The sequence below is a fragment of the Larsenimonas salina genome (genome assembly GCF_023736155.1).
In the GTDB taxonomy this organism is placed as follows: domain Bacteria; phylum Pseudomonadota; class Gammaproteobacteria; order Pseudomonadales; family Halomonadaceae; genus Larsenimonas; species Larsenimonas salina.
The window spans coordinates 56,926-287,611 of record NZ_JAMLJJ010000004.1 but is presented as its reverse complement, the minus strand read 5'-3'; the positions used below and the strand labels follow the sequence as shown (position 1 = coordinate 287,611).

The following is a 230,686-nucleotide window of genomic DNA, read 5'->3' as shown; positions in this document are numbered from 1 at the left end:
CCAACCTTCTCGAGATAGGCGCGAACGGCATCGTCCAGATTGGCGTAATCGGCGCAGGGAAGCGTTTCGATGTCGTGCAGATCGAAACTGCCGGGAGTGACCAACGCAAAACGGGCATTGGTGCCCCCGATGTCGCCGACCAGAGCTGGGCGTGTCATTTACTTTCTCCTTCGATATCCCCGAAGCTGCCGAAATTGCAGGCGCCTTCTTCCGCTCCGCCGACCATGGTACGCAGTCCGACGAACAGCTCTCGGCCCATGCCGTGATGATAGTGGTCAACGCTTTCGCGGTGACACTCACGGCTGGCCCATTCGTCGCTGTCCACCCGTGCGCTCAGTTCGCAGTTATCGGGGTCGAGGCGGACGATGTCGCCGTCCTTGAGCTTGGCAAGCGGCCCGCCATCCAGCGCTTCGGGTGTCATGTGTATCGCGGCAGGTACTTTACCCGATGCGCCGGACATTCGGCCATCGGTCACGAGTGCTACTTTGTAACCGCGGTCTTGAAGCACGCCGAGGTACGGCGTGAGCTTGTGAAGTTCAGGCATGCCGTTGGCTCGTGGCCCTTGAAACCGTACGACAACGACCACGTCACGATCGAGCTCACCTTGGTCGAAGGCGGCCTTCAGCTGGTTCTGATCGCTGAAGATTCGAGCGGGCGCCTCGACGAACCGCTTGTCCGGCTCGATGGCCGAAACCTTGATGACGCCGCGCCCCAGGTTGCCCTCAAGTACCCTCAGTCCGCCTGTCGGGGCGAACGGGTTGTCGCAGCTGCGCAGTACGTCTTCGTCGAGTGAGGCCGTTGGCCCTTCACGCCAGACCAGTTTACCGTCTTCCAGAAACGGTTCCTTGACATAATCGGCCATGGTGGTGCCGAAGACGGTGTCGATGTCTTCGTGCATCAGGCCGGCGTCAAGCAGGGTGCGAATCAAAAAGCTGGTGCCGCCGGCCGCCTGGAAGTGGTTGATGTCGGCCTGGCCGTTCGGGTAGATGCGGGTCAGGCTCGGAACCACTTCGGACAAATCGTGAAAATCATCCCAGGTCAGGGTGATGCCGGCGGCGGCGGCCATGGCGATCAAGTGCATAGTGTGGTTGGTGGAACCGCCTGAGGCCAGCAAACCGACCAGCGCATTCACGATCGCCTTGGCAGTAATCTGCTTGTAGAACGGGCGATAGGTGCCGCTCAGTTCGGTATTACGGATGGCCTGCTCGGTGGCGTATTCGGTAAGCGCGTCGCGCAGTGGCGTATTCGGATTGACGAACGAGGCGCCCGGCAGGTGAAGCCCCATCAGCTCGATCATCATCTGATTGGAGTTGGCGGTGCCGTAGAACGTGCACGTGCCGGGGCTGTGATAGGACTCGGACTCCGCCTCGAGCAGCTTGTCGCGTCCGACCTTGCCCTCGGCAAATAGTTGGCGAATGCGCGCCTTTTCCTTGTTGGGGAGTCCTGACGGCATCGGCCCGCCGGGAATGAAGATGGCCGGAAGGTGGCCAAAGCGCGCCGCGCCGATGAAGAGTCCTGGCACGATCTTGTCACAGATACCAAGATAAACAGCAGCGTCGAACATGTTGTGTGACAGCGCAATGGCCGTGGACATCGCAATCACGTCTCGTGAGAACAGCGACAGCTCCATGCCGGGCTGACCCTGGGTTACGCCATCGCACATGGCGGGCACGCCGCCTGCGAACTGCGCGGTTGACCCCATCGCGTGTGCTGCCTGCTTGATCAGGGCTGGGTAATCCTTAAAGGGTTGGTGCGCCGACAGCATGTCGTTGTAGGAGGAGATGATGCCGACGTTGACGCTGTTGGTCAGCTTAAGCCGTTCCTTGTCGGTTGCACCGCAGGCGGCAAACCCGTGTGCCAGGTTGCCGCAGGATAATTCGCCCCGATGAACGCCATCGGCATGCTGTTGCTCCATGAGGCGTTCGTAGCGGGCGCGCCGTTGCTGGCTGCGTTGTTCGATGCGCTCGGTGACCTTCGCGACAGTATCATGCACGGTCATGGTGTTCCTCGGCTCAAGGTGGTGTAGTTTGACTAGCTTATTGTGTAAATTTAGCAAAAAAGAGGGGTGAATAATGCCCCGTTTTGGGTCGAGATTGCCCTCGTTTCGTAGTAATGTTTCAAAAAAGGGCATTTTGGTCTACTTTGATACGCAGAATTTTACGACAGGGACGATCCTGGCGGTCGCGGGAGTGTAGTAGGGCTACACCGTCGTCCTTGGCAGTACAGCGATCATCTATGGAATCAGGAGGAAGCAGGAAATGACTTTGCGCGTAGCAATCAACGGCTTTGGTCGAATCGGTCGAAACGTCCTCAGAGCGCTGTATGAAAACGGATACCGGGATCAGGTCGAGGTCGTGGCCATCAATGACCTGGGCGACCCTGAACTGAACGCCCACCTGCTTGAGCATGATACGACGCACGGCCACTTCAACTTTGCCGTGTCGCATGATGACGAGAACCTGAGTGTTGACGGCGATAAGATCCGCATTCTGGCCGAACGCGATCCGACGCAACTGCCGTGGGATAGCCTCAAGGTCGATTTGGTCATGGAGTGCACCGGCATTTTCACCACCCGCGAGTCGGCTGGTAAGCACCTCGAGGCGGGCGCGAGCCGCGTACTGATTTCCGCGCCGAGCCCGGACGCGGACGCCACCATCGTTTTTGGCGTCAACGACGAAACGCTTACCGCCGAACACAAGGTGGTCTCCAACGCCTCCTGCACCACCAACTGCCTGGCGCCGGTCGCCAAGGCGCTTCATGAAGGCGTCGGTATTGAAACCGGTTTGATGACGACCATTCATGCCTATACCAATGACCAGAACCTGGCCGACGTGTATCACAAGGACCCGTTCCGTGCGCGAAGCGCCACGCACTCCATGATCCCGACCAAGACCGGCGCCGCCGCGGCCGTAGGCAAGGTGCTTCCGGATCTGAATGGTAAGCTCGATGGTTTTGCGGTTCGTGTCCCGGTAATCAACGTCTCCGTGGTGGATCTGACATTCACAGCGTCTCGAGAGACCACCAAGGACGAAATCAACGCGTTGGTGGCCAAGGCAGCCGAGGCGTCTCCGATTCTCGACGTCAACAGCAAGCCGCTGGTCTCGATCGATTTCAACCACAACGCCAACTCGTCCATCTTCGATCAGAACCACACCCGTGTGTCCGGTAACCTGGTCAAGGTCATGGCCTGGTATGACAACGAGTGGGGCTTCTCCAACCGCATGCTCGATACCGCGCTTGCGATGGCGAAGACCTGGTAAGCGCTCTACGCTTCTAGCGCTTCTAGAGCTTCTAGAAAAAAGGCAGCCTTGGGCTGCCTTTTTTATGGCCCAGTTATCCAGGGAGGGGATATGAGCACGGAGAAAACTTCGCAACCGGTTTTAGCGTTCGATGTGTATGGAACGCTGCTCGACACGGGCTCGCTTGCCGACATGATGCGTGATGCGCTCGGCGACCAGGCCGAGGCCGTGAGCGAGGCCTGGCGAGCGCGCCAATTGAATTTGGCCTTTCGTCGAGGCTTGATGGGGCGCTATGTCGATTTCGCACTTTGTACGCAGGATGCGCTCAATGCGGTACTGGAAGAGGGCGGGCATCAGCTCGATGAGGCGCAGCGCAAAGCTCTATTGAAAGGCTATGGGACGCTCCCACCGCACAGTGACACGTTGGCGGGGCTCAAGGCGTTGCGAACACAAAATGTGACCATGGTGGCGTTTTCCAATGGCACTGCTGATGCCATGCAGAATGTGCTTACCCAGGCAGGTCTTATCGATCAGTTCGATGCGCTGGTAAGCGTTGATGACATCAAGCGCTTCAAGCCAGACCCTCAGGTCTACCTGCATCTGATGCGGACAATGGCGTCCAGCCCGGACAACACCTGGTTAGTATCAAGTAATGCCTGGGACATTCAGGGCGCGCGCCATGTGGGCCTGAATGCAGCTTGGGTGCACCGTGACCGGTCCGTGATTGAAGACGAGGCGCTGGCGCCGACTCATACCGTAGAGAGCCTGGAGGCGCTGGCCGCGTGGTGGGCACAGTGAGCGCCTTGATTGACTTGGGCTTTGTAATGTGTAGAAGTAGCGAAACTTATTCGATGATGGCTTGACAAACCATCGGTCTATGCGGTTACACATTCTTAACATTACAAAAGCGGTTGTGTTGAACATGACCGAAGGCCTGGGCCCATGAAACACTATGTTTGTGGCGTTTCTCAGTTATTGGGAGCGACTTTGAAAGACAGCCGGTGTGATCGATCCGGCAAGGTCACCGGAATTGATCAATGCGGTGACTATCCAATCATTGACGTGTTGTGGGAAGACGCCGAGCGACCCGAGCAAGTGGTCATGACGCACGACCATCTGGCCGCACTGGTCGAGGCCTCGCGTCGGCGCGCCGACGATGACGCCTATAAGGAAGAGCAGAAGCCTCGTCGACGTGCCTGAACAACGCCGCGCTTGCGCGGCGTTTTGCTGTGCGCGGATTGGCGCGGTGCGTGAGCGCTCAGGCGTATTCGCCCATGTGATTTCAAGCCTGTGTGGTGATTTCAGGTCTGTGTCGTCATTTCAAGCCGGTGCGGCCATGTCAAACAAGGAGAACAAGACACGATGAAAGCGACAGTATTTGGGATCGGGCTCTTGATGGCCAGCGTCGGTGCCTATGGAGCCGAGGGCAGTGTGATCGGGAATGTCGGCCCGGACGTGCATACCAATGAAGTGACCTACAGCGTCAACGGCGAAAGCTACACTGGCTTTCTCGCCCGTGACACCAAGGCCGAAGGTAATCGGCCGGGCATTCTTTTGGTGCATGAGTGGTGGGGGCAGACCGAGTACGTTCGCCAGCGCGCCGAAGAACTGGCTGCGCTCGGGTACGTAGCGATGGCGGTGGATATGTACGGCGGTGGCAAGACCGCTGAGCACCCCGACGATGCCGGCGCGTTTTCAAAGGCAGTCATGAGTGACTGGTCGGCGGCCGAGGCCAATTTGCGTGCGGCCACGGATATCTTGAAAACCGAAGGCGGTGTCGACCCTGACCGGGTGGCTGCCATCGGTTACTGTTTCGGCGGTGGCGTCGTACTTAACGCCGCGCTCGATGGCATGCCGTTCAAAGCGGTCGTCAGCTTTCACGGCAGCCCCGGTCAGGTCGTTCAGACGCCGACCCATTTCGATGGGCGTGTGTTGATCCAAAATGGTCTAGACGATGAGCTGGTCAACCAGGAGGACCTAGCGGCGCTTCTGGAGACCTATAAGTCGGTGGATACCGACGTCACGCTCATTCAGTATCCAGGCGCCAAGCACGCCTTTACCAACCCCTACGTCGATGCAAAAGCGGAAAAATTCGGCCTGCCGCTGGCCTACAGCCCCGCCGCAGACGCCGCCTCATGGCAGGTCATGCTTAACCTGTTCAATAAGGTCTTTTCAAGCAGTGCCGGACGCCCAAGTTCATAGTAAGCAGGTGCTCCAAGATAAGCAGGTACTTCAAGGTAAATAGGTGCTTCAAGGTAAATAGGTACTCTAAAGTCGGCAGGTGCTCGTCAGTACCGCGTGGCCGCAAGGGCGCTTTCTGCGCGCTTGCGGCGTCTCCGGCGCGGGGTCACTCATCGAGTGAGAGCACCTTTCGCGCCAGTGTGATCATTTCCGGGTCGCCAGTATTCTTTTCCCGCACATCAGAGAGCTTGATGACCGGCATCCACTGCTGACCCTGAGGGCGCGTGGCGGTCATCTTCACCACGATGTTCATGGGTTCGACATCGACATCGTTGGTGAAGTTGGTGCCGATGCCAAACGACATACCGATACGGCCAGTACAGAACCGGGCAATGTTATCGACCTTGTCCGGGTCGAGCCCGTCGGAGAAGATGATGGTCTTGCTCAAGGGGTCGATGCCAAGGCTTTCGTAATGCTCGATGGTTGCGCGTGCAAACGCGATGGGGTCGCCACTGTCATGGCGAACGCCGTCGAACAGTTTGGCGAACATCTTGTCGAAGCTCTCGAAAAAAGCTTGAGTCGTGAAGGTATCGGACAACGCAATACCGAGATCCCCCCGGTAGACGTTGACCCAGTGTTCCAGTGCCAGGATGTTGGCCATCTTGAAACCGAAACGTGCGGCGTGAAACATGAACCATTCATGGGCATGGGTGCCAAGCGGCTTGACGTCATGCTTCATGGCCAGATAGACGTTACTGGTGCCTGTGAAGCTGTCCTGACCGAAGCGAGCGAGCGCATCGACCACGGTGTCATGTACCTTGAAGGAATGCCGCCGACGCGTGCCGAATTCGGCGATACGGACACCGATATGGCTGTAGTGTTCGATCTTTTGGCGCGTGCGTTCGACGATGGCGTCATCCTCGATCCGCGCCACGCCTCGGCAGGTATACCAAAGCTCGCTGATCAGCGCCATCAACGGCACTTCCCACAAGATGGTGCGATACCAGAGCCCTTCGACATGCACCTCGATCTGATCATTGTGCTGTTCGATGCTGACTTCGCTTGGGTCGAAGCGAAAGCCTTGCAGAAAATCGTGGTAGGTCGGGTCGAGATAAGGACAAGTGGTTTCCAGGTAGCTCCGCTCGTCTTCGGTCAATCGAAGGTGGGCCATCTCATCGACGGCCCGGCGAAGCTCATTGGCAAACCCCGGTGGAAAGCTGTGTTGCCCCCGGTTGATGAAGCTATAGCGGGCGTGCGCGTTGGGGAAGAGCTTCACCACGGCGTTTTGCATGGTGAACTTGTAGAAATCGTTGTCCAGTATTGAATCGAGCATCTGACCTTGGGTGTCCTGCCGTGATATCGATGAGCGAGCTTAGCGTCATCAGAGGCGTGCGTCTAAGTTGAATGATGCATGGTGCAGGCTCACGTCAGCGCCGCGATGCCAAAAAACGTCAATATGACACCGCCGAACACCAGCAAACCGGCCACCGACGCAAGCAGCATGAGGTAGCCGATAACCAGACCTGCCACCGCCCAGCTGTCTCCATTTTCGTGGCTGCGACGTATCTGAGCGCGGGCGACATGGCCACAGACGATGCCACCGAGGCAGGCCGGCGCGACGAAAAAGGACAGAAGACTCAGTCCGAAGGCCACAAGGGCCATGACATTGGTCGAGGCGTGTTTGTCGGGTAGGGTCATGGTGATTCAGATGTGATTGGCCAAAGTGATTGGCTCAACAGTAAACGTGGCAGACAGTTATGACACTCGAACTTCGCGAGATCAAGGGCGTTGATGAAATAGAGCGCTCTGCCTGGGACGCTCTGGTCGACCCGGACTACCCCTTCATGCATCACGCCTTTTTAAGCGCTCTGGAGCTGACTGGCGATGTCAGCGAAGATACCGGATGGTCTCCATGTCATCGGGTGTTGATGGAACAAAACACGCTGGTCGGCTTTCTGCCGGGCTTTGATAAAACCCATTCCTACGGGGAGTACATCTTCGATTGGCAGTGGGCAGACGTCTGGGAGCGCGCAGGGCAGGTTTACTACCCCAAGCAGATCTCGGCGATCCCCTACACGCCAAGTACCGGGCCGCGTCTTGTTCTTGCCGATCACATCGCGCCCGAGCGCGCGCTTGAGCTTGTTTCACACTCGATTCGAGCGCATGGAGGTTCCGGCTGGCATCTATTGTTTCCAGGTCACGCTGAAACACGGTTATGGCAGCAGTATTTTCCCGAGCTTCTGATGCGTCATGGTATGCAGTATCACTGGTTTAATCGTGGGTATGAGACGTTTGATGCGTTTCTCGATCTCATGACCTCCAAGCGCCGAAAGGAAGTGCGCCGGGAGCGTCGAAAGGTGGCCGAGCAGGGCATCACGCTTCACTGTCTGGACGGCGAGGGCATCGATGAAGCCGCGATCACTCACTTCTATCGCTGTTATCAGATCACCTATTTCGAGCGGGGGCAGTCACCGTATCTCAGCGACGCATTTTTCAAACGGCTTCTGGCCACCATGCCGGAGCATCTAATGCTGGTTCAGGCGCGAGTGGGGGAACGCCCGATCGCTGCAGCCCTTTATTTCAAGGGCGAAACCACGTTGTATGGGCGGTACTGGGGCAGCGAGGTGCACGCAGACAGCCTGCATTTCGAGGCCTGTTACTATCAGGGCATCGAGTACTGCATTCGACATGGATTTACCCGGTTCGACCCCGGCACCCAAGGGGAGCACAAGATTGCCCGGGGATTTGAACCCATAACGACCTACTCGCTGCACTGGCTTAGAGACGCGCGCTTTTACCAGGCGGTGGCGGATTTTCTCGAGCGTGAACGTGCGGTGATGGACGACGTGCGTGGCGAGGCCGCCCAGGCGCTGCCGTTCAAGGTCGCCTCGCCCTGACGGGCTTTGGCGTCACGGCGCAAGCACAAAGTGCCCGGCGCCTTATCAGCAACAGGGAGAGAGGACATGAAATCAGCAAGGAAGGTGTTCATTGCGGTGTGCCTCGGGGTCACATCGCTTACCGCGCAGGCGAATTCCGCCCTGTGGACGGCGCTTGAATCGGCACCACAGTATTCGCGCTTTGTTAAGGGGCTCGAGCTCACGGGGCTTGACGACACGCTCAAGAGTGCAGATACGGCGCACCCGATGACGGTGTTTGCGCCGACAAATGATGCATTCTCACGGCTTGATGTGCCCGACAAGAGCAAGTTGTTTTCAAGCAGCAACCGAGACCGGTTGCGAGATGTGCTGAACCTGCACCTGGTGGCCGGAAACATCGCGCCGAAGGAAGCGAAACAGCGCCATGCGCTGGGCTCAGAACAGGGGCAATCGCTTATAATCGAAGCCGAGTCGGGCGCGCTTCGAGTCAGCGGCGTCGAGGCGCAGGCTGTTCAGGCGTTCACGTCGGGGCGCATCTACCGGCTTGATCAGGTCTTGATTCCAAGGCAGTAGCCCGGGGATTCACGCGACTGTGCCGTGTTTTTCGGTGCACCGTGGTCGTATGAAAAAGCCCGCTCAAGGCGGGCTTTTTCATGCGGGGACAAAACTCAGTTGTCGATGGCGTCGCTTGCGCTATCAAGCAGATTGGCCGTTGCAGACTTGGTGCTGTTCCAGGCGCTCTGGGCACCTTTTTTGGTGTGATCCCACGCGTCGGCTGCCTGCGCCTTGGAGGACTGCCACCAGTCGTTGGTGTACTGCGGCTGTTCGGCAATGGCCTTTTCATCCATGTCGACCGTCACGCGATACTCGATGTTGTCCAGGTTGTCATCCGGGCTGGTCTGCACCGTGAAGTCGCCTTTTTTGATGACGTAGTTACCTTCGTTATCAAGTCCTTCGGCATCGATGACAATCGCTTGGACGCTCATGTCTTCACCGAGCAGAATATCTTCCACGTCGCCGATTTCGCGGTTGCTGTCCGATTTCAGATAGACATCTGCGTCCATCAATTCATCGGCGCTGTAAAGCCCTTGCACATTGTTGGTGTCCGCCGCCATCGCGCCGGTGGCGCCAAATGTGGTGACAGTTACAAGGGTCATGCCCAGCAAACGGGTTTTCATAGACATCGCTTTTTCTCCTTTCGCGTATTGCATGCATCCTGCATGTACATCCCAATGTAGTTTATGTGACGCATTCGTTAAACAGGTCAGTCTTTTTTCTCGACGTCCGACCCGGCCAGCGTATCGGCAGCGAACGCGTTGCGCTCCCCGAGCGGGCGATCCTCACCCACCGTTGTGTCTTCCCGTGTTTCCCGTTCGAACTCCCGGTTGATGCCTGCGCCAAGTAAAACGATGTAGGCCGACAGCCAGAACCACATCAAAAGAATCACCACGGCTCCGAGTGAGCCATAGGTTTCGTTGTAGTTCGAAAAATTGCGCACATAGACCGAAAAACCGATCGAGCCTACCAGCCAGAGAATGGTGGCGGCCAGCGCCCCGGGCGTCAGCCACTGCCAGCGGGCACTGCGTCGATCCGGCGCGAAGCGGTATAAAAGAGCCAGTGAGAACATCACCAGCATCAAAAGCAGTGGCCAGCGAAGCGACAGAACAATCCACTCGATTGCACCGTGAATCGGCAGGAAATGCAGAACCAGCGGCACGAGCGCCAGGGCGCCAAGCGTCACGATCGTTGAGGCCACCAGCGCCATGGTAAGGATGACGTTGGTCAGCGTCTGGCGGATCAGGCCGCGGTGCTCGCTCTCGCCGTACATGATGTTAAGCCCGGCCATGAACCCCCGCACGCCCTTTGAGGCACTGTAGAACGTAAACAGCAGCCCCCCGATCGCGGTCAGGCTCATGCCGGTTTGTGGGTTGGAACTTACCTTCAACGCCTGCTGACTGACGATGGCCACCGCCTCCTGGGGTACGAAGCCGCTCATGGCATCGATCTGATTCTGAACGGCCGCGGGGTCTGAAATCAGCCCCCATAGAGAAATCAAAGCCGCAATGGCGGGAAAAATGGCCAGCAGACCGTAAAAGGCGATGCTTGCGGCCACCATGTTCGCGTAGGTGTCGGTCATCAACCCCTTGACGCGCCAAAGCGCTGACAGCATTGCCTTGAGCGGCAGTTGCATGGGCGTCACGGCAGAGGTGGCGGCGTCCTGTTTGTAGGTGGCAGTACTGCGCTCGGGCATGTCGGGTATCCAATCAGAAAATCCGTTAGATCAAAGCATAGCTTGGTATCGGCCGATTAAAGTACCTGAGTCGCTTGGCGACATGATACGGCAACATTCAAAAGGTGCTCGATTGACCCGAACGTCCTACCTCGCCCAGAGACGATCCAGCCCATGGATTGCATTATGGCTGACGCCTCGCCATACCATGACTGATCTGCTCAAGATCGCTGCGCCCCGAGCGTATGCGATGGTACTCATCCTCAGCATGGGATGGGTGTGGAGCATTGAAACCGCAAGTCTTGCAGGCGTCGGCCTGACGCATGGCCTGATGGCCATCGTGGGGCTGGTAGTGCTTGGGGGCGCTGCTTCCGGCGTACTCGGCATGGCATTGATGGTGGCGCTTACTACGATGATGGGGCGAGCATTTGGCGGGCGGGGTACGGCACTTGATCTGTTCAAGGTGCTGCTCTGGTCGAATGTGCCGCTGTGTCTGGTGCTGCTGCTCGAGCTCACCCAGATCGCGTTGACCGGCATGAATTATTTTACCGTGGGTGACGCGGTCAGCGGTCAGGCTGCCGCGCTTGTGATGTCGTTTATCAAGATGGGGCTGATCGTATTCGGGTGGTATCTCACGGTGGTCGGCGTCGCTCAGGCGCACAGGTGTTCGAAGGTGCAAGCGGCGCTGATCACGGCGGCCACATTTTTAAGCATGCTGGTTTTGGCGGTGGTCGCTCTCGCCCAGGCGCTGTCGTTTCAGCTTCTATGAACCGCGGGAGCCGCTGTTTGTTAGATAAGAAGAATTGATTTTTTATGATTTGAATTAAAATAATAAATATTATTTATTCTGAATAAACCCGGGTTGCCTTCTTCAGTTTTTCGCCATCGTACCGATGCTTGATGTATCGAACATGGTTGAGAAAACAGGGCATCGACGATGAATGAATCCACCGATTACAAGCCTGCGCCCTTGCCGGCAGATGAGGCGCAACGGCTCGAAGAGCTCGAGTTGTTCAAGATTCTCGATACCCCCGCTGAAGCCGATTTCGATGGATTGACCGAGCTTGCCCGTGCGATCTGCGACACGCCGATTGCACTCATTTCCCTGCTTGATGAAAAGCGCCAATGGTTCAAGAGCTGCATTGGCCTCGATGTGACCGAGACCCCAAGAGAGGTGGCGTTTTGCGGCTTTGCCATCCTGCAGGGCGCGCTTTATGAAATTAACGACACCCACGAAACGCCGCACCTTGCCAACAACCCGCTGGTGATCGGCCCGCCGTTCATTCGCTTCTACGCCGGCATGCCGCTTAAAAGCGCTAACGGTTTCGCGCTCGGCACGCTCTGTGTCATTGATACCAAGCCGCGCGTACTCAACGATATTCAACGTCATACGCTTGAAGTTCTGGCCGGCCAGATCGTTCAGTTGCTCGAGCTTCGCCAAAGTCGCAATAACTACCAGCGTCTGGCCGGGCGGTTTTCCAATCTGACCAACCGGGTGCCGGGGGCGCTGTTCGAGCTTGAGTACAACGTCGGGCGTTTGTGGCTACCGTTTATCAGTGCCTCGATGCCATCGCTTTCAGGGATTGCGAAATCGACCCTGCGGGACGATCCCGGTTATTTGCTGACCAAGATGTCACGAAGTGACCGCCACCTGCTGGTGCGGTCCCTGATCGCCTCCTGCCGTGCCTTGACGCTGATGCAGGTGTGTGTGCAGGTCACCCTCGAGGGCGAAGCGTTCTGGTTTTACATCGAAGCGATGCCCGAGCGGTTTGGCAGCGGGGTGAAGTGGTACGGCATTCTTTCGGATGTGACCGGGCAGCGTCAGGGCCACGTTGCGGTCGAGGCCGAACGGGCCATGTATCAGCGCATCATGGGTGCGGCCTCGGCTGGAGTGGTGGCGTGCAACGCGCAAGGGGAGCTTACGGTGTTCAATGAAACCGCGCTTCAATGGCACGGTGCGGACATTCGGAGCCTGCCCCCCGAGCAGTGGAGTGAGTACTACGATCTGTTTGAGGCCGATGGCCAAACGCCGCTGGCACTCGAGCGTATCCCGCTCATACGGGCGCTCAACGGCGAATCCGTTCGCGGCGCCCCCATGGTCATCGCGCGCAAGGGCTACCCCCTTCGACACGTATCCGCCAACGCAGACCCCATTGTCTCGATGGACGGGACACCGCTCGGTGCGGTCGCGATCATGCACGACGTGACCGCTCGCGTGGTCAGCGAGCATGCGCTCAAGGCCTCTCGCAAGCAGTTTAATCAAGCCTTTTCGACCGCCCCCATTGCAATGGCGCTGACCGATTTCGACGGCCACATCATCGAAGCCAACGCCGCGTTTCCGGCCCTGTTCGGCTATCACAGCGAGACCTGGCGCACGCGTGCGTTCAAGGAACTGATGCATCCGGACGACTGGGCCAAGGCCAAGGCGATGGGGCGTGAGCTTCTTGCCCAGACCAAAACCATGTTCTATCAGCTCGAAGGCCGGTTCCGGGGAGCGGATGGCAGGGGGTTATGGGGCGACATGCGCTGCGCGATCATTCCTGAAAGTGATGGGACCCCGCGCCAGTTCATCGTACAGATCATGGATACCTCCGAGCGCCATCGATTGGCTGAGCTTAAAAGCGAGTTCATTTCCTCGGTCAGCCATGAGCTTCGAACGCCGCTGACGTCGATCAATGCCTCGCTTGGCATGTTGAGCGCAGGCGTGCTTGGCGTATTGCCCGAAAAAGCCATCGAAATGGTCAAGGTGGCTCATGACAGCAGCTTCAAGCTGCAGTCGCTGGTGGAAAGCCTTCTGGATATGGAGCGCATCACCAGTGGCCATATGACGTTTGAATTCGAGGAGCTCGATGTCGAGACGCTTCTCGAGCGCCAGGTTGAACGTCACCGTGAGCTGGCCGACAAGGCCGGCATTACGTTCCGGGTTAGTTGCGCCCGGCGTGCGTTAATTCGCGTTGATGCCAAGCGGATCGATCAGGTGTTTGCCTGCTTTATCGACAACGCCATTCGATTCTCGCCCACAGGCTCTGTCGTCGAGCTTGTCGGCGAGCGCCTGGATGGAGACGTCCGGCTCAGTGTGATCGATCAAGGGGTCGGCATCGACAATGAATTCAAGGCCTATGTGTTTCAGCGCTTCGTGCAGTCCGATGGATCGACCACGCGCCGTCATAACGGGCTTGGTATCGGGCTTGCGCTCAGCAAGGAGCTTACCGAAGGCATGGGCGGGCGGATCGGGTTCAGCTCCAGCAAGGGGGAGGGGAGTTGCTTCTACATGCTCTTTCCGCTCAGTACGCTAGACTAGATGTTTTGGGCCGACCACCGAGTAACGGTTGATCAACGTAGACCATCGAGAAGGGTTTTCGCTGCGCATTTCGCGCATTCTGGGCGATGAGCCTTCGCACGAATTCGACTTCTATCTGTTCCTGCCGGGTGAGCTTGGGTTCAGCGCCGAAGTGGTGTCTGAAAGCGAGTTCTATCACGGCGCACTTCACATCAAGCGAACCTATTACAGCACTCGCCACGAGCTGCCGCTGATTCACAGCCGGCTGGCGCGCCGAACGCAGCTGTCGCCCGAGCGCTATCGGTCGGGGCTGAGTCTTTATGCCTTTCAATACGCGGTCGCCCTCGAGCAGCGCAGCCGGGCGCTTGAAGGCAAGGAGACCATGACATCGTCAGAGCTCGATGAGCTGACTGAACTGTGCCAAAGCATTCTGAGACGGCTCAGGCGCCAGAAACCGGCCGAGGAGCGGCTGGGAAAATACTTCATCAATATCGATAACTACCTGTCCTGGCTGACCGAGCAGACCATGCTGTCGCTGGCGGCAAGCATTGAGGAACAGGAAGATGCCCGTTCCGGGCGCATGGCGTTGATCAATGTGGCCAAGCAGGAAAACCAGTATCGGCGCGAGCACCAATACAATTCCGAGCGTGCGATGGCCAGTCCGTCTCGAATGTCCAACAAGATGCGTCTTCTCAGACGGTTGATCGAGTATCCGGTCACGCTCAAGGAGAAGCGGGTCGAGCTCGGGCGGCTCGAGCAGAAAGGGGTCAAGGCATTGGCTGCGGGGATGGTCATGGTGGTGGTGTCGATGCTGATGTTCGAGGCGCGTACCCTGCTTGGCGATCTGACGCTTCGCTTTGTGCTGGTGGTCGCGCTCATGTATGCCGCGCGCGAGGTTTTCAAGGACGACCTTCGCAACACGCTCTGGCGCTGGCTCAGGCGCGGTCGGCCCAAGTGGCGTCGGCAGTATTTCGACAATTTCAGCGGGGATATGGTCGGGCGCTCGCTCGAGTGGTTCGATTACGCCCGCTACCAGACGCTGCCCGAGGCCATTCGGCGTGCTCGCAAGGGCAACGTGACCAAGCGAGATGAGCACGTTCTGCATTACAAGAGCCGATCGTCGCATACGCCAAAACGATTTCTAAGCGGCTATGAGCGCACGCGTGAAGTGATTACGCTTGATCTCCAGTCGATTGCTCGATTGATGGACCCGGGCCGTTATCAGGTGTTTGACGTCGAGGACGGGGCAATTCAACGCTTCGATGTGGAGAAGCGCTATCAGGTCAACCTGGTGATTCGGACTATGGAAGGTGAGCAGATGGTGATTCGTCGCTGGAAAGTGACGCTCAATCACACCCGGATTGTGGATCTTGAAGCAGTTGAAGCCGTTAAACCGGCGTAAGTTGTGCTCGATAGGTGTACTGGTACACTGGTCCGTTTTATATCACGTCCTTCTTTTCATCGAGCTGATCATCGGGAGCTCCCATGAACGTTGTTATCCGCTTTTTCTTCAGGGCTTTGCGGCGTCTGTTGATGCCCTTCATGCTGGCGTACGCTGCGCTTTCCAAGCCCAAGCCCGTCACTCGCTCAAAGGAAGAACAGGCCAAGGTCGATGCCGCATGTCGACAACTGACGCTTTATCAGTTCGCCTCCTGCCCGTTTTGCATCAAGGTCAAGAAACAGATTCACGGGCTCGCGTTGCCCATTGGCATGAAAAATACCCAAAAGGACCCCGAGGCGCGTGAAGAACTCGAGCGGGGCGGAGGGCGCGTCAAGGTGCCGTGCCTTAAAATCGTTCATGACGGCGGTCGTGAGGAATGGATGTATGAATCAGACGACATTAACCGCTACCTCAAGGAACGTTTCGCCGTGTGACGCGGGCCGAGCCTGCTCTTTGCGACCATTGTCCGTACATGGACTATTTCGTAATCGACATTTTCATTCTAAGCTCTTCATGTGTTGTTAAAAGTCTCTCCCGAACTGATTCGGGAGCGCGTTGAACCAAGGAGAACACGGATGTCCGAGTCAGACGACAAGCGGTCCAAGGCCGAAGAGCTGGTCGACAAGGTCGGCGGCAAGATCCAGGAAAAAACCGGCGAAGTTACCGATGATCATGACCTTGAGAAAAAAGGCGAACGTGATCAGGATGAGGCCGGCGAAAAGTTCAAGCGTTCGGAAAAGAAAGAAGACCATCGACATACCTGATCGCGCACGGCGCTCTAAAAACGATGTAAAAAGGCAGCCTCTGGCTGCCTTTTTTATTGGTGCGCACATGAGTGTCATGTGGCGGCCCTGAAAGCCCGCTACGCTTTATGGACATTTTCTTTCCAGTAAAAGGACAGGGACGCATGACGATCGCGAGTGACCGTGGGCAAGGACGCCCAACGCTGGTATTGATGCATTTTTTCGGAAGCTCCCACCGTGAGTGGCAGCACGTTATTGATCGCCTCGACCCGTCATTTAGAGTCGTCACACTCGATATGCCCGGGTTCGGCGATGCGCGAGACGAGTCTGGTTACGACAGTCACTCGATGGCCCGCCACGCCCGCGACAGCATCGAGCGGCTGGCGCTTGAGAACGTCATCCTGGTGGGGCACTCGTTTTCCGGGCGCATTGCCATGATGCTTGCCTCCGAGCGGCCTGACTGGCTGAACGCGCTGGTTCTGGTCGCACCGGCACCGGTTGGGCCGCAGCCGGTCAGCGAGGAGGAGCAGCAATTTCAGCTCGGGTTCGATTTCAGCGAGGCTCAGGCGCGTGCGTTCATCGATGGGGCCATTGGGGTCGAGCTCGATGCCGCGCTTTATAACGCAGCCGTTACAGATGCCATGAACGCGCACCCGGAGGCCTGGCGCGCCTGGCCGAGCACGACCTACGCCGAGGACATGCGCGATGAGGTCGGTGTACTTGCCGTGCCGACGTGGGTGCTTGTCGGTGATCAGGACCCCTCGCTTCCGCCAGCAACGCAGCGTGAGCTGGTCATGCCCATGCTTGAAAATGCCTCGCTCGAGGTGTTTGAAGGATATGGGCACCTTCTGCCAATGGAAATGCCGGAGCGCCTTGCCGAGCGGCTCAATGTCATTGCACGCAAGGCTTGATGCGCAATGAGGGATTACATCGCGTCGGGATTACTTTAGGCTTGTGGCCGTTTCTTGAGAATCGCATCGAGGCAAAACGGTTATGTGGAAAAACGCAGCCAGTGCTGCAGGGTTGATGGCGGTGGGCGCCCCGGCCTGGGCGCAAACGACGGTCGGGGTGATCAGAACCTACGACGCCAAACAGGCGGCGTTTGGCGCCGTTGCGGCGGCGCCGTGGTTGGCCACGCTCGTGGCCGTGGTGGTGCTTGCCTCCCTGGCCTATTGGACCCTGACGCTGTTCAAGCGAGGGCAAAAAGGCTTGGGGGCGGCTTCGCTACTTGGGTTGCTTGTGCTCCTGGCGGACGCGGCTTATATCGCGATCGTTGCGACCTCTAGCGGCCCGATCGACATGCTGCGCTTTTTCGAGCACATAGATCTGATCGCCCGGTGGGACTCGATCACGCTGTTTCAGGTCTATGAGCACGCCTACAGTGTGCTGCTCCCGCTGTGTCTTGGGTTCATGATTGTATCGGTCACCATGCTTGCGTCCTGCTTCAAGCTGGCGTTCAGGCGTGATCTTGAAAAGGAGGCGCACTCATGATGGCTTCAGCCTGGTTGATCATGATGCTGGTCACGACCGTTATTGCGCTGTTGGTGTCGTCGTTGACCCTTCTGATCAAGGGATACGCGAAAAGCGCAGGCACCATCATGGTAGGGCTTATTCTGATCATTGCACCGGTCTTCATTCAGAAATGGGGCCTGTTCGCGATTACTCGCGAAAGCACGTACGCCATGTTGACCCTGCCGGGCATCGCGCTCGTGGTGGTGGGCATCGTCATGACGCGGCGTCTGGTCTTTCGGTAACTCGATCAGCGCAAGACCGTTTCAGTAAAAACGCCCGACCGGGGGTAACCCGGTCGGGCGTTTTTATGTCCTTGGTACGCGCTCATGTACCAGGGGGCGCACCACTAGACGGTCGGGTCGTTGAGTTTCAGCGTCTGGTGCGTTCGATGGCGCACCTCATTAAGCGTCTCGGCCTGGCTTGCAAGTGTCTTGGCGCGCGCCGGTACGATTGCGTTCAGGCGCTCCTGCCACTCGGGCGACTGGCACTTCTCGGGGAAACACTGCTCGATCAACCCGAGCATGATCGAGGTCGCGGTAGAAGCACCAGGCGAGGCGCCCAACAGTGCCGCCAGGGAGCCATCGCCTGCGGCAACGACCTCGGTTCCGAATTGCAGGATGCCGCCTTTTTCCGGATCTTTCTTGATGATCTGAACACGCTGGCCGGCCACTTCAAGGCGCCAGTCCTCATCGCGTGCGTTGGGAAAAAAGTCGCGCAGCGCATCGACACGGTCGGTGTGAGACTGGCGCACCTGCTCGATCAGGTACTTCAGCAAATCGAAGTTGTTTTTCGCAACCGACAGCATGGGCGAGAGGTTGGAGCCGCGAACGGACTTGACCAGGTCAAATACCGAACCGGTTTTCAAAAACTTGGTGGTAAAGCCTGCAAACGGCCCGAACAGGAGTGACGGCGAGCCATCGACGTTTCGAGTGTCCAGGTGCGGTACCGACATTGGCGGGGAGCCGACCGGTGCCTTGCTGTAGACCTTGGCCAGGTGACGTTCGACGATCTCTGGCTTGTCACAGCGAAGCCACTGGCCGCTGACCGGGAAGCCGCCGTAACCGCTAGCTTCTGGAATCTCGCTTTTCTGAAGCAGATGGAGCGCCGCCCCACCTGCACCGAGAAAGACAAACTTGGCGGTGAGCGTACGCGTCTTGCCGTCTGATGTTTCGACGGAGACCGTCCAGCGGCCGTCGTCACCTCGTTTCAAGTCGGTCACGCTTTGGCCGGTGCTAACGCGCACCTGCTCGTCTGGAAACGCCTCGAGGCGTTTTAGCATCATGCGGGTCAGCGCGCCGAAATCGACGTCGGTGCCGCCTTCGGCGCGCGTGGCAGCCAATGCTTCGTTATCGTCGCGGCCATCGAGCAAAAGCGGGGCCCACTGCTTGATCTGGGCGCGGTCTTCGGTGTAGCTCATGTCCGCAAAGCAGTGATGTGCTTTCAAAGCCTCGAAGCGGGCGTGAAGAAAATTCACGTCCTTCTGCCCGCGCACGAAGCTCATATGCGGTACTGGATGAATGAAGCCCCGCGGGTCGCCCAGGTCCCCCCGTTCAACGAAGTAGCTCCAGAGCTGCTTGGACTCCTCGAACATGGTGTTGATGCTTACGGCCTTGTCGATGCTGACCGAGCCATCATCGGCTTGAGGGGTGTAGTTCAACTCGCACAAAGCGGCATGCCCGGTACCTGCGTTATTCCAGGCATACGAGCTTTCACTGGCGGTGCTGTCCAGTCGTTCCAGAATTTCAATCCGGCTTTCAGGCTCGAGCGCCTGCAAGAGGGTGGCAAGCGTCGCACTCATGACGCCGGCGCCGACCAGAACGACGTCTACGGACTCATTCATAGCGTGTGTCAATGTCAAATCCTGAAATCATGTGGCCGAGACAATTGCTTTATTATGCGTACCCAAGTAAAGCACTGATCGCGGCACGTGCCGGTTAAAAGCGGTGAGATAGCAAGGCGCCGCTTCATCTGCCGACGCTGCCTGCTGGGGCAGTGCCGCTCTGCCTGCTTGTTTGCAGTGCAGCATGACGCATTTTGCGCCTCTTTACGGCGAGATTCAAAGTCTTGGGGGGCAAGGTCTCGTCGGCCGCTATCTATAAAACCGATAACGGCCGGTGGACCGGGTCGCTTAAGTACGCACGTGTCTAGACTTCACGATAGAGCTTGCTGCCGGTCTGGCGAAATTTCTCGGCCTGTTCCTTCATGCCTTCGCGCATGGCCTGTTCGTCGCCGTCGAGATTATTGTCGCGCGCGTAATCGCGCACTTCCTGGCTGATTTTCATCGAGCAGAACTTGGGGCCGCACATCGAGCAGAAGTGCGCCACCTTGGCGGAATCCTTCGGCAGGGTTTCATCATGAAAGGCGCGCGCGGTATCCGGGTCGAGGGCGAGGTTGAACTGGTCTTCCCAGCGGAATTCGAACCGAGCCTTCGATAGCGCGTTGTCCCGGCGCTGCGCGCCCGGATGCCCCTTGGCAAGATCGGCGGCGTGAGCGGCGATCTTGTAGGTGATGATGCCGGTCTTGACGTCGTCCTTGTTGGGCAGCCCTAAGTGTTCTTTCGGGGTGACGTAGCAGAGCATCGCACAGCCGTACCAGCCGATTTGCGCCGCGCCGATGCCGGAGGTGATGTGGTCATAGCCCGGCGCGATGTCGGTGGTGAGCGGCCCGAGAGTATAGAAGGGCGCCTCGTCACAGCACTCGAGCTGCTTGTCCATGTTTTCCTTGATCATGTGCATCGGCACATGGCCCGGCCCTTCGATCATCACCTGAACGTCGTGCTTCCAGGCAATCTGGGTAAGCTCACCCAGAGTCTCGAGCTCGGCGAACTGAGCCTCATCGTTGGCGTCGTAGATCGAGCCGGGCCGCAGGCCATCACCGAGCGAGAACGATACGTCATAGGCTTTCATGATCTCGCAGATCTCTTCGAAATGCGTGTACAGAAAGCTTTCCTGATGATGGGCCAGACACCACTTGGCCATGATCGAGCCGCCGCGGGAGACAATGCCGGTCAGGCGCTTGGCGCTCATCGGCACGTGATGGAGCCGAACGCCTGCGTGAATGGTGAAGTAATCAACGCCCTGTTCGGCCTGCTCGATCAGGGTGTCGCGAAAGATCTCCCAGGTCAGGTGTTCGGCCACGCCGTTCACTTTTTCGAGCGCCTGATAGATCGGCACCGTGCCGATCGGTACCGGCGAGTTCCGTAGAATCCACTCTCGGGTTTCGTGGATGTTCTGGCCCGTCGAGAGATCCATGATGGTGTCGGCGCCCCAGCGAATGCCCCAGGTCATCTTGTCGACTTCGTCCTCGATCGAGGACGTGACCGCCGAGTTGCCCAGATTGCCGTTGATCTTCACCAGGAAGTTACGCCCGATGATCATCGGCTCGGTTTCAGGGTGGTTGATGTTGGCCGGAATGATCGCGCGACCCCGGGCGATTTCCTCACGCACGAACTCAGGCGTGATTTCTTCCGGCAGTACCGCGCCAAAGCCCTCGCCCGCATGCTGTTGGTTCAAAAGGCGCTCTACTTCTTCGGAGCCCAGGGCCTGACGACGCTGGTTTTCCCGCAGCGCAACGAACTCCATTTCCGGCGTCACGATGCCCTTGCGAGCGTAATGAAGCTGACTGACGTTTTGGCCGGTCTTGGCGCGGTAGGGCGTGCGTTTTAAGTCGAAGCGAAGGGTGGTGGTGCGCGGGTCATTGGCGCGCTGTTTGCCGTAGTTCGAGGACAGGCCGCTCAGGCGTTCGGTGTCGCCGCGCTCATCGATCCAGGCGCGACGCAGTTCCGGCAGGCCCTTTCGAATGTCGATCGAGGCGGCGGGGTCGGTGTAGGGGCCTGAGGTGTCATAGACCAGCACGGGCGGGTTCTCTTCATGCGCGCCCGAGGTGGTGGTCGGAGAGAGCGTGATTTCACGGAACGGCACCTGAATATCGGCGCGTGAGCCCTGGAGGTAGGTCTTGCGCGATGCTGGCAGCGGCTGGATGGCGGCCTCATCAACGCGGGCGGATTCGGACAGAAACTGAGGGGTAGTCATGTGTGCTCCCATTGGCAATCAATGCCGGCTGGAGCGCAGGATCGGGGAGGCGAACGACGTCATGGGAGGCGTGGTATCGCCGCTTGATCCCTACGCCGGTATTAGCCGGATCAGGTTCATCGGGATCCACCGTGGTATCGCGTTGCGACACAAAGTGATCTCAGCCGGTTCCACCGGCACCCCGTCAAGCAGATGATGGCTATGCCATCGCCGGATTAGTCTGTGCTGTTCGGCGCTGGGCGGTCAAGCCCTGTCCGGCGCCTTGCCTCGTAAAAAGAAGTATTGAGATTGGAAGATGGCCGAAAACGCGCATGACTTCTTGATGGGAAAGCACGACGGATAAACGCTGCGGGCGTTTGGCACGATAAAAAAGCCAATATCGTTTACAGGTTGCTCCAGTGCATGGCAATAGAGAAAAAATGACCGCGTTCAATGCATGGTTCTGTGTGGCTGATGGCACGTGCTTCTATGGACAGATGCTCCAAAAACTGCACCACCTCTATATTGCTTAATGGCAAAGTGCTGTATGGCATAAGCGCGAGAGAAAAGTCGAATCCAAGAGCAGTAGGTTTCCTCGTTGCATAGGTTATAGCGTTTTTCCTATAAGGTATCTGGAGGTTATCTGTTATTTTTATGGATTATATTTTATTAATTTTAGAGTTTGTTTGCATGCTACTGTTGAGAAAGGAGCTGTCTGTATGCGAATTGTAGATAAGTAGATAAAGTTTTCCGAATATGAGGTCGATGAGATGAATTTGATTTAAGGTAGGTTGCCATATAATGCTAATAAGCGGCTTTTTGAGTTCGTTGGTATCATAGGATCAAGTATAGGATCGATTTTTTACATTGGAGGTGGCAAAAATGTCCGTCGAAGTAATTAAAGATCAAATCTTTCGATTCTTATCTTCAGAACAACCTGAAGTTATGGCTATCAAAGGTGAATGGGGAATCGGAAAGACCTTTAGCTGGAAAGAATTTCTTAAAGAAGCTTGCGCTAAAGATAAGGTTAAGCTCGGACGCTATTCTTACGTTTCTCTTTTTGGTGTTAACTCCTTGGATGCTTTTAAATACACAATTTTTTGAAAATACGATAAAAAAAGAAATTATCGGCACTGAGGCTAGTCTCGAAACCTTAAAAACCAATACTGCAAGTTTAGCAGAGTCGTTTGGCAGACAGTCTTTTAATTTCTTCAAAGGTGCTTCAGTAGTTAAATCATTTGCCCCGGCTATAGAGACCATTTCTTTTTTGTCTCTGAATAAAATGTTGATATGCATAGACGATCTAGAAAGAAAAGGAAAAGGTCTTGAGATAAAAGATGTCTTGGGTCTTGTCTCACTGCTAAAGGAGCAAAAAAATTGTAAGGTAGTATTGCTTCTTAATGATGGGGAGGAAGGCTTGAATGATTATAAAAAATATCGTGAAAAAGTAATTGACATCGAGCTTGTCTTTGCACCTGATCCAGAAGAATGCGCGGAAATTGCATATTCCCAGCAAACGCCTAATTTTTCTAAATTGAGAGAGCTAACAACAAGCCTCGGAATTCGAAATATTCGTATTCTTAAAAAAATCGAAAGATTAGCTGCTCTAGCCCTTCCGCTGGTTAAGGAGTTTGAACCTGAGGTATCAGATCAAGTTTTACATTCGCTAGTTCTGTATGCATGGAGTTATTTTTGTTCAAGTTCTAATGAGGAAATACCACCTTTAGAGTTTATTACTGGTAAAAGCTATACTTTACTAGGCATCGGGGATGAGGCAGTTGACGACCAACAGAAGAAATGGAAAACCACGCTACAAGCATACAACTACCAGCTAACTGATGAATTGGACTTTTTTTTATCAGAATTTGTAAAAACAGGTTATTTTGTTGAGGATGAGCTTAAAGAAAAAGCTGCTGATAAAAACCAACAGGTTATAGCTTCAAAGTCTGAAGGTTCTTTTTCAAGCGCGTGGCGACTTTATCATGATACATTTGAGAATAATGGCGACGAAGTGGTAAAATGTTTATATGAAAGCTTTAAGGAAAATTGTAAACATATAACGCCTGTAAATCTTAATGGAACTGTTTTGTTGCTTAGGGAATTGGGTGAAGATGATAAAGCATCTGAAATTATTGATATCTATATAAAGAATAGAAAAGAAGAAACTGAGCTTTTTAATATGAAGGAAATTAATTTATTTGGCGATATCAGAGATCAGGAAATTGCAGACAAATTCAATCATATTTACAGTCAATCAGTTGATACTGAGACTGCTAAACAAGTATTAGAGCGTATGGCTGGCAAAAGTGCCTGGAACCAGAGTGATGAGGTGGTGCTGGCGAATACATCAGTTGATGATTATTACCATTTGTTTAAAAATGAAAGAGGGGTTCACTTGTCATCTTTTGTGACAACCTGATTGAAGTTTGGTCAATTTAGGAGTGCTAGTGATCAGCAAAAGGAAATCGCAAACAGGGCTACAGAAGCACTAAGAAGAATTGCCTCTGAAAGTGAAATAAATAAAAGACGAGTCAAAAAGTTCGGTGTGAATCTTGAAGATGTATAACCAAGAGCTGTTGTTGAACGAATTGTTTGCTATGACCTAAATTTCCTATGTGATGCGGCGCTGGGTATTAAAAAGAGGAAAACACGCCCAAAACCTCACTATATGTCTCCGATCATTCTGAAACTGGAAAAGACACAATCCAAAGCCTTGACGACTCGACCCAGCATTGCGCACTGGCATCTCGATATCATCGAGTGAGACTTGCGTGATGCCTTCCTATCGCCAAGTACTCCAGTAACGGCCTCATTCTCGCTCCTGCAATGGGGTAAGCCGCTCGACGTGCCGCATCAAGCCCCATCTGCCAGAAAGCTTTTTCCAAACGTGTGGCATCACGAAAGATGGTGGTCAATTGATCAAAACGCCCAGGCGACACCTCGGCCAGCCGTGCATCCAGCCATAGACGCTCCTGCCGGGCGGCCTGCTGGTATTCTCCGCCTCGATACATGTCGATCCACGCCTGATAGGGGTTGTCAGCGGTGACGGCCTGCGGACGCGCGCCGAGCCAGTCGGCGACCTCGGCGTAGCCGATCAGGCACGGCACCAGTGCCACATGCAGATCCAGCAGGTCGCCCCGGTGGCCACAGTCCAGCACGAAGCGGGTATATAGGCCTGCGTCTCGGACGCCTCTTCCAGATCGTGAAGGGTGGCCTCATCGATGCCCCATTCCCGGCAATAGGTGACGTGCAGCCCCATTTCGGTGTCCACGATGGTATTTAAATTGTCCAGCGAATGGCGAAGCTCCTGCATGTCGCGGCTTTTATAGACCGCCAGCCCCCAGGCGCGTGCGAAGTGGACCAGAAACAGATAGTCCTGCTTCAAGTAGTGACGAAAGAATTCCTCGGAGAGCGTGGCGGCGCCGAGTTGCCGCACGAAATCGTGCTCAATGTAAGCGCGCCAGTCGTTCTGACAAGCGTTGATCAGGTCGGTAAAGCAGTAGCCCATAAAGCCTCCGGTGGTAGCGAACCGAAGGGCAGGCGAGAAGATCGAGAAAGTGGCGCGGAGAAGGGTGAATGCAAGGTTAAACAAGGTGAAGATTGACCCGCCTTGGCGTTATTGCATAACACCAAGGCGGTGGACTTTCTTTTTAAAACGCTAAGCGTGTCTTCAAGCGGAGAAGCGTCAACTCATTGCTTCTGAGGTCTTGGTTTTTCGGCGATTGAACACTTTGCTCCAGCCTTTGCTGTTGAAAAAGAGCGAGAAGAAAAGCGTTTTGCGAGCCAGGTAGGCCACCAGCATGCAAACAGCCAGAATCGAAACGATATACACGAAGAACAGCAGGTTGGGGTCACCGTGATATACGCGAGACAGTAGGACGGGCAAGGCGTACATCAGCGGGAAATGGAGCACGTAAATAGGCAGCGAGTCTCTTCCTACCCATTCAAGCGCCGGCGAAATGCGTGTTTTCGATACCGCCATCATCAATTTGGAGAATCCGGGAATGATCGCGAAAAACGCAATCATGAAGCCAATTCCGAATTGCTCGAGTTCCTTGGATTCTTCGATATAAAAGGCGCAATACGCGTAACCCGCGATAAACAGTGCAGTTGCAACCCACTTATTGACCTGCTCGAGAAACGCGACCGCTTTGGGTAATTGCGCACCGGCCAAGGCACCGGTCATGAAGAAAACGCAATAGAAGCCAAGGCGTTGAAGCAGATAATTTTCAGTGAATAAGAGCGTGATGGCATAAAAAACCAGCGCGAAGGCAATACCAAGCCATGGCCGGTATCTCACGGTCAAAAAGGCGATCGCGTAGTAGACCATGATGTTGTAGATGAACCAAAGGTGCGCTGCCGGGTTGAGGAGGAGCGTGTCAAAAAAATCCCAGCTCTCCTTTCCAAGAAGTATTTCACGTGCAATGGAAAGGGCGAACATCACCACGGTCCAAACGATATAGGGGTAAAGAATATGATGGGCCTTCCCCGTGAAATAACGTTTACCGCCCTTTGCAATAGAGCCAACCACCAATAGCCCTGAAAGAAGCATCAGTATCGGCATTCTAAACGGTTTGAATGAGTCACCCAGGAACTGAAGGAAAGGCCATAATCCCTCGAATTTTGCGTCGATCGTTACAATGCCGTGCGCAAAGATGACAAAAAAGACGGCCAAACCTCTTAGGGCATCCATCCAGTGGTAGCGTTTGGTCCGCTGATTTAGAGTTTGGCTCATGATGATTCTCGTACTTCCTGTTTTTTAAATTCGTTTGGGGTGGGGATGTTGATGATTATTAAGGAATAATTTCCTTATCGATGCGGGGCGTGTCTATAAATGCTGCAATTTTGAGCGGTTGTATACGCTACGGCAAGCAGGTCCACGCGGTTTGTTCATATTGGCATAGTTTGAGTAGTGGCTTAAGTAAGCGACTGTTTTCGAGTTCAAGGTAAACTGCGTGTCGATTCTAAATGTGCTGGTTATCGGGAATACCACGCGAGGGTTGCCGTTTGATTAATAGTACGGCGCAAATTTTTAATGGTTTTGACAATAACCATTTTGATCATGAGGTTATATAGACCTCGAGCCCGGCGTATGGCGCCGATAAATTCGGAAAATGCTATTCTCTGCCCATCCTTAAACAATCCAGGTACCTACTATGCCATCTTTCGATATCGTCTCTGAATTTGACAGCCACGAAGCGACCAACGCCGTTGATCAGGCCAACCGAGAGATTCAAAGTCGGTTCGATTTCCGGGGTGTGAAAGCGCAGTACACGCTTGAAGGCGAGCGCGTTCAGATCGAGGCCGAGGTCGATTTTCAACTGCAGCAGATGATTGACGTGCTTCGGGCGAAACTGATTGCTCGCGGTATCGATGCCCGATGCATGGACATCCAGGAGCCCGAGCTCTCAGGCGTTAAGGCGCGCCAGGCGGTCGATCTCAAGCAAGGCCTTGAACAGGAGGATGCCAAGCGCATCGTCAAGCTGCTTAAGGGCGCCAAGCTCAAGGTTCAGCCAGCGATTCAGGGTGACAAGGTGCGGGTATCCGGCAAGAAACGCGATGACCTTCAGGAGGCGATTGCGCTGTTGAAAGGGGAAGACGGGCCGGATCTGCCGTTGCAATACACCAACTTCCGAGACTAACCGCGGGCGCGGCTCAAAAGGTCGCTATTGATACCTGGCCGCACTGCCCATCGTGCGGCCGAACTGCGTTTTATGCGAGAACCAGCTCATGTCTGAATTCGTGTCTCGGCGGATGATCGCCTGTCACCCCGCCTACCGTGACGACATCGGCGATCTGATGACGCGCCGCCCCCTGCCCGGGCCCGGCGTCGATCAGCTCGATCCGTTTCTCTTTCTCAACCATCACGGGCCGCAGACCTATCCCGCCCACAATGACGGCCTGCCGTTCGGACCGCACCCGCATCGCGGGTTCGAGACGGTGACGTTCGTGCTTGATGGAGTGCTTGAGCACGCCGACAGTTCTGATCATCAAAGCGTGATTCACGCAGGCGGCGTGCAGTGGATGACGGCGGGCCGGGGGATCGTGCACTCCGAACGTTCACCGGAGGACTTCAAGCGACGCGGGGGCGCGCTCGAGATTCTCCAGCTCTGGATCAATCTGCCCAGTCGTCTCAAGATGACGCCGCCGGCCTATAAGGAACTTGAGGCTCAGGATTTGCCTACGCTCGATCTGGGCGAGGGCAGTACGATGACGTTGATTTCGGGCGCGCATGAAGCGCATCAGGGCCCGATCCAATCCCTCACCGACGTGATGCTCGGCATTCTTGCGCTGTCACGCGGTGCCCACCTGCACGTGCCTGTACCAAGAGGGCGCCAGCTCTTTTTCTATATCGTGGACGGTGAACTGGCCTGCGGTGACGATGTGCTTGAGGCGCGTCATCTCGTCGAATTTGACCGTGAGGGCGACGGCGTTGTGATCGATGCCGTATCGGACGCTCGGGTGATCATCGGGCACGCCGAGCCGATCGAGGAACCCGTGGTCATGCACGGGCCCTTTGTCATGACCAGCGCCGATGAAATTCGACGCGCCATCGCCGACTATCAGGCCGGGCGTTTCGAGGGGCTTTGAAGCGCCGCTCACGCTTGAGTGTCAGCGGTGCTTGTCGCCGTAAAGTCGCTGTTTTTGCCAGCCGGGGGCATTTTCCTGTTGGCCGGGCGTTCGGCGAAAGCGTTTGTACTCCCATTGATATTGGGCGGGGTCGAGCGCGATCGCGGCCTCGACACAGGCGTTGACGCCCGCGGCCGACACCGTTTCATCGGGGTCGTAGACGCGCTCGTCGGCACGGAGGAAATGAATCTCGAAACCGCCGGTTGTGTCGGTTTTTCGGCAGGCGACACCAACCACCACCCGCGCATCGGTGCGGGCAACCAATTTGGGCAACAAGGTGGCAGTGTAGGCGGGCCGGCCGAAGAAATCGGCAAAGACGCCGCTGCCCCAGCTTGGCACCTGATCGGGCAGAATGCCGACCGCCTCGCAGCGCTTCAGCGCCTTTAAAAGCGCGGCGACACCGCGTGAGTTGGTGGGCACCAGCGCTGCGCCCTTGCGCTCGCGGCCGGTTCGAATCACGGGGTCCAGCGGTGCAATTTTGGGCGGCTCGTACATGGCGGTGAAGGGGAAGTGGCTCGAGAGCCAGAAGTTCAACACCTCCCAGTTGCCAAAATGAGGGGCGAGTACGATAACGCCACGGCCGCTTGCCCGGGCGTCATCCAGCAGCTCGCGGCCATGCACCGCGTGAATGGCCGTTTCCACCTTGCCTGCCTCGCCGATCCAGGCAAACCCGAGCTCCATGATGGTCGCGATCGAATGGGTCAGGCTGTCTCGCGTCAAGCGGCGGTGCGTGGCCTTGTCCATGTCCGGGTAGGCGGCTTTCAAGTTGACTCGGGTGACGCGCCGCTCACGGGGGGCCAGCGTTCGGTAGAGGGGCTCCAGGCATCGGCTTAGTCGCCACAGGGTGTGTGGGCGCCAACGGGCAAGCGCGTTCCAGAGCCCATGAATCAGGCGCGCCTGTAGGCGCGCTTTCAAGGAGACGGTGTGCGAGTCGGTCATCGTAAAGGCACTGGCAGTAGCGGTTAAACGGAATCGGCGGTGCGTCTGGGCCGTGCAAGCTCGATCAGGTTGCCGTCGGGGTCACGAAGGTAATAGGACACCAGCGCACCGGCTGCGCCGTGGCGATGCACCGGACCTTCTTCGAGCGCGACGTCGAGGGTGTCGAAGTGCCGGGTGAGTTCATCGTCGTCGAGCGTGGTGATAAAGCACAGGTCCATGCTGCCGGGGGCAGGTGACTTCGCCTTCGGCGTTGCCTCGAAGTCGGGGCCGTGGAGTTTGATCTGCAGGTCACCGGTGACCAATGCCGTTCGACCGTTATCGCCGTAGCGCACCTCGAAGCCGAGCACCCGCGTGTAGAAATCAACGGTGCGTTCGATGTCACGTACGTTCAATACCAGATGGTCCAGTCGTGTCAGCATTCAAGGCCTCGTCGTTGTGATTTCGGGCGGTCAAGCGCCTCTGTATCTACCTACTTTACTGAAAATAACGCGCTTTTGCGCCCCTGTCGTCTTGTGTCGCGTTCGCGGGCGCGTAGGATGCATTCGAATAACATCTATGAACAGGGCGGGGATGATCAATGGCAGGTGCACACAAGGCGTTTCTTTTGATCCTGGCCATCGCGACACTTTGGATGGCGCTTCTGGCCGGCGGCGGTCAATCGATTGGCGCGGGGGCGATCATTTTCATGGTGTGGGGGGTATCGCCTTACCTATTGCTCTGGACGCTCAAGCGCTACGTGTTGACCGACGTGGCGCCCAGGGCGCTTCTGGCGTTGATTGCTCTGGTGGGCGTGACCGGGCTGTACGCGTACGCCGATGTGCTTTTCCTGAATCCGCGTAACGATGGTGGCTTTACGTTTTTAATCACGCCGTTCGTTCAGTGGATCATGGTCGTGCTGGGCGGCGGGGCGCTTTACTGGCTCAAGCGCCGCCGCCGCGACTAGTGCGGCCTCAAGTGCCGCGTTTGCGCCATGGCGTGAGTGGGCTCACAGGTGGCTTTGCGGGTGATGGCCAAGCCATCGGGCGGCCGTAGGCGCCAGCGGCAACCTGGGAAATAACGTGGTCTGGTAGGCGTGATAGATATCGGGCTTTCCTGACCACGTGCCGCTGGCGGGCCTATTCTGCGCGTCAAGCTCGTGGTGCCAGCTGCCTTTCTCCTGATCGATCAGGTAAAGGTCGATGTAATCCCACCAGGTGCGATACCACTGCTCGAAACGGGCATCGCCGGTGCGGGCCAGAAGCGCGGCGGCGGCAAGCACGCCCTCGGCCGGCACCCAGTGCATTCGGGCGCAAACCACGGGCCTGGCCTTGAAATCGAGCGTATAGACAAACCCGGGCTGGCCGTCGGCGGCCCACCCCGTCGTTGCGGCGTCAAAAAGGGCCACGGCGTCTTCGGCAAGCCAGGCCGGTGCATGCTCACCATTGGCAAGCAGGGCCGCCTCGAGGTTCAACAAAAGGCGCGACCATTCAAGGCCGTGGCCCGGGGTAACGCCGTAGGGCCGAAACGCATCGGCGGGGGTGTCCTTGTTGTATTCCTTGTGCGGTTGCCAGTCGTCGGTGAAGTGTTCGATCACGTGATAGCCAGCGCTGGCGGCGTGTTCATGGATGAGCCGGTGGGCGATCGACAGCGCCCGTTGCCGCCATAGCGGCTCATCGAGTGCGTCGGCAATGGCGAGAAAGGCCTCGACCGAGTGCATGTTGCTGTTGGCGCCTCGGTAGGCTTCGCTTTCCTGCCAGAATTGGTCCGAGTTTTCGCGCATCGCCCCTTCCTCATCGCTCCAGAAGTGGGTCTCGATGGCGTGGCATGCACACTCTAAAAGTTCGCGCGCGCCTGCGCGCCCGGCAAGTGTTGCCGATGCCGCGGCCAGAGCCACGAACGCATGAAGGTAGGCTTCCTTGTTGCTGCTGGCGCCGGCCTCCTGCGCCTCTGAAAACCAGCCCCCGGCTTCATGGTCGAAGAACATCGTCTCGAGCGCACGAAGCCCATGATCAACCAGCATGGTCGCACCGGGCAGCCCCTGAAGGGCGGCGAGCGCGTAGGTGTGAGTCATGCGCGCCGTGACCAGCGTTTGTGGTCGGCAGGCATTGTCGAGACGGCCCGCCTCATCGAGCCAGCCGAATCCGCCGTCGGGAAGCCGGGCCGCCTTGCCGAAGTCGAGCAGATGTTGCCCGTGGCGTGACAGCCATCGGCGGTGCGCCGGTTGATCGATCCAGTACGTCAAAGGGGCGTGGGGCATGCAATAACTCCTTGGCAACAGAACAACAGGAAGTGTGTGAGACCGCTTAAAAGGACATCGGGTCAGCGTGCTGGATCCACGACCCCGTTCAGGGAGGCATTTCGCCGGTACCAGCCTGCAATGCTTGCGCGCGGGCGCGTCGTCGGGCGCACTTCATGAGGGATGGTTTCCGAAAGGAAACACACCAACGTATTGGCCGTGGGAATCACGCGCTCGAGTTCGCGTTCAGGCGCGTTGGGGTCGTAGATGACCATTTCACCGCCGGCATCGGCTGGCCAGTCCTGATTCAGATATAAAACGGTCGATACCATCCGATTGGCGCGGCCTTGCAGGCTATCGACGTGTGTTTTGTAAAAACTTCCGGCCGGGTAGCGGGCAAAATGCGCCTCGAACTCGAACAGGCCGAGAAAGAGGGCGTAGTTCAGGGCGTCCTTGAACGCGGCCATCCGTTCGAGGTAGCGCACCTGGGCCGGCCCGTTATGGTTCAACCAATAGATGCTGTCGCCACGAATATCGTCACGAAGCTGGTGCTCTTTGCCGCGGCCAATGCCGGCGCGTTGAAGCTGGTCGTGATGGCGCAGGTGCTCGAACTCCTCGAGCAGCGCGTCGATTTCAGGCGGCGGTAGGGCGTTGTGGATAACGCCATAGCCGGTGTCGACCAGTGAATCGATCAGGGAGTCCCATGGGTGGTAGGTGGCATCGGGTGCAAAGGCGTCAGTCATCGGGCGTCTCGGAGTAAGGGGGTGGCCTGCGGGCACTGCGCGTACGCAGCTCACCCCGCTTGGGCGGAGTGTCGAGGCTCAGGGCGGCGTCGAACCCGATCGTGAGCAGTTCGACCACCATCATGGCCGAGAGCCCCCAAAGGTGTGCGCCGTCAACGGCGTAGCTGGGCACGAACAGGGTGCGTGAATCATCGAGCGCGATGGCGTCGGTATAGGCGCGATCATCGTCGATCAGTCGGTTGATCGGCAAGTAAAGGGCACGTTCGATCTCGGCCGGATTGAGGGTCAAGGTCGGGCGCGCGGGAATGCGGGCAACAAACGGCGTTACGATCAGTCCGTTGACGGAAATGCAGTCGCTCAGACGCCCAAGCACCTCAATGTGTTCCCGGTGAAGGCCGACTTCCTCCTCGGTTTCCCGAAGCGCGCATTCGAGCAGGGTCTCGCCCGGGTCAAGCTTTCCGCCGGGGAACGCTACCTGGCCGGGATGGCTCGATAGCCGAGCGTTTCGAAGCGTCAACAAAAGGCGAGGCGGCGCCTCATCGCAGATTGGAATGAGCACCGCTGCACGCGGGCGCGGCTCATTGATCTCGAGGGGGGTGTGTGCTTGCAGTCGCTGCTGTAAGGTCTTTAACATGCCTGTCTACTTAATCCGTCTGCCGCTCTGGAGCGCCTGATGAACTACTGCAGCCACTGTGGCGCATCTGTCTCGTTTGAAGTCCCGAGCGGTGATGATCGCCCGCGTTATCTATGCCACCACTGTGGCACGGTGCACTACCAGAATCCACGTATCGTTGCCGGCACGATTCCCGTGTATGAGGGCAAGGTGCTGTTGTGTCGCCGGGCCATCGAGCCGCGCCATGGTTACTGGACCCTGCCGGCAGGCTACATGGAAAACGGCGAAACCACCGAGCAGGCCGCCTGGCGCGAAACCTGGGAAGAGGCGCAGGCCGACGTCAAGGTTGGTCATCTCTATACATTGATCGACCTGCCACACATCAATCAGGTCTATATGATCTTTCGGGCCGAGGCCGGCCCCGATTTTGCGGCCGGCCCTGAAAGTCTCGAGGTGGCGCTCTTTGATGAGCAGGACATTCCCTGGGATCACTTGGCCTTTCCCACCATCGTGCGCACCCTTGAGCACTTCTTCGAGGACCGCCCCACCGGTAAGTTCCCGCTTCATACCAGCACCATGGACAAGCGTGATCGCAAGGGCATGTTTTAGCGGTTCATTTGGCCATGTGATGGCAAGCGCTGCGATCGCGCATCGATGATGGCATAATCGCGCGGCATATCGGCAGCGCCTGGCGCTGCCTTCGGTAATAAACAGTGGATAGTTCATGCTCAAATGGCTTTCTATCGCCCTGGTGGTTCTGCTGGCACTTTTGCAGTACCACCTGTGGTTCAGTGACGGTGGGTTGCTTGAATGGCATCGCGTGACGGCCCGGGCCGACTCGATCGAAAGCGCCAATGACGTTTTAAAGGCGCGAAACGATCGGTTGGCTGCCGAGGTGATCGATCTCAAGGATGGCCTGGGCGCGGTCGAGGAGCGTGCCCGCAACGACCTCGGTATGGTGCGCGGTGACGAGCAGTTTTTCTGGGTGCCGGGTGTGACGGTTGACGCGACCAAGGAAGCGGCCAAGGCGCCGGCGGAGCCTGACCAATGACGCTCTATATCATCGTGCCGGCGGCAGGCGTGGGCGCCCGCATGAACGCCGACCGCCCCAAACAGTACTTAACCCTTGCCGGCGAGCCGCTGATGAAGCGCACCCTCGAGCGATTGTCGATGGCGTTCGAGGGCGCTGAGCTGGTGCTTGGTCTGAGCGCCGCGGACCCCTGGTTCGATTCGAGCTGGCTGGACGGCCTGCGCTGGCGGCGCGCCCCCGGTGGAAACTCCCGCGCCGACACCGTAAGACAGGCGCTCGACGCGCTAAAGGGCTGCGCCCACGAGGATGATCTGGTGCTGGTTCATGATGTCGCAAGGCCCTGTGTCACCGTCGCCGACCTTCTCGCGCTCAAGGCCGCGGCGCAGGCTTCCCCCGATGGCGCACTGCTGTCAGCGCCTGTCGCTGACACCATGAAGCGCGCAGGCGAAGGCGCACGGGTGCTTCGAACCGAATCGCGCGAGCGGCTCTATCACGCCCTGACCCCGCAGGGCTTTTGCTATGGCCTACTCAGCGAGGCCCTGTACAGGGCGAGCGAGCACGGCAACGAAGGCATTACTGATGAGGCCTCCGCCGTCGAGGCGCTTGGCCGCTCGCCGCAACTGGTGCCGGGCCGGCGTGACAACATCAAGGTCACCCACCCCGAGGACCTGGCGCTGGCCGAGGCCATCCTGGCTGCGCAGTCGACCCCATCTACCGATTCGCGAGGAATGACATGACATTACGCATTGGGCACGGTTTCGATGTTCACCGCTTCGGCCCGGGCGATCATCTAATGATCGGCGGCGTTCAGGTGCCGTTCGAGCAAGGGTTCGTGGCCCACTCCGACGGTGACGTGCTGCTTCACGCGATCGCCGATGCGCTGCTTGGGGCCTGTGCGCTTGGCGACATCGGCCACCACTTCCCGGATACCGACGCAGCCTATGAGGGTGCTGATAGCCGGGAGCTGCTCAAGCAGGTCTACCGGCAGGTGCAGGCCAAGGGCTACCGGCTTGGCAACCTGGACGCCACCGTCATGGCGCAGGCGCCGAAGCTTGCCGGCCACATCCAGGCCATGCGCGAGGTGCTGGCGTTTGATCTTGGCGTGAGTCTTGATCAGGTCAACGTCAAGGCCACCACCACTGAGCGGCTCGGGTTTACCGGGCGCAAGGAGGGCATTGCGGCGGAAGCCGTCGTGCTGTTGGCGTCGACCTGATGGCGTCACTCGATTGGCCCCGCGTTCACGGTGAACCGATCGGTTTTGCGGAGTACCGCCAGAGCGCGCAGGCGTTCAAGGTAAGTGAGGAACTCGGGTTCGAGCCGGAAGGCGAGGGCGAGCACCTCTGGCTGTTTATTGAGAAGACTGACCTTTCTACCCAGGAAATGGCGCGCCGCCTTGCCCATGGCGTTGGCATTCAGCCGCGGGATGTTGGCGTGAGCGGGCAAAAGGACCGAACGGCGTTGACCCGGCAGTGGTTTTCGCTGTGGCTGGCCGGCACGGATGTGCCCGTGGCCCCGAGTGAGCTGGTCGAGCAGGCCGGTGGGCAACTGGTGCGGCAATCGCGTCATCCGCGCAAGTTGAAACGCGGCGTGCACCGGGCCAATCGCTTTGCGATCCATCTGCGCGGTGAGCTTGATGTGGCCGCGCTCGAGGCACGGGGCCGGCAGATACTGACGTGGGGCGTGCCGAATTATTTCGGGCCGCAGCGTTTCGGGCATCAATGGAGCAACCTGATACGAGCGCGCAATCTGATGGCGCGTGGCTGGCGCAAGCGAGACGACCGTCAGGGCATGCTGCTTTCTGCCGCTCGAAGTTTTCTGTTCAATGAAGTGTTGGCCGAGCGGGTCCGGTCGGGCACCTGGGCGCAGGCGCTTGAGGGCGATGTGCTGATGCTTGAGGGGACTCAAAGTCAGTTTGCCTGTGAGACGCCGGACGCCAGTGTGGTCGAGCGCGTCAAGGCCTGTGATCTTCATCCAACCGGTCCGATGCCCGGCAAGCGTCCGGGTGAATCGCGTGGAGAGGCGCTTGCACTCGAAACCCGCGTGATCGACGCCTTTCGTGATCTAGCGGACGGCATCGCCCGCGCTGGCGCCGAGACGCGTCGGCGGGCGCTTCGTGTGATGCCCGATACGCTCGAGTTCACGTTGACCCCTGACGGCGTGTGGGTATCGTTCGCCCTGCCAAGCGGGGCGTTTGCAACCTCGGTGCTCAGAGAGTTGATCGATCATCCCTCGCTGATAGCCAACCACCGCCCGCTTTCTGGAGAGGCCCTATGAGGCAATTGCTGCTGTCCAACGACGATGGCGTTCATGCGCCCGGACTCAAGGCGCTAAGTGATGCGCTGTCGGATGCCTTTCATGTGCGGGTCGTTGCGCCCGATCGAGACAAGAGTGGCGCAAGCAATGCGCTTACACTGACGCGCCCGCTGTCGGTAGGACAATTGGACAACGGGTATTACTACGTCGATGGGACGCCTGCGGACTGTGTGTACCTGGGTGTGCGAGAGCTTTGGGAACCGACGCCGGATATGGTGGTCTCGGGAATCAACCATGGCGGCAATCTGGGCGATGACGTGCTCTATTCCGGTACGGTCGCTGCGGCCATGGAGGGGCGCTCGCTCGGCCTTCCGGCCATGGCGGTCTCGCTGTGCGGTAAGACACACTTCGATTCGGCGGCCAGGGCGGCCAGGATGTTGGTCGAACAAACCGACCATCTGACGCTTCCGCCCAGAAGCCTGCTCAACGTCAACGTGCCGGATCTGCCGTGGGCGGCGATCAAGGGCATTCGTGTGACCCGCCTTGGCCATCGTGGGCCGAGCGACCAGCCACTTGAAGTACGTGACCCGCGCGGGCGGCCGCGCTACTGGATTGCGCTTGCCGGTAAGAACGCCGATGACGGTGATGATACCGACTTCGCCGCCATCGATCAGGGCTTTATCTCGGTGACGCCCTTGATGACCGACCTTACCCGCCACAGCGCCATCGGCGACGTTCAGAATTGGCTCGGGACCTTGAGCCTGACATGACTTTTATCGGTCCCGACATCACAAGGAGAGAAGGGTGAATCGTGCGTTAACGCTGTATCTCAAAGGCGCAGGGATGGGCGCGGCCGATGCCGTGCCCGGCGTCTCCGGAGGCACCATCGCCTTCATTACCGGCATCTATGAAGAGCTTATACACACGATCCGGCGGTTCGGGCCGGAGGCGATTGGTGTCTGGCGCGAGGGCGGAACGCTTCGCATGCTTGAGTTTTTGAACTTCGGCTTTCTGATTCCACTGATGCTTGGCATCCTGACGAGCCTGGTGACGGTTGCACACCTGGTGACCTATCTGATGGACGCCTACCCGCTGCTGCTCAATGCGTTCTTCTTCGGGCTGGTGCTGGCCTCGGCCTATGTCGTTGCTCGGCGGTTGACGCACTGGAACCCCGCGCATCTAGTGGCGCTGGTGGCCGGGGTGGCCCTTGCCTATTACCTGCCGTCACTGCTGCCTGCAGGTAATGACGGGGGATGGATGCTGTTTATCGCCGGCGCCATCGCGATCAGTGCCATGCTGTTGCCTGGCGTATCCGGCAGTTTTCTTTTGTTGACCATGGGTATGTATGGCACGGTCATGGGCGGCATCAAGAGTTTCGATTTGATGCTGATCGTCAAGTTCGCGCTCGGCTGTCTGGTCGGTCTTTTTACCTTTTCACGGGTTCTGTCGTGGCTGTTCAAGCACCACCATGCCATGACCCTGCAACTGTTGATCGGGTTCATTCTCGGGTCGTTGCCGACCCTCTGGCCCTGGAAAACATTGAGTGCGTATCGGCTAGCCGACAATGGCGACAAGATTCCGCTGGACCACCAGCTCTTGTGGCCGAACCATTACGGTGCGGTGACCGGTAGCGACCCTCAGTGGGTGCTGGCGTTCGCGCTGATGGCTGTCGGCGTCGCGCTGGTCGTGGCCATTGGTGAACGCAATGCTCCCTCAGACGCATCAGGAGAGAAGTGAAGTCATGAAAACCTATATCGTCATCGGTGCTCTGGCGGCGTTCGGCGCCCTTGCCGGCTGCGCCACAAGCACCAATCCCGCCCAGATTTCGGACCGCTCCTTCGACCAGGGGCAGGCGTCCAAGCCCGCATCGTACAGTGTGCGCCGCGGCGATACCCTTTACAGTATCGCCTGGCAGCATGACAGCGATTTCCGAACGCTTGCGATGCTCAATGGCCTCGAGCCGCCCTATAACCTTCGTCCTGGTCAAACGCTGAAACTCAACGAGGCCGGCGCGGGGGGCGGTATGCCTTCAGACAGCGGCAACGCGCCGCAGGGCGCCAAGACCACGCCGCTCAATGGGGGCGGTGCGGATGATTCGGACGATTCCTGGCTGCTCTCTGGAGGCGATGAATCCGATTCGAACGGCATCAGTGCAACACCTATAGAGGCGGCCAGCCCGCATGCAGATGGTGCATCCACCGACAGCGCCGGCAACGAGCTCGGCACCCAGGTGGCCGGCGCTGTCGAGCAGGCAAAGCCCGCCAAACAGGAGTATTCGCCGGTCAAGAACGTGCAGTGGCAGTGGCCTTCCAAGGGGCAAATCGTCGGTACGTTCGAAGACAAGAGAAACATAACAGCAGGCATTGATATTGCCGGTCAAAAGGGGCAACCTGTGACGGCGGCTGGCCCAGGTATCGTTGTTTACGCAGGCAGCGGTGTCCGCGGCTACGGCAATCTTGTCATCCTCAAACACAATGATCATTTCCTGAGCGCGTACGCCCACAACGATACCTTGAAGGTGAAGGAAAACGACGTGGTCAGTGCCGGACAGACCATTGCGACGATGGGTAACAGCGATGCCGACCGCGTTGCGCTTCATTTCGAAATTCGCAAGGACGGTCAGCCACAGGATCCGATGAACTATCTACCGGACCAAGGGTGATACGATACGGGGCGTGATCGACTACCCAGGCGCCCCGTCATTAAGAAGACACAATAATAAAGCAACGTCGATACCCGATTCTGGGCAATGGAAGCTTTGAACGAAAAGGGGTAATAGCTATGACGGTAGCAGAACGAGATCTACAGGACGTAAATCTTGAAGACGCCGACGCGGAACTGAATCTTGACGACAATGACGTCGCCGAGGAAGAAGGCGCGTTTGAGAAGGCTCTCAATCGCGATGAAAAACAGTCCAGCCAAAGTCTGGACGCCACTCAGATCTATTTGAACGAAATCGGGTTCTCCCCGCTTCTGACACCTGAAGAAGAGGTGTTTTACGGCCGTCTTGCGCAGAAAGGTGACCCGGCCGGGCGCCAGCGCATGATCGAGTCCAACCTTCGCCTGGTCGTCAAGATCTCAAGGCGCTATCTCAACCGTGGCCTTACGCTGCTCGATTTGATCGAGGAAGGTAATCTGGGGCTTATTCGCGCCGTGGAAAAATTCGATCCCGAGCGTGGGTTCCGATTTTCTACCTATGCCACCTGGTGGATTCGCCAGACCATCGAGCGGGCGCTGATGAACCAGACCCGTACGATTCGTCTGCCGATTCATGTCGTCAAGGAAATGAACGTCTATCTGCGCGCCTCGCGCGAGCTGACTCAGAAACTTGACCATGAGCCGACCGCTGAAGAGATCGCCGCACATCTCGACAAGCCGGTTGAGACCGTCAAGAAGATGCTCGGGCTCAATGAGCGCGTATCGTCGGTCGACTATCCGGTAGGCAGTGAAAGCGACAAACCCCTGATCGACACCATCGCTGATGAAAATGAATCCGGGCCGGAATCCGATCTGGTCGATTTCGACGTCAAGGCGCACGTGGATGAGTGGCTCGCCGAGCTTACCCAGAAGCAGATGGAAGTCGTGGTACGTCGTTTCGGACTGCGTGGTCATGAGCCGGCAACACTTGAAGACGTCGGTGCCGAAATCGGTCTGACCCGCGAGCGGGTTCGCCAGATTCAGGTCGAGGCGCTCAAGAAGCTGCGCAAGATGCTGGAAGGGCAGGGGCTTTCTCTCGAATCGATCTTCGATCAGCATTAAGCCGCACCTCGCGACGGTGCAATGATTGCTAAAACGGGCGGACCTTGGGTCCGCCCGTTCTCGTTCGGAGAATGCTTTTTTATTTGCACCATGACGCGATAGACTATAGAGAAACCAACATGCATTCTTGTATGTATGTCTGATCAATGCGCTCGAGCGCGATGCGAGCTGTTCGAAGCCGTCGTCTATCAATGCGCAAAGCCGTTACAGGAACTTATTCCCATGCCAAGAATCAAGGCGCTCTCATTGGCCGTGGCGCTTGCCGCCTCGACCCAGGTACAGGCCGCCGACCTGATGTCCATCACCCGCGATGCGATGAGCAACAACGCAAACTACGCCGCCTCCCGTGCCGGGTACGACAGCACCGAGGCTCAGGAAGATGTACAGCGCGGCGACCTGTTGCCTCAGATCACGGCGTCTGCAACGCATACGCGTTATCACGTGATCTCGAGCCCGGATTCAAGCGCCGGTGCCGCGACGGCCGGGGGCGGTACGGCCGCGGCCCGAGGCAGCGATGATGACTACAGCGCCACGTCGGCCAATGTTCAGCTGACCCAGTCGCTGTTTGATGCAACCAACTGGTTTCAGCTCGAGGCGGCCGAACGCTCGACGGCTCAGCAGGCGCTGACGCTTGCCGGTGACCGTCAGCAGCTCTTCTACAACGTGGCTGAAGCCTATTTCGAAGTGCTGAGAGCGCATGAGTTGCTCGAGACCTACCGCGCGCAGGAACGTGCGCTACAGCGTGAGTTCGAGCAGGTTCGTCAGCAATTTGAAGTTGGTGTGGTCGCGATTCCCGCGGTGCGTTCGGCCGAGTCGTCCTACGACAGTGCCCGTGCCCAGCGAATTTCTCAGGAAAGCGCGCTTGAAGTGGCGTTTGAAAGCCTTGAGCAGCTGACCGGCAAGCAATATGCCTCGATCGATACGCTCAAGAGCGACCTTCCGATCGAGCGGCCAAAGCCCAGCTCCCGTGACGACTGGGCAAGCATGGCGGCGACCCAAAACATCACGCTGCTGGCCGCAAAGGCTGCGGTCAAGGCAGCCCGCGCCGATGTCAAAACCGCGCGCGCCGGGCACCTGCCGGTGGTAAGTGCCTTTGCCAACTACGACTACAGCAAGTCCAATCAGGATTACATTCGCGGCCACTCCGGTGACACGACCTTTGGGGTGCAGGTCAACGTGCCGATCTTCTCCGGTGGATCGACCAGTGCGCAGGTTCGCGCCAATACCTATACGCTCGAACAGACCCAGTTTCAGGCCGAGGACCAGCTTCGAACCGCGGTTCAAAACGCCCGTTCCTATTACGCGCAGGTCAATAACGCGATCTACAGCATCGCGGCACAGAAAAAGGCGATCGCCTCAGCGCGCAGCTCGCTTGATGCCAGACGTCAGGGCTATCAGGTCGGCACTTACAACATCGTCGATGTCCTGGACGCCGAACAGGATTTCTACACCGCGATGTCGAACTACGCCGACGCACGCTATGACTACATCCTCGATATGCTGAATCTGCGTCAGGCCGCCGGTGTCCTGGATCAGGGCACCCTCGAGGCACTCAACAAGTGGCTCGACGCCGACAAGGCCGTGCAGCTCGACATTTCCGATCGCAGTAACGATCAGGATCTTCTGAGTCGCGAGATCAGTACCGTCGATCAGGACTCCAACGTATTCGGCGCCGTAACACCGGCTCGGCTCACACCCGAGCGCTAGGCGCTTGTCGCGCGCCGGGTCTGACGCGACAATAACGGCGTATTTTACTGTGGAGTTACGTCATGGCCCGGCCTTTAACGGCATATATCGATCTGGCAGCCCTGCGGCACAACTATCAACTGGCCTGTGCCTGTGCCCCTGAAAGCCAAACGCTTGCCGTCATGAAGGCCGACGCCTACGGGCACGGCGCGCTCGAGTGCGCCCGGGCACTTTCGGATCTGGCGCCGGCGTTCGCGGTGGCAAGCATCGAAGAGGCCGACCGTCTTCGAAACGGGGGTATCACTCAGCCGATCGTCCTGCTCGAAGGGTTCTTTAACGCCTCCGAACTTCCGCGTATTGCCGAGCGTAACTACTGGTGTGTCGTACACAGTCAGTGGCAGATCGAGGCGCTTGCCAACGCATCGCTTGCCCGGCCGATTACGGTATGGGTCAAGCTCGATTCCGGCATGCACCGGCTTGGTTTCTCACTTGATGAGGTCGAGTCGACCTGGCATGCGCTTGGGGCTATGGAAAACGTCCATCAGCGTCATCTGATGACGCACTTTGCCTCGGCCGATCTCGAGCGCTCGCCGCAGTTTGCCGAACAGCTTGAAAAGGCTCGTACCGTAGCCCGTCGGCTCGACGCCCCGGTGAGCTTTGCGAATTCGCCGGCAACGCTTGTGCATTCTGAGGCACATGGTGCCTGGAACCGGCCCGGTATCATGCTCTACGGCGCTGACCCGCTTGAACGAACCACCGAGCTCAGTCAGCAGCTAAAGCCCGTCATGACGCTTGAGACCGAAGTCATTGCCCTTCGAACGCTTGGGCCCGGCGAGCCGGTCGGCTATGGCGGGCGCTTCGAAACAGCGCGGCCGAGCCGTATCGCGGTCATCGCCTGTGGCTATGGCGACGGGTATGATCGCCACGCCCCCGATGGTACGCCCGTTCTAGTGGACGGGCAGCGGGCGCCCCTTGCCGGGCGGGTCTCGATGGACATGATGACCGTCGATGTTACCGACCTTCCCGAGGTGTCGGTCGGCTCACGCGTGACGCTTTGGGGAAGCGCCGCGACGGGGGAAGCTCTCCAAGTCGATGATGTGGCCAGACACTGCGAGACCATCAGCTATACGCTACTTACCGGGGTGCTGCCTCGTGTACCGCGTCGCTATCTGACGACATGAACGCGCCTGGTGCTCGAAGTGCGCCCGCGTGCGCTCTACAATGAGCGTTTTTTTAAGTGAACTGGACAGCCCATGGGTAAGAAAAAGCGAACACGCCCGAAAAGTCATGCCCACCCGAGGTATTGGCCAACCTGGTGCGCCATCGGATTGATGCGTCTGGCCGCCTGGCTGCCCTGGCGCGTGAAGCTTTGGGTCGGCAAGGGGTTGGGTGAGCTGGTCTGGCGGTTTGCCAAGCGTCGTCGACACATCACCGAGACCAATCTGGCGCTGTGCTTCCCCGAGCTCGACGATGCGGCGCGTGCACGGCGGGTGCGCGAGACCTTTCATGCCAATGGCATCGGTATTCTGGAGACGGCCACCGGGTGGTGTCGCGACCCTGAACACATGCGTCATCGTGTGGCCTTCAAGGGCCTTGAGCATATGGAAGAGGCCAAGGCGCAGGGGAAGGGCGTTCTGATCATCGGGATTCACTTCTCGACGCTTGATCTTGGCGGTGCGCTGCACTCGCTCTTTTTCGATGCCGATGTGGTCTACCGCCCCCACGATAACCCGGTGTTTGAAACCTTCATGACCAAGGCGCGCCGGCGCATCTTTGGTGCTGCGATTGACCGTCACGATCTCCGTGGTGTGGTTCGGCGGATCAAGGCCGGCCATGCGGTGTGGTATTCGCCGGATCAGGATTTCGGACGTGAGGCCAGCGTGTTCGCGCCGTTTTTCGGCGTCGAGGCGGCCACGATCAAGTTGACTGCGAAAATTGCCCGGATGACCGGGGCGCCGGTGATGCCGCTGATGTTCCATCGTAACCCGGACGACTACACCTATACACTCGAGTACCTGCCGGCGATCGATAATTTCCCGACCGGGGATGAAGTAGCGGACGCGGCACGCATCAATGCGTTCATCGAGCAGGCGATTCGAAAGCACCCCGAGCAGTATCTGTGGCTGCATCGGCGCTTCAAGACACGGCCGAACAAAAGCGACCCGTCGCTGTATTGAGGGTGCGTCGATGACCCCGCCATGAAAAACGCCCCGTCTCGACGGGGCGTTTTTGCAGGCAAGGCCTCGGTCAGGCGTCGATGCGCTTGTACTTGGTGCGCTTGGGCGTGTCGTTGCCGACGCGCTTGTGGTAATCCGCCTCGTACTCGCTGTAGTTGCCTTCGAAGAAGGTGACGCTCGAATCGCCTTCGTAGGCGAGAATGTGCGTCGCGATGCGGTCGAGGAACCAGCGGTCGTGCGAGATCACCATCGCGCAGCCCGGGAACGCCAGCAGCGCTTCTTCGAGTGCGCGCAGGGTCTCGATGTCCAAATCGTTCGAGGGCTCATCGAGCAGCAGTACGTTGGCGCCCTGTTTCAGGGTCTGCGCCAGCTGAAGTCGTCCGCGCTCACCGCCGGACAGGTCCTTCAGGTACTTCTGCTGATCGGTGCCCTTGAAGTTGAAGCGACCAACGTAGGCGCGTGAGGAGACCTCATAGCCATTGATGCTCAGCATGTCGTGACCGTCGGATACGGCCTCCCAGACAGTCTGGTCATCCTTCATCTTGTCACGGAGCTGCTCGACGTAGGCGATGTCGACGGTGTCACCGATGACGACATTACCGGCATCGGGCTGTTCCATGCCGGCCACCAGCTTGAACAGGGTCGACTTGCCCGCACCGTTGCCGCCGACAATACCGACGATGGCGCCGGGCGGCACCTGGAAGGAGAGGTCTTCAAACAGCACCTTGCCTTCAAAGCTCTTGGTGACGTTATGGAACTCGATGACCTTGTCGCCAAGGCGCGGACCGGGCGGAATGTAGATCTCGTTGGTCTCGTTGCGCTTTTGGAAGTCGCCGGACTGCATCTCATCGAAGCGATTAAGACGCGCCTTGTTCTTGGCCTGACGCCCCTTCGGATTCTGGCGAACCCACTCGAGCTCCTGCTTGATTGCCTTCTGACGCGAGGCTTCCTGCTTGGCTTCCTGCTCGAGACGCTTCTCCTTGGCTTCGAGCCAGTTGGAGTAGTTGCCTTCAAACGGAATGCCACGCCCGCGGTCAAGCTCGAGGATCCAGCCGGCAGCGTTATCGAGGAAGTAGCGGTCGTGGGTAACCGCAACAACGGTGCCGGGGTACTCGACCAGAAAGCGCTCGAGCCAGGCGACCGATTCGGCGTCCAGGTGGTTGGTCGGCTCATCGAGCAGCAGCATGTCCGGACTCGACAGCAGCAGACGACACAGCGCCACACGGCGACGCTCACCGCCTGAGAGGTTGGCGATGCTTGCGTCCCATGGCGGCAGGCGCAGAGCGTCGGCGGCCACTTCGAGCTTGCGCTCGAGGTTATGGGCATCGCTTGCCTCGATCAGATTCTCGAGCCGGGCCTGTTCGGCGGCCAGCGCGTCGAAATTGGCGTCGGGGTCGGCGTAGGCCATATAGACCTCGTCGAGCTTGGTCTGGGCCTCATGAATATGAGCGACGGACTCTTCGACCACCTCACGGACGGTCTTTGAATCATCCAGTACGGGTTCCTGCGGCAGATACCCTACGTTCAGATTCGGCATCGGGCGAGCTTCACCGTTATATTCGGTGTCAACGCCTGCCATGATGCGCAGCAGTGAGGATTTGCCGGATCCGTTCAGGCCCAAAACGCCGATTTTGGCGCCTGGGAAGAACGACAGGGAAATGTCCTTGAGGATTTCACGTTTGGGCGGCACGATCTTGCCGACCCGGTTCATGGTATAGACGTATTGCGCCATGAGATTCCAATACCGTTGTCAGGAAGTGGGGTAGGGGCTCTTGGCCTCACTAGAGGGCGATGATAGAGCGCGCATGGCATCAAGGCCAGCCGCAGTGCGAACTTGACGACAAAATCGTCGGAAATGTGGGGTCATAAACGATAACGACCGCGCAAGGCGGCCGTCGTTGGTGTTTTGGGGGCTACTCTTCTTCGACATCCTCGTCGATGTCGTCATCATCATCTAGCAACCATTCGTCGGTAATGTCTCGCTGAAGCCTGCGTTCTTCAAGCAACGACTCAAGGCGCCGCCGGGCCTTGGGGTCACTCTTGCGGGGTTTTGTCAGTTCGAACTCGTCGTCATTGACGGCATCGTCGCTCAGTTCGTCAAGATCGAGGTGCAGCTCTTCTGAACTCATGGGTTCACCTCCTAAGCCAGGTTCCTGACTGGCTATATAACGTGACTGATGCGCGGATGCAATACCTTTTCAAAAAGTTACTTGACTTTGCAGTGTGTAAATAGATCAGGCCTTGTGGTCGGTGTTGATCTGGTCCCGCAGTCTGTCCAGCTCCTGGCGCGCCTCGATGGTATCGGTGACGTCCTTTTGAACTCCGATGAAGTACTGAAGCTCATCGCCTTCATCGTAGACCGGTGTGATCGAAAGCTCGTTCCAGAACAGGCTGCCATCCTTTCTGTAATTTCGAATGACTTCGCGACAGAACTTGCCTTCCGCCAGCGCATCCCGAATGCGGTCAAGCCCGGGCTGCTGGGCATCGCCGTTTTGAAGAAAGCGGCAGTCTCGATAGAGGATGTCGTCGGCGCTGTACCCGGTCAAACGCTCGAAGCCCTGATTGACGTAGATAAGAATGTTTTCGTTGCCTTCCTGCTCGGCGACCACGATGCCGTCATCAGAAGAGTTGATAACGCGCTCGAGAAGTTCAGGGCTGATCATGTGAGGTCGTTGCATTGGGTCGTGGATCCTTGATGATAGAGTGCGGTCGTTCTTCCATTGTGCAGGCCACCCCGGCCTGCCACGACGTATGAGGCGTGATGCGCGCCGTTATTGTTCAACATTATGAAGACGTTGAGCGAGCATGGCCGCAATGAAAAGGCTCAATGTAAGCAAAATTAATGCCCACGCGCTACCGATTAGGTGTGCCGTTACGCCAATAACCGCACCGAACACCAGCAGCAATATGCCGGTCAACGTATTAGACATCGCAACATACAGCGCTCGCTGCTTCTGCCCGGCCAGATCCACCACGTAGGTCTTGCGGCCAAGACGGATGCCGGTGTGTGCGATGATCATCACTGCGTACAGCATTGCGAAGGGCCACACCGTCTGAGTCCATGCAAAGGGCAACAGGGCCGTAAGAGCGGCAAGAAAGGCGGCCGCCGCGGCGATCAGTCCGCCGTTTCTCATCACAATATGGCTGCCGCGGTCGGCACGTTTGCCCCAGAGTGGGCTCGCGATCATGCTGGCAATGCCTGAAATCAGAATTAAAACGCCAAGCCCCTTCAGGTTCTCGTCGCTGTTGTTCTGGGCAAGCAGGGCCATGTAGGGCAGGGCGAGCGCACTGCCGAGCAGCAGGGTGCGCGCCAGGTTGAAGCGGCGAAACTCCCTGTCGCGCTTGAGTGCCTTGACGCCGTCTTTCAATGTGGCAAGGGCGGTGCTGCCGCCTTCTGTTGCGCCGTCGTCTTCTTTAAGGCGCAGTGCGCAGAGGGCATTTACAAGCCAGCCAATGCTCGCGATCACCAGCAACACGACCAGCGCGGCGCGGCTTGGCTGATTCCCCAGTGCAATGAGGATGGCGCCGGCGGCAAGCGTTGCGCCCCCGGCAAGGCTGCCACTCCAGCCCATGAGCTGACCGCGTTTTTGCTTGTCGATGGTTTTTCCAAGCACGTCCTTGGTGGCGATGGAGGTCACCCCACGCGCCAGTGACAGTATCACCAGTACTACAAGCACCATCGACCCGCCTACGCTGCCGCCGCCCCACAGCGCCACCAGCGCCAGGGCAAAGGCGGACGCGGCCTGAATGGCGCTGCCAGCGGCCCAGACATACTTTCTTTGTGGCAGCGGGCGAATCAGACCCGCCACCAGCACCTGCGGCAGAAGCGCGCCGGCTTCTCGAATCGGGACCAGTAGCCCGACCATCCAGCCCGGGGCGCCCAGTGCTCCCAGAAGCCAGGGCAGAATCAGCCGGGCGCTTGCCAGTTCATCGGCCAGCTTATTGCCAAGCGAGCCAAGAAGCTGCTTTATAAAGTTACCGGGCTGTTGGTTGCAGGCGCTGTCGGGAATATCCTTGCAGGTGCGGGCATCTTCATCATGGGTTAACGCTTCGAAGGTGCGGGTAAGCGTACTATCTTGAGGGGTAGTATCTTGACAGGGAGTATCTTGGGTATCGGTGGCCATGTGGCTTCCTTGTCTCTCATGGCGGTGCATCGCTAAAGTAGGCGAGCAAGCATAGTCAAATTTAAAAGGCGGTAAGAGCCATGCGCATCACGATCCATTATTGTACACAGTGTCACTGGCTACTGCGGGCAGCCTGGTATGCTCAGGAGCTTTTACAGACGTTCGGTGAAGATCTTGACGAAGTGTCGCTTGCACCGAGTCATGGCGGGCATTTCGATATTCTGGCCAACGGAGAACTGCTTTGGGACCGCAAGCGCGATAACGGCTTTCCGGCCGTGAAGGAAATCAAACGGCTGGTCCGAGACCGGCTCGACCCCGAGCGCGATCTCGGCCATGTGGATCGGTGATCAGAACCAGCGTTTTCGGCGCAGCAGCCAAAGCTGTAACAGGATCACGAGTACGATCAGTCCAACGAATACCGTAAAGCCGTAATGGTTGTCGGCGCCTGGAATGCCGCCGACGTTGATGCCCAGAAGCCCGGTCAGAAAGCCAAGTGGCAGGAAGATCGCGGTAATGACCGAAAGCACGTACATGCGGTCGTTGAGTTGCTCGGAGCGCTCACTGTTGAGCTGCTCCTGCAGCATCATCGAGCGCTCCTGCATCGCCTTGGTGTCTTCGACGTAGCGTTGAAGCTGGTTGGCGGATTCCCTGAGCCAGAGCCGGGCGGTCTCCTCGACGTAGCCCGGCTCACTGGCCAGCCGGTTCAAGCAGTCGCACTGAGGCTCCATGAAGCGCCTGAGCGTGATTAGCGAGCGGCGAAGCTTCAAAAGCTCGTCGTCGTCGATCAGCTCATCGTTGAGCTGACACTCCTCCAGCTGCCCGAGCCGGTCGTCTAGATCGTGGTCCAGTTCACCGACCTTATCGATCATGGCGTCGGTCATCGACGCCAAAAGTTCCGACACATTTCGGGGGCCTTCGCCGTCGTGCAGGTAGTTTCTCACCAGTGAAATCGATTGAAGCGGGCGCCGTCTCAGTGTGATCAGGCGGTTGTTGGTAAGCCACACGCGAAGCGAGATCATGTCATCGGGGGCAGCACCCGGGTTCAAATTGATGCCTCGAAGCGTGGTGACAAGCCCACCGACAAAGCGCCCGACCCGGGGGCGCGTCTGTTCTTCCAAAAGGGCCTCGATCACGTCTTCATGCAGGTCGGCGATATCCTGCAGGAAGTGCGGCGCATCGCCATGCGTGAAATCAAGATGCATCCAGACCGGCGCCGGGTCGGTTTGCCAGATGCGATTCAAGTCATCGTGTTCCAGAAGCTGACCACCGCCGAGCCCATCGAGTCGGTAGGCGGCAACCAGAGAAGTCGTGGCATCAACCATTGAGTGTCCTTAAACGAGCAGTACGTGCATGGGCGCACCGTCTAAACGACGGCTTAAGATGATTTGGACGCAGGCGGCAGACTCAAGAGTTCGTCGACTACACTCCACACATTATCGAGCACCTTGGGCTGTGCGCGGGCGTTGGGATGAATGGCGTCATCCTGCATCAGGTCGTCATCGAGCGCCACGCCGTCGAGCATGAACGGCTCGAGCGGCAGGGCGTATTTTTCGGCAAGTGTGGGGTAGATGTTCTTGAAGGCCGTCGAGTAGTTCTGACCGTAATTGGGCGGCACCATGATGCCGAGCAAACCGACGCGGGCCGGGTGGTTCTGGATCAACTGGATCATCTTGTCGAGCCGAGACTGAATCTGGGCGGGAGGCAGCCCACGAAGGCCATCATTACCGCCAAGCTCCAGCAGCACGATGTCGGGATCAAACTGCTCTAACGCCTTGGGCAGCCGCTCGAGCCCACCCGAGGTGGTTTCACCGCTGATGCTTGCGTTGATGACCTTGTCCTTGTCGCCGAGGCGCTGCTGCAAGAGATGCACCCAGCCCTTGTCGGTCGGCATGTTGTGCGCAGCGCTCAGGCTATCGCCGAACACCAGTATGGTTTCGGCCCGCGCCGCGCCGGTTGCTGCCAAGCCCAATGCGAGAATCAACGCCGCGGCCCACCGAGGGCGCGTCCATTCTGGCCGTGATGACCCGGTCGATGTCAGGAGTGTTTTCAACATGTCTCGATCCTTTTCTTCGATACGTGAGTCTGTGACGCATGAATCCGTAACACGGGAGCCTTCGGGGCATGAGCCGGCCACGCCCACGATCCTGCGGGCAGTCGGACTCTCCAAGCAGGTACGCTCGGGAAGCCGTACGCTGACCGTGATCGATGCGCTCGACCTGGACGTGGCCCCCGGCGACTGTCTTGCCATTCTAGGCCGATCCGGCGCGGGGAAATCAACGCTTTTAAGTTTGCTGGCAGGCCTTGATCAGCCAAGCGGCGGCGAGCTTTATCTGTTCGATACCGCGCTTTCCAAGGCTGATGAAGACGGCCGGGCCCGACTTCGCGCCGGGCAGGTCGGCTTCGTGTTTCAGAACTTTCAACTGCTGCCGACGCTCACGGCGCTCGAGAACGTGATGCTGCCGCTTGAATTGACCGAAGCGCGTGACAAAAGTGCCCGAGCCAAAACCTGGCTCGAGCGCGTGGGACTGGGGGACCGGCTCGACCACCTGCCGCGCCAGCTTTCCGGCGGCGAGCAGCAGCGGGTGGCAATCGCCCGGGCGTTCGTGACCGAGCCGAAGCTGGTGTTCGCCGATGAGCCCACCGGCAACCTAGATCAGCACACGGGGCAATCGGTGGCGGAGCTTCTGTTCTCGCTCAACCGCGACCAGGGCACCACGCTGATCGTGGTCACACACGACACCGAGCTTGCCCGCCAGTGCGCGCGGCAACTGACGCTTGCCGACGGCGCGTTGATCCCGTGGGAGAACCTTTGATGCAGATGGCACGACTGGCGCTCAAGAGTCTCTGGCGCGATTTACGAGCGGCGGACGTTCGCGCGCTGTTTCTGGCCATGATCATTGCAGTGGCCGCCACCACCATGATCGGCTTCTTCCTCGACCGAGTGACTCAGGGCATGGCCCGTCAGGCCGGGCAGCTCCTTGGCGGCGACGTGGTGCTGGTCAAGGGGGCGCCGTTCGAACAGGCGGATGTGACCCGTTTGCGCGAAGGTGGGTTCAAGACCAGTGAGCAGACGCAGATGGTCTCGATGGCAAGCCGCCAGGGCGCCTTTCAGCTTTCGAGCCTCAAGACCGTCGATCATGACTATCCGCTCTACGGTACGCTCACCATCAGAACTGCCGCCGGCGAGGTACAAAAAACCGGGCCGCCGGCAGTGGGTGAGGTCTGGATCGATGCGCGTCTGGGCCGCCGGCTCGAGGCCGGCCTTGGTGATGAATTTCAGCTCGGCCAGACCCGCGTGCGTGTGGCTGGCTTCATCGAGCGCGAGCCCGATCAACGGGTCGGGCTTGCCAATCTCAATCCGCACATCCTCCTGTCTCAGGCAACGCTTGAAAGCGCCGATTTGATCCATCCCGGTGCCCGGGTGACCTATCGTTTGATGGGGCGGGGCGAAAGTGGGGCGGTCGAGGCCATTCAGCCGTGGCTCGATTCGCTGCGCGATCAAAGCATTCGCGTGATGGACGTCGAGCACGACAGCCCACGGCTTGGTCGCACGCTCGAGCGTACCCAGAAATACCTGAGTCTGGCGGGGCTTGCCGCAGTACTGCTGGCAGGCGTTGCAGTGGCGATGGCCACCCGACGCTACGTCGAACGTCACCTTATGACAGTGGCACTGCTTCGCTGCTTCGGCAGTCAACGGCGTCAGTTTACGGCGCTCTTCTTGTATCAGCTTGGTTGGCTGGCGCTGATGGCATCAGTACTCGGGGCAGCACTGGGCTGGCTGGGTCAGGAGGCGCTTTTGAGTCTGCTGGCCGCGATGCTGACGCTTGCGCTGCCGCCACCGGGCATCATGCCGCTGGCGCTTGGGGTGCTGACGGCGGTGGCGATGCTTGCGGGGTTCGCCGGCCCGACGCTCTTGAGGCTCAAGAACGTCAGCGCGCTGAAGGTGCTGCGTCACGAGCTCGACCCGATGCCGGTCTCGGCGCTTTGGGTGGTGCTGGTGGCGAGTCTGGTGTTCGGCGCGCTTTTGTGGCTTTTCAGCAAGGATTTGATGCTGTCGTTCTGGGTGCTGGTGCTGGGGTTTCTCGCCCTGTTTGGATTGTGGGCAGTCAGCGCCGTGTTGCTTCGTGGGCTCGGGCGGCTCTCCTACCGGTTTCACGGCCCCTGGCGAATGGGCGCGCGCCAGCTTGCCCAGCGCACCCGCTCGAGCCAGGGGCAGATGGTTGCGTTTTCGGTGACGCTTGCTGCGGTCGGGTTCATTACGCTGGTGCGTGCCGATTTGCTCGATGATTGGCAGAACCGCCTGCCGGCGGACGCGCCCAACCAGTTCGCGATCAACATCCAGCCCAGCGAGCGCGCCGACTTCACGAACGCGCTGGATGCGCTGACGACCAGTCGAAGCGACGTTTACCCGCTGGTGCGTGGGCGAATCGTTGCAATCAATGACCGGCCGCCGCGGCAGGTGGTGCCGGAGGAGGCCCGTGAAGACGGCAACCTTCGCCGCGAGCTCAACCTGACCTGGCGCGAGGCGCTGCCCGACACCAATGACGTGACCCAGGGCCAGTGGTTCGCCCCTGATGCCGGAGCGGGCGAGGGTGTGGTGCCGATCTCGATGGCCGAGCGGCTGGCGACGCGGTTTGATCTGAGTCTCGGCGATACGCTGACGTTCGATATTGGCGGTTCAGACGTGACCGGGCGCATCACCAGCATTCGCAAGGTCGACTGGGAAAGCTTCAAGCCCAATTTTTTCGTGATCTTTCCGCCGAATGTGCTCGAGGGCTTTAGCCACAGCTTTATCACTGCCTTTTACCTACCGTCGGACAAGCGCGATGCGCTGGGGCAGGTGGTCAAGCAGTTCCCGTCGGTGTCGTTTCTGGACATTGGCGTGATCCTGAATGAAGTCGATCGCATGCTCTCTCAGGTCGCCCGTGCGATTTTATTCATTCTCCTGTTCGTTGGGGCGGCAGGCGTTGCGGTGCTTTTTGCGGCGCTGGCGGCGTCGCGCCCCGAGCGCACTCATGAAGGCGCGCTGCTCAGAGTGTTCGGGGCGCAGTCCGGGTATCTCTCGAAGGCCCACGGTGCAGAGTTTCTCTGGCTGGGCGGGCTCAGCGGAGTGATGGCCGCGGTGCTGGTGGAGGGCGGCACCGCCGCGCTCTACGCCTTCTGGCTTGACCTGCCGGTTCGGGCACACCCGCTTTTGTGGGTCGGGCTTCCCGGTGTAGGTATGGCGCTGGTGGGAGGCCTTGGCTGGGTGCTTGGACGCGACCTTCGCAGGCAGCCGCCGATGACCAGTCTGAGTCAGCTCGAACAGTCATGAAGAGGAAGCGACGCACACCCGATGCATGAGCGACATCGGCAATCTTGATGAGGTGGTTTCAAGTGAATCGGAAAATGAGCTGCGCTATCATGGCCGTCCACGATTTACAGTCGCCCGCTTTGTTAAGGATCAATTGCATGTTCAGCCGTGATATGACCATCGCCGGATACGACGACGTACTGGCCAGCGCAATGAATGAAGAAGAGGCGCGTCAGGAAGCGCACATCGAGCTTATCGCCTCTGAAAACTACACCAGCCCGCGCGTTGTCGAAGCGCAGGGTTCGCTTCTGACCAACAAGTACGCTGAAGGGTATCCCGGCAAGCGCTACTATGGCGGCTGCGAATTCGTCGACAAGGTCGAAACGCTTGCGATCGACCGCGCCTGTGAGCTGTTCGAGTGCGACTACGCCAACGTTCAGCCGCACGCCGGTTCCCAGGCCAACAGCGCCGTGTTCCAGGCGCTGGTCAAGCCGGGCGACACCGTACTCGGCATGAGCCTTGACGCGGGCGGCCACCTGACGCACGGCGCCAAGCCGAACTTCTCCGGCAAGCACTACAACGCCGTCCAGTATGGCCTGAACGACGAAGGTCTGATCGATTACGACGAAGTTGCGCGTCTGGCCGAAGAACACAAGCCCAAGATGATCATCGCCGGCTTCTCGGCGTATTCCCAGATCATCGACTGGAGCAAGTTCCGCGAGATCGCCGATAACGTCGGTGCGTACCTGTTCGTCGACATGGCGCACGTGGCCGGTCTGGTCGCGGCGGGTCTCTACCCGAGCCCGCTCAAGCACGCCCACGTCGTCACCACCACCACGCACAAGACCCTTCGTGGCCCGCGTGGCGGCCTGATCCTGTCTGCCTGCGGCGACAAGGACCTCTACAAGAAGCTTGATTCTGCCGTATTCCCGGGCGGTCAGGGCGGCCCGCTGATGCACGTCATCGCCGGCAAGGCCGTGTGCTTCAAGGAAGCACTCTCGTCTGACTTCAAACAGTATCAGCAGCAGGTGCTGGACAACGCCAAGGTCATGGCGGAAGTGTTTGTCGAGCGCGGTTTCGATGTTGTCTCCGGCGGCACTAAGGACCACCTCTTCCTGCTGTCTCTGGTCAAGCAGGGCGTGACCGGCAAGGATGCGGACGCGGCACTTGGCCGTGCCCACATCACCGTCAACAAGAACGCCGTGCCGAACGACCCGCAAAGCCCGTTCGTCACCTCCGGTCTTCGTATCGGTACGCCGGCTGTCACTACGCGTGGCTTCAAGGTCGACGACTGCCGCGAACTTACCGGCTGGATCTGCGACATTCTTGACGTGCTCGGCAAGGGCGAAGACACCACCGAGATCGAGAATCAGGTGCGTGGCAAGGTCGAGGAAATCTGCAAGCGTCTGCCGGTCTACTCCTGATCGACGCGATGCATTAAACCGCGCGCCCGGTAACGGGCGCGTTGTTCAAAAAAGCCGCACACCGTGCGGCTTTTTTAATGCCTGTGTTTTGGGTTCAAGCCTTGAACGCGTCCGTTCCTAGCGTGCAGGCGTGTTCAAGAGTGACTGAAGGTGCGCCTTTTTGATCGCATACGCCTCGCTTTGCTGGTGCGTCTTCTTGTAGGTCTCCTTGGAGACGACCGCCTGTTCCAGACCCTCGGTCTTCGTGTGAGAAAGATGACGGTTCGGCAGCGCCAGAAACGCTTCGATCTCATGGGCGTGCCAATGACGCCGCATACTTTCATTGAAGAAGTAGCCCACTGAAAAATAGGGCATGAACCCGTAGCCTTCGGCGGCGGTGATCGTATCGGCGTAGAGCCGTTCAGGATGGTTCGAGTGTACCCCGAGTTTTTTCAGGTCCTTTCGGTTATTGGAGACAAACAGCGCGGCGGTTCTCGGTGCGAATAAATGATCGACGAACAGGGCCAGTGTGCTTTTGACCACCGGATGCCCCGGGCTTGCCGCGATGAACCACGCCTCCACAGGCCGGCTTCTTTCCGTGGGGTGGCGAAAGGTAAAGAGATCGAGCGGCGCGCGCGCCTCGGGTAGCCACTTCTCCAATGGCTGAAGGCAGAAGACGGTGGCATCCACCCACACGCCGCCGTACACGCTTAGAAGGTACAGCCGGAGGACATCGGTCTTCATGGCGAGCGTCAGCTTGATGCGGCTTAACGTGAATACCGAAAAGAGATCAACACCGAGTGTTTCAACCATCGTGTCATCGGTGAGCACACGCACTTCATACTCGGGGTTGAGCGCCTGCCAGGAGGCAATTGCCAGCCGAACCACCTCCGGTGCCTCATCGGCCGGTGTATTCCAGTACATCCACAAAATGCGCGGTGCGGCGCCTTCACGATACCCGGCGTGGCCAGCCTGCTTAAGCGCCGCCAGGGCCTTCGACGCCGGGGCGGCCTCATCGGCCGTCGGCGTGAAACCGGGCAGATTGAAGCGTACGTAGGCGTTATCCAGGGCGGGAAGTGCCCGACGAGCGCGAACGCATTTTCGCTCGAACCATCGGCTGGTGAAAACCGTCTTCGGCAGGTGTCTCATCAAGCCCTCATGATATAGTGTGACAGGTCAATCACTCCCAGCTGGTAACCCTATCATGAGCAACGACGCACCATCGCCGCCCAGAATGGCGCACCTTGTCAGTCTTAAGAACCTGGGAGGTGTGGAGCGCTATTTTCTTCGGTTTGTGACCGAATACAAGCGCGCGATGGCGTTGGATGTGTTGCTGCAAACCGAACAGGTGCATCCGTTTCTGCGCGATGAGCTGAGTGCCCGGGGCTACCCGATTCACAACATCAAGGGGCCCTCGACACTCAAGCTGCCTGAGCTTCTGGGCCTTCGCGGCCGGCATCAGAAAGCACTGATCGAGCGCATCGACCCCCAGGCCATTCTTGTCTGGAACAAGCTGGCGGGTAACCCGCTCCCGATGCTTGAGCGCCACCCGGTTTTTCATTACGAGCACGGCACTTCTTGGACCGCGCCGAAAACGCGCGAGGTCGATGACTACCTTGCGCGTCTTTCCGGCGTGGTCGCGGTTTCCCATGCCGCCTATCGCATGCTTCAACTTCGCTGCGGGCTCTCCGAACGCGTACCGGCGCTGACCTTGCATAACGCCATCGAGGTGCCGGAACGTGTTGCTGAACACCCGGAAGGGCGCTTTCGGCTCGGGTTTGCAGGCCGCCTCAAAGGCTTAAAAGCGCCGATGGTCGCGCTCGAGACCTTTCGTAGTGTTCAGGCCGAGTTGCCCGAGGCCGAGCTTTGGATCGCGGGGGAGGGGCCGCTCGAGCCGGTGCTGCGTGAATGGGTTGAGCGGTGGCAACTTCAGGACAACGTGCGCTTCTGCGGGCTGGTCAACGACATGTCGGCGTTTTACACCGAGCTCGATGCGTTTATTTGCCCCTCCTGGCGTGAACCGTTCGGGCTGGTAGCGCAGGAGGCGATGGCCTATGGCCTGCCGACGCTTGTCAGTAACGTTGATGGCCTGCCGGAGGCGTTAATGGACGCCGCCAACGGCGCCATCATCGAACCTACTCGGCCAAGAGATGCACTCAAAAAGTACAGCGAGCTTTGCGTGCAGGGCCCGAGCGAGGTGTATTCACCGAGCAGGGACGACCTGGTCTCCGCTCAGGTGATCGACCCGGAAGAGGCCGCGCAAACCCTGATCGAATGGGCCAATGACGTGGAACTGCGCCGGCGCATCGGCCAGCGCGCTAGAGCGCAGCTTATGCAGGAGCAGAACCTTACGCGGTACGGCGATCGGCTGATGGGGTTTATTGGTAATACCTTACAAAGATAATGTTCAATAAATAAAATTGTTAATCAGTTGCTAGGTGTTTAGCGTAATAAATGCCCTCTGTAGAGCTGGTTTCTCATTGTCAACGCAGGTTGCGAGCCTACTTTTCGGTGAAATTTTAAGTTTCAGTTTTTGGGGATATCAAGATGGGGCAAGTTAACGCTCTTAGATAGATTTAATTTTTTATTATAAGATATTGGGCAAGCATTTCGAGTAGAGGGGGAGGCGGTTCGTGCTTATGAAGTCTGCGCTATTGATTTTTTTAAGCAATACGTTTGGTGTTAGTCAGTAGGTGAATTTGCTGTTTATCTTTGTAAGGTAATAATTTTTGCAAGTATCTGCTTGGGTTTTTTTGAAAGTAGCCTTGATGTGGCTGTTTTATATTATTAGGGTAGTGTGTGTGAATAGTTTTTTGATAAATTTACACATTGGTATTTTTTTTAGATGTGGTATCAAAGTATAAGCCTTTTTTAGGCTCGCTTTAAAAAAGTGCTCAAGCGAGATCGATGCTAGCGTTAATCTAAAGTTTTATATATTGGTTTGAGTTTTTAAAATTTAGCTGGGTGAGCTGACTGGGTTGTAATTATTTCGACAAGAGGTGTTGGTGCATGATAGCTATGTGTTTTAATTGGATACAGCTTGTTTTTAAGTGCTATGCGAGAAAAGTTCTCGGACTGAAGTGTATAGACAGCTTCCAAAGGTGTTGATGCTTTTTTAGCGGTCTTTGCCTAATCTTTGTGATCTGGATATGGTTGTCAGTAGTTCTTTACATTCATGCATGAATTTAATTATGGCTAAAATCTAAATGAAAGGAAGAAAACTTTTAGTTACCGAACGGTTCCCTTTACATTATTTTGGCCCAGTCTTTGACGCATTGCTTATTTGGCTCTCAGGGATGGCGGCTTATCAAATAAGGCTGGGAAGTTTCGAGCTGCATGAAAGATACCAGTTAGCCCTAATGGTCACTGTGCTGTTGGTTGTACTGCTTAATATATTAAGACAAGCTTATGTTAGATGGAGAACCACCTCGTTGATAACGCTTGTTTTTAGACTATTGATAGTTTGGATTTTGGTTGCTATTGCTGCTGCGTCATTAATTTATTTTGCTCAGGCGGCGCATCGCTATTCAAGGCTGTGGCTTGGAATGACATTAGCCATATCTTTTGTTTTATGTTCCCTCTCTCGTTTATTGGCCAAAAAAATCCTGTCATGGTTGAGAATACGTGGTTTAAATAGAAGAAAAGTTTTTCTTATTGGGCCGGGAATAATTCTGCGTGATATTACACGCCATATGCGTGAGGAGAAAAGTGCTGGATTTTCCATCAGCGGTATACACCGGCTGAGTCAAGATCCTGGGCCTAAGGAAATGGAAATTATTACTCGCCGTGTAGCTGAGCGACAAGTTCATGAGGTATGGATTTGTATGCCTTTGGCACTGGGTGGTGTCGTTAAATCTCTTATGCATTCCTTGAGATATCAAACTGTCGAAGTTCGATTCATACCTGAGTTTTCCGACCTCCCTCTTCTGAACCACAGAGTGAGTCAGGTAGTAGGTCTCTATGCTATAGATTTAAGCGTCAGTCCCATGAGCGGTAATGCGCGCATTATTAAGCGATGTGAGGATGTTTTATTAAGCTCTTTGATCATGACGTTGTGTCTTCCTCTTTATATTGCAATTGCAATTGCTGTTCGTTGTACGTCTACGGGGCCAGTACTTTTTAAGCAATATAGAACAGGATTAAGTGGGAGAAGATTTAAGGTTTACAAGTTTCGGTCAATGTATGTGCATGATGAGCCTAGTGGAAATGTTACTCAAGCAGTTCGAAGAGATCCTAGGTTTACTCCCGTCGGTGCCTTTCTTAGAAAAACATCGCTTGACGAGCTGCCTCAGTTTTTTAATGTTCTACAAGGTCGAATGTCGATCGTGGGGCCCAGGCCTCATGCGCTTGTACATAATGAATATTACAAAGAGCTTGTGGAGTCGTATATGCAAAGGCATATGGTTAAGCCGGGGATTACAGGTTGGGCACAAGTTAAAGGGTATCGCGGACAAACCGACACACTGGAAAAAATGCAGAATCGAGTTGAGCACGATCTTTGGTATATCGAGCACTGGAATGTTGGTCTTGATATTTTGATTATTTTTAAAACACTAGTAATTGGTTTTAAGGGGCGAGATGTATTTTAATAACTTAAATTTGATGGTCTTGGTCTGATTTCTGGCGCTTCTGAAAGGCGTTTCACTGTTAGCTAAGCCTTGAAGCACTTCCCCTCGTTTTACGGACAATACGGCCGGTAGAATCAGAATCCTCCTATCGAGTTGGCGCTACCTCAAGCCTATAACTGATGCCCTCATGCCTCTGAGTACCGACACCGGTCAAAAAAACGTAATAGCTTAGCGTTATCGTTTTATGTCTGGTCGATGTTGAATCGTAAATAACAGCGCTTCTTAGGCCTAATCTAGAAAAGGGTAGCCCTTTTTGTTAGAGTTCGGGCATTAAAAGTCTGCTCTTTTTTTCAATTACAATGAGCATTTGTCATGCCTTCGAAGCAAAAACAGCCTCCTTCCGACCTTGGGGTGGCGCTAAAAGCGTGTAGAAACTCCTTCATTTCTGCGGGCGTATTCAGCATGTTCATCAACCTTTTGATGCTGGTACCGCCTCTTTACATGTTGCAGGTCTATGATCGGGTCATCACTACTCGAAGTGAAGCGACGCTGTTGATGCTGACTTTGATTGTAATCTTCCTTTTCGTTGTCATGGGTGGGCTTGAGATCGTGCGCTCCCGCCTTTTGGTTCGAGTGGGTAATCGAATTGATACGCTGGTAAGCGATCGGCTCTATGGGGCCATGTTTCGAAAAAGCCTTCTGACTCCCGGTCAGCAGACCGCGCAGCCCCTCAATGATCTGACAAGTCTTAGGCAGTTCTTGACCGGAAATGGTCTCTTTGCCTTTTTTGATGCTCCTTGGATTCCGGTCTATATCGCTGTCCTTTTCATGTTCAATGTGTGGTTCGGTGTATTTGCCATTGGTGCGGGCGTGATTTTGTTCGCATTGGCCATCACCAATGAGTATGCCACTCGGAAACTTCTGGCCGAGGCCAGCAGTGAGCAGATAAAGGCTCAGGAGCTTGCCAATTCCAACCTTCGCAATGCCGAAGTGTTGCACGCTATGGGCATTCTCCCCGGGATACGCCAGCGTTGGGCCGCTCGCCATCGAGAATTTCTGATCAAGCAATCCTGGGCCAGTGATCGTGCCGGCACTCTGTCCAATGTTTCAAAAGTATTAAGGATGTTATTTCAGTCCTTGATTCTAGGATTGGGTGCGTTGCTTGTAATCGACGGTTTGATCAGCCCCGGAATGATGATCGCAGGTTCCATTCTGATGGGGCGCGCTCTGGCACCGATCGATCAGATGATTGGTGCATGGAAAGGATTTGTAGGCGCCCGAAACGCCCATGAGCGCCTGCAAACGTTGCTCAACGACATCCCTGCTGAAAGCGAAAGAATGTCACTGCCTGATCCGACAGGGCGGGTGAGCATCGAAGGCATCGCCGCAGGCCCCCCGGGGGCAAGAATGTCGACCATTCGCGGTGTGCAGTTCGAAGTAGGTAAGGGGGAGCACATTGGGGTCATCGGACCTAGTGCTTCAGGTAAGTCGACGTTTGCCAGGGTTCTCCTTGGGATCTGGCCTACCCAAGTCGGCAAGGTTCGTCTGGACGGGGCCGATATCACTCAATGGAATCGCCATGAACTAGGCCCCTGGATCGGCTATCTGCCCCAGGACATCGAACTGTTCGATGGCACCATTAGTGAAAACATCGCGCGGTTTGGTGAAGTGGATGCCCAACGTGTGGTCGAAGCCGCTCAGCGTGCTGGTGTTCATGAAATGATTCTGCAGCAGCCCGATGGCTACGACACCTTCATATCGGCTTCTGCCGGTGCACTTTCCGGTGGTCAAAGACAGCGCATCGGCCTGGCGCGTGCGCTCTATGGGAAACCGGTACTGGTTGTGCTCGATGAACCCAATTCCAATCTGGATGACAGTGGTGAAAGGGCTCTTGCCAAAGCGATTGCGGTGCTCAAGGAAGAAGGTACTACCGTTTTTGTCATCTCGCATCGCACCAGTGTACTTAGCAGCATGGACAAACTTCTTGTGCTCAAGGATGGGCAGGTCAGCATGTTCGGCCCACGGGATGAAGTACTAAACCGCTTTGCTCGCCAGCGTAAACCCGCTGATCAAGGCAGCAAGCCGCCGACATCTCTTAACGAGCATGGTCGTAAATCAGTCTCGGGGCACGCTTCAAAAAGCTAAAGACCGGCGAGTTCCTGTCACCATTTCTGTAAGTTCTGGAGTTTCCTTTCATGGCAAATGATGTTGTTGCTGGCAGCCAGACCTTTCTGGAAGGCAACCGTACGCCAGGTAGTCAGGGCAGTTCGGGCAGTCAGCGCCCTGAACTGCCTACCAGTGACCGAAAGGTGAAATTGGCCGGTATTATTATCCTGCTGGTCGCCTTTGGGGGGTTCGGACTGTGGGCTGCCTTGGCCCAGCTTTCCATCGCGGTTGTTGCCAGCGGGACTGTCTCGGTTGAAAGCTTTAAAAAGACGGTGCAGCACCTTGAGGGCGGTATCGTTGATCAAATCAATGTGCGCGACGGCGATCATGTGGAAGCAGGCGATGTGTTGATGGTACTGGATGGCACCCAGTCCCGCTCTCAATATGATATCGCACGTGCCAACTGGTTCATTGCCAGCGCTCAGGAAGCCCGGCTGCTTGCAGAACAGCAGGGGAGCGACAGCATGACCTTTCCGGATGAGCTAACGAAAATGGTGCAGAACAATGATCGTTTTCAGCAGATCATGGCGGTTCAAAAAAGTCTGTTCTTCTCGCGTCGTAGTTCACTGAAAAGCGAGATCGCTGCCCTTAATGATCAAATTCAGCAATATCGCGAACAAATCGATGGTCTGACAAAAACCATCAGTATCGATCAAAAACGGATCTCTTCCTTGAGTAGTGAAGTGGAAGACTACCAGTCGCTCTTCAAGGAAGGGCTTGGCAATAATCAGCGTATTCGCGAACTTCAGCGCCAAGTCCTGCAATCTGAATCCGAGACCGCTCGGGCACGGGCACAAATCGCGCAGTTAAAATCCCAAATTAGCGAAAACCGCTCGCGTATCGAATCTCAACAACAAAACTATCAGCAGGAAATTGGCGAGCAATTGCGCCAGGCACAATCTCAGATCTCCGATTCACGTGAGCGCATGGTGGCCCTTCAGGATCAAGTGGGTCGTACTGATATTAAGGCTCCGGTCAGTGGCACTGTCGTCGGCCTTGATATTCACACCATCGGTGCCGTGGTTCGGGCCGGTGAGCCCATCATGAGTATCGTGCCTGCCAATGAAGGCTTCATGGTTGAGGCGCGCATACCTGCTCAGGATATTGACAATATCTACCGTGGCCAGTCGGCCGAAATCCGTTTCAGCGCCTTTAATCAGCGCCGCGCGCCAGTGGTTGATGGTGTGGTGGATCACGTCTCGGCAGATAGCTTTGAAGATGAAAACACCGGCTCGCGTTATTACAAGGCACTGCTTCAGGTCTCGGAGGAAGGGCGAGAGCAGATGACCGAGAATATGCAGCTACTCTCCGGCATGCCCGCTGAGATCATGATTCAAACGGGTGAGAAAACGCTCTTCGATTACTTGATGCAGCCTGTAACCGATATGCTCAACCGCTCCATGCGTCAGGACTGAGGAGAAGGCATGACCCATTTTCGGCGCACATTGTGGAGTATCGGTACCCTGCTTTTTAGCGGCGTGGCACTAACGAGCGTACCGGCTTCCGGCAATGACTTCATGATGCAAATAGACACCGGTGAAGCCAATGGCGCCGTCCAGCTGAATCTCACGAAGCGGGACGAGTCGAACGGTGCGGCGCTGCCCTCGCTATCATCAAGTGAGCAGATGCCGTTGTCGGCCCGAAATGGAGGGTCAAGTCGTCAGACTATTTCGGCGTCGAAGTCGCAGGTATCTTATGCCAATACCGTGCCCTCATTGCCGGTGCTTTTTGCACGCGCGCTTGAAAACGACGCTTCGCTGACCAGTCAGCGCCTCCAAGCCGAGGCGACAGGTCTGGAAGTGCCCATGGCATGGGCGCGTCTCAAGCCACAGATCGATGTTACGGTGCTGCGCAGCTATACCGAAAGCGACAATATCTACACCGACGGCAATCTAAATAGCTGCGTGCAAAACCCCGAGACGGGCGAGCCGGCGGCCGGGTCCGAGTTCGAGCGCCGTTGTGAGGGGAGATCTACTGACACGACACGTCAGATCAGGCTCTCTCAGCCCCTGTTTTCAATGGAGCGCATTCGTCAGGTTCAAAAGGCCAACCGTCAGCGCGATGCTGCCGAGCAACAGATTGTGGTCAATGAGAGAGACCTGGCGCTGGAGACGGCCGAGGCCTATCTAAATGCCTTCTATCTTTCCAGGCGTGTTGAGCTGCTGGCAAGCAAGCGTGAATCACTGGAACTTCAGGTTACTCAGGCGCAAAGAGCCTATGACTTGGGCATCGGAGATCGGATCGACCTTCTGGCGGCGCGCTCCGAGCATGATCGTACCCTTGCCGATATCGCAGCGGCCCGAAACGACTACGATAATGCTCGATCGACTCTGGAACGCCTGACCGGCGTTTCCCCTGACTTTGATCATTTTGCATTGAGCACATTTCCGGACGAGGGGTTTAAAACACCGCCGCCACTCGACCAGATGGAGCCCCTGATCAGCAACAATGCAGAAGTCGTGCTGGCGCAGTCGCAGCTTAAAGTGGCGCGCGCCGATACCAGCACTCGCCAGGCGGGCTATTATCCGGAGGTCAATCTCAATCTGACCTGGCAGGATCGCAACAGCGATGACCCTTATCGGGAAAGCGAGGACAAGACAGCCACCATACAGGCCCGGATGAATCTGTACCGGGGTGGCTATACCAGTACCAGTATTCGTCAGGGAGAGCTGCGCCAACAGGCGGCCATGGCGGACGTCAGTGACGCTCGTCGGCAGTCGCTGGAAAAAATGCGGCAGTATCATCGCAACATTGGTGGAGACATCACCCGTCTTGAGGCGCTTGCTCAATCCATTCGTTCCGGCGAACTCTACCTTGAAGCCGCAGACAAGGGTGCCGCTCTTGGCCTGCGCGATCTGGTCGATGTGCTTGGGGCGCGTGCCGACCTGTATTCGCAGCGAATCCAATACGTGGAAACCTTTCGTCAATTATTATTGGATAGGCTCAATCTTAAAGCTGCCAGTGGTAAGTTAGCTACAGAAGATCTTATTGAGGTGATGCATCAAATTAGCACTATAATAGAAGCAGGAGAGGCAGATTAGAGGCTTTATCTTCTGACGATGTACATTTTGTGTGTGCTGGAATTAAAAAAATACAATTTTGATCGACATTTTTCCATTTGGCAATAAGGTGTAATATCTTAGATTGGTCTAGTTAGGGTAAGGTTTTGATCTTGAGTTGCCATTTTGAAATATTTTAGTCTTTTAAACTTACATTCATGTTGTTCTAACTTCTAAGGGCTATCTTATAGCAGAGGTTGATAACAAAAAATTGTAATTGGGATAGTAAATCTACTTTGTGTATTTTAACATCTTGATATTAATTATATTTTATATAGATTCAAACCTTTTTGTGGTAACTGTCTTAATTCTGTTTTGCGACTCATTGTCATTAGGAGTTTAAATGATATTTCCTGTTATTCTTTCAGGCGGCTCAGGTTCTCGCTTATGGCCAGTATCACGCGAGCATTATCCCAAGCAATTTTTAAATCTCAACTCAGAAACACACAGCTTGCTTCAAGAAACGGCTCTGCGCATCAATGGGCTTGAGAATTGTTGTAGACCAATACTTGTTTGTAACGAAGAACATCGATTCTTAGTTGCAGAGCAAATGCAAAATATAGGTATAACACCGTCATCTTTACTTTTGGAACCAGTCGGGCGCAACACCGCTCCAGCACTGGCACTAGCTGCGCTTTCTGCGCTTGAAAATGATAGTGATCCCACTTTATTGGTTATGCCGGCCGACCATGTTATCCAAGATAACTCTAGTTTTATTAAGGCAGTAAATTTTGGTTTAGAGCTTTCTGAAAATAATAATCTTGTTACTTTTGGTGTCGAACCTCTGTTTCCGAATACTGGATATGGCTATATTCATAAGGCGAGTGAATTAGGTGAAGGTTTTTCAATCTCTTCATTTGTCGAAAAGCCGAATAAGTTAAAAGCACAAGAATATTTAGATAGCGGAGAATATCTTTGGAATAGTGGCATTTTTTTGTTCAGGGCCAAGTGCTATCTTAATGAGCTGTCAGAGTATGCTCCTGATATTTTAAAAACCTGTAAAGAAACTTTCGAACAACGCCAAAAGGATCTTGATTTTGTTAGGTTTAAAGAATCCATATTTTCTACATGCCGAAGCGATTCCATTGATTATGCTGTAATGGAACACACTCGTAATGCTGCAGTGATACCCATGAATCCAGGCTGGAGCGATATTGGTGCTTGGGATGCACTTTATGATCTCAAAGCAAAGCCAGATTCGGATAATGGTAATGCTACGCATGGTGATGTTTTGCTTCGTGAGTGTCGTAATAGTTATGTGCGTAGCGAATCACGACTTGTAGCAGCCATTGGTGTTGATAACCTTATTATTGTTGAAACGGACGATGCTGTCTTGGTTACAGATCGTGCAAGCGCTCAGCAAACCAAAGAAGTTGTAAATCTTTTAAAATCTCATCAACGCTCTGAGTATTTGAACCATAAACATATATATCGTCCATGGGGCTATTATCGTACTATGGTTCTTGCTGATGGATTTCAGGTTAAAGAAATCGTGGTCAATCCTGGTCAACGGCTATCACTACAGATGCACCATCATCGTGCTGAGCATTGGGTAGTTGTGCGCGGTACAGCGCGGGTTACTCTTGGGGAGTTGGAAAAATTCGAAAGTTTTCTGCTTTCAGAAGATGAATCAACTTATATCACATTAGGCAAAATTCACCGTCTTGAGAATCCTGGTAGAATCCCTCTTCGTTTGATTGAGGTGCAAACGGGTAGTTATCTTGGGGAAGATGATATCGTGCGATTTGATGATATTTATGGTCGTACGCCAGATAGCTCTAAAGAAGAAAAATAAATGTCGCTTTCAGATGAAGTTGAAGCTCAAGGGAGCTTATCAAGCATGATTAATCACACTGATGGCGCATTATCGCATTTGCATATATTAACAGCGCATCTTCGCGTTGCTATTGTTCATGATTGGTTAGTAACTAACGGTGGTGCTGAAAAAGTAATTGAGGGATTGCTGGCTGCATTTCCTCAGGCAGATATTTTTACAACAGTTGATGATCTACCAATTCAAAAAAGGCGGTGGCTTACAGGTAAAAAAATAACAACCAGCTTTTTACAAAAGGTTCCTTTTGCTAAAAAACACCATAGGCTTTTTTTGCCATTAATGCCCTTTGCTATCGAGCAACTTGATGTAAATGAATATGATCTGGTTATTTCGTCAAGCTCGGCTGTGGCTAAAGGAGTTGTGACTCATCCGAATCAATTGCATATATGTTATTGCCATACACCCATGCGTTATGCATGGGATATGAAAGAAGAGTATTTAACTGATGCTAATTACCGATCGGTGTTTCTTAGATGGTTTGTAAGATACGCTCTTTATAAAATACGCCACTGGGATTACATTACTGCCGGCCAAGTGGATTATTTTTGGGCTAATTCAAGAAATGTTGCACGAAGGATAAAAAAATATTACAGGCGTGAGAGTGAGGTTTTATATCCTCCTGTTGCTACTGAAAAGATCCCCTTTAGCGCAGCTCCACGAGAGGCCTTCTATCTTGCTGCATCACGACTTGTACCTTATAAGCGTATTGATTTAGCCATAAAAGCCTTTAAAAAAATGCCGCAGCGGAACCTAATTGTAATTGGTTCCGGCCCGGAAGCCGATTATTTTAAGCAGTTGTCTAAAGGCCACGATAATATATCCTTCCTAGGATATTGTGAGGATGATCTGCTGTATGATTATCTTGCTCGTGCACGTGGATTTATTTTTTCTGCGGATGATGATTTCGGCATTATGCCATTGGAATCTCAGGCATGTGGAACGCCGGTAATCGCGTATGGCCGGGGTGGTGCTTTGGAAACAGTTCGTGGTATCAGTGAGTTAGCTGATTCGGAAAAAACAGGCATTTTTTTCAATGAACAAACTGCTGAAAGCCTTTGCGAGGCGGTAGAGAAATTCGAACTTATAGATTTTTCACACATGGCTTGTCGAAGAAATGCCGAACGATTTTCCGGTGAAGTTTTTTTAAGCCGTATCATTACACTATTAGAGGATAAAAGGCTTTTTCAGCCGGCTTGATATGCAGCTCATAGTGAACCTACAGCCCTTGATGGCTCCTCTAACTGGCGTCGGGCATTACACCCGTGAGCTAACTCGAATACTAGTTAGTAAAAATGCTTCTCACGGCATTAACGTGCATGGTCTGGCTGGGCCTAATATTTCACCTTTAAATAGCGAATCATCGCTCTTGAAAGAAAGCCCGTGCTCAAGTGGTTATTCAAGCAAGAGTAAAGCGAATGGCGCGTTAAAGCGATATATGCGTAATCCTCTAACACGTCATGTTTATCGTGCTGCCTTGACTTATCGTTTGCAATGGTACCGGCTTCAAAAACCAGACGCGGCTGAAGCAGTTTATTGGGAACCAAACTTTATTCGGCTGCCCTGGCAAGGAAAAAGTGTTATTACAGTACACGATCTTTCTCATAAACGCTTTCCTGAATACCATCCAAAAGAGCGGGTTTCTTTTTTAAACAGAAACTTAGAAAATAGTCTGAAAAAAGCTGATCGCATTAATGTAGTATCTGAATTTACTGCTGAAGAATTAACAACACTTTATGGTATTAACCAGGGGCGCATAGATATTGTACCTCCTGGTGTTTCAGAGCGTTTTTTCTACTCAAATGTTATTGATCAGCAGCGTGTGATAGCTAAATACCAAATGCCTTCGCATTATTGCTTGAGTGTTGGAACGCTTGAACCTCGTAAAAATTTGAATCGTCTTATTGAGGCTTTTTTAACACTTCCACCAGAGCAACAACGTTATTGCCCTTTGATATTGGTTGGAATGCAAGGATGGGGAGATGCTATTTCTCCTGAAGCATCAAAAGCGATTAATGCAGGACGTATTCGGTTATTAGGTTACATTGCCGACGAGGATTTGCCAGCGCTTTACGCTAATGCCACTTTTTTTGCTTATCTTTCATTATATGAAGGATTCGGCATGCCTATCGTTGAAGCCATGGCAGCAGGAGTGCCTGTTATTACTTCTGATCGAGGTGCTACTCGTGAAGTTGCTTCAAGCGCAGCTTTATGTGTAGACCCCGAAAATATTGAGGAAATTAGAGCGGCAATGATACTACTCTTAGAAGACAATAATAAATCTAAGCAGCTTATGTATGCCGGAAAGGAGCGTGCAGGCCAGTTCAACTGGCATCATTCATTTGAGCTTTTGGTAAGCTCATTAAAACGAGTTTAAAATATTAAATGCTTGATCGTTTTTGTAGAATAAAAGACAGTTTGCCTGTTATCTTGCACCTTACGCGGCAGGATCTAATCGAGAGGCATACCGGTTCGGCGCTCGGCGCTACATGGACCTTTATCGCTCCACTAGTTAATATTTTAGTATTTGTTCTGGTTTTTTCTCGCATTATGGGGGCACGGCTTGAAGGATTTGGAGTTGATATAGATCAATACGCTTACAGCATATATTTGATTAGCGGTGTGTTGGCGTGGACAGCATTTGCAAATGGTATCGCCCGAATAACAAACCTTTTTAGAGATCATCGGCATCTCGTTACTAAAGTGAATCTTTCTTTGTTTGCTATGCCACTTTCTGTGATTTTAGCTGAGGCTATAGTTTATGCTATTAGTATGGCTTTTTTTATAGGGTTTTTGCTGATAATTGGCTTTCCTCTTTCCTTTTATTTTTTATTAGTACCTGCAGTTTTCCTGTTGCAATGCTTGTTTGTCTACTCGTTAGGGTTAGGTTTGGCAATACTTTCAATATATTTAAAAGATGTCAAGGAAGTTGTTGCTGTAGTTTTGCAAGTTTGGTTTTGGGTGACGCCAATTGTTTACGTTACTGATATTTTACCTTCTTGGGTAATGCACTGGATGCACTTTAATCCTTTCTTTACTTTGGTTGAGTCTTACCGTTCACTTATTATGCTCCATAAAGTGCCGGATTTATTACCGATTTTTCTATTCACGCTGGCAACCTTATTTGTATTAGGGCTTTCAGTTTGGCTTCTGAAGCGCACTGAGCGTGATTTAAGGGACTGTCTGTAGGAGATTGAAATGATAGAAATCAGACGCCTCGAAAAAACGTTTAAATTATTTGATCGGCCTCTTGATCGTTTTCGGGAGGCCGTTACCGGTCATGTACACCATAGCTGCTATAAAGCACTCGATGATATTTCCTTCAGTGTTTCTCCGGGAGAGGTTCTCGGAGTTCTGGGCCGTAATGGTGCTGGCAAATCGACCTTGCTCAAATTGATAACTGGTGTGTTATTACCAGACAGTGGTGAGATTGAAGTTGATGGCAGAATTACTGGTCTTCTGGAACTGGGGACAGGATTCAACCCTGAGTTAACTGGCCTTCAAAATATCATTGCCAACGGCCTGATGCTTGGCATGAGCCATGCTGAAATCGAAGAACAACGTAACGAAATCGTCGAATTCTCAGAGCTCGGTGCCTATATAGATGAGCCACTTCGCACCTATTCCTCGGGAATGACTATGCGCCTGGCCTTTTCGATCGCGATCCATGCTGACCCACGTTGCTTTTTGGTCGATGAAGCTCTGTCAGTCGGGGACGGTTATTTTCAACAAAAATGCATGAAAAAAATCCGCGAGTTCAAGCAGCGCGGTGGCTCCATTCTTTTTGTATCGCATGATTTAAACGCTGTAAAAATGCTGTGTGATAGAGCGCTGGTCATCGAAGGGGGAAGCATTGTATTTCAAGGAAGCCCTGATGATGCGGTTAACGTATATAATCGCATCATGGCACGTCAAGCCGAAGAAGAAGAGGGGCGTCGAGCCGACCGTGACCAAGGGGCCTATGGTAGCGGCGAAATACAGATAATCCAGGGAAAAGCTACGGGACGTGAAAGTTTGGCAAGTTCAATTTCCAGCGGTGAAATGCTGGATATTCAATTGGAATTAGAGGCCAAGAAAAGCATTGAAGAGGTGACGCTGGGTTTATTAATAAGAGACCGCTTCGGTCAGGATATATTTGGTTTTAATACCTTTCAGTTAGGGGAAACACTATCATTTGCAGCTGGCGAGCGTCGTTTTATTCGAATCAGTATTTGCGCTGATATTGCCCCTGGTAAATATACTCTAACTGCAGCACTTCATAGCCGTGAGCATCATCTTGATGATTGTTACTGGTGGTGTGATGGCTACCTGCAGTTTGAAGTTGCCGGTTTCAAACATAATATCTTTTCTGGTGTTTGCCGTCTGCCTATCGAAATGGTTACAGACACAGTAAACAAGTCTTGAAAGGCCGGCTATTTTATCGCAGATCAGGAACAACCCCATGTCGCAGACATTTAATGATATCGATGGCCTTGTTAATCGACTCAAGGTTGTGGCGCGTCAAATCGATACACAATCACCTAGTAGTGAACCTCCGTCATATACATGGCGCCATTGTTTGAATGAGCTCAGCGAAGATGCTTACAAGCAAGACGTTTTAAATCTACATCATCCTTGTTTCGAGGAGCTTTTTGCACCTCATCTAAGTGATGAGCTTTTTATTGATCGTGCGTATCAGATATTGATGGGTCGTGCAGCCGATAGCGGCGGTATGAACCACTACCTAGATCTCTTGCCGCGCGCCGGTAGGCTTTACATCTTGGCTGTTTTGCTTTGCGCGGATGAAGCGCAGGCGTATCTAGCTCGAGAAAATGTCGTTATTCCGCGTCGAGGCGCATTGACACTGCCCTTCAGGATCGCCGGAAAGTTCGGTCCACTGAGGCGAGGAGTGCATGTTGTCCTACGCCCCATTTATCGCATGGCCTCAATTGCGATACGTCCACGTTTGCGTCTGCTTGCGCGCCTTTCATGCCTGGAGGTTAAAGAGCAACGCAATGGCGAATTAATACGCGATATTTTGATAGAGCTTGATGGAGAAACACAGCGTCTACTTGCAACGCTCGAGTCACAGGGCGCGCAACTTGGTTCTTTTGAGCATGAGCTCGATCAGCAGAAACATATACTGTCCGAGCAGGAGCGTTATCAGGCAGCGCTTTGGAGCGCACTTCAGCACCATCGTCGTGCCGTGGAAAAACTGGCGTCCTCTGAAAGTGTTGTCAATACATCAGAGCAGTCAACCCAATTGTCACAGGACTTGATTGACGCATGGTACCTTGCATTCGAAGATGCCTGTCGTGGCAGTGAAGATGCGATTGCTGTCCATCTTCGTAAATATCAACCGCAGCTTGATATTGCCTTGGCTGCCGGAAATAAGGCGCTTGATCTCGGCTGCGGGCGCGGCGAATGGTTAGCGCTGTTAACCGAACAAGGGTTTGACCCTCATGGGGTTGATCTCAATATTGCCATGATCGATCACTGTCAGCATGCGGGCTTTTCAGTCGAGCAAGGCGATATTATCGAATGCCTGCGGCGCCAGCCAGATAACAGCCATGCGCTTGTCAGTGGCTTTCATATTGCTGAGCACCTGCCATTTGATGTGTTTTATACGATGGTAAATGAGGCTCACCGCATTCTGGTCCCCGGGGGCGTCCTAATACTTGAAACGCCCAATCCGGAAAACGTGCTGGTAGGCAGTCATACCTTTTACCATGACCCCACCCACCGTAACCCGCTGACTCCAACTGCCGTCACATTCATGCTGCGCTACCACGGTTTTTCAAGCGTCGAAGTGCTGCGATTCAACCCCTATCCCGAAGAGGCGAAAGTCCCGGGGGACGACCCTCTGACAGCACGTGTCAATGGACACCTTTGTGGTCCTCAAGATTTTGCTGCTGTTGGCCTTAAGCGTGCACCGGTGAAAGAGGGCGAGGCTTCAGACAACGAGATGATGGCCAAACGTGCTGATCGGGCGCTGGATGACGGGGAGGTGTCGGTGTGAAAATCTTGCTGACGGCCAATTTGGTTCCCTTTATGCGTGGAGGCGCCGATTATCACATAGAGGGTGTGGCGCGCGCATTGCGCGAGCAAGGCCATAGTGTAGAGCTGCTTCGTTTTCCCTTTCGTTTCCAGCCAGAGGCTGAGATCGAGCGTTTGATGGCCTATGTTGAAAGCCTCGACATGACCGCACCCAATGGCGTGTCGATCGATCGAGTCATCAGCCTTCAGTTTCCAGGCTATGGTGTGAATCACCCGGATCATACCGTTTGGGTCATGCACCAGCATCGAGCCATGTACGAGCTTTGGGACGAAAAACAGGCAAACGCTGAACAGCGTCATCTTAAAAGCGCCGTTCATGCGTTCGATAACTGTCACCTCTCTAAAGCGCGCCGGTTGTTCGCCAACTCACGCCGGGTTGCCGAACGTTTGCACACTTACAATCAGCTCGAAGCACGGCCCTTGTACCACCCTCCGTATAATGCCGAGCGCTTCTATTGCGATGAAGAGTGGGGTTATGTGTTCTGTCCCAGCCGGCTGGAAAGCCTTAAACGGCAAGATTTGTTGATTGAGGCAGCCCGTTACCTTCAAACCCCTGCCAAGATACTGATTGCCGGAGAAGGGGGGCAGCGTGAACGCTACCGTCAGTTGATCGAACAACACGGGCTGGATGATCGTGTTCGTCTACTGGGTGGGTTTAGCGAGGAAGAAAAACTTGCCTGGTACGCACACGCCATGGCGGTCTTCTTTGGCCCATATGATGAAGATTACGGCTATATCACGCTGGAGGCCATGCTGGCCGGCAAGCCGGTGATTACCTGTAAGGACAGCGGTGGTCCGTGCGAATTCGTATCTCATGGTGAAACCGGCTGGATCGTTGCGCCTGAGCCGCAAGCCATTGCAGCGGCGATCGATGACGCTTGGCATAATCGCGTGCGTTCAGCTGAAATGGGGCGGTGTGCGACTGCCGCATATCACCGAGCTGGCATCAGTTGGCAGCAGGTCACCGAACAACTCATTGGAGGGAAGAGATGAAAATAGCGCTGGTGGCACCAAGCGCCGTTCCCTTCACTGTCGGCGGTGCCGAAAAGCTTTGGTGGGGGCTTTTGCAGAGCGTCAATCAGTTCAGCGGCCACCAGATGGAACTGATCAAGATACCGAGTCCTGAACGCACCTTCGTTGAGTTGATGGACAGTTATCAGCGCTTTTCCGAGCTTGATTTAAGCCATTTCGACCGTGTGATTTCAACCAAGTATCCGGCCTGGATGGTTCAGCACCCAGACCACCATCTGTACCTGCAGCATACCCTGCGTGGGCTTTACGACACTTACCCCTGGCCCGAGCGTGCAGTACAAGATCCTTTCACGCCCGAGGCGTGGCCCGGGGAAAAAGGGCAGCGCAGCATTAAGGTACTGCGACACCACCCAAGCCTTAGGGCGCTAAGGGTACTGCTACACGCGCCGCCCGAGCGTGCCCAGCTACCGGAGCTTTTTGGCCGAGTACAGCGTCTGGCCACTGAAAGCACGCTTCCGGCTAACGTGCGCGCAGCATTGCTTGCATTTCCCGGTCCACTGACCCGCGCCATCGTCCATCATCTGGACGCCATTGCACTGGCGCCTCATGCAATAAGTCGCTACGCCGCAATTTCTCGCAACGTCACCGAACGCGTCGATTACTTTCCCGAGGGCGTGCCAGTCAAGGTAATCCATCACCCCTCGGACCTCCCGCTTTTTGAGGGCGAAGGCCGCGACTATTTCTTCACGGTCAGCCGCCTTGATGGCCCTAAACGACTCGACCTGCTGATTCGCGCCTTTTTGCGTACAGAACTCGACATGGAGCTGCGCATTGCGGGTACTGGGCCCATGGAGCACGAGCTGAAAGCACTCGCTGCGGAGGATGATCGCATACGCTTCTTAGGGTTTTTGCGCGACTCAGAGATTATCGAACACTACCGCGATGCCCTTGCCGTGCCTTTTCTGCCCTACGATGAAGACTACGGCTTGATTACCGTAGAGGCGATGGGTGCGGGCAAGCCGGTGATAACCTGTTGTGACTCCGGTGGTGTCAACGAGTTCGTGAAACACGGCATCAGTGGCTGGAGTGTTGCGCCGGAGGCTCACGCGCTGGCAGATGCGTTTGTTGAAGCCGCCACCGACCGTGCCACGACTGCGCGCATGGGGGAACACGCTCAAAAGTGCGTTGCCCACGTCAATTGGCACAACACCGTCCGCGAGCTGCTCGATGATACGCCCCATGACAGTGAAGCAGACCGCGCCGATTCAGCGTTTCCCATAGTCGTCAGTGGCCGTCAGTCAGCGGCCAAGGTCAAGGCAGCAGCGCACTGGCTGGTGGTCAATACCTACTCGGTTTACCCGCCCATGGGCGGTGGACAAAGTCGCATGTACCATCTCTACCGGCACATTGCCGCTGAGCTTGGCGTGCAGATTACCCTACTTGTACTGAGTGACAACGATGACCAGGCCGGCCGACGAGAAATTGCCCCCGGCCTCTTTGAACACCGCATACCGTTAACCACGGCGCAGCGTACTCAGCGACAGTCGCTGGGGCGGGTCTTAAGTGCCTCGGTAGACGATATCGCCGCCATTCATGGCTGGCAGCACAACCCGGCATTTATCGACGCGCTAAAACACTACAGCACAAGCACAACGCTCGCGCTCTGCGCTCATCCCTATCTGGTGCATGCCTTGATGGCGCACTACCACGGTCCATGGCTTTATGAAGCACACAACGTTGAACTTGACCTCAAGCGGGCCATTATTGCTCAAGCACTGGAGAAGCATTTACCGGAAGCCGAGGAAGCCATCAAGGCGGTGGATGAGGCCGAGCGTCTTGCCTGCCAGCAAAGTCATACTATTCTGGCCTGTTCAGAAACAGATCTTCAATGCTTTCGGCATCGTTATAATCTGCCGGCTGACAAGGGCGTGGTCATCGCTAACTGTGCCAACATCGAACAGCTGCCCTTTATCTCCATGGCCGCTCGGTATCGGTGGCAGCAGCGATTGGGCCAGCACCGCCGTATAGCCCTGTTTCTGGGAAGCTGGCATGGGCCAAACCTCGAAGCCGCTGACTTTATCTGCCGGAACCTGGCGCCGCACCACCCGGAAGTCCTTTTCTATCTGGCCGGAAGTCTCTGTCAACACCCTGATTTTCTCCATCTACCTCCGAATGTGCGCTCGCTGGGTCGAGTCAGTGATGCCGAGCTTCAGGTACTGCTGGCCAGTGCCGACGTGGCGCTCAATCCCATGTTCAGTGGTTCCGGCAGCAACCTCAAGATGCTGGATTACACTGCCAGCGGCGTACCGGTATTGACCACGCCTTTTGGCAATCGGGGGCTGGACTTTGATGAACACCAACTATGGCTTGCCGAGCGCGACGCGTTTTCCGCAACTCTGCGCGCCTTGTTGAGTGCAGATGACTGTGAGCGCGACACGCGGGTGACTCATGCGCGTGCGCGCACCGAGGCATGCTTTACCTGGCCTAGCGTCGTCGGCCACCTTATTGGTGTCATACCTGATGATGCAGTATCTGGCGTAGCGCCGACCGCCTGATCGCATGCCTCTCTGGCTGGGGGCGCGCATACGCCTCACGCTATTTTGCAACGTGTACCCGCTTGCGCCCGAAGCATCTACGCACGTTGCTGTGCCAGTTGACTCAACGTGGTTGTCTTATACGCCTCCCCCTTATGCGGCAGAGCGTCGCATAAGGGGAGGGCGGCCATTGCCCCGTCTCAAATGCCCTATCGAATCTTGGCCCCGCTGCCTCAATCTGAACATTCCGCAAGCATCACCCGCTGGTTTAGGCGATGCAGTCGATACCTCTCTATGCGTACTGCCATAAGCACGAAGCTTGGCAAGCAATCTGTTTTAATATTCATTAAGTCTGATATAGTTTTATATTCATTTTTTATGATTTTAAGACGTCAGTGCCAAATTTTTTTAAACCTTAGGATAATGGACTGACTGTATTCATCCTTATAAGGTTTATTAAAAGTAAACGCTTAAGTAGTTGATAACGCTAGAAAATGTAATTTTTTGAAAAAAGAATACATATATGCGTGGATTTGAATGGTTTTTTTTGCTTTATTTGATTCGGAGTTAAAGCATGAAAAAGCATCGTTATTCTAGGTAAAGAAAAGTTGACGAAAATAGCCAACTCTCATTACATTAGTGACGTTCCTTAACTAACAGGACTGGTAAAAAAGACTGATGATGTCTTTTTCCTGTAATAGATCCTGAGTGATGATGGAATCAAAAGAAGCGGGTTTGAGCGCTCAAGCGGTGATGCGGCCGGTGCTTGGAAGCCGGCTATTTATAAGCTAGGAGACTATAGTCAATGGCAACAACAGAATCTCTCAACTACGTCCAATCTCTTTATGTGGCCTATTATGGCCGTCCTGCCGACAAGGAAGGCCTGGAATTCTGGGCTGACCGCGCCGATGCGGAAGGCAATGCTGCCATCGTTAACGCATTTGGTACGTCAGAAGAGTTCACCGAGCTTTCAAGCGGTTTGTCCAGCCAAGAGCTGATCACCAACCTGTATCAGCAGATGTTTGGTCGCAGCGCTGAACAGGAAGGTGTCAACTTCTACTCCGATTTGCTCGAGTCTGGTGAGAGCTCTCTGGCACAGATCGCTGTATCCATCATGGCCGGCGCCCAGGGCAACGACCGCATCGTGCTCAACACCAAAGAGCGCGCGGCCGACTACTACACTGAAAACGCCCCAAGCTACGACGCTGACAGCGCCAAGGCTTTGCTTTCAGGCATCAGCGGCGAGGATGCGGGTGCCGACTTTGATGCCGCGATCCAGCAGATCAATGACATGCAGGACCTCAGTGGTGTTGCCGCCAATTACCAAACCCTCCAGACCGCTGAAGCGTCTTTGGATCTGGCGAATCAGAACTTCACTTCGGCGCTGAATGATCTCGAGAACTCCTCACTGTTTGATGCCTACGACAATCAGGATGGCAGTGATGCTGATGATCTAGAGGCTCAAGACGTTACCGACTACCTGAAAGACCAGCAGGTCGAGCTGCAAACCTCGCTCATCAACGATGGCACCGATGCCGAGCTTCAGCAGGCCGTGACTGACGCCGCCGCCGCGGTTCGTGCGGTTGATGGTAAATTCAATGCCGATGGCACCGCTGGTGGCACGCTCTCCGCCAGCCAGCTGTTCTCCAACTACCTCACGGCGCAAACTGCGCTTGAAAACGACGTGAGCGCCGACGGCTCTAACGTAAGCCTGGCAGCTGACGTGAATGCAGCCATTGCGGCGTATCTGGCCAACAATGACGAGATTGACTCTAGTCCCGGTGGTAGTGCTACAGTTTTAGGCGACATTCAGACCGCGGCGGAAACTTATCTGGGTGACCCTTCCAGTGATGTTAATGCTGATGCCTTCCTCGACGCCGTAGGTACCGCCTATGACAACGTGTTCAGCGGTACCAATGACGCAAGCATTCTGGCCGACGGCGCCACGGGCGACAGCGTTGAAAGCCTGCTGACCACGCTTGACCAGCGCAACGACCTGGCAGACGCGGCCGCAGATACCGAGAGTGCTATTAACGACGCTACCTCAACTGACGGTGAGTTCGGTGAGTATCAAGCTGCAGTAGATGCGGTCGAAGCGCGTGAAACCCTGCGTGAAAACATCGAAACCGCCCAGTCTGACCAGGCCACGCTGCAGGCAGCTGAAGACGCAGTTGAATCTGCGGAAGACGATGTTGAGAGCGCACAGGATGATCTGGGCTTTGACGAGGTTGATCTCAACGGCGCAGGGCCCTTTACAGGTACAAACAGCAGTGCAGATCTGTTTGTCTTCGATAAGGAAGCGACGGAAACTTCCACTGTCACTCTGGAAGACAACGACGCGATTTATCTGGGCAGCGGCTATACCCAGGGCTCCTTCGATGCCGACGGTAACGTCGACGGTGACGACAGCATGCTCGAGTACTTCTTTAACGAAGACAGCGGTGTCCTGACGGTTGAGACATTCGCCGACGGCGACACGTCCAACGTCGACCTGGCTCTGACCTCTGACGGTACTGTTCCAATCACCGGTATCTCCGTAACCGACGACGGTGTTGTAACAGTCGCCTGATTGTTCTGGTACGTATAACGGTGTTAACCGTAAAACCCTCGGCTTCGGCCGGGGGTTTTTTCTGTGATAAGGAGCTGACCATGGCCAATCCGTTCATCATCAGCCCGATGAAATGCCGTGGGCTTGGGTGGCTGCCCTCCCACACACTGGACTTTGCCGCCGATCAGCCGTTGGTGCCTTTGCATGCCGGCGAAATGGCCGAGGCGGCCTTCAGCATGCCCTTGGCCCTGGCAAGCCTTGGCGGTACCTGGCAGCTGGTGGGTGTGTGCGGCCTTACTTCCGAGCGTAATGTGTTTATCAAACAGGGGCAGTGGTTGGGGCAGTACCGGCCCCAGTGGCTGACCACCTGGCCGTTTGATGTGTTAAAGGCCGGGGACCGGCGCGTGGTCACCTTCGATCAGGCGAGCAATCTGTTGAGCGAGCAAAGCGGAGAACCATTCTTTGATGACAAGGGCCAGCCCTGCGGGCGAACCGCAGAAATCATCGCCACCTTGAAGGCCAGCTGGGGCAAGCAGCAAACGACTCAGTCGGCGGTGGCGGCGCTTTATGAGGCGGGCCTGCTTACGCCGTGGCCCGAGTCATTGCAGTCCCGTGTGGGCATGACCATGCCAGAGGTGCACATGGTAGATGAACGCCGGCTGGCAGCGCTGGATGACACCGCGTTTTTGAAGCTTCGAGCCTCGCAGGCCCTGCCGGTGGCGTACGCGGTCAATCTGTCGCTGTCGCAGGCGCACCTACTTGCCAGAATGGCTCGGCACAATCCGGGCACCGAGGCCATGCAAGAGGGCTTTGAACGTCTGTTCGCTGACAATGACGATCTAATCTTCGATTTCGATCAATAAGCACATGTCCCTGTGTCTACCTTGCACCGTCAATGCTCGGTGCTCTGTTCTTTGGCATTTTAATGCATCCACCCTCGCGCCCTGCCGAGCGTTTTCTGGAACGCTCGGCAGGGCGTTTTTCAAGGGGTGCCTTGATGCTCGTTATTGCTTTTCGCACCCCGGTCGTTGCCAGGCGTTGGCGGCATGAGCGCCTGGGCGACGTATCAAAAAAAGCGTGTCATTTCAGTGGGTGGGCAACGCATGGTGTGATCTGTCAGGTCTTCAGGGGCCGGTGGCCAGGCCGTTAATTCCAGTATCACCGCCGTGCATTGCCATGGTGGTCGTTTCCCCCAAACAATGCATCGTATCCAGAAAGGCGAGCAGCCTATTGGGCCGTTGCTTTTTGCTCGAGGTAGATGCTGATGACTACCGTCACGCGGTATAACGATCAATTCATATCCCATGTCGGGGATGGTTGGGATGGTGTCGGGCTGGTTGCGACGGCCTCAAAATTTGGTTCTGGCTCGCTTTTGATGGGCGGGCGCGCGGTTCTTACGGCAGCGCATGTCGTGGAGAACAGTGCAGGCCCGGTACGGGTTGCCTTTGATACCCCGTCAGGGCGCCAGTGGCTGCCGGTCGAGAGTGTTCATCTGCATGCAGACTACAGCGAAGCTCGGTTTGCCAACGACCTGGCGCTGCTGTGGTTTGGTGAAGCCGCACCTTTATCCATACCGCGCTACACCTTGTACCGTGGCAGCGACGAGTTGTCACAAGTGGCAACGTTAGTGGGCTACGGCATCACCGGCACAGGAGAGCAGGGGTATGTCACCGGGAGTGGCGGCGTGCGCACCATGGTACAAAACCGCTTGGATACTACGCAGGATGCGCTCGATCAAATGTGGGGGCCGCGGGCGCCGGTGGGGTCACAGCTTCTGAGTGATTTCGATAACGGAACAGCGCGCTACGACAGTTTTGACCGATTACTCGGGCTAACCGACACGGGGCTTGGGCGCGTTGAAGGTTTGATTGCGCCGGGCGACAGCGGCGGGCCCGCATTTCTTGGGGGTAAGATTGCAGGCGTGGCCAGCTATACGTCTCAGTATATGCTGCAAAATGGCGAGCGCCTTGATGTCAATGCCACTCTGGATAGCAGTTTCGGTGAAGTAGCGGCCTGGCAACGTGTCAGCCATTATCAAACGTGGATCGATGAGACGCTCGCGCGGCTGGAAGGTGATTTAACAGGGGCGGTCGACCTCTCGGCGACTGATGCCGAGAACATCACGCTGCTGTACGCGTCGGCGTTGGATCGGCGGCCTGAGGAAGCCGGGCTGAATTACTGGGTGGACCAGTCGGCAGGCGGTATGCAGCTGACGTCGATTGCCGGCGCCTTTGCAGATTCTCCTGAATTCATGATTCGCTTTGGGGCCAGGGATAATGCTGGGTATATCGAACGGTTGTATCTCAATTCGCTGGATCGCCACCCGGATCAGGCCGGATTCGATTACTGGCGTGATGCCATGGACAACGGGGTCACTAAGGCGGAGGTGCTGCTGGGGTTTGCGCTCTCAGAAGAAAATCGAGGTAATACTCCTTGGCTGGAAGACCTTTACTACGATGCTGAAAACATGATTTGGACGCTGGCTGATGAAGCGTTGGACGATACCTTTGCTCAACCGCCGAGCGCATTAGCAGTGGCTACGGTAGGTCACACGTTAGACCATGGTTCGATCGATACAGTGTGAATCGCCATGGAGCGACTGCCGCGGTTCGCAGTGGACGTCATCCGGATGCCTTTATCGAAGTTGCAAAGTAATACGGCTTAAAGATCCTCACGATGCACGATATTGCTCGTTTCTACGGATGGGGTCAGAGAATGGTGTTTTTGGGTCGCTCCACTATTGTTGGCTGCGCTGTAGTGTTTGAATGTTTCTGAAAGCGCCCATGCAAGCGTCGGGCCAAGAGCTACCCATTCAATCTTTTGCCTTTGCCGACTAAATAACGGTCTTTTTCCTGTCCCGCATATGAAACGCCACAATAGGATCTCATCCTTGATCTATTGGCTCGGGTTTCTGGGGGCGCATCGGGCACGCTGCTTGTTCGAATGTATGTAATATCAATGCCCCCTGGTTGACGGCGCCAGGTTGAATTGGAACGGAATTGACGAGCGAGCCTAATGGATCAGCCGTAAGAGTCGACCCTCGATAGAGTGTCTTTCATGCGTTGAATGAGTATAAGTGGCTTTTCTAAATTTTTGCTTAGCCGATTTTAGAGCAGTAAGGCCTTTTGACGTACAATTTTTTGATAGATCATTGTTCTATATTAAACACGCTAATTGAAACCGGGATTGCAGGAGGCCTTAGTGACCATTAATTCGATATTGTCTGAGTCAGGCGTGACGTTTGGCACCAGCGGTGCGCGGGGGCTTGTAGAGCACTTTACAGACGACGTCTGCGCCGCGTTTACGGTTGCCTTTCTGACCTTGATACGTAATCAAGAAGGGGCGTCGAAGGTTGCTATCGGGTTTGACCGTCGCCCGAGCAGTCCAGCCATGGCCGCAGCCTGTACCGCGGCAGCGCAGGCCTTGGGGATCGAAGTCACTGATTATGGCATTTTACCAACGCCGGCACTGGCCCTTCAGGCAATGACCGATGGCGTGCCTGCCATCATGATCACCGGAAGTCATATTCCCTTTGATCGTAATGGAATCAAGTTTTATCGACCACAGGGTGAAATTACAAAACAAGACGAGAAACTGATTCTTGAAAGTTCAGCAGAGCTTCCTGCTTTGGGTGTTCCCGCAAGGCAAGTCGAGAGTAATCAGGCCCGCACACGTTACGTCACACGTTATGTTGACTGGTTTGGACGGACGTCGTTAAGTGGCAAGCGGGTCGGTCTTTATCAGCACTCGGCAGCGGGGCGTGACCTGAATGTGCAGGTCTTGGAAGCACTCGGGGCTGAAGTCATTGTGCTAGGTCGTAGCGAGGCGTTTGTACCGGTTGACACAGAGGCTGTTGGTGATGAAGACCGCCATCAGGCGCGCCGTTGGACGCATGAACACAATTTGGACGCCTTGCTGACCACCGATGGCGATGGCGATCGGCCATTGGTAGCCGATGAGCAGGGGGAGTGGCTGCGCGGCGATATTTTGGGGCTTCTGTGCGCGCGTGAGCTGCAAATACAGGCACTGGCCATTCCGGTAAGCTGTAATAGTGCTGTTGAGGCCTGCGATGCTTTTGATGAGGTCGTACGCACACGTATCGGCTCCCCTTACGTGCTTGAAGGTATGGGCCAGCTGTCAGCGCGCCATCAGCGCGTGGCCGGCTTCGAGGCTAACGGCGGTTTTTTATTGAATACGCCTTTGGAGCAGGGGTGCAAACGTATGACGGCGCTACCGACTCGAGATGCATTGTTACCCGCGTTAAGTCTTATGATATTGGCGGCAAGAACCCACCGCTCCATTTCCAAGCTAGTGGCTGATTTGCCGGAGCGCTTCACGGCCAGCGACCGCTTGAAAGAGTTTTCAACAAAACTTAGCCAAAGCCTACTGGAGCGATGGCGTCTGGATTGGTCTGCAATGGGTAGTGAGCTGATGCTTGAATCAGCGATTAAAGACATGGATACGACTGATGGTCTTCGGGTCATACTTGAAAATAGGGATGTGATCCATTTACGCCCTTCGGGTAATGCGCCTGAATTGCGATGCTACGCTGAATCGTCGACCGCGCTTAGAGCAGAAGGGCAAGTAGAGCGCACATTAATTAAGCTGGATACGATGCGAAGCTGATCTGGTGATTTGCCCTCAATATACAAACGGGCAAGTACTTTTAATATGACGCTTTAGATACATCTACTGCGCCAGGCGGTTAGCCTTGGCCTCTGTACGTAGACTGGTATGCGCGCGGTTAGAGCGGAAGCGCTTGGCGGATTTGATGTGTATCGGAAAGCCTGCGCTAGAGTTTGCTGAGTAGGTATATTGAAATCACATGGACCATGGCCTCTGGAGTATTGATAGTGGGGCTGTACCATTGGCGCTACACGTTTTTTTTATGGACCTTCAAAGACTTTACAGTCTAAAGCGCCTGCTAAGGAGCAGATAATGGCCATTAATATTCAGGGCCTTTCTTCATCATATATTGCCAATGAAAGCCCCTTTACCCTGTTCGGCGGCGTCAACGTCATCGAGAATGAATCGTTTATCATGAAGGCGTGCGAACACTACGTCGATGTGACGCAACGGCTCGGCATTCCCTACGTCTTCAAGGCCTCGTTCGACAAGGCCAACCGGTCCTCCATCCACTCATTTCGCGGGCCGGGGCTGGAGGAAGGGCTTCGTATCCTTCAAAAGGTGAAGGAGGAATTCGGGGTGCCGGTCATCTCCGATATCCATGAAGTCGAGCAGGCGGCACCAGCGGCCGAGGTATTGGACGTGCTTCAACTGCCGGCGTTTCTGGCGCGCCAGACAGATCTGGTCGAGGCAATGGCCAAAACCGGCAAACCGATCAACGTGAAAAAGCCGCAGTTTCTGAGCCCGCATCAGATGAAAAACGTGGCGGACAAGTTCGCCGAGTGCGGCAACGATCAGATCATCCTGTGTGAGCGCGGCGCCAATTTCGGCTACGACAATCTCGTGGTCGATATGCTGGGCTTCGGTGTGATGAAAAAGGTCACCAACAACCGCCCGATCATTTTCGACGTGACCCACGCACTCCAGTGCCGCGATCCGCTGGGTGCGGCCTCGGGTGGCCGGCGCGATCAGGTGCTGGAGCTGGCCCGTGCCGGTATGGCAACCGGTCTGGCGGGGCTGTTTCTTGAAGCCCATCCGGATCCGGCCAACGCCAGGTGCGATGGCCCGAGCGCGTTGCCGCTTGCCAAGCTCGAGCCGTTTCTTGCACAGCTCAAGGCGATTGATGATCTGGTCAAGTCGTTTGACCCGGTGGATACCTCGGCCTGATGACGCGCTCGACGCGCGCTTCAGGAACGGGCGCGGCACAAAAACTGTTGGTTACAGGTGGCGCGGGGTTTATCGGCAGTGCGCTGGTGCGCCACCTCCTCGATGAAACCGAGCACCATGTGCTCAATGTCGACAAACTGACCTACGCCGGCAATCTGGCCTCGCTTCCTCGGGGCAATCATCCGCGTTACCGCTTCCTGAAACTCGACATCACCGAGGAGGCGGCGCTTCATGAGGCCATTGAGGTGTTTGCTCCTGATGCGGTGATTCATCTGGCGGCGGAGTCGCACGTTGATCGCTCCATCGATGGGCCGGCGCCATTCATGCATTCCAATGTCTCCGGTACCTTTTCAATACTCGAGGCGCTTCGGCGCTATCTGGCCAATAACGAAGCCCGGCGGGCGGAGTTTCGGCTGATTCATGTCTCGACTGATGAGGTCTTCGGTGATTTGGCGCTCACGGCGCCTCCGTTCGATGAGCACTCGCCATACCGGCCCAGTTCACCGTATTCGGCCAGCAAGGCCGCATCCGATCATCTGGTTCAGGCGTGGGGGCGCACCTATGGCATTCCAGCCATCATCACTCACGCCTCCAATAACTATGGGCCGTATCAGTTTCCGGAAAAGTTGATTCCGAAAACGATCCTCAATGCCCTGGCGGGAACGCCCATTCCGCTGTACGGCAACGGCGCTCAAACACGGGACTGGCTGCATGTGACCGATCATGTGCGTGCGCTCATGTGCGTACTGGAACGCGGCCGTATCGGGGAGCGTTATCTGATCGGGAGCGGCCAGGAAACGAGTAACCGGTTTCTGGTCGAGACGCTGTGCCGCCAGCTTGATCGCCTGGTTCCGACGCCGGGCGCATGTTATGAGCGCCTGATTACGCCGGTTGAAGATCGGCCGGGCCATGACGTGCGCTACGCACTTGACCACCGCAAGACCGTCGCGTTGGGGTGGCAGCCCTCCGTGACGCTGGAGGCGGGCCTTCTTGAGACCCTGCAGTGGTATCTCAATGCGTCCGAGGGGTGGTCTGGCGCGTCAGCGCCGCTGTTCCATCCATGACCTACACCTCAGAGGTAAATTCCATGACCGCTCGATTCAATCTGACAGAGATCCAGTGTGCTCGCCTGCTCGAGGGTGTGATCGAGGCCGGCAGGCAGGTCATGGCGATTTATGAGCGCGAGTTTGATGTCTCGATCAAGGCCGATGACAGCCCGGTGACCGAGGCCGATATGGCCGCCCATCATGCATTGGTGGCGCTTCTGAACGATACATGCCCGGAGGTGCCGATTCTGTCCGAGGAAGATGCCGACATTGCGTTCGAGACCCGAAGAGCGTGGGCGCGTTACTTCCTGATCGACCCGCTCGATGGCACCAAGGAGTTCATCAGCAAAAACGGCGAGTTCACGCTTAATGTTGCGCTGATCGAAGACGGCGAGCCGGTGTTCGGCATTGTGCATGCGCCGGTATTGGAGACGAGCTGGTGGGGCAGTACCGAGGGCGGGGCGTTCAAGCGCGTTGGAAAGGGCGATACGAAACCGATTCGTGTGCGCGAGTTACCCACGCCTGAAAGCGAGACGCCCTGGCAGATCGTTGCCAGCCGGCGCCATGGGGGCGAAGTGCTTGAGGCTTTGTGCCAGCGCTTGCCAGCCCATGAGCGCGTATCGATGGGTAGTTCGATCAAGCTGTGTCTGGTGGCCGAAGGCCTGGCGGATCTTTACCCGCGCTTTGCCCCGACCAGCGAGTGGGACACTGCCGCCGCCCACGCGGTGGTGCGCGCGGCCGGCGGTGACGTGCTCGAGGCTAAAACGCGTTCCCCGCTTGCCTATAACCAGAAGGCTGAGCTCTTGAACCCGTGGTTTATCGTGTTCGGTCAGCGCGATGCGCGATGGCTCGAGGCCGTACCTGTGGCCCTTGATTGACCTGGCAGGCGCGGTTGCGAAAGGCTCACCCACTCGGGTGGGCTTTTTTAATGCCTGGTTGAAATAAATGCTAAGCCTTTAACGCTCGAATCCTCATGCTTTAAAACAATACCGATGAGCCGATGCGCACATCGGCACCATGCTATGTACGCCGTATTTCACCTACTTAAAACGCCTTTATGGAATGATAAATTCCGAAGATAATGTCATGGATTTGGTTGGGAGTAGGTCGGTAGGCTGTCATTGATTCAGAGTAATGCAACTTTCTGTTTTTAAAGATGTAAATCGGCGTCATGCCGGCGCGTGGTTTTGTGTCAACCTCGCGCGATCGGCACATTTTGCAGCTCGGAAACAAATTAACGTCCTTGTCACGCGCTTTAACGCGCCCTTACACAAGACAAGGATGGGATCGATATGCAACTGGGAATCTTCTTCGCGCTGCTGCTGGTATTCGGAGCTATTTTCGCCAACGACCGCACTCACGATGATCACGGCTCCGGCTATGAGCCGCCCAAGACCGCACAAATGTGCTGAGCGCAACCGGCGCACGATTCATAAAACCCTGCCAATGGCAGGGTTTTTTCGTTTCAGAAGTGACGCTTTCTGGAAGGCGCTCAGGTGGAAGGGGCGCGCGGGGCGCTGGCGTCTTCTTTCCAGCCGCGGTGCTTGCTGGTCTGGCCGATGCCTGGGTTGAAGCAGTTGCACGGGTCAAGATCTCGATAGAACGATTTGAGCGCTGGCTTCGCGGTATAAAGGTGGCCGACGTTGTGCTCGGCCGGGTATTCGGCGCCGCGGGCATCGAGCAGCTTCCACATCTCGTGCTCGAGGGCGAGACAGTCGGTGCCCTTGGCAACAATGTAATCCTGATGCATCACATGGCAAAAGAAGTGCCCGTAGTAGAGCTTGTGAATCAGCGGACGGTCGATCGCCTCCGGCAGTTGTTCAAGCCACTGGCGTTCGTTGCGCTTAAGCGCGATGTCGAGCGCGACGATGTCTTCGACGTCTTCGCTGTGGATGATTCGGTAGCGCACCGCAGCGCCGGCGGCGGCGAAGCGATGCAGAAACGCCTTCTTGCCTTCCTCGGGCGTGCATTCGAAATACGCCCCTTGAGTGCCGTCGAACAGATGCGCGAGCGTCCTGCGGGTTTGCTCGAGGCTCTCTTCGGAGACCTTCAGCAGAAGATGATGCTCGAACCGGTTGCGGTACTCGGTCATCCGCGCGGGCAGGTGCGCGGGAAAGAACCGGCCGAGGCGCTGAAGGACGTGATCGGACAGGTTTTCCGGCAGACCCGGAACGCGCCCGGCGAGTGAGTCGAGCGTGCTTTTCCATTTGAACAGCGTCGGCAATCGGTGCGTACCGAAACGGGCGATGGTCAGAAACGTATCCTTGCCGTAGCGCTCGGCAATATCGTAGGCGTCTCGGTGCATGTACTCCCCGGCCACCGGGAGCGTGTCGAACTCGCGCAGCACGGTGCGTCGAAGCTCGGTCAGCTGGTCGGGGTCGTTGGTGCCGAGATAGAACACCTGCGTGTTCTTTTCCATCGGAAAGGTGTCGAGGCGCAGCGCAAACACCATCAGCTTGCCGGCAGAACCGGAGGCCTCATAAAGCCTGCGGGGGTCATTGTTGAAGCGGGCCGGGGTGTCGGCGTCAATGTCTCGAACGTGGTCCTGATAATCGGGGTCAGAGGCGACACCTCGATCAAGTTCGATGTCATCAGGCCGGAACTCGCCGCGCTCGACGCGCTCGAGCAGTGTCTCCGGCTCGCCCTGGCCCAGCGTGATCCCCAGATGATTGACCAGCTCAAGGGCGCCGTCCTCGCGCACGCGGGCGTAGAGCGCAAGCTCGGTGTAGGCCGGGCCGCGCTTGACCAGCGAGCCGCCGGAGTTGTTGCACACGCCGCCGAACACCGAGGCACCGAGACACGATGAGCCAATAACCGAATGAGGTTCACGTCCAAGCGGGGCGAGCGCCTTCTCGAGCTGATCGAGGGTGGCGCCGGGCAGGCACAGCGCCTGTCGCCCCTCGTCGATCAGCTGAATATGGGCAAGGCGCAGCGTGTTGATGATCACGATCTCGCGGTCGTAGTCGTTGCCATCCGGGGTGGAGCCGCCGGTCAGCCCGGTGTTGGCGGCCTGGGTGATGACGATGCGATCGGTGTCGATGCAGGCCTTTAAAATGCGCCACTGCTCGACCAGCGAGCCGGGGCGCACCACGGCGGTAACCGGGCCGGTACCGAAGCGAAAGCCGGTGCGGTAGCGCCGGGTGGCGGCGTCTTTGGTCAGTACGTGTTTATCGCCGACCACACGTTTGAGGTGATCGATGAAGGCATCGACGGGGGTGTCGGGTGTCAGGGCCGAGGAGGCCCGCGAGGCGTCGGTCATGAGGGTTCCTGCGCATCAGCGAACGCCGGGCGGGAAGGCCTGCGCTTATGGGCGGCGGCCGTCGCACGCATCCTTGAGCGTCTTGGGTCAGAGGGCGAACGGTATGGAGTCATTGCTTGATCAGGGCATCATGGTGGCTCTCGAAAAGAATGTCTAATATATCAAATTGCCTTCTGTGAGACGTTTTGGATATGGAACTGCGTCAGCTCCGCTATTTTTTGGCCGTTGCCGAGACCTTGAACTTTACCCGCGCCGCCGAACGGCTGGGGATGGCGCAGCCACCGCTCAGCCAGCAGATTCGAAAGCTGGAAGCGAGCCTGGGTACGCCACTTTTTCACCGCGATCGGCGCTCGGTCACCCTCACAGAGGCCGGCGAGCAGTTCCGCGGTGACGTTCAGCGCGTGCTTGCCGACCTCGAGGCGGCCAGGGGGCAGGCACTGGCAACGGCGGCCGGCAAGGGTGGGCGGTTGTCGGTCGGGTTCGCGGGCTCGGCGGTCTTTCACCCAGGCGTTGCCCAGCTGATGCGAACGTATCGCCACCGCTATCCCGGGGTGCAGATCGACCCGGTCGAGAGCAATACGCCAACGCTTGCGGCCTCGATCAATAACTTTGAGCTCGATTGTGCGCTGGTGCGCCTGCCGTTCGATCTCGATCACGGCCGCTACCGGTATGAGGTGCTGGTCGAGGAAGACATGCGCTTGGTGCTGCCGCCAGGGCACGCGCTGGCCGACCGAGACGATATTGCGCTGTCGGAGCTTTCAAACGACGCGCTGATCCTGTTTCCGCGCTCGCTCGGGCCCAAGCTCTACGACAGCATTTTGCTTAAATGCCAGGCGGCCGGAGTTACGCCGCGTCTGGCTCAGCAATCACCGCAGATTTCTTCCTCGATCAATATGGTCGCGGCAGGCTTTGGCGTGGCCATCGTGCCGGAGTCGATCGCCTCGGTGCATGCGCCTGGGGTCAGCTACCACCGGCTGACCGGCCGACCCCTGGTCTCCGGCATCGCTCTGGTATGTCGGGCCGAGGAGGCCCGGCCCGCGGTTGCCAACCTGATGGCGGCGTGCAAGGCGATTCGCGAGGCGCTCTGAGCCCGGGCGACACGGGCGTGTCCCACTATGGTCTAGCATGCGTTGGCTTGCAGCTATGTCCGACATAAGGTATTGATGTAGGCCTTTCCCAGAGAGACGATACCACCATGGCGGGCGCGCAAAACCGTGACGACTTGCTCGAGAAGCTGGCTGGCGCCATTTTCGACGGCACCTATCCTCCTGGCAGCTTCCTGCCGCGTGAAATCGACATCTGCAGTACGCATCAGGTCAGTCGCAGTACGGCCCGAAGCGCGCTACAGACGCTGGTGGATACCGGCATTCTGGTGCGCATCTCGGGGCAGGGCACGCGGGTGCGTGCGCCGAGCGAGTGGCAGTTGCTTGACCCGCGCGTCACCCATTGGCTGACCCATTACACCGAGGCCAGCGCGTTCTACATGGACGACCTGCTGCGGTTTCGAGAGTCGGTCGAGCCGTTCGTGACCATGGAGGCAGCCACGCACGCCACCGCCGAGGATCTGGTCGCGATCGAGCGGGCGCTTGGCGGCATGGCTGCAACCATTGACGCCCCTGACCATCATAGTCAGGGCGCAAGCCACGATGAGTACGATGTGGCCTTTCACGAGGCGGTGTACGCCGCGACTCACAACGTCATCTGGACGCAGCTTTCACACATGCTCAAACCCATCATCCACGCTCAGGTCGCCCGCACCCGTCGAAGCGTCGAGGCAATGCGCGAAAGCGTTGGCTGCCATCGCCGTGTGATGGAGGCGATTCGCCGTCAGGAGCGGGGCGAGGCCTGCGAGGCCGCTCGTGAGTTGCTGTCCCATACCGCCGAAGACCTGCGCGATGGCCCGGGCGCATCGCTTGAATAGCGAGCCGCCCGGAGTTCGCGCTATTTACATTCCACGTTATTTCCCGAGGCATTCATGAAGATTACTCGCCTGAAAACCTGGCAGATTCCACCGCGCTGGCTCTTTCTCAAGATCGAGACCGACGAGGGCGCCTACGGCTGGGGTGAGCCGGTCATCGAAGGGCGCGCCGCCACCGTGGAAGCGGCGGTGCATGAGCTTTCCGACTATTTGATCGGCCAGGATCCGCGGCGCATCGAGCATCTGTGGAACACGCTTTACCGCGCGGGATTCTACCGCGGTGGCCCGATTCTGATGAGCGCGATCGCCGGCATCGATCAGGCGCTGTGGGATTTGAAGGGGCGCGATCTGGGCGTGCCGGTCTACCAGCTTCTGGGTGGGCGCGTGCGCGACAAGATGCGGATGTACGCCTGGACCGGCGGTGACAAGCCCCACGACGTCGGCGCCGGCGCGAAGGCGCTGGTGGACAAGGGCTTCACCGCCTTCAAGATGAACGGCACCGCCGAGATGGCGATGGTCGACAGCTACACCAAGGTCGATGAGGCCGTGGCCCGTATCGCCGAGGCCCGCGAGGCGGTCGGCATGGATGTCGGCATCGGCATCGATTTCCACGGCCGCGTGCACCGCCCGATGGCCAAGATCCTGCTCAAGGAACTCGAGCCGTACCGGCCGATGTTCGTCGAGGAGCCGGTTCTACCCGAACATCTGCCCTCGCTCAAGCACATCGCCGGCAACCTCGGCTACCCCATCGCTACCGGCGAGCGTCTGCATACACGCTATCAGTTCCGCGACCTGCTGGCAGACGGCATGGTCGACATCATCCAGCCCGATCTCTCCCACTGTGGCGGTATCTCGGAAGGGCTCAAGATTGCCTCGCTGGCCTCGTGTCATGATGTCGCACTTGCACCGCACTGTCCGCTCGGGCCCTTGACCCTTGCGGCCTCGCTGCATCTGGACGCGGTCTCGCACAATGCGTTCATCCAGGAACAGAGCATGGGTATTCACTACAATCAGGGCAACGACGTGCTCGATTACCTGGTGGACAAGTCGGCGCTCGCCATCGATGACGGCTATCTGGCCATTCCCGACGGCCCGGGCCTTGGGGTCGAGATCGATGAGGCGTTTGTCGAGGAGCGCTCCAAAGTGGGGCACCGCTGGCGTAACCCGGTCTGGACCCACGACGATGGCAGCATCGCCGAGTGGTAATTCGGGCACGATACGTTGTTTGAACCGTGTGAAGATCACTGTCGGGCGCGCCTGAGTGCACGCTCGGTGGCCAACAGATCCTGATATCGCCAAGGAGAAATCATGTCTTTATTTCACGAGGCGCTGAACGACCGCCCGCTGGTCGCCATTTTGCGCGGCATCAAGCCGGCCGAGGTCGATGAGGTGTGCGACGCCCTGGTCGAGGCCGGGGTGCGCTTTATCGAAGTACCGCTCAATTCACCCTCGCCGTGGACATCGATCGAGGCACTGGTCAAGCGCGCGCCCAGTAACGTTATCGTTGGCGCGGGCACCGTGTTGCATACCGGCGACGTCAAGCGGCTGAAAGAGACGGGTGCGGAGCTGATGGTCACGCCCAACACCGACCCCGAGGTGATCGAGGCCGCCGATGATGCCGGGCTTTACAGTCTGGTCGGCTGCGCGACGCCGTCCGAGGCGTTTCAGGCCATCAAGCACGGCGCGACCGGCCTCAAGCTGTTCCCCGCGGCGCGCTTTGGCTGCGATTACCTGAAAGACATCAAGTCGGTGCTGCCGTCACGCGTGCCCGTGCTGGCGGTTGGTGGCATCGGCATTGACACCATGGGGGAGTGGCACGCCGCCGGCGTGAATGGGTTCGGCTACGGCAGCATGCTCTACACCCCGGGCAAGGCCGCGCGTGAAGTCGGCGAGACTGCCCGTGAAATCGTCGCTGAATGGCAGCGCCTTCAGGAGCTTTCCGGCAAGCTCGAAGGGCTTCAGCGGGAGGTCGATCAGTGAGCGAGGCGCGCTACATCGTGGTGGACTGGGGCACCAGCAACTTTCGGGCGTTTCTGGTCGATGCCGAAAGCGGGGCGTGCCTCGAGGAGCGCCGGGCCGACGCCGGCATCAAGGCGTTGAGCCAGTCCGAGTTTCCCCACTATCTGGCGCGCCAGGTGGCGGGTTGGCGTGAGAGTGAGGCCACGCCGATCTATCTGTCGGGCATGGTCGGTGCCAAGCGTGGTTGGGCCGAGGCGCCGCAGCTGTCGCTGCCGGTCACGCTCGATGAACTGGCCCGCCACTGCCTGCCGGCGCCCGGCCTCGACAACGCCTTTATCGTGCCCGGCGTCAAATGGCTCGAGGCGGACGGTGACGGCGTGGTGGATGTGATGCGCGGCGAGGAAGTGCAGCTTTTCGGGGCTCGCGCGCTTTCAAGCGCCGAGGCGCGCTGGTTCTGCGTGCCGGGCACCCACAGCAAGTGGGCCGAGCTTGAGGGTGACACGCTGGTGCGCTTTTCAACCTTCATGACCGGCGAGCTGTACCACGCGGTGCGCTACCACACGCTGCCCGGTGAGCCTGCCCGCGATGACGCGCCGTTTGATGACTCCGCCTTCGATCAGGGCCTTGCCCGTGGCGGCGCCGAAGAGGGCGTGCTGCATGCACTTTTTGAGGCGCGAAGCCGTCATCTTTATACAGGGCTTGCCGCCGAGCAGGTCGGAAGCTTTCTGTCGGGGGTGTTGATCGGCTCGGAAGTGGCGACCATGCGTGCGCGCCTGCCGCACGGTGCGACCGTGTGTCTGATCGGCTCAAGCCAGCTCACGCCGCTTTATGAGCGGGCATTGACGCGTGCCGATCTTCGTTTTGAGAGCGTGGCAAGCGATGACGCGACCCGGGCCGGCATCAAGTCGCTTATTGCCTCCAGCGCGCGCCGTGACTAGCCGGTGCGTGCCTAAAGTGATGTCGTGAGTCTATGCTTGATTAAGCTCCATACTTTAAAAAGTCTATGCTTAAGTACGCCAGACGCCTCGACAACACCACAACCCAGGGCGCGCATTTATGGTTTTATCGCACGACACGTTACTTGTTTTTACCGATCTGGACGGCTCGCTGCTCGATCACGACAACTACGATTGGCAGTCCGCCGCGCCCTGGCTTGATCGCCTGCGCGACAAGGCCATTCCCGTCATCATCAATACCAGCAAGACCCGCGCCGAGGTCGCAACGCTTCGCCAGGAGCTTGACCTCTATGCACCGTACATCGTCGAAAACGGCAGTGCCGTCATCCTGCCGCCGGAGTGGTGCCTGAATGAAGCGGTCGATGACAGCGGCTGGGCCGTGGTTCATCTGGGCGCGGACTACGCCCGGATACGAGACGTGCTCGAGGCCGTACGGTCTCAGGAGCGCTTGAGCTTTCGGGGCTTCGGGGACATGACGCTTCAGGAGGTCGTCGAGCGGACAGGGCTCGATGAGCAGGCGGCCGAGCGCGCGCGCGACCGCCAGGGCTCCGAGCCGATCGTCTGGGAAGATACGCCCGATCAACTGACCCACTTTCAACAGCTGCTCGCCGGCACCGGCCTTTCATTGACCCGCGGCGGGCGCTTTCATCATGTGTTGGGCGAGGAGGTCAACAAGGGGGCGGCCGCGCGTTGGCTGTGCGAGCGTCACGAAGCGATCTTTGAGCAGAGCGTGCGCTCGATTGCCCTTGGCGATGGTGAAAACGATGTATCAATGCTCAAGGCCTGTGACCGCGCCGTGGCGATTCGAAACGACCACGGCCGCGTGCTTGAGGTTGAGGGGGCCTACATGACGCAGCATTCGGGGCCTGCCGGCTGGGCCGAAGGGCTTGATCATTGGCTGGGACATGACAAAGAGGCGGATTGATGAGCGACTTCTACCAAAATGGCATCATCACCAATTTCCACAATCTGGGCAATCGCCCGGTCGAGGCGCTTGAAAGCGAGCTCAAGCAGTTTTCGAAGCGTCGCCCGATGGGGCTGATCCTGCCGTCGCTGTACTCGGAGCTTGAAGGCCCGGCGCTTACGCGCATTGTTGATCAGTTGAAAGAGGTCGATTACATCGATGAGATCATCATCGGACTCGACCGCGCCGACCGCGACCAGTTTCTGCATGCGCGGGATTTTTTCTCGCGGCTTCCCCAGCACCACCGCATCCTCTGGAACGATGGGCCGCGCCTGAGCGCAATCGACCAGGATCTGGCCAAGGAAGAGCTGGCGCCGCAGGCCCCGGGCAAGGGGCGTAACGTCTGGTTCTGCTCGGGCTACGCCCTGGCCTCTGGCCGCTCGGAGGCGATCGGGCTGCACGACTGCGATATCGTCACCTACGACCGCACGCTTCTGGCACGGATGATGTATCCGATCGCCAACCCGCGGTTCAACTACGAGTTCTGCAAGGGCTATTACGCCCGGGTCGCCAGCGGCAAGCTCAATGGCCGGGTCGGGCGCTTGATGGTCACACCGATGCTTCGAGCGCTTAAAAAGATGTATGGGCCGCTTGATTACCTGAACTACCTCGACAGCTACCGCTATCCGCTGTCGGGCGAGTTTTCGATGCGCGCCTCGGTGCTCAACGACATTCGCATTCCAAGCGACTGGGGGCTTGAAATCGGGGTGCTCTCAGAAGTTCACCGCAACTACTCGACCAAACGGCTGTGTCAGGTCGATATCGCCGATACCTACGATCACAAGCATCAGCCGCTGTCCCCGGAGGACGCAAGCGCCGGGCTCAACCGCATGAGTCTGGACATCGCCAAGGCGCTCTATCGCAAGCTGGCAACGCTTGGCGTGATCATTCACGAAGAGGATTTCCGCACCCTGAAGGCGACCTACTACCGCACCGCGCTCGACCTGATCGAAAGCTACTACAACGACGCGATGATGAACGGTCTCAAGGTCGACCGTCACAGTGAGGAGCAGGCCGTCGAGCTGTTCGCCCAGGCGATCATGGACGCCGGTGACGCGTTTCTCAAAAACCCGCGTGACAAGCCGTTCATCGCGAGCTGGAGCCGGGTGCAGTCTGCATTTCCTGCGCTACTCGAGCGCCTGCATGACGCCGTTGAGCAGGACAACAGCGGCGACGTGTGAGCGATCAAAGGCTTTATGCCGACACGAACCATGCATTAAAAAAGGGCCGAACGGCCCTTTTTTAATGGCAAGTTGACGCCACGGAATCAGCTCTGGCTTACAAGCCAGGCGCTGCGATAGGGCTTGAGCAGCAGTTTCTCGTCATCGGGCGAGGCCAGATTATCGATCAGATCGGTCCAGCCGCGCCCTTTGAGGCCGTCTGGCAAGGTGATGGCCTGGGGCTGGTCTGAGACGTTGTGAAGGGCCAGCAAGCGTCGGCCATTTTCAAGCGGGCCGCGCAGAAAGGCGAACACCTGCGGGGAGAGTTCCAGAATTTTCTGAGGCACGTCCGGGTGAAAGCAGGGCTCCGCCCGCCGGAGTTTCAAGCGCTTGGTCAAGCGCTCGAACACGCTCCGCGTCGGGGTGGTGGGCGAATCAAGCAGGTGCTCGAGCGTGTCACGCTGCCAGCGTTTGCGGTTGATGGCGCGCAGGTGGCCGGTGCGTTGAACGCCATTGGTGTCGTTGCCGGTGGCGGTGAGGCTGTGAAGATAGACGCCCGGAATGCCCTGAAGCCCCATCATGATGGTCTGGCTGCACAGAAATCGACCGATCTGCCACGGGTCTTCGCCCTTGCGGGTGCCTTTCATGGCATCGAAGTAGGTGATGTTGATCTCATAGGGCGAGTCCTCACCGTCCGGGCCGGTTTTCATGCTGACGTGGCCGCCGAAGCGTTTCATGAGCTCAAGCAACTGGCTGATGTCGTGCTCGGGCAGCAGGCCTTCGAGCGCGCGCACGCCGATGCCATCGTGGCTTGCAGTAAAATTGAAGTAGGTGCATCCCGCAGGCAGGGGAGGAAGCGTTGCCGCCCACTCGGTCAACGGGGCGGCGTCGCCGGTACTGAGTGTGTGCACCAGAAGCGGCGGCAGGGTGAACTGATACACCATGTGCGCTTCATCGCCGTCACCGAAATAACTCAGGTTTTCATGGTGCGGCACGTTGGTTTCGGTAATCAACAGCACGCCCGGTACGAGGTAGTCGAATACGGCCCGAATCAGTTTGACTATGGCGTGGGTCTGGGGCAGGTGAATGCAGGCCGTACCGAGCTCTTTCCATAAAAAGGCGATGGCGTCGAGTCGCACGATGCGCGCGCCCTGGCTCAGGTAGTTGAGCAGTACGCCAAGCATTTCGATCAAAACGTCTGGGTTTTCGAAGTTGAGATCGATTTGATCGTCGGAGAACGTCGCCCATACGTGGCGTGTGCCGCGCCGGGTCGAGACCGGCACCAGAAGTGGCGTATTGCGCGGGCGTGTGACTCTGGAAACGTCGGTGTTGGCCGGCAGTTCGATGAAGTAGTCGCGCCCGGGTTGGGTGCCGGCAATGTAGTCGGCAAACCAGAGCGATTCACGCGAGACGTGGTTGATCACCAAATCCAGCATCAGGTTGTGTCCTTCGGCGATTCGTCGAATGTCGGCCCAGTCGCCCAGATCCGGGCTGACCTCGAGGTAGTGGGTGATGGAAAAGCCGTCGTCGGAGCTCCAGGAGAAAAAGGGCAGGATGTGCACGGCGCTGAAGGTGTCATTGAGCCGCTCACCGAGAAAGCGGTTCAGCTCATCAAGCGGAAACACGTCCGGGGCGGCGGCGCTTACGGTATTGCCGTAGGTGATCAGGACCTGGCTCTTTTCGCTCCAAAGCGGCCGGGGAGTGGCATCGAAGGCGTCTGCGTAGCTCTCGATCAGCTGCATCAGCCGCCTGAGTACGCCGTCGGCGCGCGCCTCGCCATAGACAAAACTCAAGAGCGCACTGGCGCGCTCGGTGAATTGGTGTTCATTCAATGGGGTAACGGAGGTGTCCTTCAAGGTCATGACTGACTCCTGGTGCCTTATTGTTATGAATGGTGCGTTGTTGTGAATAGTGCGTTGTTATGGGTAATGCGTCGTTATGGGCCGCTCGGCGGCTCTTTAACTGTAGTGCCTGACTCTGGCGGCGACGACTCTGGGCCGGCTCAGAGTTAAGCGCATTTAAAGGCGAGCACTTGCATGTGAGGGCGGTCTCGACGAGACTTGAGCCGCGTCAGGAGGGGAGTATTCCCGTCTACGAAGGTGTCGTCATCACGGGTTCATCACCCCGGTGCCTTCGGCAGCATTTCGCTGCGGAAGAGACCTCCGGTAGCCAGCCATGGGGTTCATGGCACTTACTGCTTTACCGGAGGTTTGAAAATGGATGTCCCCGTCTGGGTCTGGGAAGTCACGATCGCGGGCTTCGCCGCCCTTTTTGTATTCGATTTTTTTGCACATACTCGAAAAGCGCACGCGCCCTCGATGAAAGAGGCTGCGCTGTGGTCGGTTTTCTACGTCGCGCTGGCGCTGGTCTTTTGCGCCGGGGTCTGGACGGTCTGGGGGCATGGGCACGGCGGCGAGTTTCTGGCCGGGTTCATCACCGAAAAGAGCCTGTCGGTGGACAATCTGTTCGTGTTCGCGATCATCATGGCGAAATTCGGCGTACCCAGGGAGTTTCAACAGAAGGCGCTGTTGATCGGCATCGTGATCGCCCTGATTCTTCGCGGTATTTTCATTGCCGTGGGGGCGGCGGCCATCAACCAGTTCAGCTGGGTGTTTTATATCTTTGGCCTGTTTCTTCTGTACACCGCGGTCAAGCTTGCGCTCGAGTCGCTGTCTCACGGCAAGGAAGACGACGAATACGAGCCGAATGCGGTGGTCAAGTTCGCGCAGAAGCACCTGTCGGCAACCGAGACGTTTCACGGCAACAAGCTTTTCGCCAAGATCGATGGCAAGCGCGTCGTCACTCCTCTGTTTCTAGTGGTGCTGGCGCTTGGCCTGACCGATGTGCTGTTCGCGCTCGACTCCATTCCGGCCATCTACGGCCTGACCAATGAGCCCTACATCGTGTTTACCACCAACGCCTTTGCGCTGTTGGGGCTCTTGCAGCTCTACTTCCTGTTGGGAGGATTGTTGAACCGCCTGGTTTATCTGGGGGTTGGGCTCTCGGTTATTCTTGCGTTCATTGGTCTCAAGCTTATTTTCCACGCGATGACCGAAAACACGCTGCCGTTTCTCAATGGGGGCGAGTCGATCGCCTGGGCGCCGCACATTTCGACCTGGACCTCACTTGCCGTTATCGTCTGTGTGCTGGCCACCACGACCATGGCGAGTCTGGTCAAGACGCACAACCAAGAATGAGCCGGCGCAATCGCGCCGCCGCCATCAAAAACGGCCCCTTCAAGGGGCCGTTTTTTTAGTGCACTGCAAGCGCATCAGGTGCGTTAGCGCTTGATTAGCCGGTAAAGCACCAGCAGGATCACGGCGCCGAGCACGGCAATGGCGAAGCTTCCAACATTGAATCCAGTTACATCGCCGAAGCCGAGCGCCGAGCCGATCCAGCCACCGACCACCGCGCCGACGATGCCGATCACGCTGGTGACGATGCACCCGCCCGGATCCTTGCCCGGCATGAGCAGTTTGGCGATGGCGCCTGCGATAAGACCGAACACTATCCATGCAATGATGCCCATGAGTCCTCCTTGAGTGAGCGTGAACCGAGTTGTGGATGCGCTCTTACCCTAGGCGGGCTTTAAGGCAATGGCAATTCATTGTGCTCAACGGCAGACGCATGGGCGTTCAACGGCCGCTCACTCAACGGCCGCTGACGAGGCGATAACTTGCGCACACCATGTTGAAACCGAGCGCGCCCGCGAACGCAAGTGCTACGCCCAGTTCACTGAACGCGCCCTCAGGGAGTAGGCCGGCAATGGAGGCGATGAAGGCGAGACCGACGCCACCGAGGGCGCCGGCGCCCATGCTGCCGAGAAAGCCGAGCGCCCCTCGGCGGGGAACGACGATGTTGAACAGAAAGCCGGTTAAAAGGCCGGTAAAGAACCAGGACAGAATATCCATGGGTGCGCTCCTAGGTGGTCAAGAACGTTGAGCGACCCCACTTTGGAGAGGCCGCGCCGGTCGTGTAATTTTCCCCATCCCGTCAGGCGGGGTACAATGCGATTTATCGCGTGGCTCAGACGTCGATCGATTCGAACGCCTGACGCCGTTGTTCATCGTTATTCATCGGAAGTCTGCCGATGCACTGCCCTTTTTGCGGTACCCACGAAACCAAGGTGTCCGACTCGCGGCTGGTGGCCGAGGGTGATCAGGTTCGACGACGTCGCCAGTGCCTTGCCTGCGGCGAGCGCTTCACGACCTATGAGACCGCCGAGCTGATCATGCCCCGCGTGATCAAGGGCGACGGCTCGCGCGAAAGCTTTGATGAGCACAAGCTGCGCGCCGGCATGATGCGTGCGCTCGAAAAGCGGCCCGTCAGCGCCGAGGCGATCGAGGCGGCCATCGTGCGCGTGCGCCAGACCCTGCGTGCACGCGGCGAGCGGGAAGTCGCCGCCCGCATCGTGGGCGAGGCCGTCATGGAGCAGCTTCGAAAGCTCGATCAGGTGGCCTACATTCGCTTTGCGTCGGTCTACCGTCGGTTTCAGGACCTCGACGAATTTCGCGCTGAAATTGAACGCCTTACCGGCGATCTTTCCTAGCGACACGTTGTCGCAGCGCGGCGCTTGCCGCGCTCGTACGGTCGCGTCACATGTTTTTCAGGAACTGCAGTAATGTCCGCTCAGTCTCGAACCGATGCTTTCTACATGGCTCACGCGATTCGGCTTGCCGAGCGCGGCCGCTACACCACCGACCCCAATCCTCGGGTGGGGTGTGTGCTGGTCCGGGAAGGCGAGATCGTGGGGGAGGGCGCCCACATGTGGGCGGGCGAACCCCATGCCGAGATTCACGCCATCATGGCGGCCGGCGATCAGGTTCGTGGGGCGACGGCCTACGTCACTCTGGAGCCATGCTCTCATTACGGTCGAACCCCGCCGTGCTCCAAGGCGTTGATCGACGCCGGCATCGCGCGGCTGGTTGTTGCGATGACGGACCCGAACCCTCAGGTGGCCGGGCGCGGTTTTCAGATGTGTCGGGATGCCGGCATCGAGGTGGTCGAGGGTGTGCTCGAGGAGGAGGCGCGTGCGCTCAATCGAGGCTTCATTGCCCGCATGACCGGGCGCTTGCCGTATACCCGGCTCAAGATGGCGATGAGCCTCGATGGCCGAACCGCCATGGCAAGCGGTGAATCCCAGTGGATCACCGGCGCAGCGGCGCGGGGCGAGGTTCAACGACTTCGCGCAAGCGCAAGCGCGGTGGTAACCGGCATCGGTTCCATCCTCGATGACGACAGCCGCCTGACCGTTCGCGCCGAGCCGGACGGCGTCGCTGCCGTGCCGTGCGAGCCCGGGCGAAGCTACCGTCAGCCCTTGCGGGTCGTGGTCGACAGCACACTTCGCATGCCGGTTGACGCTCAGTGCCTAAGTGAGCCGGGCGCGACCCTTGTTGCGACCACGTCGACCGATGCCGACAAGCGCTCAGCGCTCGAGCAGGCGGGGGCCAGTTGTCTGGTGCTGCCGGCCAATGCCGAGGGCCGAGTCGATCTCGTGGCGCTGTGGCGTTATCTGGGTGACCAAGAGGCGTGCAATGACATTCTTCTTGAAACCGGGGCCACCCTTGCCGGTGAGGCGCTGACACTTGGGCTGGTGGACGAACTTCACCTGTTCATGGCCCCAACGCTTATGGGCGGGCAGGCCCGGCCGCTGTTCGAGCTTGGCCCGCTTGCCAAAATGAGCGATCAGCGTCGACTGGTGATCGAAGACGTCCGCGCCTTCGGAAGCGATTGGCGAATTCTTGCGCGGCCGGAAACGGTGGCCAATGCGTCGCTTGAATAAGCGCGCCTTGGCAGAACCGTTTCGTTACGAGTAGTCTGTGGCTCGTCGTCATGATGAGTTTGATTTTTTAGGAGAGCGCATGGCCCTTTCGCCGATTCAAGAACTTGTCGATGACATTCGGCAAGGCAAGATGGTGATTCTCATGGATGATGAGGATCGAGAGAACGAAGGTGATCTCATCATGGCGGCGGAATGCGTCGAGGCCAGTCACATCAACTTCATGGCCCGTCATGCCTGTGGCTTGATCTGCATGCCGATGACGCCCGCGCGCTGCACCCAGCTCGGCCTGGATTTGATGGTCAAGCGTAACGGCTCGGGCTTTGGAACCAAATTCACGGTGTCGATCGAGGCCGCCACCGGCGTAACCACCGGCATCTCGGCGGCGGACCGGGCAAGAACGGTTCGGGCCGCTGCCGCGCGCGGTGCGACCGAGGACGACATCGTTCAGCCCGGCCACATTTTCCCGCTGATGGCCGAAAACGGGGGCGTTCTGCGCCGGGCCGGCCACACCGAGGCCGCGTGCGATCTCGCGGCCATGGCGGGTTTTCCGCCGGTAGGTGTGATCTGTGAGATCATGAATGACGATGGCAGCATGGCGCGCCGGCCGGAGCTCGAAGCGTTCGCCGAGCGCCACGGCATTCGCATCGGTACCATCGCCGATCTGATCCATTACCGCATGCTCAACGAGAAAACGGTCGAGCCGGTGGATGTGGAGCCGGTCGAAACGACCGCAGGCGAGTTCATGCTGCATCGCTTCTTTGATGAAACCCTGAAGACTCATCATCTGGCACTGGTCAAGGGCACGCCAGACCCCGACCGGCTGACTACGGTGCGCGTCCACGTGGCTGATGCGATGCGCGATCTCCTGATGCTCAAGCGCGAGGGAAAACGCACGGGCTGGAGCGCAAGCGAAGCGCTTCAGGAAATCGCCCACACTGAGTGCGGTGTGCTCGTGCTGCTCGATACACGTGAAATGGGAGGGGATCTGGCCGACCGACTCGATATCTTCTTCGAGCGCAGGCGAGTGCCTCGAGACAGCGTCTCCGATGGCAGCGGCGGGTATCTGACGGTGGGCACCGGCGCACAGATTCTGACGACGCTCGGTGTGGGTCGAATGCGCCTTTTGAGCTCACCCTGGCGCTTCTCGGCGCTGTCCGGTTTCGGGCTTGAAGTGGTCGAACAGGTTGCAGGCGATACCCTCGACGCCAAACAGCCGTTAGAATAGCCCCCCCTTTATCCCGACAAAGATCGACCGGCGCCTTTAGACGCCGGCAAGGAAACTGAGTAATGCAACCGATTGCACAAGTAGAAGGCCGCTTTACCGACGTGGATGGGCGCTATGCCATCGTGGTGGGCCGCTTCAATCATCACGTTGTCGATAGCCTGGTGGAAGGGGCGGTCGACGCTCTGGTACGCCACGGCGTCAGCGAAGAAAACATCGACCTGATTCATGTGCCGGGTGCCTGGGAGCTTCCGCTCGCGGTCAAGCGGGCGCTGACCTTTCTGGAGCCGGACGCCGTGATCGCGCTCGGCGCGGTAATCCGCGGCGGGACACCGCATTTCGAATATGTCGCCGGTGAGTGCAACAGTGGCATTGGCCGCTTGCAGCTTGAGTTCGATACGCCCGTTGCCAATGGCGTTCTGACGGTCAACAGCATCGAGCAGGCCATCGAGCGTGCCGGCACCAAGGCCGGTAACAAGGGCACCGAGGCGGCGATGGCCGCAATGGAAATGGTGTCGCTTCTGCGCCAGCTCAGCGGTGGTATTCAGGTTGGGGGTGATCAGTGAGTCAGGCACGTTCGGGCAAGGCGCCATCGAAATCCCAGCTGGCGCGACGCGCAGCACGCGAGCTGACCGTTCAGTGTCTGTATCAGTGGCAGTTGACTGACAAGCCGATCCGTCAGCTTGAGACAGAGTTTCGAAGCCAGGAGCCTGATGAAGACATGGCTCCGCACGAAAACTGGGCTGAGGTGATGAAGATTGCCGATCTGGCGCTTTTTCATGATCTTCTTCATGGGGCCGCGCGCTTCAGTGATGAAGTCGACCAGCTTCTGGCGCCGCTCCTTGATCGCAAGCTTGAAGAGCTTGATCAGGTTGAGCTTGCGATCCTTAGACTGGAAACGTATGAGCTTGCCAAGCGCTTTGAAGTGCCGTATCGCGTCGTGATCAACGAAGGGGTCGAACTGGCCAAGTCCTTCGGCGCCACCGACGGCCACAAATTCGTCAACTCCATTCTCGATCGTCTGGCCCTGACGCTGCGAAGTGCAGAAGTCCAGGCGCGACGGCGCTGAGTGCGAGTCGATAATGACGTCACCGGGTGAGTTCGAACTGATTCAGCGCCATGTGCTCAAGAGCCTTTCAGGCGAGCGCGATGGCTATGATCGTTTCGCTTGCGCGAATGCCGGTGTCGAGCTGGGGCCTGGTGATGATGGCGCGCTGCTTGTGCCTACGCCGGGCCACCGGCTGGTGGTCAGTACCGATACCTCCAACGTCGACGTGCATTTTCCGGCGGATGCCCCGGCGCACGCCATTGGCCATCGGGCGCTTGCGGTCAATCTGAGCGACCTTGCCGCGATGGGCGCGACGCCTCGGTGGTTCACACTCGCGTTGACTCTGCCCGAGGCCGACACTGCGTGGGTCGATGCGTTCGCCGAGGGGCTGCATGCGCTGGCGCATCGCCAGGGCATCGTGCTTGTCGGCGGCGACATCACCCGCGGGCCGCTGTCCATTGCCATCACCGTCATGGGCGAAGTGCCCATCGGTCAGGCGTTGGTGCGTCACGGGGGGGCGGATGGCGATCATCTTCTGTTGACCGGCCCGCTCGGGGGCGCCAACGCTGGACTCAAGGCCTGGCAGCGCGGTGAGCGCGACTGTAAGACATCGGCGCTTGCCGCCTACCTTTACCCCGTGCCACGGACAAGGCTCGGCGAGCGTCTGCGCACCTGTGCCAGTACTGCCATCGATCTTTCCGACGGGCTCTGGGCCGATCTTTCCCATGTGTGCCGCGCAAGCGGGCTTGGCGCCGAGCTTAGCGTGCCCGACTCGGCCTATGCGCCATCGCTTGCGTCACTGGATGCGAATGAGCGGTCGCAGGCCTTCTGGCATGGGGGCGATGATTACGAACTGCTGGTCTCGGTCGCGCCGGCTCGACTCGGCGAGGCGCATCAAGCGGCCGCCGCACTCGGGCACGAGCTCATTTACATCGGCAAACTGTCGGCGCGTACAAACGCGATCGACGGCGGGCCGGATAACCCCGGTGGGTGGCGCCACTTCGGAGAAACATCATGACTCCGGCTCCAAAGAGTGTCTGGCGCAATCCGGTGCATTTTCTGGCCTTCGGCCTTGGCAGCGGCACGGTTCCGTTCGCCCCAGGCACGTTCGGTACCCTGGCCGCCATCCCGTTCTACTGGCTGATGAGTTCACTGACGCTGCCGTACTATCTCGGCATCCTGGTGGTCACGATGCTGGTGGGGATCTATCTGTGCGGCAAGACCTCGCGCGATCTGGGCGTGCACGACCACTCAGGCATTGTCTGGGATGAATTCGTCGGTTACTGGCTGACCATGGCCGCGGTTCCGTTTTCCTGGCAATCGGCGCTCTGGGGCTTTGTGGTGTTTCGAGTGTTCGACATCATCAAACCCTGGCCGATTCGTACCGTGGACCGCCGCGTTGCCGGCGGCTTTGGCATCATGTTCGATGACGTGCTGGCAGGCGTATACGCCTGGAGCACCATGCACCTCTGGTTCTGGCTGCAATGATGTAACGCGGCCATGTCCCGCCCTATTTGATCTGGAGCAGGTATGAACAAGAAACTTGGCGCAAGTCTTGGTGGCCTTGTCGTGGTTGGGCTCGGTGTCTGGCTTGGCGGTACCGCCTACAGCAGCTACATGTTCGATGAGCAGTTGAATGCCCAGATCCAGCGGATCAACGCCGAGACGCCGCAGCTTGATCTCGAGGCAGCCGATGTCGAGCGTGGCTTCTTCTCCTCGACGGGCACGTTGAGCGCGCGCACCAAAGGCGAATCCGATCAGCCGCCCTTGACCGTGACTGCACCCTACACCGCGCATCATGGTCTGCTCTCGACCGAGGTCGAGGGGACGCTCGATGCAAAGACCGAGGGTGATACGCCCTATGTCTTCTCGACGCTTCTGGCCGGCGGCGACAAGGCCCGGTTCCATTCCACGTTCTCGCATCTGGATCAGGGCGCGACGCTTACGCTCGATGTGCCCGACCTCAAGGCCGACACCGGCGCGCAGCACATGAGTCTCGATGGCCTGTCGATCGAGGCCAATCTCGACCAGAAACAGTGGCACGTCGATGGCTCGTTTGGTGCCCTTGGCTATCGGGATTTCTCGGGTGAGTTGACGCTTGGCAACACCCATTTCGATGCGACGCAGGAAGGTCGTCCGGCGGTCATGGAGCGTCGGGTCAACATGACCATCAACGACGCCCGGTTGAGCGCCGAACAGCTGATGCCGGTGACCGTCAAGACCACGCAGTTAGCCAGTCGGCTCACGCATCATGACAAGATGCTCGATCAGACCGTACAGGCCGAGCTTACTGACATGTCGACCGCCGGGCAGCGTCTTGGCAATCTAACGATGAACAGCTCTTTAAGTGACGTGAACGCGGATGGCTGGTACGGCGCCAAGGCGCTTTTGGATCAGCACCCCGAGTGGGCGCAGGGTGATGTCGATGCTCGCGCGCTGCGTGATCTGACGCCGTCGGTGCTCAAGGCGTTATCGAGCTCGCCGACCTGGACGCTCTCGACGCTTCGCTTCGAGGGGCCGCTGTTCAATAAGCCGATCACCGCTGAAGGCACGGTCGATTTCGATGGCAACGACGTTCAGAGCCTGCCGGCCGATGCATTGGCGACCGACGTCGGTCAACGTGCGCTGCTGGAACGGGTCAAGGGTAAGCTTACCCTTAACAACGCGCCGCCGATCATATCGTTGATCGTCGGGGCGCCAGACCAGTCCAAGCTCGTCTTTAAACTTTCTGATCGGACGCTTTACGTCAACGATCGGGAATTTACCCGCCTCGGCGACTAGACTTCCTGGCTGTGCTTACGACAGGGCGCGCATCGGCTTCGATGCGCGCCCTGATCGTTTAGGCTGCTTGATAAAGCGCCGGTGTGCCCATATTGGGTGTACTAGGAAAAGAGCCGACCGGTTCGACCGTTTAAAGGGGAAGGCATGAGTGATCACAACGAAGACCCGGAAGTACTGATCGACGATACCGACGAAAACGGCAACGCGCCAAGCTCCACCGGCCGAGGGCTGGTGGCCTCGAGTGACTCCCTGCCTGATCGCCTGTACCTGCTGCCGATTCACAATCGCCCGTTCTTTCCGGCGCAGGTCCAGCCGCTTTTGATCAATCAAAATCGCTGGAGCGAAACCATTCAGGAAGTGGCCAAGACCTCGCACCACATGGTGGGGGTGGCCTTTGTCGGCGACGCTGAAAGCGATGAGCTCTCGTTCGAGGATTTTCCGGCGTTTGGTACTGCAGTGAAGGTGCATCAGGCCAAGCAGGCCAACGAGCAGATCCAGTTTATTGCCCAGGGCCTTCGTCGGTTCAAGATCGCGCGCTGGCTCTCCAAGACGCCGCCGTATCTGGTTGAGGTCAGCTATCCGAAAGAAGCGCTCGACAAGGACAGCGACGAGACTCGGGCGTACGCGATGTCGGTGATCAATGGCATCAAGGAGCTGTTGCCGCTTAACCCGCTTTATGGCGAAGAGCTCAAGCACTATCTGAATCATTTCAGCCCGAACGAGCCGGGGCCGCTGACCGACTTTGCCGCCGCCATCACCTCGGCCAAGGGGCCGGAGCTGCAGGACGTGCTCGAGACGTTGCCGGTGCTCGAGCGGATGCAGGCGGTGCTTCCGCTGCTTCGAAAGGAAATCGACGTCGCGCAGCTTCAAAGCGAGATTTCCGAGCAGGTCAATTCCCAGATGCAGGAGCATCAGCGCAAGTTCTTTCTGCGTGAGCAGCTGAAGGTCATCCAGAAGGAACTCGGTATCTCGAAGGATGACCGGGATAACGACGTCGATACCTTCCGCTACCGCCTCGAGGATTTGGTGGTGCCGCCCAAGGTACTCACCCGCATCGAGGAAGAGCTTGATAAGCTCTCGACGCTTGAGACCGGCTCACCGGAGTACGGCACCACCCGTAACTACCTCGACTGGCTGACCTCGATTCCCTGGGGCGTATTCTCAGAGGACCAGCTCGATCTGGCCCATGCTCGCGAGGTGCTCAACCGTGATCACGACGGCCTTCATGACGTGAAAGAGCGCATCATCGAGTTTCTGGCCGAGGGCACGTTCAAGGGTGACGTCGGCGGCTCGATCCTGTTGCTGGTTGGCCCACCGGGTGTGGGCAAGACCTCCATCGGCCGCTCGGTCGCCGAGGCGCTCAACCGCAAGTTCTATCGGTTCTCGGTGGGGGGGATGCGCGATGAGGCCGAGATCAAGGGCCATCGGCGCACCTACATCGGCGCAATGCCGGGCAAGCTGGTGCAGTCTCTGAAGGAAATCGAGGTTCAAAATCCGGTCATCATGCTCGATGAGATCGACAAGCTTGGTCAGTCGTTTCAGGGCGACCCCGCCTCGGCGCTTCTGGAAGTGCTGGACCCGGAGCAGAATTCCGAGTTTCTGGATCACTACCTCGATGTGCGCCTTGATCTGTCCAAGGTGCTGTTCATCTGTACCGCCAACCAGCTCGACAGCATCCCCGGGCCCTTGATTGACCGCATGGAGCAGATTCGACTGTCGGGCTACATCGGTGAGGAAAAGTTCTCGATTGCGCGCAACTATCTGTGGCCGCGGCTTTTAAAGCGCGACAACATTCCGAAAAAGCGCATCAATCTGACCGATGCCGCACTCAAGCAGGTTATCGAAGGCTACGCGCGAGAATCCGGTGTGCGCCAGCTCGAAAAGCAGCTTCATCGCATCGTGCGAAAGGCCGCGGTGAGGCTGCTTGAAGGTGACGAGGAGACGGTCAAGGTCTCGGTCAATAACCTTCAGGACTTTCTCGGCGCGCCGACGTTTCGCAAGGAGAAGGTACTGCGCGGGCTCGGCGTGGTCACGGGCCTTGCCTGGACCTCGATGGGCGGAGCGACGCTTCCGATCGAGGCAAGCTGCGTTCATTCGCTGTCACGCGGGCTGAAGCTGACCGGCAAGCTCGGCGATGTCATGCAGGAGTCGGCCAACATCTCCTACAGCTTCGCGGTGGCGCACTTGGAAGAGTACGGCGCACCGAAAGGCTTCTTCGATGAGGCCTTCGTGCATATGCACGTGCCGGAAGGAGCGACGCCGAAGGATGGCCCGTCCGCAGGTGTGACCATGACGACTGCGCTTTTGTCACTGGCGCGTGGCAAGGAAATTGACCGGCCGCTTGCGATGACCGGCGAGATCACCCTGACCGGGCAGGTACTGCCGGTGGGCGGTATTCGAGAAAAGGTCATTGCAGCCCGGCGCAGCTCGATTTTCGAGCTGGTGCTGCCGGAAGCCAATCAGCGCGACTACGACGAACTGCCTGACTTCCTCAAAGAGGGCATGACGGTTCACTTCGCCAAGACCTACCGCGACGTATCAAGGGTCGTGTTCGGCTAATTCTCCCAGCCGATACCGCCATGAAAAAGCCACCTTCGGGTGGCTTTTCTCGTTCTTGGCATCGGTCAGCGCGTCGGGCTCAGGCGTCGCGGTCGACCGCGAAGTTCTGCCATGCCTGGCGTACCGGCATCACTTCGAGCCGATTGATGTTGATGTGGGCCGGAAGAGTGGCTACATAGAAAACCTGCTCGGCGATGTCTTCGGGCTGAAGCGGGGTGGTGTCGTTATAAAGCCGGTCATAGGCGGCCTGGTCGTTGCCCATGCGTACCAGCGTGAACTCGCTTTCGGCCATGCCGGGGGCGATGTCGGTCACCCGGACCCCGGTGCCAAGCAGGTCGCAGCGAAGGTTCAGCGAGAACTGTTTTACAAACGCTTTAGACGCGCCGTACACGTTGCTGCCGGGGTAGGGCCACTGACCGGCAACCGAGCCCAGATTGACGATGCTTGCGCCGGCACCACTCTCGATCAGCGTGGGCAACAGCGCATGGGTAACATTGACCAGGCCGGTGATGTTGGTGTCGATCATCGTGTGCCAGTCATCGAGCTTTGACTCCTGCGCGGGGCCGGCGCCGAGGGCGAGCCCCGCGTTATTGACCAGGCAGGTTACGCGCTTGAACGTTTCCGGCAGGGCCGTGACCGCGGCCGTTATGGCGTCGCTGTCGCGCACGTCCAGCTCGATGCTGTGCACCGGAACGCGCGCGCCCAGTTCGCGCTCGAGTTCGTCCAGGCGCGATTTACGGCGACCGCTGATGATGAGCGACCAGCCGGCGTCCGCGAAGCGATAGGCACAGGCGCGACCGAAGCCGGACGTGGCGCCGGTGATGAATACAACCGATGACCCCATGGTTCTCTCCCGATCCGTAATGAGTACGCCTTTAGCATAACGGGGATGCTCGGAGGCTGCGTACCCTGAGAGGCCAGTGGCGACAGGCCACTGGTAACGGTTGGGTCAAGCGTGACAAAATGTCCGACCGCTGAGACACACGGCACCCAGGTGCCAGGGCGTTGTGCCAATGGATCGAGCGTGGCTAGAACCTCCAGCCAAGAGAGGCCGTCCCAGGCTGCTGAACGCCGGGGCATACACGGACACGTTGATCCTATCCGGCCAACCCCACGACGATAACGATGAGGACATCATGCCTGAATACCGCTCTAGAACGACGACCCAGGGGCGCAACATGGCCGGTGCCCGTGCGCTGTGGCGCGCGACCGGCATGAACGATGACGATTTCCAGAAGCCGATCATCGCGGTCGCGAACTCCTTCACCCAGTTTGTGCCCGGTCACGTCCACCTGAAGGACATGGGTCAGCTGGTCGCGCGCGAGATCGAAAAGGCCGGCGGTGTGGCCAAGGAATTCAATACCATCGCAGTTGATGACGGCATCGCCATGGGCCATGACGGCATGCTGTATTCGCTGCCAAGCCGCGACATCATCGCCGACAGCGTTGAGTACATGGTCAACGCACACTGCGCCGATGCGCTGGTCTGCATTTCCAACTGCGACAAGATCACCCCTGGAATGTTGATGGCGGCCATGCGCCTCAATGTACCGGTCATCTTCGTTTCCGGCGGCCCGATGGAAGCCGGCAAGACCAAGCTTTTGAATCACGGGCTCGACCTGGTCGACGCCATGGTCATGGCCGCCGACGACAGCGTCGATGATGAAACGCTCAATGAGGTCGAGCGCAGCGCCTGCCCGACCTGCGGCAGCTGCTCGGGCATGTTCACGGCCAACTCCATGAACTGTTTGACCGAAGCCCTCGGCCTCGCGCTGCCGGGCAACGGTACTACGCTTGCGACCCACAGCGACCGCCGTCGCCTTTTTGAAACGGCCGGTCACCGTATCGTTGAACTTGCCAAGCGCTATTACGAAAACGATGAGGCCCACCTGCTGCCGCGCGCCATCGGCTCCAAGGCCGCGTTCAGAAACGCCATGACGCTCGATATCGCCATGGGTGGCTCGACCAATACCATCCTGCACCTGCTGGCGGCGGCGCAGGAAGCCGAGGTCGATTTCACGATGAGTGACATCGATACGCTGTCTCGGGAAGTGCCGCAGCTTTGCAAGCTGGCGCCCAATACCCAGAAGTACCATATGGAAGACTGCCACCGTGCGGGCGGCATCATGGGAATTCTTGGTGAACTCGACCGGGCGGGCGTGCTTGATACGTCCGTGCCGACGGTGTACGGCGACAGCCTCGCCGAGGCGCTCGATGAGTGGGACATCATGCGAAACCCCACGCCTGAGGTGATCGAATACTTCAAGGCCGGCCCCGGTGGTATTCGCACTCAGGAGGCGTTTTCCCAGTCAGCGCGCTGGCCCTCGCTTGATGGCGACCGTGCCAATGGCTGCATTCGAAGCCTTGAGCATGCGTTCTCGAAAGAGGGTGGTCTGGCCGTGCTCTACGGCAACATTGCCGAAAGCGGCTGTGTGGTGAAAACGGCCGGTGTCGATGATTCCATTTTAGTGTTCGAAGGTTCGGCGCACGTGGTGGAATCGCAGGATCAAGCCGTCGAGCACATTCTCGATGGCAAGGTGAAGGAAGGCGAGGTCATCGTCATTCGCTATGAAGGCCCGAAAGGCGGCCCCGGCATGCAGGAAATGCTGTATCCGACGTCGTATCTGAAGTCCAAGGGGCTTGGCAAGGCGTGTGCGTTGATGACCGACGGTCGATTCTCCGGCGGTACCTCCGGGCTTTCCATCGGCCACGTATCGCCCGAGGCGGCTGCCGGCGGTGCAATCGGTCTGGTTGAAAGCGGGGACATCATCAAGATCGATATTCCCAATCGAACCATCAACGTTGACCTTCCCATGGAAGAGTTGGCCCATCGTCGTCAGGCAATGGAAGACCGCGGCGCCCAGGCGTGGAAACCGAGCGTTCAGCGTGTGCGTCGAGTTTCCGCCGCGCTCAAGGCCTACGCCATGCTCGCAACGTCTGCTGATCGTGGCGCCGTGCGTGACCTCGATAAGCTCGAGGATCGTTAAGCCCACGCGCTCAACCATCACGTTCTGAAAAAAGCCCGCTCCGAGCGGGCTTTTTTTGGGCATGAGAAATGCGGTGATCGCTGGATTTCGGGCGAGAAAGTACACGGTCTAACTTAAGAGCGCGCGATGGCCAGGTAAAAGAGGAGGCGGTGGGCCTTAAAACCGACTATAAAAAGAAACCAAGTACACGCATTATTGTTTGTACAAGACTTTGACAGAAGTTGAAGTGTTGTCTAACATGGAGTCATGTTTTGGTGATCCGCAGACAGGACGTCAGCGAGGCTCTCACATCGGATGTTTCAAGCCATGGCGTAAGGATGGCCAGACTTGAAGAAACAGGGAAAATCACCATTTGTTAACCGAAACGCCGATTTTCGATCAAAGCTCAAGGAAGGAACCATGAAAAAGCTGATTGCTACTGCATTTTGCGCCGCTCTAACTCTGCCGACCATGCAGGCGTTTGCTGCACAGACTGGCCAAAACGATGTGTCTCCGACCGGCGATGGTCAGGAATACATGGGCAGTAAAGCCACCGATTCAGATCATATCTCTCATTCAGAGCAGGGCTCGCACATGAGTGGCGACGCTGCACACAGCAGCATCGAGGAAGGCACCAACAATGAAATGACTGGCCGTCAGGGCCATTCCGCTGAAATGCAGGATGAAGGCACTGCGCTTGACAACGGGAATGTCCAGCAGCAGCCGGAAACCCAGACTGGCCGCCAAGGCCATTCTGCAGAGATGCACGACGATCTGAACGCTGACAACAGCGATATGAAGTAATTGATGCTAGTAAAAAAAGCCGGTCTCGGACCGGCTTTTTTTATGTCTGGTTTTTGACCTGAAACGCACTCAGGCGAGGCCTTACCACCATGACGCATCGTTTTCCTCACGACCGCGAAGATACTCTCGCGCGATAAACAGCGCCGCAATCGAGCGACCTTCGTGTACATCTGAGCGCGTTAGAAGCTCGCTCAGTTCATCAAGGCGTACACGCACTGTCTCCAGCGGTTCGGGCTCATCGCCATCAAGGCGTTCTTCATAGAGCTCCTGAGCAAGAACGACCTGGATGCGGTGGGACATGTAATTGGGGGCCAGAGAGAGTTCGGTCAGTGGCTCCAGAACATGAGCACCAAAGCCGCATTCTTCCTTGAGTTCCCGATTGGCCGCTGTCAGAACATCCTCCCCCTGATCGATTACGCCCTTGGGCAGCCCAAGCGCATACTCATCGATGCCTGCGGCGTATTCACGAATGAGTAAAACATGCTCGGGATCCGGGAGGGCAACGATCATGACTGCGCCGGCGCCCTTGCCGCGACCGCGAAGGCGCTCGAACCGACGCGTATTGCCATTGCTGAAAGTGAGATCCATCGCCTCGATACGAAACAGGGCGCTTTCCGCAACGGTCTCAAGGGCCTCGATTCGGGGTTTCTTTTCATCCGGCATCGCATGTCTTTCCTATAAACCAAGTGTTCTTCATGGTAGCCAATCGCTTTGGCTTTCGCAGTGCTTGCATGGCTTGAGGCAAGAGTGCTTCAGAAAATAGGCGCTTCATAAAATGATTGCTAAGGAGGCGCCTCGGCCAGGCTTATCGAAAAAATGGGGGGTGATCGGTTTGAAGCGCTTTAATGTCAGGGTTAAAAAGAAGGCTCAATGGTATTTCGCTTATAAGGACGCCCCCATGCTTGACTGGAACGCCATCGATACCGTGCTGCTCGATATGGACGGCACGCTTCTGGACCTTCATTTCGACAGCCACTTCTGGCTGGAGCACCTGCCTCAACGCTATCGCGAGCTTAAGAAGCTGGACGAAACCTCGTTTGACACGCTGGTGACACGTATTCGCGCAGAGCACGGCACTCTGAACGGTTACAGCCTGGATTATTGGTCACGAGAGCTTGATGTGGACATTGTGGCGCTCAAGCAAGAGGTTGCCCACCTCATCGGATTTCGAGGTGATGCTCGGGACTTTCTGGAATGGCTCAAGGTGCGTCATCCCAAGGTCATATTGGCCACCAATGCCGATCGGCGAAGCCTTGAGCTAAAGCTTCCTTTGACCGGCCTCGATGTCTATCTCGATGACATTGTTTCCTCGGCGGATCTTGGGCATGCCAAGGAGTCGGCCGAATTCTGGATGCTGCTGGAAGACAGGCTCGGTCTTGATCCGGCGCGAACGCTCCTGATCGACGATAACGTCCATGTTCTCGAGGCCGCCCGTGAGCACGGTATTCAATACCTTTTGGGTATTTTGCAGCCCGACAGCCGCTCACCGGTGAAGGAGCTTCAGGAATTTGTTGCACTTGATCGCTTCCAGGCGCTGATGGTGGACGCCTTGTGATCGAGGGCGCGCGCCCTCATATGTCAGGCATGGCAACCAGGGAGGCAGTATGAGCGAACAGGCGATACGACTGGACAAATGGCTTTGGGCCGCCCGTTTTTTCAAGACGCGCGGGCTCGCCAAGAAGGCGATCGAAGGTGGCAAGGTTCACTACAACGGTGCGCGGGCCAAGACCAGCAAGCAGGTTGAAATCGGCGCCGTTATTTCAGTGCCGCAAGGATTCGATACGCTGGACGTCGAAGTGGTCGCGCTGTCGGAGCAGCGCCGAGGCGCACCGGAGGCGCAGGCCCTCTATGCCGAGACCGCTGCCAGTGAGGCGCGCCGGACGCGCAACGCCGAACAGCGACGCGCCAACAAACAAGCCATGCAGCCGCCCAAGAATCGCCCGGACAAGCGCGAACGCCGCTCCATCCAGCGCTTTCAGCGCGATGGGTTTCAGGACTAGCGCGGGGCCAACACGAGACAGTTATGGATCATATTCAACGCTTCATTTTTGACAATACCGATGTGCGGGGCGAAGTCGTCACGCTCGAGGACACCTTCTCAAACGTTATCGCTCGCCATGACTACCCGGCACCGATCAAGCGTCAGCTCGGCGAGCTGCTTGGCGCCGTCGCGCTTTTGACCTCAACCATCAAGCTCGATGGCGTGGTCAGCCTCGAGGTGCGAGGCAGCGGGCCGGCAACGCTATTAATGGCTGAGTCCAACCCGGGGCTTGAAGGCAATGCGCAAACCCTTCGAGCGATTGCCCGGTTTGATGAGCAGGCCGAGCTGACTGAGACGCCATCGCTTGCCGAACTGGTGGGCGAGGGGCATATCGTCATTACGCTGGACCCCAAGGAAGGGCAGCGCTATCAGGGGATCGTTCAACTCGAGCATGACACGCTGGCCGAATGTCTGGAGACGTATTTCGCCCAGTCCGAGCAGCTGCCGACCAGACTCTGGCTCGAGGCAGATCAGGCAAGGGCGGGTGGCATTCTTCTACAGAAGCTTCCTGAAGATGGGCGTACCGATGACCCGGACGCCTGGAATCGAACCGTTAAACTCGCTGAAACCGTCAAGCGTGATGAGCTTCTGACGCTTGAGCCGAAAGAGCTGCTCTACCGGTTGTATCACGAGGAAACGACACGCATTTTCGACCCGTTTCCCGTTGAGTTCGGATGCACCTGTTCGCGCGAGCGATTTGCATCCGCGCTTTTGAATCTGGGTGAGGACGAGCTTCGAGCAACGATCGAGGCGCAGCACCAGATCGATACCCAGTGCCATTTCTGCAATACGCATTATCACTTCTCGGCGGCAGACGTCGAGCAACTGATCGATGCGCCGGACGCGCCGCCGCCCACTGTTCATTGAGGGCCTGTAGCGCTTTTGCTGCCATGCATACCCCGTTCAAGTTGTGCATAACGGGACGTCCTGCCCATTACGTTATTTCAGCTCATGTGCTTTTTTGCCATACTGACCCCGGCTTGCCGATGAGTTCTGCTCATCGGCAATGGCGTCTATAAAAAGCCTTTAATGGCATAAAGCGTGGCCAGAGAGCCACGTACTTAATGTGTTAACGAGAGAGAGGCCTCACGGCCGAGGAATCACATGACGACACAACTGGACAGTTCGGCAAAGCCGCACGTCAATCTGACGGTACCTGAGTTGGTAGAGCACGCGCTTTCACGCGATGAAGCACGTCTATCGGTCAACGGTGCCCTGGTTGCCGAAACCGGACATCGAACAGGTCGCTCCCCGAAAGACCGCTTTATCGTCGATGAGCCTTCCACCAGCGAGTACATCGACTGGGGTGACGTCAACCAACCGGCCACGCCCGCCACGTTCGATGCCCTGTGGGAGCGCGTCGAGGATCACATGGCCGAGCGCGAGACCTACCTCAACGAGCTTCATGTCGGCTCCGATCCCGAGCACTACCTGCCCATCCGCCTGCGTACGGAATTTGCCTGGCATGCGCTGTTCGGTCGTAACCTGTTCGTACGCCCCGACGCCTATAACCCGAAAGGCAAGCGCGAATGGGAAGTACTGAGCGCCCCGACGTTTGTGTGTGAGCCCGGCCGTGACAACACCAATAGCGATGGCACCGTCATGATCAATTTCGCGCGTCGTCGCGTATTGATCGCGGGCATGCGCTACGCCGGTGAAATGAAAAAGGCCATGTTCTCGGTTCAGAACTTCCTGCTGCCCGAAAAGGACGTGCTTCCGATGCACTGCAGCGCGAACGTGGGCGAGGACGGCCAGACAACGCTGTTCTTCGGGCTGTCCGGCACGGGCAAGACGACGCTGTCTGCGGACCCGTCCCGCTATCTGATCGGCGATGATGAGCACGGCTGGGGCGAGGGTACTGTCTTCAACTTCGAGGGTGGCTGCTACGCCAAGACCATCAATCTGTCTGAAAAGAACGAGCCGATCATCTGGCGGGCGATTCGCTATGGCACCGTGCTCGAAAACGTGGTTTTGAGCGATGCGCGCGATACCGATTACGACGATATGTCACTGACTCAGAATGCCCGGGCTGCGTACCCGCTCGAGTTTGTTGAAAAGCGCGTGCATGAAAACCGTGCAGGGGAGCCGAGTGCGATTGTCTTTCTGACCTGCGACATGAGCGGTGTATTGCCGCCGGTGTCGGTGCTGTCGCCCGAGGCGGCTGCGTACCATTTTCTGTCGGGCTACACCGCCAAGGTCGGCTCGACTGAAATCGGGTCGACGTCCTCGCTTGAAACCACGTTCTCGACCTGTTTTGGCGCGCCGTTTTTCCCTCGCCCGGCACACGTGTATGCCGAGCTTTTGATGAAGCGCATCGAAGCCTTCGGCTCACGCGTTTATCTGGTCAACACCGGCTGGACCGGAGGGGCCTACGGCCAGGGCGGTGAGCGTTTCAGCATTCCCACCACGCGCAGCATTATCGCCGCCATTCAGAGCGGCGATCTGGCCCATGCCGAAACGCAGCGGGTGCCTGGGTTGAACCTTGATGTCCCGAAAGCTGTGCAGGGTGTAGATACGACGCTGCTCAATCCACGCGATGCATGGGAAGACAAGGCAGCGTTCGAGGCGCAAGCGCAGTCATTGATCGAGAAGTTCACGGCAAACTTCACCAAGTTCGAAGGTGTCGAAGACGATGTGATTCAGGCCGGGCCACAGCTCCAGCACTGATGACGTACTTCCTCGATGATTCATGAGGAAGACAGAAAGAGAAAAGGGGGCGGCACATCATGTGCCGCCCCCTTTTTTGGTTTTGTGCGGCCGGCCTGTACGTCACCGGCTCGCTAGTCGCAAACGCTCATTGCTCGGTCTCTGTCCTGGCGATGCCTAGAACTCGGTCCAGTCATCGTCATCCGAGGCCATGACGGTAGTGTTTGCAGGCTTTGTAGCGGGAGCAGCGCGCAATGAGGTGTTTTCGCGCTTATTCACTGCCTGAGGTGCTTTGGGCGCATAAGTTCCTGCCGGTTTCTGTGAGTTAACAGAGGGCGAGGCAGCGCGCGGCCGTGTATGCGCCGGAGCCTTGGCTGACGGTGCCCCGGTGTTGGCGTGACTGCTCAGCTTGAAGCTTCCAATAACCTCGTGGAGCTTTGTCGCCTGTTCGCTCATGTCGGCGGCTGCGGCACTCGATTCTTCCACCATGGCCGCATTTTGCTGAGTGATGTGATCGAGCTCGTTGATCGCGTGGTTGATCTGGCTGACGCCTTCGCTTTGGCTCTGGCTCTCGACGCTGATGCGGTTGATGATGTCATTGACCTCCTCGACACTGCTCAGGATCGACGCCATGGCCTCACTGGCCTGCTTGACCAGCTCCGTACCATTTCTGGCGTTTTCCACTGACGTTTCCATCAGCTCTCGAATGTTGTGAGAGGCATCACTGACGCGCCCTGAAAGTGTGCGTACTTCATGAGCGACAACCGCGAAGCCACGACCGTGCTCTCCGGCGCGGGCGGCCTCGACCGACGCGTTTAAGGCAAGCAGGTTGGTCTGGAACGCGATGCCATCGATAAGCGTGATGATGTCGCTTGCCTTGACGGAGGAGTCGTTGATTGCCGTGACGGTGTGCTCGACCTGCTCGATCGCTTTCTGTCCGCCTCGCGTCAGTTGGGCAGTACTGTCGGCAAGCGTGCTTGCCTCCCGCGCGGCTTGAGAGGTCTTGTTGACCGCGCTTGTGATGTCTTCCATCGAGGCGGTGGTTTGTTGAAGGTTGGCGGCTGTCTTTTCGGTTCGAGCGGCCATGTCACTGCTGCTGCGGGCAATTTCTCTGGATGAGCTGTGCACGGTGTCGGTGCTGGAGCGGATGCCGCCAAGAGTCCAGTCGATGTGTTCGATGAAGTGATTGAAAGCGCCTGCCATCTTGCCCAGCTCATCCTTGCGCTCGGTCGAGAGCCGTTGGGTTAAATCGCCTTCCCCTCGAGTAATGTCCTCAATGCGGTCGATTAGCGCCTGAATGTTTTTTGTCAGACGGCGAGGGCCGACGATGGCAACGGCCATCGCCAGAGTGACGGCAAACAGCGAAACGATGAGGATCACGGCTTCAAAAACGCCAACGCGCTCGAGCGTCTCGGCGCCGAGTGCATCGGTCTTCGCGCCAGCGCTTTCACCGGCAAGGTCGTAAAGCGCTCTTAACTGATCGAACTGGGTCTGATATGCGCCCCGGCTCAGGGCAAGCGCCTGTTCGCTGTTTCCGGCGGCATGAAGCGTTAGAACCTCATCGGCCACTTGTTTCCACTGATCGAACCGGGCCTCGAAGTCGGCCAGAGGTGTAATCAGTTCCGGATAACCGGACAGCGTGTCCTTATAGACCTGCATGCGATCGAACGCCTGCTGTGCGTTCTCTTCAAAGGTGGCCTTGTAGCCTTGAGCGCGCTCGGTGCCCGGTGTGGACTGGAGATAATTCAGTTCGGCGGTGTGGGCTTGATAGAGATCCCGGTCGGCGTTCAATACCGCGGAAATCGAGGTGTTGAACTTTCCGCTGAATTCGTTCATGCGCTGCTTGACCGATTCGAGCATGTATTCGGAAAGACCCGTTACGATGATCATGAGTAGGGCAACGCTTACGAACGCGGCACCATATTTGAACTTCAGGCTGTGGAAGCGAGTCGGCATAGGCTTTTCCTCACAGAGCGCTCCATGGCGCGTGCGATGGCTCGAGATAGGACAAAGGTCGTGTTTCCAAGTATCGACCGTGTCCGAGAGAGCCTTTAGAGGAGACGCATGATTTAGAGCATTGTGTGATAGGGTGTCGACCGGTCTGAAATTGGAAACAGTGGTGACTATGACGGCTATGGATCGGAATGTTGCGACGCGTGTCGCGCAAGAGTTGAACGTGCAGCCCAAGCAGGTCGCGGCTGCGATGGCGCTGCTCGATGACGGCGCGACCGTGCCGTTCGTGGCGCGCTATCGAAAGGAGGCAACCGGCGGACTTGACGATGGCCAGTTGCGCACGCTGGAAGAGCGTGTTCGCTATCTAAGAGAGCTCGATGAACGCCGGGACAGTGTGCTTGCCTCGATCGATGAGCAGGGCAAGCTCGACGACGCGCTGCGACGCGCCATTGTTGACGCCGATACCAAACAGCGCCTTGAAGATCTGTATCTGCCATATCGTAAGAAACGCCGCACCAAGGCTCAGATAGCGCGCGAGGCGGGGCTCGAGCCGTTGGCCGACACCCTGTTGAACGACCCGCAACAGACGCCGGACTCGGCGGCTGAGCCCTATCTTGGCAGCGCCGAAGGCGTAACGACGATCAAGGACGCTCTCGACGGTGCCAAGCAGATTCTGATGGAGCGGTTTTCAGAACAGGCTGAATTGGTCGGTACGCTTCGAGAGCGCCTGTGGGAAGACGGCGTGCTGGTCTCTCAGGGGGTTGCTGACAAAAAGGCAGAAGGCGCCAAGTTTTCCGATTACTTCGAGCATCAGGAGCCTTTGAGCCGAGTGCCGTCTCACCGGGCACTTGCGATGTTTCGCGGTAGAAATGAGGGTGTGTTGGCGTTAAAGATTGACCTCGACAATGCCGATGAGGGAGTCAGCCATCCTGCCGAGGCGATGATTGCCCAGCACGCAGGCATCACCGATCAAAAGCGTCCGGCGGACACCTGGCTCAAGGAAGTCGTTCGATGGACCTGGCGAGTCAAGCTGTATACCCAGCTTGAAACCGAGCTTCTGGGCAAGCTTCGTGAGCGGGCCGAGCTGGAGGCGATTACCGTGTTCGCCGATAACTTGAACGATTTGCTCTTGGCCGCACCCGCCGGTGCCAAGCCGACGCTCGGCCTTGACCCCGGGCTTCGAACCGGCATCAAGGTGGCGGCCATCGATGCCACGGGCAAGGTCGTGGCGCACGACACGCTCTATCCACACGCGCCGCAAAAGCGGTGGTCGCAGGCCAGAGCAGCGTTGGTGGCCCTGTGTGAGAAATTTGGTATCGAGCTGATTGCGATAGGTAATGGAACAGCCAGTCGTGAGACCGATAAACTGGCCGGTGAAGTGGTCGCAGCGCTTGGCGAGAAGGGGCGTAACGTCAGCAAGGTTGTGGTCAGCGAAGCCGGCGCTTCGGTTTATTCGGCCTCAGAGCTTGCTGCCCAGGAATTTCCTAACCTTGACGTCACGATTCGAGGTGCGATTTCGATCGCGCGGCGGCTACAGGACCCGCTTGCCGAGCTGGTCAAGATCGATCCGAAATCGATCGGTGTCGGTCAGTATCAGCACGACGTTTCACAGCTTCAATTGTCACGTTCTCTGGACGCCGTGGTTGAAGATTGTGTCAATGGTGTTGGGGTCGACCTCAATACGGCCTCGAGCGCGCTGCTTAAGCGTGTGTCCGGGCTTAACGCTAACCTTGCCGACAACATCGTGGCCTGGCGCGACCAGAACGGGGCATTCGGCTCGCGGACTCAGCTTTTGAAGGTTGGGCGGCTCGGGCCCAAGACGTTCGAGCAGTGCGCCGGATTCTTACGGATCTCCAATGGCGATAACCCGCTGGATGGTTCTGCGGTTCACCCGGAAGCGTATCCGGTGGTTGAGCGTATCGCCAGGGCGCATGGCCGGGCGCTTGGGAGCCTGGTCGGAGACGCTGCGTTTTTAGGCAATCTTCGGCCGGCGGAGTTTACCGATGAGCGATTCGGGCTACCAACGGTTACAGATATTTTGAAAGAATTGGTGAAGCCGGGTCGCGATCCGCGTCCTGAGTTTCGATTTGCCGAGTTTCAGGAGGGCGTTGAAACGCTCAACGACCTTGAACCCGGTATGATTCTTGAGGGCGCGGTCACGAATGTGACGCACTTCGGCGCGTTCGTGGATATCGGGGTTCATCAGGACGGTCTGGTGCATATCTCGGCGTTGTCGGATCGGTTCGTCAAGGACCCGCGCGAGGTGGTGAAGGCCGGCGATATCGTGCGCGTCAAGGTGATGGAGATTGACCTTGCGCGAAAGCGTGTCGGATTGTCGATGCGCTTAAACGATACGCCGGAAGCCGTCTCGGCTCGCAGTGAGAGTGGGCCGCGACAGAATGCGTCAGCGCGGCCCAGGCCTAAAGCTACCGAGAAGTCGAATTCGGCCAAATCGGTGGGCGCATTGGGCGAGGCGCTTTTAAAGGCAGGCGCCAAGCGGCAGTGATGTTTTCTTGAAAGCAGGCTGTGGCGCGCCATAATGGTCAGCAGTTCCAGACCCGTTTGACGGGTCTGTTTTTTTATCGCAAAGCCCTTGAGCTTGCTCCGAAACATGAGGGTTCGCCCTCGCGGAAAGAAAGGTGCCGCCTCTTGTCTGAGTCATTTCAAAGCCAGCTGGACCTGCTGCGTTCGACCGCGCGTCAGGGTATGTTTCGCCGAATTCGGCGGGGTATCGAAAAAGAGGGGTTGAGGGTCGATCACGATGGCCGCATCAGCGCTCGCTTTCACCCCGAGGGATTGGGCGCCAAGCTGACGCATCCGCACATCACCACGGATTATTCCGAGTCGCTTCTGGAATACATTACACCGGTATATTGCCGGCCCAAGGATGCGCTGGCGTTTCTGGGTGATCTTCACCGCTATACCTATCGTTACCTCGACGGGGAGTGGGTGTGGCCGGCCAGCATGCCAAGTCGTCTCAACGGCAACGACAGTGTGCCGATCGCCGATTATGGTTCGTCCAACATCGGCAAGATGAAACAGGTGTACCGGCGCGGTCTCGATCTTCGCTATGGCCGTATCATGCAGTCCATCGCCGGCATTCATTACAACTTTTCGCTGCCGGACGAGCTGTGGCCCGTGCTCCAGTCAATGGAGGGCAGCGAGCATCTTGCACGGTCGACGTACCGCTCGCGCCGTTATTTCGATCTGATTCGCAATTTCCGCCGCAACAGCTGGCTGCTCTTGTATCTGTTCGGTGGGTCGCCGGCCATCGATGAGAGCTTTCTCGATGGGCGTGAGTCCACATTGCCCCGTCACGGCAAGCGGACGCGACTGTCACCGTTTGCATCGAGCCTTCGCATGAGTGATCTGGGCTACCAGAATAAGGTGCAGGATCAGCTCAAGATCTGTTTCAACTCGCTTGAAAATTACATCAATACCCTGCGCCATGCGATTTCTGCGAAATGGCCGGCCTATGAGGCGAAGGGTGTGAAGGATGAGCAGGGGCAGTGGCGCCAGCTCAGCACCAACATTCTTCAAATCGAAAACGAATACTACAGTGATATTCGGCCAAAGCGGGTTGCCAAGCACAATGAAACGCCCACCCAGGCGCTTGAAGCCGGTGGCGTTGAGTATATCGAGGTGCGTTGTCTCGACCTTGATCCATTTGATCCGCTGGGCATTAGCGAAGACGAGATTCGTTTTCTCGATACGTTTTTGGTCTGGTGTCTTTTGTCACCAAGCCCCAAGGTGTCCGACGCCGAATGCGATCAACTCGATCTCAACCGCGCTCGGGTCGTGGCCAATGGCCGAAACCCCGACCTCACCTTGTTGATTGATGGCAAGGAAGTGTCGATTAACACACAGATGCATGCGCTGTGGCCGGGCCTTGAACAGGTGGCAGAGCTTTTGGATGAGGGTGATGATGCTAATTCGCATCGAGAGGCGCTTTCTCGATTGAAGCCGCGTCTTGATCATCCGGAATCGACGCCTGCCGGACGCATGTATGAAGAGTTGACCGCTCGAGAGTGTGAGTTCACCGACTGGAGCGTAGAGCGTGCAAAAATGCACGCGGAGCACTTCATGGCTGAGCCGATGGATCGCGCACGTGAGGCGCTGTTTACTCAGCTTTCAGAAACGTCGCATTCGCAGCAGCAGGATCTGGATGGCGAGCATGAGCCGTCTTTCGATGAGTTTCTTGGGCATTATTTCGAACAGGCCAGTGAACCTCGCGTCGCCAAGGCGGACTAATGCGCGTTAATCCTTTACTTTGATGGTTGATCGAATGAAACAGTGGGTGCTCGAACAGACAACGCGGACCTGGTATTTAATCAGTGCGGGTTTTTGCGTGCTGATGCTGGGAACGGCCATGGTCATGCAGCATGGGTTCGGTCTTGAGCCGTGCCCGCTGTGCATCTTTCAGCGCATTGCCGTGTTAGTGGCGCTGATTTTTTTGGTCATAGGTGCAGTGCATAATCCTAAGGGTAAGGCGGGGGCCATTTATAGTGGCCTGGGCCTTGTTTCCACCCTGGTTGGCATCGGTATCGCTGCGCGCCATACATGGCTTCAGACGCTGCCGCCGGATCAGGTGCCGACCTGTGGGCCGGGTCTTGATTACATGCTTGAGGTGCTGCCGCTCTGGAACGTGATCTCACAGGTATTGTCCGGATCGGGCGAGTGTGCTGAAGTAAGTTTCAGGTGGCTTGGTATGACCCTGCCTGCCTGGACGCTGATCGGCTTCTGTGTTCTGGCGGTCTTGATCATCGCGGCCATGGTTCGAAGCGTGCGCGCGCCCGCGCATTGAGTTTGAAGAACTGAGGGCAGTTCATCATGTTGACACAGGTAGCCAGGGCTCAGGCCTGTTGGGGCGGTGTCCATAGTCTGATTGATCGGTGGCTGGGGCAGCGTTTGAGCTTGCTTGAAAGCTTCGATGCTCTTCAATCACTGGGTGACAGTGATCTTGAGCATATTGATCGGGTGGCGTTGGATCGTTTCGGGGAAGAGCTTACTGATTACGTAAGCCTTGGTCATTTCGAGCTCTATCCCAAACTTTACGAAGAGTGTCAGCTGTTCGGCGATCAGGACGGGTTGGACGCCGGTCATCAACTACTGGCGAATCTAGACCCCTCGACCCAGCTCGTGCTCGATTTCAATGACGCCTACGCCAATGAGGCAGCGTTCAATGCCAATCAACGCCAGTTGCCGGGGTGGCTCGCGCGACTCGAGCGTGGACTGCAGGAGCGTTTCGAGCTGGAAGATGCCTTGATCGCTCGTCTTCATGCGGTTCATACCCAAACCCCTCAAGACGCCTCCAGCACGCCTTGAGGGGCTGGCAGTCAACTATCTCTCAAGCTGATGATGCGCCAGCCTGCGTCGATCGCGTGCTGGCGTAACTGCTCGTCCGGGTCGACCGCGACAGGGTGGTCGACCTTTTGAAGCAGCGGAAGATCGTTTTGAGAGTCGCTATAGAAATAGGCATCTTCGAGTGTCATGCCGTTTTGTTCAAGCCACATGGTCAAGCGTTCTACCTTGCCTTCCCGGAAGCTTGGCACCCCACTGTAGCGACCGGTATAACCATCCTCCTTCTCCTCGACCTCGATGGCGATCAAATCATCGACGCCAAGTCGCTCGGCGATCGGGCCGGTAATGAACCGGTTGGTGGCCGTGATGATCAAAAGATAATCGCCTTTGGCGCGGTGGCTTGCCAGAAGCTCTTCACCACGAGCCAGAATGATCGGCTCGATCTTTGAGGCCATGAACTGCTGATGCCAGGCATTGAGTTGCTCGGTAGGGTACTCTGCCAAGGGCGCCAGCGAAAAGTTCAGGTAGTCATCGAGGTTCAAGGTGCCCTCAACGTAGTTCTGATGAAAGCGGTCATTGGCGGCGCGGTAGGTCTTTTCGTCTACAGCGCCTTGCTCTATCAGAAATTCCCCCCACGTGTGGTCGCTATCTCCTGCCAGCAGGGTATTATCTAGATCAAAGATGGCCAGTCGCACGAACGACTCCTGTTCCGGTTGGTTATAATGGATCTCTGACGTTCATGATTATGGCAAAGATGGTTATTGTTTAATACGTGACCAGGCTGGTTGATGGCCTTTAAAGCTTTGTGGAAGAATGAACTCAATCAAAATATTCAAAGGTGATACTCGTGATCGACCCGGATGGCTTCCGCCCCAATGTTGGCATCATCATTGCCAACTCGAGAGGGCAGGTGCTTTGGGCGCGTCGGGTAGGACAAGATGCTTGGCAATTTCCGCAAGGAGGTATCAAACCGAATGAATCGCCCGAGCAGGCGCTGTTTCGAGAACTGAAAGAAGAGATCGGGTTATGTGAACGTGATGTCGATATCATCGGATGCACACGCGGCTGGCTGCGTTATCGCCTTCCGCAGCGCATGATCCGGACTCGCTCGAAACCGTTGTGCATTGGCCAGAAGCAGAAGTGGTTTCTGCTTCGTATTCGGTGTCAGGAAACAAGTATCTGTGTCGATACCACGCCCAAGCCCGAATTCGATGGATGGCGCTGGGTAAGCTATTGGTACCCGCTTGGTCAGGTAGTTCCGTTCAAACGGGAAGTTTATCGGCGAGCATTGCGTGAACTGGCCCCCCGCCTTCCTTGTCAGAATGCGGTAGTGATACGACACGCAGGCGTTCGATAACAAAAGACAGGCGATCCTTTTTCTTACCGGGGCGCTGATCGAAATAAAAGGATATTGTTTCTTCCATGTTAACGGTGCTCAGGCGAATTGTTCAGGAGGTCAATAGCGCAACCAGTCTTGATTCGGCGTTATCCATTATCGTGCGCCGCATTCGAAAGGCGATGAAAACCGATGTCTGCTCGGTGTATCTGCTGGACAGCGAGCGTCAATGCTTTGTCTTGATGGATACCATCGGGTTGAATGCCAGCGCGATCGGTCATGTTGCGATGAAACCGGGCGAGGGTCTGGTTGGGCTGGTTGGCAGCCGCGAAGAGCCGTTGAATCTGGAAAACGCGCCTGCGCATCCGCACTTTCGATACTTTGAAGAAACCGGGGAAGAACGATACTCGAGCTTTCTCGGGGTGCCGATCATTCACCAACGCAAGGTGCTTGGGGTGTTGGTGGTTCAACAGCGCGACAATCGGCGCTTCGATGAAGGCGAAGAGGCCTTTCTCATCACCATGGCAGCGCAGCTTGCGGGAGTTCTTGTTCAGGCACTTGCCTCCGGTGCACTTGCCCGCCTAGGTGAGTTCGAAGGCTCGGCGGTACTTTCCGGTGTGGCCGCCTCGCCTGGTCTTGCCATTGGTGAGGCGCATGTTGTGGTGCCGCCTGCCGATCTGAACGCAGTGCCTGATCGCCGAGTGACCGATATCGAGGCTGAGGTAGGTCGGTTCAATCAGGCAATTCGCGGTGTGCGCGCCGATATCCAGACCGCCTCCGAACGTTTGGCAAGCCGAATTTCGGCGCAGGAGCAGGCCCTTTTCGACGTCTACCAACAGATGCTTGGCGAGCATTCGCTTGGCCAGGAGGTCGAAAAGCGTATTCGCGAAGGTTGGAGTGCCTCCAGCGCGCTGGCCAAGGTCGTGAAACGCCACGTTCAATATCTGGAGCGCGTCGACGACGATTACCTGAAAGAGCGCGCTGCCGATATTCGGGACCTCGGGCGCCGGGTGCTTGGGTATCTACAGCAGGAAAGCGCCATGGAACCGGTCGTTTACCCGGACAACACCATCCTGGTGGGCGATGAAATCAGTGCAGCGCAGCTTGGGGAAATACCTCGAGACAAGCTGGCGGCGCTGGTGGCAACGCGGGGGTCCAGCACTTCCCATGTGGCGATTCTAGCGCGGGCGATGGGAATTCCTGCGGTACTTGGCATGAATGATCTTCCGCTGTCTCGGCTTGCGCATACGCGGCTGGTGGTGGATGGCCATCGTGGCAAGCTGATGGTGCGTCCCGATGCCGAGATGGAGAGCCGTTACGTTACGTTGATCAACGAGGAAAGAGCGCTCACGCGCATGCTCGAGGATGAACAGTTTCTTCCCGGTGAGACGGAGGACGGCCATTCCGTAAAGCTCATGGTCAATACAGGTCTGTCGCTTGAAGCGGTCGGGTCGCTCAAGGCCAAGGTCGATGGCGTCGGACTTTATCGCACCGAAGTTCCCTTCATGATGCATCAGCGCTTTCCGAGCGAGCAGGAGCAGCTAAGGCTCTATCGGGATCAGCTCGAAGGCTTTGCGCCGCACCCCGTGGTCATGCGTACGCTGGATATTGGTGGCGACAAGGATTTGCCGTACTTCCCCATCGAAGAAGACAACCCCTTTCTCGGATGGCGCGGCATTCGCGTGACGCTTGATCACCCTGAAGTGCTCATGGTTCAGCTGCGTGCGATGCTGCGTGCCGCGGAGGGGCTCAACAATCTGCGCATTCTGTTGCCGATGGTATCGTGTGTGGAAGAAGTGCTGTCGGTACTGAAGTTGATGGACCGCGTGACCGAAGAGCTGACCCATGACGGCGTCAAAATCGAACGGCCACTCGTTGGTGTCATGATTGAAGTGCCGGCCGTGCTTTATCAGCTTGACGCATTGGCTCAGTTGGTCGATTTCTTTTCCGTCGGCAGCAACGATCTCACGCAGTACCTGCTTGCCGTTGATCGTAATAACGCTCGGGTGTCCTCGCTTTATGATGCGTGCCATCCATCGGTCCTGCGAGCGCTCGATCATGTGGCTCGAGAGTCCAAGCGGCTCGATACGCCGGTATCGGTCTGTGGTGAGTTGGCTGGTGATCCGGCAGGTGCGCTGATGCTGATGGGGATGGGCTACACCGCGCTTTCAATGAATGCCCCCAATCTGCCACGCGTGCGGGCAGCCATTCGCCGAGTGAGTCTGGAATCGGCCACGACGCTTGTTCAGGAGGCGCTGGCCCAGCCGACACCGGCTCTGGTTCATCGGCAGTTGAATCAGCGAATGAGTCAGTGGGGGTTGTCACATCTAATGCCGCCACGGGAAGAGTAACATCGCTTCAAATCGAGAGGAGCGCCTGATCTGGCGCTTTTTCTTTGTCACAGCCTTTGTCGAAGTGGAGTCCGAGCGTTGAGTTTTATCGTTTTTCTGGGAATCGGTGCGTTGGCAGGGTTCATGGCGGGCCTGTTCGGGATTGGGGGCGGGGTGATCATTGTGCCGCTGCTGGCGCTGACGTTCGAGGCCCTCGGGTTTCCGTCATCGGTGATCGTTCATATGGCGACCGGCACTTCGCTTGCAACGATCGCCATTACGTCGCTGTCATCGGCAAGCGCGCATTTCAAGCGTGAAAGCGTGCGCTTTGACTGTCTTAAATTACTCCTTCCCGGACTGGTGTTCGGCGCCATGCTGGGCGTCGTAATCGGTGGGCAGCTTTCCGGCGCGATCATGTCGATGCTTTTGAGCATCTTCTTTCTGCTGGTTGCGGCCAAGCTGCTCTTTTCACCAAGCATTGCGCGAGGCCAGGAAGCCCTGCCTTCAAGGCCTGGCATGCTTGGTGCAGGCGGAGTGATTGGCGCACTGTCTGCTTTGTTTGGTGTCGGCGGAGGCACGCTTTCGGTGCCCTTTCTCGAATGGCGCGGTGTGCCAATGCGCTCGGCTGTCGGGACCTCGTCCGCCTGTGGTGTGCCAATTGCCATTATTGGCGCGTTAACCGCCATTGTCGTTGGGTGGTCTCATGCAGGACTCCCCCCCTGGGCTACGGGCTACGTTTACTGGCCTGCCTTTATCGGGATCGTACTCATGAGTACTTGGACAGCCCGCTTTGGTGCGCGCGCTGCTCATTTCCTGCCCGAGCGCTGGCTCAAGCGGGCGTTTGCCGCACTTTTAATCGTGATGGCGTTGAAGTTTTTGATCAGCTAAAGGCGTTTACATGCTCCATTATCCGAATTTCGATCCTGTTTTAATTTCCATTGGTCCACTTGCCATTCACTGGTATGGCTTGATGTATGTTGTCGGGTTTGCCGGTGCGTGGGTGTTGGCGCGCTATCGTGCGGATCGACTGGGCCTGACCAAGGATCAGGTCGGCGACATGATTTTCTACGGCGCGCTCGGGGTGGTACTGGGCGGGCGCCTGGGGTATGTGCTGTTTTATGGCTGGGATGCGTTGGCGGCCGATCCGCTCTGGGCATTCAAGGTCTGGGATGGGGGCATGAGCTTTCATGGCGGGCTGATTGGCGTGTTAATCGCAGCGCTCCTGTTTGCGCGGCGTCACCGCCTGGCCTTTTTCCAGCTGACCGATTTCATTGCACCTCTGGTGCCGATCGGGCTTGGCGCAGGCCGGTTGGGCAACTTCATCAATCAGGAATTACCGGGCCGAATCACGAATGTGCCCTGGGCGATGGATTATCCCAAGTACGGCCCCGAGCCGCGGCACCCCTCGGCGCTTTATGAGTTTCTTCTTGAAGGGATCGTTCTTTTTATCGTTCTTTGGCTGGTCTCGCTCAAGCCGCGTAAGCGGGGTCTCGTTTCAGGCCTGTTTTTGCTACTCTACGGCACTTTTCGGTTTTCCGTGGAATTCTTCCGCCGCCCCGACCCCCAGCTCGGATTTATCGCCTTCGGGTGGATGACCATGGGGCAGCTTTTGTGCGTACCCATGCTGCTCGGTGGTGTGTGGTTGATTATATGGTCACGTCGACAAACCGTGGACCGGCCGTCTCCGGCGGCTGAATCAGCCAGTGAGTAAACGAGTTATCATGACGCCCTATCTTGATTTGATGCAGCGTGTACTGAATGACGGTACTGAGAAGAGCGACCGGACCGGTGTCGGAACGCGCTCGGTGTTTGGTCATCAGATGAGATTCGATCTTAGCGAAGGGTTTCCCCTCGTCACGACCAAGAAGCTGCACTTGCGTTCGATCATTCACGAATTGCTCTGGTTCTTGAGTGGCGATACCAACATCGCCTATCTAAAAGCCAATCAGGTTCGAATCTGGGATGAATGGGCCGATGAGCAGGGCGAGCTTGGGCCGGTATATGGCTACCAGTGGCGAAGCTGGCCGGATTACCGCGGCGGCCACGTGGACCAGATCGAACAGGTCATCGACATGATCAAGACGTCACCGGATTCACGCCGGTTGATCGTCTCGGCCTGGAATCCGGCGCTGATCGATGAAATGAAACTGCCTCCCTGCCATGCGCTTTTCCAGTTCTATGTGGCCGACGGCAAACTCTCGTGCCAGCTTTACCAGCGAAGCGCGGACATCTTTCTGGGCGTGCCGTTCAACATCGCAAGTTATGCGCTTTTGACCCACATGGTGGCGCAGGTATGTGGCCTCGGGGTTGGTGAGTTCATCCACACGCTGGGCGACGCACATCTTTATTCGAATCATCTGGCGCAGGCGCGCGAACAGTTGAGTCGAACGCCGCGCACTAAGCCGACGCTTGAATTGAATTCTTCCGTGAAGAGCATTTTCGATTTTACGTTTGATGACATCGCGATCAAGGGCTATGACCCGCACCCTCACATCAAGGCCGAGGTGGCTGTATGAGCACTGAGACACCGGAATTTTTCGTGCCGATTGCTTTAATTGCTGCGGTTGCCCGCAACCGAGTGATCGGGGTCGAAGGAAACCTGCCCTGGTATCTTCCGGAAGACCTTAAGTTTTTCAAGGCAAGGACGCAGGGCAAACCCATTGTGATGGGCCGGTCGACGTTCGAGTCGATTGGCAAACCCTTGCCGAATCGGCTCAATATCGTGGTCACGCGCAATCCGGACTTTTCTCATGAGGGCGTTCGCGTGTGCAACGACCTCATGTCGGCGCTGGATGTGGCTGATAATCAGGCGATGCTCGATGGCAGCGAGGAAGTCATGGTTATTGGCGGTGGCAATATCTATGCGCAGACCCTGTCGTTGGCATCACGTCTTTATCTGACCGAAGTGGATGTGGATGTTAATGGCGATACCTGGTTTCCGGAGTTTTCGACCGAAACCTGGCATGAGGTCGAGCGTACGCCGGGTGCACCCAGCGAACAGCAGCCCGACTATGCGTTCGTGATCTACGAACGTGAACTCTAAGCCGAAAGGCGCTTTCGACATGGCGACGGGAGGTCCTCATGAGTAACCGATTTGAAGCGCTGGTCGATGCGCTCGAGCACACATCCATCAATGCCTGGCAACAGCTCGAGCAGGCCAAGGCCCGAATCCGGGCGCTTGAAGCGGAAAACAGGGTGCTTCGCTCTCGCATCGAGGCGCTTGCTCCTGCCAATGCTTCAAACAATGCCCGAGTAGCTGAAGCCCCTACCCGGGAGCCGGCCAGCGCGGCAGCGGATACTGAAACGCTGTCGCCTTCTTCAGCCCCTGCTGAACACCAGGAAGAATCGGAGCACTCACAGCCGGACGAGGTTATGGCCGCCAGCGATCCGAAAGACGTTGGCTCTGAGACGCCCACCGCGAACGACGATGCGCTTTATACCCCGCACTCGCTTCTCGAGGAGTGGTACAGCCGCTTCCCAGCGGCGTTTTTCAAGGGCCATACCAAGCCGCTTCAGGTGGGTATCCACACAGAGCTTGCTCGTCACTACAACGTCTCGACCAAACTGTTGCGTCGTGCGCTGGCGTGTTACGTCAACTTGCCACGCTATTTGAAATCAATTCGCGAGGGCAGTGAGCGTGTTGATTTGGAAGGAAATGGGTGTGGCATGATTACCGGGGAAGAGGCTGCTCACGCGCTCACGAAACTTGAAGGATTGCAGTTGCGTCAGAAAGAGCGGCAGGCCAAAGTCGAGCAGGAAAGAATGAATAAAAAACTTTCTGCGCTTGCAAATCATTTGCAGAGTAATTGAATTTATTTGGACTAAAGTCTAATTATAAGCCATGGAACTATTTGTCGGACCTTTAAATGATCAGTGTTCGATAACAATGTTCTATAACTACTCGATTTAAAATGATTTTTCATGAAACTGTCATAAAAACATGGCACTTTTCACACCGAAATAACGGTTAAAACGCAGTCGGAAAAACATCGAAAACACTGTTTTTTTCTAGTTGCGTTCGGGGTAGGGCCGTCATAAGGTACGTCTGCGAGCAATAAACAATAAAGCTCCAACGCCCGGAGAGGTGGGGAGCAATCTTCTGCAAATCAATAAGAAAGCAGACAATCGAACAGTAAGCTTTTTAAGGAACTCAAAAATGAAAAAGACGCTATTAGCGACTGCGATTGCCGGTGTGTTGGGTGTGGCTGCAACTGGCGCTCAGGCAGCAACGGTTTACAATCAGGACGGCTCCAAACTGGACCTCTACGGTAACGTTCAGCTTGGCCTGCGCAACATTGATAACGGTGATTCCACCGAAAGCGATCTCTTTGACAAAGGCTCTACGCTGGGTGTTAAAGGCGAGCACGTTCTAGACAACGGTCTGACCGCTTATTTCCGCGCTGAATTCGAATTTGAAGCCGATAAGCAAAAAGGCGCTTACGCCAATTACGAAGATAGCAATGGCAATAGCGTTAGCAACAATACTGGCCTGACCACTGGCGACCAGGCTTACGTTGGTTTAACTGGTAACTTCGGTGACCTGCGCGTCGGTTCCTGGGACTCCCTGTTCGACGACTGGATCGCGGATCCGGTATCCAACAACGAATACTTCGATGTAACTGACGAGCAAGGTGACTTGGTCGGCAGCGAATATGAAAGCGACAAGATTACCTACACCTCTCCGATGTTTGGTGGTCTCCAGTTTGCCATCGGTACACAGTACAAAGGCGACGGTGAGGCAGCCACCGGTTCTCCGGTTAGAAGCGGACAAGCATTCACCGATGCGAATGGCAACCCGACTGGCGATGGTTTTGAGTTGGATGAAGATAGCAGTGCTTCCTTGTTCGGCGGCCTTCGCTATACAGTCGGCGGCCTGACCCTTGCCGCAACGTATGACAACCTGAATAACTTCAAGTTCCGTTCTGCGGCCGGCAATGAAAGTGATTACGGTGACCTTTATGGCTTGAACGTTGCCTACACTATCAACACTTTGCGCGTTGCGGTTAAAGCCTCACGCCTTGACGCGGACTGGAACGACAACGCCGACGTTAACCGTTACGGCATCGGCGCACGCTGGGGCTACGGCAAGGGCGACATCTACGGCGCGTATCAGTACGTTGATGCTGAAGGCGATGCGGTTGCAACGCTTGATCCGCGCGGCTTTAACGGCCTCGGCAACCAGAGCGACGAGACCTACAACGAAGCTATGATCGGCGCGACCTACAACCTGAGCAACCAAATGTACGTCTGGGTTGAAGGCGCTGTCTATGACCGCCAAGACGATACCAACAATGGTGTTGCTACCGGTGTTGCCTACAGCTTCTAAGTGATCCTCGCCTAACCGCGTGATCGCTTGATAGAGCCGGCCCCTTTTGGGGCCGGCTTTTTTTGTTTCGAGTGCGAAACAGGCATTGGTTTATTCAGTGATTCGGTGGCCGTGCTACACTCCTTTTCGATTTTGATGAACACGTAGCCGCACGGCAGGGTGGTTGATGAGATGAGGCTCGTCGATGTTATTGCATGAGCTGGCCTGGGGTGGCGTCTACTTCAGCCCGTTAATTCTTTTTTGCATACTCAGTTTCATTGCAACATTCATCATTCGCTTCGTGATGCATAAAACAGCGCTCGAGCGCTGGGTATGGAAGGAAGCGTGGTTCGATGTTGCGCTCTACATTTGCATTTTGGCCGGTATCACGTACTGGTTGGGTGCGTTCGGATAGTCTCCCGCATGAAAAAGTCGCTTAGAATCTTTATTACGCTCGCGATCGTCGTTCTGGCGGTCATTGCCGGAATCTGGCTTTGGCAGTATTACATGTACTCGCCATGGACGCGGGATGGCCGTGTTCGTGCGCACGTCGTTACTGTTGCGCCCGATGTGTCTGGCTGGGTGAGTGAGCTCAATGTCCGAGACAACGCCTCGGTGAGTTCTGGTGATGTGTTGTTCAAGATCAACGACACGCGCTATCAGGCAATGGTCGATCAAGATGAGGCCAGCGTGCGCCATCAAAAATACGCCTGGGAGCAGGCCCAACATCAGTTCGAGCGGCGCAGCGCACTCAGCAGAAACGCCATTAGTTCGGAAGATTTAGAGTCTGCCCGGATTCAGGCCGATATTGCCAAGGCCAACTATCAACAGGCGCTGGCAAAGCTGGCGTCAGACAAGATCGATCTCGCTCGTGCAACGGTGACCTCGCCGGTTTCTGGCTCGATCATCAACCTGCAACTGCGTGAAGGCAATTACGTGACGCAAGGAAAGTCCGTGCTTTCCGTGGTGGAGCAGGGGTCGTATTACGTTACCGGCTACTTCGAGGAGACCAAGATTCCCTCGATCAAGGTCGGTGACAAGGCTCGTGTTCACCTGATGAGTGGCGGGGCCACCATCATGGGCCATGTTGCAAGTATCGGGCATGGTATTTCCAATCAGAACACCACGCCGGACGGTCAGTTGCTGCCGCAAGTACAGCAGACGTACACGTGGGTGCGGCTCGCTCAACGCATTCCTGTCGATATCGTTTTCGATGATGTTCCCGATAATCTTCATCTGAGTGCAGGCATGACGGCGAGCATTCAGGTTCTTCAAGGCGATGCTGCGCCGTCCCAGGCGGTGACAGGCCACGGGCAATGAGCATGCCCCCGCTGCTCAGGCTCTATCTGCTGCCGGAAAGGGCGGTGCTTCAATTCGCCCTCAAGGGCGTGATCGCCATGGCCTTGGCGCTCTTTCTCGCCATGGAAATGAATCTGGAGCGACCCTACTGGGCGCTCATTTCGGCCGTATTTCTTCAGATCAGACCTCAAAGCGGTCTGGTCATCGAAAAGGGGCTTTGCCAGATCGGAGGCACCCTGGTCGGCGGGGCCGCAGGCATTGCCATTATGGCGCTGTTCATGCAGTCGCCAGGCATTGCCTTGATGGTTCTGATGGTATGGCTGTCGCTTAACGCTGCGGGTTCCGCGCTTGTTCGAAACTTCAACCTGACCTATGGCTTTGCCATTTCAGGGGCCACGGCTGCACTGATTGTGCTGTTGTCGCTGGTGTACAGCAACGCGCCGTCAAGCTTTAGTGTCTTCGATACCGCTGTTGCCCGAGTCAGTGAAATTGCCCTGGGGGCAACCTGCGCCACGCTCGTCAGCATGTTGCTCTGGCCCGCACGAGTGCGCGACATCATCACCGCCCACGCTCGCACGGTGGTCAATTCTGCCTTCAATTGTCTGGAGCAGCAGCTGTCTCTGGAGGCCGACCCCAATACCGCGCGTCAAAGTGTGATCGACACTATCCAGGCCGTGGTGGCGCTTGATAATGACAGCAGTGCCATGGTGTATGAGGGGCCAGCGGGGGGAGGGCGGGTGCGCGCTGCCAATGTGCTTGCCCAGCGGACATTGACGCTGGTTGCCGACATTCAGATTCTTGGACGACTGATACGGCATGCGCCCGAGAGCATGGACGATACGATTAAAGAGGTGTTGGACGAGCTCCGGTGCACGTTTCGATCGATGCGAGAAACGTCGTCTGAAAAAGAAGCGCGCGACATGGCTCAGACACTCAGACGTCGTATTCAGCACATCAAGCAGGAAACAACGCTTACACCGCTTCAGCAGCGCGTGCTCCACAGTATGCGAGAAATGGTGGCGTACTCTATTTTGATGCTTCAGGCCAACAAGGCCATCGTCAATGCCGAGCGAACCAAGCTAAAAGCCCCCAGTCTCTCCACTTACCGCGATCTGCTTCTAGGCCTTTTAACCGGGCTCAGAACCGGTGTTGCATTTGCGATAGGTACGCTGGTCTGGGTTGCCAGTGGCAACTCTTCAGCGGTATTGATGATGGTGCTGCCTGTTATTTTCAGCATCATGTTCGCTCGTTTCCCGGCCCCGGCGCCCATGCTTAAACAGGTGCTCATGGGGGCGCTTATCGCGTTTCCGGCAGCGTTGATTTTCGGCAATGTGCTATTGGCCGGCGCGCCTCGCGACTTTGAAATGCTGCTGCTGATTTTTGGGCCCCCCTTGTTTCTGGGGCTGATGGCCATTGCCAATGCGCCAACCCGCGCTTACGGCCTCGGGTTTTGCATCATCTATACCATTCTTACGATGCCCAGCAATTCCATGAGCTTCAACATTGCAAGTACGCTCAACCGGGGCTTGGTGGTCGTGCTTGGGCTGGTGATCCTTTGGGCGCTCTTCCGAATGATCGGTTCCCCCAGCGTCAAGATTATGCGCAGACGCTTGATCAGTGCGACCGCGGACGATCTTCGGCATCTCTGGCAGCGCGAGAAGGAACATAGCGAGCACTGGTTCAACGGGCGTATGGCGGAGCGTCTACAGCGATTGGCAGGCTACGACGCCCATCTCCCCGAAGAGCGTCGTAATCTGTTGGACCTTGGGCTGACAGGACTCAATCTCGGGCATGTGTCGATGCGGCTACACTCTTATCTCTCGAAGTATGACGATCCACGATTGAAGGCCGTCTCACGCCGCTGGCAACGCGCGCTTGCGCTTGCCTATCAAAAGTGTGCCTGGGGTGAAGTCGACGATGAGTTTCGCAAGGCTTCCGAGGCGTTGCTTGCTCAGATGAAAGAGGATGACAGCATCGGCAAGGATCGTCTCGACCTGACGGAAGGGCTATGTCGCCGGCTGGAGTTGACCTTCAAGCGACACTCCGAGACTGTTCAAAGCGCCTGATGCTTGCCTGGGTCAGGTGGGCTGCCAGTAGGGCGAGGCAATAACGGCAGGGGCTGTGTGTTCGAGCCACTTTCTGAACTCGGCCTCTGCCAAGGGTTTTGAGTAGAAATACCCCTGTATATACCCGCAATGGTGCTCATGAAGGTAATTGCGCTGTAGGCCGGTCTCGACGCCTTCTGCAGTAATCGAAATATGCAGTTGATCGCCCATTGCGATAATTGCTGCGAGCAGGCGTTGATCGTATTCGCTGGTGTCGATGCCCTGAACGAATTCGCGGTCGATTTTCAGGTTGTCGGGCTGGAAGCGGCGAATGTAGGAAAGAGACGAGTATCCGATGCCGAAATCGTCAATGGCCACCTTAACGCCAAGCGCTTTCAAGGCATCGATGGTGGCAAGCGTCGCGTCCGAATCGATCATCAGCAGCTTCTCGGTGATTTCGATACAGAGCTTTTCGGGCGGAAGGCCGCTGTCTGCAAGTGCTGTTGAAATGGTGCCGACCAGGTTGTCGAAGCGAAACTGTCGAGCGGAGATGTTGACACTGACTTCAGGTGCCTGGCCGTGGACGCGAGGCCAGCAGGCTGCCTGGTGGCAGGCGGTGCGAATGATCCAGCGGCCGAGCTCGACGATCATGCCGCTGTCTTCGAGCTGATTGATGAATTCAAAGGGGCCGACTAGCCCGCGTGTCGGATGGCGCCACCGAATCAATGCTTCTGCCTTGATCGAATGGGTGGCATCCAGCGGCACGATCGGTTGATAGAAAAGTTCGAACTCCTGTCGATTAACCGCCTTTTCGAGCTCATCGTCCAGGTTCATTCGCGCATTCAGGTGATGTGTGAATTCCTGGCGATAGAACTGGCTGGCCCCTCGCCCTTCGGCCTTGACCTGATAAAGCGCATTGTCGGCCAGCTGAAGCAGCTTTTCAGGCTCCTGGTGGTCATCAGGGTACATGCTGATGCCAATACTCAAGCCGCACTGCAGCTGACGGTTGCCGATCGAAAATGGCCGTGAAAACTGCGACAGCAGTTTCTTGACTACGGGGCGAACCTGTTCGGCATTGACCAAATCGGTCAGCAGGATAATGAACTCATCGCCTGAGAGGCGGGCAACGAAATCCGAGGCCCGCACCAGCGTCCTCAGGCTGGAGGCAACGGCTGTGAGCAGCTGATCCCCGGTCTCATGACCGTAGGTGTCATTGACCTGCTTGAAGTAATCCAGGTCCACGAACAGCACGGCAAATTTTTGGTCCCGACGCTTGCTGCGTGCGATCAACCGCTCAAGCTCGGTCATGAGCGCCGTTCGGTTGGGTAGGCCGGTGAGGCCGTCAGTCATGGCTTGGCGCGCCAGATGCAGCTCGTACTCCTTTCTAAGCGTAAGGTCATGCACCTGATAGAGGTAGCAGAGCGCGGTATCTGATTGTCGAATCAGTGACACACTGACCAGCGCCCAGGTCGCGGTGCCCTGAGCCGTGATGTAGCGCTTTTCGAACTGAACCGAGGGGATGCCTTCGATGAATAGATTGAGGAGCTGACGTTCCTCGCCGGCCAGGTCCTCAGCCAGAGTGACATCGGCCTGGGTCTTCTGACACAAGCTATCCAGTTCAAGGTTAAGTAGGCGGCTGAGCGCCTGATTGGCGTGAAGAAACTGGCCGTTGACACTCACCAGTGCCATTCCGTTAGGGGCCATTTCAAACGCGGTCCGAAAGCTTTCCTCGCTTTGTCGAAGTGCGTATTCGGCCGCGAAGCGTTCGCTGACATTGCGCAGTGAAATAAGCGTCGCCGATGACTCGCCCTTGGTATCTCGGATGGGGGCCGCAGACACATCGACCGGCAGCCGCTGACCGCTAGGCAGTTCAAGCGTTTCCCCGAAACGAATGAAGGCATTGGCAACGTTTTGAGTGTCCAGTTGGAGTGGGGCGGTTAGTCTGGCGGCGTCTGAAGGGACAAACGTGACGAGCTGGTCGAAGGCGCGCCCTGCAAACTCCCCTTGAGTAAGCGTGAACAGGGCGGCGGCGGCCTGGTTTGCAAAGATGATCTCGCCTGAGTGGTCAACTGCAATGATGGCATCGCAGGTGCAGCGAAGCATTGATGAAAACCAGCGCTCGGACTCCTTTAGCCCCTGTTCGAGCGAGTACTTGTAGGCCGCAATATCAAGTGCGGCCTTGATTTCCTTGATTTGATAAGGCTTGGTCAGAAACCCATAGGGTGCGGTTTCCGTGGCACGGCGTACCGTTTCCGAATCGCTGTAGGCCGTTAGAAAAATGATCGCGAGATCATGGTCGCGATTCATCCGGGCCGCCGTTTCGATGCCATCGATGCTTCCCTTGATGACCACATCCATCAGTACGAGCTGTGGTGCGTGCTCTCCGGCAAGCTTGATGGCTTCTTCGCCGTTATCCGCGATCCCACAGACGTCATACCCCAGACCTCTAAGCTGTTCGGCCAGATCTTCGGCGACGATGGCTTCATCTTCCACGATCAGCAGACGCCAGCTACCGGCTTGTGTATCGCGAACGGTGGCTCTGGATGCATCAAGGCATGACGGAAGCGCTGGGGTCATGGTCACGTACTCTTGAAAAGGGTCGAAAAAACGTTACTGCGGTAACTAACGGCCAAACGCTCAGTTTTTGGAGGGTGGAAGTGGGAGTGTCAGTGTGCATCGCGTGCCGTTCGTCGACTCGATCAAAAGCTCGGCCGTCAGCTGTCGGCCGAGGATGCGAATGAGCTTGAGCCCCAGCGATTCGGTTGAGGTGGTCTCAGGGTCGAATCCGATGCCATTGTCGCTCACTTCGATTCGAAGAAGCCCGCCGTCAAGGCAGTGGCCCATGACCTGTACCTCACCGCCGTTTTCATTCGGAAATCCGTGTTTCAGGCTGTTGGTCAGAAGCTCATTGAGTAAAAGCCCCAGCGGTACCGCGGTCTCTAGCCCGACGGGGATGGAATCGACCTGCGCGTCAATCGTGATACGCCGTGAGTTGGCCCCGGTAGTCGAGGCAAGGTTGGTGCAGAGCTCTTCGATGTAGTTTTTTAGATTGATCGAGGACAGTGACGCCGACTGGTAAAGTTTTTCGTGCACCAGGGCCATGGCCTTGACGCGGTCGGCGCTGTCCTTGAGTACGTTTCTGGCCGTTCCTTCCGGCAACTGGCGAATCTGCATGTTGAACAGGCTGCCGATGACCTGGAGATTATTCTTGACGCGATGGTAGACCTCCTTGAGCAGGGTCTCCTTTTCCTGCAGCGAGGCCTGCTGCTGGGCGCTGAACCGTTTGCGGTCGGTAATGTCTCGGACAATCTTGGCCGCACCCTCGACACGACCATCGAGCGTTCTGACCAGCGAGGAGGTGATCGAGACATCGATCAACGTCCCATCCCGTCGTTGGCGCTGCGTTTCGTAGTGGGGCTCGTAGCTGTTTGAATGGTTCAGCATATGCAGGTGCTGCTTGAAATCGTCGAGAAAGGGCGCTGGCACGGTGAGGTCGGTGAGGGTGTGCCCCAGCGCCTCGTGCGCGCTGTATTGAAAAAGCTGCTCGGCGGCCTTGTTCCAGCTGGTGATGCGGCCGTGCAGATCATGACCGATAATGGCGTCCTGAGAGTGTTCGACGATGGCGGCGAGCTTGGCCTGACTCAGCCGAGCTTCTTCGATTTCAGTGATGTCGGTGTGGCTGCCGATCCATTGCGTGATCTGGCCGAGGTCGTTTTTCCGGGCGGTCACGCGGGTATCGAACCATCGAAAGGCATTGTCGTGGCGCTTGATGCGGCACAGCAGTTGGAAATCCTGTTGAGTTTCCAGCGCGTTTTTCCACGCCTCGACAAACCGGTCACGATCATCGGAATGAATGCGGGTAAACCACGCCACCTGCAGGTCGTGGGCAAACGTGACGCCGGTATAGTCGGCCCACTGCTGGCTTAGATAATCGATCTTGCCATTGGGCGCACAGCTCCAGACCAGTTGAGGAATGCCTTCGGCGAGCGAGCGCAGCCGCTGCTCGGTCGCCATGCGCTCGCGCTCCTGGCCAAGCCAGGTGCGACAGCGCGCCAATACGATACGAAGCTGGGAGACGTTGATGTCGTCCTTGTCCAGGTAGTCGAACGCACCAAGTTCAAGTACCTGGCCTGCAAGGCGTGAGTCGGCGTGCTTGCTGAGCACGATCAGTGTGAACGGAGCACTTTGGTGGCGGTGAATGGTCGCTTTCAGATCGCTATGAAGGAGGCTGACCGTTTCATTTTCGACCAGAACGCAATCGAAGGTGTGTGAAACGAGCTTCTTGCCCGCTTCCGAAAAGCTTGAGGCACACACGATGCCAAGCGGAAGCTGGGTCGCCTCGAGCATCGCCATCAGCGAGGCCAGCGCGTCCTTGTCCCGGTCGATCAACAAGAGTTGTAGGGAATGCTTCATTGGCGCCGCCCGCATTACGTATCAGATACTGCTTTAACGGTGGCGGTGAGGCTATCTTTATGGGGTTAATCGCTGCCGGTAACGGTTGGGCGGAGAAGGTGGGATGATCAAGGTGTCAGGGATGTCGAGAGCGCCCATGATGACAGCCAGGTTTCCACATCGTGTTCGGGCATGGGGCGTGCTAGATGAAAGCCCTGACCGCAATCACACCCTAGCGTTTTCAGAAACTGGAACTGTTCTTGGGTTTCGATGCCCTCGGCCACGACCCGAAGCCCCAGGCGCTGACCGAGTTCGACGATCGACCGTGTGATCGCTTCGGCGTCGCCTTCATGGCACTGGGCAATGAAACTTCTATCGAGCTTGAGCTCGTCATAAGGGAGGTGGGCGAGCTGGGTCATCGAGGAGTAGCCGGTGCCGAAGTCGTCCAGTGACAGTTGAAACCCGCGTGCCCGGAACCCTTCGAGCATGTGCCGAGCGTAGCTGATCGATTCGATGATCGAGGTTTCGGTGATTTCAAGCACCATGCCCTTTGGCGAGCACTGATGTCGTCGTGCCAGTTGATCCATGCGCTCGAGCACATTGGGTTCGCCCAGAAGCGGTGGCGGGATGTTGACGGCAATGTTGAGCCGGTAACCCTGTTTGATGAGCCGCGCGTGCAGCGCCCAGGCGCGGTCGATGGCGTACCAGCTGAGACTGATGATCCGCTCGTCGCGCTCTGCCAGTGCAATGAATCGCGAGGGAGGCACCGGGCCGCGTTCGGGAATATGCCACCGCAGCAACGCCTCGAACCCGCAGGGGGTGTTGCTTTCAAGATCGAACTTGGGCTGATATTCCAAGGCGAACTCCTGCTGGGCGAGTCCCTGGTCGATGTCGAGCGCGGTCAAGGGGCGCTGTGTCGTCTCGAGGGGGGCAAGGAGTTGCTCAAGTGTCGCTGCCGAAACGGTTCTGGGCATCAGACCGAGCATACGCAGGCCGCGCTCAAGCCCTGCGCGCAATAGAACTCCGGCAGACGGTGTATCCCCATCGCTGATTAAAATGATCGCTGAATCGATTCTTCTTTCCTGCAAGAGATCAAGAACGTCGATGCCCGAGAATGGGCCGAGGTTCAGGTTCAATACGATCAGGTCTACATCGAGGTAGGCAGGCCGGTAAGCGAGATCATGCATACCCTCGGCTGTCGACACGTCAAAGCCGCGGTCGACAAACAGCGTGTTCAAGCGAGGAAGGTCAGCCACATTATCGATAATCAAGGCTGTTTTAGGCATCGAGGGCAGTCCATGAGCATGGTTTTCAAGATCGAAGCGCGTAGTGCGGAGGCGATTGTAAGCGCTTTCGACCGAATAACCACGGGGCGCGCCTCAAAATAAGGCAATGTTCACTCTCGCGTGTGAGATCGTGTAAACCAGGCGGGTGACGATTCTAGTTGTACCGGTAAACACATCTAATTCTCATTTATGTGCGGCTCGGCGCTACCGTATAGGCAGCGCCGATTCAGGAGAATTTGAGTGCTAGTCTGAGTCAGCCCGAGGCGGTGTCCGTTTCGGATCTGGCGCGCCCGACGATCAAGGCATCGAGGATCAGCATGATCACCGCGCTGACACCAAGTACCGGCAAGACCCAGCCGAACACCGCCAGTGCAGCAGCGGTCACAAGGCGTGCCTTGATCGAGAGCGCCCGCCATAGCGTGATCAGGGTGCGCGCTCCATGCTGCGCTTGAACCGCACGCACGCGCCTTAGCCACCACATGCGATACCCGAGCACGATCATGGTGGCAAGGCCGAGCCCGACCGTCGCCAGAATCAATTGGTTCAGCCACCCGAACAAGATGCCCATGTGTGCATCGATGCCCCAGCGGGTTAGCTTGGCCGCCAGCGGGTATTGCTCGAAACGCACAAGGTCCACCAGTCGGCCTGTGGTGGGGTCGAACGCCGCCTCATCGACATTGGTCGGCCAGCGCCGGTCGATTTCGCGCACTTTCCAGGCTGTTCCTGCCGGTTTGGCCTGAATCTCGAGGTAGCCGCTATCGAGTCCGGCCGCTCGCGCTTTGGCCATGAGTCGTGTGAACGTGGCCGGCGTACCGGTCACCATCGCATCGTGCGTCATTGTTGAATGATGCTGGTGGCCGTGTTCCGGCGCAGACCCGGACAGCGCAAGAGACACGCTGGGCGTGGCCCAGCCGAACGTATGCCTTAGTTCGGCAATGTTGCCGCCGGCCCACTTTGACCAGGTCAGCCCTGTGGCGGAAAAGAACAGAAGGCCGAGCATCAGCGCGCCGCCGAGCCAGCGGTGCCATCGATTCAGTGTGGCGCGGCGAGTCGCCGGTGACTTAGGCGCGCCCGAGGGCCGGGTGAGCCAAAGTGCGAGTCCGCCCAGTGCGGCAATCCAGAGCCAGGAGGCGGCAAGCTCGCTGTAGAGCCTGCCGGTATCGCCCAGCAGCAGGGCGCGGTGAAACTTGTCGAGCGTAATTCGAAGGGCCAGCGTTCCGCTGGTGCCGTACGCCGGCAGGCTACCCTTGATCTCGAGCGTTACGGGGTCAACGAACACCGCGCGATGCTCGTACTCACCGAGTGAGGCATCATTGAACATGATCCGTGTGGTCGTGCCGGGCTCGGGGGCTGGACGTACTGCCACGGGAAGCTCGGTGGTGCCGAGGGCGCGTTGGGCGCGCTCGATTTGTTGATCAAGCGGTTTGGGTGTGCCTTGTCGAGTGGCGGTCAGCTCGTTGTGATAGATAAAGGCTTCAAGTTGAGGCGTCAGGGCATAAAGTGTCCCGCTGATGGCCGCAACCAGCATGAACGGGGCAATGAACAGCCCAATGTAGAAATGCAGTCGCAGGATAAGCGCGCGCAAGGGCGTCGGACGCGCTTGGGCGTTCGATGAAGAAGCGTATCGAGTCATGGTATCTCGCTGTCTGAAAGTGAAAACGATCAAAACTAGCCGCAGGAGTGCGGTTCAGACGCGAGATTGAGGTGGGGCGCGAGGAAGGCTCGGCCGATAGGGTAAAGGGGCGCGCACTTCAACCGGAGGCCCGCGCGGGATGAGGTCTCGGGCAAACTCGGGGAAGGCGGGCGGCGTGAATACGCCAAGCGGCAAGGTCGGCACGTGTGCAAACAGCACGCAGTACCCACAGGCGATCAGCGCGGAATGATGGTCGCTTGCCCGTTCCTCATGCGCTGAGTGCGCCATCATCATGTTTGAATGTGACGAGGCGGACGCTCGGTCAAGCGCGTGCAGGGTCTGACTGACCACCGGCGCTGCAAACAGCAGCGCCATAGCCAGAATCGCAATCCAGGCAAGGTTTGGGGCAGGTCTGCGTAGGGATAACCTCATCGCGCGTACTTTAATCACTCAACGGCGGTCGAAACCGGGGCAGGGCGATAGTAGCGCGCACGCACCACGTCAACAATCGTTGCGGGGTGCGACGTTAGCGCGCGGTTCAGGGTGTCAACAGGGGCGGTGTGTCGGGCGCGCCCATGGCTTCGGCCAGTGCCTTTGCCGTTTTTCCCTGGCGGTCGGTCCGTGTTGTATCGGCGCCGCGTTCAATCAGTCGCGTCACGACGGCGGGATGGTTGAACATGGCCGCAAACATCAGTGGCGTTTGGCCATCTTCCGTGCCGCCGTCGACTCGGGCGCCGCCATTGAGGAGGATGTCCACCATCTCGAGATCGCCCTTGAACGCAGCGCCCGATAAGGGGTTCTGACCCTTGAGGTTATAGAGTTCGGGGTCCGCTCCGTGTTCGAGCAGAAGCCGGGTGGTGTCGTGATGACCGTGGTAGCTTGCAAGCATCAACAGGCTGTCGCCGTTGTGGTTTCGCATGTCCGACGGCAGGCCCTGTGCGAACCACTGGCGAAATTGCTCGGTATTGCCGTTTCTGGCAGCGTCGAAAATCCGAGCGGCGAATTCCAGCGCCGCATCATCAAGCTCGGGTTTTGAGTCCATGGGGCGTCCTTGTTTTGGATAGTGTTTGAGTATCTACACACTAGTGTGTCCACTGCGGCCGCTCCAGTGAAGTAGTCTCTTCTTATGCCCTCAAGAACGTGAGTGTATGACACCGATCAACACGACCATTGCCTTGTTGCGCTGTAAGCACGCCCAGACCATTGTCGTGAACACTTTCATGAGGCGTGTTTATTAAGCTATGGTGAATATAAAACAAGAAGATACGTGTGCGCCGCACCGGGCCTGTGTGATGCGAGCAGATCCGAACCGTGAGGGACTATCATGAGTACGCTTAAAAACAAGTCATCGCATCATGTTTACGACGTCGTCATCGTCGGTGGGGGAACGGCGGGTATTGCTGCTGCGGCAAGCCTTTTAAAGCGCCATCCAAAGCTTGAAATCGCGGTCGTTGAGCCCTCGGCGAACCATTACTATCAGCCCGGCTGGACTCTGGTCGGCGCTGGCCTGATGCCCTACGAGCAAACGCATCGCCCCATGATCCAGGTGCTGCCTGACGATGTGATCTGGTATCAGCAGCGGGTTCGAACGATCGCACCTCGTCGGCGCTGGATTGCACTGGGCAGCGGTCAGCAGCTTCAGTATCGGGTTCTGATCATTGCAATGGGCCTTACGCTTAACTGGAAAGGCATCGAGGGCCTTGAAGAAACGCTTGGCTCGAACGGCGTATCTTCCAACTACATGCCCGAGCTTTCGCCGTACACCTGGCAAAACATTCAGGCTCTGACGACGGGGCGTGCGCTGTTTACACAGCCTCTGGAGACGATCAAGTGCGCCGGTGCTCCTCAAAAGACCATGTATTTGGCCTGCGACCACTGGCGAAAAACGGGCGTGTTATCGAACATCGACATTCATTTTCACAATTCAAGGGCGTCTCTTTTTGGTATCGATGCTTTTGTGCCCGTTCTTTCCAGGTACCTCGAGCGTTACGGCATTTCTCATCACTCGCAGGAAGAGCTGGTTGCCGTGGACGGTACGCACCGCCAGGCATTTTTTCGCTATCAGGGTGACCAGGGGCTTCGAGAATACGAAGCGCGCTTTGACATGTTGCATGTCGTGCCGCCCCAGTGCGCGCCTGCGCTTATCAGCGATTGTGGTCTGGCCGATTCCGGGGGCTGGCTCGATGTTGATCCCGGTACGCTCCAGCACACCTACTTTCCTACCATTTTTGGCATTGGTGATGTCTGCGGAACAGGCAATGCCAAAACGGCGGCGGCGGTTCGCGCGCAGATGCCGGTCGTGACCGACAACGTTCTTGCCGTGTTACGAGGCGCTATGCCCAAGCAGAAATATGACGGCTATGGCGCCTGTCCTCTAACGGTCGAGCACGGTCGAGTAGTGCTGGCAGAGTTTGACTACAGCGGCGAACTTCAGCCGAGCTTGCCTCAGTGGCTTGTTGGCAGCACGGAACCTTCCCGGCTTGCCTGGTGGATCAAGACGCAGCTGATGCCGAGATATTACTGGAATGGTCTTCTCAAGGGGCGCAAACGCCTTCTATAGCTATGCCTGGCGGCATACGCTCGTTGATATTGATCGCCGGACAGGCTCACTTTCGTCGAAGCGACCTCAAGTACGCGCTTTTCGAGGCCGATAGCTTCTCATGCATCCAGAGGCATCGCCTAATGTAGGGATTTTTTTGAGGCTGTGCTGTTTGAATGCGTCTAACCTCCAGCGCGTTCTGTCGACACACCGTTTCGATCTGTCCTTTGAAACAGGCTTTGTAGAGTCGAATGTATCGCAGGCGCCAACAATGAATAAAAAGGGTGCGTCTATTCATGAAATATACGTTCGTTGCACTGTCAGCCTGTCTCGGCCTGTTTGCGGCCACCTCTGCTCATGCGACTGAAAACGGGTCGCCGACTACTGCCATGGGGACTTATACCTTTGGGTCGGGCTTTCTTCCTCCTGCTACTCCCACCGGGACGTTCGGGCTGCGGACGGCGTATTACACTACCGATGACCTGCGGCTTAATAACGGTGACCGGTCCGACAATGACCTCTCAATCGACGTGTTTTCCGTAGGTGTGGCCTACATCCGTATGACGGATCAAACCTTGTTCGGCGGCCGGTACGGATTCGGTGGCGTCATGCCGTTTTTCAAGATGGACGCCGACCTTGACGTCAACATCAATGGCACCACCGTGTTCAGCGATGACGCCAGCGTTTTCCGCCAGGCTGACCTTCAGCTTCTTCCGCTCATGCTTGCATGGAACCCGGCGCCCAACATGGGGATAACGGCGCAGTTTCAGATCCAGGCGCCTACCGGTGACTACGATGAAGACCGCCTGATTAGCCCGGGGCTTAACCACTGGGCATTTTCACCGATTCTTGGCATTAGCTACATCACGGCGAGCGGGCTTGAGCTGTCGACGCTGTCCCAGTTCGACATCAACACCGAAAACCCCGACACCCATTATCGTAGCGGCACTGAGTACCGTAACGAATTCGCCATCGGGCAGCACATTGAAAGCTATACCGTCGGGCTTGGCGGGTATTACTACCACCAAATTACCGATGACAAGGGCGATTCTCTGGGCAGTCAGGATGGCAATCGAGCACGGGTCTGGGCGCTCGGGCCTGCCGTCAGTTTCTTCAAGCCGGGGCTGCCTTCGGTCTGGTTCCACGCCTATAAGGAATTCGGTGCACGCAATCGCACCCAGGGCTACAACATCGCTATGCGCATCGCCCAAAGCTTCTAGGGCCCAAGAGTCGACAGGTGTCGCGGCTGGCCACATCACGGTCGCGGCACGCCTCTCCGTGTGGCCAACACGCTTGAGCAGGGCGACTAAAGAGGTAGTGTGATTGTGCCAAATCTGGATAACGCCCGCCGCTCAACGCTCCATACAGTGAAATGCACAACAATCACAAAGAACGAGGTGCATTTCATGAAACGAACGCTTGTTACTCTGACTGCGTGTGCTGGCTTATTGACTGCCGCTTCCGCTTATGCCACCGAAAATGGTTCACCGACAACGCCGATGGGCGTCTATGAATTCGGCTCCGGTTTTCTGCCTCCAGCAACCCCTTATGGAACCTTCGGGCTTCGAACCTCGTACTACACCACCGATAACCTTCGTGATGCCAGCGGTAACCGGGCTGATAATGACGTCTCGATCGATGTGTTGTCGATCGGTCTGGCTTACATCCACATGACCGACAAAACGCTGTTTGGAGCGCGCTATGGCTTCAGTGGGGTCATGCCCTTTACACGGATGAACGCCGATCTTGATGTCAATGTCAACGGCACCACCGTATTCAGCGACAGTGCCAGTGTGTTTCGTCAGGCCGACCTGCAGGTTACACCGCTGATACTTGCCTGGAATCCAGCCCCGAACATGGGCGTCACGGCGCAGTTCCAGGTGCAGGCACCGACCGGGGATTACGATAAAGACCGGTTGATCAACCCAGGCGTCAACCACTGGGCATTCTCTCCAATTTTCGGTTTCAGCTACATTACCGATACAGGTCTTGAGTTCTCGACGCTGTCCCAGTTCGACATCAACACCGAAAACCCGGATACCGACTATCGCACCGGCATCGAGTACAAAAATGAGTTCGCCATCGGCCAGCATGTAGATAGCTATACCGTGGGCCTTGGGGGCTACTACTACCACCAGATCACCGACGACAAGGGTGATGCGGATACGATTTACGATGGCAATCGCGCCCGTGTCTGGGCACTTGGCCCGGCCGTCAGCTTCTTCAAGCCCGGCCTTCCAACCGTTTGGCTCCACGCCTACAAGGAGTTCGGCGCTCGCAATCGGGCTGAAGGCTATAACGTTGCACTTCGTATCGCTCACAGCTTCTAAGAGGTGGCCAACATGACGTCGATAACTGAAAAAAAACCCGGAGCCCCCGAGGGCTGGGTCATCGTGCTTGCCAGCAGTCTGACCATTGTTGGCTCTGTGATGGTCGCCCCGGTGCTTCCCAAGATGACGGCGCATTTCGCGCCGTCGATGCCGGACGCCGCGCTCTGGGTGGCCATGGCGCTGACCGGGCCCGCACTGGCGATTGCCTTTTTCGCGCCCATCGCCGGCTGGCTTGCCGACCGGTATGGCCGAGTCAAGCTGCTGGTGCTTGGTGCATTGCTCTATAGTTTGCTGGGTGCACTGCCTGCGGTTCTCGATCAACTAATGGCCATCGTCGGTGTCCGGCTGCTGTTCGGGGCCGCCGAGGCCATCATCATGACCTGCTGTACGGCGCTGATTGCCGATTACTGGTACGGCGAACAGCGGCTTAGATACGTTAATCGTCAGGTCGTTGCCATTGCGTTGGTCGGGGCGCTGTTCTTCGTGGTGGGCGGAGCGCTGGGTGAGCACAGCTGGCGTACGCCGTTCTATCTGTATTTGCTGCCACTGCTTCTGGTGCCGTTTATCGCCAAGGTGCTGTGGGAGCCACGCAAGGCAAAAAGCGAGGCGCATCAGCCGAGCCAGGATGGTCCGGTCGCGATGTCGACGCTTTTAGGGGGCTATGCGCTGGTGTGCTTCGGCATGATCCTGAGTATGGTCGTGCCGGTACAGACGCCCGGGCTCCTGGTGAGCATGGGCATTACCTCCAGCACCATGATTGGGCTTGCGACCGGTATCGGGCTTCTGGCTTCTCTGGTTGGTGCGCTTAGCTGGCCGCTGGCGCGTCGCACGCTCGGTGTTTCCGGCTGTAATACGCTGCTGTTAATACTGCTGGCAGTGGGTCTGCTGCTGCTGGTCCGGGCGCCGAGTTACACCATGGTGATCGTCGCGGTGGTCATTCATGGCGTTGGTGCGGGCATGCTGGTTCCAAACTCGATGGCGCCGGTCATGGGTGCGCTCAATCAGCGTACACGCGGTCGCGGCATGGGTTTTTTCACCGGCGCCCTCTACATCGGTCAGTTCATCAGCCCTCTAGTGGTGTCGGCCATCGCCGGTATGACGGCAGGAATTCCCGGTGCGATCTCAGCGTTGGCGTTTGCCAGCGTCCTATACGCGGTTGCATGGGCGCTGAAAGGAGCATTCCAACGTCGAGCGCATGCCATCAGTTCTTGATCTACACCCCGAGTGCATCGGCCTCGTTTCTTGCGATAGACAGCAAAGCAACTAAGGGCAGTAATGTAAGAACATGGACGCAAAAAAGAGCCGCTAGCGGCTCTTTTTTGATGGGATAGTAGCGATAAGAACCACCTTCTTGGCGGGTGGTTTGTTAACGGCCTAAAACAGAAAGTAGGTGCGTACTGAGAAGTACTGGGTGTCTTCGCCTCCGGCACGCTCGATAACGTCTCCCGCAGCGTAGTACTGATACTCGATATCGAAGGTGAGGTTGTTGGTTGGGGTCCAGCGGGTCAGAAGGTCATACGAGGTACCCAATCGCTTACCTGAAACATCATTACTGCCGGCCACCGCGTTCATACCAGGTTTGTAGGCGTAGTCATCCTCGCTTTGACGCCAAAGGGCAAGTATGGTCGGTGAGATCACCACATCCTTCACGGGAGTAAACGTCAGCTGAGGGCCCACCGCGATCAAGTTGGAAAGCTGCGTCAGGCCAGCATTGCCGAAAAACTTGCCATTGGCTGCAAACATCGGATCAAAGGTGTTGCTCGAATTGTCATTGGCATCATGATCGCCGCTGGCAGCGTCAAAAACGACTCCGATGCGAGGCTTCCAACTTGCTTCGGTAAAGGTGTGGCCGGTCGTGCTCATGAGTCCCCAAGCGTTGATATCCTGGCCAGCGTGGTCGCCAAACTGATACATGACGTTCCATGAATAGTCGGTCGCCTCGTGTTTTCCGAATAGGCGCGTTCCGGCGGTGTAGCGGTTCTCATTGCCGGTAACGCCGTTCAGAGTGCGGTCATCTCTGCTATAGCCGAGCGCAATGAAGTCCTGGCTCAGCGCCGGCTGCCAATCGACGGTGGCATAGAGGCCGTAGAAGTCACCAGAATCGGTAGAGCTGTCGTTGAACGAGCCCGGTCGAATATTGTTGACCGGATGGGTTGCGAACCCATCGATTTTGACGCCATTGTTGCCGCGCCAAGCGAGGCGAATGCCATCGAACGCTTGGCGTACATTAGGCGTATTGCGAGTGTCTATCAGCGCCAGATCACCAAATCCCATTTCTTGGCGGCCCAGGCGCGCGGTCAGGCTATCGTTTTCGGCGGCAGGAAGCCGAACATCCATGAACGCCTGCTCGATCTCGGTATCGCTTTGATCGAAGGGCGAGTACGTTTCCTTACTCCAGGAGTCTGTGTTGTCTATCTCCACGAAAAAGCGCAGGGCGTCGTCAAACAAATGGAGGTCGGCGTGAGCCTGTAGACGCTGCTGCCAGTAGCTGTCGCGGCTTACGCCGGAGAGTCCGTATCCCGGATTATGAAGTGATTCGTAGCGATAGCGAATGCCGCCACCAAGGGTCAGATACGCAGACGGAGTCAGGCGGATGTTTCGCAAGCTGTCGAATGGGTCGTTGCGCTGCGCAGGATCGCTTAAAAATGAGTAGTTTTCGAGATAACGCGGCGGGCCTGGGCGCAGCGGGCGAGCGCGAACCATCGGGTTGCTGCTTTTGAGCACGGACGGCGGGGGCGTGGTCAATGCCCGCGTTGCCGCTGCGTTGATGTTGTCATTGACCGCGGTCGTGTCATCCGAGGCCGCGCTCGCGGCCAATGCGCAGGGGCTTGCCAATGCCGCCCCCAGCGCTAAGAGGCCAAGGGTGTGGCTGTGTCCGTGGGTCGGTTGAAAGAAGGAAAGCACTCTCATTTTGATTTTTCTCCGCTCTGATTGTTATCGCTTGCCACGTCAATCAAAGACGCGGTGCATTCGACTGCGTTGTCGGTTGTTGTGAAACGAACGGCGATGGAGAAAGTCGATCAGGGCTAAAGGCCCATTGTTGTTATCGTGTCTTCGACATTACCGGGCTGCGCCGGCTGTGAAAAATTCCATAGAGGAGGTGGGCTATACGGTTTGGTTATCGAGTCATTCGACTTGGGTCGCATAAAATAAGCAGGCGGGGGCCTTGTTTTTAAAGTGCTTTAACCAAGCTTTCGATAAGTGTGCTCAATGAAAGAGAGCCAGCGCAGGCCGGCTCTCTAAAGTGCAATCTATCGATGGGGTTCAGTGGGCGATGAGTGCGGTCGTAAGCACGGGAAACGCGATCAGAAGGGCAAGCCGGCAGAAGTCCGAGATTATGAACGGAATAACGCCTCTGAAGATTTCGCCGAGCTTGACGTGAGGGGCGGTTGCCTTGATGACGAAAACATTCATACCGACAGGAGGGCTGATCAAGCCGACCTCGACGGTCAGGACCGTGATGATGCCGAACCAGATCGGGTCGATGCCAAGCGCTGTAATGATCGGATAGACCACGGGAACGGTGATCAACAACATCGCGATCGAGTCCATGAAGCATCCCAGTGCGAAGTAGAGCAGTAGCAGGCACAAAAGTACGCCGAGGTTCGGCAAGCCCAGGTTGGCCACGTACTCCGTAATGGTAAACGACACGCGAGAGGCCGAGATGAAATACCCAAGCGTCTCGGCACCGACGATCATGAAAAAGACGATGGCCGATAGCGCCAGTGTTTCTTGAACCGCGCTCCAGAGACCCGCCAGCCGCAACCCGGTGAAAATGGCGTATAGAAGTGTTGCGAACGCCCCGATGGCGGCGCCCTCGGTCGGTGTAAAAAGACCTCCGTAGATACCAAAGACAATCACCATAAAGACCAGCCCAAAAGGAATCAGACCGGTAATGGCCTTAATCTTTTCAATCAGAGTCGTCGGGTCGGAAGGGCTTGCAACGTTCGGGCGCAGTTTAACCACGACCCAGACCGTGATGATGTAAAACAAAAGCCCCATTAGACCCGGAATCAATCCGGCGGCGAACATATCGCCCACCGATTGTTCGGTTAAGATCGCATAAAGAAGCAGTGCGATTGAGGGCGGAATCATGATCCCGAGTGTGCCGCCAGCGGCCAACGCTCCAGTGGCAAGCGACGGCGCGTAGCCATTGCGCTCCATCTCAGGCAGAGCGACGCGACTCATGGTGCTGGCAGTGGCAAGCGACGACCCGGAAATGGAGGAGAAAATGCCGCAGGAGCTGACAGCGGCAATCGCCATGCCGCCCTTCCAGCCACCGAACAGTTTGCGGGAGGCGTCGAATAGGCTTCCGGCCATTCCGGAGTGGGAGGCGAGTACGCCCATGAAAATGAACATCGGAATGGCGCTAAAGCTGTAATTGGTCAGCACTTCGACTGGCACCGATTTCATCATCGAAATGGCGGCATCGACGTCGATGACGCTTGCAAAGCCTAGAAAACCAGTGACAAGCATGCTAAGCGCGACAGGAACCCGAAGCACCAGCATGACCAACAGTCCGGCCATGCCAATATAGCCGATCATGTCAGATGTCATAGCTGACTCCTCGTACGAGGCCTTCCAGGCCATGGATAGCACTGCGAATGGCAAAAATAGCGAATAGAATGGCAGAAAGGCCGTAGACCGGACTTAGTGAAAACCCAAGATCCTGACTGACTTCTCCAAATTCGGCCGCCGAACGTGCGGCATCGATGAGGCCTGAGGTCATCAAACCCCCGATCACGGCAAAAACCAGCAGGAACATTCCCCCAAGCTGCGCCTTTAGGCGGTCGCTCATAGATTGGGTAAAGACCTCGACCACCACCTGGCTGCGCTCGACCTGACCGGTCATCGCGCCCAATAGCGTGATCAACAACAGGTATTTTACCAGCTCCACGCTCCCGGTCAGCGTTATGCCGCTGGCCCCATTGGTTAGCTTGAAGAGATAGCGCATGATGACATCGGCAACGGTAACGCTCATGATCGAAAGCAGGGTGATGCCGGCTAGCGCCAGCACCCCCCGGCCGAGCCATCGGCTAAGCAACAAGAGTCCATTCATGAGTGGATCGCCCCACAGCTCTTCGAGGCCTGCTGGGCGGCATCATAGATAGCGTCGGCCGGTAAACCCTTGCCGTTTAGCTCGCTCAGGTATTTCTTGATGACGGCGTTGAGCGGGCCTTTCCACTGCGCGTCTTCGAGCGGATTGTCGATCGTAACGATCTGATCGCCGGCCTTAACTGCTTCGGCGCGGCCCTGTGAATCAATGGTGTCGAACACCTCACCCGCTTTCTTAGCCCAGCGCATGCCGCTGTTGTTATCGATGACCTTGCGCTGCTCGGGCGTCAAGCGCTTGTAAGCGCGATCGCTCATGGTGGCAACGAACACCAGAGAGTACAGGGGCATTTCGGTGTGCTTATGCGCCAGTTCATTGAGGTGGAAAGTTTTCATGCCTTCCCACGGCAAGGTCACACCGTCGATGACGCCGCGCTGCATGGAGGTATACATGTCTGGGGCGGGCATGCCGACCGGCTGAGCGCCTAAAGAGCTCAAGATGTCGCCGACAACGGTCGTTGGTCGGCGAATACGAAGCCCTGCCAGGTCGTCGGGTGTCTTGACCAACGTGTCCTTGGTGTTAATGAACCCTGGGCCAGTGGTGAAAAGAAACAGCACGTGACTGTCGCGGTACTCCTTGGCGACGGCGTCCTGCTGATCGAGCAACGTCTGCGCGACGCATGAGCCCTGGCGTGCGCTGTGAGAAATGCCTGGCAGCTCGACGATCTGAGTCAGCGGGAACCGGCCAGCAGTGTAGCCCTGTGCCGTGATGGTAATGTCGGCGATGCCCTTGACGGTGGCCTGATACGAATGATCAGCCTTGGCCAGAGTCTGTGAGGGGAAAAGCTGAACCTTGAGCGAGCCGTCGGACTCTTTTTGAACGGTATCGATCCAGTCATCGATGATGTGAGTACTAATCTGTGAGCTGGCAGGCCAGAACGAGGCCAGTCGAAGCGTGTTGGCTGCCTGCGAGGCGGTCGCAGTAAGCGCCAATGCTGAGGCTGAAAGCGCAACGGCTAGTGAGCGACGAAGTCCCATGATCGGTCTCCTGAGTGCTTTTATTATTTGTCCGTTCGGAAGACGTGAACGAGCTTTCGATCCCGAATGAACTGGCTAATGCCAGCTTCATGGATCAAGGCGCATAGGAGGTAATACGTTCTTGGGAACCGGTGATTCACTTTGTTTATCGAATTCTTAGACTTACGTCTTCCTCGCAGCCCAGAGCCGGGCCGTTGCGCGTAATTTTTAACATCAAGGTATGCATAATGTTCATGAGGAGATTATCTAGTTGCCTTGATGCCGCGCTCGAGAGGCGCGGCCTCGCTCAAATGAATAGTGGAGTTTTCGCCATCGGGTTCAGGTGGTCAGCCGTTGTTTATTGATCGGTAAGTGGGCGTCTTCATGTCGCTGTAGCCACTGCCTGGCCAACACGAACACTAGAATGGCTTCTGCCAATTCGCCGCCATAGAACATCCACTGCGCAGCGTGCTGAATCTGCATGGATGTGGCTCCAGTTATCACAGGTGCCTCTACGAAATACATCCATTTCCCGAGTACGGCATGACAGGCCATGGCGATGACCAGTACCGCAAGCCGTGTCGAAAGACTCGGGCGATGCGGCGCTGGGTCCGGGCCGGCCACCGCCCAGGTGAACAGGCATCCGGCAACGATAAAGTGCACGTGGACCACAAGCGACAGTGACGGTGTGTGAAGCTGTAGCGCATAGAGCCCGGTCAGGTAGAGAAGTGCCATGCCGCCAACGTTGAACACGGCGCTTGTAATCGGGTGGCACCAAAGGCGCACCAGTCGGTTGCCGAGAAAGGCGACGACACGGCGGCTCTGCGCCGGCCTCAGCGTCTTTAAAAGCAGCGTCATCGGGCGGGCAAAGACCAGCGCGAGTGGGGCATACATTCCGATCAGCAAGTGCTGAAACATATGCATGCGAACGTCGCCATGGGCGTACTGCATGAGTTGAGGCGACAGACCAAATTCGAGCGTAACTATGCCCCCGATGAACAGCGCCGTGCGCGAGACTGGCCAGCGGGTGCCATGACGATGCTGTTTCCAGGCCGCTATCAGGTACGCGACGCCGATCAGTGCAATGAGAATGCGTAGGGTGGTCATGTGCGTTGACTGAGAGCCTGTCCACGTTTAGCCCGCGTGAGCAGTACATAACCGACTGCGATCAGCGCTAGACCGAATCCGTTCCAGGCAAGGTCATAAAGCCAGAGATTATCGACGTAGCGAACCTGGTGGAGGCCCAGCACCTTGTGATCGATGATGCCATCGAACACTTGAAATCCGCCCATGCCCAGCAAGAAGCCAGGGCCGCGATAGCCCGGTGCGTGGCGGTGCGTTTCGTGAAGTCTCAGCATCAACGCGCCTCCGGTGACCAGCAGCACCAGTTCAAGCGTATGCAATACGCCATCGGAGACAATGGCGGCTACAGTGCTGTCGCTCTCGACAAAATGGTGCCAGACCAGTAACTGGTGAAAGATAACCTCATCAATGGCGGCCATGAAGCCGATGCCGAGAAGGATCGCGGCCAGAAGCGTACGTCGGATGTCCGGAGTCGGAGTGGTCATGCGTCATATCCTTTGACGAAATGAAAAGCGTACGGCAAGCGTAGATGAGATATGGCTGAAACTCTGCCTGGCGTTTAGCGGAGCGGAAGATGACTTAGATATCTTAATTTAAGCTGAGGTGAATATTCCTCGTCAGATTAACCGGTGCTACAAATAACAATCTTTGGAACATGATTTAACCAGGGTGAATTTATGAGGCGCGTTTTAGGGGGACTGATGGCGGGATGGCTACTTGGGTATTCGCTCGGCGTCGCCGCGTCACCGGCACCGCTCAACGTGGTAACCACCATCGGTATGCTTGGCGATGTCGCCGAAAACGTCGGCGGTCGCTGCGTCGATGTTGTAGCCCTGATGGGGCCTGGCATCGATCCACACACCTACCAGGCGCGTGCAAGCGATGTCCCCACGCTGAACAACGCCGACCTCATTTTGTATTCGGGGTATTCGCTTGAAGGCAAGCTGGCGTCCGTGCTCGAGCGCTTCAAGCAGCGCCGGCCAACGCTTGCGGTGTCCGAGCGCGCGATCGCCCCTGACCGGCTCATCCGCGTCAATGACGCCTATGGCACTGATCCGCACCTTTGGATGGATGTCGAACTCTGGGGCGCGCTAGTGCCAACGATTGCTGCGGCGATCAAGGAACAACGCCCGGAGTGCGCCGATACCCTCGCAGCCAACGCCGACACCTATCGCGTGCGTTTGAAGGCGCTCGATGACTGGATTGCACGCTCTGTTAAAACGATCCCAGAACAGCAGCGTATCCTGGTGACGGCCCACGACGCCTTCAACTATTACGGTCGAGCCTACGGCATCGACGTCGAAGGCATCCAAGGCATCAGCACCGAAACTGAAACCGGCATCGCCGATATTCGTGCCATGGCAAACGTGGTGGCCGAACGGCAGGTGCCGGCCATGTTTGTCGAAAGCACGATCAGCCCGCGTACGATTCGCTCGGTAATCGAAGCGGCGCGGCAAAACGGGCAAAGCATCGAGGTCGGGGGTGAACTCTACTCCGATGCCATGGGCGAGGCCGGGCAATTCGAAGGCACTTACATTGGCATGCTCTACGCCAATACCCAACGCATCGTGACCGCCCTCGGTGGCCAGCCTGCACCTCTTCCACAAGAGCTTGCCGATCTCGTGCCACAGGACAACGCCATAGGAGCGCGTGATGCCAACTGATCTGCACGAACCGAATCTCGCGCTGCACGTCGAGGATCTGACCGTGAGCTATCACGCCAAGCCGGTACTGTGGGACATCGATTTCGACATCCCGCCCGGTGTGATGGCCGCCATCGTCGGCCCCAATGGGGCAGGTAAAAGCACGCTGATCAAGAGCGTACTCGGGCTTGCGCCCCCGATCGCGGGCCACGTCACACTGTTCGGTCGCCCCTATAAGGCCATTCGAAAACGGGTGGGGTATGTGCCCCAGCGCTCAAGCGTCGACTGGGATTTTCCGACCACCGCGCTCGATGTCGTGACCATGGGGCTTTACGGCCAGCTGGGCTGGTGTCGATGGCCGGGCCGACGAGAGCGTGCCCGCGCAATGGACGCGCTCGAACAGGTTGGTATGCAGGCCTTCGCTCAGCGCCAGATCAGTCAGCTCTCCGGCGGCCAGCAGCAGCGCGTTTTTCTCGCCCGAGCACTGATTCAAAACGCCGACATCTACTTTCTCGATGAGCCCATGGCGGGCGTCGATGCACCCACTGAGCGCGCGATTGTCAATATCCTCAGAGCGCTTCGAGACGCCGGCAAGACTGTGATCGTGGTGCATCACGACCTCCAGACAGTGCGCTCCTACTTCGATTGGATGTTGATCTTGAATGTTCGTGTCATCGCACAGGGGCCGGTTGAGGAGGTGTACACCGCCGAGAACCTCAAGCGCGCCTACGGTGGCCAGATTGCGCTGCTGGATAGCGTCCTGGCGCCTGATTCCGGGGAAAAACCATGACTCTAATGGCGCTATTGGGGGACTACACGCTGCAAAACGTGGCTCTTGGGGCGTTGTTTCTCGGCTTGATCAGCGGCGTGCTCGGAAGCTTTGCGGTGCTCAGAAAGCAGAGTCTTTTGGGTGATACGCTGTCTCACGCTGCACTTCCTGGCATCTGTCTTGGGTTTATCGTGACCGGCGCTCGCCACATGGGCAGCCTGCTTTTGGGGGCGCTGTTCACCGGCACGCTGGCTGCGCTTCTGGTGATGGCGCTGACGCGCTACAGCCGATTGAAGACGGATGCCGCCCTCGGGATTGTGCTCAGTACCTTCTTCGCGCTTGGCGTTGTGCTTCTGAGCTACATTCAGGGCACCGGCAATGCGGCTCAGGGTGGGCTCGACGCGTTTCTGTTCGGTCAGGCCGCCGCCACCCTTCGAAGCGATCTATGGGTGATGGCCGCCATTACGGCCATCGCGCTGACCTTGGTCGGGCTGTGCTGGAAAGAGTTCAAACTGGTCTGCTTCGACCCCGGGTTTGCCTCGACCCAAGGCCTGCCCGTGCTGTTACTGGAGACGGTACTTACGGTCATGATCGCGCTCGCGGTGGTGGTCGGGCTTCAAATGGTAGGCGTAGTGCTGATGGCGGCAATGATCATCGCGCCGGCGGTGGCGGCGCGGCAGTGGAGTCGCCGGCTTGAGGTCATGGTGCCGCTTGCGGCGGTGTTCGGTATGGTTGCGGGCCTTTCCGGAGCTCTTGCAAGCACGCTCGGGCGCGGGCTCGCCACCGGCCCACTGATCATTATCGTGGTCTCGCTTCTGGTGCTGGCCTCGCTGTTGTTCGCGCCGGGGCGAGGGCTTGTCTGGTCGTGGCTACTTCGCTTGCGCCAGCGCAGGGAGCTTCATCACCAACATGTGCTGACCACACTCCATCGGCTGGCCTCACGGCATGATGATCACGCGTTCTATGCAGAGCAGGGGTTGCTCGAGGGTGTGCACGGCACGGCGGTTCGGCCGGCGCTCAAGGTGCTTGCACAGCGTGGCATGGTTACGCTCTCGACCCAGGCCTCACGTCAACCACGTTACTGGCAGCTGACACTTGAGGGGCAGCAGGAGGCCGAGCGTATCCTCACAGCTTTAGAGCGGGGAGGGGCGAACTCATGATGGCCTGGCTTGATGATCCCGGCACCGTGATCATGGTGGTCGGTGCGCTGGTCGGTATGGCCTCGACGTTGGTTGGCACGTTTCTGGTACTGCGCGGCACCAGCATGCTGGCCGATGCGATCAGTCATTCGATCGTGTTCGGTATCGTCGTGGTGTGGTTGGTCGCGCACGTTCAAAGCGGGCCATTGCAGATCTTCGGTGCCGCGCTTACCGGCATTTTGACGGTCTTTCTGACCCAGGCATTGATTCATTCGAAACGGGTCAAGCAGGACGCCGCGATCGGGCTTGTCTTTCCGCTGCTGTTTTCGGTCGGTGTGCTGTTACTGAACCTGTATGCCGGCAATGTGCATATCGATACCCACACCGTGCTGCTCGGTGAGATCGGGTTCGTGTGGCTCGATACCGTAACGCTTGGTGGGGTGGATGTCCCTCAGGCGCTGTTGGCCATGGGGGGCATGACCCTGATCAATGCCGTGTTTGTCGGTCTTTTTTTCAAGGAGCTGAAGCTTGCCACCTTCGATGAAGCGTTGGCGCGCGCGCTTGGGTTTGCACCGGGACTGTTGTTTTATGGGCTACTTTTTTTAACCAGTGGAACTGCCGTTGCGGCGTTCGATGCGGTAGGAGCAGTGCTCTTTGTTGCGTTCGTGATCGTGATTCCCGCCAGCGCCTATCTCCTGACGGACAGCGTGGTGCGCATGCTCGGCTATGGCATGGTGATGTCGGTGGTGGCAAGCGTTGCCGGCTACGCCCTGGCGGTGCGATGGGATGTCTCGATTGGTGGAATGATGGCCGTGATGACCGGCATTTTCTTGCTGCTTGCATTTTTGATTGGTCCACGTCACGGAGTGGTGGCGCAGGTTCTGGTGCGTCGAGGTCAGCGTGGGCTTAATGAGACCCGAACGCTTGCGGTGCACCTTTACAACCATGAAGACAGCCACGCACAGCAGGAAGAAAATGTCGTCAAGGCGCTGCGGGAGCATCTTCATTGGAGCGATGGCCGCGCCAGACAGGTCATTTTGCGGGGGCTGGATCAGGGGTACATCACTCAGGCCGGTCAGATGCTCAACTTGACGGCAACCGGTCGCGCATTGGCAATGGAGCTTTTGAACGCGCATGAGCGGGGGCGATGAGCGAACGTCACGGTCGGTGACATGACTTGCGACCGGCCTGGCTCGTTTTTTTGAATGATGAGAGGTAGAGGTAGAGGTAGAGCGGTGTTTTTAGACGAATAGCCTACAAAAAGGCCGGGCCCGCATGTGCGGGCCCGGCCTTTTAAAGATCTAGCGTTACGTCAAGCGCTTAGAGCGGCTTGATGTTAGACGCCTGAAGACCTTTTTTACCCTGAGTGACGTCAAAGGAAACCTGTTGACCGTCTTGCAGGGATTTGAAACCGTCTGCTTGGATTTCAGAGAAGTGAGCGAACAGGTCGTCGCCGCCTTCAGAAGGAGAAATGAAACCGAAGCCTTTAGTGTCGTTGAACCACTTAACTGTGCCAGTTGCCATGATCGAATTCCTTAGCGCTATGCGCTTTTAGTGCGATTGCCGGGAAATACCCGAGATAGTGGGCAAAACGTGAAAATATGACCAGGCTACCGAATGATTCGACTGCAACTGACTATATACTGCGTCTTGCTACCAACGGAGCCCATAGTGCGCGTCGTATCGTTCTGAGTCAATCAATACTTTTGTTTATTCCTGAAGAACTGCCCCAGCCTTTCTTAAGAAATACATTCAAACACCATTTTCTTATGTGCAAAGCCCCAGCGTGGCGGGCATTGACACGCTTAAGGCGCCGCCTATCTTTTCAAGAATACGACTTTCCCGGCTGTGGACGCACGTCGTGTACCGAGTTCGGCCCATTCAAAAAACGACAGGATGTACGGATCCCATGACATTTGATGAATTCACCCGTCTGGTTGCCAGCGGCGACATTGATGAAGTTCAGGTCGAATCGATGGAAGGCGACATCTTTCTCCTGAAAGCCCTCCAAAACGATGACGTAAACGTGTTGACCAAAAAGGATGGCTCGACCCTGAAGCCAACGTCGGTCGCCAATGCGAAGGAACTTCTACGTGAGGTTGAGGGGATCAAGAGGGTGCCATTTTATTTCGTACAGCAGACCGCCTATGACGAGATGATCGGCCAGGCCTCCAGCAACGAAGTGCACAAGGTGCAGATGTCGCTCGAGGCTGGCAGCTAAGTTCATATTACTTACTAAAGGCATATATACCGCCGGGCGCTCACTGCCCGGCGGTTTGCGTTCAAGGTCAGGCTATATGCCTGTTCACTCAGAGGTTTTTTGAAGTGTCTCGGGGGGTGTTTGAAACACGACCGGGAAGGATGCCCCGGGGTGCTGACAGCTGCGAGCGCGATAAGTCAAAAGCCTGAACGTATCCCCCCGCCATTGCCAGATCCGCATCCCACCACAATCACCCACTCCACGGTCCTTATACTGATCTCTCAATACTCCGGTTTCAGGGTCGAACGTGGGATCAAAAATGGTCGTGCTGCCTGTCCAGCTGTAATCCTGCCATTTCGCAAAAAGCAATTGTCGTGGTGGGCCGTTCTCTGGTTGATAGACCGCTTCATAGCCTGTTTGGTAGGCCCCGGCATTACACGGTACCAGCCAGAGTGTCCCGGACTCATCGATTGAAAACTGCTTTGGCGTCAGTCCGCGCTCGCTTATCGAACACTGCGAATCAATCTGTGCGCGAACCTGGTCTGGAAGGCCATTGGCAAGCGCTTGAGCGCAGGCAAGTGACAGCGCCGTCGCCATCAATGCTTTTGTGCAAGAAACACGCATATCGCCTCCAGGGTGGACAGGGGGGATAAGGACGAAGTGGAACGACAGCCCCTTGATGACTAGCCCAGCTGCAACGCGGTAATCAGCGCTTCACAGTCATCAAGATGATGATCCACGGCCTCGGGGCATGGGTTCTCAAGTGTATTGATCAAAAGTGTGCCCGCGCCGGCGGCGCGACCGCACTGCATATCAAGTGGGCTATCGCCAACCATGACTACCCGGGCGGGTTCGATGCCCCAGCGGGTGAAGAAATGTTCGAGACCGCCCGGATGGGGCTTGGGCGGCGCGCATTCGCGCCCCAGTACGTCTTCGAGGGCAAACGCGTCCGACAGCTCGATCGCCTGGAGCGTGGTGTGAGCCAGCTCGCGAGCATTACGGGTCAAGATGCCCAAATGATCTCCCCGCGCGTGCAATGCACGTATTAGCGCCTTGGCACCGCGGGCCGCAGTGGCGCCAAGGGCAAGCTCACGTTCATGGTCCATGAGCCAGGCATGACTTGCTTTGCGCCGAGAGGCGGGCAGCGCCTCCAGGTATTCGAGGATGTCACAGTCTTGAGAAATGTCGAGCGCCCGGCGAATGTAGTGAAAGTCATGTACGCCCACCGTCAGCGTGCCATCCATATCAAATACCCAGTGTCGGCACTGGGTCAGTTGAGTAAGGCTCATGAGACATCCCTGTTCGACGTGAAAGCTTCATACTGGCACGCCTTGAGGCCATTGGTAGGCCTTGCGTATGGAAAAAAGGTAAAGCGGTGGCGCTTGATAAAGAAAAGCGGTTTGACGCAACGGTTCTTTTTCAAGCCGAGCGCGTTTCAGAATCCAGACGTTGTGCCGATACGGATGGCATCCGGCCTTAGTGGCCGTTCCTCTATACGACGTTCATTTCGGGAGTGGCCAGCATGTTCGGTCTTAATCGCAGTGTGAAGTACAAGCTCATAGCGACCATGGTGGTTATGGGCATCGTCATGTTGGTTATCGGCGCGGCGGGTGTCTTCGGCATGAAAGGCAGTAATCAAAATCTCGAGGCGGTCTACAAAACCAATGTCTTGCCAATGCAGAACCTTGCAGGCATCCGAAAAAACATCAACTGGTCTCGCATCGATTCGTTCAAGGCCCGCGCCGACCGGAGTGAACAGACAGCTACGGATGCTCTCAATAACTATGAAAAGCAATACAAGAACGAAACGGATCGGCTCTGGCAGGTCTACAGCACCACCCAAGTAACCTCTGCGCAGGAAAAGGCCATCGCCGACCGGCTCGATGGCCTACTCAAGACATACTGGTCGCTGTATCGTCAGGTGGCCACCGATATGAGTCAGGGGAATTTCGAGATGACTCCGACCATTCAGAAAACGCGTGACAATTTTGAAAGCCTGTCGGCGGATCTTGAAAGCCTTCTTTCCATCAATGCCAAGCAGTCCGAGGCGTCGTACAATAACGGGCTCGAAGGCGCCTCAGGATCCATAAGCATCATCATCGCTGCCATCGTGTCTGCGCTGGTGCTGATGGCGGTCATCGCCTGGTTCCTGGTAAGAGGCATCATGGCGCCGCTCAAGCGAGCCGGTGAAGTTTCCGAATCCATCGCGCAGGGCACGTTGAATAATCGGATCGAGGTAACGGGCCGCGATGAATTCGCCACCTTGCTTCAAAGCCTCGATGCGATGCAGAAGCAACTGGCGCATGTGGTCAACGATGTTCGAGTGAACGCGGAGTCGGTCGGATCTGCCTCCAGCCAGATCGCCTCGGGCAATGACGATCTGTCACGTCGCACCCAGGATCAGGCGGCAAGCCTTGAGGAAACCGCAGCCTCGATGGAAGAGATGACCTCGACCGTCAAGCAGAACGCCGACAACGCCGCTCAAGCCAATCAGTTGGCATTGAATGTGCGTAAACAGGCAAGCGAAGGCAGTCAGGTAGTCGAGCAGACCACGCTTGCCATGAATGAAATCAGCACCTCAAGTCAGAAGATTGCCGAGATCGTCGGGCTGATCGATTCGATCGCGTTTCAGACCAACCTGCTTGCGCTCAACGCCGCGGTTGAAGCTGCCCGGGCCGGTGAGCAAGGCCGAGGCTTTGCAGTGGTTGCCAGTGAAGTGCGAACGCTCTCGAGCCGAAGTGCCGATGCTGCGCGTGAAATCAAGGCGCTGGTCGATGATAGCGTTTCCAAGGTCGCAAACGGCGCCGAGCTGGTGGACCGCTCGGGTCAGACGCTTGGCGACATTGTCGAGAGCATCAACAAGATGACCGGTATCGTTGCCGAGATTGCGGCGGCGAGTCGCGAACAGTCGACCGGCATCGAGCAGGTCAATCAGGCCATCTCGCAGATGGACGGCGTTACTCAGCAGAACGCCGCCCTGGTGGAAGAAGCGGCTGCCGCCAGTCGGTCGATGGAAGAAAGCGCTCGACAGCTTCGTGAGCAGGTTGGCTTCTTTAAGGTCGCCGATGGCGGTATGACGCGTCATGCGCCCGCGCCCGCTGCACGCACTTCTGCCAAGCAGCCGGCGCAGCCGTCGGCGCCGGCCACAGCCAAGCACGCCCCGGCTCACAAGGCCACGAGCAAGCCGGCTGTCGCACCTAAACGCCAGAGCTACAAGGCACCTGCATCGACCACCGAGGTCGATGAGTGGGAAACGTTCTAAACGGGTGCCGATGGGGCTCGAGGTCGTCAGACCCTGAGGCCTGAAGCAGGACATCAAAGGATCGTCGCGAACGCGGCGATCCTTTTTTTGTAAGGGGCTCGGCCAAGGGCCAGGCGCAAAAAACCGCGCCCGGGGCGCGGTTGGTCGATGTGTCGTGTGCGTTAAACGCGGCTCAGTAATCCAGGTCGATGTTGAGCTCTTCTTCCAGAAACGCGTAAAAGTCTGACCGTGAGCGCGGGGTTGGAAGCTCCATGCACGCTTTCTCAAGCGCGTCGAGGGCGTCCTGTTCGCTGCATTCGTTGGCGGCGATTTTCGGCGCCAGAAACTGCATATAGATGTAGGTCAGTTCGCTGTAATTCTGCGCGCGACCACAGGGAACACACTCGAAATTACCCATGCAGTCCGGAAGTTCATCGGCGTAGTCGAACCGGTCATTGATATCACTGATGCATGTCGCCATGGCGCTGCCCTCAATACGTTCATGAGATAAACGACCCGTTGATTCATCCCTGCGTATGTCACCGATCCTGTGGCTGAGAGAGCCTTCGGTGATGGTCGTTGATGAGTGATATATCGGCTTTGCAGGGGAGGGGTTAATGAAGCGCCGGGCCATTCTTTTGGCGGGAGCAGTGACAATAGTCGTAGCCTTTGGGAAGGATGTTATCAATTCGATATTTTAGAATAATTTAGTGTAAAAAAGCCTCTTTTGTTCGATTGTGTGGAAAGAATAAGATCGGCTCACTTAACTGATAAGCCTGTTGATGAGTAACGGGCATTCCAGTGCGTTCAACGCGACCCGGCAAATTCTTGTTCCATGCAACAGAGCGCGTCGAGCTGCGGTGACGACGACGCTTAAGAGAGGCACCACAATGATTCTACGACGCGCCAACGAACGCGGTCTTGCCGATCACGGCTGGCTGCGCTCCCGCCATACCTTTTCATTTGCCGATTATTTCGACCCCGAACACATGGGCTACAGAGTTCTTCGCGTCATCAACGAAGACCGTGTTCAAGGTGGGGCCGGGTTCGGCACTCACCCGCACAGGAACATGGAAATCATTTCCTTTGTTTTGAGCGGCACCATGGCCCACAAGGATAGCCTTGGCAACGGCGCGGTCATGCGCCCGGGCGATGTGCAGCGCATGTCTGCCGGCACCGGCGTGCGCCACAGTGAGTTCAACCACTCTGACACGGAAGAACTTCATTTTCTGCAAATCTGGATCGAACCAAATCGACAGAACGTCGAGCCGAGCTACGAACAGAAGCACTTTTCCGAAGACGAACGTCGGGGCCACTGGCGGCTGGTGCTCTCCGAAGACGGTCGTGACGGCTCCGTTCGCCTAAATCAGGACGCCAACCTCTACATCAGACGGTTTGACGCCGGCGAGCAGATGACACCCCCTGAAGTTCGCCACGCCTGGCTGCACGTGGCGCGAGGAGCGGCCGAGGTCAACGGCCAACGGCTTTCAGCCGGAGACGCCGCCGCGTTTCAACCGGGCGAGCCCATTACCGTTATTGGCCTCGACGCTTCGGAGGTTCTTCTGTTCGACCTGGCGTGAATGACGTCAGGCTCGAGCCTTCCTTGCCTATGAGCAGCAGGTGTGAGGTTCCACGGTGATATGGGAGGCGCGCTGCATCGATCCTGAACGGATCGCGTGCAGGTTCCGGGAGGCTGCGGCGCGTCGATCTGGTCTTCCTTTGGGAGAAGACGCTTGATCTAGTGAGGGCCGCGACACGGGACGACCTGACGGTGTTACAGAAAGGCGCAGGCGAGGAGGGCGCGACCCCGGAGCGCCCATAACGCGCCCCGGGGCCATGACAGGATACTCAGTCGGGCTGCCTGACCAGTTGGTTGCGCCCGGCGCCGAGGGCCACGATCATTGCGCCCAGCCCAATCAGCCCCAGCAAAATGCCGACCACATCCCAGCCGCCCGACCAGTCGTGCAACAGCCCAACCAGCAGTGGGCCGAAGGCCGCCAACACATAGCCAAAGCCCTGCGCCATGCCGGAGAGTTCGGCGGCGGTGTCGGCATCCGGCGCGCGCAACGCCAGAAGCGTCAGCGCCATGCTGAATGTGCCGCCCTGACCCAGCCCCAGAATCACCACCCATAGCCATACACTCTGGATGGGCGCATACAGACAGCCCGCCAGGCCGCACAGGGTGAGCAGCATCACGCTGATCAATACCGCCCGCTGATCTTTCATGCGCCCGCCGATCAGGGGCGCTACGATGGCGGTAATGACCTGACACAGGATCGAGACCGACAGCGCCAAACCGGCCGTGACCGGTGTCACACCGCGATCCTGCAAAATGGTCGGCAGCCAACCGAACACCGTGTAGGCCAGCGATGACTGCAGCCCCATGAACAGCGTCACCTGCCAGGCCAGAGCGTTGCGATACAGGGAATGGCCGTCTCTTTGGCGTACGCGGGGCGTGTGTTTGATCCGAAGTTGCGGAATCTAGACCAGTGCGGCGATCACGGCCGGAACCAGCCAGAAGGCCAGCGACGGTTGCCACTGGTTACCGAAGGCCTGACGCAGCGGCTCGGTCGCCCCGGCGGCCAACGAGGCGCCCAGATTGAGCGCCACGGTATAAAGGCCGGTCATGAGGCTGACCCGGGCCGGGAAGTCGCGTTTAACGATGCCCGGCAGCAGGACATTCATAATGCCGATACAGGCCCCTGCCAGCGCGGTGAACACGAAAAGTCCCAGCGTACCGGTCACGGGCCGGGCTAGAAGCGTCACGGCCAGCAAGATGAGAATGATGAAGATGGTGCGCTCGGGGCCAATACGTCGTGACAGTTTGGGGGCCAGCGGCGCGGCCAGCCCAAGACAGACCACCGGCAGTGTGGTCAGAACCCCCAGAGCGGCGGGAGACAGCGACAGCCCCTCGGCGATATTTTTAAGGACGGGAGAGACGCTGGTCAGCGCCGGCCTCAGATTGATCGCCACCAGCAACAGCCCCACCAGTGCAGTGCCGCCTGAGACCCCTTCTTCGTATAGCTTACCGATGACATGCCGCGACATTCCCTTGAGAGCCAAAAAAGTGCCCCCTTCTGGGGCAGAGCGTCGCATCAGGATAGACGGCGACACCATTTATGGACCATCTCGTCATACATGAGTGGCACGCACTATCTCCAGCGTAGGGTCGTCTCTTATGTGATGAGCGTTGGTCCTGGAGCATGAGTTCCCCGGCACGTTGATCAGTACGGTGCGAATGCCTGTTGTCTCTTCACACGGCAAGGTCTTCAGTTGGAAGGAACGCCGAAGGTCTGACCAACGCGCCAACAGGTTTTGCAACGAAAGCCGGCCTCAATGCGCATAGCCAAATACGGGCACAAAAAAAGCCGCGCTCGAGGGTGCGGCGGGCGAGAGGTATCGTCGATACGTTTAAGTGCGTTTATTCCAGCGGGCGCGGGCGGCGAGGGGTGTCGAGTTATGTCGAACTGACCGATGAAACGCGCCACGGGAAGAAAGCCAGAAGGGCAAACGCGCGAAGAGGGCGGTGGCCCAGCAGGATTCGTTTTTATTTATATGTTGTTGTTTTTGTAAATATTTTAATTTTATTTTTGGTTTGATATACCTTTATATATACCATGTCTTACCGTTTCGAACGAAGGACTCATCCTGCCAGAACCAAAGCTTTGGCAGGATAAAGTCCGGTAGTTATCAGGTTTTAATATACAAAGTTTTTTATTTTATTACCGACTTTAAATTGATGTGATCGCAATAGTGTCTTCATAAATTTTTTGATAATTATCTAGTGTTAGGGAGATAAGCCCTCGCTCAATTTTTCCATCACCTATATAGATGATTTTGGAATTTTCAGGGAAGTAGGTATTTTTGACTTCTCTGATATTAAGTTTCTCTATTGGTTTTATTCCTTGATCTGTTTGGTTTGCAACGCCATCTTTCACATGCTCAGATATAGATATAAAGCTTTGTGTATCAGTTGGAAGATTGTTGCCTGCAAACGATAAAATTACATCTATATTAGTTTCATCAATGTCTTCTTTTAGAATGGCATCTAACATAAACGGCAGTCTATGCGCGAAATTTGATTTCGCGATAATAGTGTTCAATGCAAAATGGTAAGCCATAACCGTCTTATGCAATTCGACTCCTTGACGTGGGAAAGATCGAATTTCATACAGGTTTAAGTATCTGAAACTAGTCAATGGGGGAAGCGATAATTTTGACAGATAGTTAGAAAATATTGTTTTAAATTCTTTTTCTTTTTCCTTTCTTTTTCTTATTACATCTTCCTCAGTCGACATTGAACGAAGATGTTCGTTGGTTTTAAGAACCTCTTCCTCGAAGTTTTTTATGTCGAGCTTTATTTTAGAATATAATTCGACGCTCGCTTTGTTTTTGATCCATTGCTCAAATGTTACTCCATCAAATTCCACGTTTAAAACTTCTTCATATTTAGAAGATATAGTTTCCTTAAGCGAGTTAATTCTTTTCGCTGAACTGTTTATTTTAGACTTTTCTAGAGTGATATTTTCTTTTATCTTCGATTCAAGCTCAATGGTGTCGTTATATTTTTGATAATAGCTATATAAACCTTCTAATGAGTATGACAAAACCTGTGTGCAAGCAGGACAGCGATCAATATCGTTGTAGCTTTGCTTATGAACGTGTTTTTTTGTCCTTTTTATTATTTTGTGATGATTCTGAAGTAATGAGAGGTTGTTGCAAAATCGTATATAGCTGTTTCTTTCATCTTCGAGTGATTTTGAAAAATCAACGTATTCTTTGATGTAGTTTTCAGCATCTATGCCAAACTGCTCGTCTATCAGGTTTGAAAACTGTAGCTCAGCTTTTTGACTATATCTCTCCAGGTTTTTGATATTAGATCGAAGCTCTTCCTTGCGTCTTGTTAATTGTTTGTGAAGTTTTCGATCAAAGTTATTAATGATGCCTAGATAATAATCCAAGTAATCACTTTGAAAGTTTTTGTAATATTGAAGATTGGAGAATGATTCGCGTAAATATACCCATCCTACGGATTGAGATATATAGTACGGCAAAAACATACTTTCGAGTGGTGCTGATTTTAGTTCGCCATGTTGTTCTAAGTGTAAAGAAAATCCGGTTAAATTCCTCACATATTCTTTAAGTTTTATGTGCTCTGAGCTTTGGTCAGCATTGATGCCATAGAAAGGAACAACCTTACCGTTTGGCTCTCTAATGTAAATAGAGTTTTCCTCTCTAACGATAGTGTATCTTTCTTGGTTACCTTCTGTTGTTTTAGTAAAATCAACTCGAAATATAGGTTTATAATCAAGAATTTCAGACAGGTTTTCGCGAACGTCGTTAATCCCAAAAGTGAATAAGATACTTTGAAGTAGAGAGCTTTTTCCAGAGGTGTTTCGCCCACTAATGATGTTGGCTTGTGGGGAGAATTCTTCGTAAAAGCATAGTTTTGAGCTTTCTGATCCTACGAACAAATTGTTAAATTTAATGTCTATACTCATTTTAAGTATCTACCATGATATTCTACGTATGTGCACAAAACAGCAAAAAAAATGTTAATCTTGTCTAAATTTATATTTTTAGATCTTGTAATATCTTCGGTGTAGCGTTTAAAAATTTCTTCATGGCTACAATATAGCATCGAATAATCATTATTCTTTACATAGTCTTTTATTATTTGGTGTTCGTGGTTTTTCATATCTTTTAGTAGTTCGAAAGTATCTAATATATAATTTTCATGTCTATTTTGAATACCTATAGGGATATTAAGCTCTTTAGATAGTTCCTTCGAGTGATTTCGCCATAAATCGAATGTTTTTTGCTCATTGTTAATAACGTTGATAGCTTGTTTTACAACTTCGCCTTCAACTCTTTTGGAGCTATCTAATAATTTAACTATCTTTCCTTGGTTATATACGGACTCCACTTCTCTAAATAAGTTCAGCAGTAGGTCGACTGCGGCAGCCGCATCTGAAATGTTAGAAAAGTTTTCCTTGATCACACCTATTAGAATATATTTTTGTCTTTTTTTATCTCGGGGTAAATCTACCCACTCAATATTGAAATTATCAAATTCATCGCTGTGGTAGGTTATGCTTTCTTTGGAACAGAATTCTGATACTTTTTGCTCTAAGTGTTCTCTGATATCTGATGGGATTTCATTATACTGGCTTGAAAGCCTTTGTTCGTTTAGTAGGTGATTTATTTCTTTTTTGCCATTTTCTTTTTCGATCTTTTTAGGTTTGTAGGTTAGTTTTATTTCAGTATTGGATATAAAGCTTAACTTGTGGCTATAGTTGCTGGATTTAGGGATTGGGTCTTGCCTTAGGTCGTTTCCAGCTTCAAGAATTTTGGCGACAGTTTCGATGAATTTTTGGTTTATAGTCCAGATGCTACCCGACTTTTTCTTAGCTTGGTAAGAATGAATTTCTTCTATATAGCTACGGCAATTTGTTCTATAGCAAAGTAAAAAGTCGTCATGATGCTCAATGCATATAAAAAAATCTTTTTCTTTAATCTCATCGTAATTTTGAAGCAGTAAAAATAAAGCACAGTTGCGTTGGAATTCGAAGCCTAATATGGCGTCGACACCAGCATTTACTGCTTTTTTGTTCGTGTTCAAAATTGCACCTTATTTGTCCTTACTGCCTAAGATATTATCCAATTTTGATCGTTGGTCGATCCTTGTTACTCGTCTTCACTCTGACTAAGACTTGAGGTTTTCAAACCATTTATCCCCCCGGCGCGCTGTCGACTCCCCGCCCCGCCTGCGCGCTAAATGCATCGGTTTCCTTGCACCTATGCACCCGGCCCCGAGCCGCGCCACAATTGGGGCGCGGGGCAGTTTTAGGGGTGCAGATTCGCTTACGACTGTCTGCAAGGCGCACCCCTGTCACACGCGCTTTGCCGTAGATCGACCATGCGTCGCTTGTATTTAATCTATCTCTAAAAAAAGCCGTCCTCAATCATCCAAAAGGAGCCAAGGCGGTCTATTGGCGGTGGATTGCCGCAGGTGCGTGCGTATATGACCCAAAGGCCCGTTGCCGTACACGGGCACAAAAAAGCCGCGCTCGAGGCGCGACCTTTTAGGCGATCGGCGGTTTGTGGCCTTGAATAACACCGACGGGCGCTCAGGCACCGACACGGTATTTCATTACCACGTCGCAGCGGGGCACATTACGGGCACGTATCAGGGCGGAACGATTCAAACAGGGCATCTTGTCGGCCGGGTGACTGGGGTAGATACCATCGAGCTTCTTTATCACTGCCTGACCACGGAAGGTGAACTTCTCTCAGGATGGTCGCGGGGGCGCGTGAATCGCGATCACGCAGGGCGAACGACGTTGGCGTTTGTGTTGGGCTGGTTATTCGGCGCCTGCGGTGAGGGTGAATCGAGTTACATCGAACTGACTAGCGAGACGTGAGAACGGTAACGCGCATCAGCAAGGCGATACCGCGAAGAAGGCGGTGGCGCCCCCATCAGGATTCGAACCTGAGACCTTCCCCTTAGGAGGGGGACGCTCTATCCAGCTGAGCTATGGGGGCACGGGGTGCGCATTATAGGCAGAAGCTGTTTGCATGTAAAAGGCGGCGTCTGGTGTTCACGGGCGGGCGGGCCTACAATGCGCGCGTTTTCCTAAAGGATGAGTGCGATGGGCGATGAGCGCGGCTATCAGCCGGGAACCGATCGGTATTTCGACGGGCTGGCCGAAAAATTCGCCGAGACGATGTACGGTGCGTCCCGCGGGAAACTGCGACTGGCGCGGGTGCAGGCGCACATTCAGGAACATATTCCGCTTGAGCCCGGTCAGCGCGTTTTGGATATCGGCGGCGGGCTCGGACAGATGAGCGCATGGGCCAAGGCGCAGGGGCTTTCGCCGGTGCTGGTCGAGCCGTCCATGGATATGCTCACCTTTGCAAGGGCCGCGCTCGGTGATGACATCCCGTGCGTTCAGTCCGACCTTCAAACCTTTGCCCGAAGTGCGGCCGAGCCGTTCGGTCTGGTGCTGTGCCACGCGATGCTCGAGTGGATGGCGCACCCGGAGGAGGCGCTGCCGCTTCTGTATTCCCAGGTCAAACCCGGCGGCTGGCTGTCGCTGATGGTGTTCAACCTCGATGCGCTCAGGTTTTCGAACATCGTTAAAGGCAACACCACCCGGGTGGTGGAAGATCGAAACCTGGCCGGCAAGGGGCGTCACAAGCGGCTTACCCCGATTTCACCGATGACCCACGATCAGGTCAGTCAGTGGATCACCGCGGCCGGCTTCGAGTGCCGGGCGGTTGCGGGCATTCGGGTCTTTCATGATTACCTGCGCGAGCGCGCCCCGGATGACAAGACGCTCGAGGAGCTTCTGGAACTCGAGACGCGCTTCGGCGCTCAGGAACCCTACTGGCGGTTTGGCCGCTACCTTCATTACTGTTTACAGCGCCCGGAGGCGTCATGAGCGAAGACCGACCTGTCTTTCAACTGCTGGCTCGTCAGGAGATCGGCCATTACGCCGCGGCGCTGTGGGTCGCGCCGCCTGAAGGCGGTGATGTCGCGCCCGGTGCGGCGGTCTGGACGGCGGATCACGCCATCGCCAACCATTACCGGGCACGCGGCATCATGGTGTTTGAGGGCATCGAACTGCCGGACGCACCGTTTGATCAGGCGCTGCTGTTCTGGCCCAAGGCGCAGGCGCTGGGTCTCTGGTGGCTGCAAACCCTCTGCAATGGCCTTGGCGAAGGTGCGTCGATCGAAATCGTTGGCGAGCATCAGGGCGGCATCAAGCGGCTGCCGAAGCTGCTCGAGGGGCTTGGGCTTGAAAGCGAGCGGCTGGATAACGCGCGTCGGTGCTCATTGTTCAAGGCCGAGGCGCGCACTGTCACGCCGGCCGAGTCGTTCAGCGCTGTAGAGTTCGACGCGTTGACGCTCAAGTCGCACCCGGGGGTGTTCGGCCACGGCAAGGTCGATGACGGCACGACGCTGATGCTCGAACATGTACCGGAATTGACCGGCGAGGTGCTGGATGTGGGCTGCGGCGATGGCATCATCGCGGCGTTCGCGGCGCGCCAGGGCGCGAATGTGACGGCCTGCGACGTCAATCATTTCGCGCTTGAGTCCACCCGTCAAACCCTTGCAGCCAACGGCCTTGAGGGTCGAGTGATTGCAAGCGATATGCTGGGCGAGGTGGATGGCCGGTTTCATGCGATTCTGACCAATCCGCCGTTTCATCAGGAGCGGGAAATCACGCTCGAGCCGACCCAGCGCATGATTCAACAGACTGCCGCCGCACTGAAGATGAAGGGCGTTTTGTATCTGGTGGCGAACGCGTTTCTGCCGTACCAAAGCGCCCTGGAAGAGGTGTTCAACGAGGTCGAGGTGCTGGCCGACAATCGCCGCTTCAAGGTCTACGCCTGCCGTTATCCGAAACGCCGCCGCTGATCGGGCGGCGGCGCGAGTACGCCCGGAGTCAGGCCTCCGGCGTCTCGTAGCGGATGTCGGTGATGAGGTAGCGGGTGGTGCCGCCGGGGGCGGCGACCTCGACATCGGCGTCCAGCGGTTTGCCGAGCAGCGCCCGCGCCAGCGGCGCATCGACACTGACCCAGCGCCTTTTGTTGTCGGTCTCATCGGGGCCGACCAGCCGCACCGTCATTTCCTCGCCGTCGTCGTCCTCGAGCGTGACCCAGGCGCCAAAGAAGACCTTTGATTGATCGTCCGGGAGCCGGTCGACCACCGTGAGGGCGTCAAGGCGCTTTTGCAGGTAGGCGATGCGGGAGATGGTCTTGTTAAGCTCACGCTTGTTGTAGGTGTAATCGGCGTTTTCACTGCGATCGCCCTGGGCGGCGGCTTCGCCGGTCTTTCTTGAAAGCTCCGGGCGGCGCACGCGGGTCAGGTGGTCAAGCAAGCCTTCGATGCGGGCAAAGCCTTCTGGGGTGATGAGGTCGGTTTTCTTTTCCTGACGCGGATCCTTGGCCGGGTCGCGCCAGCGCGTCATGTTGCGTCCCTTCATTGAAACGTTCCCGTTTTGGATGTGTCTGAGAGCCCGTGTACGTTTTCGATGTATGGGGCGGTGTCGATCATTGCAAGCGCGGGCGCGCCGATCCTCGGTTGGCGAGGCCTTCGATATGTGTCGATAATAGGCATTCGCGTTGATGTTGTATTGTGCTGTCAGAATAAGGCCCGTTGCCATGAGTGAATCCACGACCTACATGCCCCGCTTTGACCAGAGTGATGTCGACGTGGTCGACTTCGATGTCATGCAGGAGGGTTTTTTCTCCCTCGAGCGTCGCCGCTTCCGGCACGCGCGCTTCGATGGCGGCATGAGCCCGGAGATCACCCGTGAGGTGCATGTGCGCCACGATGCGGTCGGCGTCATCTTGTATGACCCGGTGCAGGACAGCATCGTCATGGTCGAGCAGTGCCGGGCAGGCGCGCTCGATGACGAGGTTTCACCGTGGTTGATCGAACCTGTGGCCGGATTGGTCGATAAATCGGAAGAGAGCCTTGAAGCAACCGCTCGCCGGGAAGCCGAAGAGGAGGCGGGATGTCAGGTCGAGGATCTGATCACGCTGTACAGCTATTACCCGAGCCCCGGCGCCTGTACCGAGAAAGTGACGCTGTTCTGTGCGTTGGTCGACAGCACCCAACTGGGTGGCGTACACGGGCTTGATGAGGAAAACGAGGATATTCAGGTTCACGTCATTGCGTTTCCCACTGCATGGGAGATGCTGATGGCGGGACGGATGAACAATGCGATGGCCATTATCGGAATGCAGTGGCTGTCGAAGGAACGCGCAAGTTTGCGCGCGAGGAGGAATCGTTGACACGAACGGCCTACGTAACCGACTTAAGGTCATTGCAGGGCGAATGTTCGGCCAATTACATTCGTCTGCTTAAATTGATCAGCGACGCCGAAGCCGGCGATGTGCGCGATATTGCGCTGTCCGGTCAGTCTCAGCGTTTTGGTACTCTGCGTATCGAAGTGCTGGAGCAGGCGCCGTACACCACCATGCTGCGTGTGCATCAAAGCGGGGTGCTCGATCACATGATCGATACGCCCAGAATGATGGTGCACCTCTATCATGATGTGCGCATGGCGGAAGTGACAGACTTCCAGCGGCTGCGTCACTTCGAGGGGCGCTACCGCTACCCCAATGCCCAGATGCACCAGCCAGACGAGAAGCTTCAGCTCAATCGCTTTCTGGGCGAATGGCTGGACCACGCCATGGCCCACGGCCATACTGCAGACCTTCCCGGGTAAGGCGGCATGTCTGCCTGATGTTTCAAGCCCTCCAGATGGTATAGATGGCCCATGCGACTTCTACAGCTGACCGACTGTCATTTGAGCGCCGACCCACGTGCCCTGTATCGGCTCGGGTTCGCTACCACGCAGCTCGAGCGGGTCATTGAAGAGGCCCGCGCGGCGCGACCGGATGTGGTGCTGGTCACCGGCGATATCAGCAACGATGACTCGCCGGCTTCCTACCAGCAGGCGGTCTCGCTCCTGTCGCGGTTTGCCTGCCCCTGGTTCTGGTTGCCGGGCAATCATGACAACCTTCAGGTCATGCGCGAGGCGCGCTCGCTGATCGAGGAAGTTGACCTCGGCCCCTGGCGGGCCTTGCTGCTCGATACGCACGTGAGCGGCGAAGTGGCCGGTGAGCTGGGCGAGGCGCAGATCGATGCCCTAGAACGAAAGCTTGAAGCCGATGACCGGCCAACCCTGATCGCGATGCACCACCCGCCGATCTCGGTGAACTCCGAATGGATGGATCAGATCCGGCTGCGCGACGAAGCCGCGTTCTGGCACATTCTTTCGACCAATCCGCAGGTTAGACTGGTGCTTGCCGGTCACGTCCATCACGCCTTTCACGGCAGCGTTCAGGGCATCGATGTATTGACCACGCCGGCGACGTCGGATCAGTTCCTGCCCGGAAGCGACCGATTCCAGCTCGACGGGGCGTCTCGCCCCGGCTATCGCATCGTCGATATTGACGGTGAAGAATGGACAAGCTGGGTCGAACGCGTCTCCATGTAAACAGCCTCGTCTCCGGGGAACGGAGGCGTTGCTCTACGGGTAGGTTTATTCCTTTATCGTCTAACGCGATGAAATTTAATTCTTTGACGTTATGAAAGCGCTTGGGTACGGTGGCATGCTCTCACTGCTGTAATACCGGTGTGCAGCGACGCTGCGTTTCGCCTTATCCAGCACGATCGTAAATTCCGACAGGGTGTTCGAGTCGCGCCCGGGCTCCCTGTCGCGTCATGTCTACTCACAGAGGTGGTTGAACGCGATGCTTTCACCAGAGCGCCAGACGCACTTGAAGCAGCTCGAAGCCGAGTCGATTCATATTATTCGTGAGGTGGCCGCCGAATTCGGTAATCCGGTCATGCTTTATTCCATTGGCAAGGATTCGTCGGTGATGCTTCACCTGGCGCGCAAGGCATTTTATCCTGGCACGCCCCCCTTTCCGCTGATGCACGTCAATACCACCTGGAAGTTCCGCGAAATGATCGAGTTTCGCGACCGGATGGCGGCCGATGCGGGCATGGAGCTGATTGAGCACATCAACGAAGAGGGCCGCGCCGCGGGCATCAACCCCTTCGAGCACGGCAGCGCCAAGTACACCGACGTCATGAAGACCCAGTCGCTCAAGCAGGCGCTGGACAAGTACGGATTCGATGCCGCCTTTGGCGGTGCGCGCCGCGATGAAGAAGCGTCCCGTGCCAAGGAACGCGTTTATTCCTTCCGCGACAAGTACCACCGCTGGGATCCTAAAAACCAGCGCCCGGAGCTCTGGAACATCTACAACGGCAAGGTCAACAAGGGCGAGTCGATCCGCGTTTTCCCGCTGTCGAACTGGACCGAGCTCGACATCTGGCAGTACATCTATCTGGAATCGATTCCGATCGTGCCGCTGTACTTCTCCGCGCCGCGCCCGGTGGTCGAGCGCGACGGCATGCAGATCATGGTCGATGACGACCGTCTGCCGCTCGAGGAGGGCGAAGTGCCTGAAGAGAAGTGGGTCCGATTCAGAACGCTTGGCTGCTACCCGCTGACCGGTGCCGTCGAATCGACCGCGGCCACACTGCCCGAGATCATTCAGGAGATGCTTTTGACCCGCACCTCCGAGCGCTCAGGCCGCGCCATCGACCACGACCAGTCCGGCAGCATGGAACGCAAGAAACGCGAAGGGTATTTCTAAGAGGCGCATCATGGCACACCAATCTTCTCTCATTGCCGAGAACATCGAGCAGTATCTGAAAGAGCACGAGAACAAGGACCTGCTGCGCTTCATTACCTGCGGCAGCGTCGATGACGGCAAGTCCACCCTGATTGGGCGGCTTCTGCACGATTCCAAGATGATCTATGAAGATCAGCTGGCGGCGATCACTCGTGACTCCAAGAAAAGCGGCACCACCGGCGACAAGGTCGACCTGGCGCTTTTGGTCGACGGGCTTCAGTCCGAACGGGAGCAGGGCATCACCATCGATGTCGCCTACCGTTTCTTTTCGACCGACAAGCGCAAGTTCATCATCGCCGACACGCCGGGACACGAGCAGTACACCCGCAACATGGCAACCGGTGCTTCCACCGCAAGCCTTGCGGTCATCCTGATCGATGCGCGCTATGGCGTGCAGACCCAGACTCGCCGCCATAGCTTTATCGCCGATCTGCTGGGCATTCAGCACCTGGTGATCGCGGTCAACAAGATGGATCTGGTCGAGTACAGCGAGGCCCGTTTCCACGAGATCGTCGAGGAATACCGCCAGTTCGCCGGCAAGCTCAATGCGCCGAACGTGCACTTCGTGCCGATGTCTGCACTCGATGGCGACAATGTGGTCAACCCGAGCGAGCACATGAGCTGGTTCGAGGGGCAGCCGCTTTTGTCACTGCTCGAAACCGTCGAGATCAAGCACGACAGTAACCTCGATGATCTGCGCCTTCCGGTGCAGTACGTCAACCGCCCGAACCTCGATTTCCGCGGCTACTGCGGCACGCTCGCAGCCGGCGTTCTGCGCCCGGGCCAGCAGGTGAAGGCGCTGCCGTCCGGCAAGACCTCTACGGTCGAGCGGGTGGTGACGTTTGACGGCGACCTCGATGTGGCCTACCCGGGTCAGGCCGTGACCGTCACGCTTGAGGATGAAATCGACATTTCCCGCGGCGACTGGCTGGTCGAGGCCTCGGCCAACGTGCCGGAATCCAACGCCTTCACCGCCGACATCGTCTGGATGCACGATCAGGCCATGGTTCCCGGCCGCGTGTACGACATCAAGATCGGCACTCGAGAAGTCAGCGGGCAGATCACGGACATCGAGTACCAGATCGACATCAACACGCTGGAGCACCACTCTGCCGGCGAGCTGGCGCTCAACGCCATTGGCCGCTGCAATGTGGAGCTGACAGCGCCGGTACCGGTCGACAACTACCGCAAGAGCCCGGGCACCGGCAGTTTCATCGTGATCGACCGGTTGACCAACGTCACCGTCGGCGCCGGTATGGTGACCGGGGCGTTGACCTCCACCGCGCGTGCCGAGGACGTTGACTGGCGTGGATTTGAGGTCGAGCTCAATGCGCTGGTGCGTAAATACTTCCCGCACTGGGAAGCGAAGGACGTTCGCGAGCTGTTCAAGAAGTAACCCGGCGACACGTTCGATACGATGTACGCATCATGAAACGCCCGGCCCTGGCCGGGCGTTTTTTATTGAGCGCGGTTATCAGGCCTGAGGCGGCCGGCCCTGGGTAGCGTTTTTTTATAGTGATGGTCTGGAATGATGCAATGACGAGTGAAAAACGGACGCTTCTGGCCATGGTCGGGTTATCGATGCTGACCCAGGCCGCTGGCGCACGCGCGGAAGTAACGCTGCTCTCGCCCGCTGAGCAGCCTCGCACAGGGCTTGAGCATGTCGAGGTCAAGGTTGGTGGCAGTATCCGGGCGCAGTATTTCAATGAGCTGGGAGGGCTGGACGATGGCAGCTATAAGCATCGCGGCTACGACGGCGGCACGCGATTTCGTCTGCACGTCAACTACCACGTAAGCAAGGATCTGACGCTTCTGAGCTACGCCGAGCTGGGGGTGAATACAGCGAAGGTCATGGGCTGGGATAACCACTACGACCGGGACAGCTCGGACAGTGCAACGACGCGTCGACAGGTCTATGTCGGGTTTGAAAGCGAGCGCTACGGCCGCCTGACCGCGGGCAAGCAGAACAGCGTCTATTACGATACCGTGGGTGTTAGTACCGATGTGTGGGACTACAACCAGTTCGCTCAGGCCCCGGGGGTCGGTGTGAATGGGAGCTACGATGGCTCCTACCGCGCGCGCAAGAGTCTTCGTTATTCCACCGGCACCGATGAGGTCACGGTCTTTGTCGGCTGGCTGTTTCCCGACGACGACCTGCATCTCGATGGCCCTTACGACTACCGCCGTCGCAGCGGTGGCTCTATCGGCCTGAGATGGCACCTTACCGAGGACTTGACGCTCGGGGCGGCCTACGCCAACACCTCCGCCGAAATAAAGACCAGCGGCAATCAGCATGCCTTTCGTCAGCATTTGATCGGGAGCTCGCTGACCTGGACCGGTGGGAACTGGTACCTTGCTGTGGGCGCCGGCTATTACGACGATTTCGTGCCGGCATCCTCAGGCGGGGTCGATGACTATTTTGCAAGCGACGCCTACGGGGTGGAGTACATCGCTCGCTACAGTGTTCAGCTCGAGAGCGACTGGGTTCAAAGCATCAAGCCCTTTTTCGCCGGCGACCGCTTGAAGCGTATGGGCCGCGCCGACGCTCAGAGCAACCATCAGGTGCTGGGCGTGACTGCTCAGTTCAACCATGGCTTCCGGCTTGATCTCGAGCGCATCTTTGCCAACACCTCGGACAATGAGCCCGATTCCGTGTTGGCAAGGCTACGCTACGATTTCTAGCGCACCTGAAATCAGCCGCTGCGTCCTCGTTCAAGGCGCCGGAGTGCGTATTGAGCGGTTACGCACTCAAACGCAGCGAGGCCATCAACGCGCCTTCACCATCGAAGGCATCAATACGCGCGTCGTTGCCTGCCGCGCCGCCCTGGATCTGCCAAAGGCTAGAAAGCGCGGTCATATCGAGGGTCAGGCGAACGTCGTCACTGCCCAGATCCCAATGGGTGCGCGTGCGGCTCGAATGCGACAGCCGTGCGGTGTGCCGGTGCACTCCGGCGGCGGTCGGCAGAAGGAATTCAGCGCAGCGGGCGCTAGATACCGATCGGTCTACAAGGTGTGCGACGTCGTTCGGGCTGCACTGCCGGCTGTACTGGCCTTCCAGGACACGATCGAGCTCAAGCGCGCTCAGGCCACTTTGCTCCAGCAGGGCGCGATAGTCGTTATCGTGCTGCACCGTGGGCCATGTCTTGAGTATTTGAGCGTGAGCCATCTGTCGCGCCGGTGCGGCAATGCGTTGAACGAAGGTCGGCACCTGATCGAGCGTTTTATCCAGAAGCCACGACCAACCGGTTGCTTGAAGATCGAGCCCGTGCAAGGTGTGCAGTGCTGTTCCGAAGCGGTCGAATACCTGAAGCACCCAGCCTTCGGTAAAGCGCCCCTGAAAGCGCCGACGCAGGCATGCCCAGTGCCAGTGGGGTAACAGCCACTGCATGGTAAGGCCATTATGCGCCGACAACGCCGCGCTTTGCTCGTTGCCACGCACCGTCATTCGCTGGGTATGACTTGTCAGGGTGGCGTACCGGCTGCGGGTGCTGATGCTCAGATGACCCAAGCGGGGCAGGGCCAGCGCCAGATCGCACGGGGTAAGCGAAAGGCCGTGAACCTCTTCCCCCAGGGTCTCGGTGTCATCGAGCCGGGCCGCCATCAAACGCCCCTCGCTTACGCCGAGGGCCTGTGCCAGGCGGTAACTGTCCCAGTGCGGTGCGCGAAGACGCGCTTCATGATAGGCCGCGCGCAGTGCGATGGTGTCGTTCATGCAAGGCCCTCCCGCCACAGCGTGGCGCGTACGATCTGGAGATTATGTCATTTGGTAATGAGAATTTTTATCAATTAATGTCGCGCCGTCAAGGTTCATCTGCAAAAAGGCGCGTTATGTAGGGTCGACCTGCGGCTCAAGCGTTGTACGAAGCGCACTTGGCGAGGTCTCAAAGTGCTGCTGCCACTGTCGACGAAGCTGACGTGGCGTCAAGCCAACGTCGTCGGCGATGCGTTCGATCGGACGCTTTGTTTCTAGAATCAACTGGCGCGCCTGCGCCAGCCTGAGCCGGGTCAGCCACGAATGAGGTGAAAAGCCGGTGTGCTGAGTGAATAGTCGGGTCAGTTGGCGCGGGCTCATACAGGTGTTTTCAGACATGGCTTCGAGCGTCCAGGGGTGAGCGAGGGTGCTGCAAAGCTCGTCCTGAAGCCGGTGCAAGCGTTCATGTACGTGATTTCGCCCTTCAAGCCATGGGCTCAATTGGGGCTCCTGACCGCTTCGGCGCAGGTAGAGCACCATATCCCGAGCCACTGCCATTGCAATTCGAGCGCCGAGCGTGCGCTGAACCCAATAGAGGGCGGTATCGATGCCGGTTGAAATGCCGGCGCTGGTCAGTACGCGGCGATCCTCGACAAAAATACAGTCGTCCTGAATGAGTGCCTTTGGGGCAAGCGCGCGCAACGTTTCGCGCAGCCGGTGGTGTGTGGTGCAGCGGTGGCCGTCAAGAAGTCCGGCCTGCCCCAGAAGCAGGGCACCCGAACACACCGCCATGATGGTGGCCGCGTACCAAGCGTTGTGTTTGAGCCAGTAAAGGCAGGCGTTGCGCGTTGCGGGGTCGAGGTATGTGCGGTCGTGGCCGGGCACGATCAGGAGGTCTGTTTCCTCGAGTGTTTCGGGCAGCGGCGCAATGCCCGAAAGTGACAGGCCGCCGAACCAGTCGATTGAGGCATGGGGGCCGATAAAGCGAAGCGTGAGTTCTTTATCGTGAGAGGCCGCGCTCAAAAAAACCTGCAACGGCCCGGCCAGGTCCAGAGGCACCTGACCGGGCAACATTAAAATCGAAATTCTAGGTGGCTTGGGCTCAGCCGACACGCTCATGCTCCGGTTCGTCGATGTATTGTTCCAGCGTACTGCACACGGTCGATACTGTAAGGATGCGCGCAAAGCGGCCCTCGAGTGCGAGTTCGGTGTGAGCGCGAATGGCCTCGGCGGAATACGTGTGCCCACCCCGTGTCATGGGGAAGGTCAGCGTGGCGTCACTGATGAAGTCGACATCATACCCCAGGTCGCTTGCAACTCGTGCAGTGGTTTCGCAGCACTGCTCCGTTCGAATACCACTGATGAGCAGGCGGGTGATGTTGCGCTGTCTCAGGAAGCGATCTAGGCCGGTGTCGGTAAAGGCGTTGTGTGCTGTTTTGGTCAGGCTAACGGCCGGTGTGAATGACAACTCACCAAGTGGGCATATCTGGCCGTTGACGGGATCGAAGGGGCCGCCGCTTTCTGGTGCGGTGTGAAAGATCGCAACGATAGGAATACCGGCGAGGGTTGCGGCATCCAACAGTGTCTGCTGCTTGCCTATCCAGCAATCGGCAAGTTGCTGATCCCAGAAAGGCCGAGATGTGAAGGATACCTGGGCATCGATGATCAATAGGGCAGTGTTCATGAGGCGCTCCTGACGTGACCTGAACGGCTGTGGGGGTGAGGTCTCATCATGATGGATATACGTGCTCAAGAACGGACGCCCGCAGCACAAGAGCGGGCGTTTCGAGTCATGTCCGAAGGCGCTTTGCTCAGTCACGCTCGGCGATCACCACTGCGCGGCGGGGGGCAGGGTGGCCTTCGACCGTGCGAGTGGGGTCTTCTGGGTCGAGAAAGTCCTTGAGCGATTGATAGGTCATCCAGTCGGTGGCGCGCTGTTCCTCAAGTGAGGTCGGTGCTTCATCGACGACCCGTACGTTGCTGAAGCCGCAGCGCTTAAGCCAGTGTGCGAGCGCCCTGGAGGAGGGCAGGAAGTAGACGTTGGGCATCTGCGCGTAGCGCTCGCCCGGCACTAAAACCGTATTTTCATCGCCTTCGACCACCAGCGTCTCCAGCACCAGTTCACCCCCGGGGCGCAGCGTATCCCTCAGTTCGAGCAGGTGATCGAGGGGCGAGCGGCGGTGGTAGAGCACGCCCATCGAGAAGGTGGTGTCGAAACTGGCAAGGCCTGTGGGCACGTCTTCGATGCCAACAGGAATGAAGTGCACGTTGGGCGCGTGAGTGCCCATGAGCTGTTTGATGGCGTGGAACTGGCAGTAAAAGCGCGGCGAGGGGTCGATGACCAGCACGAAGGCGGCGCCGGCGCCGGCCATGCGGAAGCCGTGGTAGCCGTTCCCGCCGCCGACATCGAGCACTCGTCGGTGGGTCAGATCGCTCAAATGCGGGGCGAGGCGGTCCCATTTCCAGTCCGAGCGCCATTCGGTGTCGATCACCGTAGTGCCGACGCGGTACGGCCCCTTGCGCCAGGGGGCCAGCGCCTGCAGCAGGTTGTGGCAGCGCGTTTGAAGCCCGTCCGGCAGGGCAGCGTCGATGGTGACGTGGGGCGCGTTCAAATCGATGCGCACGCCGTCGAGCGCCGGAAACTTGTCGAGAATACGCAGCCAGCCGGGCAGGTCGCCGTGGCGACGGGTGTCGAGGCCGTGGGCGAGCTGGTCGGGCAGGCGGGCAAGCCAGGTTGGCAGTTCCTGATCGAGCACGGCCTGATACAGCGCCTGCTCGCGTTTGGAGAGCGTCATGCGGCCTCCGGCTTGAAGGCGAGGAGCGAGGCGAAGTTCAGGTGTTGAAACCAGGGGGTCACGCCGACCAGGCCGGCACGCTCCAGCCGGTCAATGTGGGTCGACATCGAATCCGTGATCATGACGTCCTCGAGCGCGCTGCGCTTCTGGCTGATTTCCATGTCGCTGTAGCCATTGGCGCGCTTGAAATCGTGGTGCAGGTCGAACAACAGCCGTTCGGCGTCCTCGTTGTCGAATCGAACCTTCTCGGACAACACCAGCACACCACCGGGTTTCAAGGCCTCGGCCAGAAGAGCGATCACGGCGTCGCGTTCCTCGGGCGGCAGAAATTGCAGCGTGAAGTTCAAAACGATCATGTCGCTTGGGGCGTAGTCGATGTAGCGTATGTCACCCTCGCGTAGCTGAACGCGATGCATCGGGTGATGTGACGCGAGCGTGTCACGGGCACGGGCGATCATGGCCGGTGAGAGATCGATGGCATCGAGCGTGAACGCCTCGGGCGGAAGCTGCTGGCAGATGGCCAGTGTGCAGGCCCCGAGCGAACAGCCGAGATCGTGAATATGGCCGCCTTCGGGCACGAACCGTTTGGCAACGACGCCGATCATGCCGATGATCTGGCCGTAACCGGGCACTGATCGCCGGATCATGTCAGGAAAGCATTGGACGACCTGCTCGTCGAACGAGAAACTCGCAACCTCGTCGAGGGGTGTCGTAAAGAGCGCGTCGCGGTAAGATGGCTCAGGCATAGGACTAAATGATACCTAAGATATGGAATGAATTACGGGAAACGCCATTGATGGCGTCCGTCACATGGGGTCAATGACCCTAGTCTACGCTGACGGCTTCCCTGCTGCACGTCCAAGGAGAGCACCTTTAATGTCGATTCGTGAAACACGTGCCTGGCAGGCACTTGAAACCCATTACCATCAGGATATGAAAGACGTTCACCTGCGCGACCTGATCGCGCAGGATGCGCGCTTTGAGACGTTTTCCAAGCGCGCGGCCGGCATCATGCTGGACATGTCCAAGCAGCGCATGCAGCCCAAGACCCTCGAGCACCTGCTGGCGCTTGCAGAAGAAAGCGGCATGAAGGAGGCCATCAAGGGGCTCTTTTCCGGAGAGCGGGTCAACAAGACCGAAGATCGCCCGGCGCTGCATACTGCGCTTCGCCTGCCGAAGGACGCCGAGCTGCGCGTGGAAGGCCAGAACGTGGCCGCTGACGTGCATGAAACGCTCGAGCGCATGGCCGTGCTGGTCGATAAGGTTCACGCCGGCCAGTGGCGCGGTGCGACCGGCAAGCCGGTCACCGACGTGATCAACCTCGGTGTGGGCGGCTCCGACCTCGGCCCGCTGATGGTCTCCAACGCCCTTGATGCGTTCGCCCCGCGCGACATCCACCACGTGAACGTGCATTTCGCCTCGACCATCGACGGTTCCCAGCTTGCGGAGCTGTTGCCGAAGGTCGACCCGGAAACCACGCTGTTCATTCTGTCCTCGAAATCCTTTGGCACCATCGACACCCTGTCGAACGCCGAAACGGCGCTCGAGTGGCTCAAGTGGTCGCTGAAAGGCTCCAAGGAAGCGTTCATCAAGCAGCAGCACTTCATCGGCGTATCGACCAAGCCGGAGAAAATGAGCGAGTGGGGCATTCACGAGAACCACCAGCTTTTGTTCTGGGACTGGGTGGGCGGCCGTTATTCGCTCTGGAGCGGTATCGGGCTTCCGATCGCGCTGCACATCGGCATGGAAGGCTTCGAGCGCCTGCTGGCAGGCGCGCATTCAATGGACGAGCACTTCCGTACCGCGCCGCTCGAGGACAACCTGCCGGTGCTGTTCGGTCTGGCTGGCATCTGGAACGTTAACTTCCTGAATATCCGCTCGCTGGCGGTACTGCCCTACGACGGTCGACTCAAGTCGCTGCCGGGCTATTTCCAGCAGCTCGAGATGGAATCCAACGGGAAGTCCGTCACCAACGACACTGAGCTGGTGGACTACTCGACCTGCCCGGTCATCTGGGGCGAGATCGGTCCGAACGGTCAGCACGCGTTCTATCAGCTGCTGCACCAGGGAACGCAGTCAGTGGCCTGTGACTTTATCGTTCCGATCGAGCGCTACGATTACATCGAAGACGAAGAGCTGCGTCAGGACCTGAAAGCCCAGCACCGCCTGTCGCTGTCTAACTGCTTTGCCCAGTCTCGCGTACTGATGCTCGGTGACGATGCGGTCAGCGGGGGAAATCAGGACGCGCCGGCCTACAAGCGGTATCAGGGCAACCAGCCGTCCTCGACGCTTCTGATCGAGCAGCTCACGCCGGAAACGCTCGGGGCACTGGTCGCACTCTACGAGCACAAGGTGTTCGTTCAGGGCACCGTCTGGAACATCGATTCCTTCGACCAGTGGGGCGTCGAGCTTGGCAAGCAGATTGCCAACGAGACCGAGGAAATCCTGCGCACCCGCAAGGGCAGCGATGCGATGGACGCCTCCACCCGTCATTTGATCGACACCGTCTGGGCCCACACTGACCGCGGCTGAGCCCGGCCGGTGATCGGCGAACCAGACGTGCCGTCAGGCACCTTCAGACCGCTGCCAACACAGCGGTCTGTTGTATAAAAGTGCTGTTTGCATGTACAGTATTCGACCAAAGAGCGTGAGGGTGGACATCATGCATGCTGTCGATAATGTGCTCTATCTGCATGGCTTCAACAGTCATCCAACGGCCCATAAATGCACGTTGACGCGCAGGGCCTGCGAGCAGGCAACGCCTTGCCCTGAGTTTCGCGCACCGTACCTGGTGCCGGACCCGGACAGGGCCTACGCCACTGCCGAGGCTGAACTCAAGGCCTTGAACGGGCGCACGCTGATCGTTGGCAGTTCGTTGGGTGGGTTCTTGGGTCTCTATTTGGCAAGCCGCTTCGATGTGGCTGCACTTGCCCTGATCAACCCGGCGGTACGGCCGTCTCGCCTGGCCAGGGCCTGGGTCGGCACCGAGCACGAAAACCCCTACACCGGCGATATCTGCGTCGTTACCGAGCGTTTCGAGCAGGCGCTTGCCGCGATGGAGCTCGAACGGCCCGCGGCAATCGAGCGCTGCCTGACCCTTTTCGGTACCGCTGATGAAACGCTGGATTACCGTGACGCCGAGGCTTTTTTGAACGGCGCGCGTGTATTGATCAGCGAAGGCGATACGCACGGGCTTGACCGCTACGCGGAGTTTCTGCCCGAGGTGCTCGCCCACGGCGGCTTGCGCGTGAGTCAGGACGCCATCAATCAATGTTTGTCTTAATCATCTGGAAGTCATGAGCGAATACAGTGCCAGTGCCATCGAGGTGCTTTCGGGGCTCGAGCCCGTCAGAAAACGCCCTGGGATGTACACCGAAACCTCTCGTCCGAACCATCTGGTTCAGGAAGTCGTTGATAACAGTGTCGATGAGGCGCTGGCCGGGCATGCCCACGAGATCACCATTCGGCTGATGGACGATGGGGGCATCGAGGTCAGCGACGACGGTCGCGGCATGCCGACCGATATTCACCCCGAGCACGGTGTGAGCGGCATCGAGCTGATCCTTACTCGCCTGCACGCCGGCGGTAAGTTCTCGACCTCCAACTACCGCTTTTCGGGCGGTCTGCACGGCGTCGGGGTATCGGTGGTCAACGCGCTGTCGACCCGGCTTGAAGTCGAGGTCTTTCGCGGTGGCATCCGGCAGTCGATTGCTTTCGAGAAGGGCGAGAAAGCCGAAGAACTGCACCAGATTGGCACCTGCCCCAAGAAAACCACGGGTACAACCGTACGTTTCTGGCCGGAAGCAGGCTATTTCGATGTGGCCAAGGTCTCGGTGCCCAGGCTTTCCCATCTGCTCAGAGCCAAGGCCGTGCTGTGCCCGGGCCTCAAGGTCACGCTGGTCGACACCGACGGCAGCGAAACGGTCTGGCAGTTCGAGGCCGGTCTGCGGGATTACCTCACTCAGGCCACCGATGGCTATGAGGTGGTGCCGAGCGCGCCGTTCATGGGCAGTTTCGAGGATGAGTCTCACGCGGTCGACTGGGCCATTCAGTGGTTGCCCGAAGGCGGCGACGGATTGCTCGAGTCCTACGTCAACCTGATTCCGACCCCCCTTGGCGGCACCCACGTCAACGGCTTTCGAAGCGGGCTGGTCGACGCGCTACGTGATTTCTGCGACTACCGCGGTCTTCTTCCCAAGAACGTGAAGTTGACCGGCGACGACATCTGGGAGCGCTGCGCCTTCGTGCTGTCGGTCAAGATGCACGACCCGCAGTTCGCCGGCCAGACCAAGGAACGGCTGTCGTCTCGAAGTGTGGCGGCGTTCGTGTCCGCGGTGGTCAAGGACGCCTTCTCACTGTGGCTCAACGAGCATACCGCCGACGGTGAGGCGATTGCCGAGCTTGTGATCAGTGCCGCCCAGCGCCGTATGCGGTCCTCCAAGAAAGTCGCCCGTAAAAAGGTCACGCAGGGGCCGGCGCTGCCCGGAAAGCTTGCCGATTGCAGTGGTCAGGACCCAGCGCGCAGCGAGCTGTTTCTGGTCGAGGGGGACAGCGCCGGCGGCAGCGCCAAGCAGGCGCGCGACCGCGACACTCAGGCGATTCTGCCGCTCAAGGGCAAGATCATGAACACCTGGGAGGTTGACTCCCACGACGTGCTCGCATCGCAGGAAATCCATGACATCGCCGTGGCGCTCGGCCTTGACCCCGGAAGTCCGGACCTTGAGAAACTGCGCTATCACAAGGTGTGCATCCTGGCCGATGCCGATTCGGACGGCCTTCACATCGCAACGCTCTTGTGCGCACTGTTCGTGCGTCATTTCCCGGCGCTGGTCGATGCCGGCCATGTGTTCGTGGCCATGCCGCCGCTGTATCGGATCGATCTGGGCAAGGAAGTGCATTACGCCCTCGATGAAAGCGAAAAAAGCGCGATTCTTGCAAAGCTTGAAGGCAAGCGCGGCACGCCCAACGTCCAGCGTTTCAAGGGGCTTGGCGAGATGAGCCCGCTCCAGCTTCGAGAAACCACCATGGCCGCGGACACCCGACGACTTGTTCAGCTTACCCGCGAGGCGGGCGATCAGACCGACGCCATTCTGGACAAGCTACTGGCCAAGAAGCGCTCGGCGGATCGTCGGGCCTGGCTCGAGAGCTACGGCAATATGGCCGACATCGAACTTTAACGGCGCATCTTTCGGACACCGGGTGCCATGGCCGCCTTCCTCTGGCCGGGACGGCTCGGTACCGCTAACCCAGTTTCGACATCCTGCGGCGCCGGACCCTGAGTCCGGTGATCGAGGCTTGACCAACAAGGCATGAACTCAATGAGCATGGATATTCATGTGCAGGAGGGCGACGTCGAACGTCTTTCTCTTGGAAGTTATACCGAAAAGGCGTACCTGGATTACTCCATGTACGTCATCCTTGATCGAGCGCTGCCCCACATCGGCGACGGGCTTAAACCCGTGCAGCGCCGCATCGTGTACGCCATGCGGGAGCTCTCGCTCAGCGCTTCGGCGAAGTACAAGAAATCAGCGCGTACTGTGGGCGATGTGCTCGGCAAGTTCCATCCGCACGGCGACAGCGCGTGCTATGAAGCGATGGTGCTGATGGCGCAGTCCTTCAGCTACCGCTACCCGCTGGTGGACGGGCAGGGCAACTGGGGCAGCCCGGACGATCCAAAGTCGTTCGCGGCCATGCGCTACACCGAAGCGCGGTTGTCGCGCTTTTCAGAGGTGCTGCTCGACGAGCTCGGCCAGGGCACGGTCGATTGGACGCCAAACTTCGACGGCACCATGAACGAGCCTGAAGTGCTGCCCGCGCGCCTGCCGCATGTGCTGCTCAATGGTGGCTCCGGCATTGCGGTTGGCATGGCGACCGACATTCCGCCGCACAACGTACGCGAAGTGGTCAAGGCGGTCATTCATCGCCTGCGTCATCCGGGCTGTACGCTTGAATCGCTCTGCAAGCACCTGCCTGCGCCGGACTTTCCAACCAGTGCGGAAATCATCACCTCGCGCGCCGATCTCGTGAAGATGTATTCGACCGGTCGGGGCTCGGTCAAGATGCGGGCTCGGTTCGAGCGAGAAGACAACGACATCGTGATCAAGGCGCTGCCGTATCAGGTCTCCGGGGCCAAGGTGCTTGAGCAGATCGCGGCCCAAATGCAGGCCAAGAAGCTGCCGATGGTTGCGGATCTTCGCGATGAATCCGACCACGCCGAGCCGACGCGGCTGGTGATCGTGCCGCGCTCGAATCGGGTCGATGTCGATGCGTTGATGGCGCACCTGTTCGCCACCACGGATCTTGAGAAGAACGCGCGGGTCAACATGAACATGATCGGCCTTGATGGTCGGCCTCGGGTCATGGCGCTGCCGGATCTGCTCGATGAGTGGCTGAGCTACCGTCGCCAGACCGTGACGCGAAGGCTCGAACATCGCCTTGGCAAGGTCAACGATCGCCTTCATCTGCTCGAAGGGCTCTTGACCGCGCACCTTAATATCGACGAGGTGATTCGCATCATCCGCGAGGAAGATGCGCCAAAACCTGCATTGATTGCCGCGTTTGGCCTCAGCGAGCGCCAGGCCGAGGCCATTCTCGAGCTGAGGCTTCGTCATCTGGCCAAGCTCGAGGAAATCAAGCTTCGCGCCGAGCAGGAGGAGCTGATGGCCGAGCGCGACCGGCTCGAGCAATTGCTGGGCAGTGAAGACGCACTGACCGATCTGATCGAGAAGGAACTCAAGGCTGACGGCAAGGCCTACGGCGATGAGCGCCGGTCACTGTTGGTCGAACGTGATGACGCCAAGGCGTTGTCCGAAGTCGAACTGCTGGGCGCCGACCCGGTCACGGTGGTGCTCTCTGAGAAGGGCTGGATTCGCTCGGCGAAAGGTCACGATATCGACCCTGCGAGTCTCTCGTTCAAGTCGGGTGACCGCTTCCATCGCTACGCCCGAGGCAAGACCAATCAGCCGTTGGTATTGCTGGATGACAATGGGCGCGCCTACACACTCTCCGCCCACGATCTACCGTCGGCGCGAGGGCAGGGTGAGCCGGTGACCGGCCGTGTTACCCCGCCCTCGGGCGCGCAGATGGAGGCCGTGCTGCTGGATGCTCCAGAGACCCGCTACGTGCTGGCCTCTGACGCAGGGTATGGTTTTATTACCACGCTAGGTGACATGACCGGGCGCAACAAGGCAGGCAAGGCGGTCGTGACGCTGCCCAAGGGCTGCGCGATACTGCCGCCGTGTCGGGCGCTTGAAACCGAGCGGTCTCGTCTGGCGCTTGTGTCGAATGAAGGTCGACTGCTGCTGTTTGCGTTAAGCGAGCTGCCGGCGATGACCAAGGGCAAGGGCAGCAAGATGATCGATATTCCAGGCACTCGGGCCACCAATCGCGAAGAGCTTGTCCGCGATATGGTCATCGTGCCGGAGGGCGGTGTGCTCAAGGTGCATGCCGGCAAGCGGACCATGACGCTCAAGGGCGATGATCTCGATTATTATCAAGGTGAGCGCGGACGCCGGGGCAGCAAGCTGCCCAAGGGGTTTCAGAAGGTCGACCGGCTCGATGCCGAGTCGTAAGCGCTCACGGAGTGAACTCAGGAACTGCCATGACACAACGACTGCTTTTCAGAGCGACGGGCAGCGCCCGTCCGGGCCAACTTGCGGCCTTGGGTGAGGCGCTGGCGCTGGCCGGCGCCCGGCTTTTGGACATCAATCAAAGCGTGACGTTTGATATCGTCACCCTCGAGGCGCTGGTGGCGCTCGAGGACGACTACGCCCAGCCCGAGGCGCTGACCGGCATGATCGACCATGCCAGCGAACGAACCGGCCTTGCGATTCAGGCGGTGCAGGTCTCTCCCGAGGATTATGCCGGCTGGAGTGACAACGCCGGTCGGCCGAGGTTGATCATGACGCTTCTGGCACCGACGCTTCCGGCGCAGGTGTTGAGCGAGGTTGGCCGCATGACGGCGGCCCATGATCTGACCATCGAATTGATTCATCGTCTGTCCGGGCGAGAGTCGCTCGATGGCGAGGTCACGGAAAAGGGCGCCTGTGTCGAGATCTGGTTGCGTGGCGAGGTGGATATCGATGGTCTTCGCCGCGTGGCGCTGGATGTGGGCAGCACTCACGGTGTCGATATTGCCATTCAGGAAGACAGCATCTGGCGACGGCACCGGCGTGTGATCTGCTTTGACATGGACTCGACCCTGATCAAGACCGAAGTGATCGATGAGCTCGCTCGGCGCCATGGCGTGGGTGACGAGGTGGCGGAAATTACCGAGCGTGCCATGCGCGGTGAGCTCGATTTCAAGCAGAGCTTTCGCGCGCGGATGAGCAAGCTCGCGGGGCTGGATGAGTCGGTGCTCGAAGACATCGCCGAGAACCTGCCGCTGATGGATGGCGTTGAGGAGTTGATGCGCCAGCTCAAGCGCCTTGGCTATCGCACCGCGATTCTCTCCGGGGGCTTTACCTATTTTGCCCATTACCTTCAAAAGCGTCTGGGCTTTGATGAGGTACATGCCAACGAGCTGATCATCCAGGATGGCAAGGTAACAGGCGAGGTGGCCGAGCCGATCGTCGATGCCGACCGCAAGGCGCAACTGCTTTCAGAGATTGCCGAGCGTGAGGGCATTTGCCTCGAGCAGACCATTGCTGTCGGCGATGGCGCCAACGATCTCAAGATGCTGGCGACCGCCGGCCTTGGCATCGCCTTTCGTGCAAAACCGCTGGTGCGCGAACAGGCCCGTCAGTCGATTTCGACGCTGGGGCTCGACGCCGTACTGTATTTGATCGGGTACCGCCGGCAGGATCTGGAGGCCCTCGAGTCACCTTAAGCTTTCGTTGGTCGCGTCGATAATGAGGTCATTCCCTGTTTCCGGGCAGTCTACCTCAAAGGATGCATAACGGATGACCCCATCGACCGACCAGCGCTCCATCGACATTGTCTCTCCCGGTCGCGTTGCCGATACCCTGAGTGGCCTGACCGGCAAGACCTACGACATCACCATCGAGCTTGAGGGCGACGCCCATCGACACCCCGTTGACGTTGTCCATATCGACACCGAACGCCAGGTGTTCGCACTCGATATCTCGGCGCTCGGCTCAGCGATCAAACAGCTTACCGAAGAAAACCGCCGCTTTTCGCTGATTGCCCGGCGCGCCAGTGAAACCATTTCGATCCACGACCTCACGGCCGGTCGGGTGGTTACGCGGGGCGCCAATATCGGCGTGGTCTGCGACATGCCAGCCCAGCTCAATATCGTAAGAGAGCGCAGCTTTTTTCGGGCACAGCTCAGCGCCGGCATGTACGTCAAGGTAAAGATAAAGACTCGCGAGGATCTGCCGCCCTTGATGGCGGTGCTCAAAAACCTCTCGATCGGCGGGTGTCTGATCGAAATGGCGCTGAAAGACGCCGTGCTCTTGAAGGTCGGGCAATCGCTTCCGGTCGTTCGGGCGATCTTTCCCAACGAAGAGGCCTTTGATGCGCCCTGTGTGGTGCGCCACCTTCGAAGTGATACCGAAAACATGACGGCGCTGGTCGGTTTGCAATACACCGCCTCCTATCAGGAATTCGAGCGCAATCTTTGGCAGTACGTGCGTGAAATCGAGCGGGAAGCCGCTCGACGCGACCTACAGGACGATGAGACAAGCTCCACGCTTTGGCCTTCACCGCTGTTTCAGACCAGTAACGGTGAGGTTCAGGCGGTGCCTGAGTTGAGTCCCAAAAAAAGCACGGTGACCTGTGCAGCGGGCATGGCGCTCAAGCAGGTCTCGGACTACCTGAACATTCAGATGGTCGATCTCTCAAACGGCGGTGCCTTCAACTACGAGCAGCTTGCCTCCTGCGCCAATACGCTGGTCGAGCTGCTTGAAACCGACCGGCAGGACGTGCTCTATAAAGTGGCCTGCATTCGGGGGCAATCGCCCTTGGTCATGCACTCGATCACGGTTGCAGTAAAGCTTGCCGATCTTGCCATGTTCGGTGGGCTTGCCAAGGCCCGTGCGGTCGAGATGGCCGCCGGGGCACTGATTCATGACATGGGCAAGGCCATGCTCCCTCACGATGTGTTGATGGCCAAGGGCAAGTTGACCGAGGCGCAGCGCAGTGAGTTGCATCGCCATGTCTCGCTGATCGAGCAGCGCCTGATCGGTAATGAAGAAGGGCCAAACGGGGTCTATCGAGACATTGTCTGCCGCATCAATGAGCGTCTGGATGGTAATGGTTATCCTGCGGGCGTGGACGCTGCGTCGCTTTCCGATGAAGCGCGCATGGCGGCGGTGGTCGATGTGATCGACGCCATGACCCGCAATCGCGCGGATCGTCCGGCGTGGCAGGTGATCGATGCCTACCGCTACATTTTCAGCCAATCCGAGAAATTCGATAACCAATGGGTCAACCGTTACATCAAGCGATTCGGGTTCTATCCGATTGGCTCGCTGGTGCGTTTTTCAAACGGGTTTCTCGCCTGGATCATGCGTCACGACGATGAGGGGCAGCCGTCTCAGGTCAAGGTGGCGTATAACGTGCGCCGCAAGATGCGCATGGATGACATCATCAAGAAGGCCGATTTTCCCCAGTTGGGTGATTTGAGCGGGGCGGCCGACCCTAATACCTTCGCATTAACTCCCCGCTGAGTCCCGCCTAGGCAAGGGCGGGCGTTATCCCCCTGGGTTGACTAGACTGATCGCCATCGACGCTTCGGCGACGACCGATCACTCAACGCTCAGGGGGCGCCTCCATGACGTCACGGCACGCACCGGTTATTCCACCCCACATGCTTGACGCGCTGGCGCGCCACGGCGCAGGCCATCTCAAATCACGCGCACAAAACACGCTGTCGATCGACCAGCAGTTTCGCCAGCCGATGTCGGCGCGGGCCAAGGCGAGCCTCATTCATCAGAATTACCCCGATAGCGCCCCCGGCGCCCCGGCACGCTATATCTTCGATGCCAATCATCAAACGCGCCTGCCCGGTGAGCTGGTGCTTGAAGAAGGCGGGGCACTCTTGGACGACCCGCAGGTGGTTGAGGCTTACGAGGATCTCGGGGCGACCTACCGTTTCTTTCATGACGTGATGGGCCGTCACTCGATCGATGGCGAGGGCATGGCGTTGTTGGGAACCGTTCATTACGGCCAGGAGTATCAGAACGCGTTCTGGAACGGCGAACAGATGGTGTTCGGTGATGGCGATGGCGAGGTGTTCCTGCCCTTTACCCGCGCGCTCGACGTCGTGGCGCACGAACTGACTCACGGGGTGACGGAGCTGACGGCGGGCCTTGAATACCGTGATCAGCCCGGGGCGCTGAACGAGTCGATTTCCGATGTGTTCGGCGTCATGGTCAAGCAGTACGCCCGCGGTGAGGACGTGACCCAGGCCGACTGGCTGATCGGGGCGGATCTTCTGGCGGAAGGCGTCAACGGCAAGGCGCTGCGCTCGATGTCCGCACCGGGAACGGCCTACGACGACCCGATGCTTGGCAAGGACCCGCAGCCTGCGCACATGGATCAGTTCGTGAATACGCGCAGTGACAACGGCGGCGTACACATCAATTCAGGCATCCCTAACCACGCGTTCTATCTGATTGCGATGGAACTGGGTGGCAACAGCTGGGAAACCGCCGGCCAGATCTGGTACGACACATTGACCGACGAGCGGCTGGCAAGCGATGCCCAGTTCATCGATTTCGCCGGGCTTACGATGGCCCACGCGACGCAGCGCTTTGGCCAGCGGGTGGCGGAAGCGGTCATGAACGGTTGGAAACAGGTCGGTATCGGGCCTTGAGGAGGGCTCATGACTCGCTTTGAAGATTTATCCCGTTTCACACGCGTTTGCATCACTCGAGAGGGCGGGCTGGTTGCCGCGCCCGGGTTAATGCGTCCGCGTACTTTTGATGTGGTCGAATGCAGCTCCGATGAACAGAACGCGCTGTGTCACTGGCTCAATGAAGGCGAGCGCATCGGCCGGGAGGCATCCCCTGGGCGGGGTGATCAGCGCTATTTTCGAATCTGTCTCTACAAGGACCGAGACGGCGAGGCGTCGCCGGATGAGGAGCTGAATGTCCCCGAGGACGCGGCGCCTGCGGGCGTAAAAGCCCTTTGGGAAGAGGGGCGCATCGAGCCGCTATAGCCGGGTCTTGTTGGGTCTATTGGGTTCCTCGCGAGCGAGTGTCGGCACCAGGAAACCGGGCAGTCTCGTCTGAAGGGCGCCCATTAGCTCATGGGCCCTGGTGTCTGAGACGTGAAAGTGGGCTGCGCCGTCGACCTTGTCGAGCACATGCAGATAGTAGGGGCGAACATCCACTTCGAATAGCCGTTCGGACAGCGCCTCGAGAGCATCTACGGTGTCGTTGACGCCCTCAAGCAGAACGCTCTGGTTCAAGAGTGTCACACCCGCTGCGCGCAGGCGCTGACACGCGTGCGCCATGGCGTCGTCGATCTCGTTGGCGTGATTGATGTGCAGCACCATCACCGGCTTGAGTCGGCTTGAGGTCAATACCTTCACTAATTGCTCGGTGACCCGGTCGGGGATGACCACGGGCAGCCGTGTGTGCACGCGAAGTCGGGTGAGGTGTGGAATGCGCTCGAGTTTATCGATCAGCGCTTCAAGGTAGTTGTCCGGTGCGACAAGAGGGTCACCGCCGGAAAGAATGACCTCTTTGAGGCTGGTGTCGCGTCTTAAATACTCGAGTGATTCATCCCATTGCGCCTGGGAAAGGGTGTGTTCCCCATAGGGAAAATGCCTCCGGAAACAGTATCGGCAGTTGACCGCGCAGGCGCCTGATACGATGAAAAGCACTCGCCCGTGGTATTTGTGGATGATGCCGGGCGCCGGCGTATGCTCGGCCTCCTCGAGCGGGTCTTGGGTGAAGCCTGCGACCTGTTCCGTTTCACGGCCAGTCGGCAGCACCTGCCTAAGCAGCGGGTCGTTCGGGTCGCCCGGTCGCATGCGGCGCGCGTAAGCCTCCGGGACGCGGGTCGAGAACAGGGCATGCCCTTGACCTGCATCCGCCATTAACGTCGCCGGAAGGCCGAGCGCGTCCAGCAGCGCAGCCGGAGTGCGGTAGGCCTGCTTGAGCTGAATTCGCCAGTCATCGACGGCAGGGACCTGCACGAGAGGGACAGTTCGGGTTATCATCGGCACACTTTGAACATCATGAATTCATTCAACGACGCATCGACGTCGAGTCACTGAGTCATGGCCGATCCCATGATCGGCCCGAGCGAGGCATTATGGCGAACTATTCTACCAACGAATTCAAGTCCGGTCTGAAAGTCATGCTGGATGGCGACCCCTGCAGCATCGTCGACAACGAATTCGTCAAACCCGGCAAGGGCCAGGCGTTCAACCGGGTCAAACTGCGTAACCTGATGACCGGTCGTGTCTGGGAACGCACGTTCAAGTCCGGCGAATCCATCGAAGGGGCGGACGTGCTCGACCTGGACATGGAGTATCTCTATAACGACGGCGAAATGTGGCACTTCATGAAGACCGACGGCTCGTTCGAGCAGTACGCGGCGGACAAGAAAGCCGTGGGTGAGAGCGAGAAGTGGTTGAAGGAGCAGGTGAGCTACACCATCACGCTCTGGAACGACAACCCGATCTCGGTCGCGCCGCCGAACTTCATCGAGCTTACAGTGACCGAAACCGATCCGGGTCTCAAGGGCGATACCGCCAACGGCGGCTCGAAGCCTGCCACGCTTTCGACCGGCGCGGTCGTTCGTGTGCCGCTGTTCATCAATGAAGGTGAAGTGCTCAAGATTGACACCCGCTCTGCGGAGTACGTCGGTCGCGCCTGAGCACGCGTACCGCATGTCATACCGACGCCGGGCCTTGTGCCCGGCGTTTTCATAGGCGGCTCTCTCTCGCCTTCACGATCAAGGAGATTCAAGGCCGTGGATCACCCGGATTCCACCTGGCGCCCGAGCGCCGACATCGAAACCCTGCGCGCGCGCGCGCGACACCTGGCATCGGTGCGGGCGTTTTTTAAGGCGCGAGGCGTGCTTGAAGTCGAAACACCGGTACTGGGCCATGGCGGCAGTACCGATCCGCACTTGGCATCCTTGTCGCTTAAGGCCACCACGCCCGCAGGCCAAGAGCAGCTCTGGCTCCAGACCTCGCCTGAAGGACATATGAAGCGGCTTTTGGCGGCAGGAAGCGGGCCGATCTTTCAACTGGCGCGCGTATTTCGAGACGGCGAGGTCGGTCGCAGGCACAACCTCGAGTTCACCATGCTCGAATGGTATCGCCCGGGCATGACGTTCGATGCGCTGATCGGGGAAACCTGTGATCTGATCGAGCACGTGCTTCAGTCGGAGCTGCCCCGGTGCCGACATGCCTATCGCGCATTGTTTCAGCGCCATGTCGGACTCGACCCGCTGACGGCGACGCTTGACGCGCTTCAAGATCGAGTTGCCCCGCATCTCGGGGAATCCTGCCCCGACTGGTCGCGCGACAGTTGCCTGGATCTTTTGATGAGCTTCGAGGTGGAGCCACATTTGGGTCAGGGCGTCATCGATATCGTGACCGAGTACCCGGCAAGCCAGGCCGCGCTTGCGAAATGCCATAGTGACCCCGATGGCTGTCAGGTCGCTTCCCGCTTCGAGGTGTATGTCCGGGGCATCGAACTTGCCAACGGCTACGACGAGCTGATCGATGCGTGTGAGCAGCGTCAGCGGTTCGAGGCCGATCAGCGTGAGCGGCGCGCGCTTGGCGCGCCATCGGTCGAGGCCGATCACCACCTTGTGGCTGCCCTCGAACACGGCCTGCCCCCGGCCTGCGGCGTGGCGCTCGGGCTGGATCGACTGATCATGCTGGCCGAGGGCCGAGCGTGTGTCAGTGACGTGATGGCGTTCGATACCCCACGTTGCTGAGGGTGGTCTACTCTGTTTTTGAGTGTATTAGAAAGGTGTTGTTTCGAAACGACACCAAAGTCATTAAACTTTAGTTCAATATAAGAGGTGGCCAGGCTCTCGATGCCCCAAAAGGTGTGTTGAGAGGTTCAAGAGGCGCCCGACCGTAGACAGACAGCAAAAATGAGCCCGAAACGGGCCGTCTTTTTTCGATCATCGAGCCATGCTCGGTGACGGATCACTCAAGAGATATACGTTCATGACTTCCAAACATGCCGGAACGTCGTCGGGTCAGATGACCCGACGCCAGCTTCTGGGGTACAGCCTGGCGGGCGCAGCCGGTGCGGCTGCGCTTGTGTCACCGCTTGGCGCCCTGGCTGCGTCCAACACCCCCGTCCAACTCGGCACCTTCATGACCGTGTCGCAGGCGGTATGCGAAAAGAGCGCATTGAACCCCGCCGTCGGACGGGCTTTGATGACCGCGCTTTCCCGAACCGATGACGGCTTCGCCGAGCACCTGAATGCACTTTCCAAGGCGCTCGAGCACAACGGTCTCGACGCGCTGGCCGGTAATGCGGATTCTGCCGTCGCACAGACGGCCAAGCGCATCCTGAGCGCGTGGTATACCGGCATTGTCGGTGAAGGGGAGCACGCCCGTGTCGTGACTTACCGCCATGCACTTCAGTTCCAGGCCGTCGATGACGTATTGGTTATCCGCACGTACTGCCCCAACGAGCCGGGCTTTTGGGCCGAAAAACCAGACACGGAGAATGTGTAATCATGGCAACAACGCATAGCGCCGACGTCGTTATCGTCGGCTCCGGCGTCGCCGGCGGTCTGGTCGCGCATCAGCTGGCCCTTGCCGGTAAATCGGTTCTGGTATTGGAAGCCGGCCCGCGCTATCCCCGTGGCGACATCGTCGAGCGCTTTCGAAACCAGACTGACAAGATGGATTTCATGAAGCCGTATCCATCGACCGAGTACGCCCCACATCCTGAATTCTCGCCCGATAACGGTTATCTGATTCAAAAGGGCGAACACGCCTATGACGCGCAGTACATCCGCGCCGTCGGCGGTACGACCTGGCACTGGGCGGCGTCGTCCTGGCGATTTCTGCCAAGCGATTTCCGGCTGAAGTCCCAGTACGGTGTTGGCCGTGACTGGCCAATCGGCTATGACGATCTGGAGCACTACTACCAGCGCGCCGAGGAAGAGCTGGGCGTGTGGGGGCCGGGCGATGAAGAGCTCGGCTCGCCCAGAAGCCAGCCCTATCCGATGTCGCCGCTGCCGATCTCCTACAACGAGCGCACCATCAAGACCCGGCTCAATGCCAACGGGTTTTACATGGTGACCGAGCCGGTCGCGCGTAACAGCCGCCCCTACGATGGCCGCCCGACCTGCTGCGGCAATAACAACTGCATGCCGATCTGCCCGATCGGCGCGATGTACAACGGCATCTTTCACGTCGAAAAGGCCGAAGAGGCCGGCGCCCGGGTGATCGACAAGGCCGTGGTCTACAAGATCGAACGCGGCGAAAACGACAGGATCGCGGCGGTACATTACAAGACACCCACCGGCGAGTCGGTGCGGGTCGAGGGCAAGGCGTTCGTGCTGGCGGCCAATGGGATCGAGACGCCGAAGCTGATGCTGATGTCGGACGTCGGCAACAGTTCAAATCAGGTCGGGCGCAACCTGATGGACCACCCCGGTACCGGCGTCAGCTTCTTTGCCGATCAACCGCTGTGGCCGGGCCGCGGCGCGCAGGAGATGACCTCGATCATCGGCTGGCGCGACGGCGAGTTTCGCTCCGACTACGCCGGCAAGAAGTTGCATTTGTCGAACCTGTCGCGCACTGACGTAATGGCCCAGAAGATTCTGAGCGAAGACCGCCTGATCTTTGGCAAGGCGCTCGACGCCGAGATTCGGGATCGCGCCTCGCGCTATGTGCAGTTCGACAGCTTCCACGAGCTGTTGCCGCATCCGGAAAACTTCATCAAGCCAAGCGCCACCGAAACCGACGCGCTCGGCATTCCGAAACCGGAATTTCACTACGCCATCGACGACTACGTGCGTCGAAGCGCGGTGCATACCCAGGAAAAATATTCCGAAATCGCAAGGCTCATGGGCGGCACTCAGGTCGAGTTCCACAACGACTTCGCCAACAACCAGCACATCTGCGGCACGGTGCTGATGGGCGATGATCCCAAGGACAGCGTGGTGGATGGTCAGTGTCGAACGCATGATCACGACAACCTGTTCATCGCAAGCTCCGGCACCATGCCGACCGTCGGCACGGTCAACTGCACGCTGACGATCGCGGCGCTGTCGCTTCGTATTGCCGATACGCTGAAAGGGGAAGTCTGATGCGCATTTCTTACGCACTCGGCGCTGCGCTTGCGCTCGGCACGCTTTCAAGCCCGGCCGCCTTTGCCGCTGATACATCAGGCCACAAGGCGTCCGAGCCGATGAGCCGGGGCGCCTATATCGCCCGCACCGCGGACTGCACGGCCTGTCATACGACCAATGACGACTCACCGTTTGCCGGCGGGCTTGCGATGCCGACCCCGATGGGCGACATCTACTCGACCAACATCACTCCGGACACCAAGACCGGCATCGGCAACTACTCGCTCGAGGATTTCACGCGGGTGCTGCGCGAAGGCGTCAACAAGCAGGGCGATCACCTGTATCCGGCGATGCCCTACACCGCCTACACCAAGATGACGGACGCCGACATCAAGGCGCTCTATGACTACTTCATGAACGAGGTGACGCCGGTCGAGCAGGCCAACAAGGAAAGCGATATTCCCTGGCCGCTCAGCATGCGCTGGCCGCTGGCGGCCTGGAACTGGATGTTCATGGACAAGGGTGCCTACGAGCCGCAGGCCGACAAGAGCGACGCCTGGAACCGCGGCGCCTATCTGGTTCAGGGCGCGACGCACTGCAGCACCTGTCACACCCCGCGTGGCCTTGCGATGCAGGAAAAGGCTTCGAGTGAGCAGGAAGAAGGCTTCCTTGCCGGCGCTGATCTTGGCGGCTGGCACGCGTTCAACATCACCAATGACCCGATCGACGGGCTCGGCAACTGGAGCGATGCCGAGATCGTTCAGTACCTGAAAACCGGGGCGGTTCAGGACAAGGCGCAGGCCGCCGGGCCGATGGGTGAAGCCGTGGAGCACAGCTTCCGTTTCATGAGCGACAGCGACCTTCAGGCGATTGCGACGTACCTTCGAAGCGTGCCCGCGGTCAACGAGGGTGTTTCCGAAGAGACCTCTCGCTTTACCCAGGGTGAGCCGACGCCGGTCGACGTGCAGGTTCGCGGGCTGGACCTCGACATCGCCAGGAAGCAGGCGCCGGGCGCCTCGCTTTACATGGGCAACTGCGCGACCTGCCACGGGGCTGACGGGTCAGGCTCGCCGGATGGCTACTACCCGTCGCTCTATCACAACAGCGTGGTTGGGACGACCAAGCTCGATAACCTGACTCAGGTCATCCTGAACGGCGTGCACCGTGAGAACAATCACGGCGAGCTGTTGATGCCGGCGTTCAAGACGCAGCTGTCGGATGAGGAAGTGGCTACCCTGGTCAACTTCGTGACCGACACCTTCGGTAACCCTGACGCCGAAATCACGGCCGATGAGGTCAAGGACATTCGCGACAGCGGTGAGTGAGTCTTGAGCCTTTCGAAGTCGAAAAAGCCCCGCACTGCGGGGCTTTTTTGTAGGCAGTGACGCAGGCTTTGAGCGTCAGGCCGGATCGACCGTCGCGAGCGACTGGCCCATGCGTACGGTGTCGCCTGAATCGACGTCCGGGTGAAAGCGCACGCCCTCTGGCAGACACATCACCACGGACGAGCCCAGTTTGAAGCGGCCCAGTTCCTCGCCGGTCTCAAGCGTTATTTCCTGGTCGAAGCGGCAGTCCTGCGGGGTCTTGGCGCCGGGCGTGACCTGGCCGGACCAGACGGTCTCGATGCCGGCCACGATCATTGCACCGATCAACACCACGGCCATCGGGCCGAACTCGGTTTCGAAGTGGCAGACCAGGCGTTCATTACGGGCGAAAAGCCCCGGCACTTCCCGCGCAGTCGCCTGGTTGACCGAGAAGATGCGCCCCGGCACATAGCGGGTGCTGACCAATCGGCCTGATACCGGCATATGGACGCGGTGATAATCGCGCGGTGAGAGGTAGATCGTTGCGAACTGACCGTCCTGATAGGCGGCGGCCTCGTTCTTGTTGCCCCCGAGCAGAGAACGCACGCTGTAGGTGTGTCCCTTGGCCTGAATCAGATGCCCATCCTCGATCGCGCCGCACTGGGACAGCAGACCATCGGCCGGTGAGACGACGCCTGCGCCAACCGGGCGGGCGCCCTCGACCAGCGGCCGGGTGAAGAACTCGTTGAAGGTGCGGTAGTCATCCGGTGTCTTGTGGACAGCATCGTTCATGTCGACGTCGAACGTCTTGATGAACTGAGTGATCATGGCGTTCTTGAGCCATGGGGTCGGGCAATCGGCCAGGTGGCCGGCCAGCCGGGAAATGAGGTGGTGAGGCAGCGGATACTGCAGCCAGGCAAAGAGCTGATCGCGATTCACAATAAAAGGTCCCACAAGAAAAGGGGATGCATTATCGCATCCCGGAGTGCATCGGTGTCACGCGTCGTGCGTTTTTTCGATGGGCGTGTCGTCGCGGTTGCCCCACTCGGCCCAGGAGCCTGGGTAGGCGCTGATGTGTGTGAACCCGAGCGCCCGACCGACCAGCCAGGTAAACCCGCTTCGGTGGTGGCTCTGGCAGTGAGTGACCACCGGGGTCTCTGGATCAAGGCCCTTGGCGCCGAGCAGGGTGATGAGTTCGGCGTAGTCGCGAAGACGGTAGTGGCGCTCAGGGTCCATGGCGTCGGTCCACTCCAGGTTGATCGCCCCAGGAATGTGGCCGAGGTGGCGGTTCTTGCCCTTGAGGCCGTCGTACTCATCCGGTGAGCGTGCATCCCAGACCGCAAGCGGGCCGTTATCGAGCTCGGCCTTGATGGCATCGACGTCCATCATGACCTCGGGATGCTTGAATTCGGCCGTGTAGTCGCTTGGCTTCGGCGTGTGTGGGGCGGTATCCATGGCAAGGCCTGCCGCGCGCCAGGCATGAATGCCGCCGTTCAAATAGGAATAGCGGGTGTGGCCCATCAGCTCGAGCGTCCACAGCAGGCGTCCGGCCCAGCCGCCGCCTTCGTCGTCATAGGCGATGACGTGCGTGTCGCGGGTCAGGCCCAGCGAGGAAAACAGGTTCGTAAGCGCCTCAGGCTCCGGGACATCGTTCGGCGTCTTGCCTGAATCGGCACCGGCAAACAACCGGGTGTGGTCCAGAAAAATGGCGCCCGGCACATGGCCCTGCGCGTAGCTTTCCGCCTTGGCAGGCACATCGATGATCAAAAGCGAGGGGGCGCTCAAGGCGTCGTTGAGAGTGTCCGGCTCAACGATCAGTGGCAGCAGGTTGTCTTCGGTGCTCATGGGCGATCCCTTTCGGTGGAAGTCATGGCCCAAGGCTAGCCAATAAGCGGGCACAGGGACAACTGCCCGTGCCGATAAGGCGCTGGGTCGGTATACTGCCGGCTGCTTTTTTCCATCGTTGGAGAACCACGTGCTAGACCGACTATTTACAATAAGAGCGCAGGGCAGCTCACCGAAACAGGAAATCCTGGCAGGCGTTGCGACCTTCCTCGCCGCCATGTACATCATTGTGGTCAATCCCTCGATCCTGAGTGACGCAGGCATCCCCTTCAGCAGTGCACTGACCGCGACCGTGATCATCAGTTTCTTCGGAAGCCTGATGATGGGGCTTTATGCGCGAAACCCTATCCTGGTGGCCCCGGGCATGGGCATCAATGCGCTTTTTACCTATACCATGGTACTCGGCGCCGGCATCCCCTGGCAGACCGCCCTTGGGTGCGTGTTCTGGGCCGGGGTGATTTTTGCGGTACTGGCGGTATTCAATGTGCGCCGTTACGTGATCGATGCCATTCCCGCCCAGCTCAGGTACGCCATCGCCTGCGGTATTGGCCTGTTCATTACTACCATCGGTTTGGTCAACGCGCAGTTTCTGGTCACAAGCCCGGCAACCGTTGTGTCCATGGCGCCGATGAGCGCACCGATCGTGACCTTTTTGATCGGCATGGCGGTGACTGCGCTTCTGGTCGCACGCGGCGTGCAGGGCGCGCTGATCATCGGCATCATCTTCACTACGCTGATTGCCTGGCCGATCGGGCGCTGGTGGGGCGATGGGAGCGCGTATCTCGGTGCCTCGACCCTTGTGAACTACAACGGCATCTTTGCCTGGCCCGATTTCAGCGGCCTGCTCAAGGTGGACATCCTGGGGGCGCTCGATGTGGCCTACCTGCCGTTCACCTTTGTGATCTTGTTCACGATCTTCTTCGATGCGCTGTCGACGTTCATGGGGGTGTGTCAGGCCGGGAAACTCCTGGATAAAAACGGCGAGCCGCGCAACATTCGCCAATCGATGGTGATCGATGCCATTTCCGCACTGATTTCGGCGCCGCTTGGCACCAGCCCGGCCAACGCCTACGTCGAATCCGCTGCCGGCATCAGTCAGGGTGGCCGTACGGGGCTGGTGGCCGTAGTGGCAGCCATGCTTTTCCTGCCGTTTCTGTTTCTGTCGCCGCTGTTGTCGTTGGTTCCGGCAATCGCAACGGCGCCGGCGCTGATCATGGTCGGCGTGTTCATGCTCGACCCGATCCGCATGATCAACTGGTATGAGATGGACGACGCCATTCCGGCCTTCATCGCGATGATCCTGATCCCGCTGACGTATTCGATCACGCACGGCGTGGTGTTCGGCTTCTTGAGCTTCGTGATCGTCAAGGTCGGCGTTGGCAAGGCGCGCGAGGTGAAACCCACCATGTGGGTATTGTTTGCGCTGTCGATTCTGATGCTGATGGAGGGCTAGGCTTCACGAGGGTGTGTGATGCCTGCAAAAACGCGGCGCCTTGGTGCCGCGTTTTTTATGCCTGTCTGATCGAACTCTCAGTACATAGAACTCTCAGTACGCGGGGCCGTCGAGGCTTGCCTTGATCTGTTTGTAGCTTGCAAAGCGCTCGGGGTGAATGTCGCCGCGTTCGACGGCGGCCTTCAGCGCGCAGCCGGGCTCTTCCTCGTGATGGCAGTCGCGAAACTTGCACTGGCTTGCGAAAGGGCGAAACTCGATGAAGCCGTCGGTGATGTCCTGCGCGCTCAAGTGCGTCAGCCCGAACTCGCGAATGCCGGGCGAATCGATCAGCTCGCCGCCGCTTCGAAAGCGGTAGAGCCGGGCGGTGGTGGTGGTGTGCTTGCCCTTGCGGGTATCTTCCGACAGCGCCCCGATCCGTAAAAGCTCATCGGGCAGCAGCGCGTCGATCAATGACGACTTGCCAACGCCTGATTGGCCGACGAACACGGTGGTCAACCCATCAAGGGTCTCGGTCAGGGCGTCGAGTCCGTGCTCGCGCTTGACCGAGGCGGGCAGAATCTCGTAGCCAAGCGCTTCATAGCGGGTGAGCCAGCGCATCAGCTCGCCGCCATCGTCGGGCAGCAGGTCAGTCTTGTTGAGCACCAGCACCGGTTGAATGCCGGTGGCCTCGCAGGCGACCAGGTAACGGTCGATCAGGTTGGGGTACGGTTCGGGTTCGGCGGCGAAGACGATCAAGATGCGATCGACGTTGGCTGCCACTGGCTTGAGCTGGCCGCGGGCATCGGGGCGCTCGAGAGTGGAGGTGCGCTCGAGCCGCGCCTCGATCACGCCGTTGTCCTCGATGCCGGGGCGAAAGATCACCCGGTCACCGGTCACAAGCTGAGCGATGTTGGCGCGCTGATGGCACTGGTGCAGGGCGTGGCCGTCATCGGCGACTTCGAGCGTACGGCCGAAGTGAGCGATGATGCGGCCTTCGCGCTCGGGGCCGAGCCGGCCGGCCTCATCTTCCGCGCTTGCCTTTTCGTCCTTGCGGGCGGCCCGTTTGGCCTTTTCGGCCTGAATCTTGTCGATGCGCCACTGCTGCTGGCGGCTCAGTTTTCGTCGACTCATGCGTCCTTCGCTGGTCTGATTACGCGCTTGATTGTACGCTTTACGCCATCGAGATGACATCGCAATTCATCAAGCGCTCAAGGCCAAATGGTTGCCTTGAGTGCGTAACCGTTGCCCGGAGTACCCATGAGCACCCCCGCTAAAGACCGCCTGATCTGGATCGATCTGGAAATGACCGGGCTGGATCCGGCCGAAGACCGGATCATCGAGATCGCGACCATCGTGACCGACAGTGACCTCAATGTAGTGGCCGAAGGCCCGGTACTGGCCGTGCATCAAAGCGATACGCAGCTTAATAAGATGGACGACTGGAACCAGAAGACCCATGGCGACAGCGGCTTGATCGAGCGCGTTCGGAAAAGTGATATCTCGACCGCCGACGCCGAGCGCCTGACCCTCGAGTTTCTGGCCGAACACGTCAAGGAGGGCGCCTCGCCAATGTGTGGCAATAGCGTGCATCAGGACCGGCGCTTCATGCAGTACGAGATGCCGACGCTCGAGCGTTTCTTCCACTACCGCAACATTGATGTCTCCACGCTCAAGGAGCTGGCGCGGCGCTGGAAACCGGGCATCGTCGACGGGTTTCAGAAAAAGGGCACCCATCAGGCGTTGGACGACATTCGCGAGTCGATCGAGGAAATGGCGTATTACCGAACGCACTTTCTCGATGTATGAGGGTCAGTGTGTAGGTTGAGGCGCGGCCTTGATCTAATTGATCGTTGCCTGGGCCGTGGCCATCGGCAGGCGTGCGATGGTGGGCGGCTCAGGCGCCTGGTGTTGCTCGAGCGCCCAAGCCACGTGCTCTCGCACCAGTGCGGATGGGTAGGCGCGCCGGGCCCTTAGCGCGCTGAGTACGGCGCTGGACGTCGGGGCGTTGCCAAGGCCCACCGCAAGATTGCGCAGCCAGCGCGCATAGCCGATGCGTCGAATCGGGCTTCCGGCCGTGTTTTCAAGAAACTCCGCCTCGCTCCAGTTGAAGAGCGTGACCAGATCGGCGCGGTCGAGGGCGTGGCGCGGAGAGAAATCCGGTTCCGCGCTTCGTTTGGTAAAGCGTGTGAACGGGCAGACTAGCTGGCAGTCATCGCAGCCAAATACCCGATTGCCCATCGGTTTTCGAAATTCGTGCGGAATGGCGCCATGCAGCTCGATGGTTAGATATGAAATGCAGCGCCTGGCGTCGATGATCTTGTCATCGACGATGGCGCCGGTCGGGCAGGCGATCTTGCACTGGTTGCAGGAGCCACAGTGCTCGCGCTCGAACGGCTCATCCACCGGCAGCGGCAGGTCGGTATACAGCTCGCCAAGAAAGAACAGCGAGCCGGACTTGGGGTTGATGATCATGGCGTTCTTGCCGAACCAGCCGTGGCCGGCGCGTTGGGCAAGTGCGCGCTCCATCACCGGGGCAGAATCCACGAACGCACGATACCCGAAGGGGCCGATTGCGCGTTGAATGCGCTTGGCCAGTTGGTCCAGGCGCTTTCGAATCAGTTTGTGGTAATCGCGCCCGAGGGCGTAGCGTGACACATAGGCTTTTTCGGGCTGACCGAGCAGTTTGGCGCTTTCGACCTCCGGCGGCAGGTAATCCATGCGGACGCTGATCACACGCAGGGTCTCCGGCACCAGCTCTGCCGGCCGAGTGCGTTTTGTGCCATGCTTTTGCATGTAGTCCATTTCGCCGTGATGGCCGGCCTTGAGCCACGCCTCGAGATAGGCCTCGTGCTGGCCCAGATCGACACCGGTAATGCCACAGGCACTGAAGCCCAGCTCGCGTGCAAGCTCTTTGATGTGCCTTGAAAGGGCGGTGGGGTCGAGCGACGACGTGTCTGCCATGAGGATGGGGTGCGATCGGTAGGTGTATGCAACCACACAGTGTAACGCGTTGCCGGTCGGCCTTCGACCGGGACGAGCAAGGCAAGGAGCAAAGGCAGTTCATGGAACGTGCAATTCGTCTTTATAGCGCTGAACAGTCACGCGCGCTGGACCGAAAGGCTATGGAACATGGCCCGAGTGGGTTCGATCTGATGCAGCGCGCCGGGCACGCGGCGTTCAACCTGATCCGAAAGCGCTGGCCCGAGGCCGGGTCGCTGTCGATTCTGTGCGGGAGCGGCAACAACGGCGGCGACGGCTTTGTGGTGGCGGCGCTTGCTCGGCAGTCCGGGCTTCGAGTGCAGTGCGTTGCGCTCAAGCCCGAGTCAACGCTTTCGGGGGAGGCGCTCGAGGCCTGGCAGCTGGCGAGTGCCGCAGGTGTCGTCATGACGCCGTGGTCACCGGATGTGGCGCTCGATGGCGCCCTGATCGTCGATGCGCTATTGGGCACCGGTATTGCAGGCACCCTGCGTACGCCGTTCGATGCGGCTATCGAGCGCATCAACGGCGCCGGTGTGCCGGTGTTGTCACTTGATGTGCCTTCCGGCGTCAATGCCGATACCGGGCAGGTGGTCGATGTCGCGGTCGTGGCGTCGCTGACCGTGACGTTCATCGGGCGAAAGCTCGGCCTTTATACGGGCGACGCGGTTGATCACGTCGGTGAATGCGTATTTGCAGGCCTCGAGGTTGGCCAGTACCTGAGCGGCATCGACTATCAGGCAACGCTTTTAAGCCGGGATCGCTTGAGTCAGCGCCTGACGGCGCGCAAGCCTAGCACCCACAAAGGGCAATGTGGTCACGCGCTCGTGATCGGCGGTCAGCCGGGCTACGGTGGCGCATCGATCATGGTGGCCGAAGCGGCTGCTCGTCTCGGGGCAGGGCTTGTAAGTCTTGCCACCGATGAGGTGCATGTGGCGCCGGCGTTGACCCGCCGCCCGGAATTGATGGTACGTCCGACCCGCAATGCCCATGACATCCATGATCTGCTCGAGGCCTGTGATGTCATCGCGATCGGCCCGGGTCTTGGGCGAGGCGCCTGGGGCGAGGGCCTGATGGCGGCGGCGCTCGCCTCGAATCGGCCCACCGTGATCGATGCCGATGGCCTTCATGTCATGCAGGCGCTTAACCTAGCGCCAACCGCGCCGCATGTATTGACGCCGCATCCGGGTGAGGCGGCGGCGCTGCTTGGATGGTCGACGGCTGATATTCAGGCCGATCGGCTGGCAGCCGTTCGGGCGCTCAAGGCCCGCTTTGGTAGCACCGTGCTGCTGAAAGGGGCCGGCACGCTGATTGCTGGAACCTGCCCGACGACCGGCGACGAGGCGGTCTATCTCAATGCCTTTGGCAACCCCGGCATGGCGACCGGGGGTATGGGGGACACCCTGACCGGTTTCATCACCGCGCTTTTGGCGCAGGGGTTGTCACCGCTGGAGGCGACGCTCAATGGGTCGCTTCTGCATGCACTGGCCGCCGATGAGGCCGCCCGTGACGACGGCGAGCGTGGTGTGCTGGCGACCGATCTGGCATTCTACGCTCGTCGACTGGCCAATCCGCAATAAGACGCCTGATCATGACTATTTTACTCAACGATGAAGCCGCCCAGGTCGCGTTCGGCCGCTGGCTGGGACAGACACTGGCCGGTCGTGGCCTGGTCTTTCTGGAGGGCGAACTTGGCGCCGGCAAGACCACGATGACCCGAGGCATTCTGTCAGCCTATGGCCACGACGGTGCGGTAAAGAGCCCCACTTATACGCTGATGGAGCCCTATGAGCTCGATTCGGCGCGTATCTATCATTTCGATCTTTACCGATTGGGTGATCCAGAAGAGCTCGAGTTTCTCGGTGCGCGGGACGTGCTCGGCGATGGCGAGTGCCTGAAACTTGTCGAATGGCCAAGTCGGGGTGAAGGCTGGCTTGCTTCGCCCGATATTACCGTAACCCTTGATGTCATGGACGAGGGGCGACGCGCTACGCTTTCTGCGTCGTCCGACTACGGGCGTGATGTACTCGAGGCGCTTTCCAAGCCACGTTAGGATTTTTATGCGAGTAGGTGCGTTACGTTCGATTCGAGCCCTGTGTGTCATTGTTGGTATCGCGCTGGCGCAGTCTGCCTTTGCCGCCACGCTAACCTCGCTTGATGTGAAGCATGCCGGCGGCACGACGGCGCTCGAGTTCGATCTTGCCGGCAAGCCCGATACCAATGTGTTCGCGCTGGATAATCCCGCTCGGCTGGTGGCCGACTTCTCGGACACGCGCAAGGTCGGTGCGATCGAGGCGGCGGCCTCGAAGAGTGCGCTGATCAAGGCCGTGCGCTCGGGGCCGCGCAATCAAAATGATCTCCGGGTCGTAATCGATCTATCTCACGTGGTGACGTTCGAGGTGGCGCCGATCCGCAAGATTGGAAGCGACGGTTACCGACTGGAGGTCGTGCTCGAGGGTGGCGGCAGTGATGAAGGCGACCCGATCGAGGCGATCATTCGAAGTCGTGAAAACGCCGCAACCGAGGCGCTGGCCAAACGGTCGTCGTCAGCCACCACACCCAGAGCTTCCTCGTCTACTCGCCAACCGGCGGTTACCCACCCGCGCCGCGATATCGTGGTCGTCGTGGATGCCGGTCATGGTGGCAAGGACCCCGGCGCGGTCGGCCCGCATGGCGTGTATGAAAAGACCGTGGTACTGCAGATGGCCAAGCGGCTGGCGGCTAAATTCAACGCCGCCCCCGGATTCAAGGCGTACCTGACCCGTGACCGTGACGTATTCATTCCATTGCGGGGCCGCACCCGTATCGCCCGGGATCGGCACGCCGATTTCTTCGTGTCACTGCACGCCGACGCCGCGCGGTCGAGTTCGGCGCGAGGCAGTTCGGTGTTTGCGCTGTCTCAGCACGGCGCTACGTCGGAATCCGCGCGCTGGCTTGCAAAAAGTGAAAACAACTCTGACCTGATCGGTGGGGTCGGTGGCGATCTTAGTCTGGATGACAAGGATGAAATGCTGCGCGGGGTGCTGCTTGATTTGAGCATGACCGCCACCATCAATGATTCGCTGGCCGCAGGCACCGATGTGTTCCGTCAGATCGAGCGGGTCAATCGGATTCGTCACGGTCGGGTCGAGCAGGCCGGATTTGTCGTGCTCAAATCCCCCGATATCCCCTCGCTTCTGGTCGAGACGGGCTTTATCACCAATCCGAGCGAAGAGCGGCTTCTGCAGCAGGCGAGCCACCAGCAACAGCTGATGAACGCGGTCTACGCCGGCATTCGGGCGCATTTTGAGCGACAGCCCCCGCCGGACAGCTTGTTGGCCTGGCAACGTGATCAGGCGCGCGGCGGTGCCCGGGACGAGTACCGCGTCAGCGCCGGCGATACGCTGTCGTCGATTGCCGGCCGATTCAACGTATCGATTCTCGCCCTCAAGCAGGCGAACCGGCTGAGTTCGGATGTGCTGCGGGTCGGTCAGATTTTGAACATTCCCTGAGGGTTTATGAGTACAGCTACCCAGCAACACCAGCGCCGCATCCAGGTGCTGCCGCCGCGACTGGCCAACCAGATCGCGGCCGGCGAGGTGGTGGAGCGGCCGGCGTCGGTGCTCAAGGAGCTGGTCGAAAACGCCATCGATGCCGGGGCAACCCGTATCGATATCGAGATCGAGGCCGGCGGCGCCAAGCTTCTTAGAGTGCGTGACAATGGCTGCGGCATTGGTCCCGAGAATTTGCCGCTGGCGCTGTCGCGCCACGCCACCAGCAAGATCGAGTCGCTTGATGATCTGGAAGGTGTGGCAAGCCTTGGCTTTCGTGGCGAGGCGTTGGCGGCGATCAGTTCGGTCTCGCGTCTGGAACTCTTCTCCAACACCCACACCGACACCAGTCAGGCGTGGCGCGTCGTGGCCGAAGGCCGCGAGATGACCTCAAGCGTAACTCCGGCCCCACATCCGCGTGGGTCGAGCGTCACGGTGCGTGATCTGTTTTTCAATACGCCTGCCCGGCGCAAGTTTCTACGTACCGAAAAGACCGAGTTCAATCACATCGAGGAAGTCTTTCGGCGTCTGACCCTATCGCGGTTCGACATTGGCTGGACGCTTTCGCACAACCAGAAACCGGTGCATCAACTGCCCGCCTGTGACAGCGATCTGGCCGGCGAGCAGCGTATTGGCAAGCTGCTCGGGCGCGAGTTCTTGAAAAATGCGCTGAGTGTCGATATAGAGGCCACCGGCCTTCGCCTGCGTGGCTGGGTGGGGTTGCCCACGCATACTCGGGCTCAGGCGGATCAGCAGTATTTCTTCGTCAACGGGCGCATCGTGCGTGACAAGCTGGTGGCGCACGCGGTGCGTCAGGCGTACCGCGATGTACTGTTTCACGGGCGTCACCCGGTGTTTGTGCTGTATCTGGAGCTCGACCCGGCGGTCGTTGACGTCAATGTGCATCCGACCAAGCACGAAGTTCGCTTTCGAGACGGTCGGCTCGTCCATGACTTTCTTTTTTCGAGCCTGCATCGCTCGCTTGCCGAGGTGCGCCCGAACCAGTCGCCGTCACCGGAAACGCCGGCTGAGGCTAAGGCGCCTCCCGAGCAAGACGTGTCGCCGCCGGCGTCTTCGGCTACCTCGGGCGAAGGGCATCAGCAGTCGATGGCGCTTCGTGAAGCGCCGCCCGAACGGCCCTTCGGTGAGCGCAAGGTGCGTGAGTTCATGGCGGGCTACCGGGCGTTGCATCCGGATCACGAGGACCGATTGCTGACGCCCCAGACACCCCAGACACCCCAGACACCCCAGATAGCTCAGCCCTCCCGGATATCTCAGGCATCAGAGCCACCGGCAATGCCGCGTTCAACGGGCATTCCAGGCAATCTGGAATCTGAAATCAGTCCGGGCAATACCAATGAAGCCGATGACGCGTCGGACAGCACGCCCGACGTGCCTCCGATGGGGTATGCCGTTGCGCAGCTGCACGGGGTCTACATCCTGTCGCAGACGGCGCGAGGCATGGTGGTGGTGGACATGCACGCCGCGCATGAGCGCATCACCTACGAGCGGATGAAAACCCAGTGGCTTGCCGGCGAGCTTCAGGCGCAGCCGCTGCTGGTGCCGGTCTCGATCGCGGTGAGTGAGGCGCAGGTCGAGGTGGCCGAAACCTTTGTCGACACGTTCGCCCGACTCGGTGTCGTGCTCGACGCCGGTGGGCCGGAAACGCTTCTGGTGCGTCAGACGCCGGCGCTGCTTGGCAAGGCCGACCCGGAGCCGCTGGTGCGCGATATGCTGGCCGAACTTGACCGCTACGGGCGTTCCGACCGTCTGGAGGCGCATCTAAACGAGATTCTCTCCACCATGGCCTGTCATGGCAGCGTTCGTGCCAACCGCCGCTTGACTGTGCCTGAAATGAACGCACTGTTGCGCGATATGGAACGTACCGAGCGCAGCGGTCAATGTAATCACGGGCGACCGACCTGGACCGAGCTTACGATGAGTCAGCTCGACAAGCTTTTTTTGAGGGGGCAGTGATGCGTGCGCCCTCCGGCAAACCCTATGTGCCGTTCATCATGGGGCCGACGGCGGCCGGCAAGACCGATCTGGCGATCGCGCTGCATGAGCGGCTCGGTTTCGAGCTGATCAGCGTTGATTCGGCCATGGTCTATCGGGGTATGGATATCGGCTCAGCCAAGCCCACGGCCGATGAGCTGGCGCGTGCACCGCATCGGTTGATTGATATTCGCGACCCGTCTGAGCCTTACAGTGCGGCCGAGTTTCGAGACGACGCGCTCGGTTTGATCGATACCCTGTGGCAACGCGGACAAACGCCGTTATTGATAGGCGGTACCATGCTGTATTTCAAGGTGCTGGTCGATGGGGCTGCCAGCATGCCGGGGGCTGATGCGGCGGTGCGAGAGCAGTTGCAGCGCGATATCGAGCAGCGCGGTCTGAGTGCGCTTCACGAGGAGCTGGCCCGCGTCGATCCGGTTGCCGCCGAGCGTATTCATCCCAACGACCCGCAGCGGCTGACACGGGCGCTTGAGGTGTATCGCCTGACCGGGAGGAGCCTGACCGCGCACTGGACGGAGCAGGAATCGGTGGCGCTTCCGTTCGAGCCGCTGCCGATCGTGGTCTGTCCCGGTAGCCGGGCGCTTTTGCATGAGCGCATCGCAATGCGTTTCGATCAGATGCTTGAACTTGGCATTATCGAGGAAGTCGAAGCACTGAAAGCGCGCCCTGAGATTCATGCGGATCTGCCGGCCATGAAAAGCGTGGGATACCGTCAGGTCTGGGAATATCTGGACGGCCGATTCGATCGGTCTACGCTAAGGGAGCGGGGCGTTGTCGCTACGCGTCAGCTGGCCAAACGTCAGTTGACGTGGCTCAGACGTTGGCAGCACGCTCACTGGATCGATCCTCAGGCTGAAGATGTTGTCGAGTCAGCCTTGAAAATCGTGCGTGGTGCCGGCACTTAGCGTACTATGAGTGGTCACGCTCATCATGTGATGCTGTCACTTCAACGTGAATCGCTTTGCGCGCGAGTCGACACGATTACTACCAAAACACATAAAATCTAATTACTACTGGGAGAGCAACATGTCCAAAGGACAATCCCTTCAAGACCCGTACCTGAATGTTTTGCGCAAAGAGCGTATCCCGGTTTCGATCTTTCTGGTCAACGGCATCAAGCTTCAAGGCCAGATCGAGTCTTTTGACCAGTTCGTTATCCTGCTGCGCAATACGGTCAGCCAGATGGTGTACAAGCACGCCATCTCGACAGTTGTTCCATCCCGTAACGTTCGCCTGCCGGCGCAGGAAACTCCCCTGCAGCCCGGGCAGGAAAGCTGATTTAGAGAGGCGCTTACTTGTTCTTTGAACGTCCTGGTTCAGGTGAAACAGCCGTACTGGTTCATATCGATTTTCAGGCGGCAGAACAGTTCGAGGATGCCGGCGAATTCATGGAGCTGGTGCGGTCGGCGGGAGCGACTCCCGCCGCACTTGTCAATGGCACTCGTCGACACCCCGACCCCAAAACCTTTCTTGGTACCGGCAAGCTCGATGAGCTTCGAGATACCATCGCCGCCCATGAGGCGGAACTCGTTCTATTCAATCACGCGCTATCCCCGTCTCAGGAACGAAACCTCGAGCGCGAGCTTAAATGCCGCGTACTCGACCGGACCGGCCTGATTCTGGATATTTTCGCGCAACGTGCGCGAACGCATGAGGGCAAGCTTCAGGTGGAGCTCGCTCAGCTCGAGTACATGTCCACTCGCCTTGTCAGAGGCTGGACCCACCTTGAGCGCCAGAAGGGCGGTATCGGCCTTCGTGGTCCGGGTGAAACCCAGCTCGAAACCGACAGACGATTGCTTCGAGGGCGAATCAAGGCGATCAACAAGCGCCTCGACAAGGTTCGAAAGCAGCGCGAGCAAAATCGACGAGCGCGTGAGCGCGGTGAAATTCCGTCGATTTCACTGGTCGGCTATACCAACGCGGGCAAGTCGACGCTGTTCAATACCGTCACGAACTCCGAGGTGTATGCGGCCGACCAGCTCTTTGCAACGCTCGACCCGACGCTCAGGCGGCTCGAAGTCGCTGACGTGGGGCCTGTGGTCATGGCCGATACGGTCGGGTTCATTCGTCACCTCCCGCACAAGCTGATCGAAGCCTTCAAGGCAACGCTTGAAGAGGCGGCTCAGGCGGATCTTTTGATCCACGTTGTGGATGCGGCCGATCCGGAACGTGAGGCCAATATCGAAGAAGTCAACAAGGTTCTGACCGAAATAGGGGCCAATGATGTGCCTCAACTTCAGGTTATGAACAAGATTGATCTGTTAGGCTCGTCACCACGCATTGAGCACGACGGTTACCATGAGCCACAGTCAGTTTGGCTGTCGGCGCGCGACAATCAAGGCCTGGATCTGCTTCTGGAAGCGTTATCCTCGCGCCTTGGGGTCGATATCGTCGATGTTTCGGTTTCTTTGACGCCGAAACAGGGGTGGTTGCGGGCTCAATTGCATGACATCAACGCCGTGCGCGAGGAAGCGTTCGACGAGCAGGGAAATGCCCAATTGGCCATACGCCTTCCTAAACGGGACCTCTTGCAGCTGCTGTCGAGAGCTGGCGAAGACCCCGAGGACTACCTGCCTCAATCGTATTTCGAAGACGCATTCTGAGGACGATTCGTCCGGTAACTTGTTTAGTGGAGACTGACTATGGCTTGGAATGAGCCAGGTGGCGGCAAGAATAATTCAAACGACCCCTGGGGTGGCGGCGGCCGTAACAACGATAACGGTGATCGCCGACCGAACAACAACGGGAACAATGGAAATGGCGGCCCGCCGGATCTGGATGAGGCGCTGAAGGACTTGCAGAGCAAGCTTGGTGGCCTGTTCGGCAAGAAAAACGGCGGCGGCAACAATAATGGCAATGGCCAGCAGGGCGGTAATGGGGGCGATCACAAGCGCAATGCGTTCGCGCTGCCGGCACTGGTGGTGGTTGTGTTGTCCGGCGTCTGGTTTGCCTCCGGATTCTATCTGGTCGACCAGTCGGAGCGAGGCGTTGTGCTCCGATTCGGCGAGTATACAGAGACCGTCGGTCCAGGCCTTCACTGGAATGCGCCGTTCGTTGACGAAGTGCGCGAGGTCAATGTGACCAAGGTGCGCTCGCTGACGCAGACGGCCTCGATGCTCACGCAGGACGAGAACATCGTTAAGGTGAAGATGTCCGTTCAGTATGTGGTCTCCAATCCGCGCGATTATGTGCTAAACGTTCGTGCACCGGAAATGAGTCTTGAGAACGCGACCGATTCGGCCCTTCGTTACGTGGCCGGTCAGACCGAGATGAACGACATCCTGACCTCCGGGCGTGAGCTTCTGGCGTCGAACGTTACCACGCGGCTTCAGTCCTACCTTGACGCCTACGGCGTTGGGCTTCAGCTCAAGGCCGTCAACGTCGAGAGCACGTCCGCGCCGGATCAGGTTCAAGACGCCTTCGACGACGTTATTCGCGCTCGTGAAGACCGCGAACGGTCGATCAACGAAGCACGCGGTTACGCCAACTCGGTGCTGCCGCAGGCCCGTGGTGAGGCGTATCGAATGGAGCGTGAGGCTGACATCTATAGCCGCAACGCCACGGCCCAGGCTCAGGGTGAAGCCAACCGCTTCCTGAGCCTCAACGAGGCGTATGAAAAAGCGCCCGACATCACACGTGAGCGTCTCTACCTCGACACCATGAGCGATATCTTCAGTCATACCAACAAGGCGCTGATCAACGTCAGTGGCGGCAACGCCATGATGTATCTGCCGCTCGACAAGCTGGGGCAGAACGCCGGTGGTGCCAATGCGTCCGGCTCGATGAATGGCTCCGGCAATGCATCCGCGCTGAAGTCGATTGCCAACGACGTCGTCAACTCGTCTTCAAACCGAAATTCCACGCTTCGGGAGGGCCGCTAAATGCTTAACAACCGCGCCCTGGTGATCATCGCGGTGCTGGCCGTCGCGGCTTGGATCGCCAACAGCAGCATGTACATCGTCAACGAGACGCAGCGCGCCATCAAACTGCGCTTCGGTGAGGTGGTACAGGAAGACATTCAGCCCGGGCTTCACTTCAAGTGGCCACTGCTGAACACGGTACGCACGTTCGATGGTCGAGTGATGTCACTTGACGCCTCGGCCAGTCGCTATTTGACGAAAGACAAGAAAGCGGTGATTGTCGATTCCTACGTCAAGTGGAAGATCGTTGATCCGCAGAACTACTACGAAGCGACCAGTGGCGATGAGCAAATGGCCGAGCGTCTGATTGCGCCGCGCGTGGATGAGCGGCTTCGTAACGAGTTCGGTAAGCTCGAGCTCAGCGACATCGTTGCTGACCGTTCAGTGGCTGCGGCCCAGCAAAAGAAAGAGGCCAAGCCGGAAACGGAAGACGCGGCCAAGGAAGAGACCATGGATAAGCCGACCAACGATCTCGATGCCGCCATGCGCAACGAGCTTGGGGTCGCCATCCTTGATATTCGTGTGAAGCGGATCGATCTGCCGAGTGAAGTATCACAGGCCGTTTACGAGCGAATGCGCAGTGAGCGCCATCGTGAGGCCCAGCGTTACCGCGCTGAGGGGCGTCAGGAGGCTGAGGAAATCAAGGCCAAGGCCGATCAGCAGAGCAAGGCCCTGCTTGCTGATGCGCGTGAGAAGTCCGAGACCATTCGCGGTCAGGGCGATGCTCAGGCGGCAACGATCTACGCCAATGCCTACACGCAAAACGAGGATTTCTTCCGGTTCTACCGCTCGCTCGAGTCCTATCGAGACAGCTTCGGCGAGCAGAGCAACAACATGTTGGTACTGAGCCCGGACAGCAAGTTCTTCCAGTATTTCAACGGCGCCAACGGCGAACAGCCAAGCGCGCCCTGAATGGGCGTTCAAGGGTTCACCTGCCGCTAAAACATGGTAGACTCATAGCGAAACCGGGCTTTCAGCCCGGTTTTTTTGTGCGTTTAAAAGCGCCTTCACGAACAAAGACCCAGTAACAGGGGGAGCCGTTGCCGGCACCGAGGCAACGGTCACGTTTCAAAGCAGGACACAGCATATGACCATCGCCGATCGCTGGCTTCTTCCTGATGGCATGGATGAAGTACTGCCACCTCAAGCCCTGCGCATGGAATCGCTCCGGCGCACGCTGCTCGATACCTATTACCGGTGGGGTTACGACATGGTCGTACCACCGCCGGTCGAGTTTCTTGACTCGCTGTTGACCGGCACGGGCTCCGATCTTGATATACAGACCTTCAAGCTGACCGATCAGCACACCGGCCGCATGATGGGCATCAGTGCCGATGTGACGCCTCAGGTTGCTCGCATGGACGCGCACTCGCTTCACCGCGAGGGTGCGGTTCGCCTTTGCTACTGCGCCCATGTGCTCAGGGCGCAGGCCGATGAGTACCAGGGCGGACGCAGCCCGGTTCAGGTCGGGCTCGAACTCTTCGGGCACTCCGGTATCGATGCCGACGTCGAAATTCTTCAGCTGGTGCTTGAAAGTCTCGACGTTGCGGGTGCGAGTCATATCCACCTCGCCATTGGCCACATCGGCATCTATCGCGCGCTCATGGAAGAAGCCGGTCTTGATGCCCAGGCGCGCGGCCGCATCTTCGAGGCGATCGAACGCAAGGCGCTTGAAGACAGCGACGCTCTGATCGAGGCGCAGGTGGCTGATGCGGCTTTAGCGGCCATGCTGAAGGCGCTGCCAAGGCTGCATGGGGGTGTCGAGATTCTCGATCAGGCGCGCACCATGTTTGCAGGTGCGTCGGCCTCGGTCATGGCGGCGCTTGATTATCTGGTTCAGCTCCAGCAGCGACTCGAAGCGAGTCACGGCGATGTGGCGCTTTATTTCGACCTCGCCGAACTTCGTGGCTATCAGTACCACACCGGTATGGTCTTTGCCGCTCACGTTTCAGGCTATGGTCAGGCGCTTGCCAAGGGCGGGCGCTACGATGGCACGGGGCGTGCGTTCGGCCGGCCACGCCCGGCAACCGGCTGCTCCATGGACCTGAAGCTTCTCGCCTCGCTCAGCGAGCAGCAGCCGCCAGCCGATGGGGTGTGGGCGCCTGCCGAGTACGACGCTGAGCTTCAGGCACGCATCCGCACGCTTCGAAGCGAAGGCGTCCGCGTGGTGCAGGCACTTCCGGGTCAGGACGGCAGCGCACTCGAGGCGCACTATCGCTGCGATCGTGCGTTGGTCAAGCGCGAAGGTCAGTGGGCCGTCGTGCCGATCAGTGAGATGAAGTAAACGCCAAACGTTTTTTTTTTAACCAAGCAAACGGTAGAGATGAACGTCATGGGCAAGAACGTTGTAGTACTCGGCACGCAGTGGGGCGATGAAGGCAAGGGCAAGGTCGTTGACCTGCTCACGGAATCCGCCGCAGCGGTGGTTCGGTTCCAGGGCGGTCACAACGCCGGCCATACGCTGGTCATTGACGGCGAGAAGACCGTACTTCATTTGATTCCGTCCGGCATATTGCGCGATGACGTTACCTGCGTGATCGGTAACGGCGTCGTACTGTCGCCCGAGGCGCTGATCGATGAGATCAAGGAACTCGAGGAAAAGGGCGTGCCGGTTCGCAAGCGTCTGCGTCTGTCGCCGGCCTGCCCGCTGATCCTGCCGTATCACGTGCGGCTTGATCAGGCGCGTGAAAAGGCGCGCGGTGTGGCCAAGATCGGCACCACCGGCCGTGGCATTGGCCCGGCCTATGAAGACAAGGTCGCTCGCCGTGGCCTGCGCCTGGGCGATATCCTTCACCGTGAACGCTTTGCCAGCAAGCTCGGCGAGGTGCTCGATTATCACAACTTCGTGCTTCAGCACTACCACGGCGAAGAGCCTGTCGATTTTCAGCAGGTGCTCGATCACGCCATGGCCATGGCCGAAGAGCTTCGCCCGATGGTGTGCGACACCGTAAGTCTGGTGCACGAGGTTCGAAAGTCCGGCCAGAACATCATGTTCGAGGGCGCGCAGGGCTCACTGCTTGACATCGACCATGGCACCTATCCCTTCGTGACCAGTTCCAACACTACCGCCGGGGGTACTGCCACCGGCTCTGGTGTTGGTCCGCTGTATCTGGATTACGTGCTCGGGATCACCAAGGCCTACACCACACGCGTCGGCTCCGGCCCATTCCCGACCGAGCTGTTCGATGAGTTCGGTCAGCACCTGGCCGAGAAAGGCCATGAGTTCGGTGCCACCACCGGCCGTGCACGCCGCTGCGGGTGGTTCGACGCGGTTGCGCTTCGCCATGCGGTCGCGATCAACTCGGTTTCAGGCATTTGCCTGACCAAGCTCGACGTACTCGACGGGCTTGAAAACATTCGGGTGTGTATCGGTTATCGCACCAAGGATGGCGAGTTGACCGATAATTTGGTCGACTCCGAAGGCTACAGCGCCATCGAGCCGGTATATGAGGATCTTCCGGGCTGGAGCGAGTCGACCCTCGGCATCAAGCGTCTCGAGGAATTGCCTGACAACGCGCGCCAGTACATTCGATATCTGGAAGAGCAGGTTGGCACCCCGATCGATATTATCTCGACCGGGCCGGATCGCAACGAAACGATCGTGCTGCGTAACCCGTTCTCTGAATAAGCCATTCGGCTTCAAAGATGCCCCGCTTGCGGGGCATTTTTTTGTTGTGGCAAAGATGCAAATATAATTGAAACGTATTCTTATTTCGGTTAACGGTCATGAACGTGCGATTAACGTGCGTCTATCGGTCCGATAATGCGTATTCGCCTTCACATCATTTTTAATGGGGACTAGAATGGTCCTCAATGTTGTGAGAGGTACTTCGCATGCTGCGACTTTCCAAAATGAGTGACTACGCCGCGGTGGTGATGGCGCACATTGCGCGCTATCCCGAGCAGGCGCATGCAGCGGCCGAGTTGTCCGAGGCGGTCGGTGTGCCTCGGCCCACGGTCAGCAAGACGCTCAAGATGCTGATGCATGCAGGGTTGTTGCAATCACGGCGGGGTGCTCAGGGCGGGTATCGGTTGACCCGAACGCCCATCGAGATTTCGGTCAGCGAGATCATCGAGGCCATAGAAGGGCCTGTTGCCATGACGGAATGCAGTCAGGCAGAAGGCGAGTGTGGCCTTGCTGCCACCTGTGGCGTGGCCGATAACTGGCAACGCGTCTCCATGGCAATCAGACAGTTTCTGGACAGTGTGACCCTGGCGGATCTGGCGCAGAAAACGCCGATCAAGATGCCTGTCATGCTGCCTATTCAAAGTGTTTCCCTGGCAAGCATCAGCGACGCCTAGGCAACGTAAGACGATGGTCGGGCCGCCGCGTCCGACAGGGAGAGAGAGCACCATGGCTAGCGAAGAAATGGAACAGCTCGTTCGGCGCGAATATACCCAAGGGTTCGTGACCGACATCGAGAGCGACACGGCGCCGCCGGGACTGAACGAAGACACCATTGCCTTTATCTCGAAGAAAAAGGAAGAACCCCAGTGGATGCTCGACTGGCGGCTCGAGGCGTTCGAACAGTGGAAAAAAATGAGCGAGCCGGACTGGTCTCACCTTGACTATCCGCCAATCGACTATCAGGCGATTTCCTACTTCAGTGCGCCCAAAAAGCCTGAAGACCGGCCTCAGAGTCTGGATGAAGTTGATCCGAAACTGCTCGAAACCTACGAAAAGCTCGGTATCCCGCTGCATGAGCGCGCAGCGCTTGCAGGTGTCGCCGTCGATGCGGTGTTCGATTCGGTGTCGGTAACGACCACGTTCAAGGATAAGCTTGCTGAAGCGGGCGTTATCTTTTGTTCGATTTCAGAGGCAATCCGTGAGCATCCGGAGCTGGTCAAACAGTACCTGGGCACTGTTGTTTCGCGCGGCGATAACTTCTTTGCAGCACTCAATTCGGCCGTGTTCACCGATGGCTCGTTCGTCTACGTGCCGGAAGGCGTCGAGTGCCCGATGGAGCTTTCGACCTATTTCCGTATCAACGCCGCCAATACCGGCCAGTTCGAGCGTACGCTGATCATCTGCGACAAGCAGGCCCAGGTGTCTTACCTCGAAGGGTGCACCGCGCCCCAGCGTGATGAAAACCAGCTGCATGCGGCCGTGGTCGAACTCGTGGCCCTAGACGATGCCTACATCAAATACTCCACCGTTCAGAACTGGTATCCCGGCGATGAGGACGGCAAGGGCGGCATCTATAACTTCGTGACCAAACGCGGCGACTGCCGGGGCGATCGTTCAAAGATCAGCTGGACTCAGGTCGAGACAGGTTCTGCAATTACCTGGAAGTACCCGTCATGCCTGCTGCGCGGTGATGACAGCGTCGGTGAGTTCTATTCGGTGGCCGTGACCAACGGACGTCAGCAGGCCGATACCGGCACCAAGATGATCCACATCGGTAAAAACACCAAATCGACCATCGTGTCGAAAGGGATTGCAGCCGGCAGAAGCGATCAGGCCTATCGTGGACTGGTCAAGATTCTGCCGAGAGCCGAGAACGCACGTAACTTCACGCAGTGCGATTCCTTGCTGATTGGCGACCAGTGCGGGGCGCATACCTTCCCGTATCAGGAAATCAGCAACAGTAAATCGATGGTCGAGCACGAGGCGACAACCTCGAAAATTGGTGAAGATCAGCTCTTTTATTGCCAGAGCCGCGGCATCAACGAAGAAGACGCTGTGAACATGATCGTCAATGGCTTCTGCAAGGACGTGTTCCAGGAGTTGCCGATGGAATTCGCCGTCGAGGCCGAAGCACTTCTGAGCGTGACGCTGGAAGGCTCGGTCGGTTAATCGCCGCGTCATCAATTTTCTGTTTCAACGGCACGCGTTGCCACCCTATTCAAGGCTTGAACATGTTAGAGATTAAAGACCTGCACGCCAGCATCGACGGCACGGAGATCCTCAAGGGCATCAACCTCACCATCAACCCGGGTGAGGTGCACGCCATCATGGGGCCGAACGGTGCTGGCAAATCGACGCTGTCGGCCGTGCTGGCCGGTAACGAAGGGTATGAAGTGACCCAGGGCACCATCACGTTTGAAGGCGAGGATCTGCTGGAAATGGCGGTGGAAGACCGGGCACGGGCCGGGCTTCTGATGGGCTTTCAGTACCCGGTCGAGATCCCGGGCGTCAAGAACGTCTACTTGCTGAAAGCAGCGCTCAATGCACAGCGCGAAGCGCGCGGTGAAGGTGAAATTCCGGCTCCGGAGTTCATGAAGCTGGTGCGTGAAAAGCTTGCCTACATGAAAATGGACAACAGCTTCCTGCAGCGCGCGGTCAACGAAGGGTTTTCCGGCGGCGAGAAAAAGCGCAACGAAATTCTGCAAATGCTGGTGCTGCAGCCAAAGCTTGCCCTGCTTGATGAAATCGATTCCGGCCTCGATATCGATGCCATGAAGGTCGTGTCTCAGGGCGTCAATTCGCTTCGAAGCGAAGACCGCTCCATCTTGATGGTGACCCACTATCAGCGGCTTCTGAATCACATCGAGCCCGATGTGGTGCATATTCTGATGGACGGCCGCGTCGTCAAAAGTGGCGACAAGACGCTTGCCACTGAAGTTGAAGACCGCGGCTATGACTGGCTCACCGAAGGGAGCGTTGCATGACTGGAGTACAGGGCTTTCTCGACCAGCTCGGTGCCCGCAAGCAGCTTGACGCCGAGCCGAGCTGGATCGCCGCAAGACGCCAGGCCGGCGCTGCTCGTTTCGAGGCGGTCGGCTTTCCGAACCGCAAGAACGAAGAGTGGAAGTACACTGACGTTTCAGCGATCGCCAAACAGCAGTTTGCGCTGACCGATAATGCGGATTTTGATCGCGCTCAGCTCGATGCCATGATGCTTGAGATCGATGCGTATCGGATGGTGTTCGTCGATGGTGTGTTTAGCGCCGAGCTTTCCTCCCTCGAGGGGCTTGAAGGTGACGTCAGCGTCGAGCCGTTGTCACAGGCATTGGCCAGCAATCATGAAGCCGTCGGTGGCGCGCTCGGGCGGTTGAATAACGTTGATTTCTCTGCGTTTTCAGCACTGAATGCGGCGTTCACCGCCGAAGGCGCCATCGTGCGTATCGGCCGGCGTGTTGCGCTCGACAAGCCAGTCTATCTGCTGTTCGTGTCGCGAAAGCAAGATGCGCCGGTCATGACGCACCCTCGCGTGATTATCGAAGCGGGCTCTCAGAGCGAGGCTACCATCATCGAGCACTATATCGGTGAAGAGGGCGCGGCCAACCTGACCAACGTGGTCAGTGAGCTTTTCGTCGAGAAGGCAGCGCACCTGGTGCACTACAAGCTTCAGGAAGCCAGTACGCAGGAATTTCATATCGCAAGCGTGCACATCGAGCAGGCGAGAGACAGCCATTACCGCTCGTTCAACCTGAACCTGGGCGGGTCGATCGCGCGAAACGATCTGGTGGCCGAGCTCAACGATGAAAATGCTGTCTGTGATTACTATGGGCTGTTCTTTGGCCGTGGGCGCCAGCATATGGACAACCACACCAAGGTGCATCACAACGCGCCGCGTACGTATTCCAACGAGAACTACAAGGGTATTCTCGATGACCGTGCCCGAGGCGTGTTCAACGGCCTGGTGCACATCAAGCGCGATGCCCAGCAGGTGCGCGGCTATCAGAACAATGCCAACCTGTTGCTCTCCGATCGCGCCGAGATCGACACCAAGCCGGAGCTTCTGATCTACGCCGACGACGTTCTATGCTCGCACGGTACGACCACCGGTCAGCTCGATGAACGTGCAGTGTTCGCCATGCGTGCCCGTGGCCTCGATGAAGCCATGGCGCGTGGTCTGCTGACGCTTGCCTTCGCCGGTGAAGTACTCGATAGCGTCAACGAGCCGAACATCGCCCTGCGCGTTGAGCGGGCCGTTGCCGGCAAGTTGCCGGACCGATTCAATCTTCAGGATTTGGTGGAGGCACAGGACGCATGACGATGGACTCAACGCTGGCGTTGGATGTCGAAGAGATTCGCGCCGAGTTCCCGATACTTTCGCGTTTGCTGCATGACGGTAAGCCCCTGGTTTACCTCGATAACGCAGCGACCACTCAAACGCCGACCCCGGTGCTCGAGGCCTACAGCGATTACTTCAATCGTTATAACGCCAACATTCACCGGGGATTGCATTCCCTGGCGGATGAAGCCACGGCGGCGTTCGAGCGGGCGCGTGATACGGTGCGGGAGTTTCTGAACGCCGAACGCGTTGAGGAAATCGTGTTCACGCGCGGCACCACCGAGGCCATCAATCTGGTGGCCAATACCTGGGGCCGCGCGAACCTGCGTGCTGGTGATCGCGTCATTATCAGTGAGATGGAGCACCACTCCAACATCGTGCCGTGGCAGATGTTATCGACGGAGCTTGGGTTCACGCTAAGCGTCATTCCTGTCGACGCGCGAGGCGTTCTGGATCTGGACGCTGCGCGTTCGCTGATCGATGAGCGGACACGGCTGGTGGCGGTCAATCATGTGTCGAACGCCCTTGGGACCATCAACCCTGTCAGTGAGCTTGCCGCGCTTGCTCATGCACAGGGGGCGCTGATTCTGGTCGATGGCGCCCAGGCGGTGGCCCATGCGCGTGTCGATGTACAGGCGCTGGGCGCGGATTTCTACGCCTTTTCCGGCCACAAGATTTACGGGCCGACCGGTATCGGTGCGTTATACGGTCGTCTCGAGCTGCTCGAGGCGATGCCGCCCTGGCAAGGCGGCGGTGAGATGATCAGCAAGGTAACGCTTACGGAAGGCACCACGTTCGCGGCACCGCCTCACAAGTTCGAGGCTGGAACGCCGGCCATTGGCGAGGCGATTGCACTTGATCGGGCCATTCGGTGGCTGACCAACCTGCATTTCGAGCTGGTAACCGAGTGGGAGCAGACGCTTCTTTCGCATACCACGCAGCGCCTTGAGTCCATCGATGGTCTTTCCCTGATCGGTACGGCGCCAAACAAGTGCGGCGTGATTTCATTTGTGGTCGAAGGGGCGCACTCGCAGGACATCGGGCTTCTGATCGATCAGTTCGGCGTGGCAATTCGTACCGGGCATCACTGCGCTCAGCCGCTGATGCAAAAGTTCGGACTCGATGCCACCTGCCGAGCGTCGTTTGGTGTCTACAATACGCTCGAAGAAGCGGATCAATTCGTCGATGCGCTTGGGCGCGTCATCAAGATGCTGCGCTGAGGAGAGGCAATGAGTAACCCGCTGGATGGGGTATCCAAGGGGCAGCAAATGCCTCTGCAGCGTGCCGTCGAAGCCATCTCGATTCCGTTTGGAAAGCCGGTTGTCCTTGAAGAGGATGCGGTTGTACAGGTCATGCAGGCCATGGGCTCATCCGTCAGTGTGTTGCTGGAGGGCCGGCTTTACCTGATTGAAGGTTACAAACTCGATGCACTTGGCCTTGATTCTCTTCCAAGGCCCACACTTCATGAAGACGCCACCGACGATGAGATCGAGGCGTTTATCTGGGAGCAGCTTCATACGTGCTTTGACCCGGAAATCCCGGTCGATATCGTTGAACTTGGCCTTGTCTACGGGTGTCGCCTTGATACTCTGATTTCAGGCGAGCGCGTGGTTAATATTCGCATGACGCTGACGGCGCCTGGCTGCGGTATGGGCGAGGTCATTGCTGAAGATGCACGTCACAAGATTCTCGGGGCGCCTCAAATTTCCAAGGTCAATATCGAAATCGTTTTTAGTCCTCCTTGGTCCCGTGACATGATGAGCGAGGAGGCGCGTCTGGAACTGGGCATGTTCTGAGTCCAGCGCGGTAGACAGATCATGGTGCGGGTGAGGGCGGCATGAAAAGACTGACCGTGATGGTGGTCAAGGGCGGCTCATGGGCGCTTATGACCGTGTTTGCGGTGCTGACAGCCCTAAACGCCTGGGTCATTCTGTCGACACGCGACCAGATTACACAGGATGCGCTTGAATGCCCCCACGCGCCTGTCGGCGTTGTCTTCGGTACTTCCTACGGCTTGAAAGGCGGTGGTTCGAATCCTCATTTTCATGCTCGGATTGATACCGCCGCACAGCTTTTAAGGCTTGGCACCGTCGATCATCTTCTTCTTTCCGGCGATAATCGCACCCGCTATTACAACGAGCCGCGCTATATGTGGCGCGCGCTTCATGCTCAACATGTTCCCGCTCATTCAATGACCATGGATTTTGCAGGTTTCAGTACCTTTGAAACCGTGTATCGCGCCCATTCGGTCTTTAGGGTCTCAAAAGCGGTTCTGATTACTCAGGATTGGCACTTGCCACGGGCATTGTTCATTGCCAACCATCTTGGGTTGGATGCGTATGGGTGTGTTGCTGAGGCGAATCGTCCTCGCCTTGATGCATCAATGCGAGTCAGAGAGTGGCTCGCTCGAGCGGCCACGGTAGGCGATCTGTTTCTATGGCACCGGGTGCCTCATTTTCTGGGGCCCGCGCTTCCGATCGAATCGACCGATAATTGAATTATCGGTCGATTGAGCTCATTGAAGAATTACTGCTGTTGCGAGCGCCGTCTGCCGGCTCTGCGCTGTCGAGGTAGGCGTTCGCCACGCTCTTTTTTCTGCTGCTGATACAATTCGCGAATAAGTGCTCGGCAATCCGACCAGATGCGCTCGAGCGTCGGGTCAATCTGCTCGGGCAAATCATGCGTGAAAGCGGTTGAAATGGCTTGCATCAACACGCGCTCCTGCTCGAGCAGCTCGTTAATCAAGACCTGGCTGTCATCCCCCACGAAGCTTTTGAGTCGGCTCCATAGCCACATGTAGTCATCGCGCTCGACATCGGCATCGCGCGGCAGCAGATTCAGGTAGGTCTTGCTTTGGGACTGAAGCGTCTTCAGATCGGCGGTGCGCTGTTCGAAATAAGGCTTTAGAGCGTCCTTGATCGAGGGGCGCAAACGCTCCACGTTATCCTGAAAATAATCGAGGCTGTCGGCCAGAGCTTCCAGCAAGCTATCCATCGCCACTTGGCGATTATCGAGAAACATGCGCGGCCACCTCCGGTGACGCAGTAGTATGAAGGCGAGTAATGGATAGTTTGCCAGACCCCGCCATTAAGAAAAACCTAACCTTTAGGTTTCGGCGGTGCTTTTTGCTTGTGCGATGCGTTTTTCTCGATGTGCTCTATGATCAGCCCGGCAATATCACGCTGCGTGGTGGTTTCGATGCCCTGAAGCCCTGGTGAGGAATTCACTTCCATGATGACCGGGCCGTGGTTGGCACGTAAAAGATCTACGCCGGCAACTCTGAGCCCCATGGCCTTGGCGGCTCGAATGGCGGTCGAGCGCTCTTCGGGAGTGATTCGAATGCTGCTTGCCGTTCCCCCGCGGTGAAGGTTGGAGCGAAACTCCCCATCGGCGGCCTGGCGCTTCATCGCGGCAACGACCTTCTCGCCCACGACCAGACAGCGCAGATCAGCGCCTTTCGCTTCCTTGATGTACTCCTGGACCATGATGTTGGCCTTCATGCCCATGAAGGCCTGGATGACGCTTTCGGCCGCCTGGTTGGTCTCGGCGAGAACTACACCGATGCCTTGAGTGCCTTCAAGAAGTTTGATGACCAGTGGTGCACCCTTGACCATCTTGATCAGGTCCGGAATATCATCCGGTGAGTGCGCGAACCCGGTCACGGGCAGGCCCAACCCCTTGCGTGAAAGAAGCTGCAATGAGCGCAGCTTATCGCGCGAACGGGTGATCCCGACCGAATCGTTTAGAACATAGGTGCCCATCATCTCGAATTGACGTAGAACCGCGCAGCCATAGAACGTGACCGAAGCGCCGATACGAGGAATGACCGCATCGAAGGGCTCAAGCTCTTCGCCCTTGTAATGAATGGTTGGGCGATGAGAGGCAATGTTCATGTAGCATCGCAGGGTATCGAT

The 230,686-nt window shown here is 57.5% G+C and carries 208 protein-coding genes, 1 tRNA gene, 1 pseudogene and 1 riboswitch (2 of these 211 running past the window's edge); of the genes and pseudogenes, 146 read left to right on the top strand and 64 right to left on the bottom strand.

Annotated elements, in window-relative coordinates; translation table 11 throughout:
- Together glk and edd are read right to left on the bottom strand one after the other, a co-directional pair.
- Positions 1–158, bottom strand: the start of a protein-coding gene (glk, locus tag NAT23_RS10260) for a glucokinase (protein WP_251594141.1). The gene continues 802 nt to the left of window position 1, outside the view; only the first 158 of its 960 coding nucleotides appear in the window; it begins with the start codon at positions 156–158; the stop codon falls past the left edge of the window.
- Positions 155–1,999: a phosphogluconate dehydratase gene (edd, locus tag NAT23_RS10255; protein WP_251928002.1), complete on the bottom strand. Its 1,845-nt coding sequence runs from the start codon at positions 1,997–1,999 to the stop codon at positions 155–157. The genes glk and edd overlap by 4 nt, the downstream gene beginning before the upstream one ends.
- A gap of 259 nt (positions 2,000–2,258) precedes the next feature.
- Here edd and gap point away from each other — a divergent pair, with 259 nt between their 5' ends.
- The 4 genes from gap (at position 2,259) to NAT23_RS10235 (ending at position 5,441) form a co-directional block, all read left to right on the top strand.
- Positions 2,259–3,260, top strand: coding sequence for a type I glyceraldehyde-3-phosphate dehydrogenase (gap, locus tag NAT23_RS10250; protein WP_251928000.1), 1,002 nt, complete (start codon positions 2,259–2,261; stop codon positions 3,258–3,260).
- Between the two features lie 90 nt (positions 3,261–3,350).
- Entirely contained in the window at positions 3,351–4,037 is a 687-nt protein-coding gene (locus tag NAT23_RS10245; RefSeq protein WP_251927999.1) for a haloacid dehalogenase type II, read from the top strand.
- Positions 4,038–4,181: 144 nt separating this feature from the next.
- Positions 4,182–4,439, top strand: coding sequence for a hypothetical protein (locus tag NAT23_RS10240; RefSeq protein WP_251927996.1), 258 nt, complete (start codon positions 4,182–4,184; stop codon positions 4,437–4,439).
- 162 nt (positions 4,440–4,601) lie between these two features.
- Positions 4,602–5,441: a dienelactone hydrolase family protein gene (locus NAT23_RS10235; RefSeq protein ID WP_251927994.1), complete on the top strand. Its 840-nt coding sequence runs from the start codon at positions 4,602–4,604 to the stop codon at positions 5,439–5,441.
- Positions 5,442–5,586: 145 nt separating this feature from the next.
- Here the strand turns inward: NAT23_RS10235 and pncB are convergent, their stop codons facing one another.
- Both pncB and NAT23_RS10225 read right to left on the bottom strand, forming a co-directional pair.
- Positions 5,587–6,753, bottom strand: a complete 1,167-nt coding sequence (gene pncB, locus NAT23_RS10230) for a nicotinate phosphoribosyltransferase (protein WP_251927992.1) — start codon at positions 6,751–6,753, stop codon at positions 5,587–5,589.
- Between the two features lie 89 nt (positions 6,754–6,842).
- Positions 6,843–7,118: a DUF4190 domain-containing protein gene (locus tag NAT23_RS10225; protein WP_251927990.1), complete on the bottom strand. Its 276-nt coding sequence runs from the start codon at positions 7,116–7,118 to the stop codon at positions 6,843–6,845.
- Between the two features lie 59 nt (positions 7,119–7,177).
- Here NAT23_RS10225 and NAT23_RS10220 point away from each other — a divergent pair, with 59 nt between their 5' ends.
- Together NAT23_RS10220 and NAT23_RS10215 are read left to right on the top strand one after the other, a co-directional pair.
- Positions 7,178–8,317: a GNAT family N-acetyltransferase gene (locus NAT23_RS10220; RefSeq protein ID WP_251927989.1), complete on the top strand. Its 1,140-nt coding sequence runs from the start codon at positions 7,178–7,180 to the stop codon at positions 8,315–8,317.
- 66 nt (positions 8,318–8,383) lie between these two features.
- Positions 8,384–8,869, top strand: coding sequence for a fasciclin domain-containing protein (locus NAT23_RS10215; RefSeq protein WP_251927987.1), 486 nt, complete (start codon positions 8,384–8,386; stop codon positions 8,867–8,869).
- Between the two features lie 95 nt (positions 8,870–8,964).
- Here NAT23_RS10215 and NAT23_RS10210 read toward each other — a convergent pair whose 3' ends face one another.
- Together NAT23_RS10210 and NAT23_RS10205 are read right to left on the bottom strand one after the other, a co-directional pair.
- A complete protein-coding gene (locus NAT23_RS10210) occupies positions 8,965–9,480 on the bottom strand; it encodes a PRC-barrel domain containing protein (protein WP_251927985.1) in 516 nt (171 codons plus the stop codon).
- Positions 9,481–9,560: 80 nt separating this feature from the next.
- Positions 9,561–10,547 (bottom strand): YihY/virulence factor BrkB family protein, encoded by a 987-nt coding sequence (locus NAT23_RS10205; RefSeq protein WP_251927983.1) that lies wholly within the window; start codon positions 10,545–10,547, stop codon positions 9,561–9,563.
- Here NAT23_RS10205 and NAT23_RS10200 point away from each other — a divergent pair.
- The 8 genes from NAT23_RS10200 to NAT23_RS10165 all read left to right on the top strand — a co-directional run bounded on the left by NAT23_RS10200 (position 10,546) and on the right by NAT23_RS10165 (position 17,744).
- Positions 10,546–11,295, top strand: a complete 750-nt coding sequence (locus tag NAT23_RS10200) for a YIP1 family protein (protein ID WP_350028328.1) — start codon at positions 10,546–10,548, stop codon at positions 11,293–11,295. The two genes, NAT23_RS10205 and NAT23_RS10200, sit on opposite strands and share 2 nt — an antisense overlap.
- Before the next feature lie 168 nt (positions 11,296–11,463).
- Positions 11,464–13,827, top strand: coding sequence for a PAS domain S-box protein (locus tag NAT23_RS10195; protein WP_251927981.1), 2,364 nt, complete (start codon positions 11,464–11,466; stop codon positions 13,825–13,827).
- 28 nt (positions 13,828–13,855) lie between these two features.
- The gene (locus NAT23_RS10190) at positions 13,856–15,208 is read left to right on the top strand and encodes a hypothetical protein (RefSeq protein WP_251927980.1); all 1,353 of its coding nucleotides are present in this window, start codon (positions 13,856–13,858) and stop codon (positions 15,206–15,208) included.
- Between the two features lie 83 nt (positions 15,209–15,291).
- The gene (locus NAT23_RS10185; RefSeq protein WP_251927979.1) at positions 15,292–15,681 is read left to right on the top strand and encodes a glutaredoxin family protein; all 390 of its coding nucleotides are present in this window, start codon (positions 15,292–15,294) and stop codon (positions 15,679–15,681) included.
- Positions 15,682–15,822: 141 nt separating this feature from the next.
- Entirely contained in the window at positions 15,823–16,011 is a 189-nt protein-coding gene (locus NAT23_RS10180) for a hypothetical protein (RefSeq protein WP_251927978.1), read from the top strand.
- A 143-nt stretch (positions 16,012–16,154) separates the two neighbouring features.
- Positions 16,155–16,901 carry an alpha/beta fold hydrolase gene (locus NAT23_RS10175; RefSeq protein WP_251927977.1) on the top strand — a complete coding sequence of 249 codons (747 nt, stop codon included), beginning with the start codon at positions 16,155–16,157 and terminating at the stop codon, positions 16,899–16,901.
- An 82-nt stretch (positions 16,902–16,983) separates the two neighbouring features.
- Positions 16,984–17,481, top strand: a complete 498-nt coding sequence (locus tag NAT23_RS10170; RefSeq protein WP_251927976.1) for a hypothetical protein — start codon at positions 16,984–16,986, stop codon at positions 17,479–17,481.
- Positions 17,478–17,744, top strand: coding sequence for a hypothetical protein (locus tag NAT23_RS10165; RefSeq protein ID WP_251927975.1), 267 nt, complete (start codon positions 17,478–17,480; stop codon positions 17,742–17,744). The genes NAT23_RS10170 and NAT23_RS10165 overlap by 4 nt, the downstream gene beginning before the upstream one ends.
- 104 nt (positions 17,745–17,848) lie before the next feature.
- Here the strand turns inward: NAT23_RS10165 and mqo are convergent, their stop codons facing one another.
- Together mqo and thiC are read right to left on the bottom strand one after the other, a co-directional pair.
- On the bottom strand, positions 17,849–19,342 hold the full coding sequence (mqo, locus tag NAT23_RS10160) for a malate dehydrogenase (quinone) (RefSeq protein WP_251927974.1): 1,494 nt from the start codon (positions 19,340–19,342) through the stop codon (positions 17,849–17,851).
- Between the two features lie 304 nt (positions 19,343–19,646).
- Positions 19,647–21,533 carry a phosphomethylpyrimidine synthase ThiC gene (thiC, locus tag NAT23_RS10155; protein WP_251927964.1) on the bottom strand — a complete coding sequence of 629 codons (1,887 nt, stop codon included), beginning with the start codon at positions 21,531–21,533 and terminating at the stop codon, positions 19,647–19,649.
- 70 nt (positions 21,534–21,603) lie between these two features.
- A riboswitch (TPP riboswitch) is annotated at positions 21,604–21,727 on the bottom strand.
- A gap of 667 nt (positions 21,728–22,394) precedes the next feature.
- Between thiC and NAT23_RS10150 the strand changes: the two genes are divergently transcribed.
- Together NAT23_RS10150 and NAT23_RS10145 are read left to right on the top strand one after the other, a co-directional pair.
- Positions 22,395–22,616: a hypothetical protein gene (locus tag NAT23_RS10150; RefSeq protein WP_251927962.1), complete on the top strand. Its 222-nt coding sequence runs from the start codon at positions 22,395–22,397 to the stop codon at positions 22,614–22,616.
- The gene (locus tag NAT23_RS10145; RefSeq protein WP_251927960.1) at positions 22,591–23,931 is read left to right on the top strand and encodes a hypothetical protein; all 1,341 of its coding nucleotides are present in this window, start codon (positions 22,591–22,593) and stop codon (positions 23,929–23,931) included. The genes NAT23_RS10150 and NAT23_RS10145 overlap by 26 nt, the downstream gene beginning before the upstream one ends.
- Positions 23,932–24,364: 433 nt before the next feature.
- Here the strand turns inward: NAT23_RS10145 and tenA are convergent.
- Both tenA and NAT23_RS10135 read right to left on the bottom strand, forming a co-directional pair.
- Positions 24,365–25,020, bottom strand: a pseudogene (gene tenA, locus NAT23_RS10140) (thiaminase II); the annotation flags it as partial.
- Between the two features lie 177 nt (positions 25,021–25,197).
- Complete coding sequence (locus NAT23_RS10135; protein WP_251927958.1) at positions 25,198–26,247, bottom strand: acyltransferase family protein; 1,050 nt, start codon at positions 26,245–26,247, stop codon at positions 25,198–25,200.
- Between the two features lie 421 nt (positions 26,248–26,668).
- Here NAT23_RS10135 and NAT23_RS10130 point away from each other — a divergent pair, with 421 nt between their 5' ends.
- Both NAT23_RS10130 and NAT23_RS10125 read left to right on the top strand, forming a co-directional pair.
- Positions 26,669–27,154: a YajQ family cyclic di-GMP-binding protein gene (locus tag NAT23_RS10130; protein ID WP_251927956.1), complete on the top strand. Its 486-nt coding sequence runs from the start codon at positions 26,669–26,671 to the stop codon at positions 27,152–27,154.
- Between the two features lie 88 nt (positions 27,155–27,242).
- Entirely contained in the window at positions 27,243–28,103 is an 861-nt protein-coding gene (locus NAT23_RS10125; RefSeq protein ID WP_251927955.1) for a pirin family protein, read from the top strand.
- Positions 28,104–28,124: 21 nt separating this feature from the next.
- Here the strand turns inward: NAT23_RS10125 and NAT23_RS10120 are convergent, their stop codons facing one another.
- Entirely contained in the window at positions 28,125–29,081 is a 957-nt protein-coding gene (locus NAT23_RS10120; RefSeq protein ID WP_251927953.1) for a lysophospholipid acyltransferase family protein, read from the bottom strand.
- A 23-nt stretch (positions 29,082–29,104) separates the two neighbouring features.
- A complete protein-coding gene (locus NAT23_RS10115) occupies positions 29,105–29,500 on the bottom strand; it encodes a VOC family protein (RefSeq protein WP_251927951.1) in 396 nt (131 codons plus the stop codon).
- A gap of 158 nt (positions 29,501–29,658) precedes the next feature.
- On the opposite strand from NAT23_RS10115, the gene NAT23_RS10110 reads away from it, so the two are divergent.
- Positions 29,659–30,024 (top strand): hypothetical protein, encoded by a 366-nt coding sequence (locus NAT23_RS10110; protein ID WP_251594074.1) that lies wholly within the window; start codon positions 29,659–29,661, stop codon positions 30,022–30,024.
- Between the two features lie 42 nt (positions 30,025–30,066).
- Here NAT23_RS10110 and NAT23_RS10105 read toward each other — a convergent pair whose 3' ends face one another.
- The 3 genes from NAT23_RS10105 to NAT23_RS10095 all read right to left on the bottom strand — a co-directional run bounded on the left by NAT23_RS10105 (position 30,067) and on the right by NAT23_RS10095 (position 32,673).
- On the bottom strand, positions 30,067–31,317 hold the full coding sequence (locus tag NAT23_RS10105) for an AGE family epimerase/isomerase (protein ID WP_251927949.1): 1,251 nt from the start codon (positions 31,315–31,317) through the stop codon (positions 30,067–30,069).
- 62 nt (positions 31,318–31,379) lie between these two features.
- Complete coding sequence (locus tag NAT23_RS10100) at positions 31,380–32,039, bottom strand: 2OG-Fe(II) oxygenase (RefSeq protein WP_251927948.1); 660 nt, start codon at positions 32,037–32,039, stop codon at positions 31,380–31,382.
- A complete protein-coding gene (locus NAT23_RS10095; RefSeq protein WP_251594068.1) occupies positions 32,032–32,673 on the bottom strand; it encodes an NUDIX hydrolase in 642 nt (213 codons plus the stop codon). Before NAT23_RS10095 ends, NAT23_RS10100 begins: the two co-directional genes overlap by 8 nt.
- A 39-nt stretch (positions 32,674–32,712) precedes the next feature.
- On the opposite strand from NAT23_RS10095, the gene NAT23_RS10090 reads away from it, so the two are divergent.
- The 12 genes from NAT23_RS10090 to lpxL all read left to right on the top strand — a co-directional run bounded on the left by NAT23_RS10090 (position 32,713) and on the right by lpxL (position 43,557).
- A complete protein-coding gene (locus tag NAT23_RS10090; protein WP_251927946.1) occupies positions 32,713–33,261 on the top strand; it encodes an NUDIX hydrolase in 549 nt (182 codons plus the stop codon).
- Between the two features lie 115 nt (positions 33,262–33,376).
- Positions 33,377–33,703, top strand: a complete 327-nt coding sequence (gene ftsB / locus NAT23_RS10085; protein WP_251594064.1) for a cell division protein FtsB — start codon at positions 33,377–33,379, stop codon at positions 33,701–33,703.
- Entirely contained in the window at positions 33,700–34,419 is a 720-nt protein-coding gene (gene ispD / locus NAT23_RS10080; RefSeq protein ID WP_251927944.1) for a 2-C-methyl-D-erythritol 4-phosphate cytidylyltransferase, read from the top strand. The genes ftsB and ispD overlap by 4 nt, the downstream gene beginning before the upstream one ends.
- The gene (ispF, locus tag NAT23_RS10075; protein WP_251594060.1) at positions 34,416–34,895 is read left to right on the top strand and encodes a 2-C-methyl-D-erythritol 2,4-cyclodiphosphate synthase; all 480 of its coding nucleotides are present in this window, start codon (positions 34,416–34,418) and stop codon (positions 34,893–34,895) included. Before ispD ends, ispF begins: the two co-directional genes overlap by 4 nt.
- The gene (gene truD, locus NAT23_RS10070; protein WP_251927943.1) at positions 34,895–35,956 is read left to right on the top strand and encodes a tRNA pseudouridine(13) synthase TruD; all 1,062 of its coding nucleotides are present in this window, start codon (positions 34,895–34,897) and stop codon (positions 35,954–35,956) included. Before ispF ends, truD begins: the two co-directional genes overlap by 1 nt.
- Positions 35,953–36,705, top strand: a complete 753-nt coding sequence (surE, locus tag NAT23_RS10065; RefSeq protein WP_251927941.1) for a 5'/3'-nucleotidase SurE — start codon at positions 35,953–35,955, stop codon at positions 36,703–36,705. Before truD ends, surE begins: the two co-directional genes overlap by 4 nt.
- Before the next feature lie 34 nt (positions 36,706–36,739).
- A complete protein-coding gene (locus tag NAT23_RS10060; protein WP_251927939.1) occupies positions 36,740–37,672 on the top strand; it encodes a DUF368 domain-containing protein in 933 nt (310 codons plus the stop codon).
- Positions 37,673–37,676: 4 nt separating this feature from the next.
- Entirely contained in the window at positions 37,677–38,597 is a 921-nt protein-coding gene (locus NAT23_RS10055; RefSeq protein ID WP_251927937.1) for a peptidoglycan DD-metalloendopeptidase family protein, read from the top strand.
- Between the two features lie 119 nt (positions 38,598–38,716).
- On the top strand, positions 38,717–39,694 hold the full coding sequence (rpoS, locus tag NAT23_RS10050; protein WP_251927935.1) for an RNA polymerase sigma factor RpoS: 978 nt from the start codon (positions 38,717–38,719) through the stop codon (positions 39,692–39,694).
- A 222-nt stretch (positions 39,695–39,916) separates the two neighbouring features.
- Positions 39,917–41,401: a TolC family outer membrane protein gene (locus tag NAT23_RS10045; RefSeq protein ID WP_251927933.1), complete on the top strand. Its 1,485-nt coding sequence runs from the start codon at positions 39,917–39,919 to the stop codon at positions 41,399–41,401.
- Positions 41,402–41,463: 62 nt separating this feature from the next.
- Complete coding sequence (alr, locus tag NAT23_RS10040; RefSeq protein WP_251927931.1) at positions 41,464–42,561, top strand: alanine racemase; 1,098 nt, start codon at positions 41,464–41,466, stop codon at positions 42,559–42,561.
- A 72-nt stretch (positions 42,562–42,633) separates the two neighbouring features.
- The gene (gene lpxL / locus NAT23_RS10035) at positions 42,634–43,557 is read left to right on the top strand and encodes an LpxL/LpxP family Kdo(2)-lipid IV(A) lauroyl/palmitoleoyl acyltransferase (RefSeq protein WP_251927929.1); all 924 of its coding nucleotides are present in this window, start codon (positions 42,634–42,636) and stop codon (positions 43,555–43,557) included.
- A gap of 70 nt (positions 43,558–43,627) precedes the next feature.
- On the opposite strand, the gene ettA is transcribed toward lpxL, so the two are convergent.
- From ettA to NAT23_RS10015, 4 genes are all read right to left on the bottom strand, one after another.
- Positions 43,628–45,289 (bottom strand): energy-dependent translational throttle protein EttA, encoded by a 1,662-nt coding sequence (ettA, locus tag NAT23_RS10030; protein WP_251927926.1) that lies wholly within the window; start codon positions 45,287–45,289, stop codon positions 43,628–43,630.
- Between the two features lie 181 nt (positions 45,290–45,470).
- Positions 45,471–45,686 (bottom strand): PA3496 family putative envelope integrity protein, encoded by a 216-nt coding sequence (locus NAT23_RS10025; RefSeq protein WP_251927924.1) that lies wholly within the window; start codon positions 45,684–45,686, stop codon positions 45,471–45,473.
- Positions 45,687–45,791: 105 nt separating this feature from the next.
- Positions 45,792–46,235, bottom strand: coding sequence for a PAS domain-containing protein (locus NAT23_RS10020; protein ID WP_251927923.1), 444 nt, complete (start codon positions 46,233–46,235; stop codon positions 45,792–45,794).
- 93 nt (positions 46,236–46,328) lie between these two features.
- Positions 46,329–47,681, bottom strand: a complete 1,353-nt coding sequence (locus NAT23_RS10015; protein ID WP_251927921.1) for an MFS transporter — start codon at positions 47,679–47,681, stop codon at positions 46,329–46,331.
- Positions 47,682–47,761: 80 nt separating this feature from the next.
- Here NAT23_RS10015 and NAT23_RS10010 point away from each other — a divergent pair, with 80 nt between their 5' ends.
- Positions 47,762–48,028, top strand: coding sequence for an Rdx family protein (locus NAT23_RS10010; RefSeq protein ID WP_251594028.1), 267 nt, complete (start codon positions 47,762–47,764; stop codon positions 48,026–48,028).
- On the opposite strand, the gene NAT23_RS10005 is transcribed toward NAT23_RS10010, so the two are convergent.
- Positions 48,029–49,003: a zinc transporter ZntB gene (locus tag NAT23_RS10005; protein ID WP_251594025.1), complete on the bottom strand. Its 975-nt coding sequence runs from the start codon at positions 49,001–49,003 to the stop codon at positions 48,029–48,031.
- Positions 49,004–49,056: 53 nt separating this feature from the next.
- Positions 49,057–49,734: an arylesterase gene (locus NAT23_RS10000; protein ID WP_251927919.1), complete on the bottom strand. Its 678-nt coding sequence runs from the start codon at positions 49,732–49,734 to the stop codon at positions 49,057–49,059.
- On the opposite strand from NAT23_RS10000, the gene NAT23_RS09995 reads away from it, so the two are divergent.
- From NAT23_RS09995 to glyA, 3 genes are all read left to right on the top strand, one after another.
- Positions 49,733–50,494: an ABC transporter ATP-binding protein gene (locus NAT23_RS09995; RefSeq protein ID WP_251927917.1), complete on the top strand. Its 762-nt coding sequence runs from the start codon at positions 49,733–49,735 to the stop codon at positions 50,492–50,494. The two genes, NAT23_RS10000 and NAT23_RS09995, sit on opposite strands and share 2 nt — an antisense overlap.
- Positions 50,494–52,995, top strand: a complete 2,502-nt coding sequence (locus NAT23_RS09990; RefSeq protein ID WP_350028327.1) for an ABC transporter permease — start codon at positions 50,494–50,496, stop codon at positions 52,993–52,995. The genes NAT23_RS09995 and NAT23_RS09990 overlap by 1 nt, the downstream gene beginning before the upstream one ends.
- Positions 52,996–53,132: 137 nt before the next feature.
- Positions 53,133–54,398, top strand: a complete 1,266-nt coding sequence (gene glyA / locus NAT23_RS09985; RefSeq protein WP_251594019.1) for a serine hydroxymethyltransferase — start codon at positions 53,133–53,135, stop codon at positions 54,396–54,398.
- Positions 54,399–54,515: 117 nt separating this feature from the next.
- Here glyA and NAT23_RS09980 read toward each other — a convergent pair whose 3' ends face one another.
- The gene (locus NAT23_RS09980) at positions 54,516–55,526 is read right to left on the bottom strand and encodes a capsular polysaccharide synthesis protein (RefSeq protein WP_251927916.1); all 1,011 of its coding nucleotides are present in this window, start codon (positions 55,524–55,526) and stop codon (positions 54,516–54,518) included.
- Positions 55,527–55,581: 55 nt separating this feature from the next.
- Between NAT23_RS09980 and NAT23_RS09975 the strand changes: the two genes are divergently transcribed.
- From NAT23_RS09975 to cysQ, 20 genes are all read left to right on the top strand, one after another.
- Positions 55,582–56,781: a glycosyltransferase family 4 protein gene (locus NAT23_RS09975; RefSeq protein ID WP_251927915.1), complete on the top strand. Its 1,200-nt coding sequence runs from the start codon at positions 55,582–55,584 to the stop codon at positions 56,779–56,781.
- 802 nt (positions 56,782–57,583) lie between these two features.
- Positions 57,584–58,966, top strand: coding sequence for an undecaprenyl-phosphate glucose phosphotransferase (locus NAT23_RS09970; protein WP_251927914.1), 1,383 nt, complete (start codon positions 57,584–57,586; stop codon positions 58,964–58,966).
- Positions 58,967–59,317: 351 nt separating this feature from the next.
- Positions 59,318–61,090 (top strand): type I secretion system permease/ATPase, encoded by a 1,773-nt coding sequence (locus tag NAT23_RS09965; protein WP_251927913.1) that lies wholly within the window; start codon positions 59,318–59,320, stop codon positions 61,088–61,090.
- A 50-nt stretch (positions 61,091–61,140) separates the two neighbouring features.
- A complete protein-coding gene (locus tag NAT23_RS09960) occupies positions 61,141–62,526 on the top strand; it encodes an HlyD family type I secretion periplasmic adaptor subunit (protein WP_251927912.1) in 1,386 nt (461 codons plus the stop codon).
- 9 nt (positions 62,527–62,535) lie between these two features.
- Positions 62,536–64,152 (top strand): TolC family protein, encoded by a 1,617-nt coding sequence (locus NAT23_RS09955; protein ID WP_251927911.1) that lies wholly within the window; start codon positions 62,536–62,538, stop codon positions 64,150–64,152.
- 361 nt (positions 64,153–64,513) lie between these two features.
- The gene (locus NAT23_RS09950) at positions 64,514–65,965 is read left to right on the top strand and encodes a mannose-1-phosphate guanylyltransferase/mannose-6-phosphate isomerase (protein WP_251927910.1); all 1,452 of its coding nucleotides are present in this window, start codon (positions 64,514–64,516) and stop codon (positions 65,963–65,965) included.
- On the top strand, positions 65,966–67,201 hold the full coding sequence (locus tag NAT23_RS09945) for a glycosyltransferase (RefSeq protein ID WP_251927909.1): 1,236 nt from the start codon (positions 65,966–65,968) through the stop codon (positions 67,199–67,201).
- 13 nt (positions 67,202–67,214) lie between these two features.
- The gene (locus NAT23_RS09940; RefSeq protein ID WP_251927907.1) at positions 67,215–68,378 is read left to right on the top strand and encodes a glycosyltransferase family 4 protein; all 1,164 of its coding nucleotides are present in this window, start codon (positions 67,215–67,217) and stop codon (positions 68,376–68,378) included.
- Between the two features lie 8 nt (positions 68,379–68,386).
- Positions 68,387–69,190: an ABC transporter permease gene (locus tag NAT23_RS09935; RefSeq protein WP_251927905.1), complete on the top strand. Its 804-nt coding sequence runs from the start codon at positions 68,387–68,389 to the stop codon at positions 69,188–69,190.
- A 9-nt stretch (positions 69,191–69,199) separates the two neighbouring features.
- Positions 69,200–70,405 carry an ABC transporter ATP-binding protein gene (locus tag NAT23_RS09930; RefSeq protein WP_251927903.1) on the top strand — a complete coding sequence of 402 codons (1,206 nt, stop codon included), beginning with the start codon at positions 69,200–69,202 and terminating at the stop codon, positions 70,403–70,405.
- 37 nt (positions 70,406–70,442) lie between these two features.
- A complete protein-coding gene (locus tag NAT23_RS09925) occupies positions 70,443–71,999 on the top strand; it encodes a methyltransferase domain-containing protein (protein WP_251927901.1) in 1,557 nt (518 codons plus the stop codon).
- Positions 71,996–73,030, top strand: a complete 1,035-nt coding sequence (locus tag NAT23_RS09920; RefSeq protein ID WP_251927899.1) for a glycosyltransferase family 4 protein — start codon at positions 71,996–71,998, stop codon at positions 73,028–73,030. The genes NAT23_RS09925 and NAT23_RS09920 overlap by 4 nt, the downstream gene beginning before the upstream one ends.
- The gene (locus tag NAT23_RS09915) at positions 73,027–75,564 is read left to right on the top strand and encodes a glycosyltransferase family 4 protein (RefSeq protein ID WP_251927898.1); all 2,538 of its coding nucleotides are present in this window, start codon (positions 73,027–73,029) and stop codon (positions 75,562–75,564) included. The genes NAT23_RS09920 and NAT23_RS09915 overlap by 4 nt, the downstream gene beginning before the upstream one ends.
- 784 nt (positions 75,565–76,348) lie before the next feature.
- Positions 76,349–78,112: a DUF4214 domain-containing protein gene (locus tag NAT23_RS09910; protein ID WP_251927897.1), complete on the top strand. Its 1,764-nt coding sequence runs from the start codon at positions 76,349–76,351 to the stop codon at positions 78,110–78,112.
- A gap of 80 nt (positions 78,113–78,192) precedes the next feature.
- Positions 78,193–78,954 carry a SapC family protein gene (locus NAT23_RS09905; RefSeq protein WP_251927896.1) on the top strand — a complete coding sequence of 254 codons (762 nt, stop codon included), beginning with the start codon at positions 78,193–78,195 and terminating at the stop codon, positions 78,952–78,954.
- A 401-nt stretch (positions 78,955–79,355) separates the two neighbouring features.
- On the top strand, positions 79,356–80,675 hold the full coding sequence (locus NAT23_RS09900) for a DUF4214 domain-containing protein (protein WP_251927895.1): 1,320 nt from the start codon (positions 79,356–79,358) through the stop codon (positions 80,673–80,675).
- A gap of 617 nt (positions 80,676–81,292) precedes the next feature.
- The gene (locus NAT23_RS09895; RefSeq protein ID WP_251927894.1) at positions 81,293–82,717 is read left to right on the top strand and encodes a phosphomannomutase; all 1,425 of its coding nucleotides are present in this window, start codon (positions 81,293–81,295) and stop codon (positions 82,715–82,717) included.
- 312 nt (positions 82,718–83,029) lie between these two features.
- On the top strand, positions 83,030–83,884 hold the full coding sequence (kdsA, locus tag NAT23_RS09890) for a 3-deoxy-8-phosphooctulonate synthase (RefSeq protein ID WP_251927893.1): 855 nt from the start codon (positions 83,030–83,032) through the stop codon (positions 83,882–83,884).
- Positions 83,884–84,948, top strand: coding sequence for a dTDP-glucose 4,6-dehydratase (gene rfbB / locus NAT23_RS09885; RefSeq protein ID WP_251927892.1), 1,065 nt, complete (start codon positions 83,884–83,886; stop codon positions 84,946–84,948). The genes kdsA and rfbB overlap by 1 nt, the downstream gene beginning before the upstream one ends.
- Before the next feature lie 23 nt (positions 84,949–84,971).
- A complete protein-coding gene (gene cysQ / locus NAT23_RS09880; RefSeq protein WP_251927891.1) occupies positions 84,972–85,808 on the top strand; it encodes a 3'(2'),5'-bisphosphate nucleotidase CysQ in 837 nt (278 codons plus the stop codon).
- A gap of 614 nt (positions 85,809–86,422) precedes the next feature.
- Here the strand turns inward: cysQ and dld are convergent.
- Positions 86,423–88,189, bottom strand: coding sequence for a D-lactate dehydrogenase (gene dld, locus NAT23_RS09875; protein WP_251927889.1), 1,767 nt, complete (start codon positions 88,187–88,189; stop codon positions 86,423–86,425).
- 191 nt (positions 88,190–88,380) lie between these two features.
- On the opposite strand from dld, the gene NAT23_RS09870 reads away from it, so the two are divergent.
- The 7 genes from NAT23_RS09870 (at position 88,381) to NAT23_RS09840 (ending at position 95,167) form a co-directional block, all read left to right on the top strand.
- Positions 88,381–89,277, top strand: a complete 897-nt coding sequence (locus tag NAT23_RS09870) for a LysR family transcriptional regulator (protein WP_251928108.1) — start codon at positions 88,381–88,383, stop codon at positions 89,275–89,277.
- A 107-nt stretch (positions 89,278–89,384) separates the two neighbouring features.
- Positions 89,385–90,110: a FadR/GntR family transcriptional regulator gene (locus tag NAT23_RS09865; protein WP_251927887.1), complete on the top strand. Its 726-nt coding sequence runs from the start codon at positions 89,385–89,387 to the stop codon at positions 90,108–90,110.
- A gap of 54 nt (positions 90,111–90,164) precedes the next feature.
- Positions 90,165–91,313: a galactonate dehydratase gene (gene dgoD, locus NAT23_RS09860; protein WP_251927885.1), complete on the top strand. Its 1,149-nt coding sequence runs from the start codon at positions 90,165–90,167 to the stop codon at positions 91,311–91,313.
- A 102-nt stretch (positions 91,314–91,415) separates the two neighbouring features.
- A complete protein-coding gene (locus NAT23_RS09855) occupies positions 91,416–92,087 on the top strand; it encodes a 2-dehydro-3-deoxy-6-phosphogalactonate aldolase (protein WP_251594001.1) in 672 nt (223 codons plus the stop codon).
- Positions 92,084–93,004, top strand: coding sequence for a 2-dehydro-3-deoxygalactonokinase (locus NAT23_RS09850; protein WP_251927883.1), 921 nt, complete (start codon positions 92,084–92,086; stop codon positions 93,002–93,004). The genes NAT23_RS09855 and NAT23_RS09850 overlap by 4 nt, the downstream gene beginning before the upstream one ends.
- Positions 93,005–93,122: 118 nt before the next feature.
- Complete coding sequence (locus NAT23_RS09845) at positions 93,123–93,947, top strand: HAD-IIB family hydrolase (RefSeq protein ID WP_251927881.1); 825 nt, start codon at positions 93,123–93,125, stop codon at positions 93,945–93,947.
- A complete protein-coding gene (locus NAT23_RS09840) occupies positions 93,947–95,167 on the top strand; it encodes a glycosyltransferase family protein (protein ID WP_251927879.1) in 1,221 nt (406 codons plus the stop codon). Before NAT23_RS09845 ends, NAT23_RS09840 begins: the two co-directional genes overlap by 1 nt.
- A gap of 86 nt (positions 95,168–95,253) precedes the next feature.
- Here the strand turns inward: NAT23_RS09840 and NAT23_RS09835 are convergent, their stop codons facing one another.
- The gene (locus NAT23_RS09835; protein WP_251927878.1) at positions 95,254–97,008 is read right to left on the bottom strand and encodes a sugar phosphorylase; all 1,755 of its coding nucleotides are present in this window, start codon (positions 97,006–97,008) and stop codon (positions 95,254–95,256) included.
- Positions 97,009–97,362: 354 nt separating this feature from the next.
- Here NAT23_RS09835 and NAT23_RS09830 point away from each other — a divergent pair, with 354 nt between their 5' ends.
- The gene (locus NAT23_RS09830) at positions 97,363–98,343 is read left to right on the top strand and encodes a TerC/Alx family metal homeostasis membrane protein (protein ID WP_251927876.1); all 981 of its coding nucleotides are present in this window, start codon (positions 97,363–97,365) and stop codon (positions 98,341–98,343) included.
- Between the two features lie 83 nt (positions 98,344–98,426).
- Here the strand turns inward: NAT23_RS09830 and NAT23_RS09825 are convergent, their stop codons facing one another.
- Both NAT23_RS09825 and NAT23_RS09820 read right to left on the bottom strand, forming a co-directional pair.
- Complete coding sequence (locus NAT23_RS09825; RefSeq protein ID WP_251927867.1) at positions 98,427–98,675, bottom strand: GlsB/YeaQ/YmgE family stress response membrane protein; 249 nt, start codon at positions 98,673–98,675, stop codon at positions 98,427–98,429.
- 121 nt (positions 98,676–98,796) lie between these two features.
- Positions 98,797–99,057 carry a hypothetical protein gene (locus tag NAT23_RS09820; RefSeq protein WP_251927865.1) on the bottom strand — a complete coding sequence of 87 codons (261 nt, stop codon included), beginning with the start codon at positions 99,055–99,057 and terminating at the stop codon, positions 98,797–98,799.
- A gap of 179 nt (positions 99,058–99,236) precedes the next feature.
- On the opposite strand from NAT23_RS09820, the gene nrdR reads away from it, so the two are divergent.
- The 9 genes from nrdR (at position 99,237) to lon (ending at position 108,538) form a co-directional block, all read left to right on the top strand.
- Entirely contained in the window at positions 99,237–99,695 is a 459-nt protein-coding gene (gene nrdR, locus NAT23_RS09815; RefSeq protein WP_251593987.1) for a transcriptional regulator NrdR, read from the top strand.
- A 72-nt stretch (positions 99,696–99,767) separates the two neighbouring features.
- The gene (gene ribD / locus NAT23_RS09810; protein WP_251927863.1) at positions 99,768–100,928 is read left to right on the top strand and encodes a bifunctional diaminohydroxyphosphoribosylaminopyrimidine deaminase/5-amino-6-(5-phosphoribosylamino)uracil reductase RibD; all 1,161 of its coding nucleotides are present in this window, start codon (positions 99,768–99,770) and stop codon (positions 100,926–100,928) included.
- Between the two features lie 79 nt (positions 100,929–101,007).
- On the top strand, positions 101,008–102,153 hold the full coding sequence (gene ribBA, locus NAT23_RS09805) for a bifunctional 3,4-dihydroxy-2-butanone-4-phosphate synthase/GTP cyclohydrolase II (protein WP_251927861.1): 1,146 nt from the start codon (positions 101,008–101,010) through the stop codon (positions 102,151–102,153).
- A gap of 62 nt (positions 102,154–102,215) precedes the next feature.
- Positions 102,216–102,716: a 6,7-dimethyl-8-ribityllumazine synthase gene (gene ribH, locus NAT23_RS09800; RefSeq protein ID WP_251593976.1), complete on the top strand. Its 501-nt coding sequence runs from the start codon at positions 102,216–102,218 to the stop codon at positions 102,714–102,716.
- On the top strand, positions 102,713–103,219 hold the full coding sequence (nusB, locus tag NAT23_RS09795; RefSeq protein WP_251927859.1) for a transcription antitermination factor NusB: 507 nt from the start codon (positions 102,713–102,715) through the stop codon (positions 103,217–103,219). The genes ribH and nusB overlap by 4 nt, the downstream gene beginning before the upstream one ends.
- Positions 103,220–103,232: 13 nt before the next feature.
- Positions 103,233–104,216 carry a thiamine-phosphate kinase gene (gene thiL / locus NAT23_RS09790; protein ID WP_251927857.1) on the top strand — a complete coding sequence of 328 codons (984 nt, stop codon included), beginning with the start codon at positions 103,233–103,235 and terminating at the stop codon, positions 104,214–104,216.
- Positions 104,213–104,686: a phosphatidylglycerophosphatase A family protein gene (locus NAT23_RS09785; protein ID WP_251593969.1), complete on the top strand. Its 474-nt coding sequence runs from the start codon at positions 104,213–104,215 to the stop codon at positions 104,684–104,686. Before thiL ends, NAT23_RS09785 begins: the two co-directional genes overlap by 4 nt.
- A 42-nt stretch (positions 104,687–104,728) precedes the next feature.
- Positions 104,729–105,979: a DUF945 family protein gene (locus NAT23_RS09780; RefSeq protein WP_251927855.1), complete on the top strand. Its 1,251-nt coding sequence runs from the start codon at positions 104,729–104,731 to the stop codon at positions 105,977–105,979.
- A 144-nt stretch (positions 105,980–106,123) separates the two neighbouring features.
- Positions 106,124–108,538 (top strand): endopeptidase La, encoded by a 2,415-nt coding sequence (gene lon, locus NAT23_RS09775; protein WP_251927853.1) that lies wholly within the window; start codon positions 106,124–106,126, stop codon positions 108,536–108,538.
- A gap of 79 nt (positions 108,539–108,617) precedes the next feature.
- On the opposite strand, the gene NAT23_RS09770 is transcribed toward lon, so the two are convergent.
- A complete protein-coding gene (locus NAT23_RS09770; RefSeq protein ID WP_251927851.1) occupies positions 108,618–109,382 on the bottom strand; it encodes an SDR family NAD(P)-dependent oxidoreductase in 765 nt (254 codons plus the stop codon).
- 292 nt (positions 109,383–109,674) lie between these two features.
- Between NAT23_RS09770 and ilvD the strand changes: the two genes are divergently transcribed.
- Complete coding sequence (gene ilvD, locus NAT23_RS09765) at positions 109,675–111,525, top strand: dihydroxy-acid dehydratase (protein ID WP_251927850.1); 1,851 nt, start codon at positions 109,675–109,677, stop codon at positions 111,523–111,525.
- 327 nt (positions 111,526–111,852) lie between these two features.
- On the top strand, positions 111,853–112,308 hold the full coding sequence (locus NAT23_RS09760; RefSeq protein ID WP_251927848.1) for a hypothetical protein: 456 nt from the start codon (positions 111,853–111,855) through the stop codon (positions 112,306–112,308).
- An 81-nt stretch (positions 112,309–112,389) separates the two neighbouring features.
- Here the strand turns inward: NAT23_RS09760 and nudE are convergent, their stop codons facing one another.
- Positions 112,390–112,971 carry an ADP compounds hydrolase NudE gene (gene nudE, locus NAT23_RS09755; protein WP_251927846.1) on the bottom strand — a complete coding sequence of 194 codons (582 nt, stop codon included), beginning with the start codon at positions 112,969–112,971 and terminating at the stop codon, positions 112,390–112,392.
- Between the two features lie 235 nt (positions 112,972–113,206).
- On the opposite strand from nudE, the gene yrfG reads away from it, so the two are divergent.
- From yrfG to NAT23_RS09735, 4 genes are all read left to right on the top strand, one after another.
- Entirely contained in the window at positions 113,207–113,863 is a 657-nt protein-coding gene (gene yrfG, locus NAT23_RS09750) for a GMP/IMP nucleotidase (protein ID WP_251927844.1), read from the top strand.
- Between the two features lie 49 nt (positions 113,864–113,912).
- Positions 113,913–114,308, top strand: coding sequence for an RNA-binding S4 domain-containing protein (locus NAT23_RS09745; protein ID WP_251927842.1), 396 nt, complete (start codon positions 113,913–113,915; stop codon positions 114,306–114,308).
- A gap of 23 nt (positions 114,309–114,331) precedes the next feature.
- A complete protein-coding gene (gene hslO, locus NAT23_RS09740) occupies positions 114,332–115,216 on the top strand; it encodes an Hsp33 family molecular chaperone HslO (protein WP_251927840.1) in 885 nt (294 codons plus the stop codon).
- Positions 115,217–115,453: 237 nt separating this feature from the next.
- The gene (locus tag NAT23_RS09735; protein WP_251927838.1) at positions 115,454–117,016 is read left to right on the top strand and encodes a phosphoenolpyruvate carboxykinase; all 1,563 of its coding nucleotides are present in this window, start codon (positions 115,454–115,456) and stop codon (positions 117,014–117,016) included.
- A gap of 156 nt (positions 117,017–117,172) precedes the next feature.
- Here the strand turns inward: NAT23_RS09735 and NAT23_RS09730 are convergent, their stop codons facing one another.
- The gene (locus NAT23_RS09730; RefSeq protein WP_251927836.1) at positions 117,173–118,951 is read right to left on the bottom strand and encodes a methyl-accepting chemotaxis protein; all 1,779 of its coding nucleotides are present in this window, start codon (positions 118,949–118,951) and stop codon (positions 117,173–117,175) included.
- 178 nt (positions 118,952–119,129) lie between these two features.
- Between NAT23_RS09730 and NAT23_RS09725 the strand changes: the two genes are divergently transcribed.
- From NAT23_RS09725 to rsd, 4 genes are all read left to right on the top strand, one after another.
- Complete coding sequence (locus NAT23_RS09725; RefSeq protein ID WP_251927835.1) at positions 119,130–121,454, top strand: Tex family protein; 2,325 nt, start codon at positions 119,130–119,132, stop codon at positions 121,452–121,454.
- A gap of 143 nt (positions 121,455–121,597) precedes the next feature.
- Positions 121,598–123,199 carry a glutamate--cysteine ligase gene (gshA, locus tag NAT23_RS09720; protein WP_286010009.1) on the top strand — a complete coding sequence of 534 codons (1,602 nt, stop codon included), beginning with the start codon at positions 121,598–121,600 and terminating at the stop codon, positions 123,197–123,199.
- A 34-nt stretch (positions 123,200–123,233) separates the two neighbouring features.
- Entirely contained in the window at positions 123,234–123,752 is a 519-nt protein-coding gene (locus tag NAT23_RS09715; RefSeq protein WP_251927833.1) for a disulfide bond formation protein B, read from the top strand.
- Between the two features lie 26 nt (positions 123,753–123,778).
- The gene (rsd, locus tag NAT23_RS09710; protein ID WP_251927832.1) at positions 123,779–124,273 is read left to right on the top strand and encodes a sigma D regulator; all 495 of its coding nucleotides are present in this window, start codon (positions 123,779–123,781) and stop codon (positions 124,271–124,273) included.
- 11 nt (positions 124,274–124,284) lie between these two features.
- Here the strand turns inward: rsd and NAT23_RS09705 are convergent, their stop codons facing one another.
- Positions 124,285–124,944 (bottom strand): histidinol-phosphatase, encoded by a 660-nt coding sequence (locus NAT23_RS09705; RefSeq protein WP_251927830.1) that lies wholly within the window; start codon positions 124,942–124,944, stop codon positions 124,285–124,287.
- 152 nt (positions 124,945–125,096) lie between these two features.
- On the opposite strand from NAT23_RS09705, the gene NAT23_RS09700 reads away from it, so the two are divergent.
- From NAT23_RS09700 to NAT23_RS09650, 11 genes are all read left to right on the top strand, one after another.
- Positions 125,097–125,606: an RNA pyrophosphohydrolase gene (locus NAT23_RS09700; RefSeq protein WP_251593948.1), complete on the top strand. Its 510-nt coding sequence runs from the start codon at positions 125,097–125,099 to the stop codon at positions 125,604–125,606.
- Between the two features lie 65 nt (positions 125,607–125,671).
- Positions 125,672–127,936: a phosphoenolpyruvate--protein phosphotransferase gene (ptsP, locus tag NAT23_RS09695; protein ID WP_251927828.1), complete on the top strand. Its 2,265-nt coding sequence runs from the start codon at positions 125,672–125,674 to the stop codon at positions 127,934–127,936.
- A 78-nt stretch (positions 127,937–128,014) separates the two neighbouring features.
- The gene (locus tag NAT23_RS09690; protein WP_251927826.1) at positions 128,015–128,803 is read left to right on the top strand and encodes a sulfite exporter TauE/SafE family protein; all 789 of its coding nucleotides are present in this window, start codon (positions 128,015–128,017) and stop codon (positions 128,801–128,803) included.
- A gap of 10 nt (positions 128,804–128,813) precedes the next feature.
- Complete coding sequence (gene lgt / locus NAT23_RS09685) at positions 128,814–129,626, top strand: prolipoprotein diacylglyceryl transferase (protein WP_251927824.1); 813 nt, start codon at positions 128,814–128,816, stop codon at positions 129,624–129,626.
- Positions 129,627–129,636: 10 nt separating this feature from the next.
- Entirely contained in the window at positions 129,637–130,431 is a 795-nt protein-coding gene (locus NAT23_RS09680) for a thymidylate synthase (RefSeq protein ID WP_251927822.1), read from the top strand.
- On the top strand, positions 130,428–130,958 hold the full coding sequence (locus NAT23_RS09675) for a dihydrofolate reductase (RefSeq protein WP_251927820.1): 531 nt from the start codon (positions 130,428–130,430) through the stop codon (positions 130,956–130,958). The genes NAT23_RS09680 and NAT23_RS09675 overlap by 4 nt, the downstream gene beginning before the upstream one ends.
- Before the next feature lie 38 nt (positions 130,959–130,996).
- Positions 130,997–131,725 carry a ProQ/FINO family protein gene (locus tag NAT23_RS09670; RefSeq protein ID WP_251927818.1) on the top strand — a complete coding sequence of 243 codons (729 nt, stop codon included), beginning with the start codon at positions 130,997–130,999 and terminating at the stop codon, positions 131,723–131,725.
- Positions 131,726–132,071: 346 nt separating this feature from the next.
- Positions 132,072–133,241 (top strand): porin, encoded by a 1,170-nt coding sequence (locus NAT23_RS09665; protein WP_251927817.1) that lies wholly within the window; start codon positions 132,072–132,074, stop codon positions 133,239–133,241.
- Positions 133,242–133,425: 184 nt separating this feature from the next.
- Entirely contained in the window at positions 133,426–133,635 is a 210-nt protein-coding gene (locus tag NAT23_RS09660; protein ID WP_251927815.1) for a DUF1656 domain-containing protein, read from the top strand.
- An 8-nt stretch (positions 133,636–133,643) separates the two neighbouring features.
- Positions 133,644–134,540, top strand: coding sequence for an efflux RND transporter periplasmic adaptor subunit (locus NAT23_RS09655; protein WP_251927814.1), 897 nt, complete (start codon positions 133,644–133,646; stop codon positions 134,538–134,540).
- On the top strand, positions 134,537–136,585 hold the full coding sequence (locus NAT23_RS09650) for an FUSC family protein (protein WP_251927812.1): 2,049 nt from the start codon (positions 134,537–134,539) through the stop codon (positions 136,583–136,585). Before NAT23_RS09655 ends, NAT23_RS09650 begins: the two co-directional genes overlap by 4 nt.
- 12 nt (positions 136,586–136,597) lie before the next feature.
- Here the strand turns inward: NAT23_RS09650 and NAT23_RS09645 are convergent, their stop codons facing one another.
- The 6 genes from NAT23_RS09645 to NAT23_RS09620 form a co-directional block, all read right to left on the bottom strand.
- Positions 136,598–139,141 (bottom strand): two-component system response regulator, encoded by a 2,544-nt coding sequence (locus NAT23_RS09645; protein WP_251927811.1) that lies wholly within the window; start codon positions 139,139–139,141, stop codon positions 136,598–136,600.
- A 60-nt stretch (positions 139,142–139,201) separates the two neighbouring features.
- Complete coding sequence (locus tag NAT23_RS09640; RefSeq protein ID WP_251927810.1) at positions 139,202–140,977, bottom strand: PAS domain S-box protein; 1,776 nt, start codon at positions 140,975–140,977, stop codon at positions 139,202–139,204.
- A 107-nt stretch (positions 140,978–141,084) separates the two neighbouring features.
- On the bottom strand, positions 141,085–142,242 hold the full coding sequence (locus NAT23_RS09635; RefSeq protein WP_251927809.1) for an EAL domain-containing response regulator: 1,158 nt from the start codon (positions 142,240–142,242) through the stop codon (positions 141,085–141,087).
- Between the two features lie 253 nt (positions 142,243–142,495).
- Positions 142,496–143,875, bottom strand: a complete 1,380-nt coding sequence (locus NAT23_RS09630) for a PepSY-associated TM helix domain-containing protein (RefSeq protein WP_251927808.1) — start codon at positions 143,873–143,875, stop codon at positions 142,496–142,498.
- A gap of 54 nt (positions 143,876–143,929) precedes the next feature.
- A complete protein-coding gene (locus NAT23_RS09625) occupies positions 143,930–144,307 on the bottom strand; it encodes a DUF2946 domain-containing protein (protein WP_251927807.1) in 378 nt (125 codons plus the stop codon).
- Positions 144,308–144,413: 106 nt separating this feature from the next.
- Entirely contained in the window at positions 144,414–144,917 is a 504-nt protein-coding gene (locus tag NAT23_RS09620) for an ankyrin repeat domain-containing protein (protein ID WP_251927806.1), read from the bottom strand.
- A 282-nt stretch (positions 144,918–145,199) separates the two neighbouring features.
- On the opposite strand from NAT23_RS09620, the gene NAT23_RS09615 reads away from it, so the two are divergent.
- The 4 genes from NAT23_RS09615 (at position 145,200) to NAT23_RS09600 (ending at position 149,956) form a co-directional block, all read left to right on the top strand.
- The gene (locus NAT23_RS09615; RefSeq protein WP_251927805.1) at positions 145,200–146,435 is read left to right on the top strand and encodes an NAD(P)/FAD-dependent oxidoreductase; all 1,236 of its coding nucleotides are present in this window, start codon (positions 145,200–145,202) and stop codon (positions 146,433–146,435) included.
- Positions 146,436–146,710: 275 nt separating this feature from the next.
- Positions 146,711–147,634 carry a SphA family protein gene (locus NAT23_RS09610; protein WP_251927804.1) on the top strand — a complete coding sequence of 308 codons (924 nt, stop codon included), beginning with the start codon at positions 146,711–146,713 and terminating at the stop codon, positions 147,632–147,634.
- Between the two features lie 186 nt (positions 147,635–147,820).
- Positions 147,821–148,744: a SphA family protein gene (locus NAT23_RS09605; RefSeq protein WP_251927802.1), complete on the top strand. Its 924-nt coding sequence runs from the start codon at positions 147,821–147,823 to the stop codon at positions 148,742–148,744.
- Between the two features lie 12 nt (positions 148,745–148,756).
- Positions 148,757–149,956, top strand: a complete 1,200-nt coding sequence (locus tag NAT23_RS09600) for an MFS transporter (RefSeq protein WP_251927801.1) — start codon at positions 148,757–148,759, stop codon at positions 149,954–149,956.
- A gap of 162 nt (positions 149,957–150,118) precedes the next feature.
- Here NAT23_RS09600 and NAT23_RS09595 read toward each other — a convergent pair whose 3' ends face one another.
- From NAT23_RS09595 to NAT23_RS09570, 6 genes are all read right to left on the bottom strand, one after another.
- On the bottom strand, positions 150,119–151,654 hold the full coding sequence (locus NAT23_RS09595; RefSeq protein ID WP_251927800.1) for an alginate export family protein: 1,536 nt from the start codon (positions 151,652–151,654) through the stop codon (positions 150,119–150,121).
- A gap of 354 nt (positions 151,655–152,008) precedes the next feature.
- Positions 152,009–153,301, bottom strand: a complete 1,293-nt coding sequence (locus NAT23_RS09590; protein WP_251927799.1) for a TRAP transporter large permease — start codon at positions 153,299–153,301, stop codon at positions 152,009–152,011.
- Complete coding sequence (locus NAT23_RS09585; protein WP_251927798.1) at positions 153,291–153,803, bottom strand: TRAP transporter small permease; 513 nt, start codon at positions 153,801–153,803, stop codon at positions 153,291–153,293. The genes NAT23_RS09590 and NAT23_RS09585 overlap by 11 nt, the downstream gene beginning before the upstream one ends.
- Complete coding sequence (locus tag NAT23_RS09580; protein WP_251927797.1) at positions 153,800–154,834, bottom strand: TRAP transporter substrate-binding protein; 1,035 nt, start codon at positions 154,832–154,834, stop codon at positions 153,800–153,802. Before NAT23_RS09580 ends, NAT23_RS09585 begins: the two co-directional genes overlap by 4 nt.
- Before the next feature lie 318 nt (positions 154,835–155,152).
- Positions 155,153–155,920, bottom strand: coding sequence for a cytochrome c oxidase assembly protein (locus NAT23_RS09575; protein WP_251927796.1), 768 nt, complete (start codon positions 155,918–155,920; stop codon positions 155,153–155,155).
- Positions 155,917–156,381, bottom strand: coding sequence for a DUF2243 domain-containing protein (locus NAT23_RS09570; RefSeq protein ID WP_251927793.1), 465 nt, complete (start codon positions 156,379–156,381; stop codon positions 155,917–155,919). Before NAT23_RS09570 ends, NAT23_RS09575 begins: the two co-directional genes overlap by 4 nt.
- Before the next feature lie 216 nt (positions 156,382–156,597).
- Between NAT23_RS09570 and NAT23_RS09565 the strand changes: the two genes are divergently transcribed.
- Genes NAT23_RS09565 through NAT23_RS09550 form a run of 4 tightly spaced genes read left to right on the top strand, consistent with a single transcriptional unit; the run spans position 156,598 to position 160,598 of the window.
- A complete protein-coding gene (locus NAT23_RS09565) occupies positions 156,598–157,560 on the top strand; it encodes a metal ABC transporter solute-binding protein, Zn/Mn family (RefSeq protein WP_251927791.1) in 963 nt (320 codons plus the stop codon).
- Positions 157,550–158,329 (top strand): metal ABC transporter ATP-binding protein, encoded by a 780-nt coding sequence (locus NAT23_RS09560; protein WP_251927789.1) that lies wholly within the window; start codon positions 157,550–157,552, stop codon positions 158,327–158,329. Before NAT23_RS09565 ends, NAT23_RS09560 begins: the two co-directional genes overlap by 11 nt.
- Positions 158,326–159,468, top strand: a complete 1,143-nt coding sequence (locus NAT23_RS09555) for a metal ABC transporter permease (protein ID WP_251927787.1) — start codon at positions 158,326–158,328, stop codon at positions 159,466–159,468. The genes NAT23_RS09560 and NAT23_RS09555 overlap by 4 nt, the downstream gene beginning before the upstream one ends.
- Complete coding sequence (locus NAT23_RS09550; protein WP_251927785.1) at positions 159,465–160,598, top strand: metal ABC transporter permease; 1,134 nt, start codon at positions 159,465–159,467, stop codon at positions 160,596–160,598. Before NAT23_RS09555 ends, NAT23_RS09550 begins: the two co-directional genes overlap by 4 nt.
- Positions 160,599–160,767: 169 nt before the next feature.
- Here NAT23_RS09550 and NAT23_RS09545 read toward each other — a convergent pair whose 3' ends face one another.
- The gene (locus tag NAT23_RS09545; RefSeq protein ID WP_251593900.1) at positions 160,768–160,971 is read right to left on the bottom strand and encodes a cold-shock protein; all 204 of its coding nucleotides are present in this window, start codon (positions 160,969–160,971) and stop codon (positions 160,768–160,770) included.
- A gap of 385 nt (positions 160,972–161,356) precedes the next feature.
- Here NAT23_RS09545 and NAT23_RS09540 point away from each other — a divergent pair, with 385 nt between their 5' ends.
- Entirely contained in the window at positions 161,357–161,668 is a 312-nt protein-coding gene (locus tag NAT23_RS09540) for a DUF6482 family protein (RefSeq protein WP_251927783.1), read from the top strand.
- Between the two features lie 84 nt (positions 161,669–161,752).
- Here NAT23_RS09540 and NAT23_RS09535 read toward each other — a convergent pair whose 3' ends face one another.
- Both NAT23_RS09535 and NAT23_RS09530 read right to left on the bottom strand, forming a co-directional pair.
- Complete coding sequence (locus NAT23_RS09535) at positions 161,753–162,271, bottom strand: DUF1176 domain-containing protein (RefSeq protein WP_251927781.1); 519 nt, start codon at positions 162,269–162,271, stop codon at positions 161,753–161,755.
- A gap of 59 nt (positions 162,272–162,330) precedes the next feature.
- Entirely contained in the window at positions 162,331–162,936 is a 606-nt protein-coding gene (locus NAT23_RS09530; protein WP_251927779.1) for an HAD family hydrolase, read from the bottom strand.
- Positions 162,937–163,169: 233 nt separating this feature from the next.
- Between NAT23_RS09530 and NAT23_RS09525 the strand changes: the two genes are divergently transcribed.
- Entirely contained in the window at positions 163,170–164,909 is a 1,740-nt protein-coding gene (locus NAT23_RS09525) for a methyl-accepting chemotaxis protein (protein ID WP_251927777.1), read from the top strand.
- A 172-nt stretch (positions 164,910–165,081) separates the two neighbouring features.
- Here the strand turns inward: NAT23_RS09525 and NAT23_RS09520 are convergent, their stop codons facing one another.
- A complete protein-coding gene (locus NAT23_RS09520) occupies positions 165,082–165,369 on the bottom strand; it encodes a hypothetical protein (protein WP_251927775.1) in 288 nt (95 codons plus the stop codon).
- A gap of 409 nt (positions 165,370–165,778) precedes the next feature.
- Here NAT23_RS09520 and NAT23_RS09515 point away from each other — a divergent pair, with 409 nt between their 5' ends.
- Positions 165,779–166,468, top strand: a complete 690-nt coding sequence (locus tag NAT23_RS09515) for a pirin family protein (protein ID WP_251927773.1) — start codon at positions 165,779–165,781, stop codon at positions 166,466–166,468.
- 268 nt (positions 166,469–166,736) lie between these two features.
- On the opposite strand, the gene NAT23_RS09510 is transcribed toward NAT23_RS09515, so the two are convergent.
- From NAT23_RS09510 to NAT23_RS09495, 4 genes are all read right to left on the bottom strand, one after another.
- Positions 166,737–167,273 (bottom strand): MFS transporter, encoded by a 537-nt coding sequence (locus NAT23_RS09510; protein WP_251927772.1) that lies wholly within the window; start codon positions 167,271–167,273, stop codon positions 166,737–166,739.
- A gap of 96 nt (positions 167,274–167,369) precedes the next feature.
- Positions 167,370–167,951 (bottom strand): MFS transporter, encoded by a 582-nt coding sequence (locus tag NAT23_RS09505; RefSeq protein ID WP_251927771.1) that lies wholly within the window; start codon positions 167,949–167,951, stop codon positions 167,370–167,372.
- Between the two features lie 668 nt (positions 167,952–168,619).
- Complete coding sequence (locus tag NAT23_RS09500; RefSeq protein ID WP_251927770.1) at positions 168,620–170,389, bottom strand: hypothetical protein; 1,770 nt, start codon at positions 170,387–170,389, stop codon at positions 168,620–168,622.
- Positions 170,386–171,510, bottom strand: a complete 1,125-nt coding sequence (locus tag NAT23_RS09495; protein WP_251927769.1) for a DUF4297 domain-containing protein — start codon at positions 171,508–171,510, stop codon at positions 170,386–170,388. Before NAT23_RS09495 ends, NAT23_RS09500 begins: the two co-directional genes overlap by 4 nt.
- A gap of 418 nt (positions 171,511–171,928) precedes the next feature.
- Between NAT23_RS09495 and NAT23_RS09490 the strand changes: the two genes are divergently transcribed.
- The gene (locus tag NAT23_RS09490; RefSeq protein ID WP_491015946.1) at positions 171,929–172,312 is read left to right on the top strand and encodes an avidin-fold protein; all 384 of its coding nucleotides are present in this window, start codon (positions 171,929–171,931) and stop codon (positions 172,310–172,312) included.
- Positions 172,313–172,356: 44 nt separating this feature from the next.
- Here NAT23_RS09490 and NAT23_RS09485 read toward each other — a convergent pair.
- A tRNA-Arg gene (locus NAT23_RS09485) sits at positions 172,357–172,433 on the bottom strand.
- A gap of 107 nt (positions 172,434–172,540) precedes the next feature.
- Here NAT23_RS09485 and NAT23_RS09480 point away from each other — a divergent pair.
- A complete protein-coding gene (locus NAT23_RS09480) occupies positions 172,541–173,332 on the top strand; it encodes a methyltransferase domain-containing protein (RefSeq protein ID WP_251927767.1) in 792 nt (263 codons plus the stop codon).
- Positions 173,329–174,312 (top strand): class I SAM-dependent methyltransferase, encoded by a 984-nt coding sequence (locus tag NAT23_RS09475; protein WP_251927766.1) that lies wholly within the window; start codon positions 173,329–173,331, stop codon positions 174,310–174,312. Before NAT23_RS09480 ends, NAT23_RS09475 begins: the two co-directional genes overlap by 4 nt.
- A 28-nt stretch (positions 174,313–174,340) precedes the next feature.
- Here NAT23_RS09475 and greB read toward each other — a convergent pair whose 3' ends face one another.
- The gene (greB, locus tag NAT23_RS09470; protein WP_251927765.1) at positions 174,341–174,880 is read right to left on the bottom strand and encodes a transcription elongation factor GreB; all 540 of its coding nucleotides are present in this window, start codon (positions 174,878–174,880) and stop codon (positions 174,341–174,343) included.
- A gap of 178 nt (positions 174,881–175,058) precedes the next feature.
- Between greB and NAT23_RS09465 the strand changes: the two genes are divergently transcribed.
- The 6 genes from NAT23_RS09465 to NAT23_RS09440 all read left to right on the top strand — a co-directional run bounded on the left by NAT23_RS09465 (position 175,059) and on the right by NAT23_RS09440 (position 180,794).
- Positions 175,059–175,694, top strand: a complete 636-nt coding sequence (locus NAT23_RS09465; RefSeq protein WP_251927764.1) for an NUDIX domain-containing protein — start codon at positions 175,059–175,061, stop codon at positions 175,692–175,694.
- Complete coding sequence (locus tag NAT23_RS09460) at positions 175,691–176,131, top strand: DUF1249 domain-containing protein (protein ID WP_251593864.1); 441 nt, start codon at positions 175,691–175,693, stop codon at positions 176,129–176,131. Before NAT23_RS09465 ends, NAT23_RS09460 begins: the two co-directional genes overlap by 4 nt.
- 51 nt (positions 176,132–176,182) lie before the next feature.
- Positions 176,183–176,905, top strand: coding sequence for a phosphodiesterase (locus NAT23_RS09455; RefSeq protein ID WP_251593862.1), 723 nt, complete (start codon positions 176,183–176,185; stop codon positions 176,903–176,905).
- Between the two features lie 256 nt (positions 176,906–177,161).
- Positions 177,162–178,073 (top strand): sulfate adenylyltransferase subunit CysD, encoded by a 912-nt coding sequence (gene cysD / locus NAT23_RS09450; protein ID WP_251593861.1) that lies wholly within the window; start codon positions 177,162–177,164, stop codon positions 178,071–178,073.
- Between the two features lie 10 nt (positions 178,074–178,083).
- Positions 178,084–179,508 (top strand): sulfate adenylyltransferase subunit CysN, encoded by a 1,425-nt coding sequence (gene cysN, locus NAT23_RS09445; protein ID WP_251927753.1) that lies wholly within the window; start codon positions 178,084–178,086, stop codon positions 179,506–179,508.
- Between the two features lie 140 nt (positions 179,509–179,648).
- Positions 179,649–180,794, top strand: coding sequence for a porin (locus NAT23_RS09440; RefSeq protein ID WP_251927751.1), 1,146 nt, complete (start codon positions 179,649–179,651; stop codon positions 180,792–180,794).
- 58 nt (positions 180,795–180,852) lie between these two features.
- Here NAT23_RS09440 and NAT23_RS09435 read toward each other — a convergent pair whose 3' ends face one another.
- From NAT23_RS09435 to cmoA, 5 genes are all read right to left on the bottom strand, one after another.
- A complete protein-coding gene (locus NAT23_RS09435; protein ID WP_251927750.1) occupies positions 180,853–181,824 on the bottom strand; it encodes a ChuX/HutX family heme-like substrate-binding protein in 972 nt (323 codons plus the stop codon).
- Positions 181,825–181,938: 114 nt separating this feature from the next.
- Positions 181,939–182,922, bottom strand: coding sequence for a GlxA family transcriptional regulator (locus NAT23_RS09430; protein WP_251927749.1), 984 nt, complete (start codon positions 182,920–182,922; stop codon positions 181,939–181,941).
- Positions 182,906–183,487, bottom strand: coding sequence for an isochorismatase family protein (locus NAT23_RS09425; RefSeq protein WP_251927748.1), 582 nt, complete (start codon positions 183,485–183,487; stop codon positions 182,906–182,908). The genes NAT23_RS09430 and NAT23_RS09425 overlap by 17 nt, the downstream gene beginning before the upstream one ends.
- 127 nt (positions 183,488–183,614) lie before the next feature.
- Entirely contained in the window at positions 183,615–184,598 is a 984-nt protein-coding gene (cmoB, locus tag NAT23_RS09420) for a tRNA 5-methoxyuridine(34)/uridine 5-oxyacetic acid(34) synthase CmoB (protein WP_251927747.1), read from the bottom strand.
- Entirely contained in the window at positions 184,595–185,344 is a 750-nt protein-coding gene (gene cmoA / locus NAT23_RS09415; protein WP_251927746.1) for a carboxy-S-adenosyl-L-methionine synthase CmoA, read from the bottom strand. The genes cmoB and cmoA overlap by 4 nt, the downstream gene beginning before the upstream one ends.
- A gap of 130 nt (positions 185,345–185,474) precedes the next feature.
- Here cmoA and pgi point away from each other — a divergent pair, with 130 nt between their 5' ends.
- From pgi to NAT23_RS09375, 8 genes are all read left to right on the top strand, one after another.
- On the top strand, positions 185,475–187,130 hold the full coding sequence (pgi, locus tag NAT23_RS09410; protein ID WP_251927745.1) for a glucose-6-phosphate isomerase: 1,656 nt from the start codon (positions 185,475–185,477) through the stop codon (positions 187,128–187,130).
- A gap of 130 nt (positions 187,131–187,260) precedes the next feature.
- A complete protein-coding gene (locus tag NAT23_RS09405) occupies positions 187,261–187,881 on the top strand; it encodes a YqiA/YcfP family alpha/beta fold hydrolase (protein WP_251927743.1) in 621 nt (206 codons plus the stop codon).
- Between the two features lie 13 nt (positions 187,882–187,894).
- Complete coding sequence (parE, locus tag NAT23_RS09400) at positions 187,895–189,775, top strand: DNA topoisomerase IV subunit B (protein WP_251927742.1); 1,881 nt, start codon at positions 187,895–187,897, stop codon at positions 189,773–189,775.
- Between the two features lie 141 nt (positions 189,776–189,916).
- Positions 189,917–192,169, top strand: coding sequence for a DNA topoisomerase IV subunit A (parC, locus tag NAT23_RS09395; protein WP_251927740.1), 2,253 nt, complete (start codon positions 189,917–189,919; stop codon positions 192,167–192,169).
- A 29-nt stretch (positions 192,170–192,198) separates the two neighbouring features.
- The gene (gene serB / locus NAT23_RS09390; RefSeq protein ID WP_251927738.1) at positions 192,199–193,425 is read left to right on the top strand and encodes a phosphoserine phosphatase SerB; all 1,227 of its coding nucleotides are present in this window, start codon (positions 192,199–192,201) and stop codon (positions 193,423–193,425) included.
- Between the two features lie 73 nt (positions 193,426–193,498).
- Positions 193,499–195,226, top strand: a complete 1,728-nt coding sequence (locus NAT23_RS09385; protein WP_251927736.1) for an HD domain-containing phosphohydrolase — start codon at positions 193,499–193,501, stop codon at positions 195,224–195,226.
- Between the two features lie 104 nt (positions 195,227–195,330).
- On the top strand, positions 195,331–196,374 hold the full coding sequence (locus NAT23_RS09380) for a M4 family metallopeptidase (protein WP_251927734.1): 1,044 nt from the start codon (positions 195,331–195,333) through the stop codon (positions 196,372–196,374).
- Between the two features lie 9 nt (positions 196,375–196,383).
- Positions 196,384–196,719 (top strand): protealysin inhibitor emfourin, encoded by a 336-nt coding sequence (locus NAT23_RS09375; protein ID WP_251927732.1) that lies wholly within the window; start codon positions 196,384–196,386, stop codon positions 196,717–196,719.
- Here the strand turns inward: NAT23_RS09375 and epmB are convergent.
- Positions 196,714–197,727, bottom strand: a complete 1,014-nt coding sequence (epmB, locus tag NAT23_RS09370; RefSeq protein ID WP_251927730.1) for an EF-P beta-lysylation protein EpmB — start codon at positions 197,725–197,727, stop codon at positions 196,714–196,716. The genes NAT23_RS09375 and epmB overlap by 6 nt on opposite strands.
- Positions 197,728–197,822: 95 nt before the next feature.
- On the opposite strand from epmB, the gene efp reads away from it, so the two are divergent.
- The 5 genes from efp to NAT23_RS09345 all read left to right on the top strand — a co-directional run bounded on the left by efp (position 197,823) and on the right by NAT23_RS09345 (position 203,113).
- On the top strand, positions 197,823–198,389 hold the full coding sequence (gene efp / locus NAT23_RS09365) for an elongation factor P (protein WP_251593826.1): 567 nt from the start codon (positions 197,823–197,825) through the stop codon (positions 198,387–198,389).
- 96 nt (positions 198,390–198,485) lie between these two features.
- On the top strand, positions 198,486–199,463 hold the full coding sequence (gene epmA, locus NAT23_RS09360) for an EF-P lysine aminoacylase EpmA (protein ID WP_251927728.1): 978 nt from the start codon (positions 198,486–198,488) through the stop codon (positions 199,461–199,463).
- Positions 199,464–199,701: 238 nt separating this feature from the next.
- Complete coding sequence (locus tag NAT23_RS09355; RefSeq protein ID WP_251927726.1) at positions 199,702–200,220, top strand: sorbitol dehydrogenase family protein; 519 nt, start codon at positions 199,702–199,704, stop codon at positions 200,218–200,220.
- A gap of 2 nt (positions 200,221–200,222) precedes the next feature.
- Entirely contained in the window at positions 200,223–201,806 is a 1,584-nt protein-coding gene (locus NAT23_RS09350) for a GMC family oxidoreductase (protein WP_251927723.1), read from the top strand.
- Entirely contained in the window at positions 201,806–203,113 is a 1,308-nt protein-coding gene (locus tag NAT23_RS09345) for a cytochrome c (RefSeq protein WP_251927721.1), read from the top strand. The genes NAT23_RS09350 and NAT23_RS09345 overlap by 1 nt, the downstream gene beginning before the upstream one ends.
- Before the next feature lie 75 nt (positions 203,114–203,188).
- Here NAT23_RS09345 and asd read toward each other — a convergent pair whose 3' ends face one another.
- Both asd and NAT23_RS09335 read right to left on the bottom strand, forming a co-directional pair.
- The gene (asd, locus tag NAT23_RS09340; RefSeq protein ID WP_251927718.1) at positions 203,189–204,031 is read right to left on the bottom strand and encodes an archaetidylserine decarboxylase; all 843 of its coding nucleotides are present in this window, start codon (positions 204,029–204,031) and stop codon (positions 203,189–203,191) included.
- Positions 204,032–204,088: 57 nt separating this feature from the next.
- Entirely contained in the window at positions 204,089–204,937 is an 849-nt protein-coding gene (locus NAT23_RS09335; RefSeq protein WP_251927716.1) for a sulfurtransferase, read from the bottom strand.
- A 130-nt stretch (positions 204,938–205,067) separates the two neighbouring features.
- Between NAT23_RS09335 and NAT23_RS09330 the strand changes: the two genes are divergently transcribed.
- Positions 205,068–206,390 carry an NCS2 family permease gene (locus NAT23_RS09330; RefSeq protein WP_251927714.1) on the top strand — a complete coding sequence of 441 codons (1,323 nt, stop codon included), beginning with the start codon at positions 205,068–205,070 and terminating at the stop codon, positions 206,388–206,390.
- A 93-nt stretch (positions 206,391–206,483) separates the two neighbouring features.
- Here the strand turns inward: NAT23_RS09330 and rsgA are convergent, their stop codons facing one another.
- On the bottom strand, positions 206,484–207,500 hold the full coding sequence (gene rsgA / locus NAT23_RS09325; RefSeq protein ID WP_251927710.1) for a small ribosomal subunit biogenesis GTPase RsgA: 1,017 nt from the start codon (positions 207,498–207,500) through the stop codon (positions 206,484–206,486).
- Positions 207,501–207,626: 126 nt separating this feature from the next.
- Between rsgA and orn the strand changes: the two genes are divergently transcribed.
- A complete protein-coding gene (gene orn / locus NAT23_RS09320; protein WP_251927708.1) occupies positions 207,627–208,175 on the top strand; it encodes an oligoribonuclease in 549 nt (182 codons plus the stop codon).
- Between the two features lie 33 nt (positions 208,176–208,208).
- Here orn and queG read toward each other — a convergent pair whose 3' ends face one another.
- Positions 208,209–209,330, bottom strand: a complete 1,122-nt coding sequence (gene queG / locus NAT23_RS09315) for a tRNA epoxyqueuosine(34) reductase QueG (protein WP_251927706.1) — start codon at positions 209,328–209,330, stop codon at positions 208,209–208,211.
- A 101-nt stretch (positions 209,331–209,431) separates the two neighbouring features.
- Here queG and NAT23_RS09310 point away from each other — a divergent pair, with 101 nt between their 5' ends.
- The 18 genes from NAT23_RS09310 (at position 209,432) to NAT23_RS09225 (ending at position 229,269) form a co-directional block, all read left to right on the top strand.
- Complete coding sequence (locus NAT23_RS09310; RefSeq protein WP_251927704.1) at positions 209,432–210,925, top strand: NAD(P)H-hydrate dehydratase; 1,494 nt, start codon at positions 209,432–209,434, stop codon at positions 210,923–210,925.
- 11 nt (positions 210,926–210,936) lie between these two features.
- Positions 210,937–211,398: a tRNA (adenosine(37)-N6)-threonylcarbamoyltransferase complex ATPase subunit type 1 TsaE gene (gene tsaE / locus NAT23_RS09305; protein WP_251927702.1), complete on the top strand. Its 462-nt coding sequence runs from the start codon at positions 210,937–210,939 to the stop codon at positions 211,396–211,398.
- Between the two features lie 7 nt (positions 211,399–211,405).
- Positions 211,406–212,836, top strand: a complete 1,431-nt coding sequence (locus NAT23_RS09300; protein ID WP_251927692.1) for an N-acetylmuramoyl-L-alanine amidase — start codon at positions 211,406–211,408, stop codon at positions 212,834–212,836.
- A gap of 6 nt (positions 212,837–212,842) precedes the next feature.
- The gene (gene mutL / locus NAT23_RS09295) at positions 212,843–214,852 is read left to right on the top strand and encodes a DNA mismatch repair endonuclease MutL (protein ID WP_251927690.1); all 2,010 of its coding nucleotides are present in this window, start codon (positions 212,843–212,845) and stop codon (positions 214,850–214,852) included.
- Entirely contained in the window at positions 214,852–215,796 is a 945-nt protein-coding gene (gene miaA, locus NAT23_RS09290) for a tRNA (adenosine(37)-N6)-dimethylallyltransferase MiaA (RefSeq protein ID WP_251927688.1), read from the top strand. Before mutL ends, miaA begins: the two co-directional genes overlap by 1 nt.
- A gap of 121 nt (positions 215,797–215,917) precedes the next feature.
- Positions 215,918–216,169: an RNA chaperone Hfq gene (hfq, locus tag NAT23_RS09285; RefSeq protein WP_251593788.1), complete on the top strand. Its 252-nt coding sequence runs from the start codon at positions 215,918–215,920 to the stop codon at positions 216,167–216,169.
- Between the two features lie 17 nt (positions 216,170–216,186).
- Positions 216,187–217,494: a ribosome rescue GTPase HflX gene (gene hflX, locus NAT23_RS09280; RefSeq protein ID WP_251927680.1), complete on the top strand. Its 1,308-nt coding sequence runs from the start codon at positions 216,187–216,189 to the stop codon at positions 217,492–217,494.
- A gap of 39 nt (positions 217,495–217,533) precedes the next feature.
- Positions 217,534–218,772 carry an FtsH protease activity modulator HflK gene (hflK, locus tag NAT23_RS09275; protein ID WP_251927679.1) on the top strand — a complete coding sequence of 413 codons (1,239 nt, stop codon included), beginning with the start codon at positions 217,534–217,536 and terminating at the stop codon, positions 218,770–218,772.
- Positions 218,773–219,723, top strand: a complete 951-nt coding sequence (gene hflC, locus NAT23_RS09270; RefSeq protein WP_251927678.1) for a protease modulator HflC — start codon at positions 218,773–218,775, stop codon at positions 219,721–219,723. It begins immediately after the preceding gene.
- 175 nt (positions 219,724–219,898) lie between these two features.
- Positions 219,899–221,095, top strand: a complete 1,197-nt coding sequence (locus NAT23_RS09265; protein WP_251927677.1) for an ATP phosphoribosyltransferase regulatory subunit — start codon at positions 219,899–219,901, stop codon at positions 221,093–221,095.
- Between the two features lie 48 nt (positions 221,096–221,143).
- A complete protein-coding gene (locus tag NAT23_RS09260; protein WP_251593770.1) occupies positions 221,144–222,439 on the top strand; it encodes an adenylosuccinate synthase in 1,296 nt (431 codons plus the stop codon).
- 206 nt (positions 222,440–222,645) lie between these two features.
- A complete protein-coding gene (locus tag NAT23_RS09255; RefSeq protein ID WP_251593769.1) occupies positions 222,646–223,113 on the top strand; it encodes an SUF system Fe-S cluster assembly regulator in 468 nt (155 codons plus the stop codon).
- Between the two features lie 52 nt (positions 223,114–223,165).
- Positions 223,166–224,608: a Fe-S cluster assembly protein SufB gene (gene sufB, locus NAT23_RS09250; RefSeq protein WP_251927676.1), complete on the top strand. Its 1,443-nt coding sequence runs from the start codon at positions 223,166–223,168 to the stop codon at positions 224,606–224,608.
- A 62-nt stretch (positions 224,609–224,670) separates the two neighbouring features.
- The gene (gene sufC / locus NAT23_RS09245) at positions 224,671–225,423 is read left to right on the top strand and encodes a Fe-S cluster assembly ATPase SufC (RefSeq protein ID WP_251593765.1); all 753 of its coding nucleotides are present in this window, start codon (positions 224,671–224,673) and stop codon (positions 225,421–225,423) included.
- The gene (sufD, locus tag NAT23_RS09240; RefSeq protein WP_251927675.1) at positions 225,420–226,751 is read left to right on the top strand and encodes a Fe-S cluster assembly protein SufD; all 1,332 of its coding nucleotides are present in this window, start codon (positions 225,420–225,422) and stop codon (positions 226,749–226,751) included. Before sufC ends, sufD begins: the two co-directional genes overlap by 4 nt.
- The gene (locus NAT23_RS09235; RefSeq protein WP_251927674.1) at positions 226,748–227,992 is read left to right on the top strand and encodes an aminotransferase class V-fold PLP-dependent enzyme; all 1,245 of its coding nucleotides are present in this window, start codon (positions 226,748–226,750) and stop codon (positions 227,990–227,992) included. Before sufD ends, NAT23_RS09235 begins: the two co-directional genes overlap by 4 nt.
- 9 nt (positions 227,993–228,001) lie before the next feature.
- Positions 228,002–228,568, top strand: a complete 567-nt coding sequence (sufT, locus tag NAT23_RS09230) for a putative Fe-S cluster assembly protein SufT (protein ID WP_251927672.1) — start codon at positions 228,002–228,004, stop codon at positions 228,566–228,568.
- A gap of 41 nt (positions 228,569–228,609) precedes the next feature.
- Positions 228,610–229,269 carry a SanA/YdcF family protein gene (locus NAT23_RS09225; RefSeq protein WP_251593757.1) on the top strand — a complete coding sequence of 220 codons (660 nt, stop codon included), beginning with the start codon at positions 228,610–228,612 and terminating at the stop codon, positions 229,267–229,269.
- A 29-nt stretch (positions 229,270–229,298) separates the two neighbouring features.
- On the opposite strand, the gene NAT23_RS09220 is transcribed toward NAT23_RS09225, so the two are convergent.
- Both NAT23_RS09220 and rimK read right to left on the bottom strand, forming a co-directional pair.
- Positions 229,299–229,793: a hypothetical protein gene (locus tag NAT23_RS09220; RefSeq protein WP_251927670.1), complete on the bottom strand. Its 495-nt coding sequence runs from the start codon at positions 229,791–229,793 to the stop codon at positions 229,299–229,301.
- 77 nt (positions 229,794–229,870) lie between these two features.
- Positions 229,871–230,686, bottom strand: the 3' portion of a protein-coding gene (gene rimK / locus NAT23_RS09215) for a 30S ribosomal protein S6--L-glutamate ligase (protein WP_251593753.1). Its footprint extends 93 nt past the window's final position; only the last 816 of its 909 coding nucleotides appear in the window; its start codon lies beyond the right edge, outside the window — the gene reads right to left on this strand; it ends in the stop codon at positions 229,871–229,873.

Coding starts and splice junctions, on each gene's coding strand:
- rpoS (WP_251927935.1), top strand. CDS start 38,717: ATGACGGTAGCAGAACGAGATCTACAGGACGTAAATCTTGAAGACGCC.
- gap (WP_251928000.1), top strand. CDS start 2,259: ATGACTTTGCGCGTAGCAATCAACGGCTTTGGTCGAATCGGTCGAAAC.
- NAT23_RS09670 (WP_251927818.1), top strand. CDS start 130,997: ATGAGTAACCGATTTGAAGCGCTGGTCGATGCGCTCGAGCACACATCC.
- dld (WP_251927889.1), bottom strand. CDS start 88,189: ATGACCGACGCCTCGCGGGCCTCCTCGGCCCTGACACCCGACACCCCC.
- NAT23_RS10210 (WP_251927985.1), bottom strand. CDS start 9,480: ATGTCTATGAAAACCCGTTTGCTGGGCATGACCCTTGTAACTGTCACC.
- NAT23_RS09840 (WP_251927879.1), top strand. CDS start 93,947: ATGAGCGACTTCTACCAAAATGGCATCATCACCAATTTCCACAATCTG.
- NAT23_RS10245 (WP_251927999.1), top strand. CDS start 3,351: ATGAGCACGGAGAAAACTTCGCAACCGGTTTTAGCGTTCGATGTGTAT.
- NAT23_RS10110 (WP_251594074.1), top strand. CDS start 29,659: ATGGCAGGTGCACACAAGGCGTTTCTTTTGATCCTGGCCATCGCGACA.
- NAT23_RS10150 (WP_251927962.1), top strand. CDS start 22,395: ATGTCCGTCGAAGTAATTAAAGATCAAATCTTTCGATTCTTATCTTCA.
- NAT23_RS09535 (WP_251927781.1), bottom strand. CDS start 162,271: ATGCGTGTTTCTTGCACAAAAGCATTGATGGCGACGGCGCTGTCACTT.
- NAT23_RS10045 (WP_251927933.1), top strand. CDS start 39,917: ATGCCAAGAATCAAGGCGCTCTCATTGGCCGTGGCGCTTGCCGCCTCG.
- NAT23_RS09995 (WP_251927917.1), top strand. CDS start 49,733: ATGTCTCGATCCTTTTCTTCGATACGTGAGTCTGTGACGCATGAATCC.
- thiL (WP_251927857.1), top strand. CDS start 103,233: ATGACGTCACCGGGTGAGTTCGAACTGATTCAGCGCCATGTGCTCAAG.
- NAT23_RS09915 (WP_251927898.1), top strand. CDS start 73,027: ATGAAAATAGCGCTGGTGGCACCAAGCGCCGTTCCCTTCACTGTCGGC.
- tsaE (WP_251927702.1), top strand. CDS start 210,937: ATGACTATTTTACTCAACGATGAAGCCGCCCAGGTCGCGTTCGGCCGC.
- NAT23_RS10135 (WP_251927958.1), bottom strand. CDS start 26,247: ATGAGCCAAACTCTAAATCAGCGGACCAAACGCTACCACTGGATGGAT.
- nrdR (WP_251593987.1), top strand. CDS start 99,237: ATGCACTGCCCTTTTTGCGGTACCCACGAAACCAAGGTGTCCGACTCG.
- thiC (WP_251927964.1), bottom strand. CDS start 21,533: ATGACTACCCCTCAGTTTCTGTCCGAATCCGCCCGCGTTGATGAGGCC.
- NAT23_RS09475 (WP_251927766.1), top strand. CDS start 173,329: ATGAGCGAAGACCGACCTGTCTTTCAACTGCTGGCTCGTCAGGAGATC.
- rsd (WP_251927832.1), top strand. CDS start 123,779: ATGTTGACACAGGTAGCCAGGGCTCAGGCCTGTTGGGGCGGTGTCCAT.
- yrfG (WP_251927844.1), top strand. CDS start 113,207: ATGCTTGACTGGAACGCCATCGATACCGTGCTGCTCGATATGGACGGC.
- lgt (WP_251927824.1), top strand. CDS start 128,814: ATGCTCCATTATCCGAATTTCGATCCTGTTTTAATTTCCATTGGTCCA.
- NAT23_RS09555 (WP_251927787.1), top strand. CDS start 158,326: ATGACTCTAATGGCGCTATTGGGGGACTACACGCTGCAAAACGTGGCT.
- NAT23_RS10195 (WP_251927981.1), top strand. CDS start 11,464: ATGAATGAATCCACCGATTACAAGCCTGCGCCCTTGCCGGCAGATGAG.
- hslO (WP_251927840.1), top strand. CDS start 114,332: ATGGATCATATTCAACGCTTCATTTTTGACAATACCGATGTGCGGGGC.
- NAT23_RS09745 (WP_251927842.1), top strand. CDS start 113,913: ATGAGCGAACAGGCGATACGACTGGACAAATGGCTTTGGGCCGCCCGT.
- NAT23_RS09560 (WP_251927789.1), top strand. CDS start 157,550: ATGCCAACTGATCTGCACGAACCGAATCTCGCGCTGCACGTCGAGGAT.
- NAT23_RS09430 (WP_251927749.1), bottom strand. CDS start 182,922: ATGAGCGTGTCGGCTGAGCCCAAGCCACCTAGAATTTCGATTTTAATG.
- surE (WP_251927941.1), top strand. CDS start 35,953: ATGAGGCAATTGCTGCTGTCCAACGACGATGGCGTTCATGCGCCCGGA.
- NAT23_RS09635 (WP_251927809.1), bottom strand. CDS start 142,242: ATGCCTAAAACAGCCTTGATTATCGATAATGTGGCTGACCTTCCTCGC.
- NAT23_RS09625 (WP_251927807.1), bottom strand. CDS start 144,307: ATGAGGTTATCCCTACGCAGACCTGCCCCAAACCTTGCCTGGATTGCG.
- NAT23_RS10015 (WP_251927921.1), bottom strand. CDS start 47,681: ATGGCCACCGATACCCAAGATACTCCCTGTCAAGATACTACCCCTCAA.
- NAT23_RS09725 (WP_251927835.1), top strand. CDS start 119,130: ATGGATCGGAATGTTGCGACGCGTGTCGCGCAAGAGTTGAACGTGCAG.
- NAT23_RS09225 (WP_251593757.1), top strand. CDS start 228,610: ATGAAAAGACTGACCGTGATGGTGGTCAAGGGCGGCTCATGGGCGCTT.
- NAT23_RS09820 (WP_251927865.1), bottom strand. CDS start 99,057: ATGGATATTCTGTCCTGGTTCTTTACCGGCCTTTTAACCGGCTTTCTG.
- NAT23_RS09730 (WP_251927836.1), bottom strand. CDS start 118,951: ATGCCGACTCGCTTCCACAGCCTGAAGTTCAAATATGGTGCCGCGTTC.
- NAT23_RS10105 (WP_251927949.1), bottom strand. CDS start 31,317: ATGCCCCACGCCCCTTTGACGTACTGGATCGATCAACCGGCGCACCGC.
- ribBA (WP_251927861.1), top strand. CDS start 101,008: ATGGCCCTTTCGCCGATTCAAGAACTTGTCGATGACATTCGGCAAGGC.
- NAT23_RS09480 (WP_251927767.1), top strand. CDS start 172,541: ATGGGCGATGAGCGCGGCTATCAGCCGGGAACCGATCGGTATTTCGAC.
- cmoB (WP_251927747.1), bottom strand. CDS start 184,598: ATGACGCTCTCCAAACGCGAGCAGGCGCTGTATCAGGCCGTGCTCGAT.
- NAT23_RS09655 (WP_251927814.1), top strand. CDS start 133,644: ATGAAAAAGTCGCTTAGAATCTTTATTACGCTCGCGATCGTCGTTCTG.
- NAT23_RS10005 (WP_251594025.1), bottom strand. CDS start 49,003: ATGGTTGATGCCACGACTTCTCTGGTTGCCGCCTACCGACTCGATGGG.
- NAT23_RS09575 (WP_251927796.1), bottom strand. CDS start 155,920: ATGACCACCCTACGCATTCTCATTGCACTGATCGGCGTCGCGTACCTG.
- NAT23_RS09435 (WP_251927750.1), bottom strand. CDS start 181,824: ATGAACGACACCATCGCACTGCGCGCGGCCTATCATGAAGCGCGTCTT.
- rfbB (WP_251927892.1), top strand. CDS start 83,884: ATGACGCGCTCGACGCGCGCTTCAGGAACGGGCGCGGCACAAAAACTG.
- sufC (WP_251593765.1), top strand. CDS start 224,671: ATGTTAGAGATTAAAGACCTGCACGCCAGCATCGACGGCACGGAGATC.
- NAT23_RS10010 (WP_251594028.1), top strand. CDS start 47,762: ATGCGCATCACGATCCATTATTGTACACAGTGTCACTGGCTACTGCGG.
- epmB (WP_251927730.1), bottom strand. CDS start 197,727: ATGATAACCCGAACTGTCCCTCTCGTGCAGGTCCCTGCCGTCGATGAC.
- NAT23_RS09970 (WP_251927914.1), top strand. CDS start 57,584: ATGAAAGGAAGAAAACTTTTAGTTACCGAACGGTTCCCTTTACATTAT.
- NAT23_RS09615 (WP_251927805.1), top strand. CDS start 145,200: ATGAGTACGCTTAAAAACAAGTCATCGCATCATGTTTACGACGTCGTC.
- NAT23_RS09870 (WP_251928108.1), top strand. CDS start 88,381: ATGGAACTGCGTCAGCTCCGCTATTTTTTGGCCGTTGCCGAGACCTTG.
- NAT23_RS10090 (WP_251927946.1), top strand. CDS start 32,713: ATGAACTACTGCAGCCACTGTGGCGCATCTGTCTCGTTTGAAGTCCCG.
- NAT23_RS09825 (WP_251927867.1), bottom strand. CDS start 98,675: ATGGGCATCATTGCATGGATAGTGTTCGGTCTTATCGCAGGCGCCATC.
- NAT23_RS09380 (WP_251927734.1), top strand. CDS start 195,331: ATGACGTCACGGCACGCACCGGTTATTCCACCCCACATGCTTGACGCG.
- NAT23_RS09550 (WP_251927785.1), top strand. CDS start 159,465: ATGATGGCCTGGCTTGATGATCCCGGCACCGTGATCATGGTGGTCGGT.
- NAT23_RS09665 (WP_251927817.1), top strand. CDS start 132,072: ATGAAAAAGACGCTATTAGCGACTGCGATTGCCGGTGTGTTGGGTGTG.
- NAT23_RS09425 (WP_251927748.1), bottom strand. CDS start 183,487: ATGAACACTGCCCTATTGATCATCGATGCCCAGGTATCCTTCACATCT.
- NAT23_RS09955 (WP_251927911.1), top strand. CDS start 62,536: ATGACCCATTTTCGGCGCACATTGTGGAGTATCGGTACCCTGCTTTTT.
- NAT23_RS10100 (WP_251927948.1), bottom strand. CDS start 32,039: ATGACTGACGCCTTTGCACCCGATGCCACCTACCACCCATGGGACTCC.
- NAT23_RS10240 (WP_251927996.1), top strand. CDS start 4,182: ATGAAACACTATGTTTGTGGCGTTTCTCAGTTATTGGGAGCGACTTTG.
- hflK (WP_251927679.1), top strand. CDS start 217,534: ATGGCTTGGAATGAGCCAGGTGGCGGCAAGAATAATTCAAACGACCCC.
- ribH (WP_251593976.1), top strand. CDS start 102,216: ATGCAACCGATTGCACAAGTAGAAGGCCGCTTTACCGACGTGGATGGG.
- NAT23_RS09465 (WP_251927764.1), top strand. CDS start 175,059: ATGAGTGAATCCACGACCTACATGCCCCGCTTTGACCAGAGTGATGTC.
- NAT23_RS09385 (WP_251927736.1), top strand. CDS start 193,499: ATGACCCCATCGACCGACCAGCGCTCCATCGACATTGTCTCTCCCGGT.
- kdsA (WP_251927893.1), top strand. CDS start 83,030: ATGGCCATTAATATTCAGGGCCTTTCTTCATCATATATTGCCAATGAA.
- mqo (WP_251927974.1), bottom strand. CDS start 19,342: ATGAATGAGTCCGTAGACGTCGTTCTGGTCGGCGCCGGCGTCATGAGT.
- dgoD (WP_251927885.1), top strand. CDS start 90,165: ATGAAGATTACTCGCCTGAAAACCTGGCAGATTCCACCGCGCTGGCTC.
- NAT23_RS09835 (WP_251927878.1), bottom strand. CDS start 97,008: ATGACCTTGAAGGACACCTCCGTTACCCCATTGAATGAACACCAATTC.
- queG (WP_251927706.1), bottom strand. CDS start 209,330: ATGGCAGACACGTCGTCGCTCGACCCCACCGCCCTTTCAAGGCACATC.
- NAT23_RS09640 (WP_251927810.1), bottom strand. CDS start 140,977: ATGAAGCATTCCCTACAACTCTTGTTGATCGACCGGGACAAGGACGCG.
- sufB (WP_251927676.1), top strand. CDS start 223,166: ATGGCTAGCGAAGAAATGGAACAGCTCGTTCGGCGCGAATATACCCAA.
- NAT23_RS09905 (WP_251927896.1), top strand. CDS start 78,193: ATGGCCAATCCGTTCATCATCAGCCCGATGAAATGCCGTGGGCTTGGG.
- serB (WP_251927738.1), top strand. CDS start 192,199: ATGACACAACGACTGCTTTTCAGAGCGACGGGCAGCGCCCGTCCGGGC.
- NAT23_RS09350 (WP_251927723.1), top strand. CDS start 200,223: ATGGCAACAACGCATAGCGCCGACGTCGTTATCGTCGGCTCCGGCGTC.
- orn (WP_251927708.1), top strand. CDS start 207,627: ATGAGCACCCCCGCTAAAGACCGCCTGATCTGGATCGATCTGGAAATG.
- ilvD (WP_251927850.1), top strand. CDS start 109,675: ATGCCTGAATACCGCTCTAGAACGACGACCCAGGGGCGCAACATGGCC.
- cysQ (WP_251927891.1), top strand. CDS start 84,972: ATGACCGCTCGATTCAATCTGACAGAGATCCAGTGTGCTCGCCTGCTC.
- NAT23_RS09645 (WP_251927811.1), bottom strand. CDS start 139,141: ATGACCCCAGCGCTTCCGTCATGCCTTGATGCATCCAGAGCCACCGTT.
- NAT23_RS09405 (WP_251927743.1), top strand. CDS start 187,261: ATGCATGCTGTCGATAATGTGCTCTATCTGCATGGCTTCAACAGTCAT.
- edd (WP_251928002.1), bottom strand. CDS start 1,999: ATGACCGTGCATGATACTGTCGCGAAGGTCACCGAGCGCATCGAACAA.
- cmoA (WP_251927746.1), bottom strand. CDS start 185,344: ATGCCTGAGCCATCTTACCGCGACGCGCTCTTTACGACACCCCTCGAC.
- ispD (WP_251927944.1), top strand. CDS start 33,700: ATGACGCTCTATATCATCGTGCCGGCGGCAGGCGTGGGCGCCCGCATG.
- NAT23_RS10200 (WP_350028328.1), top strand. CDS start 10,546: ATGTCGGGTATCCAATCAGAAAATCCGTTAGATCAAAGCATAGCTTGG.
- NAT23_RS09545 (WP_251593900.1), bottom strand. CDS start 160,971: ATGGCAACTGGCACAGTTAAGTGGTTCAACGACACTAAAGGCTTCGGT.
- NAT23_RS09590 (WP_251927799.1), bottom strand. CDS start 153,301: ATGACATCTGACATGATCGGCTATATTGGCATGGCCGGACTGTTGGTC.
- NAT23_RS09440 (WP_251927751.1), top strand. CDS start 179,649: ATGACGAGTGAAAAACGGACGCTTCTGGCCATGGTCGGGTTATCGATG.
- NAT23_RS09935 (WP_251927905.1), top strand. CDS start 68,387: ATGCTTGATCGTTTTTGTAGAATAAAAGACAGTTTGCCTGTTATCTTG.
- ptsP (WP_251927828.1), top strand. CDS start 125,672: ATGTTAACGGTGCTCAGGCGAATTGTTCAGGAGGTCAATAGCGCAACC.
- NAT23_RS10235 (WP_251927994.1), top strand. CDS start 4,602: ATGAAAGCGACAGTATTTGGGATCGGGCTCTTGATGGCCAGCGTCGGT.
- NAT23_RS09265 (WP_251927677.1), top strand. CDS start 219,899: ATGACCATCGCCGATCGCTGGCTTCTTCCTGATGGCATGGATGAAGTA.
- NAT23_RS10180 (WP_251927978.1), top strand. CDS start 15,823: ATGTCCGAGTCAGACGACAAGCGGTCCAAGGCCGAAGAGCTGGTCGAC.
- parE (WP_251927742.1), top strand. CDS start 187,895: ATGAGCGAATACAGTGCCAGTGCCATCGAGGTGCTTTCGGGGCTCGAG.
- NAT23_RS09990 (WP_350028327.1), top strand. CDS start 50,494: ATGCAGATGGCACGACTGGCGCTCAAGAGTCTCTGGCGCGATTTACGA.
- greB (WP_251927765.1), bottom strand. CDS start 174,880: ATGAAGGGACGCAACATGACGCGCTGGCGCGACCCGGCCAAGGATCCG.
- NAT23_RS09975 (WP_251927915.1), top strand. CDS start 55,582: ATGAGCAACGACGCACCATCGCCGCCCAGAATGGCGCACCTTGTCAGT.
- NAT23_RS09540 (WP_251927783.1), top strand. CDS start 161,357: ATGACATTTGATGAATTCACCCGTCTGGTTGCCAGCGGCGACATTGAT.
- NAT23_RS09910 (WP_251927897.1), top strand. CDS start 76,349: ATGGCAACAACAGAATCTCTCAACTACGTCCAATCTCTTTATGTGGCC.
- NAT23_RS09455 (WP_251593862.1), top strand. CDS start 176,183: ATGCGACTTCTACAGCTGACCGACTGTCATTTGAGCGCCGACCCACGT.
- sufD (WP_251927675.1), top strand. CDS start 225,420: ATGACTGGAGTACAGGGCTTTCTCGACCAGCTCGGTGCCCGCAAGCAG.
- pncB (WP_251927992.1), bottom strand. CDS start 6,753: ATGCTCGATTCAATACTGGACAACGATTTCTACAAGTTCACCATGCAA.
- rsgA (WP_251927710.1), bottom strand. CDS start 207,500: ATGAGTCGACGAAAACTGAGCCGCCAGCAGCAGTGGCGCATCGACAAG.
- NAT23_RS09595 (WP_251927800.1), bottom strand. CDS start 151,654: ATGAGAGTGCTTTCCTTCTTTCAACCGACCCACGGACACAGCCACACC.
- NAT23_RS10145 (WP_251927960.1), top strand. CDS start 22,591: ATGCTTTTAAATACACAATTTTTTGAAAATACGATAAAAAAAGAAATT.
- NAT23_RS09675 (WP_251927820.1), top strand. CDS start 130,428: ATGAGCACTGAGACACCGGAATTTTTCGTGCCGATTGCTTTAATTGCT.
- hfq (WP_251593788.1), top strand. CDS start 215,918: ATGTCCAAAGGACAATCCCTTCAAGACCCGTACCTGAATGTTTTGCGC.
- NAT23_RS09515 (WP_251927773.1), top strand. CDS start 165,779: ATGATTCTACGACGCGCCAACGAACGCGGTCTTGCCGATCACGGCTGG.
- NAT23_RS09785 (WP_251593969.1), top strand. CDS start 104,213: ATGACTCCGGCTCCAAAGAGTGTCTGGCGCAATCCGGTGCATTTTCTG.
- NAT23_RS09510 (WP_251927772.1), bottom strand. CDS start 167,273: ATGGGGCTGCAGTCATCGCTGGCCTACACGGTGTTCGGTTGGCTGCCG.
- lon (WP_251927853.1), top strand. CDS start 106,124: ATGAGTGATCACAACGAAGACCCGGAAGTACTGATCGACGATACCGAC.
- NAT23_RS09620 (WP_251927806.1), bottom strand. CDS start 144,917: ATGGACTCAAAACCCGAGCTTGATGATGCGGCGCTGGAATTCGCCGCT.
- efp (WP_251593826.1), top strand. CDS start 197,823: ATGGCGAACTATTCTACCAACGAATTCAAGTCCGGTCTGAAAGTCATG.
- NAT23_RS10125 (WP_251927955.1), top strand. CDS start 27,243: ATGTCTGAATTCGTGTCTCGGCGGATGATCGCCTGTCACCCCGCCTAC.
- NAT23_RS09865 (WP_251927887.1), top strand. CDS start 89,385: ATGGCGGGCGCGCAAAACCGTGACGACTTGCTCGAGAAGCTGGCTGGC.
- NAT23_RS09260 (WP_251593770.1), top strand. CDS start 221,144: ATGGGCAAGAACGTTGTAGTACTCGGCACGCAGTGGGGCGATGAAGGC.
- NAT23_RS09520 (WP_251927775.1), bottom strand. CDS start 165,369: ATGGCGACATGCATCAGTGATATCAATGACCGGTTCGACTACGCCGAT.
- NAT23_RS09735 (WP_251927838.1), top strand. CDS start 115,454: ATGACGACACAACTGGACAGTTCGGCAAAGCCGCACGTCAATCTGACG.
- NAT23_RS09530 (WP_251927779.1), bottom strand. CDS start 162,936: ATGAGCCTTACTCAACTGACCCAGTGCCGACACTGGGTATTTGATATG.
- hflC (WP_251927678.1), top strand. CDS start 218,773: ATGCTTAACAACCGCGCCCTGGTGATCATCGCGGTGCTGGCCGTCGCG.
- NAT23_RS09715 (WP_251927833.1), top strand. CDS start 123,234: ATGAAACAGTGGGTGCTCGAACAGACAACGCGGACCTGGTATTTAATC.
- miaA (WP_251927688.1), top strand. CDS start 214,852: ATGCGTGCGCCCTCCGGCAAACCCTATGTGCCGTTCATCATGGGGCCG.
- NAT23_RS09375 (WP_251927732.1), top strand. CDS start 196,384: ATGACTCGCTTTGAAGATTTATCCCGTTTCACACGCGTTTGCATCACT.
- NAT23_RS09780 (WP_251927855.1), top strand. CDS start 104,729: ATGAACAAGAAACTTGGCGCAAGTCTTGGTGGCCTTGTCGTGGTTGGG.
- lpxL (WP_251927929.1), top strand. CDS start 42,634: ATGGGTAAGAAAAAGCGAACACGCCCGAAAAGTCATGCCCACCCGAGG.
- nudE (WP_251927846.1), bottom strand. CDS start 112,971: ATGCCGGATGAAAAGAAACCCCGAATCGAGGCCCTTGAGACCGTTGCG.
- NAT23_RS10220 (WP_251927989.1), top strand. CDS start 7,178: ATGACACTCGAACTTCGCGAGATCAAGGGCGTTGATGAAATAGAGCGC.
- NAT23_RS09345 (WP_251927721.1), top strand. CDS start 201,806: ATGCGCATTTCTTACGCACTCGGCGCTGCGCTTGCGCTCGGCACGCTT.
- ribD (WP_251927863.1), top strand. CDS start 99,768: ATGTCCGCTCAGTCTCGAACCGATGCTTTCTACATGGCTCACGCGATT.
- NAT23_RS10170 (WP_251927976.1), top strand. CDS start 16,984: ATGTGGAAAAACGCAGCCAGTGCTGCAGGGTTGATGGCGGTGGGCGCC.
- NAT23_RS09855 (WP_251594001.1), top strand. CDS start 91,416: ATGTCTTTATTTCACGAGGCGCTGAACGACCGCCCGCTGGTCGCCATT.
- NAT23_RS09500 (WP_251927770.1), bottom strand. CDS start 170,389: ATGAGTATAGACATTAAATTTAACAATTTGTTCGTAGGATCAGAAAGC.
- NAT23_RS09355 (WP_251927726.1), top strand. CDS start 199,702: ATGACTTCCAAACATGCCGGAACGTCGTCGGGTCAGATGACCCGACGC.
- glyA (WP_251594019.1), top strand. CDS start 53,133: ATGTTCAGCCGTGATATGACCATCGCCGGATACGACGACGTACTGGCC.
- NAT23_RS09235 (WP_251927674.1), top strand. CDS start 226,748: ATGACGATGGACTCAACGCTGGCGTTGGATGTCGAAGAGATTCGCGCC.
- NAT23_RS09300 (WP_251927692.1), top strand. CDS start 211,406: ATGCGAGTAGGTGCGTTACGTTCGATTCGAGCCCTGTGTGTCATTGTT.
- NAT23_RS09570 (WP_251927793.1), bottom strand. CDS start 156,381: ATGACCACTCCGACTCCGGACATCCGACGTACGCTTCTGGCCGCGATC.
- NAT23_RS09565 (WP_251927791.1), top strand. CDS start 156,598: ATGGCGGGATGGCTACTTGGGTATTCGCTCGGCGTCGCCGCGTCACCG.
- NAT23_RS09610 (WP_251927804.1), top strand. CDS start 146,711: ATGAAATATACGTTCGTTGCACTGTCAGCCTGTCTCGGCCTGTTTGCG.
- NAT23_RS09845 (WP_251927881.1), top strand. CDS start 93,123: ATGGTTTTATCGCACGACACGTTACTTGTTTTTACCGATCTGGACGGC.
- NAT23_RS09960 (WP_251927912.1), top strand. CDS start 61,141: ATGGCAAATGATGTTGTTGCTGGCAGCCAGACCTTTCTGGAAGGCAAC.
- NAT23_RS09605 (WP_251927802.1), top strand. CDS start 147,821: ATGAAACGAACGCTTGTTACTCTGACTGCGTGTGCTGGCTTATTGACT.
- parC (WP_251927740.1), top strand. CDS start 189,917: ATGAGCATGGATATTCATGTGCAGGAGGGCGACGTCGAACGTCTTTCT.
- ispF (WP_251594060.1), top strand. CDS start 34,416: ATGACATTACGCATTGGGCACGGTTTCGATGTTCACCGCTTCGGCCCG.
- NAT23_RS09900 (WP_251927895.1), top strand. CDS start 79,356: ATGACTACCGTCACGCGGTATAACGATCAATTCATATCCCATGTCGGG.
- sufT (WP_251927672.1), top strand. CDS start 228,002: ATGAGTAACCCGCTGGATGGGGTATCCAAGGGGCAGCAAATGCCTCTG.
- NAT23_RS10205 (WP_251927983.1), bottom strand. CDS start 10,547: ATGCCCGAGCGCAGTACTGCCACCTACAAACAGGACGCCGCCACCTCT.
- NAT23_RS09585 (WP_251927798.1), bottom strand. CDS start 153,803: ATGAATGGACTCTTGTTGCTTAGCCGATGGCTCGGCCGGGGGGTGCTG.
- NAT23_RS09525 (WP_251927777.1), top strand. CDS start 163,170: ATGTTCGGTCTTAATCGCAGTGTGAAGTACAAGCTCATAGCGACCATG.
- NAT23_RS10185 (WP_251927979.1), top strand. CDS start 15,292: ATGAACGTTGTTATCCGCTTTTTCTTCAGGGCTTTGCGGCGTCTGTTG.
- NAT23_RS10115 (WP_251927951.1), bottom strand. CDS start 29,500: ATGCTGACACGACTGGACCATCTGGTATTGAACGTACGTGACATCGAA.
- NAT23_RS09335 (WP_251927716.1), bottom strand. CDS start 204,937: ATGAGCACCGAAGACAACCTGCTGCCACTGATCGTTGAGCCGGACACT.
- NAT23_RS10175 (WP_251927977.1), top strand. CDS start 16,155: ATGACGATCGCGAGTGACCGTGGGCAAGGACGCCCAACGCTGGTATTG.
- pgi (WP_251927745.1), top strand. CDS start 185,475: ATGTCGATTCGTGAAACACGTGCCTGGCAGGCACTTGAAACCCATTAC.
- NAT23_RS10130 (WP_251927956.1), top strand. CDS start 26,669: ATGCCATCTTTCGATATCGTCTCTGAATTTGACAGCCACGAAGCGACC.
- NAT23_RS10025 (WP_251927924.1), bottom strand. CDS start 45,686: ATGAGTTCAGAAGAGCTGCACCTCGATCTTGACGAACTGAGCGACGAT.
- NAT23_RS09830 (WP_251927876.1), top strand. CDS start 97,363: ATGGATGTCCCCGTCTGGGTCTGGGAAGTCACGATCGCGGGCTTCGCC.
- NAT23_RS09770 (WP_251927851.1), bottom strand. CDS start 109,382: ATGGGGTCATCGGTTGTATTCATCACCGGCGCCACGTCCGGCTTCGGT.
- NAT23_RS10120 (WP_251927953.1), bottom strand. CDS start 29,081: ATGACCGACTCGCACACCGTCTCCTTGAAAGCGCGCCTACAGGCGCGC.
- NAT23_RS09980 (WP_251927916.1), bottom strand. CDS start 55,526: ATGAGACACCTGCCGAAGACGGTTTTCACCAGCCGATGGTTCGAGCGA.
- alr (WP_251927931.1), top strand. CDS start 41,464: ATGGCCCGGCCTTTAACGGCATATATCGATCTGGCAGCCCTGCGGCAC.
- NAT23_RS10055 (WP_251927937.1), top strand. CDS start 37,677: ATGAAAACCTATATCGTCATCGGTGCTCTGGCGGCGTTCGGCGCCCTT.
- NAT23_RS09650 (WP_251927812.1), top strand. CDS start 134,537: ATGAGCATGCCCCCGCTGCTCAGGCTCTATCTGCTGCCGGAAAGGGCG.
- NAT23_RS10225 (WP_251927990.1), bottom strand. CDS start 7,118: ATGACCCTACCCGACAAACACGCCTCGACCAATGTCATGGCCCTTGTG.
- NAT23_RS09925 (WP_251927901.1), top strand. CDS start 70,443: ATGTCGCAGACATTTAATGATATCGATGGCCTTGTTAATCGACTCAAG.
- mutL (WP_251927690.1), top strand. CDS start 212,843: ATGAGTACAGCTACCCAGCAACACCAGCGCCGCATCCAGGTGCTGCCG.
- NAT23_RS09930 (WP_251927903.1), top strand. CDS start 69,200: ATGATAGAAATCAGACGCCTCGAAAAAACGTTTAAATTATTTGATCGG.
- NAT23_RS09255 (WP_251593769.1), top strand. CDS start 222,646: ATGCTGCGACTTTCCAAAATGAGTGACTACGCCGCGGTGGTGATGGCG.
- NAT23_RS09580 (WP_251927797.1), bottom strand. CDS start 154,834: ATGGGACTTCGTCGCTCACTAGCCGTTGCGCTTTCAGCCTCAGCATTG.
- NAT23_RS09220 (WP_251927670.1), bottom strand. CDS start 229,793: ATGTTTCTCGATAATCGCCAAGTGGCGATGGATAGCTTGCTGGAAGCT.
- NAT23_RS09965 (WP_251927913.1), top strand. CDS start 59,318: ATGCCTTCGAAGCAAAAACAGCCTCCTTCCGACCTTGGGGTGGCGCTA.
- NAT23_RS10020 (WP_251927923.1), bottom strand. CDS start 46,235: ATGCAACGACCTCACATGATCAGCCCTGAACTTCTCGAGCGCGTTATC.
- truD (WP_251927943.1), top strand. CDS start 34,895: ATGGCGTCACTCGATTGGCCCCGCGTTCACGGTGAACCGATCGGTTTT.
- NAT23_RS10000 (WP_251927919.1), bottom strand. CDS start 49,734: ATGTTGAAAACACTCCTGACATCGACCGGGTCATCACGGCCAGAATGG.
- cysD (WP_251593861.1), top strand. CDS start 177,162: ATGCTTTCACCAGAGCGCCAGACGCACTTGAAGCAGCTCGAAGCCGAG.
- NAT23_RS09630 (WP_251927808.1), bottom strand. CDS start 143,875: ATGACTCGATACGCTTCTTCATCGAACGCCCAAGCGCGTCCGACGCCC.
- NAT23_RS10215 (WP_251927987.1), top strand. CDS start 8,384: ATGAAATCAGCAAGGAAGGTGTTCATTGCGGTGTGCCTCGGGGTCACA.
- cysN (WP_251927753.1), top strand. CDS start 178,084: ATGGCACACCAATCTTCTCTCATTGCCGAGAACATCGAGCAGTATCTG.
- NAT23_RS09950 (WP_251927910.1), top strand. CDS start 64,514: ATGATATTTCCTGTTATTCTTTCAGGCGGCTCAGGTTCTCGCTTATGG.
- NAT23_RS09310 (WP_251927704.1), top strand. CDS start 209,432: ATGGAACGTGCAATTCGTCTTTATAGCGCTGAACAGTCACGCGCGCTG.
- NAT23_RS09945 (WP_251927909.1), top strand. CDS start 65,966: ATGTCGCTTTCAGATGAAGTTGAAGCTCAAGGGAGCTTATCAAGCATG.
- NAT23_RS10095 (WP_251594068.1), bottom strand. CDS start 32,673: ATGTTAAAGACCTTACAGCAGCGACTGCAAGCACACACCCCCCTCGAG.
- NAT23_RS09600 (WP_251927801.1), top strand. CDS start 148,757: ATGACGTCGATAACTGAAAAAAAACCCGGAGCCCCCGAGGGCTGGGTC.
- ftsB (WP_251594064.1), top strand. CDS start 33,377: ATGCTCAAATGGCTTTCTATCGCCCTGGTGGTTCTGCTGGCACTTTTG.
- NAT23_RS10165 (WP_251927975.1), top strand. CDS start 17,478: ATGATGGCTTCAGCCTGGTTGATCATGATGCTGGTCACGACCGTTATT.
- NAT23_RS09660 (WP_251927815.1), top strand. CDS start 133,426: ATGTTATTGCATGAGCTGGCCTGGGGTGGCGTCTACTTCAGCCCGTTA.
- NAT23_RS09680 (WP_251927822.1), top strand. CDS start 129,637: ATGACGCCCTATCTTGATTTGATGCAGCGTGTACTGAATGACGGTACT.
- ettA (WP_251927926.1), bottom strand. CDS start 45,289: ATGGCGCAATACGTCTATACCATGAACCGGGTCGGCAAGATCGTGCCG.